The sequence below is a fragment of the Actinomadura kijaniata genome, from assembly GCF_014138665.1.
In the GTDB taxonomy this organism is placed as follows: Bacteria; Actinomycetota; Actinomycetes; order Streptosporangiales; family Streptosporangiaceae; genus Spirillospora; species Spirillospora kijaniata.
Map to the genome: position 1 here is coordinate 448,439 of NZ_JACJIA010000003.1, position 223,895 is coordinate 672,333.

A 223,895-nucleotide genomic window follows, 5' to 3' on the forward strand; every position below is an offset into this window, starting at 1 on the left:
GTGGTCGCGCAGCGTCACCACGTGGCCCATCGCGCGGCCCTCGGAGGTGACCGGCGCGGCGTTGACGACCAGCACCCGGGTGTCGCTGAGATGGATCTCGTCGGCGCGCGGCTCCGCCGCCGCCAGCGCCGCCGCCAGCTCCGGCGCCAGCCCCAGGGCCGCGACGGGACGGCCGCGCGGATCCCCGGCCCGGCCCAGGTCCAGCAGGTCGCGGGCGGCGTCGTTGCACAGCGCCACCCGCCCCTCCCGGTCCACCAGCAGCAGCCCCTCGTGCACCGAGTGCAGGATCGCCGCGTAGTAGTCGAACATGCCGCGCAGCTCGCCCGGGGCCATGCCCCGCGTCTGCCGCCGTAGCTGCCTGCTGAGCAGGTAGCTCCCGGCGATCCCGGCCAGCAGCACCGCGGCCGCGACCGCCGTCAGCGACACCAGCCGCTCGCGCAGCTCGGCCGAGATCGCCCGCACGGTGATCCCGGCCGCGACCAGCCCGACCACGCGCCCGCGGCCGTCGCGCACCGGCGCCACGGCCCGCACCGACGGTCCGAGCGTGCCGGCGTAGGTCTCGCTGAACGTCCGGCCCGCCAGCGCGGGCCCGGTGTTGCCGAGGAAACGGTGCCCGATCTGCCGCGGGTCGGGATGGGTGTAGCGGATCCCCGCCGGGCTCATGATCGTGATGAAGTCGACGCCGGTGTCGGCGCGGACCCGTTCGGCGAACGGCTGCAACGTGCGCCCGGGGTCCCCGGCGGCGACCGCGGGGCCCACGTGCGGCGAGTCGGCGATCGTCGCGGCGACGGCCGTCACCGTCTGCCGCGCCCGGTCCCCCGCCGCCCGTTCCGCGTCCAGCCAGGCCAGCGCCGCGCCGGCCGCCACCAGCAGCGCGACCAGCACGGCCTGGAGGCCCAGCAGCCGCCGGGCCAGACTCCACCTTCGCGTGTCCACGACCGCCCAACGGGGTAGCCGCATGGCGTTGTTTCCTCCTCACCCCGTTTTCGCGTGAACAAAACGTACACAAAGGTGACCCCGGTCACATAACCGCGCATAGTCGCTGTTCAGCCGGACATGGACGGGTCGATCCGGCGATGAGAGGAGCCACGACCGTGTCACCCGACACCCCACCCCCCGGCGAGCGGACCTCCGAGCCCCGGCAGCGGCGCGACCGGGTCCACTACCTCTACATCGCGGTCCTGGCCGCGGTGTTCCTCGGCGTCGTGGTCGGATTCGCCACGCCGGACCTGGCCAAGGAGCTCAAGCCGCTCGGCACCGGGTTCGTCAACCTGATCAAGATGATGATCTCGCCGATCATCTTCTGCACGATCGTGCTGGGCATCGGCTCGGTGGCGCGCGCCGCCAAGGTCGGCCGGGTCGGCCTGATCGCGCTCGGCTACTTCCTGACGATGTCGACGTTCGCGCTGCTCATCGGGCTGGTCGTCGGCAACCTGCTGCACCCGGGCGAGGGCATGCACCTCAACCCCGAGGCCGCCGCCAAGGCGCACGAGCAGGCCAAGGGCGCCGAGGGCACCGCCGACTTCCTGCTGGGCATCATCCCGCACACGCTGGTGTCGGCGCTGACCGAGGGCCAGGTCCTCCAGACCCTGCTGGTGGCGCTGCTGGCCGGGTTCGCGCTCCAGCAGATGGGACCGGCGGGCGAGCCGATCCGGCGCGGGCTGGAGCACGTCCAGCGGTGGATCTTCCGCATCCTCTCCATGATCATGTGGGCGGCGCCGGTCGGGGCGTTCGGCGCGATCGCGGCGGTGGTCGGCGAGACCGGCTGGTCGGCGCTGCGCAGCCTGGCGGTCATCATGCTCGGCTTCTACATCACCTGCGCGGTGTTCGTGTTCGGCGTGCTGGGCACGGTGCTGTGGCTCGGCGCGCGGATCAACATCGTCACGCTGCTGCGCTACCTGGCCCGCGAGTTCCTGCTGATCCTGTCGACCTCGTCGTCGGAGTCGGCGCTGCCCCGGCTGATCGCCAAGATGGAGCACCTGGGCGTGTCCCGGCCGGTCGTCGGCATCACCGTGCCGACCGGGTACTCGTTCAACCTGGACGGCACCGCGATCTACCTGACGATGGCGACGCTGTTCATCGCCGCCGCGCAGGACCAGCCGCTGTCGATCGGCTCGCAGATCGCGCTGCTGTTCTTCATGATCATCGCGTCGAAGGGCGCGGCCGGGGTGAGCGGCGCGGGCCTGGCCACGCTGGCGGGCGGCCTCCAGTCGCACCGGCCGGAGCTGGTGGACGGCGTCGGGTTCATCGTCGGCATCGACCGGTTCATGTCCGAGGCCCGCGCCCTGACCAACTTCGCGGGCAACGCCGTCGCGACCGTCCTGGTCGGCACGTGGACCGGCGAGTTCGACCGGGACCAGGCGCGGCGCGTGTTCGGCGGCGAGGACCCGTTCAACGAGGCCACCCTGCTCGACGAGCACGTGGCGGCGCGGGACACCGCCGCCGGCGACCGGGCGCCGGCGACCGTCCCGGACGGCGTCACCCTGGACGAGGGGAAGGCGGGCGTCTGACCCGCCGTTCCCCGCGCCGGACCGCGGCGTGCCGCCCGCCCCCGCCGGGCGGCACGCCGCGCCTTCGCGCGCTCCGGTCAGCCGCGCGGGCGGGGCGGCGGGTCGGTGAAGCGGAACGTCAGCACCGTCACCAGCCCCGGCAGCGCCAGCTCGGCGCGGCGCCGCTCCAGCGGGCCCTCCACCAGGGCCGCGCGCAGCGCGTGCACGCGCGTGTCGGGCGCGCACAGGACGGTCATCCGCAGCCGGGGGCGGGACCTCGTCCCGGTGAGCCGCACGTGCGCGGCGGCGACGCCCGGCAGTTCCAGCGTCTCGCGCCGCAGGTCCCGGCCGCAGGCGCGGGCCAGCCTCCGGGCCCGGCCGCCCATCAGCGCGCGGCGCCGCCCCAGGGCGTCGCGGCACTGCCCGGCCAGCCAGATCGCCCCCAGCAGTCCGGCGGTCTCGCAGGCCCCGGCCACCACCGGCCAGAACCACTCGTGCGTCACCACGTGGCGGAACGCCTCCGGGCGCAGCACCGCCTCGCGGGCGGTCCCGTCCGCCAGCCCCAGGCCCAGCCCGGCGCCGCCGAGGCCCAGCAGCGCCGCCCCGACCATCCCGATCACCGGTCGCATGTCAGTCCCTCCGCCGGCGCAGCCGGACCCCGACCGCCGCCGCGCGGGCCAGGTCCAGGTGGTCCAGCCGGCACGCGACGGCGATGCGGACCAGTTCGGCGAGGTTGCCGGGGTTGCGGTAGCGGGACGTGGCGCGCACGGTGACCCGGCGGCGGAACGGGCCGCGCAGCCGCACCCCGGCGCGCGCGACGCCCGGCACCTCCAGCGCCGCCCGGACCAGCGCGCGCCGTAGGTCGGCGCGGGCGATCCCGGCGGCCAGCGACGGGTCCGCGCCGTCCATCACGACCACCCGGGAGCGCCCCGGCAGGGCCGCCGCGAGCAGCGCCAGCCCGAGCGCCGCCAGCGCGCCCGCGACCGCCAGCGCGCGCGGGTCGCCCCAGGTCGTCTGCCGCAGCACGGCCGACAGGCGTTCGACCGGGACGAGCCCGGCCGGGTGCCCGATCAGGCGGGACAGGACCTCCACCGCGCCGGCGCCGCCCGTCACCGTCACGGCCAGCGCGGTCGGGACGCCGACCGCCGCGCGCGACGACCGGAACTCCTCGGCCGCCCCGCGCCGGGCCCGCCGCCGTGCCCGCCGCAGCTCCCTCGTCCCGGCCCTGTCCGTCGTGGCGGTCGTCCCGGCCGTGCCGACGGACCGCCGCGTGACCAGTGTGTCGATCATCACCACCCCCGCTTGGACAACGGGCGCGCCGGGCGGCCCGTTACCCATCCGGCGGTCATGACCCCTTCAAGTTCCCGCAGGTCGGGCCGGAAATCAGCTGAAGACGACCGTGCGGTCCCGGTTCAGGATCACGCGGTGCTCGGCGTGCCAGCGCACCGCCCGCGACAGCGCCAGGCACTCCATGTCCCGGCCGACCGCCATCAGGTCCTCGGGGCCGTGCGCGTGGTCGACGCGCGCGACCTCCTGCTCGATGATCGGCCCCTCGTCCAGGTCGGCGGTGACGTAGTGCGCGGTCGCGCCGATCAGCTTCACGCCGCGCGCGTGCGCCTGGTGGTAGGGCTTGGCGCCCTTGAAGCTCGGCAGGAACGAGTGGTGGATGTTGATGATCCGGCCGGGGAGCTTGGCGCAGAGGTCGTCCGACAGGATCTGCATGTACCGGGCCAGCACCACCAGGTCGGCCTTGTAGTGCTCCACCAGCGTCAGGATCTCCGCCTCCTGGGCGGCCCGGCCGCCGGGGCCGATCGGCAGGTGGTGGTAGTCGATGCCGTAGGACTGGGTGAGCGGCCGCATGTCGGGGTGGTTGGAGGCCACCGCGACGATGTCGATGTCGAGCAGGCCCGACTGCCGCCGGTACAGCAGGTCGTTCAGGCAGTGCCCGAACTTCGACACGAGGATCAGCACCCGCTGCTTGTCGGCGGTGTCGTGCAGCCGCCAGTCCAGCGCCAGGTCGCCCCCGACCGCCGCGAACGCGCCGCGCAGCTCGTCGGGGTCGGTGGCGGGCGGCGCCGCGAACTGCACCCGCATGAAGAACGTCCCGCTCTCGCCGTCGCCGAACTGCTGGCTCTCCAGGATGTTGCAGTCCCGCTCGGCCAGCAGCCCGGACACGGCCGCCACGATGCCGGGGCGGTCCGGGCAGGAGAGCGTCAACACGTACTCGCGGTGGTCGGTGTCGGTCACGATGTCACTTTCGCTGCGGTGGGGTCGTACGGGGCCCTGGGGTGGACGGTCGTGTCGCGGCGTTCCCCGGCCGCCTCGTGCTCGGCGTCGGTCAGGGAGGCCCGCCGGACGGCGTCCTCGCTCCGGACGCCCGGTCCGTTCAGGGTGAGGGCTACGAGCTTACGCCGAACGCCCTGCTCACGCTGCCGGGACGGGCGGCTCCCGGCCCCGCCCGCCCGCGCGGGCGCGGCCGTTTGAGCATTGCCCTAATTGGTATAGAAGGTGGCATCTGATTGGGCATCATCCCGTTTCGTGCCGTTCATTCGGCGTTACGCTCGGAGGTCGCCACGGACGCCGCACTGGTCGCCGCCGCGGTGCTGTTCTGCCTGGTCAGCGGAGCCAACGACGGGGGCGCGCTGCTCGCCCTCGGGCTCAAACTGCCGGTGCCCCGGATCAGGGCCGCGCTGGCGATGCTGACGGCGGCGGTCGTCGTCGTCCCGGTCGCGTTCGGGGCCGGGGTCGCCGAGACGTTCGCGGCGGGGCTGGTGGGGTTCGGCTCCGGCGAGGACCCCGAGGACGCGACGGCGGCCGTGCTGGTGGGGGTGCTGACGGCGCTGGCGGTGACGCTGACGCTCACCTGGCGGGGGCGGCCGACGAGCCTGACGCTGGCGACCGTCGGCGGGCTCACCGGGGCGGGGCTGGGCGCCGGGCTGCCGGTGTCGGGCGAGCGCGTGGCCCTCGTGCTGGCGCTCGGGGCGGCGGCCCCGCTGGCGGGCTGGGCCCTGGCGCTGGGGGTGGTGCGGCTGCTGTGGCGGGTGCCGCCGGGCGGGCCGCTGTCCCGCGTCCACCTGGTGGGGTTCGCGGTCCTGTGCGCGGCGTACGCGGCCAACGACGCGCAGAAGATGCTCGCCGTGCTGGCCATCGCGCTGGGCGTCACGGCCGGGGCCCTGCCGTGGTGGGCGCTGGCGCTGGCGGGCGCGCTGTTCGCGGCGGGCGCGGTGTACGGGCTGCCGCGCGCGGGCCGGACGCTCGGCGGCCAGCTGCTGGCGGTAAGGCCCGTCCATTCGGTCAGTTCTGAGATGTCCGCATCCGCCGCCGTGCTCTGCTCGTCGGCCCTCGGGGTACCGGTGAGCATGACCCAGTCCGTCGCCGGAGGCCTGATCGGCGCGGGGGTCGTGTCGGGAGCCGGCCGGGTGCGCTGGGAGGCGGCGATGCGCCTGGCCATGGCCTGGCTGCTCACCCTGCCCGGCAGTGTCGTGATCGCCGCGATGGGAGCGCTGGTGGTGGAATGAAGGGCTTGCTGCGCCGTTACCTGGGACTGGTCAACGGACGGATGGACACCGGCCTGGAGGACGCGCTGCTCGACCAGCTCCGGACGGCCGAGGAGGGCGCGGAGGTCGCCGCCGCGATGGTGGAGGGCGACGTCCCCCGGGGCGAGGCCCGCGACCGGATGCGCCGGATCGAGCACCGCGGGGACACGCACCGGGGCGCGTTCGTGGAACGCCTGTCGGAGGCGCTGGTGACGCCGATCGACCGGGAGGACCTGTTCCGGCTGTCGCGGTCGATCGACGACGTGCTGGACACGCTGCGCGACTTCGTGCGCGAGTCGCACCTGTACGAGCTGCCCGACCAGTCGCGGCTGACGCCGATGCTGGCCGAGGTGCAGGCGGGGGTGGCGGCGCTGGAGGCGGCGGCGACGGCGCTGGTGGAGAAGCCGTCGCAGGCGGCGCAGAGCGCGCTGGAGGCCCGCAAGGCCGGGGGCGCGGTCCGGCGGCTGTACCAGTACGAGGTGGCGCGCGTGCTGGACGGCGAGATGACCACCGAGACGATGAAGGAACGCGAGCTGGTGCGGCGGCTGGAGATGGTCGGCCAGCACATCAGCGACGCCGCCGACGCCATCATGGACGGTGCGATGAAGCGCTGGCACTGAACGGGGAGGGGACCCGGTGACCGAAGCGGAGAGCGATCGTCCGGCGGTGCGGATCGTGTGCCTGGACGGGGCGGCGCGCGTCCTGCTGCTGAACTGGCGCGACCCGGTGCACGGGCGGGTGTTCTGGGAGCCGCCGGGCGGGGGCGTGGACGCCGGGGAGTCGGCGCTGGAGGCGGCGCGGCGGGAGCTGACCGAGGAGACGGGGCTGCCGGGGTCGGCCGTGCGGGACGTCTCGGTGCCGGTCGAACGCGACTTCACGTGGATGGGGCGGCGGTACGTGAAGACCGAGCCGTTCTTCCTGGCGCGGTTCGCCGGGACGCCGGAGGTGGACCCGGCGGGGTTCACGGCGGAGGAGCACGAGACCTACGTGGGGCACGGCTGGTTCTCGCTGGACGAGCTGGCCGCGCTGGAGGAGCTGGACCCGCCCCACATGGCCGAGATCATCGGAACGCTGCTGGCACGCTGAGCCCGGCGCCGGACGGCGATGGTGATGATCTCGCGGGACCGGCCGGTGACCGGGGTGCGGTCCCGGTCGCCATACCGCTCCTCCACCGCGAGGCCCGCCTCGGAGAGGAGGACGTCCAGGGCGGCCTCGCCGAGGAAGCGCAGGGTCGAACGGTCGCGGCGGAGCGGCGCGCCGTCGCGGTCGGCCGTGGTGGTGGCGAAGGTGACCAGGTCGCCGGTGACGTCCTCGACCTCGTGCCGGACGCGGAGGCGGCGCCCCCGGTGATCGGTGAGGTCCCGGGCGTTGGCGGGGTTCCAGGTCTCCCGGGCGCGGGCCCGCGGGTGGCGGGTCTCGAAGGCGAACCGGCCACCGTCCCGCAGGGCCCGGCGGGCCGCCGCCAGGGACGCGCGCAGCTCGTCGTCGGTCAGCAGGCACTGGAAGGCGTGGCCGGTCATGATCGCGAGGTCGAACTCGCCGGTCCACCGCGCGTCGGCGGCCCGGCCCGCCACCCACTCGACGCCGGGGCGGCGGCGGGCGCGGTCCAGGGAGGGGCGGTCGGGGTCGAGGCCGACGAGGCGGCCACCGTGCCCGCTCGCGCGGGCGTGGGCGAGCATCATGCCGGTGCCGCAGCCGACGTCCAGGACCGCGTCCGCGCCCATGCCCAGGTCGTGGTAGAAGCGGTCGCCGGGCACGGACGCGGGGTCCCAGGGGTACAGGGCGGCGTCGGCGTCGGAGTACACGGCGGCAGTGTGCGACACCACCCGAAGGTGATCAACTGGTCCTGGTGAGGGCGACCACCGGGATCGTGCGGGTGGTGCGCGAACGGAACCCCGCGAAGTCGGGATCCCGCGCGATCTGGCGTTCCCACAGGGCGTCGTGTTCGGACTCGTCCACCAGGGTCGCCTTGGCCCGGTGGCGCTCCGCGCCGAACTCGACGGTCGCCTCCGGGTTCTTCATCAGGTTGTGGAACCAGGCGGGGGCGGTGGGCGCGCCGCCGTTGGAGGCGAACACGACCAGGCGGTCGCCGTCGGGCAGCGCGACGAGCGGGGTGGTGCGCTCCTTTCCGGTACGCGCGCCGACGGTGGTGAGCAGCAGCAGGGGGACCCCTTCGAAGGGGCCGCCGACGCGGCCGCCGTTGGCGCGGAATTCCTCGATGACCCCGAGGTTGAACGGGTTGGACATCGGTCCTCCTCGACTCGTTCCGGACAGGTCCCACTCTCGGTGGAGGCCGGGGCCGCGACAACGGGAGATTGTGGAAGGATCGATCACTTGGGCTTATCGGCGGAGGTCAGGGTGGAAAAGCACGAGATCGAGACGTTCCTGGCGCTGGCGGAGGAACTGCATTTCGGGCGGACCGCCGAGCGTCTCCACCTGTCGCAGGCGCGGGTCAGCCAGACCATCAAGCAGCTGGAGCGCAGGATCGGCGCGCCGCTGTTCGACCGGACCAGCCGCCGGGTCGCGCCGACGCCCCTCGGCCGCCGCCTGCACGAGGGGCTCGCACCGGTCTACGCCCAGCTCCAGTCGGTCGTCGCGGAGGTGACGGCGGCGGCGCGGGGCGTGGAGGGCGTGCTGCGGCTCGGTTTCCTGGGGTCGGCGACGGGCAAGCTGACGCCGCGCATCATGACGGCGTTCGGCGCCGCGCATCCGGACGTGGAGATCCGGATGCGCGAGGTGCACCCGGCCGACCCGCTGGGGCCGCTGCGCGACGACGAGGTGGACATGCTGCTGACGCGGCTGCCGGTGGAGGAACCGGACCTGAAGGTGGGGCCGATCGTGCTGTCGGAGCGGCAGGTGCTGGCCGTTCCGGCGGGGCACCGGCTCGCGCGGCGCCCGGCGGTGCGGCTGGAGGAGCTGGCCGAGGAGCGGACGTTCGGCCTGGCGGGGTCCGCGCCGGAGTACTGGTGGGACGCGCAGACGCCCCGCCGGACGCCCGGCGGGCGGGAGATCCGGCGGGGCCAGTCGGTGGGGACGTTCCAGGAGATGATGACGCTGATCGCCGCGGGGCAGGGCGTGTCGCCGGTGGCGGCGTCGGTGTGCTGCTTCTACGCACGGCCGGACGTGGCGTTCGTGCCGCTGGAGGACGCGCCGCCGACGGAGGTCGCGCTGGTGTGGCGGGCGGCGGGCGAGACGGAGAAGCACCGCGCGTTCCTGCGGGCGACGTGCGGGGTGGTGCGCGAGAACGGCGGCCCCGCCGACTCCTGAGGCCGGGGCGCGCGCCCCGGCCCCGGCGGGGTCTCAGGCGTTCAGCCGGGCGAACTGGTCGTCGGTGAGCTCGATGTCGAGCGCGGCGAGGTTCTCGTCCAGGTGGGCGATCGAGGTGGTGCCCGGGATCGGCAGGAGGGTGGGCGAGCGGCGCAGCAGCCAGGCCAGCGCGACCTGGGACGGCGTGGCCCCGACCTCCTCGGCGACCCGCGCGGCCGCGTCGAGCCGCGCCCCCATCGCGATCGGGAAGAAGGGCAGGAACGCCATCCCCTCCGCCGCCGCGTGGTCCACGACCTCCTCGTGCTGGCGGGCCGCGAGGTTGTAGACGTTCTGCACGCTGGCGATGGGCGCGATCCCGGCGGCCTCCTTCAGCTGCTCGACCGTGACCTCCGACAGCCCGATGTGGCGGACCTTCCCCTCCTCCTGCAACCGCCGCAGCGCGCCCACCTGGTCGGCCAGCGGGTAGGCGGGGTCGACGCGGTGCAACTGGAGCAGGTCGATGCGCTCGACCCCGAGCCGCCGCAACCCCAGCTCGGCCTGCTGCCGCAGGTAGTCGGGGTGCCCGAGGGGCACCCACTCGGTCGGCGAGGGCCGCAGCACGCCGACCTTGGTGGCGATGGCGACGCCGTCGCGGTAGGGGTGCAGCGCCTCGGCGATCAGCTCCTCGTTGCCGCCCAGCGCGTAGGCGTCCGCGGTGTCGATCAGCTGGACACCGGCCTCGACCGCGTGCCGCAGCAGCGCGATCGCGCCGTCCCGGTCGGCGGGCGGACTCCAGATGGGCACCGCGGCCGGGTCGGCGGGCCGCCCGGGCCCGTCCGCCAGCCGCATGGCCCCGTACCCGATCCGCCGCACCGTCAGGTCGCCACCGATGGTCAACTCACGCATGGTCGTTCTCCCAGCTCAAAGCCGTTTCTCAGGAACACGACCACTCTGCCGGGCCCCCGCCACCCCGACAACGCCCGATCAGGGAAGAATCGATCAGCCTGACTTATGAATAGCCGAGCCCACCGCCGCACAGACCGGGCACCACGCGGGCCCAGCATGGCGGACCAGGCGTGGCGGACCAGGCGTGGCGGACCAGATGTCACGCAGGCCCACCATCACGCAGACCAGCCGCCACGCGGACCCAGCGCCACACGTCCCCTGCGTCACACGGGCCCAAGCGTCCGGTGTCACGCAGACCTGGTGCCACGAGCGTCCGGTGTCACGCAGACCTGGTGCCACGAGCGTCCGGTGTCACGCGGGCTCAGCGTCACGCGGGCTCAGCGTCACGCGGGCTCAGCGTCACGCGGGCTCAGCGTCACGCGGGCTCAGCGTCACGCGGGCTCAGCGTTGCGGGGGCTCAGTGTTGTGTGGGCCAGGTGGGTGAGGGCGGCGGTGATCCTTGCCGGGGGTAGGCCGCGTTGCCGTTGGTGGGCGTAGACCTCTGAGGCCAGGGGCGCCAGCAGGGTGTCCACCAGGGCGTCGGGGTCGGGGGTGTCCGCCGCCACCAGGAGCGAGCGGACGTGCGCCCGCCAGAAGCCGTACGCGCCCGTGGTCAGGCGGGCGCCGCCCGACTCCGCGCCCAGGGCCAGGTCGATGTGGGCTTCGAGGAGGTCGACCATCGCGGCGTAGAACGCGGCCAGGCGCTCGCCCGGAGGCGCGCCCGGCCCCAGGGGCGGGTCGCCGCCGAGGAGCTTCTCCTGGAGGTTCCGCTCGTGCTCGTCGAGGAGCGCGAGGGCGATCGACCGGACGTCCGGGTAGCGCCGGTAGAGGGTGCCGCGGCCCACGCCCGCGGCCTTCGCGACGTCGTCCATGGTCACGGCGCGCGGGTCGCGTTCGGCGAACAGCCCGGCGGCCGCCTCCAGCACCCTGGCGCGGTTGCGGGCGGCGTCGGCCCGTTCGCGGGGACGGTGGGGGGAGTCTTCGGCGAGCAGGTTCATGCCGACGACTCTAACCCGGCCCCGGAATATCTGGACAGCGTGTCCGCTTTGATCTAACGTAACCGGACACAACGTCCACTTGATCCGGAGGTCCCGACATGGCCGGTCTGCTCCATCTCGACGCCAGCGCCCGCAGCCGCTCGTTCAGCCGCGAGCTCGGCGGCGTCTTCGCCGCCGCCTGGCGCGAGGCGCACCCCGACGGGGACTACGTGCACCGGGACCTGGTGGCCGAGCCCGTCCCGTTCATCGACGAGGCGTGGACCGAGCTGTGCGACAACGTGCTGAGCTCCGGGATCACCGACCTGCACCGGCTGAAGGAGAACGTGCGCACCCCGCGGCAGGCCGCCGCGTGGGCGACGCTGGAGCCGCTGTTCGACGAGCTGGTCGCCGCCGACGTCGTGCTGATCGCGACGCCGATGTACAACTTCGGCGTCCCGGCCTCGCTGAAGGCGTGGATCGACCAGGTCACGTTCCCCAAGATGCGGCTGACCGGCCGGCGTTTCGTGGTGGCCTCGGCCCGCGGCGGCGCCTACGGGCCCGGAACGCCGCGCGAGCCGTTCGACCACCAGGAGCGCTACCTGCGCGACTTCTTCGCCGGGCACTTCGCGGTCGAGGACGTCGCGTTCCTCAGCGTCGAGCTCGTCAACGCGCTGATCGACCCCGGACTGGCCGGACGGCGCGCCGAGCACGGGGAGTCCCACGCGGCGGCGCTGGAGGCCGCCCGCACGCTCGCGAAGGAGTACTGACGATGGGCTGGCTCATCCTGCTGGCGGCCGGGGTGGTGGAGGTCGCCTGGTCGCAGAGCATCAAGCCGACCGAGAACTTCACCCGCCCCCTGCCCACCCTGCTGTGCCTGGTCCTGATGGCCGTCGCGGTGTTCCTGCTGTCGGTGGCGATGAAGACCGTCCCGGTGGGGACCGCCTACGCCGTCTTCACGGGGATCGGCGCGTTCGGCGCGGTCACGCTGGGCCTCCTCATCCACAAGGACCCGATGAGCGCGGGCCGCGTCGCGGCCCTGGCCCTCATCCTCGGCGGCGTCGTCCTCGCCCGCGTCACCGACCCCGCGTGATCCCGCTCCCCGGCGCCGGGCCCGCTCCGGCGCCGGGCCCGCTCCGGCGCCGGGGAGCGCCGGGTCAGGCGGGCGCGGCCGCGCGGAGGAGACCGGCCCGGGCCCGTATCGCGGCCACGGCCTCGGGCTCGCGCCCGCCGGTGAACGTGGTGTTGCCCTCGTAGGTGACGCCGGCGGGCGGCGCCTCGGCGCCGACCGGGTCGGCGTCCCAGAGGTTGCCCCGGTAGACGACCTCCTCCAGCGGCGGTGACACGTGCAGGACGGCCGTGCTGTCGGCGCGGACGACCACGTTCTCCTCGACCGTCACCCAGGCCGCGCCGTAGTCGGTGTAGAGGCCGAAGTTGTACGGCGTGCGCGTGTCCTCGATGACGTTGCCCCGGACGACCGCGCCCGAGTCGTGGGAGTCCCCCTGCGCCCCGGCCAGGTAGACGCCCCCGCCGTCGGCCAGCGTCCGCATGGTGTCGGTGACCAGGTTGCGCAGGATGCGGGTCCCCTGGCCGGGCCCGGCGACGATGCCGCAGTGCGGCACCTCGGAGATGTGGTTGTGCGCGACGGTGCACCCGGTCGTCCCGCTCAGCGCGACGCCGGGCGAGCCGGAGAACTCCAGGCCGACGCGGTGGACCCGGTTGTCCTCCACAAGGACGGAACGGCCGCCCTCGACCACCAGGGCCCCGGCCGAGAGCGTGTCGAAGTCGCACCCGCGCACCGTGACGTCCGCGCCGCCGGACACGCCCAGCCCGGTGGCGCCCAGCCGGGTGAGGCGGCAGCCCTCGATCCGCACGCCGGACACGTCCGCCAGCACCACGCAGGCGGGGATCGTGGCGGACTCGCCGGGGATCGTGACCGAGCCGACGCCCTCGCCGAGCGAGACGGTCTGGACCGGGCCGCCGACGTAGAAGCCGCTCCCGTGGTAGTGCAGGAAGCCGTCGGGGCCGCTCGGCCGGAGCCAGGTGGCGTCGGCGAACGTCAGCCCCCGGAGGGCCAGGCCGCGCACGCCGGTGGCGCGCAGCAGCGTCTCCAGGACCGGCGCGACCACCCGCGTGCGGTCCGGGTGCTCGCCGGGACGGGGCAGGTAGCGCAGCAGATGGCGGCCCGGCCGCGACCGCTCCAGGACGAACGTCCCGGGCTCGGTGAGGAAGGCGGCATCGTTCTCGACCCGGGTCGGCAGGCCGGGCCCCCGGGACGTCTGCCCCTCCCAGGTGGAGTTGTACAGGGCGAGCGCGCGGTCGAACGCGGGCCGGACCATGGTGATCGCGGCGCCGTCGCCGTCGGCCGCGACCGAGGCCACGCCGCAGCGGGCCTCCGTCCACGGGTAGACGCCCCGGTGGACGAACTCCACATCGCCCGGACTGCGCCAGGACAGCGGCCCGGCGCTGTCGGTGACGTACCCGGTCCCGGTGGCGGTGACCTGGCCGGGGAGGCCGTCGATCCCGGCCCGCTCGACCCGGCGGCCGTCCACGTAGAGCTGCCGGGTGTCCAGGTCGCCGACCTCGGCCAGCCACACGCCGTCCTCCACCCGCCATCCGGTGACCGGGCGGCCGCCGCTGACGACGACGTCCTCCTGGTCGGCGGTGCCGTACCCGTAGGGCTGGTAGACGACGTTCCCCGAGTCGGCGTCGGTGAGTTCCAGGGGCTCGTCCAGCACGTGCGTGCCGCCCCTGAGCTGGACGACGACCTCACCGGCGGCGGCGCGCGCGGCGTCCCGCGCGCGACCGAGGGTGGCGAAGGGGTGTTCCCGCGTGCCCGGGGCGGAGTCGTCCCCGTGCGGATCGACGAACAGTTCGGTCATGGGCCTGCCACCTCTGATCGTGTTTATAGCGTACACAAGGTGTATACCGTAGACCAAGGAGGGCGGGATGGCGCAAGACGGGAAAGAGAATCCGGATCATGTGGTGGAGCTGCTGTGGCGCGCGCCGGAGGCGCGGCCGCGGCCGGGGCTGAGCCTCGACCGGATCGTGCGCGCGGGCGTCGAGCTGGCCGACGCCGAGGGCCTGGCCGGGCTGTCGATGCGGAAGGTGGCCGAGCGGCTGGGCTTCACCACCATGTCGCTCTACCGGCACGTGCCCGGACGCGAGCAGCTCGTCGACCTCATGTGCGACGCGGTGGCGGGCGAGACGGCGATCACCGGGGACGCCGGAGGGGACGGCTGGCGGGCACGGCTGGAGGCGTGCGTCAGGAGCGGCTGGGAGCTGCGCCGCCGCCACCCGTGGCTGACGGAGGCACGCGGCGGTCGGCGCGTGCCCGGCCCCCACACCCTCGCGGTCTACGAGCGGATGCTGGGCGCGGTCGCCGACACCGGGCTGCCCCCCGCCGAGGTGATCGCCGTGGTCGGCCTCGTCGGCCGGTTCGTCGACTCCGAGGCGCTGCTGCTCCTGGAGTCCGCCAGGGCCGAGCGGCGCAGCGGCGTCAGCGACGAGGACTGGTGGGGAGGCCGCGACGCGCTGTTCGAGCGGCTGCACGACTACCCCACGCTCACCCGGCTGTGGGAGGAGGGCGGCTTCGACCGGCCGGAGGACCCCTTCGAGTTCGGCCTCGCGCGCCTGCTGGACGGCATCGAACTACTGATCCAGCAGCGTTACGAAACGCGTGACGAAAACGCGGGATGCGTCGTGTGCGGCACGCCGGTGGGGCGCTCCGCCTCCGGGCGCCCCCGGACGTACTGCTCGTCCTCCTGCCGCCAGCGGGCCTACCGCCGGCGCAGGACCTCGTAGCCGGCGGCCGTCGCCCTCAGCGGAGGCAGGCGTCGGCGTCCACGATCTCGGCGTGCATGTTGAGCTCCATCATCCTCAGCGCCGCCTCGCCCAGGTCGGGGTGCAGGGCGGCGACGGCGTCGCGCGGCACCTGGACCTCGAAGTGCCGCACGTAGGCGTCCAGCGCGGTGTAGAGGATGCACTGCTCGGTGACCTGACCGGTCAGGACGACCCGCTCGATGCCGTTCCGCGACAGCACGTACTCCAGGGACGTGCCGTAGAACGCGCTGTGGCGGACCTTGGGCAGGAACGCGCAGTCGGACGCGGGCACGATCGGCTCCACCAGGTCCGGTCTCGCCCCCTCGCACGCCGCCGCCACCAGGTCCTCGCGCGTGGCCGAGAAGTCGCCGTGGTTGTCGTTGACGTAGACCAGCAGCGCCTCCTTCCCCTCGCCGCGGCGCACGCGGTCGATCAGGCGGCTCAGCGGGCCGACCATGCCGGCCACGCTCTCGGCCAGCGGTTCGGCGTCCTCGTGCCGGTAGGGGTTCAACATGTCGATGACCACGACGGCGGTACCACCCATGATCGCCCTGTTCCCCCAGGACGCCGGACCATTCGCGCCGGCTAGACGACCTTGGTGATCCGGCACTCGATGCCCGCCGGGCCGGGCGGCGTCCGGGCCGGGGCGGTGCCGCCGAACGTCCTGGTGTCGCGGACGTCGAACGTCCGCTGCCCGATGCTCTGTCTGGTCGCGGCGTCGAGCACCTCGACGGTCACCTGGTAACGGGACGAGTCGCCTTCGATCGTGCCGTTGATCGAGACGGTCCCGGTCCCGTTGACGGTGTTCACCTGGCAGTCGACCTGGGCGTTGTAGGTCCGGCCGCCGGGCCGGAGCGGGCCCTCCCCGGTGAACACCGGGACGAGCGCGACCAGCGCGATGAGGCTCGGCACGGCCACGGCGACGAGGAGCGCCCTGCGGTTCCTCTTGCGGCCGTCCCGCCCGTGGGGGTCGTGGGAGAGCGTCCACTCGTGCGTGGGCATGCCACCTCGCTAGCTCTGTTTCGGGTGATCATATTTGGGCGTGCAACCACGCCGTCAGGCGGGCCAGGCGCGGGTCGCGTTCGGGCGGCAGGCGGCTCAGCAGGTGGTAGCCGGTGCCGTCGGGGACGAAGCCGAACGGCGCGACGAGGCGGCCCTGCTCCAGGTCGTCGCGGGCCACGGCGTACGGCGCGATCGCGACCCCCACGCCGGCGGCCGCCGCCTGGAGGGTCAGGTAGAAGTGTTCGAGGGTCTGCTCGGTCGCGGACTCCGCCGCCGCTCCCGTGACGCGCCGCCAGTCGTCCCATGCCTCCGGACGTGACCTGGTGTGCAGCAGGGGCACCGCGCCCAGGTCGCCGGCCGTGACGCGGGACGCCAGGTCGGGGTGGCAGACCGGGCCGATCCGCTCGGGGAACAGGGGGACGCGGCTCACCCGGTCGGGGAACGGGAAGTCGTCGCGGCGGATCGCCGCGTCGATGCCGTCGCGTTCGAAGAAGACCGGTCCCCCCGCCGCCGACAGGTGGACGGTGATGTCCGGCGCGGCTGCGGCCAGGTCGGGCAGCCGGGGGATGAGCCAGCGCATCAGCAGCGTGGGCTCGCAGGACAGGGTGAGCGGCCCGGCGGGCGCATGGCCGGAGATCTGCTGGGCGGCCGCGTCGATCTGGTCGAGCGCGTCCCTGACGACGGCGGCGAGCTGGCGGGCCTGCGGGGTGGGGTGCAGGGCCCGGGTCCGCCGTTCGAACAGCGGCACCCCGAGCGCCTTCTCCAGCTTCCGCACCTGGCGGCTGACCGCACCGTGGGTGAGGTGCAGCTCGCGCGCCGCCTCGGTCATGCTCGCGTGCCGGACGGTCGCCTCGAAGGGCGGCAACGTGTTCAGTGGAGGAAGCGCCGACCATCGCATGCGTGAAGATTACTCACAGATCGCGTGACAAGTAGTCGTTTGTCCTGCGCCTTCTTCTCCATGGACGATTGCCGTCGTCACACCCGGATCGTTCACGGGAGGTTGGTATGCCGATCGGCATCGCCGTGCTCGCCGACGACCTCACCAGCGCGGGCGACGGCGCCGCGCCGTTCCGGCGGGCGGGCCACCGGGCGCGGATCCTGCTGTCCGGCTCGGCCGGGACGCCGGGCGGGGTCACCGCGGTCGACCTCGGCAGCCGCCTGCTGGACGAGGCGGACGCGGCCGCGCGCGCCGGGGAGGCCGCGCGCCTGTTCGCCGGTTCCGGACTGCTCGTCAAGACCGTGGACTCCACCCTGCGCGGCCATGTCGCGGCGGAGGTCCACGCCGCGTGGAAGGGCTCGGGGCGGCGGGCGGTCGTCGTCGCCCCGGCGTTCCCGGCGGAGGGCCGGGTGACGGTGAACGGCGTCCAGCACGTGGACGGGGTGCCGGTCCACCTGAGCGCCTACGCCCGCGATCCGGTGCATCCCGTCCGGTGCTCGGACCTGGCGAAGGTGTTCCCGGCGGCCGTGCTCGCGGAGCGGGCCGCCGACGTTCCCGCGCTGGTCGGCGCCGGGGAGATGGTCATCTGCTCGGCTGCCGTCGACACGGACCTGGACCGGCTCGTCGCCGCGGTCCCGCGTCCGGACGAGGTGCTGTGGGTGGGCTCGCCGGGGCTGGCCGCCGCGCTGGCCCGCGCGTACCCGCGTCCGGACGGGGCGCCGCCCGCCGCTCCCCCGCCGGCGCGGCGGCTCCTGGTCGTCGCCGGGTCCGCCAACCCGGTCACCCGGCGGCAGCTCGCCGAACTCCGCGCGCTCGCCGGCGTCCCGGAGGTCGTCGTCGGCGACCCGGCCACGACGGCACGGCGACTGCGCGGGCTGTCCGCCCCCGTCCTCACCCTGCGGGCCCCCGCCGAACGCCGCCCGCCCGGCACCATCACCCGCGCGCTGGCGGCGGTCGTCTCCGACCTGGTCGAGGACGGCTTCGTCGACGCGCTCGTCCTCACCGGGGGCGCGACGGCGGTCGCCGTGCTCCGCGCCCTCGGCGTCACCGGCCTGGACCTGATCGACGAGCCCGAGCCCGGAGCGGCCCGGGGCCTCCCGCTCGAACGGCCCTACCCGTCCGTGCTGATGAAGGCGGGCGGCTTCGGTGACGACGCCATGCTCCACCGCCTGTCCCGAGTGAGGGAGTCCCTGTGAAACCGATCGCCATCACCATGGGCGACCCCTGCGGCATCGGCCCGGAGATCGTCGTCAGGGCGTGCGCCGACCCCCGGCTCACGTTGCCCGTCGTCGTCATCGGCGACATCGGCGTCCTCCGCCGCGCCGACCGGGTCACCGGCGCGGGGCTGGAGTTCCGGCCGGTCGCGTCCGCCGGGCGGGCCGCGCGCACGCCGGGCACGGTGGACGTCCTGCCCGAGAGCGACCTCCCGGCCGACCTGCCGTGGGGCGTGCTCGACGCCCGGGCGGGCGCGGCCTCGTTCCGCTACGTCCGGCGCGGCATCGAACTCGCCCTCGCCGGGGAGGTGCGCGCCCTGGTCACCGCGCCCGTCAACAAGGAGGCCCTGCGCCTGGGCGGTGTGCCCTACCCGGGGCACACCGAGATCCTGGCCGACCTGTCCGGCACCGACGACTACGCCATGATGATGGCGAACGAGCGGCTGCGGGTCGTCCTGGTGACCGTCCACCTGTCGCTGCGCGACGCGATCGACTCCCTCGACGTGGACCGCGAGCTCGGCACCATCCGGCTGGCCGACCGCACGCTGCGGCGCGGCGGCCTGGCCTCCCCGCGGCTGGCCGTCGCCGGTCTCAACCCGCACGCCGGGGAGAACGGCCTGTTCGGCGACGAGGACCTGCGGATCATCGCGCCGGCGGTCCGGGCGGCGCGGGAGGAGGGGATCGACGCCAGCGGCCCGTGGCCCGCCGACACGGTGTTCATGCGGGCCCGCGCCGGGGAGTTCGACGCGGTGGTCGCCCAGTACCACGACCAGGGCCTGATCCCCGTCAAGTACCTCGGGCTGGAGGACGGGGTCAACATCACGATCGGCCTGCCGTTCGTCCGCACCAGCGTCGACCACGGCACCGCCTTCGGCATCGCCGGAACGGGCGCGGCCGACCACGCCGCCCTGCTCACCGCCCTGCGCCACGCCGCCGACCTGACCCGCCCCTGACCACCCGACCGGAGGACCCCCGTGGACTTCATCTTCATGCTCACCCGCGACGACCGCACGGTCACCGACTGCCTGGAGGTGGTCGACGCCGTCGCGGACCTCGGTGTCGCGCACATCGGCTTCAAGGACGTCGGCGTCGACCGCGACACGCTCGTCCGCCTGCACGCGCGGCTCCGGGGGCTGGGCGTCACCACCTACCTGGAGGTCGTCAGCACCGGCCGCGACCAGGCCCTGGCCTCGGTGCGGACGGCCGTGGAGCTGGGCGTGGACCGGCTGATGGGCGGCACCTGGATCGAGGAGACGCTCGGCCTGCTGCGCGGCACCCCCATCGGGTACCTGCCGTTCGCGGGCGAGCCCTCCGGCCATCCCACCCGTCTCGCCGGGAGCCCCGAGCGCGTCGCCGCCGACTGCCGCGCGGCCGAGGCCGCCGGGTGCGCGGGGGTGGACCTGCTGGCCTACCGCGCCACCGACGCCGACCCCCTCGACCTCGTCCGCGCCGCCCGCGCCGCCACGACCGGCCACCTGGTCGTCGCCGGATCCATCACCGGCGACGACCAGATCCGCGCCCTCGCCGCGGCCGGGGCCGACGCGTTCACGATCGGCTCGGCCGCGTTCGACGGCTCCCTGCGGCCCCGCGCGGGAACGCTCCGCTCCCAGCTCGCCCCGGTGCTGGCGACCGCCGCCGAGGTCAGCTGAGCCGGGCGAAGAACGTCCGGACGTCCTCCACCAGGCCCTCCGGGTCGGCCATCGCGACCATGTGGCTCGCGCTGGCCCGGTCCGACCACTGCACGATGCGGTTGCCGCGTTCGGCGAGGCGGCGGATCAGCGGCGGGCCGCCGTGCGAGACGCCCGTGGGGACCTCGGCCTGGTCGACCGGCATGCCCGCCGCGCCCTCGTAGTAGGTCCACGAGGACGAGCCGCCGGTGCCGGTCAGCCAGTACAGCGTCGCGTTGGTGAGGAACTGGTCGAGGTCCAGGTACTCCTCCAGCGGCTTGTCGGTGCCGTGTCCCCGGTCGAACTCGCGGAAGCGCTCCACCAGGTAGGCGAGCTGGAAGGCGGGCGAGTCGGCGAACGCGTGGGCGAGGGTCTGCGGGCCGCCCGCCAGGTACGGGCCGTAGCCGCTGCCGAAGTCCATCACCGCGGCCATCGCGCCCAGCTCGGCCTTCTCGGCGTCGGTGAGGCCCTCGAAGTCCGCCGGGTCGCCGGTGGGGAAGCCGAGGCCCGCGGTGATGTGCGCGCCGATCACCCGCTCGGGGAAGAGGGCGGCCAGGCGCGGGGTGACCAGCGCGCCCGCGTCGTTGCCGTGCGCGCCGTACCGGTCGTAGCCCAGGCGTTCCATCAGCTCCGCCCAGGTACGGGCGACGCGGTCGATGCTCCACGGGCGCTCGTCCGGCGGCTCGGGGAACGGCGAGAACGCGAACCCCGGCAGCGACGGCGCGACCACGTGGAACGCCGGGCCCTCGCTCCCGTGCGCGCGGGGGTCGGTGAGCGGGCCGATGATCCGCGTGAACTCGGCGACCGAGTTCGGCCAGCTGTGCGTGAGGACCAGCGGGACCGCGTCCGGCTCGGGGGAACGGACGTGCAGGAAGTGGACCGTCTGGCCGTCGATCCCGGTCGTGTACTGCGGGAGGCGGTTCAGCTCGGCCTCGTGCCGCCGCCAGTCGTAGCCGGTGCGCCAGTACTCGGCCAGCCGGTGGAGGTGGTCGGTGGGGACGCCCCGGTCCCAGTCGCCGCCGGGCAGCCGCCGGGCCCGTCGCGTCCGGGCCAGCCGGTCGCGCAGGTCGTCGAGGTCGGCCTGCGGGATGTCGATGCGGAACGGGGTGATCTCGGAACTCATGCTCTGACCGTACGGACCATGTAGGTCAGTTCCCGTCCTCGACCACGCGGGGACCGGAACGCGCCCACCATGATCATTGAAGGTGGTCGTGGCGGTGCGGCCGGACCAGTCCGGACTCGTAGGCGGCGATCACCAGCTGGGCGCGGTCGCGGGCGTGCAGCTTGGACAGCAGGTTGCCGATGTGCGTCTTGACCGTCGCGGGGCTCACCCGCAGCCGGTCGGCCAGCTCGGCGTTGGACAGCCCGCGCGCGACCAGCGTGAGGACCTCGCGTTCCCGGTCGGTCAGCCCCGCCAGGTCGGGCGCGGGCACGGCGGCCGGGACCTGGCGGGCGAACTCGGCGATCAGGCGGCGGGTGACCGACGGGGCCAGCAGCGCGTCCCCCGCCGCCACCACGCGGACCGCCTCCAGCAGGTCGGCGGGCCGGGTGTCCTTCAGCAGGAAGCCCGACGCCCCGGCGCGCAGCGCCGAGTACACGTAGGCGTCCAGGTCGAACGTCGTCAGGATCAGCACCCGCGTCGGGAGGGACGCGCAGATCCGCCGGGTCGCCTCGATGCCGTCCATCTCCGGCATCCGCACGTCCATCAGCACGAGGTCGGGGCGGCGCTCGGCCGCCAGCGCGACGGCCTCCGCGCCCGTCCCGGCCTCGCCGACCACGGTCAGGCCGGGGGCGGTGTCCACCAGCAGGCCGAAACTGCCGCGCACCAACGCCTGGTCGTCGGCCACCAGCACACGCAGATCGCTCATGAACGCCTTTCGTAGGGGATGCGGGCCGCCACCGCGAAGCCGCCCTCGGGGCGCGGGCCCGCGGTGAACGTCCCGCCGTACATCGTCACCCGCTCGCGCATGCCGATCAGCCCGTGGCCCGGCGGGCCGGACGGCAGGACGCGGACGCCGGGCCCGTCGTCGGCGACGTCGATGCGCAGGACGCCGTCGCCGGACTCCACCACGACCCGGCAGCGGGCCGGGGCCGCGTGCTTCACCACGTTCGTGATCGCCTCCTGGACGATGCGGTGCGCCGACACCGCGACGCCCTCGGGCAGGTCGGGGGCGTCGACGCGCAGGTCGACGCGGACCCCGGCGAGGGCGGCGCGGTCGGCCACCGCCGCCAGGCCGGACAGGCCGGGGGCCGGGGCCAGCTCGGGCTCGGTGGTGCGCAGCACGCCGAGCAGGTGGCGCATCTCGGTGAGGGCCGTACGGCTCGTCTCCTCGATCACCGCGAGGGCCTCGCGCGCCTCCTCGGGGTGCTCGGCGGCCACGTGGTTGGCCACGCCCGCCTTCACCGCGATGACGCTCATGTTGTGGGCGACGACGTCGTGGAGCTCGCGGGCGATGCGCAGCCGCTCGTCGGCGGCGGCGCGTTCGGCCATCTCGCGGGCGGCGCGGCCGGCGTGGGCGCGGCGTTCGCGGACCGCGCGGCCGAACGTCCACGCCACCCCGAGCACCGCCAGCCCGAACAGCACCTCCCCGGTCCGGTCCCCCGTCCTCTCCTTGCCCATGACGCTCAGCACGCACATCACCAGCGCGCTGGTCCCGCCGATGACCGGCGTCGGCAGCAGGCGGCGGCGCGGCTGCGCCAGCGCCACCGGGTAGAGCGCGAACGCCGCCCCCGCGCGGTAGTCGCCGACGTCGCCGAGCAGCGTCAGCGCCAGCACGCACAGGAACACCGGCAGCGGCCGCACCCGGCGCAGCGGCAGCAGCGCCCCGGCGGCGAGCGCGGCGGCCATCGCGAGCGGGCCGCGGTGCAGGGAGGCCAGCGGCGCGACGGACAGCACGTACACGCCGGCCGCCACCGCGTCCAGCGCGATCAGGTGGTTCCGGTCGAGGCGTCCGGTGAGCAGGTCTCGCACGTCCCGACGGTATCCGCGGCGCGCGGCCGGGCGCCTCCGCCCCCGGTCTGACAGACCGCGCTCCGATGCGCGGGCCGGACGCGGCCGCCAGGGTGGGCCGCATGATCGAAGTACGGGAGCTGACCAAGCGGTACGGCGGCACGGCGGCGCTGGACGGACTGTCGTTCGAGGTGCGGCCGGGAACGGTGACCGGGTTCCTCGGGCCGAACGGGTCGGGCAAGTCCACCTGCATGCGGGTGCTGCTGGGACTGGCCGCCGCCGACTCCGGCGCGGCCCTGGTCAACGGCCGCCGGTACCGGGAGCTGGAGCGGCCCCTGCACGAGGTGGGGGCGCTGCTGGACGCCTCGGCCGGGCACGGCGACCGCACCGCCCGCGACCACCTGCGCTGCCTGGCGCGCACCCACGGGATCGGCGACCGGCGCGTCACCGGGCTGCTGGAGCGCGTCGGGCTCGCCGGGGTCGCGCGGCGGCGGATCGGCGGGTTCTCGCTGGGCATGCGTCAGCGGCTCGGGATCGCGGCGGCGCTGCTCGGCGATCCGGGGGTGCTGCTGCTCGACGAGCCGGTGAACGGCCTCGACCCCGACGGCATCCGGTGGATCCGGGAGCTGATGCGGGCGCTGGCCGCCGAGGGTCGGACCGTGCTGGTGTCCAGCCACCTGATGGGCGAGATGGCGCTGACCGCCGACCGGCTGGTCGTCGTCGGGCGGGGGCGGCTGATCGCCGACACGTCGGTGGCGGAGCTGGAGCGGCGCTTCCGGCGCGGCGTCCTGGTCCGCACGCCGCGCGCCGCCGAGCTGGCCGCCGCGCTCGCCGAGGCCGGGGCCACGGTGAGCACCGAGGACGGCGGGATCGCCGTCCACGGATCGACGGCGGAGGAGATCGGGGAGCTGGCGGCGGCGCGCGGGATCCCCCTCTACGAGGTCGCGACGCGCAGCGCGTCGCTGGAGGAGGCGTACATGGAACTGACGGCCGACAGCGTCGCCCACCGCGCCGAGGAGGTCGCGCGATGATCCCCCTGCTGTCCGCGGAGTGGCTGAAGCTGCGCTCGGTGCGGTCGACGTGGCTGAACGCGGTCGCCGTCGCGGTGCTGCTGGCGCTGTGCGGGCTGTGGTCGTTCGCCGTCGCGGAGATCTGGGACGGCCGGTCGCCCGCCGAGCGCGCGACCATGCGGGCCGCGCCGCCGGAGTACCCGATGGCGCTGGCGCTGCCGCTGTGCGCGGGGGTGCTGGGGGTGCTGGCGGTCACCGCCGAGCACGCCACCGGGATGATCCGCGCCAGCGTGGCGGCGGTGCCCCGGCGGGGCCGGCTGCTGGCCGCCAAGGCGGGCGTGGTCGCGGCGGTGTCGCTGGCCGTGGGGCTGGTGGCGTTCACGGCGGCGGCGCTGCTCGGGCGGCTGGTCGTGGGCGGGCGCGGGGTGGTGGAGTTCCATCGTTCGGTGGGCGAGGAGGCGCCGTGGATCGCGTCGCTGTGCCTGCTGGTGGTGGTGTCGGCGCTGGTCGGGCTCGGGCTGGGCGCGGCGCTGCGGTCCACGGCGGGCGGGGTGACGGCGGTGGCCGCGCTGCTGTTCGTGCTGCCGACGCTGGTCGCCACGGTGGCGCCGGACCCGTGGGACGGGCGGATCGACCGGCTGCTGCCGACGTCGCTGTTCGCGCAGGTGGCGGGCCGGACCGGCACGCTGCTGAAGGATCCGCTGCCCCCGGCGGTCGCGGGCGTGCTGCTGGTCGGCTACGCCGCCGCCGCGCTGGCCGCCGGGGTGCTGGTCCTCACCCGCCGGGACGTGTGATCAGACGGTCTTGACGGCGCCGCCGTCGATGAGGTGGTCGGAGCCGGTGACGCTGGCGGCCACGTCCGACAGCAGGAACGCCACCAGCGCGGCCACCTCCTCCGGCTCGGTGATCCGCCCGGTGGTCATGCCCATCATGGCCGGGACCTGCTCCAGGAAGGCCGCGTGCTCCGCCCCGACGGCCGCGGCGAGCTTGCCGCCGAAGCCGTCGGGGGCCTCCCAGATCGCGGTGCGGACCGGGCCGGGCGAGACGGTGTTGACGCGCACGCCCCGCGGCCCGAACTCCTCGGCGAGCGCCTTGCCGAACGCCGTGAGCCCCGCCTTGGCGACGTTGTAGGCGATGGGCCCGGCGCCGGGCAGGCGGGCCCCGATGGAGGAGACGTTGACGATCGCGCCCCCGCCCTCCAGCAGGGAGGGCAGGGCGGCGCGGGTGACGCGGACCGCGCTGAACAGGTTGACGTCGAAGGTGCCCCGCCAGTGCTCCTCGTCGGAGGAGAGGAAGCCGCCGACCTTGACGTCGCCGCCGCCGACGTTGTTGACGAGCAGGTCCAGGCCGCCCAGCGCGGCGACGGCCCGGCGCACCGCGTCGGCCGCGCCGTCCGGGGTGGCGAGGTCGGCGGTGAGGACGGTCGCGCCGGTGTCCCCGATCTCGGGGGTGACGGTGCGGGAGACGGCGGCGACGCGCACGCCCTCGGCGGTCAGGGCGCGGACGGTGGCCAGGCCGATGCCCCGGCTGGCGCCGGTGACGAGGGCGGTCTTGCCGGAGAGACGCAGGTCCATGGGGGTTCCGTTCTTTACCTAGAGGTACAAAAAACGGGGCGTGCGAAGCCCGCCGCGGCGGGCGGGCGGTATCACCCTGGGGGACCTCCCCAGGCCCCGCGACCGATCCGGATCAGAGGGAGTCGAGGACGGTGTCCACCACGCGGTCCAGGCGCTCGGGCCCCTCCGCCGTCCGGGTCGGCAGCCGCGTGCCGACGAGGGTGGTGAGCAGCAGGCTCCCCGGGGCGCGGGCGTCGCGCGCGGGGTCGATCTCGCCGTCGCGCTGCCCCTCCTCCACCAGCGTCCGGAACGCCTCCTCGGTGCGGTCGAACATGCGCCGCACCAGGTCGGTGGCGGCCCGGTCCACCCCGGCGCGCTCGGCGGCGGCGTTGATCGCCATGCAGCCCCGGCGGTCCGGGTCGGCCATGTCCATGTCCACCAGGAGCAGCAGCACGCCGCGCAGGCGTTCGCGGACCGGGACCGGCCGGTCGAGCAGGTCGACCAGCAGGGCGGCCTGACCGTCGCGGTACCGCTCCAGGGCCCGCTCGTACAGGCCGTGCTTGCTGCCGAACGCGAGGTAGAGCGACCCCTTGCCGATGCCGAGCGCGTCGACGAGGTCCTGCGGCGTGGTGGCGTTGTAGCCCTTGCGCCAGAAGACCTGCATCGCCCGCTCGACGGCGACGTTGGGATCGAACCGCCTCGGCCTGCCCATGCCCGGGACCCTGGCCTTTGTTTGACCTGAAGGTCGAACAAAGGCGGGCGCCGGGCGGAATGACGGCGCGCCGCAGGCGTTGTGATCGATATGGGTCTGCGCACGACACGGTTCTCGGTGCTCGACCGTTCCCGCACCCGGGCGGGTGAGGGGCATCCCGCGGCGCTGCGCGCGACGGTGGCGTTCGCGCGGGAGGTCGAGGCGCTGGGGTACCACCGGTTCTGGGTGGCGGAACACCACGGCGTTCCCGGCGTGGCGGGGTCGGCGCCGACGGTGCTGGCCGCCGCCGTCGCCGCCGCGACCTCGCGGATCCGGGTCGGCACCGGCGGCGTCATGCTGCCCAACCACCGGCCGCTGGTCGTCGCCGAGCAGTTCGGCGTCCTGGAGTCGCTGTACCCGGGACGGATCGACATGGGGCTGGGCCGGTCGGTCGGGTTCACCGGCGGCGTCCGCCGGGCGCTCGGGCACGACAGGGACGACGCCGAGGACTTCGCCGCGCAGGTCCGGGAGCTGCTCGGGTACTTCACCGGCGAGCAGCGGGCCCACCCCGGCGTCCACGCCCGGCCCGCCGAGGGGCTGCGGGTCCCGGCGTTCGTGCTGGCGACGGGCGCGGGCGCGGAACTCGCCGCCGAGCTGGGCCTTCCGCTGGTCATCGCCCCGGCGCGCGGCGTCGAGCGCATGGTCGAGGCGATCGGGCGCTACCGCGCGGCGTTCCGGGGCGACCGCCCCTACGTCGTCGTCTCCACCGGCGTCACGATCGCCGAGACCACCGAACGCGCCCGCCGCCTGCTCCTGCCCGAGGCGTGGGCGAGCGCGCACACCAAGACGCACGGCGAGTTCCCGCCGCTGCTGCCGCCCGAGGAGATCGAGGCGCTGCCCCTCACCGACGTGGAGCGCCGGATGATGGAGCGTTCCCTGCACGGCCAGATCCACGGCACCGAGGACGAGGCCGCCGAGGCGCTGGAGGACCTGGTCGAACGCGCCGGGGCCGACGAGATCCTCGTCCACACCAGCACCCACGACCGCGCGGCCCGGCTGGACTCCCACCGCCGCCTGGCCCGCCTGGTCGGCCTCGTCCCGCCGCTGCGCGCCGCCGGCTGAGCGGCGCGCGGCCGGTCAGCCCCGCGGCGGCCGGCCCTCGGACCAGCCGACGGACTCGTACGCCGTGTAGGAGACCAGCCGGCGGCCGTCCCCGTCCGTGTGGTCCATCCAGGTCAGCAGCTGGCCGGTCGCCGGATCGACGATCAGGCGCCGGGTGACCCCGCCCCGCCCGCCGGGCACGTCCACGGCCAGCCCCGGACGGCCGAGGGGGTCGTGGACGTCCTCCGCGTAGCGCAGTCCGGGCAGCGAGGCCAGCAGGCGGTACGCCGCGCCGCGCGTGCGGGGCGGCGCGGGCGTGCGCAGCAGGGCCGACACCTCCAGCAGGACCGTCTCCGCCTCGGAGGAGCCGTCCCCGCGCGGGCGGCGCCCCGCGTTCCCCTGGAGGATGGTGGTCCGGAGCGCCTGGGGGGCGGTCGGGAGCAGTTGCAGTTCCGCCAGGGTCATGGGCTTGCCCGCGCACATGAACGTGCCCCGCTCCCGCCGCCGGACGACGGGTTTCCGCCGGTCGGGCCGCGCCCGGAGGCGCGTGCCGTCGCCGGCCGGCCACTCGGTCGGGGATCCGGCCCGCTGCCACGCGGCCCGGTCGTCGGACGTGACCGGGCCCGCCCCGAAGTCCCGGCTGGAGAGCACCGTGCCGTCCTCGGGGCTCCGCACCGGCGTCCACGACTCGCCGACGCCGCGCCGCTCGATGACGTACCACTCGCCGTCCGCGCCGCGCACCCGGTACTGCCGCCCCGTCCGGAAGCGCTGGTGCCAGAACGCGCCGGACCGCGCCGGTTCCCGTTCGGCGCGCTCGGCCGCCGCGATCAGGAGCCGCCGGGGCGAGGGCGGCTGCGCGGGCCGGGTCCCCTGCATCTCGTTGAGGACCGGCGCCACCACCACCGCGGCCGCCGCGCCGGCCACGGCCATCGCGCCGAGGGCCAGGGAGGAGCGCCGGCCCCGGCGGGCGCGCGGCCGGACGTCGGCGGCCGAACGCGACCGCCGCGCCTCGGTCGTCTCATCCATGGTCGGGCTCCTTGCCGAATGCGCCGCGCGGCTTCCTGAGTGCCCCGTCCCTTCACGAACGAACGGTGCCGCCCGGTTCCCGGACCGTGGCGTCCTCCCTGCGGCCCGCCCGGTCCGGGCGGTGGGCGGCGCCGCGTCGCGTGGCCGAAGGGCGGGCCGGGTCCCGGTATCGGCGTTTCGGTCCGACGCGTACCGCTGGGACCAGTATGGGCGGGAAGGCCGCCGAGATCCGCCCGATCACCACACTCGGTCGGACCCCGGTGACGCACCGACCCACACCAGAACGGATCACCCCGCTCCACCGGCCCCGGAGCCGTGCCGAGTCCGACGGACCCCGAAGCGACCTTCCGCCCACCGGATCGCACCGTTCACCGCGCCGCACCACACACCGCGCACCGGACCGCACCACACCGTTCACCAGGCCGCGCCGTTCATCGAGTCCGGCGTTGGTTTGCGGCCGGGGCCTTCCGGGACGTGTCTCAGGCCGGGGAATTCACGGCCACGCGGACGGTGTCCTCGGCGAACGCGACGGCGTTCCGGCGGCCGAGCAGGGCGTGGCCGGCGGGCTGGTCAACACCTCGTTCCAGATCGGCCCAGTGCTGGCGCTGGCCCTGACCGGCGTGCTCGTCGGACGCTCCGGCCCGCGCGCGGCCGTCCTGGTCCCGCTGTGGGTGGTCCTGGCGGGCGCGGCGGTGACGGCCCTCGGCCTGCGCCGGACGCCGGCCGCCCCGGCCTCCGCCGCAGCGGGAGCGCCCGCGGCCGGGCGGGCGCGCCGACCTCCCCGCGCCCCGGCGGAGCCCCGCGCGGGGTAAAGGGCGGTCGATGCGCGCGTCCCGGGTGGCCATCGGGCGGCGTGGCGGGGGGCGCGGGCGGGCGGCGCGGCCAGCATGGGTGCGATGTTGGTGCGGACCCTCCTCTCCCTGCTGCTGACGACGCCGACCGCACCCGTCCCGCTCGTCCGGACGCCGGTGCCGGGGGTGACGTTCCGGACCTTCACGATCGCGACGCCGCGCGGACCGGCGTCGGGGGCGATGCTGGAGGTCGCGGCCGCGCGGGTCGGGCCGCTGCGCCCGGCCGCGGTCGCCGAGCGCCGGACCGTCTCGGCCATGGTGACCGCCACGGGCGCGCTCGCGGGCGTCAACGGTGACTTCTTCGACACCGGCGCCGGGCGCCGCGAGCCGCCGCCGACCGGCTCGGCGGTCGGCCCCGAGATCGACGCCGGGCGCCCGCGCAAGGCCGCCGTCCCGGTGGGCCAGCGGTTCGGCCCGCCGCTGCCCCACGGCGGGGACGGCACGACCGCGATCGGCGTCGACACCCGGGGGCGCGGGCGGGTGGCCCCGGTGCGGCTGGCCGGCGCGGTGACCGCCGGGCGGCGCCGCATCCCGGTCGTCGGGCTCAACCAGTACGCCCTGCCGGTCGGCGGCGTCGGCGTCTACACCCCCGCGTGGGGGACGGCGTCCCGCGCCCGCGCCGTCTGCGGCACCGACGTCCGCCGCGACGCGCCCTGCTCCCGCGATGTCGCCGAGGTCAGCGTCCGGGGCGGCGTCGTGGCCGGCCGGGGCGGGTCCGGCGGGGTTCCGCGGGACGGGGTCGTGCTGGTCGGGCGCGAACGCGGGGCCGCCGCCCTGCGCGGCCTGCGCCCGGGGCGGCGGGTGAGCGTCCGGTACCGGGCGGCCGGGCCCGTGCGGTTCCGGTTCGCGGTCGGCGGGCTGCCGATCCTCCGCGCGGGCGGTCCCGTTCCGGGGCTCGGCCGCAAGGCCCACCATCCCCGCACGGCCGCCGGGGTGAGCCGGAACGGGCGGCGGATGTTCCTGGTGGTCGTCAACGGCCGGTCCCGGCACGACGCGGGGCTCTCGCTCGCCGGGCTGGCCGCGCTGCTGCGGTACTTCGGGGCCGCCGACGCCGTGAGCCTGGACGGCGGCGGCTCCTCGGTCCTGGTCACGCGCTTCCCCGACGAGGCCGGGGCGACCGTCCGCACCGTCCCCTCCGACGGGCGGGAACGGGCGGTCGCCAACGGCCTCGGCGTCTTCTAGCGCACCGTGCGGAAGAACTCCCGGAGGTCGCCCACCAGCAGGTCGGGGGCGTCGTGCGCGGACCAGTGGCTCCCGCGGTCGAACTCGCTCCAGTGGACGATGTTCGCGTGGTCGCGCTCGGCGAAGCGCCGCAGCGGCCGGAAGTCGTAGGCGAACGACGCCAGCCCGATCGGGAACGACGTCGGCTCGGTCGCCTGCGGCTCGCGGTGGTTCTCGTAGTAGAAGCGCGCCGACGACGCGGACGTGTTCGTCAGCCAGTAGATCGTGGCGTTGGTGAGGATGATCTCCGGGTCCAGCCCGCCCAGGAGCTGCCCGATCCAGGCGAGCTGGCCGGCGGGCGAGTCGGCCAGCGCGTGCGCGAGGGTCTGCGGCTGCGCCTGCTGGGCGCGGTCGTGGATGGCGTGCTCGACGAACCCCTGGAGGAAGCCCAGGTACTCCATCTCCTCCGGCTTCATCCCCTCGAACTCGGCCGGGTCGCCGCTCGGGAACGAGAAGATCTGGTTGACGTGCACGCCGATCACCTCGGCGGGGTGGCGGCGGCCCTGCTCGGGCGCGACGATCGCGCCGGCGTCGTTGCCGTGCACGCCGTACCGCTCGTAGCCGAGCCGCCGCATCAGCTCCGACCAGGCGTCGGCGGTGCGGGCCGCGCCCCAGCCCCGGGTGCGGGTGGGGCCGGAGAACCCGAAGCCGGGCAGCGACGGGATGACGACGTGGAACGCGTCGGCCGGGTCCTCGGGCTCGGTGAGCGGGCCGACCAGGTCCAGGTACTCGACGAACGTGTTCGGCCAGCCGTGGGTGAGGATCAGCGGCGTGGCGTTCTCGTGCGGGGAGCGGACGTGCACGAAGTGGATCGTCTGGCCGTCGATCTCCGTGGTGAACTGCGGGTGGGCGTTGAGGCGCTCCTCGACGGAGCGCCAGTCGAACTCGCGCCAGCGCGCCACCAGGTCGCGCACGAACGAGCCGGGCACCCCGTACTCCCAGCCGGGCTGGACCGGGCCCTTCCGGACGCCGTCGGTGATCTCGGACTCGGGCAGCTCGTCGGCGAAGCGGGTGCGCTCCAGACGGCTCTTCAGGTCGTCGAGGTCCGCCTGGGGGATCTCGATGCGGAACGGCTGGATCTCAGACATGTGCGGCCCTTCGTCGTTCGTTGTGCCTCCAGTTTAGCAGAACGAAGCATTCCGTTCCAGTGTTGACCATGACGGAAAGAGGGCCGGCGGAGTCCGTGGCGCGGCCACAGGTCGCGGGTCCGGCTTTGTCTACCAGTGAGTAGTTTGTCGCCGCTCCCGGCGGTTACGTTCGGGGGATGCGGCGACTCGGGCTTGTGATGCTGGCGGCGGTCCTGGTGCTGGCCGGGTGCAGTGACACCGGGCGGCAGGGCCGGGAGGGCGGCGGGAAGACCGGCGGGAAGCGGCCCGCGACCGTCGCCGGGATCCCGACCTCGACCGGCACGCACAAGCAGAAACTCGACGTGGACACGCCGGGGCACCGCGAGTACCTGATCCACGTCCCGCCGAAGCTGACCAAGGGCGGATGGCGGGGCGGCAGGCCCGCCGAGCGGCTGCCGGTGGTGATCGCGCTGCACGGCGGGCTGTCGAACATGGACGGGATGCGCAAGCTGACCGGGTTCGACGCGCTCGCCGACGGCAAGGGCTTCCTGGCCGTCTACCCGGACGGGTTCATGACCACCTGGAACGCCGGGGACTGCTGCGGCCCGGCCAAGGCCGGCAAGATCAAGGACGTCGACTTCCTGAGCAGGCTCATCGACAAGCTGACCGACGCGGGGCTGGCCGACCCCCGGCGCGTGTACGTGACCGGGTTCTCCAACGGCGCGGGCATGGCCTACCGGGTGGCGTGCGAGGCCGCCGGCAAGGTCGCCGCGATCGGGGTGGTGGAGGGCGCGCTGGTCACGCCGTGCTCGCCGGAGCGGCCCGTGTCCGCGATGATCTTCCATGGGACCGCCGACCGGAACGTGCCCTTCCACGGCGGCGGCGAGCGCGACTTCAACGACAAGCGGCCGTTCCCGCCGGTGTCGCGGGCCGTGGACTTCTGGCGGAAGGAGGCGGGGCTGCCCGAGCCGCGCCGGAACGTGCGGGCCCTGGGCGCGGACGGCGCGGAGTGCTCGGCCACCGGCAAGGGCGCCGCGGGGGCCGAGGTGGTCTTCTGCAGGATCGAGGGTGGCACGCACCGCTGGCCGGACGGGGCGAGCGAGGCGCTGTGGTCGTTCTTCGCGGCCCATCCCGCCCCCCGCCAGTAACATGAATAGCTTTCATATTGCGGGCGTTCTGTGGCAGTGTGGCCCGCATGAACCTCCGGGAGCGATACGACGCCGCCACCGCCGCCCTTGAGGCCCCGTTCGCGGTCGTCGACCTGGCGGCCTTCCGCGCCAACGCCGCCGACCTCGTCCGCCGCGCCGGCGGCAAGCCCGTCCGGGTCGCCAGCAAGTCCGTGCGGTGCCGCGCCCTCCTGGAGGAGGTCCTCGCGACCGACGGGTTCGCCGGGATCATGGCGTTCACGCTGCCCGAGGCGCTGTGGCTGGCCGAGCGGCGCACCGGCGACGACATCCTGGTCGCCTACCCCACCACCGACCGCGCCGCGATCGCGGAACTGGCCGCCGACGAGCACGCCGCGGCCACGGTCACCCTCATGGTCGACTGCGCCGACCACCTCGACCTGATCGAGCGGGCCGCCGCCGGCGGCCACCCGGTCCGCGTGTGCGTCGACATCGACGCCTCCTACCGGCTGCTCGGCGGCAAGGTCAGCCTCGGCCCGCGCCGCTCCCCCCTGCACACCCCCGAGCAGGTGCGGGCGTTCGCCCAGCAGGTGCTGAAGCGGTCCTCCCTCCGGCTGGTCGGGCTGATGGCCTACGAGGGCCAGATCGCGGGCGTCGGCGACCAGCCGCCCGGCAAGCCGCTCATGGGCAGGGCGATCAGGGCGATGCAGCAGCGCTCCCGCCTGGAGCTGGCCCGCCGCCGCGCCGCCATCGTGGCGGCCGTGCGCGAGCTGACCGACCTGGAGTTCGTCAACGGCGGCGGCACCGGATCGGTCGAGACGACCGTCGCCGAACGCGCCGTCACCGAGGTCGCCGCCGGATCCGGCCTCTACCAGCCGCACCTGTTCGACCACTACTCCACCTTCACCGGCCGCCCCGCCGCCCTGTTCGCCCTGCCGGTCGTGCGCCGCCCCGGCCCCGGCGTCGTCACCTGCCTCGGCGGCGGCTACCTGGCCTCCGGCCCCGCCGACGAGATCCGCCTCCCCCGGCCCTACCTGCCGACCGGCCTGTCCTACAGCGGCACCGAGGGCGCGGGCGAGGTCCAGACCCCGCTGCTGGGCCGCGCCGCCGACACGCTGCGGATCGGCGACCGCGTCTGGTTCCGCCACACCAAGGCGGGCGAGCTGTGCGAGCGCTTCGCCGCCCTCCACCTGATCGACGGCGATCGGGTCGTCCGCACCGTCCCCACCTACCGCGGTGAGGGCCGGACCTTCCTGTAACGCTCCAGCGGCCGCACCGGATACGTTGGCTCGTATGAGCGACGCTCCCGTCATCAGCGTTCGGGGCGAGGCCCTGCTGGAGGTCGAGCCGGAGATCGCCCGGCTGTCGGTGCAGGTGCAGTCCCAGGAACGCGACCGGCGCACCGCGCTGGACCGGCTCGTCGAGCGCAACCAGCAGGCCCTCGACCTGGTCAAGTCCTACGGCGAGGCCGTGGAGAAGCTGGAGACCGGCGGCCTGTCGATCACGCCGCTGGTCAGGTACCGGCGGCGCGAGGGCGACATCCGCGCCTACCAGGGCACCGTGTGGATCAGGATCGTGGTGCGGGACTTCACCGTGCTCGGCGAGCTGGTCACCCGCCTCGGCGACCTGGAACGCACCGCCGTGCACGGCCCCTCGTGGGAACTGCGCCGCGACAGCCCCGTGCACGCCGAGGCCGCCCGGCAGGCCGCGCAGGAGGCCGTCGCGCGGGCCCGCAGCTACGCCGACGCCCTCGGCTGCCGCATCACCGGGCTGGTCCACCTCGCCGACGAGAACCTCGGCCGGGGACCCGAGCCGTTCGACGCCGCGCCCGTCGCCTACGCCGCGTCGGCGGGCGTCATGATGGCCGCCGAGGAGGAGCCGCCGCCGCTGGACCTGGAGCCGGAGACCCAGACCGTGCGGGCCGCCGTCGAGGCCCGGTTCACCGCCACCGCCCCGGACCTCGGCCGGCCATGACGGTGCCCGACCCCTGCGCCGAACGCGGCCCCGTCTCCCACGACCACGGCCACGACCTGGACGTCTTCCTGACCGGCCAGGTCTTCATGGACATGATCTTCACCGGGCTGCCGGGGCTGCCGCCGCCCGGCACCGAGCTGGTCACCGACGGCCTCGGCTCCGCGCCCGGCGGCGTCGCCAACATCGCCGTGGCCATGAGCCGCCTCGGGTTGCGCACCGGGCTGTCGGCGACGTTCGGCGACGACCTGTTCGGGGCCTACCTGTGGCGCACGCTCGCCGAGCAGGAGGCCGTCGACCTCACCTGGTCCCGGCGGGTGCCCGGCTGGTCGTCGCCGGTCACCGTGTCGCTCGCCTACGCCGCCGACCGCAGCATGGTCACCTACACGCGCCCGCCGCGCGGCGACCACCCCGTGCTCGCCCCGCCGCGCGCCGCCACCTGCTTCGTCGACATCGACCGCCCCGTCCCCGCCTGGGCCCTGACGCTGCGGGACGGGGGCGCGCTGGTCTTCGCCGACCTCGGCTGGGACCCCACCGAGACCTGGTCCAGCGAGGTGCTGGACCGCCTGGCGCACGTGGACGTCTTCCTGCCCAACGCCGTCGAGGCCATGGCCTACACGCGCACCGCCTCCCCGGACGAGGCCCTGGACGCGCTGGCCGAACGCGTCCCCGTGGTCGTCGTCAAGCAGGGCGCGCGCGGGGCCATCGCCGTGGACTCCACCACCGGGGAACGCGCCTCCGCCGCCGCCCTGCCCGTCGAGGCGCTCGACCCGACCGGGGCCGGGGACGTGTTCGCCGCCGGGTTCGTGTTCGGCACCCTGGCCCGCTGGCCCCTCCACCAGCGGCTCCGCTTCGCCAACCTCGTCGCCGGGCTGTCGGTGCGGCACTACAGCGGGTCGCTCGGCGCGCCCTGCTGGTCGGAGATCGCCGCGTTCGGCGAGTCCACCGAGGTCCCGCCCGACGTGCTGGCCGAGTACGCGTTCGTCGTGCCGTTCATCCCCGAGACCGAACTGGCGCGCGGCACCGAGTCGGTCGCCCGCGCCGAGCCCACCCTGCGCTGAGGAGCTCCCTTGAAGATCGCGATCATCGGAGCGGGCAGCGGGTACATGCCCGGCGTCATCCGGGGTGTCCTGCACCGCGCCGCCGACCTCGCCGGAACCGAACTGGCCTGCCACGACATCGACGCCGCGCACCTGGAGGTCATGACCCGGCTGGCCACGCGCATGTTCGCCGCGCGCGGAGCCGACGTCCCGGTCAGCGTCCACCACGACCTCAAGTCGGCGGTGAGCGGCGCGGACTTCGTGTTCACCACCTTCCGGCCCGGCGGCCTGGAGGCCCGGCACCTCGACGAGTCGATCCCGCTCGCGCACGGCGTCGTCGGGCAGGAGACCGCGGGCCCCGGCGGGTTCCTGATGGCGCTGCGGTCGGTCCCCGTCCTGCTGGAGGTCGCCGAACACGCCGGGGACGCCTGGATCGTCAACTACACCAACCCCACCAACATCGTCACCGACGCCGTCACCCGCCACACCGGCGCCCGCGTCATCGGACTGTGCGACCAGAACATCGGCGACACCGAGATGTGGGCCGAGCTGCTGGACCTGCCGTTCGACCGCCTGGAGGCCGACTGGACCGGCCTCAACCACGCCACCTGGTGCGAACGCCTCCGCCTCGACGGCCGCGAGCTCGACCTCCCCCGCCTCCTGGACGACCTGGAGATCCCCGGCGGCGGCGCCACCCCCTGGCGCGACCCCGCCCGCATGGCCGAGCTCGCCAAGGCCCTCGGCTTCCTGCCCAACTCCTACGCCAAGTACTACTTCTTCCACGACGAGGTCGTCGCCGAGCTCCGCGCCAAGGGCACCACCCGCGCCCAGGACATCCAGGCCATGCTGCCCGCCTACTACGACCAGGTCACCGCCGAGTCGTTCAGGGACGACCCCGACCCCAGCCGGGAACGCGGCGGCGGCGAGCACGGCGAGTTCGCCGTCGACGTCATCTGCGCCGTCGCCCGCGACGAGGGCCGCCGCATGATCGTCAACACCCGCAACAACGGCGCGATCGCCTCCCTGGACCCCGACGCGATCGTCGAGGTCCCCGCGATCGTCGGCCGCTCCGGCCCCGTCCCGCTCACCATGGGCGAGCTCCCCCGCCCCGTGCGCGGCCTCACCCGCGCCATCCACGAGTACGAGCGCCTCGCCGCCGACGCCGCGGTCACCGGCTCCCGCCGCACCGCCCTCCAGGCGCTGATGGCGCACCCGTTCGTCCGCTCCAAGCACACCGCCGAGAAGATCCTGGACGAGGGCCTGGCCGCCCACCGCGCCCACCTGCCCCAGTTCGGCTGAGCGAGTCGGCTGAACGAGGAGGCAACGCCGGCCGTACCAACCGACGTGACGGCACCCTGCTCCTACCGCCTCGACCTCGGCGTCTACGCCCTCGGCGCGCTCCCCGGGCCCGAGGCCGCGGTGCTGCGCGCCCATCTGGCCGGCTGCCCCGACTGCCGCGCCGAGCTGGACGGGTTCCGGCGCGTCACCGCCCTGGTCCGGACAGCACGAAGCGCCGGTCCCCGTCCGAGGACCGGCGCTCCGACCAGGCTCATCGGCGCCTGCGCCGCAAGAGGACCAGCGCCGTGAGCGCCACCACCGCCACGGCGCCCGCCACCACCACGCGCTGGTCGAGCTGACCGGGGCCGCCGTCCCCGTCCGGCACCGTCACCATCGACCGGACCGTCCGCACGACCTGGTCGGCCTCCTCTTTCAGCCGTTCCTTGCCGCGGTCGACCACGTTGCGGGGGTTGACCCGGTCGGCGAGTTCGTCGATCGTGCGCGCCAGCTCCTGGCGAGTGCGCTCGATCTCCCGCTCCAGCGCCTCCGGATCACGGGACCTGTCAGCCATTCGAACTTCCTTGTCGCTCAGCGCCGCATGATCCGCACCAGTGTGGCAGGTCTCGGCGGCGAACGCCCGCGCCACCCCAGCCGGTACGGTGGACACCGACCACCGGAACGAAAGGCGGAACTGGTGTCCGAGCGACTGGAGCCCGGCGACATCGCCCCGGAATTCGAGCTTCCCGACGCCGACGGCAACCCCGTCTCCCTGGCGTCCCTGCGCGGCAAACGGGTGATCCTCTACTTCTACCCGGCGGCGATGACGCCCGGCTGCACCAAGGAGTCGGTCGACTTCCAGAGCAGCCTGCCCGACCTGGAACCGCACGGCGTCACGGTGGTCGGCATCTCCCCCGACAAGCCCGGGAAGCTGGCCAGGTTCCGCGACAAGGAGGGCCTGACCTTCCCGCTGCTGTCCGACCCCGACGCCAAGGTCCTCCAGGCGTACGGCGCCTACGGCGAGAAGAAGCTGTACGGCAAGGTCGTGGTGGGCGTCATCCGCTCGACGTTCATCATCGACGCCGAGGGCAGGGTCGAGAAGGCGTACTACAACGTGAAGGCCACCGGCCACGTCGAGCGCCTCCGCCGCGACCTGTCCCTGTGACCTGACGGACCGCTGGCCGGAACCGGCCCGCCCCGGCCACGGGGCGGGCCGTTTCGCGTCATGCGGCCGGGACCTTCAGCGGAAGGAGCGGCGGTAGGCGGCCGGGGTGGTGCGCAGGGCGGTGTGGAAGCGGCGCCGGAGGTTGACCGCCGAGGAGAGGCCGACGCGGGTGGCGATGGTCTCCACGGGCAGGTCGGTCTCCTCCAGCAGGGCGCGGGTGGCGGCCAGGCGGCGTTCCAGCAGCCAGCGGGCGGGCGGGACGCCGAGCTGCTCGGTGAACTGGCGGGTCAGGGTGCGGCGCGAGACGCCCGAGCGGGCGGCCATGTCCTCCACGGTGATCGGGTCGGCCAGGCGCGACAGGAGCCATTCGAGCAGGGGCGCCAGGGAGTCCGGCATGGGGCCGGCGGTGGGGAGCGGAGGGTACTGGCGCTGGCAGCCCTCGCGGTGCGGACCGGCGGCGAGCTGGCGGCCGATGCGCATGGCGTGGGCCGCGCCGTGCTCCTGGAGGACCTGGTGGAGGCAGAGGTCGAGGGTGGCGGCCGAGGCCCCGGCGGTGGCGACGTCGCCGTGGTCGACGTAGATGACGGTGTCGTCGGGGATGACGCGGGGGTGGCGGGCGGCGAGCTCGCCGGAGAGCTCCCAGTGGACGGAGGCGCGGCGGCCGTCCAGCAGGCCCAGGGCGGCGGGGATGAAGATCCCGGCGCAGACGGCGACGACGCGGGCGCCCCGGGCGTGGGCCCTGGACACCGCGCGGAGCACGGCGGGCGAGGGGGCGAGGGTCCAGCCCGCGACGAGCACGGTGTCGGCGTCGTCGAGGGCTTCCAGGCCGCTGTCCACCCGGACGGGGGCGCCGAGGGTGGTGGGCAGGGAGCCGGGGCGTTCGGCGCACAGGCTGAAGCTGTAGTGCTGGGGGATGTCGGGGCCGTGGTAGCCGAAGACGGCCGAGGCGGAGGTGACCGGGTAGAACTCCTGGTTCTCGGCGACCAGGGCGACCACGCGATGCGGTCCGGAGGGCGCGGGGGGCACCGGCGGGCAGTCCACGAGCATGGCCCAAATGTACTTAATGATGTCTTTTGGGACACCGGCGCTCTGATCTGGAAAAACCCAGAATCGGAGCCCATGTGGACGAGGAGCTTCACCCTCTACTTCGGGGCCCGCACGATCTCGCTGCTCGGCGACGCGATGATGCCCGTCGCCTCGGCGCTGGCGATCGGCGGAGTCCACGGGATCGCGGGCGTCGGCTACGTGCTGGCGCTCTGGACCGCGTCGGCCGTGCTGGTCATGGTGTTCGGCGGGGTCGTCGCCGACCGGATCGGCGCCCGGCGCCTGATGATCGGCGCGGACGCGGTCCGGGTCGTCACCCAGGGGGTCGTGGCCGTCGCGTTCCTGGACGGCGCTCCGCCGTACGCCCTGCTGCTGGCGATGGCGTGCCTGTCGGGGGTGGCCGCCGGGGTGTTCGAACCGTGCGTCAACGGCATGGTCCCCCTGGTCGCCGGGGATCCGCAGCGGGCCAACGCGACGCTGAAGATCGCCGAGGCGGTCACCCAGCTCACCGGCCCCGCCCTGGCCGGGGTCCTCATCGTCGCCGCCGGACCGGTCGTCGTCTACTCGGTGGACGCCGCGACGTTCCTGGTCAGCGGGGTGTGCCTGCTGCTGCTCCGGGTCGCCGCCCCCAGGCCGGAGCCCTCCGACACGCTGAGCGACCTGCGCCGGGGCTGGCAGGAGTTCAGGGCCCGGAGCTGGATGTGGTCGGTCATCCTGGTCTGGGTGTTCTGGGGCGTCCTCGTGATCGGGCCGTCCGTGCCGCTGTCCTCGCAGGTCATCGGGGCCGACTACGGCTGGGTGATGGCGGCGCTCGGCCTCGGCACCGTGCTGGGCGGGCTGGTGGCGATCAGGGTCCGGCCGCGCAGGCCGCTGGCGGCCGGGGCGATGGCGCTGAGCGGGTACGCGGCGGTGCCGCTGACGGTCGCGCTCGACCTGCCGCTGCCACCGCTGATGGCCGGGCACCTGCTCGGGGGCTGCGCGCTGGCGTTCTGGTCGGTGATGTGGTCGACCAGCGTGCAGACGCAGATCCCGCCGGACGTGGTGAACCGGGTCAACGCCTACCAGGTGGCCGGTTCGGTCGCGGGCATGGCGGTCGGGCAGGCGCTCGCCGGCCCGGCCACCACGCTGGTCGAACCGCGCGCCTTCCTGCTGGGCTCGGCCCTGGTGACGGCCGGCGTGGCGGCGGCCCTGCTGCTGATCGGACCGGTCCGACGCCTGAACCGCGAACCGGCCCCGGACACCCCCGGAACGGAACTCCCCCTGACCGGGCCGGTGGGTGTGGTGCGGACGGGGGGACTCGAACCCCCACGGTGTTTCCACCAATAGGACCTAAACCTATCGCGTATGCCCGATTTCGCCACGTCCGCGCATCTCGTCCAGGTTCTCTGGATATCGGAGACCGAGATCAGCTTAGCGCCCCTGTCCGGGTCGGCGGGATCGACTTTCCCCCGTGGCGAGGGGGTTGTGGGCCGTGTCGCCACTATGTGAAAACCGGCCTCCCCCGGGGGCTCTACAGGGCGGGGGCGGCGGCTTACGCTGGATGGGTCCGCTCGAAGAGGGGGGCGGAGCGCAGGGCACCGGTAACTGACGCAGGTGGGGCCACGGTGAACGACGCGTTCACTCATCGCGTGCTGTCGTACAGGGGAATGGACGAGTTCCTGGGTGCGGCCGTGCCGTTTCTGTCCGGTGGCGTGGCCGAGGGGGACCATGTGGTCGCCGTGGCCAAGCTCGCGAACCGGACGCTGCTCCAGGAGGCGCTCGGGGACGCGGCCGAGAAGGTCGAGTTCGTGGACGCCGTGGAGTGGTACGACCATCCCGCGCGGCGGCTGGCCGACTGCCTGACCGACGCCGAGCGGGCGCAGCGGGAGGGCCGGCGGCTGCGGGTCCTGGGCGATCCCGGCGAGTGGGCCCGGCGGGACCCCGCCGAGGTGGTGGAGTGGCAGCGGATCGAGGCGCTGTCGAACGTGGCGTTGCGGGGCACCGGCGCGTTCGTGCTGTGCCCGTACGCGCGGTCGCTGCCCAGCGGGGTCGTCGCGGCGGGACGCAGGACGCATCCGGAGACCGTGACCGGGGCGGCGAACCCGTCGTATGTCGATCCGTGGGAGTTCAGCCGGCGGTGCGACAGCGGGCCGTTGCCGGAGCCTCCGGAGGACGCCGAGGTCATGCCGGTCGAGACGCCCGACCTGTACTGGCTGCGGATGTACGTCGGCTACCACGCGAAGGCGTGGGGGATGCCCGAGGACGACGTGCAGCGCCTGCTGGTGGCGGTCACCGAGGTCATGACCAACGCCGTGCGGCACGGCAAGCCGCCGTACGAGCTGCGGATGTGGGTGGACGGCGGTGACGTGGTCACCGAGGTCGCCGACGGCGGGAGGTGGGCGGACGGGGCGTCGTTCGGGCTGCTGCCGCCGCGTCCGGCGGGGCGTTTCGGGTTGTGGGCGGTCCGGTTGCTGTGCTCGGCGCTACAGATCCGTACGGGTGACGACGGTTCGATCGTGCGGCTGCGGCTCCGGCTGCCGGCGGTGCCCGCCGTTCCGGTGAACACAGGGTGAGGGACTCCATGCGTTGGGCTTCCAATTCATCGCGCGCGGCGTACTCTGGTCGGACCCGCACCCACGTTGATGGGCACGACATGGAACCCACCTGGTTCGACAAGCGGCCGGTCGGCGAGGTCCGCCCCGGAGACCACGCCTGGCTGGCCTATGGCACTCCCGAGGAGCGCGACCGTGTGATCGGGGCGTTCGTGGCGGACGCGTTGCGCACCGAGGAGAAGGTCGTCTACGTCACCGACGCGCCGCCGGAGCGGCTGCCCGGTCTGACCGGTCCCCGCACCAGGCTGGACCTGTGCACCTACACCGCGTCGGGCCAGTTGCGCGTGATCCCGCGGTCGCGGGCGTGCCTGGACGACGGTGGCCGGTTCGATCCCCAGCGGATGCTGGAGACGCTGAACACCGAGGTCGAACGGGCCTTCGACGAGGGGTTCCGCGCGGTGCGGCTGACCACCGACCACAGCTGGCTGATGCGCGAGCCCGGACGGAGCGACCTGCACCGGGTGCTGGGATGTGAGCACCAGGTGGGCGACGCGGTCTCGCCGAGCACCATGGCGATGGCGATCTGCCAGGTGGACCGCAGGCTGTGCCCGCCCGACCAGCTGGCGGCCCTGCGCGACACGCACGAGGTCCTGGTGGAAGTGAACCCCGAGTTCGACGACGGCATCCTGCGCATCACCCGCACCTTCGAGCCGCACGGCCTGCGGATCGAGGGCGAGCTGGACGCGGCGCGGCACTCGGTGTTCGCCCAGCAGCTGTCGCTGGTGGCCCACGGGCGGCGCCGCGTCCACCTGGACTTCTCCCGGCTGGGGTTCATCGACCTGGGCACGCTGAACCTGCTGGCCGAGCACGCCACCGGACTGGACGAGCGGGACGCGCTGGTGCTGGACAACCTCCCGCCGGATGTGGAGAACGTGATCGAGATGGTGGGCTGGCACCGCCTGCCCGGACTGGCGCGCGGCCGCAGCGGCGCGGCGGACGGCCCCATCCCCGGACCGGAGGGCGTGGCCTGATGGCGTTGAGACGACACGGCCTGGAGCACAGGGCGTTCCTGTACAGCGGTGTCGAGAACTTCCTGAGCACCACGGTGCCGTTCCTGGTCAAGGGGTTGGAGGCCGACGACGCCGTGGTCGCGGTGGTGCGCAGGCCGAACCTCGACGCGTTGCGCGACGTGCTGGGCCCGGACGGCGACGTCGGCTTCTACGACTCCGCCGAGTTCTACGACCATCCGGTGCGGACGTTGAAGCGTTATCTGGAGCTGGTCGACGGCATGCGGCCCCGGCGGGTGGTGGCGCTGGCCGAGCCGGTGTGGCACTGGACCGACCAGCGGCAGACGCTGGAGTGGGCGCGCTACGAGTCGTTGATCAACAAGGTGTTCGCGGATTCGGGGGCGCGGGCGCTGTGCCCCTATGACCGCGACGGGCTGTCGTCGGCGGTGCTCGACTTCGCGCGCCACACCCATCCGGTGCTGTTCGACGGGCGGATCGACCACGAGAACGACCGGTACATGGACCCGCAGGTGTTCGGCGCGGGCTGCGACGTGGGGCGCCGGTTCGAGGGGCGTCCGGACACGGCGGAGTACATGGCGGTCCACGACGAGGATCTGCATCCGCTGCGGGTGTTCGTGGGCAAGCACGCCGAGGCGCACGGGCTGGACCGGCAGCAGGCGCAGAACCTGGTGACCGCCGCGAACGAGGTCGCCGCCAACGCGTTGCAGCACGGTGTCCCCCCGATGGGGGTGTGGGTGTGGCGGGACGGCGACGAGCTGGTCTGCGAGGTGGGCGACAACGGGTTCTGGCAGCCGAGTCCGCTGATCGGGTTCATCCCGCCCGAGTCGGCGCGGGAGCGCGGGTTCGGGTTGTGGACGGTCCGGTTGCTGGTGGACCTGATGGAGCTGCGGGCCGGTTGGGACGGAACGTTCGTGCGCCTGCACGTGTCCCGCTGATCCCGTGATGACGGGGGCCGGGCACGCCGTGGGCCGTCCGGGCGGATGAGGCCGTGATGGACGACCTGCTGGAGTCGCTGTGGTCGGTGGAGCGGCCGGTGAGCGAGCTGCGCCCCGGCGACCACGCGTGGCTGTGCTACGAGACGCCCGAGGAGCAGTCCTTCGTCACGGGTCCGTTCGTGGACGAGGGGCTGGCGCGCGGGCATCGGGTGATCTGCCTGGCCGAACGGGCCGGCGGGCCCGTTCCGGGGCTGGGGTGGCCGCCGGCCGGGGGCGCGGTGCCGAGGGTGGTCGCGCTGGCGGACCTGCCGGGTCCGGTGGGACCGGCGGTGGTGCTGGAGGCCCTCGCCAAGGAGATCACGCTGGCGGAGGAGCAGGGCTGCCCGGTGGTGCGGGTGACGGCCGACATGACGTGGGCGTTGCGCGCGCCGGGCGGGCTGGAGGAGCTGCTGGCGTGTGAGCGGCGGATGGAGGGCGAGGTCGGGCCGAGCACGATGGTGATGGCGGTCTGCCAGTTCGACCGGCGGCGGTGCGGGGCCGAGGAGCTGTCGCGGCTGTTCACCACGCACAGCGTGCGGGTGGTGCCGGATCCGGTGTTCGACGATCCGGTGCTGCGGATCGCGCGGACGTTCCGGCCGCGGGGGCTGGCGCTGGCGGGCGAGCTGGACGCGTCGCGGCACACGCGGCTGGACGAGGCGCTGTGCCGGGTGATGGAGGCCGGCCACGGCGACGTCCACCTGAACATGTCGGGCCTGCGGTTCATCGATCTGGGCGCGCTGAACCTGCTGGCCGAACGCGCGGCCGAGCGCCCGGCGGCGGTGTCGTCGCTGGTGCTGGACCGGATCCCGGCGCAGTTGTTCTCGGTGGTGGAGCGGGTGGGCTGGCACATGCTGCCGGGCCTGCGGCTGGGCCACCCGTCCTGACGTCGGGCCCGGTCAGTCGAGGGCGGCGACGAAGCGTTCGGCCTCGGCGCGGGTCATGCCGGTCTCGGCGCGCACGAGCGCGACGGCGGAGGCGTGGTCCTCGACCGCCTTGAACGCCCGGACCCGTTCCGACAGGGGCATGTCCGGCGCCCGGTGCTCCGGCGACGCCTCCCCGGCCAGGACGTGCGGCGCGGACTCCTTCTGCTGCTGGAGGAGGGCGTCCACGTAGCGCTTGGCGTCCTTGAGGGGCAGGCCCGTGTCCTCGCGGACCGCCTTGACGGCGTGGATCATCTTGCCCTCCAGGGCGAAGACGAGGGCCCGCCGGCGGGTGTGCGGCGGGACGCGGGGCCCCAGGTCGGCGAGCCAGGCGGGCCACTCGCGGCGTGCCCGGTCGGCGTCCCTGCGCGCCAGCAGGGAGTACAGCGCCATCAGCCCGCCGAGCACCGCGACGACGGCGCAGGCCGCGAGGATCGCCTCCATCCCCGGGGGCCTACCGCTCCGGGGAGGAGTGGGCGGCCAGCGCCTGGGGGATCAGCTCGGCCAGGGCGCGGAACGCCCGCCCGCGGTGGCTGATGGCGTCCTTCTCCTCGGCGGTCAGCTCCGCGCTGGTGCGGGTCCCGCCGTCGGGCAGGAAGATCGGGTCGTAGCCGAAGCCGCCGGAGCCGCGCGGGGCCTCGATGATGCGGCCGTACATGCGGCCCTCCACCACGTGCTCGGGGCCGCCGGGCACCACCAGCGCGGCGGCGCAGACGAAGTGGGCGCCGCGGTGCTCGGCGGGGACGTCGGCGAGCTGGTCGAGGACGAGCTCCAGGTTGGCGCGGTCCTTGTCGCCGGAGGCGTCGCCGAAGCGGCCGGACCAGCGGGCCGACAGCACGCCGGGCATGGCGTTGAGGGCGTCCACGCACAGGCCCGAGTCGTCGGCGACGGCGGGCAGGCCGGTGTGGGCGGCGATGGCGCGGGCCTTCAGCAGGGCGTTGCCCTCGAACGTCAGCTCGGTCTCGGGGACGTCGGGGGCGCCCGGGTAGGCGTCCAGCCCGACGACCTCGATGGCGTCGAGGATCCGGCGCAGCTCGATGATCTTGCCGTTGTTGCGGGTCGCCAGGACGATCGTGCTCACCGCGCCAGGGCCTCCTTCTGGAGGCGGGTCAGCTCGGCGCAGCCCGCGGCGGCCAGGTCCAGCAGCGCGTCCAGCTCGGCGCGGTCGAACGGGGCGCCCTCGGCGGTGCCCTGCACCTCCACGAAGCGGCCGTCGCCGGTGCAGACCACGTTCATGTCGGTCTCGGCGACCGAGTCCTCCAGGTAGGCGAGGTCGAGGCGGGGCTCGCCCTCGACGACGCCGACGCTGACGGCGGCGATCGAGGTGGTGAGCGGGTCCCGCTTGACCAGCTTGCGGTCGCGCATCCAGGACACGGCGTCGGCGAGCGCGACGTAGGCGCCGGTGATCGCGGCGGTGCGGGTGCCGCCGTCGGCCTGGAGCACGTCGCAGTCGAGCTGGACGGTGTTCTCCCCGAGCGCCTTGAGGTCCACGCAGGCCCGCAGGGAGCGGCCGATCAGCCGGGAGATCTCGTGGGTGCGCCCGCCGATGCGGCCCTTGACGGCCTCGCGGTCGTTGCGGGTGTTGGTGGCGCGCGGCAGCATCGCGTACTCGGCGGTGATCCAGCCCAGGCCGCTGTCCCGGCGCCAGCGCGGCACCGAGTCGGTCACGGACGCGGCGCACAGCACCCGCGTGCCGCCGAACTCGATCAGCACCGAGCCCTCGGCGTGGTCGAGCCAGCCCCGTTGGATGCGGACGGGCCGGAGCTGGTCGGGTGCGCGATCGTCAGGACGTGCCATGCCCCAAGCCTAGTGCCCCCGGCGGGCGGGCGCCGTCCACCGTCCGGTGGACCGGGAGGTCACAGGTCGTAGACCGCGCCGACATGGGCCCGGTCGATGGGGCCGTCGTAGCCGCTGCCCTTGGCCTCGGTCAGGGAGCGGTCGGCGTCGTTCCACGGCACCAGGTGGGTCAGCACCAGCCGGCCGACGTCGGCGCGGGCGGCGTGCTCGCCGGCCTCGCGGGCGGTCAGGTGCAGGTCGGGCGGGTTGCCCGGTCCCTCCAGGAACGACGCCTCGCACAGGAACAGGTCCGCGCCTCGGGCGACCTTCACCAGCTCGTCGGCGGGCCCGGTGTCGCCGGAGTAGGCCAGCACCCTGCCGTCGTGCTCGACGCGGAACGCGAACGCCTCCACCGGATGCGGCATCAGCGACGTGGTGATCCGGAACGGTCCCAGCTCGAACGTCCGCTCCAGCTCCCGGAAGTCGAACGTGTTCGTCATGCCCGGCTCGGGGTCCAGGTCGTAGGCGCGCGCCATCCGCGCGGCCGTGCCCGTCGGCCCGTACACCGGCAGCCTCGGCAGCGGCCCGGTCGGGCAGTAGGTCCGCGCGACCCAGTACCCGCACAGGTCCAGGCAGTGGTCGGCGTGCAGGTGCGAGACGCACACCGCGTCGATCTCGTACAGCGACGCGTGCTGCTGCAACGTGCCGAGCGCGCCGTTGCCCAGATCGATGACCAGGGAGTAGCCCTCGGCCTGGACCAGGTAGCTGGACGCGGGGCTGTCCGGCCCCGGATAGCTGCCGGAGCAGCCGATCACTGTGACCCGCACGCTCACTCCTCCTCTTCCGTCCCCCGAGGGCTCAGACGGTCAGCGCCGTGCCGCTCGACGGCGCGCCCGTGGTCTCCACCGCACCGATCTCCGGTCCCAGGAACCGGCGGCCGAGCGCGGCGAACACCTCGGGGTCCCCGGTCACGCGGAAGCGGCGCTCGGGCGGCGTGGCGTCCCCGGCCCGGGCCAGTCCCCGGTCGTGCAGCACTCGGTACACATCCTTGGCGGTCTCGTCGGCGCTTGAGACCAGTGTGACCCCGTCTCCGACGACATACGAGATGACGCCGGTCAGCAATGGGTAGTGCGTGCAGCCGAGGATGAGCGTGTCGCATCCGGCGGCCACGACGGGCTCCAGGTAACCGCGGGCGACCTCCATCACCTCGTCCCCACCGGTCACCCCCGCCTCCACGAACGGCACGAACCGCGGGCAGGCCACGCTGACCAGCTCGATGTGGGGGGCGGCGGCGAACGCGTCCTCGTAGGCGCGGCTGGTCACGGTGGCCTGGGTGGCGATGAGGCCGACCCTCCCGTTGGCGGTGGCGCGGGCGGCCCGCCGCGTCGCCGGGTTGATCACCTCGACGACGGGGACGTCATAGCGTTCGCGGGCGTCGCGCAGCATCGCCGAGCTGGCGCTGTTGCAGGCGATCACCAGCATCTTCACACCCTGGTCCACCAGCTCGTCCAGCATCTCCAGCGCGAACGCCCGCACCTCCGCGATCGGCCGCGGCCCGTAGGGCTGGCGCGCCGAGTCCCCCAGGTACACCACGGACTCGTGCGGGAGCTGGTCGATGATCGCGCGGGCCACGGTCAGTCCGCCGAAGCCGCTGTCGAAGATGCCGATGGGCGCGTCCGGAGACGTCGGGGTGGGAAGTGGCATGGTCCCCAAGGCTAGGCGAGATCGACTGTCGACAAGACGTCATGCGCCCAACATCACACGCTCACACGCGTGAAACCCGCCACCGTCACGGGATTCCCGGCGCGTCAGGCGCCGCCCCGGCCGAGCCGGGCGATCTGCCGGGACTGGGCGACCAGGCGGCCGGCGGAGTCCCACACCTCGACCTCCTCGTCGAACCAGCCGTCGGCGACCATGCGGCCCGAGCCGTGCAGGGCCAGCCAGCCGGGGGCCGGGAGGGCGCGCAGGTGCCAGGTGAGCTCGACGGTCGGGGACCAGCCGCGCGCCCCGGCGTTGAGGGCGACCGGCGGCATCGCGTCCACGGCCAGCGCCAGGGCGAACGGGTCGGGCGCGTAGCCGTCGCGCAGCCGGAACCAGCCGCGCAGCTCGGGGCGTCCGCTGGGCGCGCCGTCCAGCCAGCCCATCGTGGCCTTGTCGAAGCGCAGGTCGATGTGCTGGGCGAAGCCGTTCTGGCTCTGGCCGCCGGCGAAGTCCAGGCACTCCTCGACGGGCGGGAGCTCCGGGGCGGGCGGCGCGCCGAGGTAGGCCGGGGCGGCGTCCGGGTCCAGCGTCCCCAGGGTGATCAGCGCGTCCACCACCGGCCGGTCCCCCTGCACCAGGGACACCAGCGCGGTGGCGGCGGTCCGGCCGGCCTTGCGGACGTCCACGTGGATCTCGGCGCGGCCGGGCTGGGCGACGCGCAGGAAGTGCGTGGCGGTGGAGATCGGGTGGGCGTGCGGGCAGGCGTCCACGGCGGCGCGGGCGAGCACGGCCATCAGGTACCCGCCGTTGATCGCCTCGGCGAACCCGAAGTCGGGGTCCAAATCGATCTCGTAGCGGCCCTCGCCCACCCGCGCGACGGCGGTCGCGTCCCCGAACCCGGCCATGCGGCACTCCCCACCCTTACTAGAATCCCGTTCGAGAACGAACTGTACCCGGATGCGCGAACCGCGCGCCGCGCCGGGTTCGGCGCGACGCGCGGTCTGGGCGCGGGAGAACGGGGATCAGGCCCAGAGCTGGCCTTCCAGCCGCTCCTCGGCCTCTTCCAGGGTGCCGTCGTAGGCGCCGGTGGACAGGTACTTCCAGCCCCCGTCGGCGACCACGAACGCGATGTCGGCGCGCTCCCCCGCCTTCACCGCCTTGGCCGCCATGCCCAGCGCGGCGTGCAGCGCCCCGCCGGTGGAGACGCCCGCGAAGATCCCCTCCCGTTCGAGGAGCTCGCGGGTGCGGCGCAGCGCGTCGTGCGAGCCGACCGAGAACCGGGTCGTCAGCACCGAGTCGTCGTACAGCTCCGGAACGAAGCCCTCGTCGATGTTGCGCAGGCCGTAGACCAGCTCGCCGTACCGGGGCTCGGCGGCCACGATCTTGATGTCGGGCCGCTGCTCCCGCAGGTAGCGGCCGACCCCCATCAACGTGCCCGTCGTGCCGAGGCCCGCGACGAAATGGGTGATCGTCGGCAGGTCCGCCAGCAGCTCGGGGCCGGTCGTCTCGTAGTGGGCGCGGGCGTTGGCCTCGTTGCCGTACTGGTAGAGCATCACCCAGTCGGGGTTCTCGGCCGCCAGCCGCTTGGCCACCCGCACCGCCTCGTTGGAGCCGCCCGCCGCCGGCGAGGAGATGATCTCCGCTCCCCACATCCGCAGGAGCTGGCGGCGTTCGGCCGAGGTGTTCTCCGGCATCACGCAGACCATCCGGTAGCCGCGCAGCTTGGCCGCCATGGCCATGGAGATGCCGGTGTTGCCCGAGGTGGGCTCCAGGATGGTGCTGCCGGACGACAGCAGCCCGTCCTTCTCCGCCTGCTCGATCATGTACAGGGCGGGGCGGTCCTTCACGGACCCGGTCGGGTTGCGGTCCTCCAGCTTGGCCCACAGCCGCACCTCGGGGCTCGGCGACAGCCGGGGCAGGCCGACCAGGGGCGTGCGCCCCAGCGAGTCCAGCAGATTGTCGAAACGCATGGCACGGACGTCCGACGCTCAGCCGCCGGCGACGGCCGGGAGGATGGTGACGTTGTCACCATCGGAGACCTGCGTCTCCAGGCCGCCGAGGAAGCGCACGTCCTCGTCGTTGAGGTACACGTTGACGAACTTGCGCAGGCCCTTGTCGTCGACCAGGCGGCCGCGCAGACCCGGGTGGCGCACGTCCAGGTCGGCGAACAGCTCGTCCAGGGTCGAGCCCTTGCCCTCGACCGACTTGGCGCCGTCGGTGAGGTTGCGCAGGATGGTGGGGATGCTGACCTTGATGGCCATGGCGGTTTTCTCCTAGAAGCTGGGGTCGTACGGCTCCCCGCCCACGCGGCACGGCAGGCGGGGCGTGGGGATCTCTCGGGCAGGGGGAAGTCGCGCGTCAGCGACAGTCGTAGACGACCTCGGCGCGCGTGTGCCCGAACAGGAAGCTCTGTACGGGAGAAAGCCGAACGGGGCGAGCACCGCGCACGGCGCGCGTCCAGCCCTCGTTCCTCGACATGACCATCAGTTTACCGACCCGGTCGTCAGTGGGAATCGACCACGGTGACCTCTTCCTCGGTCACCTCGCCGTCCACGATCCGGAACGAGCGGAACTCCGCCTTCTCCGGGTCCCGCGTGGACACCAGCACGTAGTGCGCGTTCGGCTCGGAGGCGTAGGAGATGTCGGTGCGCGAGGGGTAGGCCTCGGTGGCGGTGTGCGAGTGGTAGATCACCACCGGCTCCTCGTCGCGGTCGTCCATCTCCCGCCACACCTTCAGCTGCTCCAGCGAGTCGAAGCGGTAGAAGGTCGGGGAGCGCTCGGCGTTGGTCATCGCCACGTACCGGACGGGACGGTCCGAGCCGATCGGGCCGGCGATGATCCCGCAGGCCTCGTCGGGGTGGTCGGCGCGCGCATGCGCGACGATCTTGTCGACCAGGGCACGTTCGATCGTCAGCATGCCCGCAGGCTACCCGGCGCGCCCGGAACCCCCTCCGGGGGCTCACCCCGACTCAGCGCCAGCTTCTGGGGGGCGACCCCCAGACCCCCGCACCCGACCCGAACACCCTCCTCCGTCGGACGTTCGAATCGGGTCAGCGGAGCTTCAACCGCGTCCGGATGCGTGTCCCGGCGTCCACGCCGCGGAACCCGATGCCGCCGCCCGAGCCCTTTCCGGTGCGGATCTCCACGATGTGGCACAGCCGCCGCACCGCCCACATCGCCGCCTCGACCTGCTGGTGGGCGCGTGGCGGCAGGTGGCCCAGGAACCGGTCGGCCAGGTGCCCGGACGGGTCGGTGACGTCGCAGACCAGGTCGCCCTCCTCCGACCACACCCACACCGCGCCGTGCCCGCCGCCCTCCCGGATGATCAGGGTGGCGACCTCGTTGACGGCCAGCACGAACGGCAGGACGCGTTCGGGCGCCAGGTCCAGCCGCCGGGCCTCGGCCTCCAGGAACGTCCGCAGCCCCGGCAGCTCCCCGCTGGCGAACGCCCGGCGCGCGGCCGTCAGCGGCGGCGGGTCGAGCGGGACGGCGTTGCACTCGGCGTAGAAGTCGGCGGGGTCGGTGAAGCGGGGGCTGGCGCGCAGGCCGCCCTCGTCGAGGAGTTCGGGATGGGTGCGCAGCGCGCCCTCGACGATCCCGGCGGGCAGCGCGGCGTCGTAGAGGCACAGGAACGCCGAGGGGGTGCCCGCCATGATCTCGTTGAGCAGCGCCTCGTGCCGCAGCCACTCGCGGACCTCCAGCTCGCCGCGGCCCTCCCAGACCGGCTCGGCCAGCACCCGCAGCCGCCCGTGCGGCCACCAGTGCTCGCGGGCCCGCTCGTGGTAGGCCGACATGGTCTGCACCGGGCCGGTGAACCACGCGGCGGAGTCGTGGAACTCGATCGGCGCGGCGGACTCCGCGCCGAGCTGGCCGCGCACCAGGTCCGCGACGGCGGGCGAGGCGATCACCACGGTGGCGTCGCCGACCATCAGCCCGGCCCGCAGCCACCCGACGGCGACCTTGGTCAGCTCCTCCCCGGTCCGGTACACCAGCGCCTGGTGCGTCAGGACGTCGCGGCCCCGGCTCGCGCGGGCGGCCGGCGCCGCCCCGCCGCCCGTCTCGGGGTCGGTCATCGCCGCACCCCCTCCCGGTAGATGTCGGGCATCGAGTCCCAGCCGGAGATCCGCAGCATCAGGTTCAGGTAGTCGGGCACGCCGCGCAGGATGACCTGCCGGTGCACGCCGCCGGACCGGCCCGCGCCGATCAGGGTGCGCAGCCCCTCCATGTCGCAGAACTCCAGGCCGGACAGGTCCAGGCAGAAGTGCGAGGCGCGGGCGGCCATGCGTTCCAGCGCGTCGCCGACGGCCTGGACGGTGGACTCGTCGACCGCGCCGTCCAGCGCCAGGCCCGGCGGGGTGAACAGCGGTGTGATCCGCAGCACCCCGTCGTCGTACAGGTCGTCCACCCGCACCCGCCCGCCGTGGCAGAGCTCCAGCTCCTCCAGCTGCGTCCGGCTGAACCAGCGGCTGTCGTACTGGCACAGCGCCATCGCCTTGATGCCGGGCGACTGGAACGCCGCCTGGCAGCGCTGCTCGAAGTCGGCGAACCGGTCGGTGCCGGGCCAGCCGCGCAGGCTGAACGACGTCTCCCCGCTGATCCGCACCCCCGCGTAGCCCTGCACCAGCGCCACCTCGATCTCGGTGGCCAGCAGCGCCACGGTCTCGTCGGGGTCGAACCGGCCGGTCGCCATGAACGCGTCGACGATCGGCCGGATCGCCAGCCGCCCCTCGGCGACGGCGGCGTCCAGGTCCAGCCGTTCGGTGCCGGGCACCCACGCGCCCGCGATCCCGTCGCCGAGCCGCCGCAGCACGGCGCCGGCGTCGTCCTCGTCCGCCAGGTAGATGATCTTGTGGTGGAGGGCCAGGCCGTCCCGGATGTAGGCGCCGAGGATGGCGTAGCGCTCGGGGTCGTTGTCGAACGTCAGGCACAGGTGGTCGCCGAACGTCACCTCGCTGACCGGTTTGGCCCCGCCCCGCGAGGTCGCGGACCCGTGGGGGCGGCCGTCGGCGGCGGGGGTCACCGCGCCCCCTCCTCGATCTCCACCCCCGGCGTCCGGTGCAGGTCGGCCGCGCGCAGCCGCGCCAGGACCGCGCCGGACACGCCGCGCAGCAGCACCTGGCGCCGGATGCCGCCCTGGACCCCCTTGCCGACCACCAGCCGCAGGCCCTCCTCGTCGGCCTCGTCCAGGGCGGACAGGTCCACGCAGACGAGCCCGGCGGTGCGGGGCAGCGAGTCCAGGGCGCGCTCCAGGGCGGTGTGGCCGTCGGGGGTGAGCGTCCCGGCCAGGCCCAGGCCGGGCGGGCCGAACAGCGGCACGACGCGGAACGCCCCGTCGTCGTGCAGCGGGTCGGGGCGGACCCGGTCCACGTGGTGGGCCTCCAGGCGGTCCAGGCGTTCGGCGTCGAACCAGCGGCGGTCGTACTGGCAGATCGCCATCGCGTTGACCCGCGAGGTGCGGAACACCTCGTCGATCTTGCGTTCGAACTCGGCGAAGCGTTCGGTGCCGGGCCAGCCGCGCAGGCTGAACGTCTCCTCGCCGGTGACCCGCACGCCCTTGTAGCCCTGCACCAGCGCCATCTCGATCTCGGTGGCGAACAGCCCGATGATCTCGTCGGGGTCGAACCGACCGGTGGCCAGGTAGGCCTCCTCGGCGGTGCGCACCACGAACCGCCCGTCCTCCAGCGCCCGCACCAGGTCGGGGCCCAGTCCGGGCGCGGGGTCGAACCCCGCGTACCCGCCGGTCCCGGCCTCCCGGGCGCCCAGCCAGCCCAGCACGGTCTCCGGCGGGTCCTGGTCCGACAGGTAGATGATCTTGTGGTCGGCGGCCAGCCCGTCGCGGACGTAGGCGCGCAGCACGGCGAGGCGTTCGTCGTCGTTGTCGTAGGAGAGGCACAGGTGGTCGCCGAACTCCATCCGGCCGACCGGCCTGCCCTCGGCGGAAGCGGACATCGTGCCTCCCAGCGGCGCGCACGGCTACGCTTCCGCCAACGTACCAACGCGCTCCGCGACAGCGAGGGAACATCCCGCAATCGTCTGGCCTAACGCGGCCACCGGCTACCAGATGGCCCGGACCATGCTCTCCTGGAGCATCGTCAGCCAGTCGTAGGCGGCGAACATCGCCATCCGCGGGTCGCGCGGGTCGAGCCGGGCCGCCTCGTCGTACCACTCCTCGCTGATGTCCAGGCGGGTGCCGAGGGCGAGGCGGACGTCGTTGAGCGCCCGCAGCCACGCCTGCGCCTGCGGCACGTCCAGCACGGCCTCCACGCCGTCGGCGGTCGCGCCCTCCAGCGCGCCCAGCACGATGTCGGCGGCCTCCCGCTTGCCCTCGCGCAGGCCCATCTCGGTGTAGCGGCGGAACTCCCCCGACGCCTCCCCGTCGTCGCGGTAGGCGTCGGGGAACAGCCGCGCCAGCACCGGGTCGTCGGGCGTGCGGGCCTCGACGGTGATCCCGAGCGAGGCCAGCTCGTCCCCGCCGTCCGGCGGGGCGCCCAGCAGCTCCTGGAGCTGCTCCATCAGCGCCCGGACGAGCGCGGCCTCCTCGGGTCCCAGCCGGACCCGGACGCCCTTGTCCACCTTCTCGACGGTGCTCATCCGCTCGCTCCGCTCGCGGGCTCGACGACGCCCGGACGCGCCGTCCCCCCTCGTCGCTCCGGTCGCAAGCCCCCGCTTCGCTCGCTCCGCGTGTACGCAGTGCCCATACGGTTCAGTCGTCTCGCTTCACGGTCGCCCACAGCCCGTAGGAGTGGAGGATCTCCACGTCGCGCTCCATCTCCTCACGGGTGCCGTTGGCGACCACCGCGCGGCCCTTGTGGTGCACGTCCAGCATGAGCTTCTCGGCCTTGCCCTTCGAGTATCCGAACACCGTCTGGAAGACGTAGGTCACGTAGGACATCAGATTGACCGGGTCGTTCCAGACGATCGCCAGCCACGGCCGGTCCGCGCTCTGGTCCTCCGCGATGTCCGGCCGCTCGAGTTCGACCGGTGCAGGTGCGGTCGCCATCGCGTGCCCTCCCCCTTTCGCGCCGGGTCGTTCCTCCCAACTGCCTCCGATGCTATTCGCCCGCTGCGTCCCCGAGTGTCACCGCATCGCCCGGGCATGTGGCGGCCTGCGCGTTCGGCATGGGCGGGAAGGTCGTAGGGTGCCCTTTGTGGACCTTGGGAACGACACCACCGCGCTGCTCACCGACCGCTACGAGCTGACCATGCTCCAGGCCGCGCTGCGCAGCGGCACGGCCGGGCGGCGCGCGGTGTTCGAGGTGTTCGCGCGGCGGCTGCCCAACGGGCGCCGCTACGGCGTGGTCGCCGGGACGGGGCGGCTGCTGGACGCGGTCGAGGCGTTCGGCTTCGACGCCGGCACGCTGGAGTTCCTCACCGGCAACGGCATCGTCGACGAGCCCACGGCGGAATGGCTGGAGAAGTATCGCTTCTCCGGGAACGTCTGGGGTTATCCGGAAGGCGAGTGCTACTTCCCGGACTCCCCGATCCTGACGGTCGAGGGGACGTTCGCCGAGGCCGTGCTGCTGGAGACGCTGGTCCTGTCGATCCTCAACCACGACTGCGCGATCGCCTCGGCCGCGTCCCGGATGGCGCGCGCCGCCGGGGACCGGCCGCTGATCGAGATGGGGTCGCGGCGCACCCACGAGCAGGCCGCCGTCGCCGCCGCCCGCGCCGCCTACGTCGCGGGGTTCACCACGACGTCGAACCTGGAGGCGGGCCGCCGCTACGGCGTCCCCACGGCCGGGACGAGCGCGCACGCGTTCACGCTGCTGCACGACAGCGAGCGCCACGCGTTCCGGGCCCAGCTCGACTCCCTCGGCGAGAGCACCACGCTGCTCGTCGACACCTACGACGTGGAACGCGCCGTCCGCACCGCCGTGGAGCTGGCGGGCCCGGAGCTCGGCGCGGTCCGCATCGACAGCGGCGACCTGGCCGTGGTCGCCAGGCGGGTGCGCGACCAGCTGGACGAGCTCGGCGCGACGGGCACCCGGATCGTGGTCACCGGCGACCTGGACGAGTACGGCATCGCGGCGCTGGCCGCCACCCCCGTGGACGGCTACGGCGTGGGGACGTCCCTGGTCACCGGCTCGGGCGCGCCCACCGCGTCGCTGGTGTACAAGCTGGTCGCCCGCGCCGACGGGCCCGAGCCCGACGCCCCGATGCGCCCGGTCGCCAAGCGGTCCACCGGCAAGCCCAGCCGGGGCGGCCGCAAGTCGGCGGTCCGCCGGTTCGACGGCCACGGCACCGCCTGCGCCGAGGTGGTCACCACCGGCGAGCCGCAGCCCGGCGTCCGCGACCGGGTCCTCCAGATCCCGCTGGTCCGCGACGGCGAGGTCGTCGGCCGCGAGCCGCTGGCCGCCGCCCGCGAGCGGCACCGCGCCGTGGTCGACGAGCTGCCCCCGACCGCCCTCCAGCTGTCGCAGGGGGAACCGGCCCTGCCCACCGAGTTCGTCAACGGCGGTCCGCGCCGTTGACGCGAGTAGCGTCCCGGATGTCCGGGGAGATAACGGGGAACCGAGGCTAGGAGCGATCATGGGCAAGGCTCTGATCATCGTTGACGTGCAGAACGACTTCTGCGAGGGCGGCTCGCTCGCCGTCACGGGTGGGGCCGCGGTGGCCGGTGCCATCTCCGAGCACGTGGTCGCGCACCGCTCCGCCTACGACCACATCGTGGCCACCCGCGACTTCCACTTGGACCCCGGCGACCACTTCGCCGCCGAGCCCGACTACGTGGACTCCTGGCCGCCGCACTGCGTGATCGGCACCCCCGGCGCCGACTTCCACCCCGACCTGCGGCTGGCCGAGATCGAGACGGTCTTCAGCAAGGGCCGCGACACCGCCGCCTACAGCGGTTTCGAGGGCGTGAACGACGATGACGTCCCGCTGGGCGACTGGCTGCGGAACCACCACGTGGACGCGGTGGACATCGTCGGCATCGCCACCGACCACTGCGTGCGCGCCACCGCCGTGGACGCGGCCCGCGCGGGGTTGCGCACGACCGTCCTGCTGGACCTGACGGCGGGCGTGGCGCGGGAGACCACCGACGGCGCACTGAAGGAGCTGGCGGAGGAGGGCGTCACGCTGACCGGCAGCCCGGTGGTGCGTTCCTGACATGACCACCGGAGAACCGCCGCTGGTCGTCATCGTCATGGGCGTGTCGGGCAGCGGCAAGACCACCGTGGGACGGCTGCTCGCCGACCATCTCGGCTGGGAGTACGCCGAGGCCGACGGCTTCCACCCCGAGGCCAACATCGCGAAGATGCGCGAGGGCACGCCCCTGACCGACGAGGACCGCCGCCCCTGGCTGGGGTCCATCGCGGCCTGGATCGACGCGCGGCTGGCCTCCGGCGAGCCCGGCGTGGTGACCTGCTCGGCCCTCAAGCGCTCCTACCGCGCCCTGCTCGCCGACGGCCGCCCCCGCGTCCGCCTGGTGTACCTGGCGGGCGACCGCGACCTGATCGCGGACCGCATGGCGGCGCGCGGGGACCACTTCTTCAAGCCCTCGATGCTGGACAGCCAGTTCCGCGACCTGGAGCCGCCCGCCCCCGACGAGAACGCCCTCCACGTCCCCGTCACCCTGGACCCCGAGGAGATCGTCCAGCGGGTGCGGGCGGCCCTCGACCTCTAGACCGTGTTCCCAAGCCCCGGCCCACGGCGGGCGCGGCTTCGCTTCGCGATCCGACGTGCGGGCCCTCGCCTCCGGCGTCGGGCCCGCACGTCAGGCAGCGCGCTCGCGTGCGTGGCCGAGACCCGCTTCGCGACAGGTCCTAGGCCCTCGCGGGGCGGCGGGTGAGGGCGCGGTCGAGCAGCACGACCAGGGCGGTGGCCGCCGCCAGCCCGGCGCCGATCCAGGCGACCGCCGTGACGGCGGCCCCGGCGTCGAAGGCGATCCCGGCGAGCGCGGGCACCAGGCTGATCCCGAGCTGGAACGCCGAGACGGTCGTGGCCCCGGCCAGCGTCGGCGCCTGCGCCGCGATGCCGAACACCCGCGCGTAGATGGCCGGGTTCAGCACGAACCCGGCGACGCCGAGCAGCAGCACCAGCGGCACCACGGCCCAGGCGTGCCGGGCCAGGAGTCCCAGCAGCACCGAGCAGGCCCCGATCCCGACCGCCCCGGCCGCCAGCGCGTGGAAGGGCCACCGGTCGGAGATCCGGCCGCCGACCGACAGCCCGGCGAACGCGCCGACGCCGAACAGCGCCAGCACCGCCGGGACCCACACGCCGGGCACGCCGGTGACGTCCGTCAGGAACGCCGCCAGGTAGTTGAACGAGACCATGTAGGCGGCGGTGCTCAGCAGGGTGACGCCGTACACGACCCACAGCTGCGGCCGCCCCATGACGCGCAGCTCGCGCCGCACGCTCGGCTCCGGGCCGCCCCCGGTCTCGGGCAGCGCGAACCGGGTCGCGGCCGCCCCGGCGACGGTGAGGACCACCACGCCCCAGAAGCCGCCCTTCCAGCCCGTGAAGTAGCTGAGCAGCGCCCCCGCCGGTCCCCCGGCGACCATCGCGAGGCTGAGCCCGCTGACGACCACCCCCGAGGCCCGCCCGGCGCGGTCGGGCGCGACCAGCCCGACCGCGGTGACCGCCGCGACCGCCCAGAACCCCGCGTAGGCCAGCCCGCACAGGAACCGGCTGGCCAGCAGCACCGGGTAGCTGTCGGTGACCAGCCCGGCCGCCACGCACCCGGCGAACAGCAGCTGCGTCGCCACCAGCGTGGTGCGGCGCGGCAGCCGCAGCGTCAGCACGGCCGCCGGGGGCCCGCCGACCACGACCCCGACCGCGAACGCCGAGATCAGCGCCCCGGCCGACGCCAGCGAGATCCGCAGGTCACCGGCGACCGCGGGCAGCACGCCCGCCAGCAGGAACTCCGCGCTGCCCATCGCGAACAGGCTGAACGACAGCAGATAGACCCCGAACGGCAGCCGCCCGCGCGGGCTCGGAACCCGCGCCTCGTCCCCGGCCACCGTGTCGTGTTGCGTCTTCATGACCACCTCCGCGCAGGAGGGTCACATCCGGGGCGCGGCGGGGGGAACTTTCGTTGCCGGAACCGGGAACGCCGTGCTCAGGAGCGACGGCGGGCCGCCCACTCGCGGATCTTGTCGATCCGCCGCCGGACCTCCTCCGCCGACGCCTGCGCCAGCTGCGGGCCGCCGCAGGTGCGGCGCAGCTCGTTGTGGATCACGCCGTGCGGCTGGCCGGTCCGGTGGCTCCACGCGCCGACCAGGCCGTTCAGCTCCTTGCGCAGCGTGTGCAGGTCCTCGGCGGCGGTGCGGTCCTCGCGGGGGTCGCCGGTCTTGCGCCTGCGCTCGTTGGCGATCTGCTGGGCCTGGCGCTTGCGCAGCAGCTGCGACACCTGCTCGGGCTCCAGCAGGCCCGGGATGCCGAGGAACTCCTCCTCCTCGACCGAGCCGGGCGCGGCCTGCATGCCGAACTCGCCGCCGTCGTACAGGACCCGGTCGAACGTCGCCGACGCCTCGACGGTCTCGAACGCGAACTCGTCGCCGCCCACCTCGTCGGGGGTGTCGCGCTCCCGGTTGGCCTCGGCGAGCAGCTCGTCGTCCAGGCCGTCCTCGCGGACCGGGCGGTCCAGGACGTGGTCGCGCTCGGTCTCCATCTCGGCGGCGTGGCCGAGCAGCGTCGGAACGGTCGGCAGGAACACCGACGCGGTCTCGCCGCGCCTGCGGGCACGCACGAAACGCCCGATCGCCTGGGCGAAGAACAGCGGCGTGCTGGTCGAGGTCGCGTACACGCCCACGCACAGCCGGGGGATGTCGACGCCCTCGGACACCATGCGGACCGCGACCATCCAGCGGTCCTCGGTCTGGCTGAACTGCTTGATCTTCTTGGACGCGGTCGGGTCGTCCGACAGCACGATCGTCGCGCCCTGACCGGTGATCGCGCGCAGCATCTTGGCGTAGGCGCGCGCCGTCTCGTGGTCGGTGGCGATCACCAGGCCGCCCGCGTCGGGGATGGCGCGCCGCAGCTCGGTGAGGCGCTTGTCGGCGGCGCCCAGCACCTGCCGCATCCAGTCGCCCTTGGGGTCCAGCGCCGCGCGCCACGCCTGCGACATCTGGTCCTGGGTCAGCGGCTCGCCCAGCGTCGCGGTGATCTCGTCCCCGGCGCGGGTCCGCCACCGCATCTCCCCGGCGTACGCCAGGAAGATGACCGGCCGGACGACGCCGTCGGCCAGCGCCGGGCCGTACCCGTAGGTGTAGTCGGCCGCGCTGCGGCGGATCCCGTCCGGACCCTCCTCGTACCGCACGAACGGGATCGGGTTGATGTCGGTGCGGAACGGGGTGCCCGACAGGCACAGCCGGCGCGTCGCGGGCTCGAACGCCTCCCGCACCGCGTCGCCCCACGACAGGCCGTCGCCCGCGTGGTGGACCTCGTCGAAGACCACCAGCGTCTTGCGGGACTCGGTGCGGTTGCGGTGCAGCGCGGGCCGGGCCGCCACGGTCGCGTAGGTGACGGCGATCCCGTGGAACTCCTTGCCGACCTTGCCCTGGGAGTTCTGGAACTCGGGGTCGATCTTGATGCCGACGCGGGACGCCGACTCGGCCCACTGCCGTTTGAGGTGCTCGGTCGGGCACACCACCGTCACCTGCTGCACGATGTGCCGGTCCAGCAGCTCGCGGGCCAGGCGCAGCGCGAAGGTCGTCTTACCGGCGCCGGGCGTCGCGACGGTGAGGAAGTCCCGGGGCCCCGGTGCGGTCCCGTCCTCGCCGAAGTACGCCTCCAGCGCCTGCTGCTGCCAGGCGCGCAGGGACGACGCGGTCCCCCAGGCGGCCTTCTGCGGGAAGGCGGGGGGCATGTCCGGTGCGGCGAAAGTGCTCACGGTCATCGAAGGCTACCGAGCCCCACCGACAGTTCGCGCCCCACGGGTCCCCGTCGCGTCCTTCCTCACATTCCTCCCGGACGCCCGGTACGCCGCCCACGCACCGCGGATCCGCCGCGCCTGGTCGGGGGTGAACTCGTGCATGCAGTCGTCCCATCCGTAGTCCATGAAGTTGTGCACCGGGTCGGACCCCGGCTGCGAGCAGGTGTCGCGCGGCGGGCAGCCCTCCGCCGGAACGGCCTCGTAGGGGGTGTCGGCGATCCCGTCGCCGGGCTGCTCGCACCCGTTCTCGAACGTGTGGAACAGCCCCAGCCAGTGCCCGATCTCGTGGACCGCCGTGAAGCCGTGGTTGTAGTTGCGGTGGGGGCCGCCCGGCAGGGTGCGGTAGTCGACCACCACCCCGTCGTTCGCCGGCCGTCTCGCGTACCACTGCGGGAACGTGGAGAACCCCAGCATGTCGGTCCCCACGGCGGCGCTGTAGAGGTTGAGCGTACCGGGCCCGCCCGCGTGCAGGGCCCGCTTCATCGCCGACTCGTTCCGCAGCGGCCGGTGGAACCAGGCGGGCCGGTCGGTCACCCCGTAGCCCGTCAGATGGAACCGCACGCCGGTGTCCACCCCGCCCCTCTCCCCGCCGTAGGTGCCGTTCAGCGTGGCGATCTGCCGCTCGACGACCTCCCTCGGCACCCTGCCCTCGCCCCCGTCGGTGATGACGTGGAAGCGCACCGGGATCCGGATCGGCCCGCCGCGCCGCCGCGTGGCCTCCCAGGCCCGCTCGTCGTCGGTGCCGAGCCGCTCCCGCATCCTGGCCCGCAGGTCCGCCAGCATCGCCGTGACCTCCCGCCGGTCCAGGTCGGCGTGGTCCCGCCGGGGCCCGCCGCCCCGCGTCCGGGCGTTCGCGGCGGCGCCGTCCCGCGCGCAGTCGTCCCCGGCCGCGACCGGCCGCGCCGTCCCGCCTCCCGAACGGTCACCGGCCGCCACGAACATGACGCAGAAAGTGACGGCCAGCGCGCAGCCTGCGGTGATCTTGGCTCGTTCCATGATTCCCCCGAGTCAGAAACGTCGCGATCCTGTGCCGCTCGCCCCCGACCGGCACAGGATCACGTCATGTCCGGCGCCCGCGCCCGCGGGTCGCCGCCGTCCGCCCCGCAGGGCGGTCACCCGTCTGGGTCCGCCTACTTGTCCGAGTCACCGCCGCCCGACTGCATGGATTCGTAGATCTCCTTGCACTCCGGGCAGACCGGGTACTTCTTGGGATCCCGGTTCGGCACCCAGATCTTGCCGCAGAGCGCGACCACCGGCGTTCCGGTCACGGCGCTCTCGGTGATCTTGGCCTTCTTGACGTAGTGGGCGAACCGCTCGTGGTCGCCGTCGCCGTGCGACAGGTCAGGCCGTACGTCGCTCTCGGGAAGGATCTTCGTGCTCACGCGTTCCACCTTAGTTCAGCGTCGGGTCGTCGGGGAAAGTCGAGACGAACGCCAGGTCGCCGCCCTGCCGCCGCAGGACCGAGCGCCACAGGCCGTCGGGGTCGCCCGCGAACACGTCGCCCGCCTCGGCCCGCACCAGGTACCAGGCCCCGTCCGCGACCTCCTCGTGGAGCTGGCCGGCCGACCAGCCCGCGTATCCGGCGAACACCCGGAGCTGGATGACCTCGGGGGCCAGCAGGGCGGGCGGCGCGTCCAGGTCCACCAGGCCGACGCGGGCGACCGAGGGGTCGCCGTCCAGCGCCCGCCAGCCCAGCGGCTCGTCCTCGCCGGGCAGCCGCGCCAGCGCCAGCGCGCTGTCCAGCGCCACCGGGCCGCCCTGGAAGACGACCGACGGGCCGGTCACCAGATCGGCCCACGGCGGCAGCACCCGGTCCACCGGGATCTCGGTCGGCCGATTGAGGACAACCCCCAGTGTCCCGCCCTCGGCGTCGTGCTCGACGACCAGAACGACACTGCGCCTGAAGTTGGGATCGTCCAGTTGAGGGGTCGCCACGAGCAGGAGCCCCACCCTGATGCCGTCTTCCATGGTGACCATCATGCGTTGCGCGGACCCCCGGCGGCACACCGGTCCGTCGGCTTAGCCTGTCATGCATCCCCGACATGAGGGGTACCGGCACAAGAGGGACCTAGGTTAAAAACGATCTAGGATCATCGGCCATCCGCTTGGTGCGCGCCCCCGGCGCGCCGGGCGGCGGGGAGGACGCGATGCAGTTGCCCAGGGTCGTCATCGCAGCCGTGTTCTTCGTCATCGGGGCGCTGATCGCCATCCCCGCCCTGATGAGGACGACCGGAGAGTCGCGGGCGTCCGGCGCTCCCGGCGCCACCACGACCAGCCCGACCGGATCCCCCACCGGAACGTCCCCCACCCCCACCTCCACCCGCACCTCCCCCTCGCCGACCCCGACCCGCACCACCACGACACCGCCGCGCACCACGCCTCCCCCGGCCACGACGGCGCCGCCCGCCTCCCCGCCGGCGCAGACGGTCGAGGCGACGATCGGCCGGGTGCGGTGCCCGGCGCGGACGGTCGAGGTGACGATCCGCAACAACGGCTCGCAGACCGAGAACGTCGGCATCGAGCGCAACGACGACTCCCCGGCCATCGCCCGGACGGTCGCCCCCGGCGCGTCCCGCGTCGTCACGCTGCGGCTGCGGGAGAACCGTTCCACCCGCGTCCAGGTGACGTGGAAGAACGAGCCGGTGCTGACCGAGACCCGGCGGGCCGACTGCGTCAAGGGCTCCCCGACGCCGTCGCCGACCCGGACGCGGCTGCCGCGCACCGGCCCCGACGACGCGGTGATGTGGGCGCGCGCGGCCACCGGCGGCGCGGCCATGATCACCGGTCTGATCATCTTCTGGTACGGCGGGATCTGGCCGCGGCGGCGCGACCGGCTGTTCGCCGGAAGGAAGGGCGACTGACGGCGGGTCAAGAAACCCGTGCGGTACCGTTCCCGCCCTTTGGGTGTCCGCTGTCCGGATCGGGTGAGTAATCCGACGAGGTGATCGTTCCGCCCGACATGGGCGTTCTGGAAGCGGGGGACGACGTGCTGCTGTGGGCTGCTCTGGCGACCTCGACCGCGCTCGCGCCGGCCGCGCAGCCGGCCGGGTTGACGGCCACGATCGGCGAGGCGCGCTGCCCGGCGCGCCAGGCCCCGGTCGTGGTCCGCAACCCCACCGACCGGCCGATCGACTACGAGCTGCTCCAGGACGGCCGGGTCGTCCGCCTCGAACGGGTCCCCGCCGGGGGCGTCATCGACGGCCTGGCCCAGCTCACCGAGGACGAGCCGGTCGAGCTGACCGTCCGTTCCGAGGGCCGGACCCTGGCCCGCGCGACCCGCACCGCCGACTGCGCCAGGACCACCCCGACCGGCACCACCCCGACCGGCACCGTCCCGGTCGGCACCGCTCCGGCCAAGGGCGGCCCGACCAGCGCGAAGCCGACCGCGGGCGGACCACCCAAGGGCGAGCCGACCGCGGACGAAGAAGCGGACGGTGACGGAGCCGTCAAAGGCAAGGACGGGATCGCCAAGGGCAAGGGCGGCAAGAAGGTCCCGGCGCGTTCCGGCCCGCGCAAGGAGGCTTCCGAGGAGCGGGAACGCCTCCCCGAGACCGGCGTGGTGGGCAACGCGCGCGTCATGACGGCCGTGGGCGGGCTGGCGGGCGGCCTGGTGGTGCTGTTCTGGGGCTGGCTGTGGCCGACCAGCGGCCGAGGCGACTGGTCCGCCCCCGTCAGACGCACCGGCGGCTGAGCCCACGAGAAGGGCCCGGCCCGAACCGCGACCACCAGCCGTGCGGAGCGCGTGGAAGGCGCCCTGGCGCCTGGAGCGTGCGCAGCACCCCGGCGTTGGCCGCCCGGAACGGAGTGAGGACGGCCAACGCCGGAGCCGGGGGGTGTGGGGGGTCGCCCCCCACACGGCTACGCCTCGGTGCGGGGGCGGCCGCCGGCGGCCTCGCGGACCGCGCCCGCGACGCTCTTGGCGACCTCGGGGTGGAAGACGCTCGGCACGATGTAGTTCGGGCCCAGCTCGTCGTCGGTGACGACCTCGGCGAGGGCGGTGGCGGCGGCCAGCAGCATGTCCTGGGTGACGCCGTTGGCCTGGGCGTCGAGCAGGCCGCGGAACACGCCGGGGAACGCCAGCACGTTGTTGATCTGGTTGGGGTAGTCGCTGCGGCCGGTGGCGACGACGGCGGCGTGCTCGCGGGCCTCGTCCGGGGAGACCTCCGGCTCGGGGTTGGCCAGGGCGAACACGATCGCGTCGTCGTTCATGGCGGCGATGTCGTCGCCGGTCAGGATGCCGGGGGCGGACACGCCGATGAACACGTCGGCGCCCTTGACCGCGCCGCGCAGGTCGCCGGAGTAGCCGTCGGCGTTGGTGTGCTCGGCGATCCAGCGCAGCGAGTCGTCCAGGTCGTCGCGGCCGAGGTGGACCGCGCCCCGGTAGTCGCAGACGACGATGTTGCGGGCCCCGGCGTGCATGAGCAGCTTCAGGATGGCGGTGCCCGCCGCGCCCGCGCCCGCCATGGCGATGCGGACCTCGCCGATGCGCTTGCCGACGACGCGCAGCGCGTTGGTCAGCGCGGCCAGCACGCAGATCGCGGTGCCGTGCTGGTCGTCGTGGAAGACGGGGATGTCCAGCAGCTCGCGCAGCCGGGCCTCGACCTCGAAGCAGCGGGGCGCGGAGATGTCCTCCAGGTTGATGCCGCCGAACGCGGGCGCGATGATCTGCACGGTCCGGACGATCTCGTCGGTGTCCTGGGTGTCCAGGCAGATCGGCCAGGCGTCGATCCCGGCGAACCGCTTGAACAGCGCGGCCTTGCCCTCCATGACCGGCAGGGCGGCCTCGGGGCCGATGTTGCCGAGGCCGAGCACCGCCGAGCCGTCGGTGACGACCGCGACGCTGTTGCGCTTGACGGTCAGGCGGCGGACGTCCTCGCGGTTGCGGGCGATGGCGAGCGACACCCGGGCGACGCCGGGGGTGTAGGCCATCGACAGCTCGTCACGGGTGCGCAGCGGCACCTTCGACTGCATCTCGATCTTGCCGCCGAGGTGCATCAGGAACGTGCGGTCCGAGACCTTGTGGATCTTGACGTCGTCCAGGGTCTCCAGGGCGGCGGCGATCGCCTCGGCGTGCTCGGTGTCCCGGGTGGCGATGGTGACGTCGACCCGCAGCACGTCGTGGGCGGCGGTGTTGACGTCGAGCGCGGTGACGATGCCCCCGGCGTTCTCGACCACGTGCGTGATCTGGCTGACGGCCTTGCCCCCGGCGGGGACCTCCAGCCGGACGGTGATGGAGTACGACACGCTGGGCACGCTGGCCACGACTTGCTCCCTTGAGGTTCCGGGTACGTCCTTGTCCCGCCCGCAATCGTCCCATGCGGGACCCGCCGCCGGGGGCCGCCGCCCGGCAAAGAGATCATCGTCGCCGTGGCGGTCTCGGGGGCCGCGGACGGCGGCGCGTCACACCGGCCGGACCGGGCGGCCCGGACGCGGAACGGCGGATCAACCCGGATGAAGGGTGCTTCGGTCGGGTCGCGCGGGCGCGGTCGTCGTCTCCGAGCATACGCTCACCGGTCCGCTGCGGTATCCGGTTCACCAGACAGAATTGTCGCGTTCCATCTTGTCGTGTCCCACAGGTCCGCCCCGGGCCGCCGCCCTCCGGAACGCGGCGCGCTCCGGAGGACGCGGGCACGGGGACGGCCCTTCGGAACGCGTCAGAACAGCGCCGACTGGAGGGCGCGGCGGGCCTTGCCGACGCGCGGGTCGCCCGGCTGCAGCACGTCGAACAGGCCGAGCAGGTGCTTGCGGGCGGCGTCGCGGTCGTCCCCGGCGGTGCGGCGGACGGTGTCGACCAGCCGCTGGAACGCCTCGTCGATCCGGCCGGAGACCATCTCGACGTCGGCGGCCTGGGTCTGGAGCGTCACGTCGCCGGGGTTCCGCTCGGCGTCGGCCATCACCTGCTGGGCGTTCACGGTCCGCACCCGCAGGCTGAGGTCCACCAGCGCGATGCCGCCGCGGGCGTGCTCGTCCTGCGGGTTGACGTCCAGGATCTTCTGGAACGCGGTGCGCGCGCCGTCCAGGTCGCCGTTCTGCAGGGCGGTCTCGGCCTCCAGGTACATCGGGTCGGCGGCGGGCTGCTCGGCCGCGTCCGCGGCGGGGGCGGGGGCGCCCGCGTCCTCGGGCAGCAGGCCCTCGGCGCGCAGCGCGTCGAACAGCTGGTCGATGGCCTGCCGGACCTGCGGTTCGGGGGCGGCGCCGTTGAGGAAGGGCAGCAGCTGCCCGGCGACGACCGCCGCGACGAACGGGATGCCGCGGATGCCGAGCTGCTGCATGTACGCGCCGAGCTGCGGGTTGGCGTCCACGTCGACCTTGGCGAGGATCCACCGGCCCTGCGCCTCGTTGGCGAGCTTCTCCAGGATCGGCCCGAGCTGCTTGCACGGCCCGCACCACTCGGCCCAGAAGTCGACCAGCACCGGAACGGTCCGCGAGCGTTCCACGACGTCGGCGTTGAAGCTCTGGTCGGTGACGTCGATGACGAACGGGCCGGCCCCGGCGGGCGCGGCCGGTGCGCCGGGCGTCTGCGCCTGGGCGGCCTGCGCCCGGCGCTCCTGCTGCTTCTTCATGGCCACCTGGCGGGCTCCCAGGTCGATGGCCCCGTGCAACGAAAAGTCCCGAGAAGGCATGGGTCCATCCTGCCTCATGGTCCCCGTCGCCGGGGCCCGCGTCCGCTGGGAGCGGAGCCCGTCTTCCGCGACGCGCGGGACGCGGGGCGCACCGGGGGACGGGCCGGGCGGAACGGACCATCCCCGCGAATTATCTCCTTTTCCAGGATGGCAAAGAATCGCGGCCCCGGCGGGCAACGTCAAAAGCGGGCTGACAGTCGAGACCAAGCCTGGTTATAGTCGCGATGTCGATGCCCGGCTCGACGGTAAAACGATTGCGGCGCGGTCCCGGTGGCGGGGGGAAAGCCACGGGACCGGCCGCGTGCCGTTTGCGAGCACGGGCGAACAACGGGGGGTAAGAAGTGATCGCGGGTTATTCCGCGATCGTGGCCCGAGGGATGGGGGTCCGCCGCGGGGGGCGGTGGCTCCTGCGCCCGGCCGCCTTCGGCATCGCCGAAGGCGTGGCCGGCCTGGCCGGTCAACAAGGCGCCGGTAAATCCACTCTGCTTGCCACGTTCGCGACCTTGCGCCGACCACATGTCGGCGCGCTTGAGATTCTCGGTGAGGACACCGGGAATTCCACCGGGCTGCGCGCGGTGCGTGCCCGGATCGGCTATCTTCCCGGCCGCTTCTCATGGGCGGACGGCATGAAAGTGGACGAGTTCGTCCGCTATGCCGCCTATTACAAAAGGGTACGGGAACCGCAGGTGCGGGCCGTCCTGAAACGGTTCGAGCTGTCCGAGGCCGCCGGGGCCGAGATGGGACTGCTGCCGCCGGACGTGCGGCTGCGCGCCGGACTGGCGGCGACCTGCGTCCACGAACCGGACCTGGTGCTGCTGGACGACCCGTTCGCCGGGCTGGAGGCCGCCGCGGCGGCCGAGCTGGTGCCGGTGGTGCGGACGCTGGCCCCGTCGGTGGTGGTCGCGGCCGAGGCCGCCGGGCCGCTGGCGGGGTGGTGCGACCGGCTGTTCACGCTGGCGCGGGGACGGCTGACGGAGCTGCCGGACGCCGCGTGCGCGGACCCCGCCCCGATGGGACCGCTCCACACCGAACCCGCCCCCGCCGGGCGGATCCGCGCGGCGCGTCCCCTCGTCATCCCCGTGCCGGACCGGCGGCGGGTGGCGCGGCGGCTGCGGCTGGCCCTGCTGACGGCGGGGAGCGGCGCAGGTGTCTGACCCGGCGCGGCCACCGGTGACCGGCCCCGCTCCCGGCCCCGCTCCCGGCTCCGGCCGGGTGTCGGAGCTGGGGCGGGTGCTGCGGCTCGACGCGCGCCGCACGGCGCTGCTGGTCGCGGTGCCGTTGCTGGCCGGGCTCGGGGCGGTCACCGCGTGGCTGTCGCTGGTGCCCGGCGTCGGCTACTGGGACAACTCGGTGGTCGCGCTGGGCGACGCGGTACGGCTGCTGGGCCCGGTCGCGGCGGCGCTGGCGGCGTGGGCGGCGCTGCGGGAACGACGGCTGGACCACGTCCGGGACCTGTCGCCCCGCTCCCCCGCGACCGGGGCGCTGCACGACCTGGTGCTGCTGTCGGGCGCGGCGCTGGTCGCCCACGCCGGGGTCACGGCCGTGATCGTGGCCGAGACGCTGTCGCGGCACGAGGCGGGGCGTCCGCACCCGCTGGGCCCGACGGCGGGGGCGGCGGCGCTGGTGCTGCACGTGGTGGCCGGGTACCTGGCCGGACGGGTCGCGCCGCGCGCCGCGACGCCGGTGGCCGTGGGGCTGGCGGCGGTCGCGTGGTCGTCCCTGCGGGCGCCGGGCGGCTCGTGGGTGGGGCTGCTACCGCCGGCGGTGTTCGGCCGGGTCGGGCTGTTCACCCAGTTGCGGACCGGGGTGCTGGCCGACCAGGTGGTGTGGGCGGCGGGCCTGACGGCCGTGCTGGTGCTGGGATACGTGGCGTGGGTGACGCGGCGGGCGCTGCCGCTGCCCCCGCTGGCGGTGGCGGTGGGGCTGGTCGTGGTGGCGACCTTCCGGCTGGAGAGCGCGGACGGGCGCGCGGTGGCGGCCGTTCCGGTGGAGCGCGTGTGCCGGGAGTGGCCGCTGACGGTGTGCGTGCATCCGGCGCTGCGGGCGGCGCTGCCCTCGCTGACGACGGCGGTGACGCCGCTGGCGACCCGGCTGACGGGGACGCCGGGCGAGTTCGCCCGGGTGGAGCAGCGCCCGCCGACCGAGCCCGCGCGGGTGGCGGGCGGCGTCGCCGTGGTGCATCTGGGCGACGAGCTGACACCGGGGTACGAGGCGCGGGCCGTGCGGCAGATCCGGGACGGTCTCGTCGTCGCGCGGACGTGCCCGGCGCCGGCGGCGGGGTACCGGGCGCTGGTGGACGCGTGGCTGGTGGGAGAGGCACCGCCCGCGCTGCCCGACGCGCGCGCGGTGCGGCGCTTCGGCGCGTGGAACGAGGACCGGCGGCGCGCGTGGCTGCGCGCCCACTTCGCCGCCTACCGGACCTGCTCGCTGCGCGCGGCCGACTTCCGGCCGGGACGCTCCCGCGTCCGGGTCCCCCGGACGAAGAAGGCCGCGCCCGTGAGGACGCGGCCCGACGACCGTTGACGGAGGGGTCCCGGTGTCCGGGCTCCGGTGTCAGGTCCGCTCGGATCCGTTCAGATCTGCACGGCCGCGCCGGTTCCCCCCAGACCCGACGCGGCCGTGCAGAAACCCATCACTTGCCGAGGCCCACCGGCTCGGCGGGGGTGGTCCACTTGCGCTCCACGAAGAACGGCGCCACCGGCAGCACCGACGCGACCAGCGCCAGGACCGTGCGCTTGCCGTCCCAGCGCAGCGGCGCGCGGACCACGAGGACCAGGGCGACGTAGGCGATCCACAGGATGCCGTGGATGGGGCCGACGATCGACACGGCCGCCGGGATCTCCGCCAGGTACTTCAGCGGCATGGCGACGAGAAGCAGCACGAGGAAGGAGACCGCCTCGATGATCGAGACGAGTCGGAAAGCGCGCACGATGTCCACGGGTGGCCAACGTACCGTGTCCCGGCGAGTGTTTCGTCCACGTCTATGGTGTCGGTCACACGGGTGAGGTGAGGAGGCGGCCTCGCGGGGAATGCCTCCCCCATGGCACGCCCCGAGAAGAACACCGCCCCCGCCAAGGACGCCCCCCGCGAGGACGCCCCCGCCGACCGCCCCGCGCGCCGCCGCCGCGGCGGATGGGGTCCGGCGCTGGTGCTGGTCGTGGTCGGGGTGGTGGCGGTCCTGCTGTTCCAGCAGGCCCTGCGGATGGCGCCGGACTGGCTGAACCCGTTCGCGACCGAGGACAAGGACCGCAGCAGCCCGGCGGTGCTCCAGTCCATCCGGGACCTGTCGCGGTTCGAGGCCGCCAGCGGCAACTACCAGGTGATCGTCGACCTGGAGAAGGACGCGGCCTGGCTGCCCGCGTCGGTGAAGGGCCAGCGGACCCTGTTCGTCGGCAACGGCTCGGTCGACGCCTACGTGGACTTCTCCAGGCTGGGCTCGGGCGCGATCACGATGAACGCCGACCGCACCGAGGTCACCGTGAAGCTCCCCCGCGCCGAGCTGGAGAGGGCCAACCTGGACCCGAAGAAGAGCTACGTCTTCTCGACCCAGCGCGGCCTGCTGGACCGGGTGGGCGACTTCTTCAGCAGCAACCCCGCCGACCAGCAGCAGCTCAACGTCCTGGCCGCGCAGAAGATCCAGGACGCCGCCACCGCGAGCGGGCTGCGCGAGCGCGCCGACCAGAACACCAGGCTCATGCTGGAGAACATGCTCAAGGCGCTGGGCTTCAAGAAGGTCACGATCCAGCAGGCCGGGGGCCAGTAGCCGGTCAGCCGAAGACGGCCCCCGGGTCGCCGGTGTACCAGATGTTGGCGATGCGGACGTGGCGCATGAGCCAGCGGTCGCCGTCGCGGACCAGCTCCACGTCGTAGAGGTTCTTCAGCAGGGCGTGGGCGGAGTGGTCGGCCGTCAGCAGGTGCTGGGCCTCCACCAGGGCGGTGAGGCGGGCGGTGTCGCCGTCGACCGCCACGCGCGGGTTGGCGACCTGGTGGGTGGTGTCCACGCGGCCGGTGAACGACCCCAGGATCGTGGTGACGATCGCGTCGCGGCCGGTCATGACGGGCGGCTCGGCCCCCCACCGCGCGGCGGCGGGCCGGAAGTCCAGCGTGGCGTCGGCGGTGAAGGCGGACCCGAACAGCTCGGCGTCCTTGAGGTCCTGGCCGAGCGCGAAGCGGTACAGCGCGTCGATGGCCTCGACGCGGTCGCGCGGGTCGGTTCCGGTGGTCAGGGCGGTGGTCTCGGTGACGTACATGACGTCCAGCCTCGCCGGGGGGAGGGCGGCGACCAAGGCGTTCCCGTGCGACGATCGTGAAGCCACGGTTAACGGTCGGGGGGCGGTCATGCTGGAGCGGCACGAGGTGGAGACGTTCCTGACGCTCTTCGAGGAGCTGCACTTCGGGCGCACCGCCGAACGGCTCCACGTCTCCACCGCGCGGGTCAGCCAGACGGTCCGGAAGCTGGAGCGGCGCGTCGGCGCGCCGCTGTTCGACCGCACGAGCCGCCGGGTGGAGCCGACGGCCGCGGGGCGGCGGCTGTACGAGCGGGTGCGGCCCGCCTGGGACGAGATCGGCGCCGCGTTCCAGGAGGCGGTCGCGGCCGGGCGGGGGCTCACCGGGACGCTGCGGGCGGCGTTCGTCGGCGCGGCGGCGGCGCAGTTGCTGGTCGGGGTGACCGGGCTGTTCCGGGAACGGGTGCCCGGCTGCGAGGTGCGCGTCCGGGAGGCGCAGTGGGGCGAGGTGGCGCCGTGGCTGCGCGAGGACCGGGTGGACGTGGCGCTGACGACGTTCCCGGTGGACGCGCCGGACCTGACCATGGGGCCGGTGCTGGTGCGGGAGGCGCGGGTGCTGGCGGTCGCGGCGGGGCACCCGTTCGCGCGCCGCGCGACGGTGTCGGTCGAGGACCTGGCGCGGGTGACGGTGCTGCCGCTGCTCGACACGCCCGCGACGACCCCCTCGGGCCGCCCCGTCGTCCTCGGGCCGCCCGCCGCCACGCTCAACGAGCTGCTGGCGCTCGTCGGCGCGGACCAGGGGGTGCTTCCGGTCGGGGCGCAGACGAGGCGCTACTACGCGCGGCCGGACGTGGTGTACGTGCCGTTCGAGGACGCTCCCCGGCTGGAGTGGGGACTGGTGTGGCGGACGGAGACGGCGCGCGTACGAGCCTTCAGCGAGGCCGCACGCGATCTGCTGCGCGACTCCTGACACAGCCGGAGTGCCTCGGGACCCCGCGTCCGGCGGAGGACGCGGGGCCCGTCGTCACGGGTGTCAGGCGGACGGCACACGCAGGATCAGCGCGTCGCCCTGGCCGCCGCCGCCGCACAGGCCGGCGGCGCCCACGCCGCCGCCGCGCCGCTTCAGCTCGTAGGCCAGGTGCAGCACGATGCGGGCGCCGGACATGCCGACCGGGTGGCCGAGGGCGATCGCGCCGCCGTTGACGTTGACCTTCTCCATGCCGACGCCCAGGTCGCGCATCGACTGGATGCCGACCGACGCGAACGCCTCGTTGATCTCGATGACGTCCAGGTCGTCGACCGCCAGGCCCTCCTTGGACAGGGCGTGCCTGATCGCGTTGGACGGCTGGGACTGGAGCGAGTTGTCGGGACCGGCGACGTTGCCGTGCGCGCCGATCTCGGCGAGCCAGGTCAGGCCCAGCTCCTCGGCCTTGGCCCTCGACATCACGACCACGGCGGCGGCGCCGTCGGAGATCTGCGAGGAGGAGCCCGCGGTGATGGTGCCCTCCTTGCTGAACGCCGGGCGCAGCCGGCCCAGCGTCTCCATGGTGGTGTCGGCGCGCACGCCCTCGTCCTTGGCGAACACGACCGGCTCGCCGCGCCGCTGCGGGATCTCGACGGGCGCGATCTCCTCGTCGAACACGCCGTTCTTGATCGCCTCGGCGGCGCGCTGGTGCGACCGCGCCGCGAACTCGTCCTGCTCCTCGCGCGAGATGCCGAGCTTGGCGTTGTGCCGCTCGGTGGACTCGCCCATCGAGACGCCGTCGAACGCGTCGGTCAGCGCGTCGTAGGCCATGTGGTCCAGGACCTCGACCGAGCCGTACTTGTAGCCGCCGCGCGACTTGGGCAGCAGGTGCGGGGCCTGGGTCATCGACTCCATGCCTCCCGCGACGACGATGTCGAACTCGCCGGCGCGGATGAGCTGGTCGGCCAGCGCGATGGCGTCCAGGCCCGACAGGCAGACCTTGTTGACGTTGACCGAGGGGACGTTCATCGGGATCCCGGCCTTGACCGCGGCCTGCCGGGCGGGGATCTGCCCGGCCCCGGCCTGGAGCACCTGGCCGAGGATGACGTACTGGACCTGGTCGCCGGTGATGCCCGCGCGGCTCAGCGCCGCCCTGATGGCGTGCGCGCCGAGGTCGGCGGCGGAGAAGTCCTTCAGCGACCCCATCAGACGGCCGATGGGGGTGCGCGCTCCGGCGACGATCACGGACGTGGTGGACATTCGGGGGCCTCCATGCGGGTTGTACGGCGACGTTTGCCACGATACTCAGCGGAACCCGCCCCGCACCGAGGAGGACGCCCCGTGCTGACCCGCATCGACCACATCGGGATCGCCTGTCACGACCTGGAGGCGACCGTCGAGTTCTACCGGGAGACCTACGGGTTCACCGACGTGCACTACGAGGTGAACGAGGAGCAGGGCGTCCGGGAGGCCATGCTGAAGATCAACGACACCGGGGACGGGGCGGCCTCCTACATTCAGCTCATCACGCCGATCCGCGAGGACTCGACCGTCGCCAAGTGGCTGGCGAAGAACGGCGAGGGCGTCCACCACATCGCGTTCGGGACCGACGGGGACGTGCAGGAGGAGGCCGACGGGATCGGGGCCAAGGGCGTGCGGGTGCTGTACGAGGAGCCGCGGCGGGGGTCGATGGGGTCACGGATCACCTTCCTCCACCCCAAGGACTGCCACGGCGTGCTGACCGAGTTGGTGCAGAAGGGCTAGCGCCGGGGCAAGAGCGGCGTACCGCCGTCCCATGGTTTGCCATGCCATGGGACGATCGTGACGTGATCGATATCACAGTGGGCCGGGGACGGGGCGGGCGCGCCGTTCTGTAACCGTTCCGCCACTTCTGGTGCATTTGCAGGCCAGAGCCCCTGTCACCACACGCGTTCCCACCGGTAATGACAAACCCGACAATCCACGCAGCGCGCCAAGATGAGCCCCCAACACGGCAGCTCGCGGAGTACGCTGCTTTCGCCGGATGAGGTCTGGGGCCCGAGGCCCGTTCAGCCAGGCGATCAACCGGTCCCCGGTACAAACGCGCTCCCCGCCCCGTGGCGGGGATGGTCCCCACCCGTAGCCCCGTCACATCAGGATTGAGCCACATGCAGTCCGACATCGACGCCCAGCTCAGCAACTTCTTTGAAGACACGCCCCCGCGCGAGTTCGACGTGGTGCTTCGCGGCTACGACCGGCACCAGGTCGACGAGCACATCAAGCAACTCGACACCGAGGTCCGCCAGACCCGCGAGCAGACGCAGGCCCTCCAGCGCGAGCTGTCGGACGCCCACCGCCAGCTCCAGGAGCAGGAGCGCCCGACCTACTCCGGGCTCGGCGCCCGCATCGAGCAGCTGCTGCGGCTCGCCGAGGAGCAGGCCACCGAGCTGGTCCAGGCCGCCCGCAGCGAGGCCAACGAGATCAAGGCCGCGGCCAAGGTCGACGCCGCCGAACTGCGCGCCACCGCGGAGAACGAGGCCGCCGAGCTGCGCGCCACCGCCCAGCGCGAGTGCGACGACATGCGCAACGCCGCCGAGCGCGAGGCCGAGGAGGTGCGCACCGCCGCCCGCCGCGAGGCCGACGAGCTGACCTCCACGACCGAGCGCGAGGTCGCCAAGCTGCGCGCCACCGCCGACCACGAGGTCGCCGAGAAGCGCGCCGCCGCCGAGCGCGAGATCGCCAAGCTGCGCACCACCACCGAGCGCGAGGTCGCCCAGCTGCGCGCCTCCACCAAGCGCGAGCGCGACGAGATCCTCACCACCGCCAAGCGGCAGGCCGACGAGATGCGCGCCCAGGCGCAGCGCATCCTGGAGGAGTCCGAGGCGCAGCGCGCCCAGGCCGAGGCCGAGTTCGAGATCCAGCTGGCCGCCCGCCGCGAGGAGGCCGACCGGCAGGACGCCGAGCGGCACTCCGCCGCGCAGGCCGCCACCCAGAAGCTGGTCGCCGAGGCCGAGCAGCGCGCCGCCTCCGCCGAGCAGCGCGCCGCCAAGGCCACCCAGCAGGCCGAGCAGACCCGGCGCGAGGCCGACCAGCACGCCAAGCAGCTCATGGCCAACGCCCGCAAGAACTCCGACCAGGTCATCGCCGAGGCCAAGGCGCAGGCCGAGCAGCTGCTGGCCGAGACCAAGGCCGAGGCCGAGCGGATCCGCACCCAGGCGCAGCGCCAGGTGGACGAGCTGACCCGCCAGCGCGACAGCATCACCAGCCACCTCAACCAGCTGCGCCAGCTCATCGGCGGCGTCGGCCCGGCGCTGGGCGGCGCCCCCGAGGAGCCCGCTCCGGCCCCGGCCGAGAAGGCGATCCCGGCCGCCGAGGCCAAGCCCGCGGCGGCCCCGCAGGGCGGCCAGCAGGCCCAGGCCAAGCAGCAGGGCGCCAAGCCCACCGCCGCCAAGGGCGGCGCGAAGAAGGACGAGGACGACGAGGACTGGTGGCAGGAGTGACGGCCGCCTGACCCGAGCCGTTCACCGGCCGGCGCCGTATCCGCGAACGACAAAGAGCCTGAAGGCGGGAAACTGCCTTTAGGCTCTTTGGCGTCTCATCCATCAGGTCCCCTCCCCCGGCCACCGGATGACGCGACGAGGTAAGGAGAACGGCGTGCCCGACGACAAGCCCTCACAGGACCGTTCGGCGTCCCCAGGCGAGGGCACGTCCGAAGCGGTCCCCGAGGAAGAGGCCTCCACGGCGGACGCCGCCGAGCCGCGCCGCACCGGAGCGGGCGGATCGGTGCCGCCGGGGCACGTGCCGCCGCCGCCGGACTCCCCCGGCGACACCGCCGTGGACACCAGGGAGAGCACCGGGGAGGACCGCGTCGAGAGCCCTTCGGCGGAGGGGGAACGGCCGCTGCCGATCACCCGGGCGGAGGCGCGGCGCACCGTCGATCCCGACGCCGCGCCCGACCCCGCGCACGACATCGAGCAGCGCAAGATCGAGGCGGGGGTGGAGGACCGGTTCCCGTTCGGGCGGCCGGGGCTCCCGCTGGGCAAGGCGCACCCGTTCGTGTTCGGCTTCACCGCCGCGCTCGGCGTGATCACCGCGTGGATGCTGGTCCGTGCGGTGACCAGCGTCCGGTCGGTGATCGTGATGATCGTCGTGGCGATGTTCCTGGCGGTCGGGCTGAACCCGGCGGTGGAGCGCCTGAAGCGCGTGGGCCTGTCGCGCGGCTGGGCGGTCGGGGTGGTGTTCCTCGGCGTGCTGCTGTTCTTCGCCGGGTTCGTGGCCTCGCTGATCCCGCCGCTCACCGAGCAGATCACCGACCTGGCCAAGAGCGTCCCGCACTACATCGAGCAGTTGCAGACCAACCGGCGGATCGCCGAGTGGGACCGCCGCTACCGCCTGCTGGAGCAGGCCCAGGCGAAGATCAGCGACGCGAAGTTCCAGGAGAGCCTGGCCAAGCACGCCCTCGACGTCGGCAAGCAGGCGCTGTCGGGCACCTTCCAGTTGCTGACGGTGCTGATCCTGACGCTGTACTTCCTCAGCTCGCTGCCGCAGATCAAGACGTTCTTCTACCAGCTCGCGCCGCGCTCCCGGCGGGCCCGGGTGGCGCTGCTGGGCGACGAGATCCTGGAGCGCATCGGCGGGTACGTGGCCGGGCAGTCGACGATCGCGTTCATCGCGGGCGTGACGTCCTACATCTTCCTGCGCATCCTCGACGTGCCCTACGCGCTGGCGCTGGCGCTGATCGTCGCGGTGACGGACCTGATCCCGCTGGTCGGCGCGACGATCGGCGCGGTGGTCGTGTGCACGGTGGCGTTCCTGACCGGCACCACCGAGGGCATCATCGCGGTGATCTTCTATGTCGCCTACCAGCAGATCGAGAACTACCTGCTGTACCCGCGCGTGATGAAGCGGACGGTGGACGTGGCCCCGGCGGTGACGATCGTGGCGGCGTTGATCGGCGGAACGCTGCTCGGCGTCGTCGGCGCGCTGCTGGCGATCCCGACGGCCGCCGCGATCGCGCTGCTGATCCGCGAGGTGGTGCTGCCCCGCCAGGAGACGCTGTAGGGGTCACTCCCCGGTGCGGGCGAGGGCGGTGGTGAACTCGGCGACGGCCTGGTTGAACAGGTCGGGCTGCTCGACGGCGCACAGGTGCCCGGCGCGCGGGATGACCTGCAGCTCGGCGTTGGGGAGGGCGTCCACCATGACGCGCGCCTCCTCCTCGGTGGCCAGGACGTCCTCCGCGCCGACCATGACGAGGGCGGGCACCTTCAGGCCGCGCAGCGTCTCGAACGCGTCGCCGCGCGCGGCCATCGCCCGCTGCGCCCAGGCGGCGGCCCGCGGCGGGGTGGCCTGGACCAGGCCGCGCACCCGCCCGTAGATCAGGGCGCGCTGCCGGAACGTGGTGGGGCCCACCAGGTGGGGCAGGACCTCCTCGACCAGCACCCGCACGCTGTCCTCGCCCTCCAGCGTCTCGGCCTGCCGCAGCCGGGTCGCGCGGACCTCGTCGGTGTCGGCCCCGGCGCGGGTGTCGGCCAGCACCAGCCCCCGGACCAGGTCGGGGTGGCGGCGGCACAGCGCCATCGCGACGTACCCGCCCATCGACAGGCCGCCGACGACGGCCCGCTGCACGCCCAGCCGCCGGAACACGCGCGCGACGTCGTCGGCCATCGCGTCGATCGACGGCTCGTCGTCGCCGAGCAGCGATCCGCCGAATCCGCGCAGGTCGGGGGTGACGACCCGGAACCGGCCGGCCAGCCCCTCCCGCTGGGCGAGCCACATCGCCGACGACAGCGGGAACGCGTGCAGAAGGACGAGTGGCGTGCCGGTACCGACGTCCCTGGCGTACAACTGCACGGTCATGGTGGCGCGGCCTCCCCGTTGACGTCCCCGACATCCGCCCGGTACCCGGCGGTCAGCCAATCGTCACCCCGGATCGGCGCCGAAGGCCCCGAGTGGCCGTGATCGGTCGCCCGCGTTTAGGGGGGCCGTCCCGCCGGGCTTTCGGGGCCGCGGCGGGCGGGGGCCGTCAGCCGTAGCGGGGGGCGTCGCGGGTGCGCTGGACGCGCGGGCCGCGGCGGGTGCGCGCCTGCCAGCAGGGGCGGTGCCAGTGGCGGCGGTCGTCGGCGTCGCCGAAGCCGTCGGCGGGCCAGGCCACCAGGTGCGCGACGCCCGGCGGGATCAGCTGGTCGCAGCCGGGGCAGCGGTAGTGCTTGGTGGCGTTGGCGCCGGGGACCTGGCGGACGTTCCACTCGCCGTCCGGGCCCTCCTCGGTCTGCTGTTCGCGGAACGAGCCGCCCGGCGGGCGTTGGGGAGTGACACGGCGGTTCTTCCGGGGGCTCATGGGATCCAGGATAGGAGGGCCCCGCGCGTGGCCGCGCGGGGCCCCGAACCTGGTTCGGCGCCGGTCCTAGCGCAGGGTCCGGCCGGCCGTGGCGTGCTCCTCCAGCAGCGGGGTCGGGGAGAACGCGGGCTCGCGGGACCCGTCGTACAGGGCGCGCAGCACCGTGACGGCGCGGTCCAGGCCGAGGCGGTCCAGATCGGCGATGGGGCCGGTCGGGTAGCCGCAGCCCAGCCGCATGGCGGCGTCGATCGCGTCGGCGTCGGCGTAGCCCGCGCCGAGCATGGCGGCGGCGTCGTTGAGGTAGGGGAAGCGCAGCGCGTCCACGATGTACCCGGCGCGGTCGCGGCAGCGGACGGCGGTCAGGCCGAGGGCGGTGACCAGCGCGACGGCCTTGTCGGCGACGCCCTCGCCGGTGACGACCGTGGTGGCGACCTCGGCCAGCTCGCCGCCGGCCTCGGGCAGGTGCAGGCCCACGACGTCGGCGGGGCGGCCGGAGGCGACGGCCTGCCCGACGACGCGGCGGGAGGTGTCCAGGGTGGCCAGGACCGCGCCGGGCTTGGCGACGGCGGCGGCCTCGGCCAGCGCCTTCTCGTCCAGCGCGACGACCAGGTCGCAGGTGGCCGGGTCGCCGGTCGCGGCGTCGGCGAGGCGGGCCGGGCGCGGGCCGTCGCCGGTGACGCACAGCACCGGCTGGACGGCTCCGGACGCGCCGGCGGGGGCCTCGGGCTCGGAGCCGTCGTAGGCGTAGAAGCCGCGGCCGGTCTTGCGGCCCAGCAGCCCGGCGGCGACCAGTTCGCGCAGCAGCGGGGAGGGGGCGTGGCGGCGGTCGCGGGTCTCGGCGTGGATCGCCTCCAGCACCTCCAGGCAGGTGTCCAGGCCGATCAGGTCCATCAGGGTGAACGGGCCCATCGGCAGCCCGCCGCCGGTCCGCATCGCGGTGTCGATGTCGTCGCGGGTGGCGTGGCCGGACTCCAGCATGGTCACGGCCTGGCCGAGGTAGCCGAACAGCAGGCGGTTGGCGACGAACCCGGCGCGGTCGCCGATCGTCACCGGGGTCTTGCCGAGGGCGGCGGCCAGGTCGGCGACGCGGGTGACGGCCTCGGGCTCGGTGAGGACCGTGCGGATCACCTCGACCAGCTTCATCACCGGCGCCGGGTTGAAGAAGTGCACTCCGACGATCTTGGTGGGGCGGTTGGTGGAGACCGCGATCTCGGTGACCGACAGGGAGGAGGTGTTGGTGGCCAGCACCGCGTCGGGGCGGCACACCCGGTCGAGCTGGGCGAAGACCCCGCGCTTGAGGTCCAGCCGCTCCGGGACCGCCTCGATGACCAGGTCGCAGTCGGCCAGGTCCGCGAAGTCGGTGGACAGCGCGATCCGGTCGAGGATCGCCCGCTGCCCCTCCTCGGTGAGCCTGCCGCGCTTGACGGCGCGCCCGGTGGACCTCTCCAGGTGCCCCCGCCCCCGCTCCAGCGCCTCGGAGTTGACCTCGATGCCGACGACGGCCAGCTCACCCCGGGCCAGCACCTCGGCGATGCCCGCGCCCATGGTGCCCAGTCCGACCACACCGACCTTGCTGAACGAAACGCCACTCATGCCCGGCAGTCTCCCATCCGCGCGATCCGGGTACGACCGGGGAGTGCGATTTGGGGTTTTCCTGCTCGCGGCGCGTTTCCCCGGCGAGGACGACGCGGCCGCGTTGGAACGGACGGTGCGCGCGGCGCTCCTGGCCGAGCGGGTCGGGTTCGACGACGTGTGGGTGGCCGAGCACCACTTCATGACCTACGGGGTGGTGCCGTCGGCGGCGACGTTCGCGGGCCACCTGCTGGGGCTGACGCGGCGCGTGCACGTGGGGACGGCCGTCAGCGTCCTGTCCAACCAGCATCCGGTGGCGCTGGCCGAGCAGGCGGCGATGCTGTCGCTGGTGTCGGGCGGCCGGTTCCGGCTGGGGGTGGGGCGCGGCGGGCCGTGGCGGGACCTGGAGGTGTTCGGGACGGGGCTGGAGCGGTACGAGCGCGGGTTCGCCGAGTCGCTGGACCTGCTGCTGGCGTGGCTGCGTTCGGAGCGGGTCGGGTGGGACGGGGAGCACTTCGCGTTCCGGGAGGTGCCGGTCGTCCCGCGCGCGGCGGCGCCCCCGCCGGTCCTGGTGGCCTGCACCTCGGAGGCGACCGAGGCGCTGGCGGCCGAGCGCGGCCTGCCGATGCTGCTCGGCATGCACGTCGGCGACGCCGAGAAGGCCGCCGCCGTCGAACGCCACGGCGTTCCCGCCCCGCACGTGTCGGCGCACCTGGCGCAGGTCGCCGACACGCGGGAGGAGGCGGTGGCGACCGTGCTGCGGGAGATGCCGCGCTGGCTGGGGCCGGGGCTGGACGGGTACGTCGCCGTCGACGACCGGCCGCGCGCCCGCCGCGACCCGGTGGAGTACGCGCGGCGCCTGTGCGGCATGCACCCGGTGGGCTCCCCCGACGACTGCGCCGCGCGCCTGGTCGCGACGGTCGAGCGCACCGGCGTCCGCCGGCTGGCCCTGCTGGTGGAGGCGGCCGGGTCGGCGGAGGCCACGTTCGCGAACGTGGCCCGGCTGGGCGAGGAGGTCCTCCCCAAGGTCCGTGCCGAACTTCCCCGACCCTGAGTGTGGAAAGCTACACTTCCCAATGTGACCAGATCGAATTCCTACTGGGGCAAGCTCGGCGAGCGGGAGCGCGAGGCCCTCCGCAAGTACGCGGTCCGCGACATCCTCCCGGCGGGCGACAAGATCATTCGGCAGCGCAGCCGGTCCCACTCGGCGCTGATCCTGCTGCGCGGCTGGGCGGCGGTGATCTCCGAGCCGGAGCTGGAGCCCGACGCGCCCCCCAGCGAGTCGGGCAACCTGCTCGGCTTCCGCGGCGACGGCGACATCATCGGCGAGCTGGCGGCGATCTCCGGCGGCCCCCGGTCGGCGACGGTCCGCGCGCTGGACGAGGTGGAGGTGCTGGAGATCGACGCCGCCGACTTCAAGCGCTACCTGCTGGAGAACCCCGGCGCCCAGTGGGCGCTGCTGGAGGTGCTGGTGGAGCGGCTCCAGGAGGGCTCGGACTTCGTCCGCCTCAAGCAGCACAAGATCTCCGTGCAGGTCCCCGAGATCCTGGTGATGCTGGCCGACCGGGTCGGCCGGGAGGGCAGCGAGGGCGTCTGGTTCCCCTACCCGCGCCGCCAGGAGGAGCTGGCCAACCTGCTGGGGGTCTCCCGCGAGTCGGTCTCGGCGACCTGGACCCGGCTGCGCAACGAGGGGCTGGTCGCCAGCAAGCGGAACCGCCTCCTCCTGCTGGACGTCGAGGGGCTGCGCGCCCTGCTCCCCACCTCCTGAGAGAATGTCCCCACGCTTTTATGTGGAAGCCTTCACACATGGAGTATGGATCATCTATCTTCTAGGTATAGAGAAGTTCAACTCCTGGGGTGCGAGCGATGACACTAGAGGTCGTGGGAGCAATCTTCCTGCTGATCGCCCTGGTCGGCGGCGGTCTGCAGATCGGGGACCGGCTGACCGTTCCGCAGCTGTCCCGGGTCCGGCTGGTCGCCCTGGCCCTGACCGGGATCGCGCTGATCGGTCTCGGCGTCACCCTGAGCCTGGTCGCCGACCGGGAGAACCAGGCCGACCGGCCGCCGCCGGCGGCGCCGCACGACCCGGAGGCCAGGTCATGACGCACATCCCCGCGGGCTGGGAGCGCCTGGAGGCGACCTTCCTGGTGATCGACATCAACGGCTGGAGCCACATCGTCCGGGCCCTCGGCCCGGACCCCGCGGCCGCCGCCGCCCTGGTCGACACCTTCTGGGAGAAGGCCGAGGCGCAGGTGAGGCTCCGCGACGGCGACATCTACTCCTGGCAGGGCGACGCGCTGCTGGCGGCCTACCGGGGCGACCCGGCCGGGCGCGCCGGGAGGGCGCTGGAGACCGCGCAGGCCGTGCACGCCGTCGTCCACGACGAGATCCAGCCCGCGTGCGCCGCCCGCCTGCGCCTCACCATGCACGCGGCCCGCGCCCGGGGCGAGCACGTGTGGGCCAGCTCCGCCCTCCAGTTCTCGGTGTCCAGCGCCATCACCGACGGCACCGCCGTGGCCGTGCCGAGGTCGGACGGGCGGCGGCGCACCGAGGAGCTGACCGGCCACTGCGTCAACCTGGCGTTCGCCCTGGTGGAGGAGGTCACGCCGGAGCGCACCGGCATCGAGGCCCAGGTGCACGCCACGCTGCGCCGGCACGGCTCGCGGCACCTGGAGCGCTTCGGCCCGATGGACGAGAAGGTCCTGCAACTCGCCTACGGCGAGAGCGTCCCCTACTACGAGGGACGGCCCCCCATGGCGGCGCCGCCGGAGGAGCGGACGTCCGTCACCGAACGGCCAGGGCCGTCTTCCGCCCCGGACAGGGAACCCTCGCGCCGCGACCGGGCGCTGTCGCTGAAGGTGGCGCCCACGTCACAGGTCGGCGCGTAGGGCCATCGCCGTACGCGGCGCCGACCGCGCCGCGGCCCCGGTCCCGAACGCGTTCGGGACCGGGGCCGCTTCCTGTTCGATCAGCAGTCCCTCAGCTCCGGGGACTGGTTGAGGATCTGTTCGCGGGCGGTGACGAACGTCCGGTACGCCGCCGAGTCCCCGGTCGGGAAGACCGCCACCCGGTGACAGTTCTGGAACGCCAGCTTCATGCCGAAGTGCCGTTCCAGCGCGCCCCGCATGGCGTCGCTGGCCAGCACCCGCAGCAGCTCGCCGCGCGCCCGCTCGTCCGGCGGCGGGACCTGGTTGTCGGCGAACTCGCCGCCGTCCACCTGCAGCTTCGCCACCAGACCGCTGATCATTTCCCAGGCGTACGGCAGCGACGTGCGTACGCATTCGACGAAGGCCGCGTCGCCGACCTCGCCCTTGCGGGCCTGTTCGAGGAGTTCGGGGGATACGTCAAGGGACATCGCGGGGCTCCTTCCGCCGGCGGTGATGTCGCCCAATGCCCGTGACGCTAATCTTGACGGCGATCGAATTCCAGACTTGACCGACGCGGTCGAACCGGTCATGCGCTCCCCGAGCCGGGCTCCGCGCCGGACTCCGCGCCGGCCTTACGCCGGGCGGTAGCGGCGGACCGGACGGCGGTAGGAGGTCTGCTCCTCCAGCTCGGTCCGGCGCCTCCGGGCCCGGCGCGCGCCCCGCGCCTCCTCGCGCAGTTCCCGCGCGCGCTCCCGCATCACCGCGTACATGATGTCGTTGTGGAACATGGCCCCTCCCTGATCCGTCGGCCCGTTCCGGCCCGACACCCTCAAGGTTGGTCCTAAGGCGCCCCGCCCCACATGGGGACGACGTCCTATCCGGGCGCCCGTTCCACCGCCTAAGCCCGTAAGCCGCCTGGTAAGGCGGTGTACGGCCAGGGCGCGCCCCCGCCCCGGCCGTGCGCCGCCCGGGGACGCCGGAGCGCGAGCGTCAGAGCGGCTTGCCCATCAGCACGTCGTCCGCGTACCGCCCGTCGAGGAAGAACTCTCCGGGAAGCACGCCTTCGACGTTGAACCCCAGCGACTCGTAGAGCCGCCGCGCCGGGTCGTTGCCGCCCAGCACCCGCAGCGTGATGCGCCGCGCCCCCTGCTCGCGGGCCCGGTCGCACGCGGCCTCCATCAGCGCCCGGCCGATCCCCCGCCCGCGCTCGCCGGGGTCGACGGCCAGCCCGTGGATCGACCGCACGTGCGCGCCGGACGGGAACGGGTAGGGCGCGGCGAGCTTGGCGTAGCCGACGACCTTCCCGTCGCGCTCGGCGACGAGGATCGACTCCGGCGGGGTCTTCCCGCCGAAGAAGGGCTCCCCCGGTTCGGGGCGGGGCGCGACCGCGCTCACCGTCGACCAGGTCCGCGCGTCGAGCTCGGCCAACGCCGTGTCGTCGGCCGGCGTCGCCCATCGAATTTGAAGATCGCTCACAAAACTCATTCTGTCGGTCTCAGCCGGGAGGGGCGCAAGCGCTTTCGACCCTCACTATGCTGGCCGACCGTGCGTCTCGTTATCGCCCGCTGCAGCGTCGACTACGCCGGCAAGCTCACCGCCCACCTCCCGCTGGCCCTCCGCCTCATCCTGATCAAGGCGGACGGAAGCGTGAGCATCCATGCCGACGACCGCGCCTACAAGCCGTTGAACTGGATGAACCCGCCCTGCACCCTGCGGGAGGAGCCGCTGGAGGAGAACGGCGCCATCGCGCGCTGGACGGTCACCCACGGCAAGTCGGGCGAGCGGCTCATCCTCACCATCCACGAGATCCAGCACGACTCGCGGCACGAGCTGGGCGTGGACCCCGGACTGATCAAGGACGGGGTGGAGGCGCACCTGCAGGAGCTGCTGGCCGAGCACATCACCACGCTCGGCGAGGGGTGGACGCTGATCCGCCGCGAGTACCCCACCGCGATCGGCCCGGTGGACATCCTGTGCCGGGACCACCGGCAGGGCACCGTCGCCGTGGAGATCAAGCGGCGCGGGGAGATCGACGGGGTCGAGCAGCTCACCCGGTACCTGGAGCTGCTCAACCGGGACCCGCGCCTGGCGCCGGTGCGCGGGGTGTTCGCCGCGCAGGAGATCAAGCCGCAGGCGCGGGTGCTGGCCACCGACCGGGGCATCGACTGCGTGACGCTGGACTACGACGCGCTGCGCGGCATCGAGCACGAGGGCACGCTGTTCTAGGGGTCCTGTTCCAAGCCGTGCGGCGCGGGCATCATGTCGGGCATGAGCGCTCACGCTGGAGGCACCTTCGACATCGAGGCCTGGGAAGCCGACAAGCCCTTCGACGAACGCGAGGGGACGAAGCTGACGCGCGTGCTGGTGCGCAAGACGTTCCACGGCGACCTGGTCGGCACCAGCAGCGCCGAACTGCTCACGGTGGAGACGGCCGCCGGGCCCGCCGCCTACGTGGGGCTGGAGACCGTGGAGGGCATCCTGCACGGGCGGGAGGGGACGTTCGTGCTCCAGCACAGCGCGGGCAGCGAGGACGGCACCGAGGCGACGCAGTGGCTGCGGTGGATCATCGTGCCGAACTCCGGCACCGGCGAGCTGACGGGCATCCGGGGCAACGGGACGATCAGCGTCGCGCCGGACGGCGGCCACTCCTGGGCGCTGGACTACACGCTGGGCTGACCGTTCCGGCACTGAGTACCCTTTCCCGCATGCCCTCCACCACCGCCGACGCCACCCGGGAACGGATCATTGACGCGGCGCAGGAGTGCTTCGGGCGCTTCGGCGTGGCCAAGACGACCATGGAGGACGTGGCGGCGGCGGCCGGGCTGTCGCGGGCCACGGTGTACCGGGCCGTCAGCGGCGGCCGGGAGGAGCTGATCCTCGCGGTCGTGCTGCGCGACCTGCGCCGGTTCCTGGACCTGCTGACCGAGCGGCTGCGCGCGCTGCCGTCGGTGCCCGACGCGATCGTCGAGGGGTGCGTGGACGCGGTGACGTTCGTGCGGTCCGACCCGACGGTCGCGCGGTTCCTGGTGCCCGAGGCCGCCGGGCACATGCAGGCGGCCGTCGCCGGGGCCGCCGAGCACGTCCTCGACCTGTGCTGCGAACACGTGCGGCCCTACTTCGCGCTGGCGCAGGGGCGGGGGCTGCTGCGCGGCGACATCGAGGTGGAGGGGACGGTGGAGTTCCTGTTCCGGATCATCACGTCGCTGATCGTGATGGACCGGGACCGGGACGCCGACGGGCTGCGGACGTTCCTGCGCACCTATGTGGTGCCCGTGATCGTCTCGGGTTGATCACACCCTGGTCACCGCGCCCGGTGATCGCCGTCCCCTGACGCCGGGCATACGCCGGCCACGGTAGCGTTTCGACCAGGGCGGCCGGGGACGGCGCCGCACGATGCAGTCGCGGGGAAGGTAAGGCATGGGCTCGGTACACCACACGCGGGGCCGGTCGCAGGGGATCTCGCCGAGTCCGGTGTTCCTGGCGCTGCTGGCGGGCACCGTGCTGTGCGGGCTGATCGCCTGGCGGTACGGGACGATCACCGACCGGCCCGCGCGGATCGCGGTGTTCGGGTTCGTGGTGCTCGGCTGGATCGTGACCCTGGCGGTGCACGAGTTCGGGCACGCCTACCTGGCCTACCGGTCCGGCGACCGCGACGTGGCCACCCGCGGCTACCTGACGCTGAACCCGCTGAAGTACGCCGACCCGATCCTCAGCTTCGGCATCCCGGTGCTGTTCATCCTGCTCGGCGGGATCGGCTTCCCCGGCGGCGCGGTGTGGGTCGACCGGTCGGCCATCCACGGGCGGCTGCGGCACAGCCTGGTGTCGGCGGCGGGCCCGCTGGCCAACGTGCTGTTCGCGGTGATGCTCGCGGTGATCTTCAAGAACTTCGCCGACCGAGGGCACGGGGTGTTCTGGGCGGCGCTGGCGTTCCTGGCGTTCCTCCAGGTCACCGCGGCGATCCTGAACCTGCTGCCGATCCCGGGGCTGGACGGGTTCGGGATCATCGAGCCGTTCCTGCCGCGCTCGTTCGTGGAGCGGGCCAACCAGTACGGCGGTTACATCTTCCTCGGACTGCTGGCGTGCCTGTGGCTGATCCCGGCGGTGAACCAGGCGTTCTTCGACGTCGCCTACGGGGTGTCCGACCTGATCGGGCTGGGCGAGTTCCCGTTCCGGATGGCGATCGACATGGAGGGGCTGCCGATCCGCACCGGGCACGCCCTGTTCCAGTTCTGGCAGGACTGACCGGGAGCGGGGCGGGCCGGGCTCAGCCCGCCAGGTGGCGGACGATGCGGCGCAGCTGTTCGGTGTAGCGCTCGCGGAACTCCGGTGACCGCGGGTCCATGCCGAACGTGCGCACCACCGCGTTCGGCATCAGGGTCGGCAGGCTGACCATCCCCATCAGCGCCAGCAGGACGGCGGCCGGGTCCAGGTCGGCGGCGATCTGCCCGGCGGCCTGGCGGCGTTCCATGTCCGACAGGTCCTCGCGGGGCATGTCGGCGGGGTCCGGGCAGGGCTCGGTGAGGCCGCACCAGGCGTTCAGGCGGCTGCCGCGCGGGTCGTCCAGCGAGTTGTGCAGGTAGCGCACGACCAGCTCCTCCAGCGGGACGTCGGGGTCGTTGAACTCGGCCTCCTCCTCCTGCCAGCGCCGCACGATCGCCTCGAACAGGCCCTCCTTGCCGCCGAAGTGGTAGCTGATCAGCTGCTTGTTCACCCCGGCGCGGTCGGCGATGTCCTGCACGCGCGCGCCCGCCAGGCCCTTGGCGGAGAACTCCTCCAGGGCGGCCTCCAGCAGCAGGCGGCGGGTGCGCTCGGCGTCGAGCCTGCGCTCGTCGGGGCGGGGCGCGCGGCGGGTCCTGTCGGTCACGGGGGCAGTGTAGCCCAGATTTCATCCATCCGGATGGTTGACAAGTTCATCCGGATGGATGAAAGCTGGGGCGCGTCCTGACCGAAGGAGAAGAAGCATGTTCGTCATCACCGGGGCGACCGGGAACGTCGGCCGCCACGTCGTCGCCGAGTTGCTGGACGCGGGCCACAAGGTGCGGGCGCTGTCCCGCGATCCGGCCACCGCCTCGCTGCCGGACGGCGCCGAGGTCGCCCGCACCGCCGACCTGCCGCTGGAGGGCGCGACCGGCGTCCTGCTCAACCCCGCCGCCTTCTGGAACGGCGTGGACGAGCTGCTCGACCGCGCGCGGCGGGCCGGGGTCCGCCGGATCGTGGTGCTGTCGTCGTCGGCCGTGCTCGCCGGGGAGGGCAACCCGATCGGCGACCACCACCTGGCGCTGGAGCGCCAGGTCGAGGCGACCGGGCTGGAGTGGACGCACCTGCGGCCCGGCGCGTTCGCCGCCAACGCCCTGGGCTGGGCCGACCAGATCCGCGGGAACGGCGTCGTGCGCGGCCCCCACGCCCGCGCCCACACCGTCCCGATCGACGAGCGCGACATCGCCGCCGTCGCCGCCCGCGCCCTGACCGGCGACGACCTGGCGGGCACGCGGCCGGAGCTGTCGGGTCCGGAGTCGCTGACCTTCGCCGACCAGGCCCGGATCATCGGCGAGGCGATCGGCCGCCCGGTGACCTACGAGGAGCTGTCCCCGGAGGCGGCGCGCGCGGCGATGGCGTACGCGCCCGAGCCGGTCGTGGACGCGCTGCTGGCGTTCTGGGCGGAGGCCGTGGACCGGCCGCAGCCGGTGTCGTCCGAGGTCGAGCGGATCACCGGGCGGCCCGCCCGGACGTTCGCCGAGTGGGCCGCCGAACACGTCCGCGACTTCGCCTGAGCCTCACCCTCCGAGAGCCGCGGGTGCCGTCACCCGCGGCTCTCGATCTCGTTGCGGGCCCACTCGTACCAGTCACGGCGCGCCCGCAGCGACTGCTTGCCCCACTCCATCACCAGGCGGCCGTAGAACGACAGGTTGTCGTCGTCCCACGGGACGGCCTCCTCCAGCCCGGCGAGCTCGGCGACCATCTCCTCCACCCGCTCGCGCTGGCGGTCCAGGAAGGACAGGGCCCGCTCCCGGTCGACCTGGCCGAGCAGGAACACCCGCAGCAGCGCGTCGTCGCGGCGCGGGACCTTGGGCTCCACCTCGGCGATCCAGTGCTCCAGCTCCTTGCGGCCGGTCTCGGTGATCCCGTACTCCTTGCGGCCGCGCGCCCCCTTGGCCACCACCTCGATCAGGCCCTCGGCGGTGAGCTTGCCGAGCTCGCCGTACAGCTGGCTCTGGGTGGCGGGCCACACGCTGTTGAGCGAGATCTCGAACAACTTGAGCAGGTCGTAGCCGCTGGCCCCGTCCAGCTCGGCGATCAGGCCGAGGACCGCGTGTCGAAGGCTCATAGTCCTGATCTTACACGTCGGGATTGACATGTCATCTTTGGAATGTCAGATTTGAACATGTCATAACTGACATGTCTGATGAGGGCGATCGCGATGGCGAACCACCACGGCCTGACCTTCCCTGGACCGCGCTCGCGGTACCGCCCGCCACCCCGGGTCCGCCCGTAAGCGCCACCTGACCGCGCACGGCGCCCCCGCGCCGGCGCGCTGATCCTTCCCTCCGGGAACCCGCAAGGAGGAACACCCCATGTCCGAGCAGCCCGTCCCCGCCTGGATGGCCGGCCACCTGGCCCCCGTCCCCGACGAGATCAGCGCCGTCGACCTGCGCGTCACCGGCGCCCTGCCCGCCGAGCTGACCGGCCGCTACCTCCGCAACGGCCCCAACCCGCGCCCCGGCGAGACCAGCCCGCACTGGTTCACCGGCCACGGCATGCTCCACGGGCTGCGGCTGCGCGGCGGCCGTGCCGAGTGGTACCGCAACCGGTGGGTCCGCACCCGCGTGTTCACCGAGGACGCGCCGTTCATCCGCGAGGACCTCACGTTCGACCGCGCGGCCGTCCCCGCCAACACGCACGTCGTCCCGCACGCCGGGAAGATCCTGGCGCTGGTGGAGATCGGCTTCCCGTACGAGGTCACGCCCGAGCTCGACACGGTCGGGCCGTGCGACTTCGGCGGGCGGCTGACCGGCGCGATGACCGCGCACCCCAAGGAGGACCCGGTCACCGGGGAGCTGCTGTTCTTCGGCTACGGCTTCGCCCCGCCGTACCTGACCTACCACCGGCTGTCGTCCACCGGCGAGCTCGTGGAGAGCCGCGAGATCGAGGTGCCGGGGCCGACGATGATGCACGACTTCGCCATCACCGCCCGCCACGTGGTCTGGATGGACCTGCCGGTGGTGTTCGACGGCGACCTCGTCATGAACGGCGCGGGCATCCCCTACCGCTGGGACGACGGGTACGGGGCGCGCCTCGGCGTGATGCCGCGCTCGGGCGGCCCGGTCCGCTGGTTCGAGGTGGACCCCTGCTACGTGTTCCACGTGGGCAACGCCTACGAGGACGAGGAGGGCCGGATCGTGCTGGACGGGGCGCGGTACGACGCCGACTCGTTCCAGGGCATCTGGGGCGACATCGGACGCACCACCGAACACGACACCGCCCACGCCGCGTCCGTCCACTGGAAGTCGGTGATGCACCGCTGGACGCTGGACCCGGCGACGGGCAAGGCGGTCGAGGAGCAGCTCGACGACCGGAACGTGGAGTTCCCGACGCACGACGACACGCGGACCGGGCACGGGCACCGCTACCTGTACACGGTCGCCGACGAGGCGATCGTCAAGTACGACCTGCGGACCGGGGCGAGCCGGGCGCTGGAGCTGGGCGACGGCGACGCGCCGGGCGAGGCGGTGTTCGTCCCGGCGGCGGACCGGGGCGCCGAGGACGAGGGATGGCTGCTGTCGATCGTGTCCGACCGGTCCGGCGGCGGCTCGGAACTGCTGGTGCTGAACGCCGCCGACCTGTCCCACCAGGCGACGGTGCATCTGCCCCGGCGCGTTCCGGCCGGGTTCCACGGGTCGTGGATCCCCGACGGCGAGGTCTCCCCGTAGGGTGCTTTACTAAGCGGTAGCACGTGAAAGCACCCACTTACCTCAGTCGGCCGAACCCCGGAGGTCCTGATGACCGTGGCCACGGAGCGCAGCACCACCTTCGACTCGTTGAACCCCGCCACCGGCGAGGTGGTCGCCGAACACCCGATCTCCGACGCCGAGGACGTCGCCGCGGTGCTCGGCCGGGCCCGCGAGGCCGCCGGATGGTGGCGCGAGCTCGGCTGGAAGGAGCGGCGCGTCCGGCTGCTCAACGCCAAGGGCGCGCTGACCCGCAACCTCAGCCGCATGGCCGAGCTCATCCACCAGGAGACCGGCAAGCCGGTCCAGGACGCCCAGCTCGAAACGATCATGGCGATCACGCACCTGGACTGGGCGGCCCGCAACGCCCAGAAGGTGCTCGGCCCGCGCAACGTCTTCCCCGGCATGATGGCCGTCAACAACAAGTGCGTGCTGGAGTACCAGCCGCTCGGCGTGGTCGGCGTGATCGGCCCCTGGAACTACCCGATCTTCACCCCGATGGGCTCGATCGCCTACGCGCTGGCCGCCGGGAACACCGTGGTCTTCAAGCCCTCGGAGTTCACCCCCGGCGTCGGCGTGCTGCTGGCCGAGATCTTCGCCGGGGTGGTGCCCGAGCAGCCGGTGCTCCAGGTCGTCACCGGCCTCGGCGAGACCGGCGCGGCGCTGGCGTCCTCGCCGCTGGTCGACAAGATCGCGTTCACCGGGTCGGGCCCCACCGCCAAGAAGGTCATGGCGGCCTGCGCCCAGAACCTGACGCCGATCGTCGCCGAGTGCGGCGGCAAGGACGCCTGCATCATCGACGCCGACGCCGACCTGGACCGCGCCGCCGACGCCGCGCTGTGGGGCGCGATGTCCAATGCGGGCCAGACCTGCATCGGCGTCGAGCGCGTCTACGTCGTGGACGAGGTCTACGACGCGTTCCTGTCCCGGCTCACCGAGAAGGCCAGGGACCTGCGCCCCGGCTTCGACCGCGAGGCCGCCTACGGCCCGATCACGATGCCGGGCCAGCTCGACATCATCGAACGGCACATCAAGGACGCCCTGGACAAGGGCGGCAAGGCCGTCGTCGGCGGCCCCGAGTCGGTCCGCAAGCCCTACGTCGAGCCGGTCGTCCTCACCGACGTCCCCGACGACTCGGCCGCCGTGTGCGAGGAGACGTTCGGCCCCACGATCACCGTCCACCGCGTCGCGTCCCTGGACGAGGCGGTGGAGAAGGCCAACGCGAGCAGCTACGGCCTGGCCGGCACGATCTTCTCGGGCAGCCGGACCCGCGCCATGGAGGCGGCGCGCCGCCTCCGGTCCGGCATGACGTCGATCAACGCGTTCGCGACGTTCGCGGTGGTGGCGGCCCTGCCGTTCGGCGGTGTCGGCGAGTCCGGCTTCGGCCGCATCCACGGCCCCGACGGCCTGCGCGAGTTCGCCCGCCCGAAGGCCATCACCCGCCAGCGCTTCGCGCTGCCGATGAACCTGACCTCCTTCCAGCGCACCGAGAAGGACATGGCGACGGTCCTCAACATGATCAACTTCCTGCACGGCAAGCGCTACAAGCGCTGACCACCGCCACCGAACGGCCCGGCCCCGCACGGGGCCGGGCCGGGACCTTCGGCGCTGACCGGATCGTTCCGGGTCGGGTCCTGTTCGTGCCTGTCGCGGGCTCCCTCCCGGGCGCGACGATCGGGTCATGCAACGAGCGCTTCTCGTCATCGACATCCAGGAGTCCTTCCGGCAGATGCCCAGGTGGCAGGCCGTTTCCAACCCCGCTATCGTCGAACGGGCCGGGCGTCTGGTCGGCGCCGCGCGGGAACGGGGGGACCTGGTCGTGTGGATCCTGCACACCGAGCCCGGCACCGGCAACCCGTTCGACCCGGTGACCGGACACGTCCGGCTGATGGACGGGCTGGACCCGGAGGAGGGGGAGCCCGTGCTGACCAAGACCTCCCGCAACTCCTTCACCACCACCGGCCTCCAGCGGATCCTGACCGAACGCGGCATCCGCGAGCTGGTCGTCTGCGGGATCCAGACCGAGCAGTGCTGCGAGACCACCGCGCGGGTCGCCGGCGACCTCGGGTACGACGTCACGTTCGTCACCGACGCCACGGCCACGTTCCCGATCCCGCACCGGGACGCGCCCGCCGGCCGGGACTACGCCGAGGTGCTGGCCGACCCGCGCACGCTGGGCGTCCGGGAGATCGTCGAACGCACCGAGTACGCGCTGGCCGGGCGCTTCGCCACGATCGCGTCGGTGGACGACCTCGCGGGGAGGCCGGTCGGGGCATGACGCGCGTCGCCTTCCTGCTCGTGCCGTACCTGCACCTGCTCGACCTGGCCGGGCCCGCGCAGGTCTTCTCCACCGCCGCCGACGAGGGGTTCCCCTACCGGCTGGGCTACGTGGCCGAGCGGGAGGGCGTCCCGACCGCGCAGGGCGTCCCGCTCCGGGCCGACACCGAGTGGCCGGAGCTGGGGCCCGACGACCTGCTGCTGGTGCCCGGGTGGCGGTGGCACACCGACGTCCCCGGGCACACCGCGGGCCACCCGAAGATCAGCGCGGCCGTCGCCCGGCGCGTGGCCGACCACCACGCGGCGGGCGGGACGGTCGCGTCGGTGTGCGCCGGGGCGTTCGCGCTCGGGCGGGCGGGCCTGCTGGACGGGCGGCGCTGCACCACCCACCACCACCTCCAGGACGACCTGGCGCGGCGGCACCCGCGCGCGACCGTCGTGCGGGACGTGCTGTACGTGGAGGACGACCGGGTCGTCACCTCCGCCGGGATCGCCAGCGGCATCGACCTGGCCCTGCATCTGGTCGCCACCCGGCACGGGCCCGGCGCGGCGGCCCGCGTCGCGCGCACGATGGTCGTCTACGCCCGCCGCAACGGCGACGAGCCCCAGGCCAGCGCCCTGCTGCGGCACCGCGCCCATCTCAGCGACGCCGTCCACCGCGCCCAGGACCTCATCGACGCCCACTACACCCGGCCGCTGCCGCTGGCGGAGCTGGCCGGCGCGGCGGGCGTCGGCGAGCGCACCCTGACGCGCCGCTTCGTCGCGGCGACGGGCCGCACTCCCCTGCGCTACCAGCGGGAACTCCGGCTGGAACGCGCCGAGCACCTCATCTCGCGGGGGGCGACCGTCGAGTCCGCCGCCCGCGCGGTGGGGTTCCAGGACGCCCGGATGCTGAGACGCCTACGGTCCGCGCCTAAGGGCCTTAGAGCGTCCTAAGGCCGCACCGGCCGGTGAGATAAGGCGTCGTCCCCATGTGGGCCCGGGGGTCTTAGGGCGAATCTAGAACATGTCGGAACGGGCAGGCCGGTCCGACGGGACGAGGAGAAGAGCCAGAATGATCCGCCCGGAGTTCGGCAGCCAGATCATCGCCAAGGACCGCGTCAAGGCGCTGCGCGCGGAGGCCAAGGCCGCCGCCAAGGCCGCGAAGGCGCGCAAGCGGTGACACGCAGGGAACGGCGAACACCATACGGGTGTCCGCCACACGGCACTCACCGAGAGAGCCCCCGCCATCCCCGGCGGGGGCTCTCTCGCGTTCTCAGAGGTTCGCGGGGGCGAGCGGCGAGCGGCCCCGGATGAGGTCGGCGGCGCGCTCGGCGACGGCGATCGTGGGGGCGTTCGTGTTGCCGCGCGGGACCGACGGCATCACCGACGCGTCCACCACCCGCAGGCCCTCGACGCCGCGCACGCGCAGCTCGGCGTCGCAGACGGCGTCCTCGCCGCCCATCGCGCACGTGCTGGTCGGGTGGAACAGCGTGGCGACCTCGCGCCGCACGTGGTCGGTCAGCGCCGCGTCGTCGTCGGCCTGCTCGCCCGGCGCGAACTCCCCGGCCGTCAGCGTCCCCAGCGGCCCCGTCGCGGCGATCTCGCGGGCCTGCCGGATCCCGGCCAGCAGGATGTCCAGGTCCGCCTTCGCGGTCAGGTAGGCCGGGTCGATCAGCGGCTTGGCGTAGGGGCTGGCCGACCGCAGCGTGAGCGCGCCCCGGCTCTCGACCGCCACCGCCGTCACCATCACCGACAGCAGCCGCTGCGACGGCTCGACCAGGCCCTGCCGGAGGAACGGCGTCGGCAGCACGTGGTACTGGAGGTCCGGCGCGGGCAGCCCCTCGACGGTCCGCACGAAGCCGCCCGCCTCGGCGACGTTGGAGGCGTACGGGCCGCGCGCCAGGGCCTGGTAGAGCGCGAAGTTGCGGGGCGTCGCCAGCTCCCACAGGTTCCGGTCGCGGGGGGTGGCGAACATGACGTTCACGAACGGGTGGTCCTGGAGCCCCTGCCCGACCGGGGCGTCCACCAGGACGTCGATGCCGTGCTCGCGCAGGTGGTCGGCCGGGCCGACGCCCGACAGCATCAGCAGCTGCGGGCTGTTGACCGCGCCGCCGGACAGGATGACCTCGCCCTCGGCGCGCGCCTCGGTCCGCTCGCCGCGCGCCTCGTAGCGCACGCCGACGGCCCGGCCGTTCTCGATGACCACGCCGGTGGCGAGGGCGTCGGTGACGACGGTGAGGTTGTCGCGCGCCAGGGCCGGGCGCAGGTACCCGGCGGCGGTGGACCAGCGCTTCCCGCGCTTGTGGGTGACCTGGTAGAAACCGACGCCGTCCTGCCGGTCGCCGTTGAAGTCGCCGTTGGCGGCCAGCCCGTACGCCTTGGCCGACCCCACCCACGCGCGCGTCAGCGGGTGCTTGTAGCGAAGGTCCTCCACCCGCAGCGGCCCGCCGACCCCGTGGAACGCCGACTCCCCGCGCTGCTGGTCCTCCGCGCGCCGGAAGTAGGGCAGCAGGTCGGCGTAGCCCCATCCCTCGCAGCCGAACGAGTCGCGCCAGGTGTCGTAGTCGTACCGCGCCCCGCGAATGTAGATCATCGCGTTGGTGGAGGAGGACCCGCCGAGCGTGCGCCCGCGCGGCCAGTACACGCGGCGCCCCTCGGCGTGCTCCTGCGGGACGGTCTCGTAGTCCCAGTCGTAGGGCCCCTTGATCAGCGAGGCCACGGCGGCCGGGATGTGGATCTCCGGGGCGGTGTCGGGCGGACCGGCCTCCAGCAGCAGGACCCGCGTTCCGGGATCCTCGCTGAGCCGGGCGGCGAGCACGCAGCCCGCGCTTCCCGCACCGACGATGATGTGGTCGTACACAGCAGGGTTCCGCACAGCCGCCTCCGGGGGCACATGACGGGCGAAGTACCCGAAACCTTACCGAACAGTTTTCCAATAACCAGTGGTGGCTAGAGTGACCGACATGGCGAAGAACAGGGAGACCCCCGTCGTGCTGTCACGGATCTATACCCGGACCGGGGACGACGGCACCACCGCGCTCGGCGACATGTCACGCGCCGCCAAGACCGACCCCCGGCTGGCCGCCTACGCCGACGTGGACGAGGCCAACGCCGCCATCGGCGTCGCCCTCGCCATGGGTGGCCTGCCCGAGAACGTCGCCGCGACCCTCGTCCGCGTCCAGAACGACCTGTTCGACGTCGGCGCGGACCTGTCCATCCCCCTCGCCCCCGCCCCCGAGTACCCGCCGCTGCGCGTCACGTCCGACTACGTCGAGTGGCTGGAGACGGCCTGCGACGAGTACAACGCCGACCTGGCCCCGCTGCGCTCGTTCATCCTGCCCGGCGGCACCCCCGGCGCGGCGCTGCTGCACGTCGCCCGTACCGTGACCCGCCGCGCCGAACGCGGCGCATGGGCGGCGATCGAGGCGCACGGCGCCTCCCCCACCGAGGGGGAGGACCTGGTGGAAGGCGGCGTCAACCCGCTGACCGCCCGCTACCTCAACCGCCTGTCGGACCTGCTGTTCATCCTGTGCCGGGTGGCCAACGCCGACCAGGGCGACGTCCTGTGGAAGCCGGGCGGAGACCGCTAGCCCGAGCACAGGACTCCCACACCACGAACAGCGAAGGGGTGGGGCTACCCCCACCCCCGAAACACCAGACCACCACCTGGCGTCGTTCCCGCAGGCCCGAGAAGCTGAAGGACGACGGACCGAGTGGCGGGGTGGGAGACGACGTGAGGACCCTGACGGGCACGAGGGTGCTGGCCGCCGCGACGGTGGCGCTCACCACGATGGCACTGACCGGATGCGGCAACGTCGACTTCGGCACCGAGACCGGGCAGCGCACCTATGACGTGACCGAGAAGGTCGACGCCATCAAGGTGGACGGCGGTGGCGCGGTGGCGGTCACCGGTTGGGACTCCCCCACCGTCCAGGTCCATGAGAGGACCCGCTGGTCCAACGACAGCAACAAGCCCGACGCCCGGCACGCGGTGAACGGCGGGACGCTGAGCCTCACCACCAGGTGCGCCCGCACCGTGATCGGTTACAACGCCTGCGGCGTGTCCTACGAGATCCGGGTGCCCCGGTCGGCGGCGGTGAGCGTTCACACCGACGACGGGACGGTGCGCGTGTCCGGGTTGAAGGGCGCGCTCACGCTGCGCACCGACACCGGGAGGATCATCGCCACGGGTCTGGACACGCCGTCGCTGAACGCCGTCGCCGAGGACGGCGACATCCGGATCGACGGGCGGGCGCGCACCGCCGAGCTGCGCACCGACACCGGCGGCATCCTGGCCAAGGGCCTGCGCTCCGACCATGTCAACGCGCGCACCGGCGACGGCGCGGTCCACCTGGCGTTCGCCGCCGTGCCGGCCGTGGTGCGGGCCCGCACCGACACCGGGGCGGTGCATCTGAAGCTGCCCGCCGACGTCGGCTACGCGTTCTCCACCTCGACCGACACCGGTTCCCGGCACATCGACCGGGCGTTCAGGCGCGACAACGGGTCCGCCCACCGCGTCACCGTCACCACCGGCGACGGCTCGATCAGCATCAACCCCGCCTGACCAGCCCAAGGCCGCACCCGGAACGGCACGGGGCCGCGCCCGGAAAACCGGACGCGGCCCCGTTTCCTCCCGGGGTGGTGGGTCAGCGAACGACCTTGCCGCCCTTCCAGATGGGGGCGTGGGTCTGGGCGCGCGGCGCGCGCGCCCTGCGGGCCTCGCCGTTGACCGGCAGCGTGCTCCTGGCGAACCGCTGCGTCGCGTGCGCGGCGCCGTCGCTCAGCTGGTCCAGGGCGGTCCAGCTGACGTTCTTCATGCCGTCGCAGGCGGCGTGGTAGCACGGGTCGTAGGGCTGGCCCGCGGTGCCGCCGTAGATCTTGGCCTGCTCGGGGGTCTTGATGCCCTCGGCTCCGGAGAACAGGCCGCCCGCCGGGATGCCGCTCTCGATGAACGGCCCGTAGTCGGAGCGCCCGTCGAACGCCGTCGGCTCGGTCTTCAGGCCCCGCTTGGCGAAGTAGTCCACGAAGGTCTTCTCGATCGCGCCGGAGCCCGCGGGCGGGACGGTCGGGTTGCCCAGCGAGTTGTCGCCGTCGTAGACGAACCGCACGAAGTTGGTGGAGCCGAGCATGTCGAAGTTCAGGTTGAGCGCGATCTTCGACTTCTCGGCGGCCGGCAGGGTGTTCACGTAGTGGGTCGAGCCGAGCAGCCCGGCCTCCTCGGCGCCCCACCAGGCGAAGCGGACCTTGTTCTTCAGGCCCTTCTTGCCGAGCTTGTGGGCCTGCTTGGCGATCGCGAGGATGGCCGCCGAGCCGGAGCCGTTGTCGTTGATCCCGGCGCCGTCGTGCACGCTGTCGAGGTGCGCGCCGACGACCACGACGTTGTCGGAGCGGCCCCACTTGGTGTCGGCGAGGACGTTGTAGGTGGGCCGGGAGACGTTGCGGGTGTCGGACTTCAGCCGCACCTTCAGCGTTCCGGCCTTGGCGGAGGCCGCCAGCTCGTTGCCGATCTTGTAGGTGGTGCCCAGGACCGGGAACGGCGCGGGCTCGCTGAGACCGAAGACCGCGGGCGGGTCGTTGGGGACGTCGGCCCCGGTGCGCTGGTAGATGATGACGCCGGAGGCGCCCGCGGCGGCGGCGTTCTTGGCCTTGTCGCCGAAGACGCAGGTGCCGCGGCGGATCAGCGCGATGTTGCCCTTGGGGAAGTTCGCGAAGTCCGACATCTCGCAGCCGGAGTTTCCGCCGGGTCCCTGGTCGCCGTCCAGGTCCACGGGGGTGACCTTGGCGGTGACGTCGCCGCTGCCCGAGTACTCGTAGGTGCCGTACTCGGTGCCCGCCTTGTAGCTCACCTTGTTGGGCTCGACCTGCTCGAACGCGCCGGGGCCGAGCTGGTCGAACACCCAGAACGGGAAGCTCTGCACCTTGGGGTCGTAACCGGCCTTCTTGAGCTGGCTGACGACGTACTTCACCGAGATGTCGTAGCCCGGACGCCCCGACTGGCGGTTCCCGCCGTTGTAGTCGGAGATCTTCTGGAGGGCCTGCAGGTGCTTGCGGATGTCCTTGACCGTGACGAGCTTGGCGAGGTCGGGGGCGCCGGCCGCGTTCGCCGTCGGGACCGTGACGGCGGAGACGGCGAGGAGGGCCGCCGCGCCGATCGCGATTCTGCGCAATGTCGCTCCTGTCGCTTGTGGCGGGGGGAGAGGGGTGCCTGGATCGTGGCATTTGCCCCCTTACACAACAAGAGTCGATCTTGTGAAGGTTGTGTCACGAGCGCATCACGGGCCACTCACGGCCCACGACTCGCAGCTCACGACCTCACGGCACAGGGCCCCGTCCGGAAGCGGACGGGGCCCTGCGTCACAGAGCGGGAACCGGCCGGGCCGGTCAGCTCAGGCTGTGGCCGTGCGCGGGCGCCGGGGTCAGGCGCACCGACCGCTTCGCCACGCGGCGGCCGGCCTCGCCGTTGACCTCCAGCGTGCTCCTGGCGAACCGCTGGGCCGCGAACGCGACACCGTCGAGCGTGGTGTCGAACAGCTTGCGGTCCACGTTCTTCAGCGTGTCGCAGGCCTGGTGGTAGCAGGGGTCGTAGACCTTGCCCGCCTCACCGCCGAACAGCTTGACCTCTTCGGGGGTCTTGACGCCGTCGGCACCGCTGTCGATGCCGCCCGCCGGGATGCCGTTCTCGATGAACGGCCCGTAGTCGGAGCGGCCGTTGAACTCGGACGGGACGGTCGGCAGCTTCCGCTTGGCGTAGTAGCCGTTGATGATCTTCTCGATGGCGCCGGAGCCCGCGGGCGGGTTGGTGCCCGCGCCGAGGGAGTCGTCGCCGTCGTAGACCGCGCGGACGCCGTTGACCGAGCCCAGCATGTCGTAGTTCAGGTTGAGGGCGATCTTGGCCTTGTCGGCGGCCGACAGGTTGTTGACGTAGTACGTCGAGCCGACCAGCGAGATCTCCTCGGCGCCCCACCAGGCGAAGCGGACCTTGTTGCGGATCTGCTTCTTGCCCAGCTTGTGGATCTTCTGGGCGACCGCCAGGATCGCGGCCGAGCCGGTGCCGTTGTCGTTGATGCCCGGACCCTCGGGAACGCCGTCCAGGTGCGCCCCGACGACCACCACGTTGTCGGACCGGCCCCACCTGGTCTCGGCGATCACGTTGTGGGTCTTGCGCTTCTCGTTGCGGGTCTCGGACTTGACGCGCAGCCGCAGCGTGCCCGCCTGGGCGGACGGGACGAGCTGGCGGCCGATCTGGTGGGTCACCGACAGGGTGGGCAGCCCGGGAGGCGCTCCCATGGTCGCGCCGGTGATCGGGCCCGGGGCGTCGGGGCGGTTGTACATGACGACCGCCGAGGCCCCGGCCGCCTTGGCGTTCTCGGCCTTGACGATCAGGTTGCAGGTGCCGCGCTGGATCAGCGCGATGTTGCCCTTGGGGAAGCCGGAGAAGTCCTCAGCCTCGCAGCCGGAGGAGCCCCCCTGTCCCTCGGCGGGGACGTCCACGGCCGTCACGGCGGCGGTGACGTCGCCGGCGCCGGAGTAGTCCATGGTGTTGTACTCGGTGTCGACCTTGTAGGCGACCTTGTTCGGGGCGGTCTGCTCCAGCGCCCCGTTGCCGAGCTGCTTGTAGTAGTCGAAGGGGAACTCCTGCAGCTTCGGCTGGTAGCCCGCCTTCTTGAGCTGGCTGACGACGTACTTCACCGAGACGTCGTAGCCGGGCTCCCCGGCGGCGCGGTTGCCGCCGTTGTACTTGGCGATCCGGGAGAACGCCTTCAGGTGCCTGTCGGCGTCCTTGAGGGTCACCAGCTTGGCCAGGTCCGGCGCGGCGGCCGCGTGGGCCGTGGGCGCCGCGACCGTGGACACCGCGACGACGGCCGCGGCGGCGAGAGCGAACCTACGCAATATGCGCTCCTCTGAGGGGGGAGTTCAACTGGGCGAAAAGCCGGATTTAAGCTCAGAGGCGGCAAGAGTAGATATTGCTTCGGTTTTGTCTCGGTTAGGCCACAAATTTTGGCAAAAAGAGAGGCCGCGCCCGGAAGGGCGCGGCCTGCGTCGCGGGCGACCGGCGGATCAGCGGGCCCGGCGGTCCCCCACCCACGCGAACGAGCCGGGTCCGGTCCCGAGCGAACGCGCCCGCCCGCGGACCTCGCCGTTGACCGGCAACGTGCTCCCGGCGAACCGCTGGACCGCGAACGCGACCCCGTCGACGTGGGTGTCCAGCAGCTTCCAGTGGACGTTCCCGATGGTGTCGCAGCCCTGGTGGTAGCACGGGTCATACGGCTCCCCCGCCCGGCCGCCGAACAGCTTCGCCTCCTCGGGGGTCTTCTTCATCTCGGCGCCGGAGAACAGCCCGCCCGCCGGGATGCCGGCCTCGATGAACGGCCCGTAGTCGGACCGGCCGCTGAACTCGGTCTCCACCAGGGGCAGCCTTCGCCTGGCGTAGTAGTCCCGGAAGGTCTTCTCGATCGCGCCCGAGCCCGGCGGCGGCTTGGCGCCGTTGGACCCGGTCGACCCGTCGCCGTCGTAGACGCCGCGGACGCCGTTGACCGAGCCGAGCATGTCGAAGTTCAGGTTCAGCGCGATCTTCGACCGCTGGGCGGCCGGCAGGCTCTTCACGTAGGCCCTGGATCCCCGCAGGCCCTCCTCCTCGGCGCCCCAGAACGCGAAGCGGACCCGGTTGCGGATCTGCTTGCTCCCCAGCTTGTGGATCTTCTGGGCGACCGCCAGGACCGCCGCCACGCCGGTGCCGTTGTCGTTGACGCCCGCGCCACCGGGGACGCTGTCCAGGTGCGCCCCGACCACCACGACCCTGTCGGGCCGCCCCCACCGGGTGTCGGCGATGATGTTGCTGCTGCGGTGCCTGACGTACCTGGAGTCGGTCCTGATCCGCAGTCGCGGCGTCTCCTCGCGCGCCGCGTCGAGCAGGTCCGCGCCGACCTCGCGGGTGACGAACACGGCCGGCAGCGTGCGCGGGGCCTCCAGCGACGGCCGGACCAGGCCGCCCTGGCCGGGGCGGTTGTAGATGACCACGGCGGACGCGCCCGCGGCCCTGGCGTGGTCGGCCTTCACCACGAAGTTGCAGGTGCCGCGCTGCACGAGCGCGATGTTCCCCCTGGGGAAGCCCGCGAAGTCCTCCGCCTGGCAGCCCGCGTCGCCGACCCCGCCGTCGGCGGGCACGTCCACGGGGGTGACCCCGGCGGTCACGTCACCGGATCCGGAGTGCTCGATCACCGCGTAGTCGGTGCCGTGCTGGTAGGCCGCCTCCCCGGGCGAGACCCGGGTGAGCACCGGCGGCATCCTGGGTTCCCAGCGCCTGAACGTGAACGGCCGCACCGCCGGCGTGAACCCCGCCTTCCTGAGCCGGCCGACCACGTACCTCACCGAGGCGTCGTAACCGGACCGTTCCATGGCCCGGTCGCCGCCGTTGTCCTCGGCGATGGCCTGGAGGCTCTCCAGATGCCGGCGGACGTCCTTGGCCGTGACCGACCGGGCCAGGTCGGGGCCCGCCGCGGCGGGCGGGACCGTCACCAGGGTCACCGGCGGCAGGGCCACCGGCAGCGCGACCACGGCCCCGAGGGCGAACTTGCGCAACACGCGCTCCTGTCAGATCGGCGCGACGCACGGCGAAGGGCCGCGTCCGTTCCCGGACGCGGCCCTCGTCATCGCGGAGACGACGGCGGTCAGTAGACCGCGCGGTCTCCCTTGTACTGCATCGCCGGGCCGCGCAGGCTCCGGGCGCGTCGTGTCTCGCCATTGACGGGCAAAGTGCTCTTGGCGAACGCCTGGGTCGCGAACGCGACCCCGTCGGCGTGCGTGTCCAGCAGCTTCCAGTCGATGTTCTTGATGGTGTCGCAGGCCTGGTGGTAGCACGGGTCGTACGGCTGGCCCGCGGTGCCGCCGAACAGCTTCGCCTGCTCCGGCGTCTTGATCACTTCGGCGCCGGAGAACAGGCCGCCCGCCGGGATGCCGACCTCGATGAACGGCCCGTAGTCGGAGCGGCCGCTGAACTCGGTCTCGATCGTGGGCAGCTTGCGCTTGGCGTAGTAGTCGGCGAACGTCTTCTCGATCGCGCCCGAGCCCACCGGCGGCACCGTCGGGTTCTGCCCGCTGGAGTCGTCGCCGTCGTAGATGCCGCGGATGCCGTTGATCGAGCCGAGCATGTCGAAGTTCAGGTTCAGCGCGATCTTGGCCCGCTCCTCGGCGGACAGGCCCGCCACGTAGGCCGTGGAGCCCCGCAGGCCCTCCTCCTCGGCGCCCCACCAGGCGAAGCGGACCTTGTTGCGGATCTGCTTCTTGCCCAGCTTGTGGATCTTCTGCGCGGCGGCGAGGATCGCGGCCGAGCCGGTGCCGTTGTCGTTGATGCCCGGACCCTCGTGGACGCCGTCCAGGTGCGCGCCGACGACCACCACGTTGTCGGAGCGGCCCCACCTGGTCTCGGCGATCACGTTGGTGCTCTTCTTGGTGACCTCGGCCAGGTCCACCTTCAGCCGCAGCTTCAGACCGCCCGCCTGGGCCAGCTTCGCCAGCTCGCCGCCCAGCTCACGGGTCGCGAACGCCACCGGGACGTCGCGCTTGCCGTTCAGCAGCGGGTTGAGCAGGCCCGGCTCGTCGGGGCGGTTGTAGAACAGCACGGCCGAGGCGCCGGCGGCCTTGGCGTTGTTGAACTTCTGCTCGAACGAGCAGGTGCCGCGCTGGATCAGCGCGATGTTGCCCTGCGGGAAACCGGCGAAGTCGGCCGCCTCGCAGCCGGCGTCGCCGACCTGGCCCGGCGCGGGCACGTCCACGGCGGTCACGGAGGTGTTGACGTCGCCGTTGCCCGTCTCACCGGACAGCGTGAAGTCGGTGCCGAGCTTGTAGGTGGCCTGGCCCGGCGCGGTCCGCGCCAGGACGGTGGGGGTCCTCTCCTCCACGGAGGTGTAGGAGAACGGCTGCACCGTGGGCGTGAAACCGGCCTTCTTGAGCTGACTGACCACGTACTTCACCGAGATCTCGTAACCCGGCGTCTCGACGGCCCGGCTGCCGCCGTTGTAGTCGGAGATGGTCTGCAGGCTCTGCAGGTGCTTGCGGACGTCCTTGAGCGTGACCAGCGAGGCCAGATCGGGCGCGGCCTCGGCCGGCGGGACCGTCACCAGGGTGGCGGCCAGCACGGCGGCGGCTCCGATGGCGAGCTTGCGCAACGTGCACTCCTGTCGATCGGGGGGAGAACAGAGTGATGGAGCGGAAGCGGGGTGATGCAGCACGAAGTTGCACAGGATGCGCCGATCAAAGCGTTGATGACCGATTCGCTACAAGGTCCGCGACCTCGCTGAGACCTTTTCGTGACCGGTTCGGTAGGGGGAACCGGAACCCTCAGTCCAGGCCCTCGGTGGGGACGTCCACCGGGAAACCGGGCGGCGCGGCCTCCAGCCACGACAGGAAGCCCGTCAGCGCCGCCGAGCCCATCGCCAGCTCCATGGCGGCGTCGCCGTCGCGGACCTCGATGATGCTGACCCCGGGCAGCAGCCCCTCGGCCTCGGCGGGATCCGGCTCACGCCGCCCCGCCACGACAAGACCCCGGCGGTGGATCACCTGCCGGGGTCTGCCACGGAAACCGAACACGCGGTGCCACTGGAGCACGTCGCCCTTGTAGCGGCCGATGCCCAGCCGCCACGGGCCGGGCGCCTCGCCGGACCCGCCGGGCGACGGGAGCGTCCGCAGGCTGCACTCGACCGCGCCGCCGCCGCGTACCAGCAGCCAGCGGCGCAGCGACATCAGGGCGAACAGGAACGCGACCAGCAGCACGACACCGGCCAGCACCACGCCGGCGTCCAGAGCCAGTTGCCCGGTCACGTCCCCCCGCCGTTCTCGCCTGCGCGCGGCGCCCCGGGTGAGGCGCACCGCGCGCGTTCCACGAAGAGCGCGACGGCGGGCCGTGCGGCCCGCCGGTCACGGTCGAAGCTTCGGTCCGGCCCGAGCGGTCCCGCCGGGTGGGCGGGACGCACCGGACCGGGGAGGCGTCGCCCCTCGCGGGGCGCTGTCCCCTCTGGGGTCACGCCTCCGCGCCGGCCGCGCGCAGGCGCGCCCGCGCCCGCCGCTCGCCGACGGTGTCGTTGTCGGACTGCGCCCGCGACAGCGCCTGGCGGGCGTGCTCGCGGTCCACCTCGGTGCCCAGCTCGGCCTGCTCGGCCAGCACCGACACCTCGTTGTCGGCCACGGAGAAGAAGCCGCTGCCGACCGCCGCGGTGATCCACTCGCCGCCGTCGGCGGGCTCGATCTTCACCTCGCTGCCGTCCAGCAGCACGCCCAGCACCGGGGCGTGGCCCGGCATGATGCCGAGCTGGCCCTCGATGGTCTGCGCGACCACCATCCTGGCCTCGCCGGACCAGACCTCGCGCTCGGGCGAGACCAGGCCGACCTTCAGGGTTGCCACGTTCGTTCCTCCGGATTCTGGAGCGGACCGGAGGGACCGGACCGGCGCCCGTCGGCGGCGGGCCGGTCCCTCCGGAGCGGACTACTTCTCCAGCTCCTTGGCCTTGCGCTCGACATCCTCGATGCCGCCGCACATGAAGAAGGCCTGCTCGGGGATGTGGTCGTACTTGCCCTCGGTGAGCGCCTTGAACGAGGCGACCGTCTCGTCCTTCGGCACCGTGACACCGGGCTGGCCGGTGAACTGCTCGGCCACGTACATCGGGTGCGACAGGAAGCGCTCGATGCGACGGGCCCGGTTGACGGTGACCTTGTCCTCTTCGGACAGCTCGTCGATACCGAGGATCGCGATGATGTCCTGGAGCTCCTTGTACTTCTGGAGGATCCGGCGGACTTCCTGCGCGACCTCGTAGTGCTCCCGGCCCAGCACCTGCGGGTCCATGATCCGGGAGGACGAGTCCAGCGGGTCCACCGCCGGGAAGATGCCCTTCTCGGAGATGGCACGCGAGAGCACGGTCCGCGCGTCGAGGTGCGCGAACGTGGTGTGCGGCGCCGGGTCGGTGATGTCGTCCGCGGGGACGTAGATCGCCTGCATGGAGGTGATCGAGTGACCGCGGGTCGAGGTGATGCGCTCCTGGAGCACACCCATCTCGTCGGCCAGGGTGGGCTGGTAACCCACCGCGGACGGCATGCGGCCCAGCAGGGTCGACACCTCGGAACCGGCCTGGGTGAAGCGGAAGATGTTGTCGATGAACAACATCACGTCCTGCTTCTGGACGTCCCGGAAGTACTCGGCCATGGTCAGGCCCGACAGGGCGACGCGCAGACGCGTGCCCGGCGGCTCGTCCATCTGGCCGAACACCAGGGCGGTGTCCTTCAGAACGTCGGCCTCGTCCATCTCGACCCAGAGGTCGTTGCCCTCACGGGTGCGCTCGCCCACACCGGCGAACACCGAGGTGCCACCGAAGTTGCGGGCGACGCGACGGATCATCTCCTGGATGAGGACCGTCTTGCCCACACCGGCGCCACCGAACAGACCGATCTTCCCGCCCTTGACGTAGGGCGACAGCAGGTCGATGACCTTGATGCCGGTCTCCAGCATCTCGGTCCGCGACTCCAGCTGGTCGAACGCCGGGGGCTTGCGGTGGATGGCCCAGCGCTCGTTGATCTCCAGGGACGCGGTGGGGACGTCCAGGGTCTCCCCCAGCGCGTTCCACACGTGGCCCTTGGTGATGTCGCCGACCGGCACCGAGATCCCGGCGCCGGTGTTGACGACGGCCGCGCCGCGCGTCATGCCGTCGGTCGGCTGCATCGAGATGGCGCGGACCAGGTTGTCACCCAGGTGCTGGGCGACCTCCAGGGTCAGCGTCTTGGTCTCCGCGCCGAGGGTGACGTCCACCTTCAGCGCGTTGTAGATCTCCGGAATGGCGTCGGCGGGGAACTCCACGTCGACGACCGGGCCGATGACCCGGGCGACGCGCCCGGTGGCCGTCGCCGTCTCCTCTACCTGAGTAGTCATTCTCACTCCCCGCCAGAATCGGCGAGCGCGTCAGCGCCACCGACGATCTCGCTGATTTCCTGGGTGATCGCCGCCTGCCGCACCTGGTTCATCTGGCGCGTGTAGACACCGATCAGTTCGTTGGCATTGTCGGTCGCCGACTTCATCGCGCGACGCCGGGCGGCGTGCTCGGAAGCGGCCGACTGGAGCAGCATGTGGAAGATGCGGCTCTCGATGTAGTTGGGCAGCAGCAGGTCCAGCGCCGCGCCCGCCGACGGCTCGAACTCGTAGGCGGGCAGGACGTCGGCCCTGGCCTCCGCCTCGTCGCGCTCGACGACCTCCAGCGGCAGCAGCCGGCGCACCTGGACCTGCTGGGTCAGCATCGAGACGAACTCGGTGTAGACCACGTGGATCTCCCCGACGCCGCCGTTCTCGTCGGTCTTCAGGAAGTCCTCGGCCAGGCGGCGCCCGATCTGCTCCGCCTTGGGGAACGTCGGGCGGTCGCTGAAACCGTTCCACGTCTCGACCATCTCCCGGTCCCGGAACCGGTACCAGGTGATGCCCTTGTTGCCGACCACGTAGGGGACGGGCTCGCGCCCCTGCTCGCGCAGGCGCGCCATCAGAGCCTCGGCCTCACGGATGACGTTGGCGTTGTAGCCGCCCGCGAAGCCGCGGTCACTGGTGATCACCAGGACCGCGCTCCGCCTGTCCTCCGGCTGCTCGTTCAGCAGCGGGTGGTCGATCCCGACGTGGTGGCTCACCAGCGCGGACAGGGCCTGCACGATCTGCTCGGCGTACGGCTTGGACGCCTCCATCGCCTGCTGGGCCTTGACGATGCGCGAAGTCGCGATCATCTCCTGGGCACGCGTGATCTTGGCGGTCGACTGGACCGACCTGATCTGCTGCCGCAGTTGCCGAAGCTGGGCCATCTAGGTCAGTCCTTCTTGACGCGGGTGATCGTCTCCTGCTGGACGTCCTCGTCGGCGATGGGCTCGACCGACTCGTCCTCGCCCAGCAGCTTGCCCTCGCTGGTCTCGAAGCCCTTCTTGAACCCCGTGATGGCGTCCTTGAGGGTGGTCAGACCGTCGTCGCTGAGCTGACCGGTCTCGCGGATGCCCGGCAGCAGCCCCGAGTGCTGGCGCTTCAGGTAGTCCAGGAACTCGCGCTCGAAGCGGGCGATGTCACCGACCGGGACGTCGTCCAGCTCGCCGGAGGTGCCGGCCCACACCGAGACGACCTCCTCCTCGACCGGGAACGGCGAGCCCTGCGGCTGCTTGAGCAGCTCGACCAGGCGGGCGCCGCGCTCCAGCTGGGCGCGGGAGGCCGCGTCCAGGTCGGAGGCGAAGGCCGCGAAGGCCTCCAGGTCACGGAACTGCGACAGGGACAGACGCAGGGTGCCGGCGACCTTGCGCATCGCCTTGATCTGCGCCGAACCGCCGACTCGGGACACCGAGATACCGACGTTGATGGCCGGCCGGACGCCCTGGTTGAACAGGTCCGTCTCCAGGAAGCACTGGCCGTCGGTGATCGAGATGACGTTGGTCGGGATGAACGCCGAGACGTCGTTGCCCTTGGTCTCGATGATCGGCAGACCGGTCATCGAGCCGCCGCCCATGTCGTCCGACAGCTTCGCGCAGCGCTCCAGCAGACGCGAGTGCAGGTAGAAGACGTCACCGGGGTACGCCTCACGGCCCGGCGGGCGGCGCAGCAGCAGCGACACCGCGCGGTAGGCCTCGGCCTGCTTGGACAGGTCGTCGAAGACGATCAGGACGTGCTTGCCCTGGTACATCCAGTGCTGGCCGATCGCCGACCCGGTGTAGGGGGCGATGTACTTGAAGCCCGCGGGCTCGGACGCCGGGGCCGCCACGATCGTGGTGTACTCCAGCGCGCCGGCCTCCTCCAGCTGGCGGCGCACGTTCGCGATCGTGGAGCCCTTCTGGCCGATCGCGACGTAGATGCAGCGCACCTGCTTGGTGGGGTCGCCGGTCTCCCAGGCTTCCTTCTGGTTCAGGATGGTGTCGATGCAGACCGTGGTCTTGCCGGTCTGCCGGTCACCGATGATGAGCTGCCGCTGGCCACGGCCGATCGGCGTCATCGAGTCGATGGCCTTGATGCCGGTCTGCAGCGGCTCCTTGACCGACTGCCGCTGCACGACGGTCGGGGCCTGCAGTTCCAGCGCACGACGCTCGGTCGCCTCGATGGCGCCCTTGCCGTCCAGCGGGTTGCCCAGCGCGTCGACGACGCGGCCGAGGAAGCCGTCCCCGACCGGGACCGAGAGGACCTCACCGGTCCGGCGGACCTTCTGGCCCTCCTCGATCTTGCTGAAGTCACCCAGGACAACGGCGCCGATCTCACGCACGTCCAGGTTCAGAGCCAGGCCACGGGTGCCGTCCTCGAACTCCAGGAGTTCGTTGGCCATCGCGGAGGGCAGGCCCTCGACGTGGGCGATACCGTCGCCGGAATCGACAACGGTGCCGACCTCATCGCGCGCGGCGGCCTCAGGCTCGTACGACTGGACGAAGCGCTCCAGCGCGTTCCGGATCTCGTCCGGACGGATCGTCAGCTCCGCCATGATTCCTCTCTTGCTCCCTTTGGGGTCAGCTCGTCGGCTTGGTCAGCTCGCGAGCCGCCGGCGGACGTCGTCCAGCCGTCCGGCGATCGTGCCGTCGATGATCTCGTCCCCGATCTGGATCGACAGGCCGCCGATCGTGCCGGGGTCGAGCTCGATGTTCAGGTGTACTTCGTGCCCGTAGGCCGCGGCGAGCACCGCGGCCAGCCGGGTGCGCTGCTGCTCGCTCAGTTCCACCGGGGTGCGTACGAGCGCGACCAGGCGCTGGCGGCGCTGCGCCACCAGACGGCCGTACTCGGCGAGCCCACCTTCCAGGCTACGTCCTCGCGGACGGAGCGCCAGCTCGGTGATCAGCGTGAGCGCCGACGGGGTGACCTTGCCCTCCAGCAGCTCGGTCACCAGCCCCAGCTTGCGCTCGTCCGGCAGGCCCGGGCCCGACAGCGCGCCGCGCAGCTGCGGCTCGCCCTCGACGACCCGGGAGAACCGGAACAGCTCGTCCTCCAGGTCGTCCAGCCGACCCTGCCCCTCGGCGCGCGCGGACTCGGCGGTGACCGCGAGGACCTCCACCGCGTCCGCCAGCTCCGACGGCTTGGACCAGCGCAGTCGCACGACGTCGGCGACCAGCTCGAGAGCGGCCGGCGAGACCTTGCCCTCGAGCAGGACCTGGACGAGCCGCGCCTTGTCGGCGCCGTCCCGGGACGGGTCGGAGACCGCCCGTCGCAGGCCGTGCTCGCGGTCGATCAGGTGCAGCACCGCGAACAGGTCGCCGCCCAGCGTGTCCAGGTCGGCCTGCGGAAGGACCGCCTCCAGCCGTTCCCTGGCCTCGGCCAGCGACGCCCTGCTCACCGCTCCCGTGATGGTCATGATGTGATCTGCTCCTGCGTACGAGCGCGCTCCTCGAGTTCCTCGAGGAACCGGTCGACGACGCGGCTCTGCCGGGCGCTGTCCTCCAGGGACTCGCCGACCACGCGGCCGGCCAGCTCGACCGACAGCGCGCCGATCTCGGCGCGCAGCGACTGCAGCGCCTGCTGCCGCTCGGCCTCGATCTGCGTCTGCGCGGCCTCGGTGATGCGCCGGGCCTCGGCCTGGGCCTGCTCCTTCATCTCAGCGATGATCGCAGCGCCCTGCTCGCGGGCCTCCTCGCGCAGGCGGGAGGCCTCGTGCCGGGCCTCCTTGAGCTGCTCGTTGTACTTGGCGAGCAGCGCCTGCGCCTCGGCCTGGGCGTCCTCGGCCTTCTTGAGACCGCCCTCGATGGCCTCGGTGCGCTCCTCCAGCGTCTTGCGGATCGCCGGAACGAGCTTCCAACCGACCAGGGCCAGCACGATCAGGAACGCGATCGTGCCGACGACCAGCTCGGCCGGCTCCGGGGCCAGCGGGCTGTAGTGCTGCTGTCCCTCCTGGGCCGCGACGGACGCGGCCAGCAGGTTCGTCATGAGGGTTCCGCCTTCCTCTTATGTAGTGGGAAGGAGTCGGTTACTGGTGCACGAAGGGCACGACGAAACCGATGAGCGCCAGCGCCTCGGTGAGAGCGAAGCCCAGCAGCATGTTCTGGCGGATGACGTTGGTCAGCTCCGGCTGGCGGGCGATGGCCTGAACGCCCTGACCGAAGATGATGCCCACGCCAATACCGGGGCCGATGGCAGCCAGACCGTACGCGATGGAGCCGAGGTTGCCTTCGACAGCGGCGAGAGTGGCGGACATTCGCACTTTTCCTTTTCACTCGACCGGTGGGGCGTTCTTCCCACCGGAGGGTTGCTAGCGGGTGTGGTTGGTCTATCAGTGGTCAGCGTGCAGCGAGCTGTTGATGTAGCTCGCGGCCAGCAGGGTGAAGATGAAGGCCTGCAGGCTCTGCACGAAGATCTCAAAGGCGGTCATGACGATGGTCATGACGAAGCCGACGACGCCGACACCCGCACCCAGCGGGGTGAGCTTCTCGGCCAGGAACCACCAGGCGACGGTCGCGAAGAACGCGATCAGCAGGTGGCCCGCGAACATGTTCGCGAACAGTCGGACGGCGTGCGTGAACGGTCGCAGAATAATCGTCGACAGGAACTCGATCGGCGCGAGGATGACGTACAGCGCCTTGGGCAGGCCGGGCGGGAACATGACGTTCTTGAAGTAGCCGACCAGGCCCTGGTGCTTGATGCCGAGGAAGAGCATCATTCCGTAGACGGCCAGCGCCAGCACGATCGGGATGGCGATGTGCGAGGTCGCCGGGAGCTGCAGCACCGGGATGACGCCCGCGTAGTTCATGAACAGGACGAAGAAGAACGTCGAGAACAGGAACGGCATCCACCTGTCGCCGTCCTTGCCCAGCATCGGCCGCGCGACCTGGTCGCGGACCAGCAGGTAGGCGACCTCACCGACGTTCTGGATGCCCCGGGGTACCAGCTTGGGGTTGCCGAACGCGCGCCAGGCGAACAGGATGACGGCCAGCGCGGCCAGGATGACGATGAGGGTCGGCTTGGTCAGCCACGCCAGCCCCGCCTGACCTTCGAAGATCGGCTTCCAGTCGAAGATATGGAGACCTGGGGCCTCGAACTCATCTCCGCTCCCAGAGGCGAGGAGTCGCGCGCTCACGCGGCAGTCCCTTCGTCAGTGACTCTGCAGGTCAGTCGGTGGTACATCGAATGCGTGCCCGAGGGCCGCAGGGGCATTCCGAAGTCGGTGCCGGTCCGTGCCGCCCGTCGCGTCAGGAGCGACCGTAGCGGTGGTAGACCAGGTAGAGCGCTAGAGCAAGGCCCACCAGAACTCCGATGGGGAGCAGCGCCGAGGTGCCCAGCCAGCGATCCAGCAGCCAGCCTAGGCCGCCGTAGACCGCCATCCCGCTGAGGATGTAGCTGGGGATGGACCAGGCGGCGTTGGCGAAGCCTCGGTGGTCCGACTCGTCGGACCCCGGATCGTCGGGCCGGTGCCCCTCCTCGCTCATCGCAGGACGGACCATAGCAGGCCACCCCCCTGATGGTCATATTGGAGTAGTCCATTGCGGACCTCCGTGACCGGACCGTCATCACGGACTCCGGTCGGCGGTGGTCTTGACGTCCTCGGCCGGGTCGACGTAGAGCGTCTTGACCTTCAGCGAGGCACGGATCTCGGCGCCGATCCAGACGAGGGTCAGCGCGATCACGGTGTAGGCGAACACCTTGGGGTTCCAGGCCGTGGCGTCCTTGAACGCGGCGATCAGCGCGAACATCACCAGCAGTTTGGTGAGGTAGCTGAACACGGCGGCGGCGAACATCATCTGCGGCGAGATCTTGGAGGCGTAGCTCACCGCGACGACGCTGATGGTGAAGAAGGCGAGCACGGTGATCGTGCCGAGCGCGGCACCCAGCATCCCCTTGGACCCCGCGAGCACCAGTCCGACCACGAGGGCCACGATGCCGGCGAGACCGGAGGGGAGCGCGGCGCCGCGGAGGATCCGGGCGTCAGTCGAATGCATGTGGGCTCCGGCTGGTCACGTTCAGTGTTCGTCCCTTGCTAGTGAAAGGTATCACAAGCGTCCAGAACGCCCGCAATTACCCTTGATGTAACGGGAACGGGGCCCGCGTCCCTATCCACGCCGTCACCGTCACCGCCCGGCATGGTTCGCATCACGGACTGTAGCCCAGGTCAACGAACGGGTTCCGGAGAACGGGCCGTGACGCGCGCGCGTTACGGCCCGGGGACACGGCGAAGAGGTTACCCGCCGGTCGGGGGTCCTCAGACCGGTTCGTGGGAACGCGGCACCGGGGGAACGGGCTGGGGGGCCACGTCCGGCGCGGCGCGGCGGGCCGCCATGCGCGGGAGCGCGACCATCAGCACGATCCCGACGACCCCGACCGTCAGGGTGCCCCCGGCCACCAGCGTCGTGGAGGGCACCGCCGCCATGCCGACCAGCCCGGCGGCCAGCAGCGACACCCAGAAGTACATGATCAGCACGGCGCGGCGGTGCGAGTGGCCGAGTTCCAGCAGCCGGTGGTGCAGGTGCAGCTTGTCCGGCGCGAACGGCGACATCCCCTGGTTGGTGCGCCGCCACACCGCCAGCAGCATGTCCAGGAACGGCACCGCCGCGACGGCCGGGACCAGCAGCAGCGGCACCCAGAAGGGGAACAGCCCGTACTCGCCGAGCAGCGTCGGGTCGAAGTTGCCGGTGAGCAGGATCGTGGAGGAGCTCAGCAGCAGCCCGATCAGCATCGAGCCGGTGTCGCCCATGAAGATGCGGGCGGGGTTGAAGTTGTGCGGCAGGAAGCCCGCGCACATGCCGACCAGGATCGCGGCGGTCAGCGTCGCGCCGTCCAGCGTGGTCAGGCCGTTGGACTTCGACAGCAGGTAGGCGTAGGAGAACAGCGCCAGCGCGGCGATCCCGACGACCCCGGCGGCCAGGCCGTCCAGGCCGTCGATGAAGTTCACCGCGTTGATCGTGGCGACCACCACCAGCACCGTCAGCGGGACGCCGTAGGAGGGCGGCAGCGACAGCGGCTCGCCGTTGGGCATCGGGATCACGTAGAGCTGCACGCCCTGCATGATCAGGATGCCCGCCGCGGCGACCTGCCCGGCGAACTTGGTGAGGGCGTCCACGCCCCAGCGGTCGTCGGCGATGCCGACCAGCACGATCAGGCCGCCCGACAGCAGCAGCGCCTTGCCGACGTTGACGTCGGCGGAGGCCAGCACCTTGCGCATCTCCGGCAGCCCCGTGGCGACCACCAGCGCCGCGACCATGCCGCCGAACATCGCCAGCCCGCCCAGCCGGGGCGTCGGGATGACGTGCACGTCGCGGTCGCGCGGCGCGGCCTGCGCGCCGAACCACACGGCGAACCGCCGCACGGCCGGGGTCAGCAGGTAGGCCACGAGGGCGGCGACCAGAATGGTGAGCAGGTACTCCCGCACTCCCGCTGCCTCCCCCTCGTCGACGACCTCAATCCGATAGACGTCCGGGGACCGCGTCGCGGTTCACTCCGGCCGTGTCGGGCCAACTCTATTCCTACCGCCCGTTGACCGTTGCGTTATCCGATGCGCCACTCCGGTGGACATGGGTCACGGCGGCCCCCAGAACGCCCAACGCGATCCCTGTCACGGACATGTCCCCCACCCCGTACTCCCAGGGCCCGTCGGCCACGACCTCGGTTCCGGCGTCGGCGACCACCAGGGCGATCCCCGATGTGAGCAGCAACGCCCCGGGCCGCCGCCCGAGTTCCCGGATCCGCTCGCGCCGCCGCGCGACCAGGGCGGTCCCGCCCAGCGCGAGCGCCAGCGCGGCCGGCCCGAGCCAGGTGCCCCGCCAGTGCGGGCGGGCGTAGCGCGGCGGCGGGACGGCGACCGCGCCGCGCGGCAGCCGCACCCGCACGACCATCCCCTCGCGGGGCCGCAGCCCGGTCTGGGTGAAGTCCACGGCGAACGGGCCGTCGCGGTGCCGCAGGCAGCGGGTCACCGCGGGCGGCCGCCCGGCGTGGCAGCCGGCCTTGCGCAGCGGGACCGGGGCCTCCACCCGCACGGCGGCCTCGCCGATCGGCACCTCCCAGGTGTCGCCGACCGCGTCCCACACCAGCTCGTCGCGGTCGGGGTGACGGGTGAACGCCCCGGCCACCTCGTACTCGATCACGTAGGCCTGGCGCCCGCGCACCTTGCGGCCCTCGTCGCCGACCCTGATGCGCACGGAGTTCGGCATGCGCAGGGTGGCGACGCGGGCGGGCGCGCCGGTGGAGGAGCCGCTGCGGACGTTCCGCACCTCGTACAGCCGCCGCCCCTTGCGGTAGGGGACGCGCCGGATGATGCCGCGCCCGCCGTCGGCGGTGAAGTCGTAGGTGATGGTCTCGCGGACCCGCAGGACCGCGTCGGACCCGATCGCGAGCCGCACGTCGAACGTAGGCACGCTGTCGCGGAACAGGACCCGCCCGTCCCCCGCGCCCACCGTACCCGTCGTGCCCGCCGTGTCCGGCCCGGCCGCGTCGGCGCGGGCGGGCAGCCCGAAGACGACGGTCGCCAGTAGGACTCCCGCCGCCGCGAGCATCCCTCCGCCGTACCTCTGGGGCATCGCCGATCACCGCCGGTAATCCCGGCGTAACAAGCCGATTGCTCTACGTAATTTCCGGTCGCTCTCCGCATAGGCTACGTGGCGTGTCCACCGCCTCGCAGTCCACTTCCGCACCCCGGTGCCTGTGCGCCCTGGCGTGCGGCGCATGCCTGGCCGTGTCCGCGGTGACCTGCGTCACGTCCTGTGCCCGCGGGCCGGTGCTGTCGGAGTCGGCCGTCCGGCTGCGCACCGACGTCGCGCTGGTGCTCGGCCACAGCGCCCGCCGGTTCGGCGTGCAGCCCCGCGCCCTGGCCGACCACTCCGTCCCGTGCGGCGACGGCCTCGCCCGCCGCACCCTGCGCGCCGAGGTGCGGCTGCCGTCCGGAGCGCCGCCCCGCGCGCTGATCGACCAGGCCACGGCGCTGTCGCTGGACGCCTCGGCGCAGCGCGGCTACCGGCTGACGGGCCCGCCGAGCGGGCCGCGCCGCGACCGCTCGTTCACGCTGACCCGCGCCGTCCCGCAGGTGACGCTGACGGTGCGGCTGCGCGGCGGCCGCCACCCGACGATGACCCTGGACGGCACCACCGCGTGCCTTCCGGACGACACCTGAGGGACGAACCTGACATAGTTCCATGCCCGTGAGGGGCGTCGACGGAACCAGCTGGCCGCGCGTGGCCGATCTCGCCGTTCCCGCCGCGGCGGCGACGATCCTGCTGTGGCTGACGAGGGGCATGGCCGCCGAGCCCGGCGCGGAGCCGACCTCCTTCCAGTGGACGGCGACGGTCGTCACGGTCGCCGTGACGTGCGCCGCGCTGGTGCTCCGCCGGTGGGCGCCCGTCCCGGTGTTCGGCGTGGTGCTGGTCACCGCGGCCGCGGGCGCGCTGCTGATCGACCATCCCGACACCGTCGTCTACGGGCTCGTCGAGGTGGTCGCGTTGTACTCGGTGGCCGCGCACCTCGACCGCCGGACCGCGACGCTGGGCGGATGCGCGGCGTTCGCGGTCGCGTTGATGCTCGGCGTTCCGGTGCGGGACGGTCCGCAGAGCCTGCTGGCCGAGCTGGTGCTGGACGCCGCGCTGTACATGGCGGTCGTCGCGTGCGGGCAGTTGCGGCGGCAGCGCAAGGAGCGCCGCCGGGAACTGGCCGCGCGGCTGGCCGCCGCCGACGCCGAACGCCGCGCCGCCGCCCTGGCCGAACGCCACCGCCTGGCCCGCGACCTGCACGACGTCGCCGGGCACCACCTCAGCGCGGTCGTGGTGCACAGCGGCGCCGTCGCGGGCGTCGGGGACCCGGAGCTGGCGCGGCAGGCGCTGGGCGCGGCGGCCGAGAAGGGCCGCGAGGTGCTCAAGTCGCTCAGCCGCCTGGTCGACGTGGTGGGCGCGCAGTCGGTGGACGGCGACCTGCGGACGGTGCTGCCTCCGCTGTGCCGGGGCCTGTCGGAGTTCGGGGTGCCGGTCGCGCTGGAGGTGGAGGGCCGGGCCCGGCGGGTGCCGCCGGAGGTGGGGTTCGCGGCCTACCGGATCGTCCAGGAGGCCCTCACCAACGCCGTGCGCTACGCGGCCGGGGCGCCGGTCCGGGTGACCGTCCGCTACGTGCCGGGCTCGCTGGAGCTCACCGTTGCCAACGACGCGCCCTCCGGCGGGGGGACCGCCCCGGGGCTCGGCTCCGGCCGGGGCGTGGCCGGGATGGCCGAGCGCGCGACCGAACTCGGCGGCACGCTCCGGGCGGGCCCGGACGCGGCGGGCGGCTGGACGGTCGCCGCCGCGCTGCCGACCGGCGGCGGCCCGCGCCGGGGACCGGGCTGGGACGAGGCCCTGGACGCGGCCGCGATCGCGATGTGCGCGGTGCTGCCGCTGGTGGCGTTCACCCCGCCCGACCCCCTCGTGCGGGACTTCCCCGGCTGGGCCGTGCCGCTGGTCGCGGCGGCGCTGGCCGCCCGGACCGCCCCCCTGTGGTGGCGGCGGCGCGCGCCCCGCCTCGCGGTGGCCGCCCTCGCCGTGACGACGCTGGTGTGCGGGACGGCGGCCGCGCTGTGGCGGCCGGAACTGCTGCCGGTGCTGATGTTCGGCTGCGGCGCGGAGATGGTCGCGGTGTACTCGGCCGCCTGCTACGGCGGCCGGACCGCGCCGACCTGGCCCGCCGCCCTGTTCGCCGCCGCGCCGTGGGGGGTCGTGCTCGGGCTGGTGATGGTGGAGCCCGCCGACGCCCGCGCGGGCCTCGCCCCCGCCCTCCTGTTCGGGCTGCTGGCCGGGGGGACGGCGGTGACGGTGGCGCTGCTGCCGTTCTGGGTGTGGGGCCGGCTGGTCGCCGCCCGCAGCCGCCACTGGGAGACCGAGGCGCTGGCGACCATGGCGGCCCACACCGGCCAGGCCGTGCTCGCCGAACGCGACCGCGTCGCGCGGGGCCTGCGCGGCGGCGTCCTGGACCACACCGGGCGGCTGGTCCGGGTCGCTGAGGCGGGCCTGGCCGGGGACGCCGACGACCGGCGGGCGGCGCTGACGGCGGCCGCCGACGAGGCGCGCGCGGCGCTGACCGGGATGCGCGCCCTGCTGGCCGCCATGGAGGAGCCCGGGTCCGCCGGGCGGCCTTAGGGTCGGTACGGGGAACCGTGACCGAACGGAACGAGGGGATGCCCGAACGGGACGCGCCGCGCGCCGGCTGGCCGAGCACGGCCGACTTCGCCGTGCCCGCGCTGCTGGCCGCCGTCCAGCTCGCCGGGACCCGGGCGGTCCCCGCGCTGGACGAGGGCGGCGGCGGGCCGCTGGCGCAGTGGCAGTGGAGGGTCGCCACCGTCTGCGTGCTGCTGTCGTGCGTCGCGCTGATCTGGCGGCGGGTGGCCCCGGCGCGGGTGCTGGCGGCGACCGTGCTGGTCGGCGGCGCCGGGGTGCTGCTGATCGGCCGCGCCGACACGCTGGTCGGCGGCGTCGCCGACGGGGTCGCGCTGTACTCGCTGGCGGTCCACCGGGGGCGGCGGGCCGCGGTGCTCGGCGCGCTGGCCGCGTGGGCGGCGGCGTTCCTGATGCACCTGCCCAACCGCGAGGGCGCCGGCGACGTCGTCATGAACGAGGTGTTCAACGGGCTGTTCTACATCGCCGTCGCCGCGCTCGGGCAGGTGCGGAGGCAGCACAAGGCGCGCCGCCGGGAACTGGCCGCCCAGCTGGCCGCCGCCGACGCCGAGCGCCGCGCCGCCGCGGCCGCCGAACGCGACCGCCTGGCCCGCGACCTGCACGACGTCGCCGGGCACCACCTCAGCGCGGTCGTGGTGCACAGCGGCGCCGCCGCCCGCGTCGGCGACCCGGACCTGTCCCGGCAGGCGCTGTCGGCCGCCGCCGACACCGGCCGCGACGTGCTGGACGCGCTGACCCGGCTGGTGGACGTGGTCGGCCCGGAGAGCGACGGCGGGGGCCTGGAGGAGCTGCTGCCGCCGCTGTGCCAGGGGCTGACGCGGCTCGGCGTGCCGGTGTCGCTGGCGTTCGAGGGCCGCGCCCGGCGGGTGCGCCCGCAGGTGGTGACCGCCGCCTACCGGATCGTCCAGGAGGCCCTCACCAACGCCCTGCGGTACGCACCGGGCGCGGCCGTGAACGTCGAGGTGAACTGCTCCTCCGGCGCGGTGCGGGTGTCGGTGGTCAACGCCCCGCCCGCCGACGAGCCGCCCGTCACGACCCTCGGCGGAGGCCGGGGCATCGAGGGTATGCGCGAGCGCGCGGAGGCGTTCCACGGCACGCTCAGCGCCGGGCCGACCCCCGCGGGCGGCTGGGCCGTCGAGGCGGTGCTGCCCACCGCCCCGGCGGGCGGGCGGCGCGGGCTCGGCTGGCCGGAGGTGGTCGACGGGATCGTGCTGGCGTTCTGCGCGGCGCTGCCGTCGCTGCTGGCGTTCGCGCCGCCCGACGCGGTGCTGCGCGGCTGGCCGCTCGCCGGGGGCGCGGCCGTGGTGGCGGGGCTGACGCTGCGCGCGGCCCCGCTGTGGTGGCGGCGCGGCCACCCCTACCGGACGCTGCTGACCCTGACGGCGGTGGACTGCGCGGCGGCGGGGCTGCTCGCGCCGTACTCGCTCGACCTGGTCGTGCTGCTGATGATCGGTCTCCCGGCGGCGATGTTCGCGGTGTACGCCGTCGGCCGCTACGCGTCCGGCCGCCCGACCTGGCCCGCGCCGTTCGTCGCGGCCCTGGCCTGGGGGGCGCAGTTCGGGGTGCTGCTGGCGTTCAGCGACGAGACCGCGCCCCGGGAACGCGTTCCGGTGCTGGTGTTCGGGATCCTCATCGGGTACGGGTTCGGGCTGCTGGTGCTGCTGCCGTTCTGGGCGTGGGGCCGCACCGTCGCCCGCCGGGGCCGCCGCTGGGAGGCCACCGCCCTGGCGACGATGGCGGCCCGCACCGGCGAGGCCGTCCTCGCCGAACGGCACCGCGTCGCCCTGGGCCTGCGCGGCACGGTCCTGGACCACACCAGCCGCCTGGTCCGCGCCGCCGAGGCGGGCCTGGCCGGCTCCACCGAGGACGCCGCCGCGGCACTGTCAGCGGTGGCCGACGAGGCGAGAGCCGCCCTGATGGACATGCGCGCCCTGCTGGACGCGATGCAGGAGGACACCGCGCCCCCCTATGACAAACCCCACACCCCCGCCCCACCCCTATCTTGATCATTTGTTCCGGTGCACGCTGGGGGAACAGACGACGCGTTTCGGTCGAACACGGGATTGACCTTCCGGCCGTCCCACCGCGGCCCGGGACCGACGCCCCCTCCCGGCAGGGTGAGGCCAACCCCCTTCGACGCACGCCGATCCTTTCCGGTTCGGGCGGAACGATGCGAATTTTGTCGCACTCCCAGCGGCATAAAAACCGCATAAGCCCCGGCGATCTTCCTGCTACGGTGTTCCGCGTTCTCCCAGAACCGATCCCCCTTTGGAGGGAAATATGCGTCGTCTCGCCACCGTGGCGATCACGACCGGCGCCCTGATCACGGGCCTGGCCGCTACCACTACCCCCGCCATGGCGGAGAGCAAGGCCACCCTGGTCGCGGGCTCCCAGGTCCAGGAAGGCACCGTCGTCGGCGGTGTCTCGGCGAAGGCCGCCAAGAAGTTCAGCCTGTACAAGTCGGGCCACAAGGGCACCCAGGCCTGGGGCTCGTACTGGTGGTCCAAGAGGAACAACCGGACCTACCGCAACGTGGAGATCTACATCAAGGACGTGCGGAAGGGCAAGCGGTCCTGCGTGGACTTCCGCTTCCACCCGACCGCCGGCCAGAAGAAGGGCGGCGCGGGCGTCCGCTGGGCCCTGATGTACCACCCGGGCGGCACCACGAAGGCCGCCAAGGGCCGCGTCTACTCGCCGAACCGCGGCCGCATCTACATGCGCGAGTGCGAGGGCTACCCCCGCAGGGACGGCAGCTTCAAGATCACCTCTGTCGGCGGCTGGCGCTGGTTCAGCTAAGAGCCGCAATTGAAGAGCGCCCCACCACCTCGGTGGGGCGCTCTTTGTGCGCTCCGGGAAGCGCGGGTTCCGCGTCCCCGAACCACCAGACCGCATCGGCGGCCCCGGCGAGGGGAAGAACCGACCGCCGTTCGGATCCACGAATCCGATCCACGCCGATAGGCGGCGCCCGAAAAATCCGCTTTCAGTTCTGAAACGTCCAACGGCCCCGCGCGGCACGAACTCCAGGACGGCCCGCGCCCGGATGCGTCGTGGGCCCCAGCAGGGCTTCCATGAGAGGTCAGGGGCGACGAGGTCCGCGTTCGAGGTCGTCCTCAGGCCGCCCGCCACCGCGTTCCAACGCCCAGGCGCGCGAACCCGGTCGGGGTGCCGCGCGCGGCACCCCGATGCGTCGCCATGTGCGGCGGCACCGCCCGCCTCAGGGGGTTCCGCGGCGCGGACGCCCTATTTCGCGTCGTCCTTCTTGTCGAGGGAGACCGGGGGCTCCTCGGGGAGGTCCGGGAGGGGCTGGTCGGTCCTCTCGTCCTCGTCGTCCTCGTCGGTCAGCAGCACGCCGACCACCGCGCGGATCTTGTCCGCCGGGATCGCGCCCTCGCGCAGCAGCCGCGGCACCGCGCCCGTCAGGTCCACGATCGTGGACGGCTCGGCGCGGCCGGACGGGCCGCCGTCCAGGTACACCGAGACCGAGTCGCCGAGCATCTTCTCGGCCTCCTCGGCGGTGCGGGCGGCGGGCTGCCCGGTCAGGTTCGCCGACGAGACCGCCAGCGGGCCGGTCTCCTTCAGCAGCTCCACGGCCAGGTCGTGCATCGGCATCCGGACGCCCACGGTGCCCCTGGTCTCGCCCAGGTCCCACAGCAGGTTCCGGTTGGCGCGGCAGATGATCGTCAGCGCGCCCGGCCAGAACTCGTCCATCAGGTCCTGGCCGTAGGTGCCGAGGTCCTCCACCAGCGCGGTCGCGGCGCGCACCGAGCCCACCAGCACGGGCGGCGGCATGTCGCGGCCCCGGCCCTTGGCGTCCAGCAGGGACTGCACGGCGGGCGGGGTGAACGCGTCGGCCCCCACCCCGTAGACGGTGTCGGTCGGCAGCACGACCAGCTCGCCGCGCCGCACCGCCGAGACCGCCTCGGCGATTCCGCGGGTGCGCTCCATCGGGTCGGAGCAGTCGTAGCGTCGGCTCACGAGGGACATCCTTCCAGGAATGTCGGCGCGGGTCAGTCGGTTCCGAGGCGTGCCGTGACGAAGCGGTCCCGGTTGGTCAGGTCGCGGCGGTTGCGCACGTCGCGCCAGCCGTTCTCCTCGGCGAAGATCCAGTAGACGGCGTTGCCCTGCAGGTCGGAGTGCTCGACCGCGACGTAGCCGCCGGGCCGCAGCAGCCGCCGGGCCGTCTGCTCCACCACGCGGATGGCGTTCAGGCCGTCGTCGCCGCCGCCCCACAGCGCCGCGTCCGGGTCGTGGTCGCGCACGTCGCGCGGCACGTACTCCCACTCGCTCATCGGGATGTACGGCGGGTTGCTGATCACCATGTCGACGGTGCCGTTGAGCTCCGGCAGCGCCGTGCCGAAGTCGTCCAGGTGCAGCCGGACCCGGCCGCGTTCGTCCAGCTCCTCGACGTTGCGGGTGGCGTGCACGAACGCCGTCGGGTCCTTCTCCACCGCGTGCACGCGGGCCCGGGGCATCTCCTGCGCGATCGACAGCGGGATCGCCGCCGACCCGGTGCCCAGGTCCACCACCAGGGGATCCTGGACGTCCATGTCGCGCAGCTTCTCCAGCGTCCAGCCGACCATCACCTCGGTCTCGGGGCGCGGCACGAACACCCCCGGCCCGACCTTCAGCTCCAGGTAGCGGAAGAACGCGCGGCCGGTGATGTGCTGGAGCGGCTCGCCCGCCTCCCGGCGCGCCACGTACTCCCAGAACCGGGCGTCGAACGCGCTGTCGGGCACGGTGTGCAGCTCGCCGCGGGGGACGCTGTGGACGGCGGCGGCCAGTTCCTCGGCGTCGGTGCGCGGCGAGGCCACGCCGGCGTCGGCCAGCCGTGCGGTCGCCCTGGCGATCTCGTCGAGGAGCAGGTTCATGATCCTTGGGCTTCGGCCAGGCGGCGTTCCATGTCGGCGTCGACCAGGGACTGGGTCACGTTGTGCAGGTCGCCGTCCAGGACCTGGTCGAGGTTGTAGGCCTTGTAGCCGACGCGGTGGTCGGAGATGCGGTTCTCGGGGTAGTTGTAGGTGCGCACCCGCTCGGAGCGGTCGACGGTGCGGACCTGGCTCTTGCGTTCGGCCGCGGCCGCCGCGTCGGCCTCCTCCTGCGCGATGGCCAGCAGCCGGGAGCGGAGGATGCGCAGCGCCTGCTCCTTGTTCTGGAGCTGGCTCTTCTCGTTCTGGCAGGACACCACCACGCCGGTCGGCAGGTGGGTGATCCGGACGGCCGAGTCGGTGGTGTTCACGCTCTGCCCGCCGGGCCCGGACGAGCGGTACACGTCGATCCGCAGGTCGTTGGGGTCGATCTGGACGTCGACGTCCTCGGCCTCGGGCGTGACCAGCACGCCGACGGCGGAGGTGTGGATGCGGCCCTGCGACTCGGTGGCCGGGACGCGCTGCACGCGGTGCACGCCGCCCTCGTACTTGAGGCGGTGCCAGGCCCCCTCCTCGCCGCCCTTGGACTTCACCGCGACGGTGACGTCCTTGTAGCCGCCCAGGTCGGAGGGGTGAGAGTCGATGATCTCGGTCTTCCAGCCCTGGCGCTCGGCGTACCGCAGGTACATCCGCAGCAGGTCGCCGGCGAACAGCGCCGACTCCTCGCCGCCCTCGCCCGCCTTGACCTCGAGGATCACGTCCTTGTCGTCGTTGGGGTCGCGGGGCACCAGCAGGCGCCGCAGCCGCTCCTCCAGCTCCTCCTGGCGCTTCTCCAGGTCGGTGGCCTCGGCGGCGAACGCAGGGTCCTCACCGGACAGCTCGCGCGCCGTCGCCAGGTCGCCTCTCGTGCCGGTCAGCTCCCGGTAGGTCTCGACGATGGGGCGAAGTTCGGAGTAGCGCTTGCCGAGCCTGCGCGCCAGCCCCTGGTCGGCGTGCACGGAGGGGTCGGCGAGCCGCCCCTCGATGTCGGCGTATTCGCTGATGAGCTCGTCGAGATTCACGATGAACGTCCTGGCCTTCTCCGGCCGTGTGCGGCCTCCGGTTCCGACTTCGAACGGCCCGGGGACGCCTGCCGCGTGGGCTGGTGTCCCCGGGCCGTCCCTGCCTGTGCTGTCCGCGGGCTACTTGGCCTTCTTGCCGAAGCGCTGCTCGAAGCGCGCCACCCGGCCGCCGGTGTCCAGGATCTTCTGCTTGCCCGTGTAGAACGGGTGGCAGTTGGAGCACACGTCAGCGTGGATCACGCCGTTCTCGGCGGTGCTGCGGGTCTCGAAGGTGTTCCCGCACGTGCACGTCACGGTGGTGACGACGTAGTTCGGGTGGATGTCGGGCTTCATGAGAGTCTCCTCGCTAGGGGCGGTCGCCGGGCGCTCCCCACGCACGGTCCTGTCCTGTGACAGGCCGTGTGCGTGTCGGGGATCGTGAACCGGTACCACAGCGGTTGCACACCAAGTGTGCCAGATACCCGAACGTGCCGAGGTCACCGGGCATTCCCGAGCACGGCCGGCGTTCAGCCCCCGGCGCGCCCCAGGTACGCCAGAACGGCCATCACGCGCCGGTGGCCGCCCTGGGCGGGCTGGAGGCCGAGCTTGGCGAAGATGTTGGAGATGTGCTTCTCCACGGCCCCCTCGGTGACCACCAGCTCCCCGGCGATGGCCCCGTTGGAGCGGCCCTGCGCCATCAGCGCGAGCACCTCCTGCTCGCGCGGGGTGAGGTCCTGGAGGGGGTCGCCCGAGCGCCGCCGCCCCAGCAGCTGGCCGATCACCTCGGGGTCGATCACCGTTCCCCCCGCCGCGATCCGGCGGACCGCGTCGATGAACTCGGCGATGTCGGAGACGCGCTCCTTGAGCAGGTAGCCGACGCCCTCGGCGCCGCCGCCGATCAGGTCGGTGGCGTAGCGCTCCTCCACGTACTGCGACAGCACCAGGATCGGGGTGCCGGGAACGGCCTCCCGCACCTTCAGCGCGGCCCGCAGCCCCTCGTCGGTGAACGACGGCGGCATGCGGACGTCCACGATCGCCAGGTCCGGCCGGTGCTCCCGCACCAGTCCCAGCAGCCCGGGCCCGTCGCCGACGGTGCCGACCGTCTCGATGCCCGCGTCCTCCAGCAGCCGGACGATTCCCTCGCGCAACAGCACCGAGTCCTCGGCGATCACTACCCGCATGCCCCCCATTATCCGGGGTTCGCGGTCGTCCGGCCGGACTTTGGTGATCACCACGAGCAGGGCAGGTCGGCCCGGATGATCGTGGGACCGCCGGGCGGGCTGTCCACGATCAGCATGCCGTCGATGGTGGCGGCGCGGTCGGCCAGCCCCGCCAGCCCGCCGCCGGGCTCGGCCTTCGCGCCGCCGACCCCGTTGTCGATCACCTCGACGACCACCCAGCCGTCCTCGCGGGCCACCCGGACCGAGGCGCGGGTGGCGCGGGCGTACTTGGCGATGTTGGCCAGGGACTCGGCGACGATGAAGTAGGCGATCGACTCCACGGCGGCCGGGGGGCGTTCGGGCAGGTCGACGTTCACCTCCACCGGCACCGGCGCGCGTCCGGCCAGCCCCGACAGCGCCGGGTCCAGGCCCCGGTCGGTGAGGATGGCCGGGTAGATGCCGCGCGCCAGGTCGCGCAGCTCGGTGATGGCCTCCTTGGTGCCCGCGTGCGCCTGCTCGATCAGCGCGCGGGCGCCCTCGGGGTCGCTCTCCAGCTTGGCGCGGGCGCGGCCGATGTCCATCGCCACGGCCAGCAGCCGCTGCTGGGCGCCGTCGTGCAGGTCGCGCTCGATGCGGCGGCGTTCGGCCTCGACGGCGTCGACGCCCCGGGCGCGGCTGGCCTGGAGGCGTTCGGCGCGGGCCCGCAGCTCCCGGTTCTCGCTCTGGGAGACGTTGGGGCCGAGCAGCATCCGCGCGAACCAGGCGTGCCCGATCGCGACCGTGCGGGTGACGTACATCGCCGCCACCGCGATGACCAGCCCGAACGCGGCGATCGGCAGCGCCTCGACCGGGCTTCCGGCCCAGTAGGACACCGCGCCGAACCCGACCTCGACGCCCCGCTCGTCGAACAGCACGACCACCGGGAGGGAGACCAGAGCCATCGCCGGGAGCCACAGCACCAGCATGACCGTGGCCTCGGCGAACGCGACCGGGAACAGCAGGACCAGGTAGAGCAGGTCCTTCCAGCTGGCCGGGTCGGTGGCCATGGTCCGCAGCTTGGTCAGCGGGTTGAGCCCCCGGGGCAGCGGCCGGTACGGGCTGGGGATCGCCACGCCGAACGCGAGCCGCACCAGCGCCCGGTCCAGGACCGCCGCGAACCGCCACGTCACCATCAGCGCCACCAGCATCGGGATGCCGATCCAGATGACCGACAGCCCCAGCGCGAGCGGGAGCCCGATGGCCAGGACGAGGAACCAGCCGAACGCCAGTGCCACGTGTGTCTGCAGGTAGACCGCCGACGCCCAGGTCAGCGGCGACCGGGCCATCGCCGCGGGCCGCCACGACCCCTCGGTGACCGTCCGCCCGGGTACCCGCCAGGCCGCCCGCACGGCGGCCCCGCTCACTTCGCTCACTTTCGCCCTCCCCCGGCCGGTCTCTCCACGGTACGGCCCGGAACGTCTCCAGCCTGCCCGCCCGGCGGCGGCCGGGCCATCCGGCGTCCCAGCGAGTACGGGGTGGGGCTAGCCCCACCCCGCCATCCCCACGAGGATCAGCGACCTTCCTGGCCCGATGACAGGGCCCCGGCGGCGGGGGCGGGGCGGGGGCTCCGGTCCAGGAGTCGGCGAGGGCGCACAGGTCGTCCAGGGCCCGCTCGACGCGGACCCGCTCGCCGGTCGCCAGCAGGTCGCTCTGCAGGCCCGCGTAGGCCGCGTTCAGGAACGTGGCCTTGCGCAGGGCGTCGTCGGGGTCCAGGCCGCGCGCCGTGAGGGCGGCGGCGACGAACTCCGCGCGGTCGGCCAGGAAGCGCGGGGTGTGCAGGCGGCCCGCGGCGGCCAGGCCCTCGATCTCGCGGATGAGGCGGGTGGCGGGCAGGTGCTCGGGGGCCAGGTGGCGCCGCCAGGAGTCGCGGACGATGCCGCCGACACCGCGCGGTATCGCTGCCGGCCGTGCCGGCGCTGACCGCCTCCCTGTCCCCCGCCGAACGCCGGGGCCACGACCTCGCGACGGTCATGGCGGGCCTGACCGGCGCGGTCGTGGTCGGCGTCCCGCTGGGCACGTGGATCGGCGCGGCGTTCGGCTGGCGCGCGACGTTCCTGCTGGTCGGAGCGCTCGGCCTGGGCTGCCTGGCGCTCACGCGCGCGGCCCTGCCGCAGGTCCCGCCCGCTCCCCCGCGCGCCTGTCCGCCCGCCTGCGACCCCTGCGGCTGCCCGCCGTGCTCGGCGTCCTGCTCGCCGCCGTGCTCGCCGTGCTGGGCAACCTCACGATCCAGACGTATCTGGCGGTGTTCCCGCGCGAGTCGGCCGCGGTGAACGCCGCGACGCTGGGCGCGGGCCGGGCGTTCGCGGCGGCGTCGGCGGCGTTCGCGGTGGCGATGGCCGGGCTGGCGGCGTGCTGGTGGCTGCGCCCGGTGCCGCCGGCGGCGGTCGTCCCGGCACTGCTGCTGTGGTCGGCGGCCGCGTGGGCGGTGCCGCCGCCGGTCCAGACCCGCGTGCTGGCGCTGGCCGGTCCGGACGACGGCCCGCAGGTGATGGCCCTGACCAGCAGCGCCGTCTACGTCGGCGCGTCGCTGGGCGGCGCGGCGGGCGGCCGGCTGCTGGCGTCCGGCGGCCCGGGGACGCTGCCCCCGGCGGCCGGGGCCTGCGCGCTGGCGGCGCTGGCGGCGTTCGCCGCTTTCGGGCACGCGACACCCTCCGCGCGTGCCGGAAAGAGCAGGGCGGATGGCTTCGAACATGATGACGGCCGTCGCGTCCGCCGGGAGAACCTCGCATGAGAACGAGCCGCTCCGCCGCGGCGTGGCGCACGCCCTACGGCGCCGGCGAGCACGCCGTCAGCGACCTCGGCGACACCGGGTGCGCGCCGTTCGAGGGCCGCCGCGACCGGACGGGCCCCGGCGCACGCCCCCTGAAACGGCGGACGCCCCCGCCCGGGAAACCCGGGCGGGGGCGTTCGTCAGGTTCGCGCTCAGCGGTCGTCGGAGACCGTGGTCTTCTGGACCTGGAGCAGGAACTCGGCGTTGGACTTGGTCTCCTTCATCTTCTCGATGAGGAGCTCCAGCGCCTGCTGGGTGTCGAGGGCGTGCAGGACGCGGCGCAGCTGCCAGACGACCCGCAGCTCCTCCGGCGCCATGAGGATCTCCTCCTTGCGGGTGGAGGACTGGTCGACGTCCACCGCGGGGAAGATCCGCTTGTCGGCGAGCTGACGGTTGAGCTTCAGCTCCATGTTGCCGGTGCCCTTGAACTCCTCGAAGATGACCTCGTCCATACGGGATCCGGTCTCCACCAGCGCGGTGGCGAGGATGGTCAGCGAGCCGCCGTTCTCGATGTTGCGGGCCGCGCCGAAGAACCGCTTGGGCGGGTACAGCGCGGTGGAGTCCACACCACCGGACAGGATGCGGCCCGACGCCGGCGCCGCCAGGTTGTAGGCGCGGCCCAGACGCGTGATCGAGTCCAGCAGGACGACCACGTCGTGCCCCAGCTCCACCAGGCGCTTGGCGCGCTCGATGGCCAGCTCGGCGACCGTGGTGTGGTCCTCGGCGGGACGGTCGAAGGTCGAGTGGATGACCTCGCCCTTCACCGTCCGCTGCATGTCGGTGACCTCTTCGGGACGCTCGTCGACCAGAACGACCATGAGGTGGCACTCGGGGTTGTTCTTGGTGATCGCGTTGGCGATGGCCTGCAGCACCATCGTCTTACCGGCCTTGGGCGGCGAGACGATCAGACCGCGCTGGCCCTTGCCGATCGGCGACACCAGGTCGATGATCCGGGTGGTCAGCACGCCCGGGTCGGTCTCCAGGCGCAGCCGCTCCTGCGGGTACAGCGGCGTGAGCTTGGAGAACTCGACGCGCTGCTTGGCCTGCTCGGGCTCCATGCCGTTGACCGTGTCCAGGCGGACCAGCGCGTTGAACTTCTCGCGCCGCTCGCCCTCGCGGGCCTGGCGGACCGCGCCGGTGATGACGTCGCCCTTGCGCAGGCCGTTCTTGCGGACCTGGGCCAGCGAGACGTACACGTCGTTCGGGCCGGGCAGGTAGCCGGTGGTCCGGACGAACGCGTAGTTGTCGAGGATGTCCAGGATGCCCGCGACCGGGATGAGGACGTCGTCCTCGCTGATCACCGGCTCCTCGTAACGCTCGCCGCGCCCGCCGCGGCCGCGGTTGCGCTCGCGGAACCGGCGACCCCGGCGGCCGCGGCCGCTGCCGTCGCCGTCGTCGTCGCCCTGACCGCCGCCCTGACCGCCGCCCTGCTGCTGGCCGCCGCCGCGCTGGCGGTTGCCCTGCTCGTCGCGGTTGCCGCGCTCACCGCGCTCGCTGCGGTCACCCCGCTCGCTGCGGTCACCCCGCTCGCCGCGCTCGCTGCGGTCACCGCGCTCACCGCGGTCGCCACGGTCACCGCGCTCGCCGCGGTCACCACGGTCACCGCGCTCGCCACGGTCACCACGGTCACCGCGCTCGCCACGGTCACGGCGGTTGCGCTGACGGCCGCCCTCGCGGCCGCTCTCACGACCGCCCTGGTTCTCGCCGTCCTCGGTCTTCTTCTCGGTCTTCTCCGCCTTGTCGGCGGCGGGCTTGTCGGCCTTGTCGGCCTTCTCCACCCGGACGTCGCCCTCGGCCCGGTCGGCCTTCTCCGGCTTCTCGGCCTTCTCGGGCTTGGCGGCGGTCTCGACGGGAGCCTCGACGGTGTCACGCTTGGCGGCGGTGCGCGTACGGCGCTGCCGAGCCGGAGCCTGCTCGGTCTTCGCCTGCTCAGCGGCTCCCTGCTCGCCCGCGGCCGAACCCTGCCCCTGGCCGCCCTGCTTCTCCTGGATGGCGGCGATGAGCTGGCTCTTGCGCATCCCCGTCACGCCGGTGATGCCGAGGCTGGACGCGAGCGCCTTGAGCTCGGGCAGCACCATGGCCGACAGGCCGGTACCGGTCCGGCGGCGCCGGGGGGTGGCACGCTCGGCGGTCTCGCCGGCGGAGGCCGTGCTGGAGGCGTCCGTAAGGAGTTCGCTGGATTCGCTCACTAAGGGTCCTTCCCAGGGAGCGGGCTTTGGCCGACGGTCGGCCAGGCAACCCGATGATGCGGCCCGGCGGGGGCGCCGAGTCGGGGTCCGCGGACCGAGAAAGGTCCGGGATCTGTGATTTCTGGGCACAGCCAGATGGTGGTCGGGACGGCTCGCTCGCTGGCCGGTCCGTTACCGCCACGTCCGAAGTCACACTGGATAGCCTGGCGACGGAGAGTCACGGCGACGGGAAGCCTCGTACGCGGGACCGACACGACCGGAGGGCCGGACAGGTGACGCGTGGCTGACGAGCACACGGCCCCGAACGGGGCATCTGGTGCGGCATTCAGCCTAACATCACCAGGGCACACTGCTATTCCCCAGAGGTCGATGTCTTCGCATTTTACCTACGTGGATCATCGCACCGGCCGGAGTGCCGCCCGAACGCCCGGTCCCGCACGGAAGCGGGATCGGAGGCCGGGTCCGTCAGTCGGGAACGCGAGCGCCGCGAGGGGCGACGTCCAGCGGGTGTATGTGCCACCCATTACCCACTTTCGCGGTCGTCGAATCAATCCGGTCCCCGGCCGTGAGGGCCAGGACCGTCGGCCCCGCGCCGGAGATCACCGCCGGGACGCCCTCGGCCCGCAGCGCGGCCACCAGTTCGGCCGACTCCGGCATGGCCGGGGCGCGGTACCCCTGGTGCAGGCGGTCCTCGGTGGCGTCCAGCAGGACGTCGTCCCCGAGGCCGCCGGTCAGCGCGGCGACCAGCAGGGCGGCGCGGCCCGCGTTGGCGGCGGCGTCGGCGTGCGGAACGGTCGCCGGCAGCAGCCCGCGCGCCTGCTCGGTCGCCACCCGCCGGTCCGGGACGAACGCCACGACCCGCCCGACCCGCGACTCCAGCCGGACGAGCCGGGGCCCGTCCGGCGTCGTCCAGGCGACGGTCAGCCCGCCCGCCAGGCACGGCGCGACGTTGTCGGGGTGGCCCTCGATCTCGGTGGCCAGGCGCAGCGCCGCGTCGTCGTCCAGCACCCGGCCGTGCGGGTGCAGGTGCCGCGCGGCGATCACGCCCGCCACGATCGCGGCCGAGGAGGAGCCCAGGCCGCGGCTGTGCGGGATGCGGTTGCGGCAGCGCAGCCGCAGCCCGGCGGGCTGGCCGAGGTCGCTCCCGGCCAGCCCGTCGATCTCCTCGAACGCGCGCCGCAGCACCCGGACGATCAGGTGCCGCTCGCCGCGGTCGGCGACCTCGGCCCCCTCGCCCTCGACCTCGATCTCCAGGCCACCGGCGGTGACCTGGACCTCGACATCGTCGTGCAGCGACAGCGCCAGCCCCAGGGAGTCGAACCCCGGGCCGAGGTTGGCGCTGGTCGCGGGCGCGTGCACCAGGACGGGCTCACCGGCCCAGCTCATGGAACCCCCAGGTAGGGAGACGGGGACCGCCCGGCGCGCGGACGGTCCCGTTCGTGCGGTGGCTAGGCCAGGCCGAGCGCGGAGGCGGCGGCGTGCGCGTCCACCTTGACGGTGGTCGGCGCGGGCGCCCCGGCGATGGCCCAGTCGGGGTCCTTGAGACCGTTTCCGGTCACGGTGCAGACGATCTTCGAGCCGCGCTCGATCTTCCCTTCCTCGGCGGCCTTCAGCAGGCCCGCGACGCTGGCGGCGGAGGCGGGCTCGACGAACACGCCCTCCTCGGCGGCCAGCAGCCGGTAGGCGGCCAGGATCTGCCGGTCGGTGACCGAGTCGATCGCGCCGCCCGACTCGTCGCGCGCGGCGATCGCCAGGTCCCAGGAGGCGGGGTTGCCGATGCGGATCGCCGTGGCGATCGTCTGCGGCTTCAGCACCGGCTCGCCCTTGACGAACGGCGCCGCGCCGCTGGCCTGGAAGCCCAGCATGCGCGGGGTCCGCGAGGCCACCCCGTCGGCGGCGTACTCCCGGTAGCCCATCCAGTACGCCGAGATGTTGCCGGCGTTGCCGACCGGCAGGCAGTGGATGTCGGGGGCGTCGCCGAGCGCGTCGACGATCTCGAACGCGGCCGTCTTCTGCCCCTGCAACCGGTACTTGTTGACCGAGTTGACGAGCGCGACCGGGTAGTCGACCGACAGCTTGCGGGCCAGCTCCAGGCAGTCGTCGAAGTTGCCGTCGACCTGCAGCAGCCGCGCGCCGTGCACCAGGGCCTGCGCCAGCTTGCCCATCGCGATCTTGCCCTGCGGGACCAGCACCGCGCAGGTCATCCCGGCCCGCACCGCGTACGCCGCCGCCGAGGCGGAGGTGTTGCCGGTGGAGGCGCAGATGACGGCCTTGGCGCCGTCCTCGGCCGCCTTGCTGATCGCCATGGTCATGCCCCGGTCCTTGAACGAACCGGTCGGGTTGGCGCCCTCGACCTTGAGACGGACCTCACAGCCGGTCAGCTGTGACAGCCGGTGCGCGGGGACCAGCGGGGTGCCGCCCTCCAGCAGCGTGACCACCGGCGTTCGCTCCGACACGGGCAGGCGGTCGCGGTACTCCTCGATGAGGCCGCGCCAGGCGCGGGCGGTCCCGTTCACGTCGATCTCCTCAGCTGACCTGCGGCTTTGCGCCGGATTCTAGACCCGGTAAGGGGTTATTCGTCGCCTTCGACGCGCATGACGCTCGCCACCTGGCGGACCATGGGGAAGGCGCGCAGCCCCTCCACGGTCGCCGACAGCGCGGCGTCGGGCGCCCGGTGCGTGACCACGACGAGCTGGGCGTCCTCGCCCATGCCCTCCTGCCGGACGGCCTTGATCGACACGCCGTGCCGGGCGAACTCCTCGGCGACCCCGGCCAGCACGCCCGGCTGGTCGGCGACGTCGAGCTGGATGTAGTAGCGGGTGGTGGTCTCGCCCATCGGCAGCACCGGCAGCTCGGCGTAGGTGACCTCGACGGGGCCGGTCGTGCCGGCGACCACGTTGCGGGCCACCGCCACCAGGTCGCCGAGGACGGCCGAGGCGGTCGGGGCGCCGCCGGCGCCCGCGCCGTAGAACATCAGCGAACCGGCGGACTCGGCCTCCACGAAGACGGCGTTGTACGCCTCGCGCACGCTGGCCAGCGGGTGCGACCGGGGGATCATCGCCGGGTAGACGCGCACCGAGACGCCGCGCCCGTTGCGGCCGTTCTCCTCGGGCACCCGCTCGCAGATGGCCAGCAGCTTCACGACGCTGTCCATCTCCTTGGCGCCCGCGACGTCGGCGGAGGTGACCTCGGTGATGCCCTCGCGGTGCACGTCGGCGGCGGTCACCGGCGTGTGGAACGCCAGCTGCGCCAGGATCGCCGCCTTGGCCGCCGCGTCGAAGCCCTCGACGTCCGCCGTGGGGTCGGCCTCGGCGTACCCGAGGGCCTGGGCCTCCTCCAGCGCCTCGTTGAACCCGGCGCCCTGGGTGTCCATCTGGTCGAGGATGTAGTTCGTCGTGCCGTTGACGATCCCCAGCACCCGGTGGACGTGGTCGCCGACGAGCGACTCCCGCAACGGCCGCAGCAGCGGGATCGCGCCCGCCACCGAGGCCTCGTAGTACAGGTCGACGCTGTACTCGCGGGCGGCCGCGAACAGCGTCGCGCCGTCCTCGGCCAGCAGCGCCTTGTTCGCGGTGATCACCGACTTGCCGGTCTTCATCGCCGCCAGGATCAGCGACCGGGCGGGCTCGATCCCGCCGATCACCTCGATGACGATGTCGACGTCGTCGCGGGTGACGAGGGCCTCGGCGTCGGTCGTCAGCAGCGCCCGGTCCACGCCCTCGCGGACCCGGTCGGGCCGCCGCACGGCGATCCCGACCAGCTCCAGGGGCGTGCCGACGCGCGCGGCCAGGTCGGCGGCCTGCTCGTTGAGCAGCCGCACCACCTCGGTGCCGACGACGCCACAGCCCAGTAGCGCCACCCGCAACGGTTTCACGCTTCGACCTCCGCATCGAGACGCAGCAGGTCGTCGTCGCTCTCGCGGCGGACGATGACCCGCGCCTTGCCGTTCCGGACCGCCACCACGGCGGGCCGGGGAATGTGGTTGTAGTTACTGGCCATCGATCGACAGTACGCACCGGTGGCCGCGACCGCCACCAGGTCCCCCGCCGCCAGATCCTCGGGCAGCCACAGGTCGCGTACGACGATGTCGCCGCTCTCGCAGTGCTTGCCGACGAGCCTGCTGAGCATCGGGGGCGCGTCGGAGGTCCGGCTGGCCAGGACGCAGGTGTACTCGGCGCCGTACAGGGCGGTGCGCAGGTTGTCGCTCATGCCCCCGTCGACGGAGACGTAGGTGCGCAGTCCCTCGACGTCCTTGACGGTGCCGACCTCGTACAGGGTAACCCCGCCCGGACCGACGATGGCCCGTCCGGGCTCCACGGTCAGCCGGGGCATGGCCAGCTCGTAGGCCCGGCACTCCCGCCCGACGATGTCCCGCAGCCGGTCGGCCATCTCCTTGGGGTCGATGGGCTCGTCGCCGTCGGTGTAGGCGATCCCGTAGCCCCCGCCGAGGTCCAGCTCGGGCAGCTCGATCCCGTGCTCGTCGCGGATCGCGACCAGCAGCCCGGCCAGCCGGTGGGCCGCGACCTCGAACCCGTCGGCGTCGAAGATCTGCGACCCGATGTGCGAGTGCAGCCCGACCAGCTCCAGCGCGTCGAGCGCCAGCACCCGGCGCACCGCCTCCAGGGCGGCGCCCGAGTTCCGCGAGAACCCGAACTTCTGGTCGTCGTGGGCGGTCGCGATGAACTCGTGCGTGTGGGCCTCGACACCGGTGGTGACCCGGATCATGACCTTGGGCCGGACCCCGCGTTCCCGCGCGAGGTACCCCAGCCGCGCGATCTCCTCGAACGAGTCGAGCACGATGCGCCCGACCCCGGCGTCCAGGGCCCGCTCCAGCTCCCACACGGCCTTGTTGTTGCCGTGCAGGGTGATCCGCTCCGCGGGGAAGCCCGCGGCCAGGGCGATGGAGAGCTCGCCCCCGCTGCACACGTCGAGCCCGAGCCCCTCCTCCTTGATCCACCGCGCGACCGCGGTGCACAGGAACGCCTTGCCCGCGTAGTGGACGTCCCCGTCATGGAACGCCTGCGCGTACTCCCGCGCCCGCGCCCGCACGTCGTCCTCGTCGTAGACGTACAGCGGCGTCCCGAACTCCTGCGCCAGGTCCCGGACGTCGACGCCGCCGATCCGGACGGCGCCGTCCCGCCGCCGGGAGCCGCGCGGCCACACCTGCGGCTCCAGCTCGTTCAGGTCGGCCGGAGGCGGCACCGGGTGGTCTTCGGGAAGGACGTCGGCGTGGCGCGGCCCCGCCGGGTGAACTCTGCTCATATCCGCTCTCTGGGTGTCTCACCGATCATGTTCATGCCGTTGGCCAAGGCGATGCGCGCGGCCTCCGCGAGGGTGACGCGGGCCCCGTGCACCGCCCCGGGTTTCTCATCGCCCCGGGGCAACGCCGGACATCGTTCATGAACGTCGTGATAGGCACCCGCGAGCCGTTCCAGGCACTTCACCAGCGCGCCGGGGTCGCGTTCCCGTTCGGCCTGCCGGGCCCGCCCGGGCAACTCCCCCAAGGCTCCCAGCAACGCCAGCTCCTCGTCCCGGACGAGCCCCACCGGTTCCCCCGGCCCGATCCCGAGCCCATCCGCCCATCTCCGCACCGCCGCGGCCCGCGCATAGGCGTACCGCACCGCGAACCCGGGGTTCTCCCAGGTCCGGGGCCACTCGTCCCATCCCCCGCCCGGCACGCGGGCGACCCCGTAGGAGTCCCCCGCGGCGATGACCTCCGCCGCCAGACTCCCCGGTTCCACGAAGACGACGACCATCCCCCGGGCGACCTCGGCCCGCAGCACCCCCGGCCACCGCGCCACCCGCCGGGCGAGATCCTCCGGATCCAGCCCCAGCCTCAACGCCACCGGACTGGCATAGACCCCCGGGCCCCGCCCCACGACATCGACCCCGTCCGGCGGCACGACACCACCCGCCACGGCGTCACGCACCGCGGCCACGAGGGCGTCACCGACATCGGCTGGGGTCACTCTGGTGAGACTATCTGACCACTATCTGGACACGGCAGCGAGTTTGCGCACAGTCTGGATCAGCACGTTGGGGTCGAACGGCTTGGTGACATAGGCGTCCACCCCGATCTCGTGCCCCCGCCGGATGTCGTGCTCCTGCGCCCGCGCCGTGATCATCACGACCCGGATGTGCGAGGTGGCCGGGTCCTCCCGCAACCGGCCGGCGGTCACCCACCCGTCCAGCCGGGGCATCATCACGTCCAAAGTGATCACATCGGGCCGGACCTCGCCGACCCGTTCAAGACAGTCCTGACCGTCCACCGCGGTCTCGACCTCGAACCCCTCCAACTGCAGGTTCACGGCGATCAGCTGCCGGATCACCTCATCGTCGTCGACGACCAGCACGCGTCCCAGTGGCTCGGTCACCCTCCCGAAGCTAGCCGACTCCCTCCCCCGACGCACGGCGAACGCCCACGTACGCACTACGCGTCGAACCCTGGTAGCCTTCTTCCCGTCGCACCGCAGAGACGAGCGACAGGGCCCCCTTAGCTCAGGGGATAGAGCAACGGCCTCCGGAGCCGTGTGCGCAGGTTCGAATCCTGCAGGGGGCACCTTACGACGACCGGCCCGATCTCCCGCTTGACCTGGGAGAACGGGCCGTTTGCATTCACCGAATGGTGTGGCATCAGGTGCCATCGATATACACCGTCGTGTGCGTGCCATACGCGTGCGGCCCGTGCGCTGTAGACCTTGTTGATCACCTCAACGCCGCTACCCGCTCACTCGGTCACCTGGCGGGGTGGGACACGGACGTTCAGCCAGAAGGTGATCGCGGCGTGACACAGGTCGCACGGAGGCCAGGCCAGGACCGACGCGGCCGTCTCGGGCGGTAGCGACAGTTTGCGCGCCCGGCGCCAGGTGCGCCCGCACCCGGACGGGAGCAGCAGCCCGCCGAAGAACGCCTCTTTCCCCCATTCGCCGTCTTCGATGGGCTATCCAGTCCAGCCCGTCGATGGAGTGGTCTTGGGGTGGCCACGTTGAACGGTGCGCTGGAGGATGTTGCAGAGAACACACCTGCGTCGTGTGCAGCAGCTGGACGATGCCGGTTTCCCGCCGAGCTTCTGCGCGCACGCGGGCAGCGCGGTTGTGATGTTCTTGGATTCGGCGAGGCCACCGACAGGCACTTTGCCCTTCTGCGCCCAGGCGAGAGCAGTGGCGATCCGGCTTGGCCGCTTCGCCTCCCGGTGGCTCTTGCTGGACGCCCAGCGTCGCATGGTGGAAAGACGCGGCTTTGCCGATATCTTGTTCCAGCGGTCGTCCACATATCCACAGGCGAACTTGTCCTAAGGCACGTTCGCAGCGGCGCGAAACAACGCAGGCGTTGGCGACGGCGGTGGACGTGCGGGGGTGCGGTCAGAGGCCTCGGTGCCGCTGAGAGCGTGGAACCGCTACCGGCTCCTGCATGCCAGACTTGCCGCATGACCGACCGTTGGCCCGAGATCGACGATCACATCGTCAACCATCGCATCCTTCCGGCCTTGATGATTTTGCGTGAGACGTTCGGCTACAACATTCCGCAGGCGATCGAGGCGTTCGACGCTCGGTGCCAATATCTTCGCGAGGTCCGGCCGGGTGACTTCACCGTGGGCCCCGAGGAGTACGGCAGGAACTTCTACAGCTGATGACCGAGATCCGGAACATGCGGGGAACAGGGCAGCGCGCTTGTGCACAGGTCGGCGGTTGCGTGGCCGGTGAGCTGGATAGCCCCTCCAGAGTCGTGTGCACGTATTTGAATCCTTCAGAGTGAACGTTCTCCTTGAGGATTTTTGAGCGAGGACGCGCGGATCACGCTTTGACAATTTCCTTGGAGATACTTCAGTTTAATTGTTCTGACTTTTGAGTACCGTGGGCATTGGTAGGACCTTGCGGTGGGTAAGGCAGCTTGCGGACGTGACGGGAGCCAGCTCCTCCGGTGTCGCTTTTGGGTTCTGGGCGACGCTTTCTTATGGGGCGGGCTTCGTCGGGGTTCTTGGTCAGCTTCAGGGGGTCTGAGGGGCATGCGCCTCAGGGCGGCGGTGGTCTCGTTGGTCGCGGGGGCGGCGCTGGCTTCGGGGACCGGGTCGGTGGCTGTGGCTTCGCCGGTTGTCGTGGTGGTGACGCCTGCCCGGGAGACGCCGGTGGAGATTTCTGCTGCCGAGCTTGAGGATTTGAGGGTTGTTGCCCGGAGTGACGGGATCGGGGTTGGGGAGGCGGTTCGGCGGTGGGGGTGGCAGAACTCCTTTCTGGAGGTGACCGGCAGGCTTCAGGGGCGGTATCCGGGCGAGTACTCGGGGGCTGAGATCACTGGGGAGGGCAGTGGGGCGTGGATCGGGTTCAAGGGGACCGTTCCTCCCGAGGCGGTCGTTCTGGCTCGTACGCTGCCGGTGCCGGTTCGGCTCATCGGGAACAAGGGGTTCTCCGAGAAGGAGCTGAACGATGCCACCGTCGACAACTTCTTCCGTATTGCCGGGCATCCTGGCGTCGAGACCGCTGAGGGTGGTTACGAGATCGCCAGCGGGGCGATCGATATTTCCGTGGCGGCGCGGGCCCCTCTGAGTGCTGACGAACGCAGGCGGCTGCTCAGGGGGCGGGCCAAGGCTCCGATCACCGTCAATGTCACGTTTGTCGACAGGGTGGACGCCTCCCCCAAAACGCACATGCGCGGTGGTGGCTTTCTCAACGGGGACGGCATCTGCACCGCGGCGTTCACCGTTCGCAAGGGCAGGGCGCGGGGTGTCGCCACCGCTCATCACTGCTCGCGGGGGAACTCCAGGTTCCGGTTCTACAATCATCATCACCGAGGGAGATTCACGACCATCAAACGTCGCGGCTCGCACGGAGGCCGTTACGGTGACATGGCGTGGTACTCCTCGGGGAGGTACAAGGCCGTTCCCTGGTTCTACTACGCGCCGAACAAGAAGCGCGGGGTCAAGCTGTACAGGCGGCCCAGGGTGGGGCAGAAAATCTGCAACTACGGTCGTTTCACCCACGCGAAATGCACCAAGGTCTACAAGAACGGGCAGTGCGTCAAGTACGCGGGGCTGCCCAGGTACTGCGGCCTGACCGCCGTTCGCGGGGAGGTGACGCGAAGGGGTGACAGCGGCGGACCCTGGTACTGGGGGAACGGCGCCTACGGCATCCTGTCCGGCGCCAAGCGCATCGACCGCCGGACGCGCGACCTCTTCACTCCTGTGGCGGGGATGTACGAGGCGATGGGCGTCTCGGTGTACCTGTCATAGCTCGATCAACCGCCGGGAGCCCGAGATGACGACCCGTTCGGTGACCGTCGCGGTCGCGCTGGCGCTGGGGGCCGCGGCATGCGGCGGCAAGGGGATCGACCGCACCGGGGACGATCCGATCGTTCTGGTCCATCACGGCTATGACGGCGAGCCGCGGATCATGTACGTCGGGCGGCTCGTGTACGACCCCGCCAGTCGCTGCCTGCACTTCGCGTTCGAGTCGGGGAGCCGCCGGGCGCCCGTGTGGCCCAAGGGCACCGAGCCCGTCCGCGGGGGCGGCAAGCGCGGTGTCAACGTCCCCGGGTTCGGTGACCTGCTCGAAGGGGAGAGGTTCAGCACCGGGGGCGGCGGTGACGTCGGCAGGGCGCCGAAGGGGCTTCCCGCCTCCTGCGTGCCCAAGGGCGGGATCATCGTCTTCAACGAGGAGATCGAGCGCCAGAAGTGACCGCCCTTGCCTCGGTAAGGTCGCTTGATGGATTACTCCGTGTTTTGCCAGGGGCTTCTGGAGCCCCGGCGGGAACGGCTCGGGGACGTTCGGGACGCGCTGGCGGGCGGGGACGGGCCGGGGGCCGTGTGGCGGGCGCTCGTCGGGGACGAGCCGTGGCGGCGCTTCCTGCACTTCGTCGCCTGTCCCCGGTGTCGCGGCGGGGGCACCGTCGGCGGATACGACTCGGACATGGAGTGGGAAGAGGACGCCTGGACCTGCGGGGAGTGCCGGGCCACCGGGGTGCGGCCCGGCGCCCTCGTGGACGGGGTCCCCGACGAACGGCATGTCGTGGCCCTGGCCTCCGCGCCCGGGGCCGTGCGGCGGGCCGAGGAGCTGGCCTGGCGGTTCGCGGCGGAGCTGGAGCCCTGGGGGGTGCCCTCCCCGGAACGGCTGGTCTGGCGGGTCGGCGGGCGCGTCTACGAGGCGGGGGTGCCCCACGACCTGGCCTTCGCCTTGCGGGAGTTGTTCACGCGGCACTGGGCGGAGGAGCTGGCCGGGTTCCGCGACGGGATCGGGGTCGCTCTGCCCTGGGGCACCAAGGACTCCTGCTACTCCGAAGCGCACCGGCAGGCCGAGATGCACGCCGGGTGGGAGGCGGCCGCGCGGCTCGGGCTGCGGGTGCCGGACGAGATCACGGTGTTCGGGCGGCCGGTGGGGTTCGCGGCCGGGGGCGCGTCGTTCGGTGACCTCGCCAACCCGTACGCCTCCCTGCTGGAGATCTGGCGGGTCGGGTTCGCGCTGGACGATGTGGCGGAGGGGGTTGTCTCGCTCTACGCCCGCCCGCCACGCTGACGGCGGTAGGAACACAAGAGGTCGTGTGGGGAGAGCGCATGCGGTTGGTGGTGTCGCAGACCGCCCGGAGCGGGTTCCGGAACCTGTTGGACGCGCTCGAAACACCGTTGCCCGCCGGGGTCCCCCGCCGTATCGCCGTCGAGCCCGGGCAGTACCGGGCCCCGTCGTACCGCTACTGGAACACCCTGGAGATCGTCGCGGTGCGGGGGCCGGGGTCGGTCGTGCTGGACTGCGCGGACGACTACCTGCTCCAGGTCGAGGGGCAGGTCACGCTGCGGGGTCTCGTGCTGCGCAACTGGAACGACAACGGCACCGTCGTCAACGTCACCGGGGGCACGCTCGCGGCCGAGGACTGCGAGTTCGTCGCCGCGTCCGGCAAGGCGATCAGCGCGTGGAACGGGGCCGAGCTGTTCGTGCGGCGGGGCACCGTGCGGGACGGCGCGATCGTGCTGTCCGACGCGGCCGGGGTCATCGAGAACACGCTGGTGACCGACGCCAGGCTGTGCGGGGTCGCCCTGCACAGCGGGAGCCGGGTGACGTTGCGCGACGTGCTCGTGCGCAACGCCGGGGAGCACGGCTTCTGGGTGAACACCGGATCGGCCCCGCTGCTGGACCAGTGCGTGGTCGAGGACGCCGCGGCCGGGGGCGTCGTCATCCAGAACCGCTCCGCCGTCACCGTCCGGGGCGGGGCCGTCCGCCGGTCCGGGCAGGGCGGGCTGGTCGTGCGGGAGAACTCCACCGCGACCGCCGAGGGCATGGTGATCGAGGGCGCCGGGGGCTTCGGGGTCCTGGTCACCGACTCGGCGCGGCTGACGGCGCGGGGGCTGGCCGTGCGGGACGCCGGGCTGGCGGGCGTCCTGGTGGACGGCGGGGGGACGGCCGAGTTCGAGGCCTGCGACGTGTCCGGGGCCGCCCAGCAGGGGGTGGCGGTGGGCGAGGCGAGCGGCTGCGTGTTCACCGGGGGCTCGCTGACGGGGTGCGACCTCGGGGCGGGCGTCACCGGGGACGGCGCGTCGCTGACGTTGGCCGGGACGCGCGTCAGCGGCAACACCGCCGCCGGGGCCGCGGCCGACCCGGGCACCCGGATGACGCTGCGGGACTGCACGATCACCGGCAACGAGGGGGCCGGGATCATGGCGAGCCCGGAGGCCCGGCTGGAGGTGGCGGGGGCGACGGTCTCGTCCGACAACGGCGCGCCCGACGACCTGGAGGCGCGGGTCCACGTCGACTCGGAGGGCGGTCCCGTCGGGCAGGCCCCGCCGAAGGCGTCCCCCGCGCCGGGCGGGACCGCCGCGTCCGGCGCCGGGGAGGGGCCCCCGGACGTGGACGCCCTGCTGGCCGAGCTCGACGCGATGATCGGGCTGCGGGAGGTCAAGCAGGAGATCCACAAGCTGGTGAAGTTCCTGCGGATCGCCGAGCAGCGGCGGAGGGCGGGGCTGCCCGAGGGGCCGGTGATCGGGCGGCACGTGGTGTTCTCCGGGTCGCCCGGCACCGGGAAGACGACCGTCGCGCGGCTGTACGGGAGGCTGCTCGCGGCGCTCGGGGCCGTTCCCGGTGACCGGTTCGTCGAGGCGTCGCGGTCCGACCTGGTGGGGAAGGTCCTCGGGGAGACGACGCAGAAGACCGCGGCGGTGTTCGAGAGCGCGCGCGGCGGGGTGCTGTTCGTCGACGAGGCGTACGCGCTGGCGCGGCGGTTCGGGACCGGGAGCGACTTCGGGCAGGAGGCCATCGACACGCTCGTGAAGCTGATGGAGGACCACCGCGACGAGGCGGCGGTGGTGTTCGCCGGGTACTCCGCGGAGATGCGCGAGTTCCTGTCCGCCAACCCGGGGCTGGAGTCGCGGGTCTCCCGGACGATCGAGTTCGAGGACTACAGCCCGGCCGAGCTCACCGAGATCGTGCGGCGGATGGCGGGCGGCTACGGGTTCCGGCTCGCCGACGAGACCGGGCGGGTGCTGCTGGAGCACTTCCGGCGGGCGCGGCGCGACGAGCACTTCGGCAACGGGCGCGAGGCGCGGCGGATCTTCGAGGCGGCGCTCGGGCAGCAGGCGCTGCGGCTGGCCGACGCCGCGGAGCCGCCGTCGGCCGACGATCTGGTGCTGCTGCTGCCCGAGGACCTGGAGGGGGTCGTCGAGCGGGGGCTCGGCGTGCGGGCCGGGGAGGCGCGCGACGGCGGGCAGGCCGAGGCGGTGCGGGCCCGGCTGGACGCGATGATCGGCCTGGAGCCGGTCAAGCAGCGCGTCCGGGACGTGCTGGACCTGATCGAGACGACGCTGCGCCGGGAACGGGCCGGGCTGCCCGCCGAGCCGGTCTCCGGCCACCTGGTCTTCGCGGGCCCGCCCGGCACCGGCAAGACGACGGTCGCGCGCCTGTACGGGGAGCTGCTGGCGGCCCTGGGGTTCCTGGCGCGCGGGCAGGTCGTGGAGGTGTCGCGGGCGGACCTGGTCGGGGAGTACGTCGGGCACACCGCCGCCCGCACGCGGGCGGCGTTCGAGAGGGCGCGGGGCGGGGTGCTGTTCGTCGACGAGGCGTACGCGCTGGCGCGGCCGGCCGGAACGGGGCACGACTTCGGGCAGGAGGCCATCGACACGCTCGTGAAGCTGATGGAGGACCACCGCGACGAGGTCGTGGTGATCGTCGCGGGGTACACCGCGGAGATGGCGGGCTTCCTGGCCGCCAACCCGGGGCTGGCCTCGCGGTTCTCCATGACGGTCGACTTCCCGCCCTACGGGCGCGAGGAGCTGGTGTCCATCCTGGTGAAGCAGGCCGACGACGCCGGGTTCACCGTGACCGACGACGCGCTGGACGCCGTGCGCGGCCACCTCGCCGCGCACGCCGACGCGTTCGACACCGGCAACGGCCGCGAGGTCCGCAAGCTGTTCGAGGCGATGCGGACCGCGCACGCCCGGCGGATCGCACGGACGGAACGCGCCGGGGAGCGGGTCCCCACGGCCGAACTGGGACTGCTCCGCCGCGAGGACGTTCCCTGATCCGGGCCGGGACCGCCCGGACGACGTGCGCGGAGCGGGCGGGGTAGGGGAAAGCCCACCTCGGGGGGTGGTGTGGGTCTCCTTACCGGGAGGCTCGGCGTTGTTTCACTCGGGGGCATGGACAACCGACTGGCGATGGCCAGGACGCGGATCGGTGACGTGGACGCCCTGCGGGGATTCGCGTTGCTGGGGATCTTCCTCGTCAACATCACTTTCATGGCGTCGGGATATCCGGGGAACCTGGTGGACGATCCCGATTTCGCGTCCCCTCTCGACGACGCCGTGCGGATGACGTCGTCGGTGTTCGTGGACATGAAGTTCTATCTGCTGTTCTCGTTCCTGTTCGGGTACAGCTTCACGTTGCAGATGGACGCGGCGGCGCGGGCGGGGGCGCGGTTCGGGCCGCGGATGCTGCGGCGGGTCGGCGGGCTGTTCGCGCTGGGGGCGCTGCACATCGTGTTCCTGTACGGCGGGGACGTGCTGACGACCTACGCGGTCGTCTGCCTGGTGCTGCTCCTGATGCGGAACGTCCGGGACCGCACGGCGCTGTGGACGGCGGCCGGGCTCTACGCCGCCGTGCTGCTCAGCCTCGTGGCGGGCGCGCTGCTGGTGGACCGGTCGGCGTTCCTGCCCGCCAGGGCCGAGGCGCTGGCCAACGCCGAGCAGACCACGCGGGCCCTGCTCGGCGGGTGGGGCGACATCATCGGCGAGCACCTGGCGGGGCTGCCGCTGCTGGTCGTGCAGGCGGTGTCGCTCCAGGGCCCGGCGGCGCTGGCGGCGTTCCTGGTCGGGATGGTCGTGGGGCGGCGCGGGCTGCTGGTGGGCGTGCGCGGCGACGAGCCGGTGCTGCGGCGGATCCAGGCCGTCGGGTTCCCGGTCGGGATCGCCGGGGGCGTGCTGTACGCGGTCGGCGGCGGGAACGCCGACACCTTCGCCGTCGCCGCGAGCTTCGCCACCGCGCCGCTGCTGACCGCCGCGTACGTGGCGACGCTGCTGCGGGTCGTGCACGCCCCGTGGGGCGGGGCCGTGCGGGACGCGCTGGCCCCGGCGGGGCGGATGGCGCTGACGAACTACCTCGGGCAGGCGCTGGCCGGGCTGCTGGTCTTCACCGGGATCGGGCTGGGGCTGGCCGGGGCGCTGTCGCCGCTGGAGACGCTCGGTGTCGCGGTGGTGGTGTTCGCGCTCCAGCTGGCGGCGAGCGCGTGGTGGCTGCGGGGGCACCGGTACGGGCCCGCCGAGTGGCTGCTGCGGTGGGTGACCAACGCGCGGCGGCCCGCCTGGCGGGCCTGACGGCCCCGCCAGGCGGGGTGGGCCCGGCGTGCGCGGGGGCACGCCGGGCCGTCGTCATGGCCGGGGGCCGTGCCGGGTCAGCCCGCCGCGACGATCCGCCGCGCGACGCCGTCGGGGACCTCCGCGTAGGAGTCGAGCAGCATCGTGTACGCCGCGCGGCCTGAGCTCAGGCCGCGCAGGTCCCCGACGTAGCCGAACATCTCCGCGAGCGGCACCAGCGCCTCCACGACGCGTGCGCCCCGGCGCTCGCCCATGGCGCGGACCTGGCCGCGCCGGGCGCCGATGTCGCCGATGACCTCGCCTGTGTACTCGTCGGGGGTGGTGACCTCGACGGCCATCACCGGTTCGAGCAGCACGGGCCCGGCGCGCCGGACCGCCTCCCGGAACGCCCGCGACCCGGCGGTCTTGAACGCCGGCTCCGAGGAGTCCACGTCGTGGAAGTCGCCGTCCAGCAGCGTCACGCGGACGCCGGTCATCTCGAAGCCCGCCAGGACGCCGCTCCGCATGGCCTCCTGGCAGCCCGCGTCGACGGCCGGGACGTACTCGCGCGGGACGCGCCCGCCGGTCACCCGGTTGACGAACTCGTAGGTCGCGTCCCCCTCGGTGATCGGCTCGACGGTGATCTGGACCCTGGCGTACTGGCCGTGGCCGCCGGACTGCTTCTTCCACGTGAAGTCCACCTTCTCGACGGTCCGGCGGATCGTCTCGCGGTAGGCGACGCGCGGCCGGCCGACGTTGGCCTCGACGTCGAACTCCTCCCTCAGCCGGTCGATCTGGATCTCCAGGTGCAGCTCGCCCATGCCGCCGACGATGGTCTGGCCGCTGCGCGGGTCGGCGCGGACCTGGAACGAGGGGTCCTCCTCGGCCAGCCGCCCGAGCGCGTGCGTCAGCCTCTCCCGGTCGGCCCGGGTCCGCGGCTCGACCGCGATCTCCAGCACCGGGGCGGGGAAGTCCATCGCGTCCAGCACCACCGGGTGCGCCGGGTCGCAGAGCGTCTCGCCGGTCGTGGTCTGTTTCAGGCCCATGACCGCGACGATGTCGCCCGCGCCCGCCGCGCCGATCTCCTCGCGGCGGTTGGCGCGCATCCGGTAGATCTTGCCGATGCGCTCCTTCCGTCCGCGCAGGGGGTTCAGCACGGTCGCACCGGTCTCCAGGCGGCCCGAGTACAGGCGCACGAACGTCAGGCGGCCCAGGTGCCGGTCGCTCATGACCTTGAACGCCAGCGCGGCCAGTGGCGCGCCGTCGTCCGCGGGCCGGCCCTCGACGGGCGGCACGTCCAGCGGCGACGGCAGGTACCGCACGATCGCGTCCAGCAGGGGCTGCACGCCCTTGTTGCGGAACGCGGTCCCGCACAGCACCGGCGTCGCCGCCGAGGAGAGCGTGAGACGGCGGATCGCGGCGTGGGTCTCCGCCTCGGTGGGCTCGTCGCCGCCGAGGTAGGTCTCCATGAACTCCTCGTCGTGCTCGGCCACCGCGCCCAGCAGGCGGGAACGCGCGCGCTCGGCCTCGGCCGCCAGCCCGGCGGGGACCGCGACGGTCTCGGGGGCCTCGCCGAGCCCGGCGTCGGCGGGCCAGAGGAGGGCCTCCATCGCGACCAGGTCGATCACGCCCCGGAAGCCGCCCTCGGCCCCGACGGGGAGCTGGACGACCAGCGGGAGCGCGCCGAGGCGTTCGGCGATCATCTCCACGGTGCGGGACAGGTCGGCGCCGGTGCGGTCGAGCTTGTTGACGAAGCACAGGCGCGGGACGCCGTACCGGTCGGCCTGCCGCCACACCGTCTCGGACTGCGGCTCGACCCCGGCGACGCCGTCGAACACCGCGACCGCGCCGTCGAGGACGCGCAGGCAGCGTTCGACCTCGATGGTGAAGTCGACGTGGCCGGGCGTGTCGATGAGGTTGATCGTGTGCTCGACGCCGTCCAGGGCCCAGCGGCAGGAGACGGCGGCGGAGGTGATGGTGATGCCGCGGTCGCGTTCCTGCTTCATCCAGTCGGTGACGGCCGCGCCGTCATGGACCTCGCCGATGCGGTGGGAGACGCCGGTGTAGAACAGGACGCGTTCGGTGGTCGTCGTCTTTCCCGCGTCGATATGGGCCATGATCCCGATGTTCCGGACGGTGGAGAGGTGAGGGATTGTGGTGCGCATCGGGCATAGCCCTCCTTACTTGTATCGCGCGTGAAAACGAACGCGTGCGACGCTATACGCCCGATCACCGATAAAGCGAAGGTTTTTCCGCGCCTTTTCCGGGAGGGGTCAGGCGGTGTTCTCGGGGGCCTCGGCGTAGGAATCGAGAACCATCGTGTAAGTGGCGCGGCCCGCGGTCATCGCGTGCAGGTCGGTCGCGTAGCCGAGCATCTCCGCGAGGGGGACCAGCGCCTCGACGGTGGTCCCGCCGGGGCGGCGGGCGGCCTCGGCCAGGCCGCGGCGGGCGCCGAGGTCGGCGACGACCGCGTCCGCGTGCTCGCCGGGGACGGCGACCCGGACGAGCATGACCGGTTCGAGCAGGACGGGGCCGGCCTGCCGGACCGCTCTGCGGAGGGCGCCGGCCCCGGCGATCCGGTAGGCGCGTGCGGAGGAGTCGATCTCGTGGAAGGCGCCGCCGAGGAGGATCACGCGGATGCCGGTCATCGCCCCGGCGGCGAGGACGCCGCGCCGCATCGCCTCCCGGCAGCCCTCGTCCACGGCCGGGACGTACTCGCGCGGGATGCGGTCGGCCCTGGACTCGTCGACGAACTCGTAGGGCGTCCCGGCCGGCTCGACGGTGATCCGGACCTTGGCGAAATGGCTGGGGCAGCCCGCCTGCCGCGCGTGGACGTACTCGACGCCCTCGGCGGGACGGCGGATCGTCTCGCGGTGGACGACGCGCGGGCGGCCGGCCTCGACCTCGGCCTCCGCGCCGATCCGGTCGGCCAGGGCCGTCAGGGCCCGCTCGTCGGCGCCGCCGATGACCGCCCGGCCGGTCTCCTCGTCGACGCGCGCCGGGAGCGACGGGTCCTCCCCGGTGAGCCGCCGGACGGCCGCGGCCAGGCGTCGCCGCCCGTTCCGGCTCCGGGGCTCGATCGCGATCTGGAGAAGGGGGTCGTCCATGCCCGCCAGTGTCCCCGACGGGGTCAGGCGAGATGGCGGCGGAACCAGTCGACGGCCTCCTCGGTGACCCGCTCCAGCGTGCCCGGCTCCTCGAACAGGTGGCCCGCGCCGGGGACCACGGTGAGGGCGTGGTCGTGGAGGCGGTGCGCGGCCAGCTCGTTGAGCTGGAGGACCTGGGGGTCGTGCGCGCCGACCAGCAGCAGGACGGGGGCGCGGACGCGGTCCAGGGCCGGGCCCGCCAGGTCGGGGCGGCCGCCCCGGGAGACGACGGCGGCGACGCGTGCCTCGCGGTGGGCGGCGGCCACCAGGGCCGCCGCCGCCCCGGTGCTCGCGCCGAACAGGCCGAGCCGCAGGGACGCGGTCGCGGCCCGCTCCCCCAGCCAGTCGATCGCCCGGGTCAGGCGGGAGGCCAGCAGGTCGATGTCGAACCGGAACGCGCCGGTCTCGGCGTCGGAGCGCTCCTCGGCCTCGGTGAGCAGGTCCATCAGCAGCGTGGCGAGCCCGGCCCCGACCAGGCCGTCGGCGACCGCGCGGTTGCGGGGGCTGTGCCGGGAGCTTCCGCTGCCGTGCGCGAACAGCACCACGCCGCGCGCCTCGTCGGGCAGGGTGAGGTCCCCGTTCAGGACGGCGCCCGGGAGGTCGATGGCGACACCGGTGGTGGTCATGGCGTCCCTTCCTCGGGTCCCGTCGCCGATGTGACGGGCGTACCCGGACGGGACGGACGTCATGCCGCCGCCGCGTCCGCCTCCGGCCAGACACCGGGCACGGACGCCCATGATCCTTAAAATGCGACTGTTCCCGCCGTCCGAGGGCCGGAGGTGCCCACCGGTGCACGCGCTGTCCCCCACGGACCCACGGCAGGTCGGGCGGTACCGGCTGGAGGCGAGGCTCGGCGGCGGCGGGATGGGCGAGGTGTTCCTCGGGCGCTCCCCCGGCGGGCGGGCGGTGGCCGTGAAGGTCATCCGGCCGGAGCTGGCGCGGGACCCCGAGTTCCGGCGGCGGTTCGCGGCCGAGGTCGAGGCGGCGCGGCGGGTCGGCGGCTTCCACACCGCGCAGATCGTGGCCGCCGACCCCCACGCGGACCCGCCGTGGCTGGTCACGGCCTACATCTCGGGGCCGTCGCTGGCCGAGGTGCTGGCCGGGCACGGGGCGCTGCCGGAACGTTCGCTGGTCGCGCTCGGCGCGGGCCTGGCCGAGGCTCTGGAGGCCGTGCACGCGGCCGGCATCGTGCACCGCGACCTGAAGCCGTCGAACATCCTGCTGCTCGACGACGGCCCCCGGGTCATCGACTTCGGCATCGCGCGGGCGCTGGACGCCACCGCGCTGACCCGGCCCGGGGCGGCGCCGGGGACGCCGGGGTTCATGGCCCCCGAGCAGATCGCGCGCGGCGAGGTGGAGACGGCGGCCGACGTGTTCGCGCTGGGCATGGTGCTGTGCCACGCGGCGGGGGTGCGGCCGTTCGGGGAGGGCGCCACGCACGCGCTGCTGTACCGGGTCGTGCACGAGGAGCCCCGGCTGGACGGGGTGCCGGAGGCGTTGCGGGACGTGCTGCGGGCGTGCCTGGCCAAGCGGCCCGAGGACCGCCCCACCCCCGGCGACCTGCTGGACCGCTTCGCGGGGGCCGATCCGGGCGACGGCTGGCTGCCCGACGGCCCCATCCGGGAGATGGTCACGCTCCGCGACACTCCCCCGCCCCCGTCCCAATCCCAGCCCCAGGCCACGCCCGCTCCCGAGTGGGCGCGTTTCACCGGCATCAAGGCGAAGCTGGCGGCCGGCATCCTGTTCGACCTCCTCTGCCTGCCCGTCGCCCTGTTCATCCTGGTGGGGGCCGTCGCGTCGATGGGCGACGAGGGAAGCTCCGTCCTCACCCTGGGGATCATCCTGCTGCTGGGGGCGGGCTCGCTGTGGCTGGGACGCGACGCGTACCTGCGGCTGCGCGCGCTGAGCCGCCCCTACGAGCTGTTCATCGGCACGAACGGCATCCGCCTGCGCTACGGCGGCCAGGACACCGGCTACGGATGGTGGGAGATCCGCCGCGTCGCGCTGCGCAGGTCGGGCGGGCACCTGGCGCTGGCGGTCCTGCCGGCCCCGGAGGTCCCCCGCCCCCGCTACCGCAACCCGGTGTTCCGCCCCTACCTGGAACGCGCGGGCGTGGACGACGAGCCGTGGATCGTGCTCTCCCGCCTGGCGGACCTGCACACCGGCCGGGAACCCCTGGAACAGGCCCTCTCCCGCTACGCCGGCCGGCGCTGGAGCCCCGAACGCTGAGGGCCGGACGCGCCGCCCGGGAATGTCGGTGGGGCGTTCTAGGCTGCCGGTGCGTCCGCGGGCGGAACGGCCCGGTGCGCCGGCGACGGATGCCCTCAGGGAGGGATGGGGCGGGTCGCGCCTTCGGGCGGGACGGCCCACCCTCCGCCGGACACCAGCCCGTGGCCCGATCCCTTCTCGGGCCGTTCCGCTCGCGGGCGCGCCGGAGGAGGGAGGCGGAGATCGAGGGGCTGTTCGTGTCCACGGTGACCCGGATCGGGTACCGGGACGCCTTCTTCCTGTGGCCCGAGCACGCGCGGAACGCGTTCGCGGCGTCGGTCCGGGACGCGGCGCGGCGCGACCCGGAGTGGACGGCCGCGTTCCTGGAGTGGCTGCGCACCGCGACGCCGATGCGGTATCCGGCGCTGGTGGGGGCGGCGGCGTTCGTCGCGGAGCGGCGCGACGCCGGGCTGCACGGGATGTCGCGGCGGGTCGTCGGATCGGTGCTGCGGCGGGCCGACGACCCGGGATACCTGCTGGCGCACTGGGTCTCGACCTACGGGCGGGCGGTGCCGAAGCCGGTCAAGCGGGGCGTCGCCGACGCCGTCGTCCGGCTCTACGACGAGGCCGCGGCGCGGTCCTGCGACACGGCGGGCCACCGTCTCGCGCTGCCGTCGTTCGCGCATCACGACCTGATGAACAACGGCGGGGTCCGCGTGCCGCGGCCGTTCCGGTTCGGGCAGGTGATCCGGCTGGTCCACCCGGTCGCCCGCGACGAGCGCCAGAACGCCGTCTTCCGGCGCGCCCTCGACGGCCGCCGCCCGGCGCCGGGGCGCGCCGGGCGGCCCTCCGGGGACGGCTGGGAGCGGATCGCTCCCCTGCTGCCGCTGGAGGAGGTGCTGCACGGCCTGCGGCGCATGGACGCGGCCGGGCTCCCGTTCGAGGCCGCCATGGAGATCGCCGAACGGCTCGGCGACGCGGACGCGGTGCGCGCCGCCGGGCTCGGGCCGGTGCGGATCGCGGCGGCCTGGCGCGCGGTCGCGGACCGGCGCTGGGCCCCGGCGCTGGAGAGGGCGGCCGGGTTCCTGCTGGAGGCGATGCCGCGGATACCGGGACGGACGCTCATCGCCCTCGATCACGATCATCCCGGGTCGGCCGTGTTCGGGCTCGCGCTCGCGCGGCTGTGCGCGTCGGCCGACGTCGTGACGCTGGAGGGCGGGGCGTTCCCGCTGGTGCCCGGCGAGTCCCCGCTGCACGCGCTGCACCGGTGGCGGGCGTCGGACCTGCCGTCGCCGGGCCGGAGCGACTGGGCGGCGGTGCGGAAGGCGTTCGCCGGGCACGACCGGGTGGTGGTCGTCGACGACTGGATCGGGAGCCTGCCGGAGTTCGGCGTCCCGTCGTACGCCTGGCAGACCAGGCACGGCGGGGTGCCGGAGGTCCCGGGCTGGCTGACGTTCCAGGGGGCCGGCGACGAGGCGCTGCCGGTCATCCCGATGATCGAGGCGGCGCGGGGCGGCGTGTGGCCCTGGGCCTGCTCCCAGGGGGCCTCAGCCACGCACGCGAGCGCGTGACCTGACCGGCGGGCCCGGAGCCGAAGGCGAGGGCCCGCCGGTCAGATCGCGAAGCGATGCCGCGCTCGCCGAGACCTGGTGAGAAGCGAGCCCCCAGGGCGAGCGCCGTAGGCCAGGGCTTTTGAAACACAGCCCTGGTCCGGCACGTCACAATGGGGGCATGGCCAAACGTCGTGACGTCCCCTGCCCCTGCGGGCTGCCCGCCTCCTACCGGGAGTGCTGCGGGCGGTTCCACCGCGGGGAGGCCAAGGCGGCGACGGCCGAGCAGCTCATGCGGTCGCGGTTCAGCGCGTTCGCGCGGCACGACGCCGCCTACCTGATCGAGAGCTGGCACCCGGCGACCCGGCCGCCCCGGATCGACTTCGACCCGGCGCTGCGCTGGGAGCGCCTGGAGATCGTCCGCAGCGTGGACGGCACGCCGTTCAACGACGAGGGCACGGTCGAGTTCCGCGCGCACTACGTCCAGGGCCGCGAGACCGGCGAGATGCACGAGGTCAGCCGGTTCGCGCGGCACGAGGGGGCGTGGGTGTACGTGGACGGCCGGGTGCGCTGACCGAGATCGCCCGTTGACAGCGCGGGACGGCGCGCGGCACGGTCCCCGCGATGGAGATCGCCAGCCTGACCCCCGCCGAACGCCGCGTGTGGTGGGCCTTCCCCGGGGTGAGACGGTCGACTTCCGGCAGGGCCCGGACGACGGCCCCGAGCACGGCGGCTCCTGGGGGCCCGAGCGCACCGTCCGCGCCGAGGTCCTGCGCACGCTGCTGCTCGGCGGGGCCGCCGCCGACGGCCACGTCGCGGCGCTGCGCGTGGAGGGCGCGCGGATCACCGGGACGCTGGACCTGCGCTACGGCGAGGTGGCCTGGGCGGTGCGGCTGGCGCACTGCCGGTTCGAGGAGAGTCCGCAGCTGTACGGCGCGCGGACCCGGCACCTCACCCTCAGCGGCTCGGTCCTGCCCGGCCTGCCCGCCGCGACGGCGCAGGTGGACGGGATGCTGCGGCTCACGGACTGCCGGTTCGGCGCCGCCCTGTCGCTGGGCGGGGCGCGGGTCTCCGGCGCGGTCTTCCTGGACGGCGCGCGTGTCACCGGCCCGCCCGGCGAGACGGCGCTGCGCCTGGACCGCATGACGGTCGAGGGCGATGTGTGGGCGCGGGGCCTGGTCGTGGAGGGCGGCATGGGGATGGCCGGGACCACGGTCAACGGGCAGATCACCCTCGACGACGCCGACCTGCGCGGCGACGGCGACGCGCTGGACGCCGAGTCCCTCACCGTCGGGTCCGCCCTGTACGCGAACCGGCTGCGCTGCGCCGGGCGCCTCAACCTGCGCGGCGCGACGGTCCCCGGTCAGCTCGTGCTCGCCGAGGCGCGCCTGTCCCACCCCGGCGGCCTGGCGCTCCGGGCCAGCAGCGCCACCGTCGGCGAGCTGTGGCTGCGGGACGCCGCGCCGATCCGGGGGCGGTCAACCTGCGGCGCTCGCAGCTCGGCCTGCTGCACATCCTTCCGGACGTGTGGCCCGACTCGGTCTCCCTGGAGGGGATGACGTTCGGGACGCTGCTTCCGCGCCTGCCCGCCAAGCCGCGCGTGGCGGTGCTGGAACGCGACGAGGCCGGTTACGTCCCGCACTCCTACGAGCAGCTCGCCGCCGCCTACCTGGCGGTCGGCGACGACAAGGCCGCGCGGAACGTGCAGCTCGCCAAGCAGCGGCGGCGCGGCACGCTGCGGCTGTACGGGAAGGTCTGGGGATATCTCCAGGACTACGCGGTCGGGTACGGGTTCCGGCCGATGCGGGCGGCGGGCTGGCTGGTCGCGTTGACGCTGGCCGGCTCCCTCGCCTACCAGGCCCGTCCCCCGCAGCCGCTCAAGCCGGGCGAGGCTCCCCCGTTCAACCCGCCGTTCCACACCCTGGACCTGCTGCCGCCGATCATCGATTTCGGGCAGGAGAAGGCGTTCCGGCCGACCGGGGCGTACCAGTGGCTCGCCTACACGCTGATCCTGGCGGGCTGGGTGCTGGCGACCACGATCGTCGCGGGCGTCACGCGCGCCGTCAGCCGGTCCCAGCCGCGGGTCACAGCCAGTCGCGGCGTTTGAAGACGGCGTGCAGGACGGCGCAGACCAGCGCCATCAGCGCCACCGCGAACGGGTAGCCGAACGCCCAGTGCAGCTCGGGCATGTGGTCGAAGTTCATCCCGTAGATCGTGCCGATCAGCGTCGGGGCGAACAGGATGGCGGCCCAGGCGGAGATCTTCTTGACCTCCTCGCTCTGCGCGTAGCTGGCCTCGGTGAGGTGCTTCATCTCCTCGTTCTGGGCCTGGTTCACGAGGGTCGCGTTGACGCTGAGGATGTCGGTGAGGTTCTGGCGCAGGTCCCCGACGCGTTCCACGACGGTGGTGGCGTGGTCGTGGACGTCGCGCAGGTAGCTGCGCAGCTCCTCGTCGATGCCGTACTTGTCGAAGCCCGCCGACAACCCCGAGAGGATCGCCGGGAACGGGCGCGTCGCGCGCTGGAACTCCACGGTCTCGCGGGACAGCTCGTAGATGCGGCGCGACACCGCCGGGTCGCCGCCGAACACCTGGGTCTCGATCTCGTCGATGTCGTTCTGCAGGCCCGCCACGACCGGCGCGTAGCCGTCCACGACCGCGTCCATGATCGCGTAGAGGACGGCCTCGGGCCCGCGGCGCAGCAGGTCGGGGGCCTTCTCGACGCGGGCGCGGACCTCGGCCAGGTCGGGCGACTCGCTGTGCCGCAGCGTCACCACGAAGTCCCGGCCGACGAACACGTGGACCTCGCCGAAGTCCACCTCCTCCCGGTCGTCGGCGTACCGGGCGGCGCGCAGCACGACGAACAGCGTCTCGCCGTAGCGTTCCAGCTTGGGGCGCTGGTGGGCGACGATCGCGTCCTCGACCGCCAGCTCGTGCAGGCCGAACTCCCCGGCCAGCGACACCAGCTGCGCCTCCGAGGGGCGGTACAGGCCGATCCACGCCATGCCGTCCGGGGTCTCGCGCAGCAGCCGGTAGGTGTCGGCCAGGTCGGTGGCGGTGTGCACGCGTTCGCCGTCCACGTAGATCCCGGCGTCCACCAGGCTGTCACCCCGCCCGGGGACGACCAGGTCGTCGCCGCGCGGGTCCAGGGAACGCTCCGGGGCCTCCGGCACCGGCCGTTCCCGCTTCCGGCGCGGCGCGCGCACACGACGTCCTCCCATCCGACACCCCCAAGCCAGGATGGGGCTCCCCGGGGCAAGGCCGCGGCAACCTCACGAGAACGTATGGAAAACCCTCGTCCCCCCGGAAGTACTGTGAGGGCATGTCCGAGTCTGCGGAGCGCCGGGCGCTCGCCCTCTTCCACCGGGTGGCCGCGACCGTTCCGGCGTACGGGGCGTTCCTCGCCGAGCACGGCGTCGATCCGGGGACGGTCAAGCGGTTCGACGACTTCACCCGGCTGCCGCTGACCGACAAGGACAACTACGTCCGCCGCTACCCGCTCCCGGAGCGGTGCCGCGGCGGCGTCGTCGGCGACATGATCGCGGTGTCGTCGGGGTCGACCGGCGAGCCGACGTTCTGGCCGCGGTCGGCCGACGACGAACGCGTGGTCGCCGACCGGTTCGAGCAGGTGTTCCGCGACGCGTTCCGGGTCCATGAACGCCGCACGCTCGCCGTCGTCTGCTTCGCGCTGGGCACCTGGGTCGGCGGCCTGTACACGCTGTCCTGCCTGCGCCGCCTGGCCGAGCGCGGCCTGCCGGTCACCGTCGTCGCGCCCGGCGGTGACAAGGGCGAGATCCTGCGGGTGGTCCCCCGGCTCGCGCCGCTGTTCGACCAGGTGGTGCTGCTGGGGTACCCGCCGTTCCTCAAGGACGTGATCGACACCGGGCGGGCCGAGGGCGTCCCCTGGCCCGCCTACCGGATCAGGCTGGTGACGGCGGGCGAGGTGTTCAGCGAGGAGTGGCGCACGCTGGTGGCCGAGCGCGCGGGCATGGACGACCCGGTCCGCGACACCGCCTCCCTGTACGGGACGGCCGACGCGGGCGTGCTCGGCAACGAGACCCCGCTGTCGATCGAGATCCGCCGCTTCCTGGCCGGGCGTCCCGCCGCCGCCCGCGAGCTGTTCGGCGAGTCCCGGCTGCCGACGCTGGTCCAGTACGACCCGGCCGTGCGGTTCTTCGAGGAGCGGGACGGCACGCTGCTGTTCACCGGGGACAACGGCGTCCCGCTGATCAGGTACCACATCGCCGACGAGGGCGGCGTCGTCGGGCACGACGCGATGCTGGCGTTCCTGGAGCGGCACGCGTTCCGCCCGAGCGTGACCGGGCCGGACCTGCCGTTCGTGTACGTGTTCGGGCGCAGCCACTTCACGGTGTCGTTCTACGGCGCGAACGTCCATCCGGAGAACATCACGGTCGGCCTGGAGCAGCCGGGCGTCGCCGGGCACGTCACGGGCAGGTTCGTGATGGAGTCGGTCGAGGACGGCGACCGCGATCGCACGCTCACCGTCACGGTCGAGCTGTCCCCCGGCCTCACCGACGCGCCCGGACTGGAGGAGCGGATCGCCGAGTCGATCAGCGTGCACCTGTGCCGGCTGAACAGCGAGTTCGCCCACTACGTGCCGGAGGAGCGGCGGCGTCCGCGCGTCCGGCTACGCCCCGCGGGCGACCCGGAGTACTTCCCGCCGGGCGTGAAGCACCGTTACACGCGGCCCTGAAGGTCGGCGGTCCGCTCGTAGATGCGCGGGCAGAACGCGTCGCGCCCGTAGAAGGCGATCGTCCCCGACGCCGCGTCCACGAACCGCACCAGCAGCGAACGCTCCTCGCCGTCGGGTGCGCAGCCCCGCGCCGACGACTCGCGCGTGCCCGCCATCCCGCTTCCGGCCACCGCCGCCACCACGAGGACGCCGATGAGCACCCAGCGCATCGCCCAGCCTTCCTTCCGGATCCTGACCCGATGACTCTCCGTCGCACACCTTAGTGCGGAGAGACATCCCCGCAACGTGCGATCGGCGCACCAAGGAACGGCAAAGTCAGCGTCAGGACGGAAGGATCGCCGCACGGGGCCGGCTCCGGGCCGGCCCCGCCGGACGGCGCGCGGTCACTTCGTGGCCGTCTCCATGTCCTCCTCGCGGGCGCCCGAGGACTTCGCGTTGCCGCTCCGGGCGCGGCCCTTGCCGACGTTCTCCTGCTTGGCCCCGGCCTTCTCCTCCTCGGCGAGGGCGTCCTCGTGGGACTTGACGACCTCGCTGTCGCGGATCTCGCCGCGCCAGCCCTCGATCTCGTCGGCCTTCAGCAGCGACTGCGTCATGACGTGGCGGCGGAAGTGCTTGAGCTCCAGCCGGACGCGGCGGCCCTGGGCGCGCCACAGGTTGCCGGTCCGCTCGAACAGGCCCTGCGGGTGGTACTCCAGGTTGACCAGGACGCGCGTCAGGTTCGGGGCGAGCTCGTGGAAGCTGACCGTGCCGTCCACGTGGCCCTTGGACCCCTTGGAGCGCCACACGATGTGCCGGTCGGGGACCTGCTCGACGATCGTGGACTCCCAGGTCCGCGCCGACCAGAAGATCTTCGCCTTCCAGTGCAGCTTCTCGTCGGCCACCTGGTCGACGCTCTGCACCTTCTTCATGAACGACGGGAACTCCTGGAACTGCGTGAACTGGTCGTAGGCCAGCCTGCGCGGCGCGCCGACGTCGACGTACTCGACGATGTTGGTCAGCTTGACCTTCTTGCCGCCGCCGCCCTTGCCGCCGCGCTTGAAGACCTTCCCGAGCGCGTTCTTGACGCCTCCGAACAGGCCCTTCTTCTCCTCGCCCTCATCCGGGGAGCTGTTGTCCTTGCGCTCCTTCTTCGCGTCGGGCTTGTCGCCGGACCCGGCCTTGGCGGAGGTGTCCTTGGACTCGGTCTTCGCGGGGGCGTCGTTCTCCTCGGTCTCCTCGCGGCGGCTCATGCCCTTGACGGCCTGGTTGGCGGCCACGGCCGCGCCGACGCCGAGCAGCAGGCCGCCCGCGGTTCCGGCGGCGCGGGTGCCGCCGGGCAGGCGCTTGGGCGTCGGGACGCTGTCCAGGACGCGGGCCAGCCCCTTCTTGCGGCCGCCGATGGGCAGCCGCTTGGCGAGCTTGCCGACCGGCAGCCGGCCGGTGATGGTTCCTGACTTCATCAGGTGGTCTCCTCCGTGTGGAAGGTTCGGCGTCCCGGCCGGTCATCCGGCCGGGACGCTGGATGTCCTCTCTCGGGCAGGGGCCTCGTCGGGGGCGCGCACGACCTCGCTGTCGCGGATCTCGCCGCGCCAGCCCTCGATCTCGTCGGCCTTCAGCAGCGACCGCGTCATGACGTGGCGGCGGAAGTGCTTGAGTTCGAGGCGGACGCGGCGGCCCTGGGCGCGCCACAGGTTGCCGGTGCGCTCGAACAGCCCCTTGGGGTGGTACTCCAGGTTGAGCAGGACGCGGGTGAGGTCGGGGGTCAGCTCGTGGAAGCTGACGGTGCCGTTCACGTGGCCCTTGGGGCCCTTGGAGCGCCAGGTGATGTGCCGGTCAGGGACCTGCTCGACGATCGTGGACTCCCAGGTCCGCGCCGACCAGAAGATCTTCGCCTTCCAGTGCAGCCTCTCGTCGGCCACCTGGTCGACGCTCTGCACCTTCTTCATGAACGACGGGAACTCCTGGAACCGCGTGAACTGGTCGTAGACCAGCCTGCGCGGCGCGCCGACGTCGACGTACTCGACGATGTTGGTGGGTTTGGCTTTCCCGCCGCCGAAAATGCGTTTCAGCGTCTCCTTGAGCATGGTCCAGCCGAAACTCAGCAGTGCCCGGACCGGTGATTTTCCTTCACCGAGCGATTTCGCCCCGGCCAACGCCGCCTTGACCAGCGGCCCGCCCTGTTCGGCCTTGGTCTCCAGGCTCCGTACCGCGTCGTCGAGTTTCCCCTGGTAGCGGTCGGCGAGGGCGGTCAGCAGCCGCCGGCCCGGGCGGAACCGGCGCAGCGCCGTCCGGCCCGCACGGGCGGCGGCGTAGCCCGCGGCGGTGGCGCCCGCGCCAACGGCGGCCGCGGTCCGGAAGTTCATGCGCGTCACCTCGTCGTTCCGCTTCGCCGCCCGGTCGTGGGCGGGTTGGCGCCGGACTACCCGGTCAAAAACGGACGAAACCCCGGGATACGGGCGGGTGGCGGGCACATTGACGGAGGGTGACCTGATCACCACGATAATCACCTCCGACCATCTCCCCCGACCAGACCAGCCCAGGACAGGAACCGGACCAGGTGGAGAACGCAGAAATGGCGGATAACGGTTAAGACTCTTACGTAAACGGCCTCTTGTACCGGTCCGGACCACCTCTTATCTTCGGGGCCACGCGCGTATCTGCTCAAAGACCATTCGCAACGCGCACATTTCTTCATGCGCGTCCGGGACGAAGGCGGGACAGATGAAACGGCACCTTCTCGGCACGCTCGCCGTGGGCCTCGCGGTGGCCCTGGGCGCGGGCGGATGCGGCAAGGGCTCCTCGTCCGGCGGCGGCGACTCCGACGGCAAGACCATCAAGCTCGTCGCGGCGGTCTACAGCCAGCCGACCACCGAGAACTACTGGAAAGACCTGATCAAGGACTTCGAGGCCAAGAACGCCGGCTACAAGGTCCAGCTGGAGATGGTCGACTGGACCCAGATGGACGCCAAGGTCAAGACCTACGTCCAGACCAGGCAGGTCCCCGACGTCCTCAACTACAACGCCTTCTCCGACTTCGCCCGTGACGGCCTGGTCTACAAGGCGTCCGAGGTGGTCTCGCCGCAGGTGCTCGGCGACTTCAGCCCCGCGTTCGTCGACGGCGCCAAGTACAACGGCGAGCAGTACGGCCTGCCGTTCATCGCCAGCGCGCGCCAGCTGTTCTACAACAAGGACGTGTTCAAGAAGGCCGGGGTCGCCGCGCCGCCCAGGAGCTGGGCCGAGCTGAAGGCCGCCGCCGAGAAGATCAAGAAGGCGGGCGCGATCGGGTACGGGCTGCCGCTCGGGCCCGAGGAGGCGCAGGCGGAGTTCCACTCCTGGTCGATGAACAACGGCGGCGGCTGGACCGACGCCTCCGGCAAGTGGACCGTCAACCAGCAGGCCAACGTCGACACCCTCACGTTCCTGCGCGACCTGACCAAGGCCGGCCTCACCCAGCCCAACCCCGAGAGCACCGACCGCAAGACGGTGTTCAACCAGTTCGCCCAGGGCAAGGTCGGCATGGCGATCAACGGGCCGTTCGCGCGGGCCGCGTTCATCAACAAGGTGCCGGAGAAGGTGGACTTCGGCGTCGCGCCGCTGCCCAGCAGGTCCGGGACCGAGCACAACACGCTCGCGGTGCAGGACTTCCTGGCGGCGTTCAAGAAGGGCGACGGCAAGAACAAGGAGGCCGTCACCCGCTTCCTGAACTTCTTCTACCAGGCCGACAACGCCACCAAGTTCCTCAAGGCCGAGGAGTTCCTGCCGGTCACCAAGTCGGCGGCGACGGCGCTGGGGGCGGACCCGTACTTCAAGCCGTTCGTGGACTCGCTGGCCAACGCCCGGTTCGCGCCCACCGGCAACCCCGCCTGGTCGGCGGTCGCCGGCGCGGTGAAGCAGGAGCTGGGCACCGGCGTGGCCGACCAGGACCCCAAGAAGGTGCTGGACAAGATCCAGCAGACGGCCGAGAAGAGCGGCTGAGTTGCCGGACATGAAGGTGCGGGACGCGGCGCCGGACCGGGCCGCGCCCCGCGCCCGGCACGGCCGCCGCGCCCCGGCCCGGCGGACGGCGCGCGCGCTGACGCCGCTGCTGTGGCTGGGCCCGTCCCTGCTGCTGATCACCACGGTGGTGCTGTGGCCGGTGGTGGAGATGTTCCGCACCTCCCTGCTGAGGATCAGCTCGTCCGGGGTCACGCTCGGCTCGCGCGGGCTCGGCAACTACCGGGACCTGTTCACCGACGAGGACCTGCTGCCGGTCCTGGCGCGCACGCTGGTGTGGGTCGGCGGCGTCGTGCTGGTCACGCTGGTGCTGTCGCTGGCGCTCGGGCAGCTCCTCAACGCCCGCTTCCCCGGCCGCCGGGTGGTGCGCTGGGCGGTGATCGTCCCCTGGGCGGCGTCGGTGCTGATGACCGCGCTGATCTGGAAGTGGCTGCTGGACAACTACTCCGGCCCGGTCAACCGGCTGCTGCTGGACGCCGGGCTGATCGACCAGCCGGTGAACTGGCTGGCCCATCCCACGACCGCGCTGGCGTGGATGATGTGGGTGGCGATCTTCGTGTCGCTGCCGTTCACGTCGTTCGTGGTGCTGGCGGGACTCCAGACGATCCCGGCGGAGGTGTACGAGGCGGCCCGGGTGGACGGCGCGGGCCCGCTGCGCACCTACTTCACGATCACGCTGCCGCTGCTGCGGCCCGCGGTCCTCATCGCCGCGATCATCAATGTGATCAACGTCTTCAACTCGTTCCCCATCATCTGGGCGATGACCGGCGGCGGGCCGGGACACGCCACCGACACCACGACCACGTTCATGTACAAGATCGCGTTCTATGACCAGGACGTCGGGACGTCCGCCGCGATGGCCGTGGTGAACTTCGCGCTGATCCTGGTGATGGTGCTGCTCTACCTGCGCGCCGCGCGCTGGCGGGAGGAGGTCCGGTGACGCGTACGCGTACGCGCACGGTCGTGCTGGCCGGGGTGGGCTGGCTGGTGGCGCTGGTGTTCCTGCTGCCGTACCTGCAGATGCTGTTCACCGCGCTCAAGCCCGAGCACGAGCTGACCCGTTCGCCGGGCACCTACCTGCCCGACCGGTGGGAGTGGTCGAACTTCGTCGACGTGTGGTCGGCGGCCCCGGTGGCGCAGTACCTCCAGGTGTCGCTGGTGGTGTCGGCGGCCGCGACGCTGGTGACGCTGGCGTGCGCGCTGCCCGCGGCGTACTACACCGCGCGCAACCGCTTCCGGGGCCGGGGCGCGTTCCTGCTGCTGGTGCTGGTCACGCAGATGTTCGCGCCGACCGCGCTGGTCGTCGGGATCTTCCGCGAGATGGTCGCGCTGGACCTGACCGACACGCTGCTGGCGCTGATCCTGGTGAACGCGGCGTTCAACCTGCCGTTCTGCGTGTGGATCCTGCACGGCTACTTCTCGTCGATCCCGCGCGAGCTGGAGGAGGCGGCGTTCCTGGACGGCGCGGGCCGGATGGGGGCGCTGACCCGGGTGACGCTCCCGGTCTCCCTGCCGGGGGTGGTGACGGCGGTGGTCTACACGTTCATCGCGGCGTGGAACGAGTACATCGTCGCGCTGACGGTGACCTCCTCCCCCGACCGCCGCCCGCTGACGGTGGCGATCCCGTCGTTCGTGACCCAGTACCAGGCGAACTGGCACTTCCTCTTCGCGACCTCCCTGATCGCGATCGTCCCGGTGGTGATCCTGTTCGTCTTCATCGAGCGGTACCTGATCGGCGGGCTGACGGCGGGGTCGGTGAAGTAGCCGGGGGTCCCGGGTTACCGACCGGCGCGCGGGTTATGACGGGGAGAGATCCAGATGATCTCGCGGACCCGGTCCGCCGCGCGAAGGGATGCCCCATGCTGATCGACCTGACGGGACGAACGGCGCTGGTCACCGGCTCCACCCAGGGGATCGGCGCGGCGATCGCGGCGGGGCTGGCCCGGTCGGGGGCCCGCGTCGGCGTCAACGGCCGCGACACCGGACGGGTCGAGAGGGCCGTCGGCCACCTGACCCGCGAGGTCCCGGGGGCCGACCTGGTGCCGGTGGTCGCCGACGTCGCCGCCGAGGACGGCGCCGAGCGGGCGGCGGAGGCGCTGCCCCAGGTGGACATCCTGGTCAACAACCTCGGCGTCTTCGGGGCCAGGGACCCACTGGAGATCACCGACGCGGAGTGGCGGCGCTACTTCGAGGTGAACGTGCTGGCCGCCGTCCGGCTGACGCGGCGGTACCTGCCCGGCATGACCGAGCGCCGGTGGGGCCGCGTCCAGTACATCGCCAGCGACTCGGCCGTGGCGATCCCGGCGGAGATGATCCACTACGGGATGTCCAAGACCGCGCTGCTGGCGGTCGGCCGCGGCTTCGCCAAGCAGGCCGCCGGGACCGGCGTCACGGTCAACTCCGTCATCGCCGGGCCGACGCGCACCGGCGGCGTGGAGGACTTCGTGTACGAGCTGGTGGACCGCGACCTGCCCTGGGAGGAGGCCCAGCGGGCCTTCATGCGGGAGCACCGGCCGCAGTCGCTGCTGCAACGGCTGATCGAGCCCGAGGAGATCGCCAACATGGTCGTCTACCTCAGCTCCGACCAGGCGTCGGCCACCACCGGGGGCGCGCTGCGCGTCGACGGCGGGTACGTCGACTCCATCCTGCCCTGACCGGCGTCCGGAAGGGCCGGGAGAGCCCTCCGGACGCCGGGGCCGTCAGGCGAGGGCCTCGGCGAGACGGGCCAGGACGCCGGTCCAGCCGTTCGGGCCGCCCATGATGCGGCGGCTCATCGCCTGGTAGGGGTTGTCGGGGTCGAAGCCGTCGTGTTCGAGGAACAGGCGGGTGCCGGTGCCCTCGGGTTCCAGCCGCCAGGTGACGGTGGAGTCCAGGCCGTTGTCCTCGCCGGGGTCGTGCCAGCTGAACCGGAGCATCCTCTCCACCTCGAACCCCAGGACCTCGCAGTGGCTGACGCCCGCGAACCGGACGTTGGGCCGCGGCTCGGTGGCCAGGGTGAAGCGGTGCCCGACCTCCAGCCGGAAGTCGCACGGCAGGAACCACCGGGCGAGCAGCTCCGGATCGGTCAGCGCCCGCCAGACCCGCGCGGGCGGGTACGGCAGGAACGTGTCGACCCGGACGGTGCGGGGGTCGCCGACGTCGGGAAGGCTCACGAGTCGTCCTCCTCGTCCAGTACGGTGCGCAGGTCGGCCAGCTTGCGGCGCCAGAAGCGCTCGTAGGGGTGCAGCCAGTCGGCCAGGCCCATGAGGGGGCCGGGCTCCAGGCGGTAGCGGCGTTCGCGGCCGTGCCGGGTCTCGGCGACCAGCCCCGTCTCGCGCAGCACCCGCAGGTGCTCGGAGACGCTGGGCCGGGCCATGGCGAAGTGGGCGGCCAGGTCGTTGACCGTGCGCTCGCCGTCCAGCAGCAGCCGCAGCAGGTCGCGGCGCACCGGGCTGGCCAGCGCGGCGAACACGTCGTCGACGGTCGCGGTCACGCCCGGCCCGCGGCTTCGAGGACGAACGCGTTGCCGTCGGGGTCGGTGAAGGTGACCTGCCGCCCCCAGGGGGTGTCGACCGGACCCTCGGCCCGGACGCCCCTGTCGCGCAGGCGGCGCAGGTCGCCGTCCAGGTCGCTGCTGCGCAGCATCAGGCCGCCGACCGTGCCGGGCTCCATGTCCAGCCAGGTCACCAGGACCATGCTGGTGTCGGCGCCGGGCGGGGCGACCTCCAGCCAGCGGGCGCCCTCGGCGAACGGCACCGGCGCGTCGCCGACCACCTCGAAGCCGAGGGCGCCGGTGTAGAACTCCTTGGCCCGGTCCTGGTCGGAGACGGGCAGGGACAGACGCTGAACTCGCGTGATCGTCATGCGGCCCATAATAGGTAGGATTTTTCCTACATATCAAGGGCCGTGGCGCTCCCGCCGTCTACGGCCGCTTCCGGGCGGGCACGGCCGTGCCCGCCGGGGCCGGGCCGTCGTGCAGGACCTCCCGTTCCCGCCGGTGCCGGGGCTGGGTGTGCAGGCGCCAGTAGTGCTCGGCGATGAGGTCGGGGTCGAACGCGGTGCCGGGCGCGACGGGGCCGTCCACGGTGACCGAGGCCACGTGCACGCCCGAGGAGCCGTACTCCTGGTCCAGGAGCTCTACCAGCGTCCGCACGCCCGCCTTGCCCAGCGACAGGCTCACGTACCGGCGCCTGGCCTCGGGCATCCCGCCGGTGACCAGGAACGAGCCGGAGCCGCGTTCCGCCATCGCGGGGAGCAGGTGGGCGGCCGCCGTCAGCGCGCCCAGCACGTTGACCGCCCAGGCGTCCAGATGCGCGCGCACCGGCAGCTCGCCGAGCGCGTCCGGCCGGACGAGCGCGGCGTTGTACACCACCGCGTCCGGCGGGCCGAGCCGGTCGACCGCCACGTCGAGCGCGGCCCGCAGCGCCGTCTCGTCCGCGCTGTCGGCCGTCACCGGCACGGCCCGCACGCCCAGCCCGGCCGCCTCCGCGGCGACCGCCTCCACCGTCGCGGGCGTACGGGCCACCACCGCCACCGGCAGCCCCTCCCGCGCGAACCGCAGGGCGACCGACCGGCCGATCCCCGGCCCCGCCCCGATGACCACCACACCCGACATCGCCGCTCCCTCGACACGGAAGTTCGTTGACGCGTCGGACGTTAGGACGTCACATCATGTGAAGGTCAACCGAGCAGGAGGAGCGCGTGAGGATCGGCGAGCTGGCCGACCGGACGGGAGTCAGCCGTCGGCTGCTGCGTTACTACGAGGAGCAGGGCCTGCTGCGGCCGACCCGGCTGCCCAACGGCTACCGCCACTACAGCGAGACGGACGCCGACAAGGTCCGGCACATCCGCGCGCTGCTCGCCGCGGGCCTGCCCACCGCGGTCATCGCCCGGCTGCTGCACTGCGTCCACGACGACGGCGACCGCCTGGCCCCCGCCGCCTGCCCGGGCATGATCGCCCACCTGCGGCGCGAACGCGCCCGCGTCGCCGCGAGCATCGCGCGGCTCCAGACGTCCCAACGCACGCTCGACGCCTGGCTCACCTCCCTCAACGGCTGAGGCGGCACGGCACCGGGGCCTATCTCGCCGCCCCCTCCGCGCGCCCGGCGCGCTCGGACGCGCGGGACGGTGACGGCCGCATCCGGCAGCGGGTCCAACGCGTCGGCCAACGCGTCGGCCAACGCCGTCGACGACGGCATGTCACGCTCGGCGCAGGCCGGAGGCCGAACGCGGCACGCGGTCGTTGGCGGCCGCGTCCACCAGCGGGTTCAGCGCTGTCAGCGAGCGCGTGTCGCGGTCGCTCGGGCCGGAGGCGGCCGGTCGCTCCGTCCGGCGGGAGGGGCGGGCGAACGCCGGGCGTTCGGCCGGCCCTGCGCGTTCAGGCGCGCGGGACGGTGACGGCCGTGTCCAGCAGCGGGCCCAGCTCCTCGACGAGCGCCGTCAGCGGACGTGTGTCGTGTCCGGCGCGGGCGATCAGGAGGGCGCCCTCCACGGCACTGATCATCACGGTGGCCAGGCCGGGGGCGCGGTCGGATGGCACCCCCATGCCCGTCAGCGCCTCGGCCAGCGGGCGGGTCCAGCAGGCGAACGCCTCGGCCGCGGCGGTCCGGGTGGACGCGCTGGCGCGGGCCCGGTCCACCGTCGCCGCCGCCACCGGGCAGCCCGCGTCGAAGCCCGACGCCGTGAACTCGTCGATCCACTGACCGGCCATCGCCGCCAGCAGCCCGCTCGGCGACGGCCGGTCCATCCCCGCCACGAACCGCGCCACGCGGTCGGCGGCGTACCGGCCCGCCCACGCCACCGCCTCGTTGACGAGTTGTTCCTTGCCGCCGGGGAAGTAGTGCTGGAGCGATCCGCGCGGAGCCCCCGCGTGCGCGGCGACCTCGCGCAGGCCCGTGGCCTCGACGCCGTCCCGGCGGATGAGCTGGGCCGCGCTGAACACCATCCGCTCCCGGGGGCCTCGCCGCGGTTCGACCATCGCGCACCCCTCCCATTTCGTTGCCATCACAACCATCATGACAGCGGTCATAACCGGTCCTATCATGGCAGCGGTCACGGTGGTCGGAGCGCTCCGCGCTCGGGGAGGACGGTGCCTGGTGCTCACCGGTTTCATCGGGCTCGGGGTCATGGGCGGGCCCATGGCGCTCAACCTGGCGCGGGCCGGGATCCCCCTGCTGGTCTGGAACCGCACCCCCTCCCGCGCCGCACCGCTGCGCGAGGCCGGGGCCGTCGTCGCCGCCGAACCCGCCGAGGTGTTCGCCGGCGCCCGCACCGTGTTCCTGATGCTGGCCGACGACACCGCCATCGACCAGGTCCTCGGCCGCGGCGCCCCCGGCTTCGCCGAGCGCGTCGCCGACCGCACCATCGTTCACATGGGGACCACCTCCCCGGAGTACTCCGGTCGGCTGCGCGACGACATCCGGGAGGCGGGCGGCCGTTACGTCGAGGCGCCGGTCTCGGGGTCGCGCGTGCCCGCCGAGGCCGGGCGGCTGGTCGGGATGCTGGCCGGTGACCCCGACGACGTCGCCGCGGTGCGGCCGTCACTGGCGCCCATGTGCCACGAGACCTTCGACTGCGGCCCCGTGCCCAACGCGCTGCTGACCAAGCTCGCGGTGAACCTGTTCCTGATCACCATGGTCACCGGCCTCGCCGAGGCGTTCCACTTCGCCGACCGGCACGGTCTGGACCGGCGCCGTTTCCTGGACATCCTGGACGCCGGGCCCATGGCCAGCGACGTCTCGCGCATGAAGGCGGCCAAGCTGCTGGACGGCGACCTCTCCGTCCAGGCCGCCGTCCGGGACGTGCTGAACAACAACCGCCTCATCGCCGAGGCCGCCCGCGCGTCCGGCCTGGCCTCACCCCTGCTGGACGTCTGCCACGCCCTGTTCGGCGAGACGGTCGCGCTCGGGCACGGGCGGTCCGACATGGTCGCGGTCCTGCGCGCCATCGAGGCCCGCACCGATGACCGTGACCGGCGACCCGGTCGACGCTGATCGGAGCACAGCACCCGGTCCCCCGGTCCGGCGGTGTGGGGATCCGCGGCGGTCTCGGCCGGGCCGCCGAGCCCCGGCACCGTGCTCCGCGCCCCATGGGCCCGACCGGCCGCCTGGGACGAGCTTCCCTGACGGGATTCCGCGCTGGCGGCATCCGCGGATGCCCCGAGCGTTGCCACCGCCATGGCCGGAGCGCCTCGACCACCCGGACCCGGCGGGCGGGCAGGTCTCCGGTGGCCGCTCGAAGTCGAGGTCAGTGGCTCTCGGTGAGCCATTCCTCGAACGTGGGGCCGGCGAGGGTGGCGTGCGCGCCGGGCAGCAGCGCGCCGTCGGCGTACATCCCGGCGTCGGGGTCGTCGGGGTCGACGACCTCCCGGATCTCCACCTGAAGGCCGCGCCGGGCGGCGACCAGCCGGGCGGCGCCGGCCATGGTCTCCTCGCGGGGACCGGCGACCTCCGGGAACGGCGCCGTCGCCGGAGCGGTCGGCGCGGGGCCGGTGGCCATGGCGGCCAGTTCGGCGGCGACGGCACGCGCCGCGACCAGCTGGGTGCGCATCCTGGGCAGGTAGGCCACCTCGCCCTGGGTGCCCCACCGCAGGTACGGCTCGACGAACTCGTCGAACTGCGCGGCGCGCAGGATCCGCACCGGCAGCGGCCCCGCGAGCGCCGCCCGCTCGTGCGCCAGCTTGGCCGCGTTGTACCCGGCCTTCGCGCCGTCGATCCCGATGATCGAAACGACCAGCATCCACCGCACGCCGGCCGCCTGCCCGGCCTCGTGCAGGTTGCGGGCGGCCGAGGTGAAGAACTTCGTCGCCTCGTCCTGGTCGGGCGACGGCGTGCTGGCCACGTCGATGATGACGTCCACGCCGCGCAGCGCCTCCGCCAGCCCCTCACCGGTCACCACGTCCACGCCGGTCGAACGCGACACCGACACGACCCGGTGCCCCTCGGCCCGCAGCAGCTCGACCACGTGCCGGCCGACCCGACCGGTCGCACCGACCACCGCGAACTTCTTGGTCCCGCCCATGGTTACCGCCCTCTCAGGGTTCCTTCTCGCCGACCTGTCACCGCACTGACGGAGGCCGTGCCGCGAATGTGACGGGCGGCGAGGACTTCTCTCGAAAGCGCAGGTGGACGCCGGTCCGGGCAGGCTCGGCCCCGCGTCGACCCTCCTTCGCCACCGGCGATTGGCCGGATCCGGCAGGTGGTCAGGGGCCGTTCCGGCGTGGCCGCGCCGGGCGTGGCCGCGCCGGGCGTGGCGGTCGCCGGCCGGGTCCGGCGGGTCCGGCGAGCCCGGCTTCGACCGGGGGCGGCTCGCGCCCGAGGGCCGTCCGGTGGACGGCCTCGGGCGGCTGGGGGCGCTGCCGGGACGGCCCGGCCCGGTCGCGCGGGACGCGACGGGCTCGGGCCGTGGGGTTCAGGCCGTGGGGTTCAGGCCGTGGGGCTCAGGCCGTGGGACTCAAGCCCCAGGACTCAAGCCCCAGGACTCAAGCCGCGGAACTCAGGCGAGGGCCTCCGCCTTCGTCGGGGACTGGTCGGCGAACTGGGTCCGGTACAGGTCCGTGTAGCGGCCGTCCTTCGCCAGGAGCTCCTCGTGGGTGCCGCGTTCGACGATGCGGCCCGCCTCCACCACCAGGATCTGGTCCGCGGCGCGGATCGTGGACAGGCGGTGGGCGATCACCACGGCGGTGCGGCCCTCCAGGGCCTCGGTGAGGGCCTCCTGGACCGCCGCCTCGGAGGTGGAGTCCAGGTGCGCGGTCGCCTCGTCGAGGATCACCACCCGGGGGCGGGCCAGCAGCAGGCGGGCGATGGTGAGGCGCTGGCGCTCGCCGCCGGACAGGCGGTAGCCGCGTTCGCCGACGACGGTGTCCAGGCCGTCGGGCAGGCCGCGGATCAGCTCCTCCAGGCGCGCCCGGCGCAGGACGTCCCACACCTCCTCCTCGGTGGCCTCGGGGCGGGCCAGCAGGAGGTTCTCGCGGATCGTCTCGTGGAACAGGTGGCCGTCCTGGGTGACCATGCCGACGGTCTCGCGGATCGCGGCGAACGACAGGTCGCGCACGTCCCGGCCGCCCAGGCGGACCGCGCCGGAGTCCGGGTCGTACAGGCGCGGCAGGAGCTGGGCGATGGTGGACTTGCCCGCGCCGGAGGAGCCGACCAGGGCGACCATCTGGCCGGGCTCGGCGCGGAACGAGACGTTGTGCAGGACGTCCACGCCGCCCCGGGTGTCGAGGGTCGCGACCTCCTCCAGGGAGGCCAGGGAGACCTTGTCGGCGCTGGGGTAGGCGAACGTCACGTCGTCGAACTCGACCGAGGCGGGCCCCTCGGGGGCGGGCTCGGGGTCGGGCTTCTCGGCGACCAGCGGCTCCAGGTCGAGGACCTCGAAGACGCGCTCGAAGCTGACCAGGGCGCTCATCACCTCGACGCGGGCGCTGGCCAGGGCGGTCAGCGGCGCGTACAGGCGGGTCAGCAGCAGCGCCAGCGCCACCACCGCGCCCGCGTCCAGGGAGCCCTTCAGGGAGAAGAAGCCGCCGAGGCCGTAGACCAGGGCGAGCGCCAGGGCCGACACCATCGTGAGGGCCGTGATGAACACGTGCTGGACCATCGCCGTGCGGACGCCGATGTCGCGGACGCGGCGGGCGCGGGCGGCGAACTCGGCGGACTCGCGGTCGGGGCGGCCGAACAGCTTCACCAGGGTCGCGCCGGGGGCCGAGAACCGCTCGGTCATCTGGGTGCTCATCGCGGCGTCGTGCGCGGCGGCCTCGCGTTCCAGGCGGGCCAGGCGGGTGCCCATGCGGCGGGCGGGGAGCACGAAGACCGGCAGCAGGACCAGGGCGAGCAGGGTGATCTGCCAGGAGATCTTCACCATGACGGCGAAGGTCAGCAGGAGGGTGACCAGGTTGCTGACGACGCCCGACAGGGTGTCGCTGAACGCCCGCTGCGCGCCGATCACGTCGTTGTTCAGGCGGCTGACCAGCGCGCCGGTGCGGGTGCGGGTGAAGAACGCCACCGGCATCCGCTGGACGTGGTCGAACACCGCGGTGCGGAGCTGGAGGATCAGGCCCTCGCCGATGCGCGCCGACAGCCAGCGGTTGAGCAGGCCGAAACCGCCCTCGGCGAGGGCGAGGGCCGCGATCAGGACCGCCAGCCAGACGACCGTCCCGCTGTCCTTGTGCCCGACGATCGCGTCGACGACGCGGCCCGCCAGCACGGGCGTGGCGACCGCCAGGACCGCCATCGTGACGCTGATGCCGAGGAACAGGTAGAGCAGTCGTCGGTGTGGTCGTGCGAACCGCCATATGCGGCCCAGGGTGGCGCGCGAGAACGGTTTACGGTCGTTCTGCGCGTTCATCATGTGGTGCAGCGACATCCACGCGGTCACTTCCATGCTGCTCATCGTCGGCCGCCTCTCCTTGGGGACTCGCTGCCATCCTTCAACCTCAAGGAAGCTTGAGGTCAAGTTCGACCTGTGACCAGGATCTCGCGGGGGTCTGACATTTCGGCGACCGCCGGTGACGCCCCGTTTGAATGGACGTGACCGGGCGCGGTAAGGATCTCCGGTCGGGCGCCTCGGGCCCGCAGACCGCCGGCAACACGACGGAAGGACACCGTTGGGCATCGACATCGACAAGGTCCGGGCGGAGACGCCGGGCTGCGCGAACGTGGTCCACCTCAACAACGCCGGAGCCGCGCTCCCGCCCCGGCCGGTGATCGACGCGGTCGCGGCCCACCTCGAACGGGAGGCCATGACCGGCGGTTACGAGGCCCACGAGGCGTCCGCCGGCGCGGCCGGGCGCTTCTACGACGCCGTCGCCGGGCTGATCGGCGCGCGCCGCGACGAGATCGCCTATGTCGAGAACGCCACCCGCGCCTGGGACATGGCGTTCTACGCGGTCCCGTTCGGGGAGGGCGACCGCATCCTCACCACGACCAGCGAGTACTCCAGCAACGCGATCGCCTACCAGCAGGTCGCGCGGCGGCGGGGCGCGACGGTCGAGGTCGTCCCCGACGACGCGCACGGGCAGATCTCCCTGGACGCGCTGGCCGGCGCGCTGGCCCGGGGCGGCGTCCGGCTGGTCTCGCTCAACCACATCCCCACCCAGAACGGCCTGGTCAACCCGGTGGCCGAGGTGGGGCGGCTGTGCCGGGAGGCGGGCGCGCTGTTCCTGCTGGACGCCTGCCAGTCGGTCGGGCAGCTCGCGGTGGACGTGACGGAGATCGGCTGCGACCTGCTGTCGTCGACCGGCCGCAAGTACCTGCGGGGGCCGCGCGGCACCGGTTTCCTGTACGTGCGCCGGGAGGCGCTGGGCACGCTGGAGCCGCCGTTCCTGGATCTCCAGGCCGCCGAGTGGCACGCGCCGGACCGGTACGAACCGCGCGACGACGCGCGGCGCTTCGAGACCTGGGAACGCTTCGTCGCCGGCCAGATCGGGCTGGGCGTCGCCGCCGACTACGCGGCCGCGCTGGGCGTCGAGGCGATCGAGGACCGCGTCACCGGCCTGGCGGAGCGGCTGCGTTCGCTGCTCGCCGAACACTCCGGGGTGACCGTTCTCGACCGCGGCGCGCACCGGTCCGGCCTCGTCACCTTCACGGTGGAGGGGCATGACGCCATGGACATGAAGCTGTCACTGCGCGAGAAGGGGATCAACGTCAGCGTGACCGTGCCCCGCGCCCACGGCTACCTCCCCGACGCGCCGGACGCGGCGGTGCGGGCCTCGGTGCACTACTACAACACCGAGGAGGAGCTGGGGCGGCTGGTCGAGGCGCTGCCCCGCTAGACCGCAAGGGGCCCGGGGCCCCGCGAAGCGGGAACCCCGGGCCCACCACCCTCCTCGGAGGTCTGCGGGCCGAACGTCAGACGTTCGGCTTGGCGGCGCTGATGTCGGCCACCGCGGACTGCTCGTCCTTCTCGATCGCCAGGTCGCCCAGCGAGACGATCCCCACCGGCCGTCCGTCCTCGACGACCGGAAGCCGCCGCACGGCGTGTTCGCGCATGAGCTTGGCCGCCGACTCCAGGGAGTCGTCGGGGCTCACGCTGGCGGTGGCCTCGCTGCAGACGCCGCCGACGTCGACCTTCGTCAGGTCGCCGCCCTGCACCAGGCCACGGACCACGAGGTCACGGTCGGTGACGAGACCGCGCAGGTCGCCACCGTCGGTCACCAGAACGGCGCCGATGTCCTCGTCGCGCATCTTCTTCGCGACGGTGATGATGTCGTCCTGCGGGGAGACCGTCACCGGAGAACCCGTCATGATGTCGCGTACCTTGCCGGCCATCGCGTTCTCCTTCGCGGCTCGTCGTTTCTTCCGGGACGACCCCCGCCCTACCCGGCGATCCCCGGGTCATTCACGAATTCGACGATTATTCGCGAAACCCTGCCGCCCACTTACCTGAGCTGGGCGAACAGCTTCCGGGCGGCGGGCTGGCGCAGTTCCAGTCGGTTCGGGTCGAGGCGGGAGGGCCGGACGGGGAGGGCCAGGTACGAGATCCCGTCGGGATCGACGGCCGCGGCCAGCGCCTCCAGCGTCGCCCGGTCCAGTCCGGGCCGGATCTCCACGGACTCGGCCACCGTCTTCACGAACCTCGCGAACCCGACGGGGTTCCCGGTCCGCGCCGCCCTGGCCTCCTTCGCCATCGAGGCCAGGAAGACCTGCTGTCGCTTGATGCGTTCGAGGTCGGAGCCGTCGGTGAGCCCGTACCGCATCCGCACGTAGGCCAGCGCGGCCCGGCCGCCCACCCGCTGCCGCCCGGCGGACAGCCGCAGGCCCGAAAGGGGGTCGTCCACGGGCTTCGGCAGGACGACCTCGACGGAGCCGAGCGCGTCCACCATCCGCTCGAACCCGGCGAACCCGACCGTCACCGTGTGGTCGATCCGCACGCCGGACAGGCTCTCGACGGTCTTGGCCGAGCACGCGGCCCCGCCCAGCGTGAACGCCGCGTTGATCTGCGCGCGGACCTCCTTGACCGGTTCGCCCCGGTCGCCGTGGCAGGACACCGGCACCATCAGGTCGCGGGGAAGCGCCACCATCTGGACCCGCCTGCGGTCGGCCGAGACCCGCACCAGCGCCAGGGTGTCCGACCGGGGCGGCTCCGAGCTGAAACGCCTGGTGGAGACGCGTTCGTCCGAGCCGATGACCAGGAGGTTCATCGCCCCTCCGGTCCCGCCCAGCGCCCGGTGGGAGGTCGTGGGGGTGTCGTCGCCGCCGCGCAGCAGCACGGTCGGCACCAGGATCAGCGCGGCCGTGACCGCCGCCGCCACACTGATCACGGCCCAGCCGCCGGGCCGCCACCGGGCGGCGCGCCGCCGGGCGCCGCCGGACGCGGCGTCCAGCAGCCGTTGCCGCTGCCGCGCCAGCGCGGGCGGCGGCTCGTGACCGAGATCGTCGCCGAGGGCGCGCAACGCGTTCAGGTCGTCCACCGGCTAACCCTCCTCTCGGGACAGCGGGTTGGCGTCGCCCAGGGCCGCGCGGACCTTGCGGCGGGCCCGGTTGAGCCGGGACCGGACGGTCCCCACGGGAATGCCGAGGGCCTGCGCGACCTCCTCGTAGGACAGGTCGCCCCAGGCGAACAGCAGCAGCGCGTCCCGGTCCCGGCGGGGCAGCGCCGCCAGCGCCTCGGCCAGCAGCGGCCGGACCGCCGTCGCCGACACCATCGCCGCGACCTCGTCGTCCGGGGACTCCACGGTCTCGCCCACCGGGCTGCGCCGCAGCGCCCGGTACCGCGCCGCCTCGGACCGGTGGTGCCGCGCCACCAGCTTCGTCACGATCCCGAACAGCCACGGCCGCGCGTCCTGCTGCGCCAGGTCGTACCGCCGCCGCCGGTCGAACGCCACCAGGAACGTCTCCCCCACCAGGTCCTCGGCCACCTCGGGACCGAGCCGCCGGGAGACATAGCGGTAGAGCATCGCCGAGTACCGGTCGAACAGCGCCGCGAACGCCTCGGGGTCACCGTACGACCGGCCGATCAACTCGGCGTCGGGGGCGCCCGCGTCGGGCTCGCCCGAACCGCTGCGCCGCGGGGGGACTCCGGGCGTGCGGGCGCCGGCGAGGGGTGGCGTCATGGCGGACACCATGGCATACACACCGACCTTCCCTGGGGGGATCACGACGGTGGTGTATCTCCGCGAACCCCGGTCCGGGTTCACGCCGCGCCGCGCGTGCCGGAAAGATGATCACCAATTCATAACGAAGCGAACCTAACGGCTAAACTGCGCATCCTCCACAGGGGTACGGGGGGTTCTGGGTTCTACGGCGTACAGGCCGCTCCGTCATGTCGAGACCGAGCCGAGGAGATCGCGCCGTGCATGACGACCAGCGCTCCAACGACCAGCCGCGACGCCCTGGCGAGGCGGGCGACCGTCGTTCGGGCACGGCCGGGCCCCCCACGGGGGCGGACAACCCCTGGTTCACGAGGCCGCTGCCTTCGGGCTCCGCCGAGGAGACGGCCGACGACCCCGCGCCGAAAGGTTCGAGCGCCGCCGAATCGAAAGAGGCGGCCGAGCAGGTGAACGCCACCGCCGCGGGGAACGTCGAGCCCGTGGATGGTGAGACGCCCGCCGGGCGGGGGCCCGCGGAACCGGACGAGGGCGAGGAGCGGCACTCGGCCGCCGAACCCGTGTGGCCGACCGAGACCGAGGCCGCCGCCCTGGACGAGGACTCCGCTCCCGCCGACGCGGACGACACGGCCGCCGAGCCCGCATGGCCGGCGGAGACGTCCGAGACCCCCACCGGCGAGCCGGAGGACGCCACCGCCGCGAGCGACGACGCGGAGCCCTCGGGTGAGAACGCCCCCACCGAGGACGGCGCACCGGAACGTCACGCTGAGGCAGAGGGCGCGGCCGACGAACGGAGCGACGCATCCGCAGACGCCGCCGAGGAGGACGAGCCGCACCCGTCCGCCTCCCATGACCAGGACGCCGTCCCCAGCGAGAACGCCGAGCAGCACACGCCCGCCGCGCCTTCCGGCGAGGCTCCCGCGCAAGCCCATCCCGCTGCGGCCGAGTCCGCGCCGCCCGCTGAAGGCGACACCGGCGCGCCCACGGACGTTCCCGCTCCGGATGACCTCTCCTCTGATGACGCGCGCCCCGCCCCGGTCCCCGCACAAGAGAACGCCGAGCAGCACGCACCCGCAGGCCAGGACGACGCGTCCACGGAAGCCGCCGCTGCGAGCAGCGAGACGCACCCCTCCGAGGAGGCGCCCGCACCGGCTGCCGCGCCCCCTGAGCGAGACAGCGCATCCGACACCTCGGCCGCCGCGTTCCTGAGGCGGAGCAGCGCGACCACGGACGCCACCTCGGAGGACCGGCCGAGCCCGTCCGAGGAGACGCCCGCGCCGCGTTCCGCTCCCGCTGCTCCGCATGGGCACGCCGAGCAGCACGTGCCCGCAGACGCCGCAGCTCCGGACGACCAGCCGCGCCCCTCCAGGGAGACGAGCGAACCGAGTTCCGCCCCTGCCGCACCCGCGGAGACTCCTGAGGAAGAACGGCCGCAGCCCTCCGGCGAGGCGTCCACGCCGCGTTCCGCCCCTGCCGCTCCGCGCGGAAACGCCGAGCCGCGCACGCCCGCCGCGCCCGCAGACGCCCCAGCGGACGAACGGCCGCACTCCTCGGGGGAGGCTCACGCACCGCGTTCCGCGCCTCCTGGACACGACAGCGCACCCGCGGACACCCCGGAGGAAGAGCGGCCGCGCCCGTCCGAGGAGACACGCGTACCGCGTTCCACTCCGCGCGAAAGCGCCGAACAACGCACGCCCGCCGCACCTACGGACACCCCGGCGGGAGAAGCACCGCGCCCCACCCCGGCCGCCGAGCAGCCCGCGCCCACGGATACCACCGCCCCAGGCGAACGGGCGCGTCCCACCGCGAAAGGCCAGCCGCGCCCGTCCGAAGAGACGCGCGCGCCCGCAGACGCCCCTGCGGAGAGCCGACCGCGCCCCTCCGGCGAAGCGCCCACGCCGCGCCCCGCCCCGGGCGAGCAGCGCGAAAACGCCGAGCAGCGCACACCCGCCGCACCTGCGGACGCCCCGGCGGAAGAGCGACCTCGTTCCGCCCCGGCCGCCGAGCAACGTGCGCCGGGCGCGCCTACGGACGCCACCTCGGAGGACCAGCCACGTTCCGCTCCGGCCGACCCGCGCGGGAGCGCCGAGCATCGCTCACACGCCGCACCCTCGGACGCCACCGCTCCGGACGATGACCCGCGCGCCTCGGGAGAAACGCGCGCACCGCGCTCCGCCCCGGCTGCCACGCCTCCCAGGAGCGACAGCACGCCCACAGACGCCCCTGCGGGTGAACGACCGCGTCCCTCCGAACAGACGCAAACGCCGCACACCCCACGCGAAAGCACCGAACATCGCACGTCCGCCACACCCACAGACGCCACCGCTTCTGAAGGCCACCCGCGCACCTCCCAGGAGACGCGCGCACCGCGTCCTACTTCGCGCGAAAGCGCCGAACAACGCACGCCCGCCACGCCCACAGACGCCACCGCTCCTGGAGGCCACCCGCGCGCCTCGGGGGAAACGCGCGCACCGCGCTCCGCCCCGGCTGACGTGCCTCCTAGCCGCGACAGCGCGCCCGCGGACGCCCCTGCGGAAGATCAGCCGCGTTCCGCTCCGGAGGGCCAGCCGCGCCCCTCCCAGGAGACGCGCGCACCGCGTCCTACTTCGCGCGAAAGCGCCGAACATCGCCCGCCCGCCGCACCCACAGACGCCCCAGCGGGTGAACGGCCGCGTCCCTCCGGCGAAGCTCAGCCGCCGCGTTCCGCTCCGGCCGACCCGCGCGAGAGCGCCGAGCATCGCTCACACGCCGCGCCCTCGGACGCCACCGCTCCGAGCGATCACCCGCGCGCCTCGGGAGAAACGCGCGCACCGCATTCCGGCCCGGCTGACGCGCCTCCTGGACGCCCCAACGCCCCAGCGGGCGAACGGCCGCGCTCCTCCGGCGAGGCGCACCCACCACGTTCCGCTCCGGAAGGTCAGCCGCGCCCCTCCCAGGAGACGCGCGCACCGCGTTCCGACCCGCGCGGAAGCTCCGAGCACCGCGTACCGGGCGCGCCTCCAGGGGAACGGGGACGCCCCTCGGCCGAGCCGCCGCGTCCCGCCCCGGCCGACCCGCGCGGAAGCGCCGAGCATCGCGTGGCGGACGGGCCCACGGACACCTCCCGTGAGGCTCGTGCTCCTGAGCGCCCCGCCGGCGGGGAGACCCCCTCGGGTTTCGGTGACGCCCGTACACAGGGGCGGACCGCTGAACGCGGGAACGCTCCGCAGCGTCCGGGGGCCGCGCCGCCTGCCAGGGGCCGTGGTCCGGGCGACACGGACTCGGTCCCCTTCGGGCAGGGTGCCGCGCCGGCCGGGGCCGCTCCCACGCGGGAGGACGTGCGTCCGGACGCCCCCCGCTTCCGGCAGCAGCCTCCCGCCCCTCCCCAGCACCCGACGCACAGGCCCGCCCCCGAGGGCGACGCCTCCGCGCGGGACAGGGCCGCGACCTCCTTCCAGGGGCCGACGGACCAGGCGTCCGCACGGTACGCGCGGCCCGCCGAGCCGCGTCACGTTCAGGACTCCGAGTGGGGTTCGGCGATCCGGGACGAGGCCGCGGTCACGCGGCACGACATCCCGCTGCCCTCCTTCCCCCCGCAGGACCGGCAGGACGGGCGGGACGAGCGTCCCGTGCCCGCCCTCGACCCCAACGTGCAGTGGACCGCCCGGTACGTCGACCGCGACGACCGTACGGCGGACCACTCCCCCGCGTACGACGAGCCGGAGAAGAAGCGGCGGCGCGGCCTGATCGCCATGGTCCTCGTCCTCGTCCTGATCGCGGGCCTCGTCGGCGGGCAGTTGCTGCGCCCCGTCCCCGATCCCACCCTCGAACTGGCGCTGCCGACCTCCAGCCACACCTTCCCCGGCGCCGCGCCCGTCCTGCCCTGGTCCGGCCAGGGCCAGTCCGCCGTCGCCGTCGAGGGGCTCGGCACCATGGGGTCCGAAGGCAGCGCCACGCCCATCCCCACCGCCAGCGTCGCCAAGGTCATGACCGCCTACGTCATCCTCCGCGAGCACCCGCTGCGGTCCGGTGAGCAGGGGCCCGAGTTCACCGTCTCGCCCCAGGGGATCGCCGAGCTGCCCATGCGGCGCAGGCGCGGGGACTCGCTGCTGGGGATCAAGCCGAACCAGCGGTTCACCCAGCGCAACGCCCTGGAAGCCCTGATGATCATCTCGGCGAACGACCTGGCGCTCGAACTCGCCCGCTGGGACTCCGGCGGCAACGTGCGGGCGTTCGTCGACAAGATGAACGCCGCCGCCCGCGAGCTCGGCATGGCCGACACCACCTACACCGACCCCAGCGGCTACGACGCCACCACCGTCAGCACCGCCGCCGACCAGGTCAAGCTGCTGACCGCCGCGATGAAGATCCCGGCGTTCGCGGAGATCGTGGGCAAGCGCGTCTACGTTCCCTCCGACGGCGGCCCGACGCGGCAGGGCGGCAACTTCCTGCTCGGCCGGCACGGGGTCATCGGCGGCAAGACCGGCTACACCGACCGGGCGGGCGGCAACTTCGTGTTCGTCGCGCGCAAGGGCGTCGCGGGCGTTCCCACGACGATCGTCGGCGCGGTGATGGGGCAGCGGGCCCCGAACGCGGTCGCCGCCGTCTCCGCCTCCGAACGCCTGGTCGTCGCCGCCGAGAACGCCCTGGTCTCCACCACCCTCGCCCCGGCGGGCAAGCCGGTCGCGCGGGTGAACGACGGTCTCGGCGACACCACCCCGCTCGTCTCGGCCAGGCCGGTGAACGTCGTCGGCTGGCCGGGCCTGACCGTGCAGGTGAAGACGGCGGGCGAGGTCCCGCGCACGGCCGCGGCCGACGAGCAGGTCGGCGCGGTCGACGTCGGCGCGGCGCGCATCCCGTTGCGCACGGCGGGCCCCGTGGAGGAGCCGGACCTCATCCAGCGGCTACTGCGTCTGGGGTGACCGGCGCGGCGCCCGGCGACACCCGCCGGAACGCCAGCACCAGCGGGACGCTGGCCAGCATCAGCAGCGCCGGGAGGAGCGTGCACCCGGCCAGCAGTCCGGTCAGCGCCGTGCCGGACTGCGCGACCGGGTGCTCGAAGTCGGACGACCGGAACCCCGACACCGCCAAGACCAGCGCGTACACGCCCGGTCCCAGCGCCAGCGAGCCGGTGTCGGCCGCCGCCGCGATCCCGGTGAACGCGCCGGACTGCGTGTGCCCGGTGCGTTCCCGGTCGGCGTGCGTGGTCTCCAGCACCAGTGACTGCGGCAGCAGTTGCAGGGCGGCGTAGCAGACCCCGATCCCGGCGGTCAGGGCCAGCACGCCCGCCACCGACGTGATCGCCGGGTACAGCGCGGCGGCCAGCGCCCCGAACCCGACGACCGCCGCCAGGTAGCACCGCACCGCCCCGTACCGGCGCGTCAACGCCTGCCACACCGGGACGGCGACCACGCTCGGCACGACCATCGCCATGAACATCACCGACGTCAGCCCGTAGTCGCCGAGCCGGTAGGCCGCCGCGTACGGGACGCCCGCCAGCATGACGGCGGCGGCGAGGACCTGGAGGATGTTCGCGGCCGTCAGCACGAAGAACGGCCGGTTGCCGCGCGCGGTGCGCAGCGCCGCGACCAGGCCGAGCGGGCGCGGGCCGGGACGGGACGGGATCCACCGCGTTCCCGCGACCCCGGCCAGCAGCACCGCCGCCAGAATCGCGCCGAGGACCGCGCCCATGAGCGCGTACCCGCCGCGCCCGCCGCCCGCCGTCTCCACCAGCAGCGGCGCGAGCCCGCCCGCCACCAGGATGCCGACGGTGCTGAACACCGCCCGCCAGGCCATCGCGCGGCGGCGCTGGTCGGGCCGGTCGGAGACCTCGACGGGCAGCGCCATGTGGGGCACCAGGTAGCAGGTGTTGGCGGTGGCGGCCAGCAGGAACACCACGCCCGTCCACACCGCCGCGACCCCCGGCGACGGGGCCAGGAACAGCGCCGCGAACAGCACCGGCTGGCTGACCGCGCCGGCCAGCAGCAGCCGCGTGCGGCGCGCGGTCCGCACGGCCTCGCGGTCGCTGGCCGCGCCGACGGCCGGGCTGATCAGCGTGTCCCAGACCTTGGGGAGCACCAGCAGCACCCCGGCGAGCGCGGCCGGGACGCCCAGCACGTCGGTCAGGTAGTAGAGCAGGAGCAGGCCCGGAGCGACGCCGAAGATCCCGGTGCCGACCGCGCCGATCCCGTAGCCGAACAGGCGGCGGCGCGGCAGGGGCGCGCCGCCGGTCACGCGGCCGCCCCGGGACGGGGGCGGGGACGGGAGCGGGGGCGGGCCCGAAGGATGATCACCGGCCAACGGTAGGTCGCCCGTTTCGTCCCGGTCAATCAGCCGTCCGACGGCGGCCCGTTCACCGCCGCCCGTCCCGCCCGCCCCGCGGGATGGCGGCGGCCCCCCGACAGCGGGATCACCTCGGCCGGTTCGGCGGGCGCGCTCAGCCACACCGTCAGGACCATCTCCATCTCCAGCCGCGCCTCGGGGTCGTACAGCCGCTCCCCGAACAGCTCCTCCAGCTGGTGCAGCCGGTACCGCACGGTCTGCGGGTGGACGTGCAGCCGCGTCGCGACCTCGGTGGCGTTGAACCCGTTCTGCAGGCACGCCAGCAGGGTCCGCATCAGCCGTTCGCGGTGCCGGGGCCGCACGTTCCGCAACGGGGCCAGCCGCTGCTCGGCGACCGCCCGCACCAGCTCCTCGTCCTTGAAGACCACCAGGATCGGCATGTGGTCGGCGCACCGGATCAGCCGGTCGGACGGCAGGACGCCGCGCCGCGCCAGCGGCAGCGCCTCGCGCGCCCACCGCAGCGACTTGGCGGCGTCCTCGGTCGGCACGGTCGGGCCGATCGCCGCGACCCAGTTGCGCAGCGCGCCCTCCAGCATCCGGCCGCGCCCCGGCCCCTCCGGGTCGGGGACGATCAGGCACGGTTCGCGCCGGTTGACGTCGGAGAGCACGTCGGGCGGCAGCGACGGCTGGGAGAACGGCTCCTGGCCGCGTTCGTACAGCGCGACCACCGCGATCTGGCGCGGCACCCGCCACTTGGCCAGCCGCGCCAGGTCGGCGACGGCCTGCGGCGCGGCGGGCGGCTCGGCCAGCAGCATGTCCATCAGGCGCCGGCGGCGGTGCTGGAGTTCACCGGCCTCCTGCTCGCGGGCCTTGGTGTAGCCCTCGGCGGCGGCCTGCGCGATCTCGTCGAGATAGGCGAAGATCGCCTCGGCGATGTGGGCGAGGGTGCGGCGGGAGACGTTGAGCCGTTCGGACTCGGCCGCCAGCCGCCGCCACGCCACCCGCGCGCCCAGCCGCAGGCTGCCCTGCAGCACGTCCAGGCTGCGGCCCTCGCGCGCCTCGGCCCAGCCGATCTCGCGGTAGACCGACGCGACCGCGTCCCAGGACGCCTCCGGGTCGGAGATCAGGTCGACGAACTGCCGCAGCGCGCCCTCCACGGCCAGGCGCACCATGCGCGCGTACTCCCCGTCGTTGGGGCGCGCGTACTCGGGGATCCCGGCGAGGATCTCAGCGATCATCTCCTCGACCAGGTCGTCCAGATGGGGCCGGAAGAATTCGGCGGTCTCGCGGGGAACCTCGACCCAGGGCTTCGGGGACCTCGTCACCGTTCGCACCTCCCGCCCCCTCGGCAACCGGGGGCTCACCGGAAGTTACAACGGTGTGATCGTGAGTGCTGCTGGCTCCGCGAAACAATCGGGGCGCGTTCTTGTCAGCCGGATGACAAGAACGCGGCCCCCGTCAGGGGTTCCGCCAGATCCCGAGCGCCTTCCACAACTGTTTGCTCACCGGGTTGACGAGCCCGACCTCGACGCACAGTTCGCGCAGTCCCGACACCGCCTCGGCGATCACGTCCCTCGACTCCGCCGACCTCCAGTAGCTGTGCCGGACCACGTGTCCCGGGATGTTGAACGCCCCGGCCATCGACGCGGGCGGGGTGAGGATCACGACGGCCATGACCTTCGCGGTCGGCGGCACGCCCAGGCTCAGCAGGAACCGCGACGGCGCGGCCATCCGGGGCACGTGGTGGCGGATGAACCTCCGTCCGAACGAGATGTGCCGCGCCTCCTCCGCGACGTGGATCGCCATGATCTTGTTGAGCAGGGGGTGGCCGTCCGGGTGCTCGCGCAGGATGCGGCGCTGCATGTGGTCGATCGGCTCCTCCCCCGCGAGCACGCCGAAGAAGTACAGCGCCGGGCTGATCACGCTGAACGCCTGCACGGCCTCGCCCGCCCAGCGGACCGGCCGGGGCAGCCCCTCCACGGCGGTGCCGCTGCGGTTGACGAACTCCTGGAACATCAGCCCGTGATGCCCCTCCTCGATCATCTCGTGGTAGACGTAGCGGAACTCGGCCGAGCCGTTGGGCAGCCGCAGCGCATAGGCGAGCAGGCCGCGGTTCAGCAGGTTCTCGAACTGCATGCCGACCTTGGCGACGTTGGCCTGGCGGTACAGGCCGATGCGCGCCCGCACGCCCTCCGGCTGCGCCAGGTACCAGGGGTGCGAGCCGAGCGGATCGGAGGGCGGGAGGATCCAGCGCGGGTCCTCCGGATCGACGGCGAAGTCGGGGTCGTCCCAGGGGATGTCGCGGAACGGCTCCCAGTGCTTGTCCACCGAGGCTTTCGAAAGCCGGGCCAGCGCCTTCTCGTAGGCGATGTCCTCCAGTTCCGTTTCCCGCGTGACAGTCATCGCGTCCTTCCGAAGGGAGCGGATTCTTCGGGGCGGCCGCCGATCGCGAGACGGAAAGGAAATTTGTTCGCGGCTAAGCCCCTGACTGAAACTTTTCTCCCGAGTCAACCTAGAAAGTCCCGACGAACCGGGTCAACGCCCCGCCCCTCGCCGACCTCCCGCGACAGGCCGATCCGGCGTGCGCCCCCTGACACCGAAGTGCGCAATCAAGGGCTTACGCGCTCCATGACCGAACTCGGACATGGGAAGGGCGGGCCGTAACTCATCCGCAACACACGGGCATCTCCCGTCCGCTTTTCATTTCGGACCTGCCAGCGCCTCGACCAGAACGCGCGCGGCTCGCGCCGCGTTCACCACCGGCACCAGCCCCAGCGAGCAGACGAACCAGCCGCCGAACACGCTCACCTGCGTCGCGTTCTGCGCGCGCCCGTTCACATAGGTCACCACCAGATGCGGCGCGACGGCGGCCGGGGTGAGGAGCTGGACGACAAGGGGCGCGCCGGTGCCCTTGAGGCAACGGGCCAGGGCCGCGAGGTGGCAGGCTTCGGCCGCCTCGTCCCACCACTCGGGGCACTCGCCGCAGGGGAACGTCACGGCGTCCTCCCCGCGAACCTGCGCGCGGCCGTGGCGAACGCGTCCGGATCCGCGCCCGCCAGGTGCTCCAGCAGCCCTTCGACCGTGGAGGCGCTGATCAGCATGAACCCGGCCGCCCGCCACACGCCCCGGTCGCACACCCAGACCTCCCAGCGAGGGAACAGCTCCCGCAGGACCGCCAGCAGAACGTCGCGGGAACTCATGCCGTCGCCTGCCGCATGACCGCGTAGACGGCCTTGCCTCCGGACGCCAGCCGCCAGAACCCCCACGCCGCCGCGAGCTCGGAGACGATCGCCAGCCCCCGCCCGGAGAACCGGTCCAGCGTCAGTGGAAGCGCCCTCGGCTCGGCGTCGCTGCCGTCCCGCACCTCGGCCACCGGCCCGCCCGCCGACAGGTACAGCCGGACGGAGATCGCCTCCCCCGGCGCGCTGCCGTGCTTGTAGGCGTTGGTGACCAGCTCGGTGACCACCAGCAACCCGACCTCGACCGCCGCCCGCTCGACCCCCTCGGCCTCCAGCCACCCCCGCGCGAAATCCCGCGCCGCCTTGATCGCCTGCGGAGCGGAAGTGAGCAGCAGAGTGGACGGATCAGCCGTCGCGGGCGGTGGAGGTGAGTGCACTTGCGCTTTCGCCATGGCAGACGCCTTCGGTCGTGTCGTTTCGTGTCTGACACCACAGTCGTCCGCCCGTGACTCTCTGTGTGGAAAGCACCTCGCATCCAGGCGATGCGACGGGAACCAAGGGCCTGCACTTGTCGCGACTTGCTGGCCAGCCCCACCCGGTTGGGCAATGATTGAGACATGGCCAGAAGGGCGCGGCGCAGTTCAGAGACCAGCCCGAACCTGATCGCGTTCGGCAACCAGGTGCGCTTCTGGCGAGAGCGGCTGGGGCTCAGTCAAGAGCGTTTGGGCGAACGGATCCCGGTCAGCGGCTCCTACATCGGCCAGATCGAGACCGGGCGCACCCGCTGCACCAGGGAGTTCGCGGGGCAGTTGGACGACGCTCTCGATCTCCACGGCGCCCTTGCCCGGCTGTGGGACGACCTCGTACGCAACACGGTCTATCCAGTGTGGTTCGACTGGCCAGCGATCGAACGCGAAGCCGTGGAACTCGCCGCCTTCGAGCTCTCTGTTGTGTACGGGCTGCTGCAAACCCCCGAATACATCCGCGCGCTGCTGACAGAAGACGCCGCCGTTGAAGCTCGTCTGGAACGGCAACTCATCCTCACGCGTGACGATCCGCCTCCACCAGTACTGTCGGTACTGCTCGACGAGGGCGTGTTGTACCGGGAGGTCGGCAACCAGAAGGTCATGCGTGAGCAACTGGAACGACTGATCGACTGTCAGTCGCGCCGCCTCACCATCAACATCGTTCCGATGGGAGTCCACGACGGCCTCAGCGGGTCGTTCGTGCTGGCAACCATGCCCGACAGAAGCCAAGTGGCGTATGTAGACTCGGCGGTACGCGGCCTGACAATGGGCGGAACCGACGACGCCGCCAAAGTATCGGAGTCACTGACATCCCTCCGAGCCGACGCCTACTCCGTGCGCGAATCAATAGAAATAATTCGTAGGGTGGTTGAAGAAAAGTGGACCTGAAGAAAGCCGTGTGGCGCAAAGCTTCACGGAGCACCAACAACGGCGGCAACTGTGTGGAAGTGGCCTCCACGTCTGATGTCGTCGCCATTCGCGACAGCAAGAACCCGGACGGCGGCATGGTGGTTGTCGGCCGCGAGGAGGCCCGCGCGCTTGTTGAGCGCATCAAGAACGCCTGACCGCTGAACGAGCGAAGGGCCTGAAGCCTTCTCCTTCCGCGCCATGGATCGTTCGATGGGAGGGCGCGTGTGACTGGTGCTCAGCAGCGTGGCCGGGGGCGGGCTGGCGGTCTTCGTGGGGTGGCTGGCCGTGCGGGCCGAGAAGGGCCCGTTCGAACGCGGGCTCTGGTTCGGGCGTTGTTTCGGGCTCGGCGAAGGTGAGTGGATGCTGACATGCCGGTCCACTGACGACCCCACTGACTTGGCGTTCTACCGCTGATACGCCATGCGCCAGGTCAGCCTGCCCGACGCCTCATCACCACACCGAATCCACTGGCGACGCCGTCACCAAACCCCGTGCTCGCCGCTGCCGCCTATGATTGCGCGATGTCGCTCGCTATGCGCTGGACTCGGCTGCTGATGGTGGTATCGGCCATCGGCTTTGCAGGCGCGGCCTACGCGATCCGCGCCGTGATGGACGGGCCCATCGAGCAGTACTCGGGCGCCGCCCTGTCCGGGGCCATCGTCTACACGATAGTGATCTTCATATGGCCGCCGGTCTCCCCGCTGATCGCCGGCAGTTCCGCGATCGCGTACTGCTGGTTCATCGAGTTTTCACAGCTCACCCCCGTGCCCGCGGCGCTCTCCCAACGCAGTTGGCTCGCGCGCCAGCTTCTGGGCGCCCAGTTCGACCCCGTTGACGTCGTCTGGTACCCCATCGGCGTCATCTCGCTGGTCGCCGCGCACTGGGTCCTCCGCGCCCGCACACGTTCCCGAGCAAACCCGACACCCGCCAGGTCTGAGCCCTAGTGTCTGCTTTGATGGCGAGCTTGCCTTGAGCGGCGCGCCGGGCGTGTAGTCGGGGTCGGCGTTGGTGCTGGATGCGGCGTCGCCGTCAGCCGTCGTGGTGGCCACGGCGTGAGCGCCATGCGTGGGCGCACCACGCGATCGCGGCGGCGACGAGTCCGGTGCCGACTCCGATCGTCACAGCGATCCCGCTGCTGAAGGAGCGCAGGATGAACTCCTGCCAGCCCGCGGGGAGGCTGTCGGCGAAGTCGGCGACGCTTTGCGGCGGGTGGCCCGATGTCGTTCCGGTCGTCCACAGCACCTGGTGGACGACCAGCAGGGACAGCCCGTACAGGAAGCCCAGCATCAGGAAGTCACGACCCGGCCGGCGGGTTCGGCGCACCAGCGCGACCGCCAGCCAGGCCGCGAACGGCGTGAGCGCCAGGACGTAGTACAGCAGCCCGCTCTGTGGGGCGACGATGTCGAGATCGGCGAGGACGGTGCGGGGCAGGCCGAGCGCGACCAGGCCCAGCATCAGCCCGGTGGGCATGTCCGTCGCGGGGAAGTCGCGGCCCGGGCCGCGCGCCGGAGGCGACAGAGCCGCCCTGTCCGGCATACGGGCCGATCCGTCGGTCAGGGTGTCGGAGATGTGGTTCGTGGCGTTGTGGTTCATGGCTCCGATCCTGCGGCTGTGCCACTGAGGCGCACATCGGCCAGCCGGCGACTCTTGGCGGCCGTGTTGTACGCCGTGGAGCGCAGGGCGGGAGCCGCCCCCGGACGGACGTCCGGAAGCCGTCCCCAAACCGGACCGCACCTACCGACGGCCCTGCTGGATGTTCCTGGCGGGGATGGGCGGAAACCCTGCGCTTTGACGACCCCGGAGGCTCGGCTTCGGTTCAAGGCTGATCTTGTGGAAGTGGCTGCCGCGCTTGCGGAGCGCGCCAAGAGCGTCTGGCCACTGAACGGACGAGAGGTCTGACGTCCTCCTTCCGCGTGCCATGGTTCGTGCGGTAGGAAGGCGCGTGTGACTGGTGATCAACAGCGTGACCGGCGGCGATCGCCTCTCCCGCACCCGGCCCGCTTGGCGCGGGTCGTCGCGAGTGCGCTGATGGCCGGGGCGGGGTTCGGCGCGGTGACCGCACTGGTCAACGCCTTCTCCTTCCGTTCCCAGGACGTGGAGAGCCGGGCCGCCACGGTCAGCGGATGGTCGCCCGTCGAGATCGTCAGCGTGCTGCTGGACGCCGGGTGGGCGTGGGCGGGGCTGGCGGTGTTCATGGGGTGGCTGGTCACGCGGGCCGAGAAGAGTCCGTTCGGAGTGGGGGCTCTGGTCTTGGGCGCCACCGCCGGTGCGCTCGCCCTGTTCGCGGCCACGGCGGCCTACGGGGTCGTGGAGGCGGCCCAGGAGGGCGGGCCCGTGTCCTCCTGGTACCCGTCCGAGAACGCCATCTGGTGGATCACCAGCTTCGTGTTCGGGGGCCCCTTGGGCGCTGTGGGGGCGTGCGCCACCCGATCGGGGCTGATCGGTCTGCTGGGGAAGACGACCGTGCCGGTCGGCGCCGCCGTGCAGATGCTCGTGCTCCCGCCCGGCAGGAACGAGGTGATCACGACCATCGGGCAGGTGATCGTGTGGGCGGCGGCCGCCACGGCCGTCGGCTGGGCCGTCGTCCGTTTCCTTGCGGCGGGGCGGCGTCGGGCGCGGCCCGGGTCCGCCGCGTGACCTCGTCTCAGGTCATCCCTGCTCGGGGTCGGCCGTCACGGCCTTGACGCTGCGCCGTTCCGCGTACGTGATGTAGCAGCAGAACGCGACCGCGAGGCCCGCCAGTGCCTTGAGCGTGGTCTTCAGCCAGCCGGGTCCGTCGAAGAGGGCCACCAGCCCCTTGAACACGACCTTCAGCGCGCCGGGCGCGTCGATGTCGGGCAGCATCGGTGGAAGCCGGACGTCCCACAGGTCCAGCACGGCCAGGAGCAGCACGACCAGGAGCGCGGGCACGCCATAGGACAGGAACGCCCTGCCGACCGTGGCCGACCGGGAATGCCGAAACCGGCCCTTGCCGAGGTCGATCATTTCGCGGTGGTCCTTCCTGCCGCGCGGCGACGGGATGTGGTGAACGGCGGGACCCGTTCTCCGTGGCCATCCTCTTGTTCTCCAGTGAGATGGAGCCCGTGGGGAAACGGTTCGTGATCTGGGGTGGATCGTCCGATCCGCTCGCCGTTCGCCTGCCGATGGAGATGTCCTCGTCTGCGGTTCGCGGGGCGCCCCGGAGCGGCGGGCCCGCGTCCTGACGGCCTGTTCGCCGGAGGCGGGGTCCGGCTTCTCCTCGGTGTGCTTGCTGTGTCGCCTTCCGTACGCGACGCAGGCGACGGCCACGACCGCGAAAGCCCCCAGCCCCTTGAACGCCTTCTTCAGCCAGCCGGGCACGTCGACGTCCAGCCGGTATGGCACCCGCCGGGAAAGGGCTCATGATCTGGGATATGTCGTCCGCTTCGTTTACTTGGCGCGGGTGGAGGGGCCCGCGAGGACGGCGGCGGCGCCGAGGCCCAGGTAGATGAAGCCGGTCGCGTAGCGCTGGCGGCGCCGGAACACCGGGCGGGCGCGCAGCCACGAGCCGATCGAGCCCGCCGCGACCGCGTACAGGGCGTCGCTCGCCATCCCGATCACCGACAGCGCGACGCCCATGACGACGATCTGCAACGGCACCGGCATCGCGTCCGGGCCCTGGTCCACGAACTGCGGCAGGAACGCCAGGAAGAACAGCACGACCTTGGGGTTGAACAGGTTGATCAGCAGCCCGTCGAGGAAGACCCGGCGCAGCGGCTGCGGGGCGACGTCCCGCTCCTCGTGCCCGTCGCGGGCGCGGAACGTGCGGTAGGCGAGGTAGATCAGGTAGGCCGCGCCCGCGTAGCGCAGCGCGTTGAACGCGGTCGTGGACGCCGCGACCAGCGCCGACAGCCCGGCCGCCGCGGCCGCGACGTGCACGAGCGTGCCGACCTCGACGCCCAGTCCGGAGACCAGCCCGGAACGCGGCCCCTCGGCGACGCTGCGGGCGGTGATGTACAGGTGGTTGGGGCCGGGGATGACGATCAGCGTCACGGCGGCCAGCAGGAACAGCAGCGGGTTGCTCACGTGCGGGACGCTATGCCCGGCCTTGGTCGCCGGGGAAGGGCCAATCCGCGTCCCGTCGAGGGGACCATCAGGCGGGGGCCTGCGCCGCCAGCGCGCCCGACAGCACGAGCCGCCCGGAGGTGCGGGCCATCGTGGCGACCTCCTCCACCGGCCGCCGCAGCGCGGTCAGGCTGACCAGCGCGGCGAGCAGCACGTGCCCGAGGACGATCTCCACCTCGTCGCGTTCGGGCACCGGGTCGCCGATGGCGGCCGACAGGCGGTCGCGCACGAACAGGAACAGCACGGTGCGCGCGTCGTCCACGCTCGGGTCGTCGGAGGTGACGGCCTGGATGATCGCCGACGTCAGCGTGAGCTCCTCGAACGCGACGTGCACGATCCGGTCGAGCAGCGACACCAGCCGGTCCACGGGGGTGTCGCCGACGGCGAGCGCGTCGATGTCGGCGGTGACCCGGTGCGCCCAGGTCGCCGCGACCTCGGTGAGCAGGTGGTCCTTGGTGGCGAAGTACCGGTAGACGGTCGCCCGCGCGACCCCGGCGCGGTCGGCGACGTCATGCATGGTGACGGCCGGGTACCCGCCCTCGTGGGCCAGCTCGCGGGCGGCGTCGAGCAACCGTTCCCGCCGGGCCTGCTGATCCTTGCTCAGCGCCCGCGTCACGGTGATCCGCATGTCCCCGCTCAACACGCCTCCCAGAGCTCAACCCACGCCATCTTCCCGCATCCCGCCCGTCCCCGTATATGCGCGGGCCCAGGAGATGATCGCGCGGACGGCCCACCGCCTCAGTCGAGGATTTCGACATCCCAGCGGCCCAGGCGGCCGTACATGAGCCAGGCGGTCACGCCGTGACGGCCTTTCCCAGGTGAAGGAACGGACGCAGAAGGCGAGGGCGAGGCCCAGCCCGGCGAAGGCGAGCCCGCCCACCTGACCGACCCACGGGGACCAGCCCTCGGCGTCGCCGACCGTGAAGCCGACGGTCGAGGCGACGAAGGTGGCGACCCCGTAGGGGGTCAGCAGCACCGCGCCCGCCCAGCCCGGCACGAGCAGCGTCCAGCGCGGCAGCCGCCCGCCCCAGGGCCGGGTCAGCGCCACCAGCAGCAGCACCCCGCCGAGGGCGCCCAGCACGGTGAAGTCGATCCCGTGCCGCTCCATCCACACCAGCGCCTCGGGCGTCCCGTTGGCGCGCATCTCGGCGATGAGGTCACCGGCCGGCCGTCCCTCGGTCCCGCCGAACGCCCAGTAGGTCTTCATCAGGATGTAGGGGGCCAGTGCGGCGCCCCCGCAGGCGGGGGACCGGCCGCCTCCCCCGCGCGGGGGGAGGGCGGGTTCAGCCGCGGGACTCGAAGTCGGGGAGGTCGGGGAGGCGGCCCTCCGTCAGGGAGCGGGCCCGCCGCACCAGGCCCGGACGGTAGGACTCGTGGGTCAGGATGAGGAACGTCTCGTCGCGGATCGCCGCGACCACCGCGTCCGCCACGTCCTCCGGCGGGATCCCGCGCGTGGTCACGTTCGAGATCACCTCGTCGATGAGCTCCTGGTCGGCCGTGTGCTCGGCCGGGAGGTCGGTGGGACGGTTGCGGCCGGCCTCGTGGATGCGGGTGTGCACGCCCCCGGGGCACAGGACCGAGGCGCGCAGCTTCGAGCCCGTCACCGCGAACTCGTGGGCCAGCGCCTCCGTCGCCGCGTACGTCGCGAACTTCGTCATCGTGTAGCCGCCCGTGAACGGGGCCGCGAACAGTCCCGCCACCGACGCCGTGTTGACGACGTGCCCCTCGGTGTCCTGCTCGATCATCCGGGGGACGAACGCGTGGACGCCGTGCAGCACCCCGAAGGTGTTCACCCGGAACATCCACTCGAAGTCCGCGAAGGGCCGTGTCCACATCTGGCCGCCCGTGAAGACGCCCGCGTTGTTGCACAGGACGTGGACCGCGCCGAACGTCTCGTAGACGTGGTCGGCGAACGCCCGTACCGCCGCCCCGTCGCCCACGTCCACCGGCCGGGCGGTCACCTCCGTCCCGCTCTCGGCGAGCGTGGAGCGGGTCTCTTCCAGGGCCTTGTCCTCGATGTCGGTCAGGGCCACCTTCATGCCCTCGGCCGCGAAGCGGAACGCCAGGGCCCGGCCGATGCCGCTGCCCGCGCCCGTCACCACCGCGACGCGTCCGGCGAAGTCGCGCACTTGTCGCCCACCTCCCGCGGGGTCAGGATGACAGAAATGATACCTACCGCTTGCTTGGTTGCGACGTTAGCCTAGACCGGAGTCCCAATCTCTGGGGGATTCCCTTGCCGCACCAGGAGCACTCCCCGGCCACCGGCGTCATCATCACCGGCGGCGCGTCCGGTATCGGCCTGGCGAGTGCGCGGGCGCTCGCCGAGGCCGGGCGGCCGGTCGCGCTGTGGGACCTGACCGACCCGTCCGGCGCCGCCAAGGAGATCGCCGCGACCTTCACCGTCGCCACCTGCGCCGTCACCATCGATGTCACCGACACCGCCGCGCTGCCCGCCGCCGTCGAGCGCACGCGCGCCGCGCTCGGTTCGGTCGGCGGGCTGGTGCACGCGGCCGGGAGGCCCGGTCCGCATCCGGTCGGCGACCTCACCGAGCGGCGGTGGGACGCCGTCCTCGACGTCAACCTCCGCGCCCAGGCCCTGATCGCCCAGGAGATCCTGCCCGACCTGCGGGCCAACCCCGGGTCGGCGATCGTCGGGATCTCCTCGATCGAGGCGTTCGTCGGGCAGGCGTTCATCCCCGCCTACTGCGCCTCCAAGGCGGGGCTGCTCGGGCTGACGCGGTCGCTGGCGCACCTGCTGGCCGCCGACGGGGTCCGGGTGAACGCGGTGTGCCCCGGCTACATCGACACCCCCATGCTGCGCGGCGCCACCCCCGAGGAGATGCTCGCGCGCTTCTCCGCCAAGGCCCCGATGGGCCGTCTCGGCGACCCGGCCGAGGTCGGCCGGGCCGTGCGGTTCCTGATGAGCGACGACGCCTCGTTCGTCACCGGAACGCACCTCACCGTGGACGGCGGCGCCACCGCCGTCGACCAATAGGAGCGACATGGACGTCCACGAAGCGCTCTACACCACCCGCGCGATGCGGCGGGTCAGGCCCGACCCGATCCCCGAGGACGCGCAGCGCAGGATCCTGGACGCCGCGATCCGCGCGCCCAGCGGCGGCAACCAGCAGTACTGGCGGTTCCTGCTGGTCGACGACCCCGCGGTCAAGGAACGGCTCGGCCCGCTGTACCGCGACGCCCTGGACCGGCTGTGGGAGACCGTCTACAAGCCCATGGTCGACCGGGTGAGGGCCGAGCCCGACACCCCCGAGAACGTCCAGGCCGCCAGGGTCATGCGTTCCTCGCGGTGGCTGGGCGAGCACTTCGAGCGGGTGCCGCTGTTCCTGTTCGCCTACGCCCGGCACGACCTGACCGGAGGCTCGATCTTCCCGGCGGTGTGGAGCGCCCAGCTCGCCGCCCGCGCCGAGGGGATCGGCAGCACGCTGACCATGCTGCTCGGCCTCTTCCACCCCGAGGAGACCCACCGGATCCTCGGCGTCCCGGCCGACGAGGGCTGGTCGCTGGCCGCGACCGTCTCGTTCGGCCACCCGCTCGGCCGCTGGGGCGTGGCGGCCCGGCGTCCCGTGCACGAGGTCAGCTACCGCAACCGCTGGGGCGAGCCGGTCGGCTTCGAGATCCCCGAACCCCTCTGGAGGCCGCGATGACCGCACTCGAAGGCACGTCCGCGCTGGTCACCGGCGGCGGCAGCGGGATCGGGCTGGCGTGCGCGCGGCGGCTGGCCGCCGACGGCGCGCGGGTCACCGTCTGCGGGCGCACCGAGGCCCGGCTGAAGGAGACCGGCCTGCGGTACGTCGTCGCCGACGTGACCGACGAGGAGCAGGTGCGGGCGGCCGTCGCGTTCGCCGCCGAGCCCGCCCCGCTGCGCGCCGTCGTGCACAGCGCGGGCGGCACCACGTCGATCGGCCCGCTGCCGGACCTGGACGCCGGTGCCTGGCGGGCGACGCTGGAGCTGAACGCGACCGGCACCATGCTCGTGCTCAAGCACGCCGCCCGCGCCATGGCGCCGAACGGCGGCGGCGCGTTCGTGGCGATCTCGTCGATCGCCTCCTCCAACACCCACCGCTGGTTCGGCGCCTACGGCGTCTCCAAGGCCGCCGTCGACCACCTGGTGCGGCTGGGGGCCGACGAGCTGGGCGGCGTCGGCGTCCGGGTCAACGGCATCCGCCCCGGCCTGGTCCGCACCGAGCTGGTCGCGGGGTTCACCGACCCCGGGCCGATCCTCGACGACTACCTGGCGTGCATGCCGCTCGGGCGCGTCGGCGAGCCCGCGGACATCGCCGAGGCCGCGCGGTTCCTGGTCGGGCCCGAGTCATCATGGCTGACCGGCCAGGTCATCAACGTCGACGGCGGCCACCACCTGCGGCGCGGCCCCGACTACCGGCCGGTGTTCGAGCCGATGTTCGGCGCGGACGCGCTGCGCGGACTTCCCCCCGAGGAGGGGTGACCCATGGACGACCTGGTCTTCAGGGGCGCGCGGGTCGTGGACGGGACCGGCGCGGCCCCGTACACCGCCGACGTCGCCGTCACGGACGGAAAGATCACCGAGGTGGGGACGGCCGGCGCGGCCCGGCGGGTGATCGACGCCGACGGGGCGCTGCTCACGCCCGGCTTCGTGGACATCCACACGCACTACGACGGCCAGGCCACCTGGGACCCGGTGCTGGCCCCGTCGGCCTGGCACGGCGTGACGACCGCCGTCATGGGCAACTGCGGGGTCGGGTTCGCGCCCGCCGCGCCCGACCGGCACGACTGGCTGATCGGGCTGATGGAGGGCGTGGAGGACATCCCCGGCAGCGCGCTGTCGGAGGGCATCTCCTGGGAGTGGGAGACCTTCCCCGAGTTCCTGGACGCGCTGGACCGCCGCTCCTACGCCATGGACCTGGGGACGCAGGTCCCGCACGGCGCGGTCCGCGCCTACGTCATGGGCGGGCGCGGCGCGCGCAACGAGCCCGCCACGCCCGGGGACATCGCCGCGATGAAGGCGATCGTCAAGCAGGGCGTCGCGGCCGGGGCCCTGGGGTTCTCCACCTCGCGGACGCTGACGCACAAGGCGATCGACGGCGAGTACGTGCCGGGCACGTTCGCGGCCGAGGACGAGCTGTTCGGGATCGGGGAGGCGCTGGCCGAGCTGGGGCGCGGCGTGTACGAGCTGGCCCCGGCGGGCGCGGCGGGCGAGGACGTCAACGCGCCGCGCGGCGAGATCGCGTGGATGCGGCGGCTGTCGCGGGCGACCGGGCGGCCGGTGTCGTTCGCGCTGTTGCAGATCGACGCGGTGCCGGACCTGTGGCGGGAGCTGCTGGAGCTGTCGGTCGACGCCGACGCGCGGCTGTTCCCGCAGGTGGCGTCGCGGCCGTTCGGGATGCTGATCTCGCTGGAGTCGCTGCACGCGTTCGGGGACCGGCCGTCCTACCGGGAGATCGCGCTCCTGCCCCGGGAGGAGCGGGTCCGGCGGATGCGCGATCCCGGGGTCAGGGCCCGCATCCTCGCCGAGCCGCCCGCCGAGGAGGACGTCCTGTCGGCGATGGTGCGGGGGTTCCCCGACCGCCTCTACCCCCTCGCCGAACGGAACTGCGACTACGAGCCCGAGCCCGGAACGTCGGTGGCGGCCCGCGCGCGGGCCGCCGGACGCGACCCCATGGAGCTGCTGTACGACCTGCTGCTGGAGGACGACGGCCGCAACATGCTGATGATGCCGCTCCTCAACTACGCCGACGGCAGCCTCGACCCGCAGCGCGAGATGCTCACCCACCCGCGCGCCGTCCTCGGGCTCGGCGACGGCGGGGCGCACTGCGGGTTCATCTGCGACGCGTCGCTGCCCACGACGATGCTGGCGCACTGGGCGCGGGACCGGTGGCGCGGCGAGAAGCTGCCGCTGGAGCACGTCGTGCGGATGATGACGCGCGACACCGCCCGCCTGTACGGCCTCACCGACCGGGGTGTGATCGCGCCCGGCATGAAGGCCGACCTCAACCTCGTCGACTTCGACAACGTCGCCCTGCACCGCCCCGAGATGGCCCACGACCTGCCCGCCGGGGGGCGCCGCCTGTTGCAGCGCGCCGACGGGTACCTCGGGACGTTCGTGTCGGGCGTGCAGACGTTCGCCGACGGAGAGCACACCGGGGAACTGCCCGGATCGCTGGTGCGCGGAGGAGCCGCATGAGAATCGACCTGCTCGACGGCGACATGTACGCCACCGACCCCTGGTCGGTCTACCGGTGGATGCGCGCCGAGTCCCCCGTCCACCACGACGCCGACAACGGCCTGTGGGGCATCGCCAAGCACGCCGACGTCTTCGCGATCGAACGCGACGCGAAGGTCTGGCGCAACTCCGGCGGCTACCGCCCGCAGATCCCGTCCGACCCGTCGATGATCGGCATGGACGGCCCCGAGCACGCGCACCGCCGCCGGATGGTCTACCAGCGGTTCACGCCGCGCGGGGTGGCGCGCTACGAGAGGAGGATCCGGGACACCGCGGTCGAGTGCGTCGAGGCGGCGCTGGAGGCGGGCACGGTCGACGCGGTGCCCGCGCTGGCCGCCCCGCTGCCCGCCCGGGTGATCGGCTGGCTGCTGGGCTTCCCCGACGAGGCGTGGGAACGCCTGGTGCACTGGTCGGCGACGGCGGTCGTGGCGGGCGGCGGGCGGCGCTACATCACCGACGAGGCCACGATCGCGGTCGGCGAGTTCGCGGGCGCGGTGCTGGAGATGGCCAAGGAGCGCCGCGCGTGCCCGGCCGACGACCTGCTGTCGGTCTGGTCGAACGCGGGCCCCGGCGACCCGCCCTACGACGACGAGCACTTCGCCCACGAGGCTCTGCTGCTGCTGGTCGGCGGTGCCGAGACGACCCGGACGGTCATCGCCACCGCCCTCGACGCGCTCATCCGCCACCCCGACCAGTGGCGGCTGCTGCGCGACGACCCCTCGCTGATCCCGGGCGCGGTGGAGGAGTTCGTGCGCTGGACGACGCCGATCCTCAACATGTGCCGCACCCCCGTCCGCGACGTGGAGGTGCGCGGCGTCACGATCCCGGCGGGCGGGCAGGTGCTGCTGATGTACGGGTCGGCCAACCGCGACGAGGAGGTCTTCGCCGACCCCGACGCGTTCGACGTGCGGCGCCCGCCCGGCGACCACATCGCGTTCGGGCTCGGCCCGCACTTCTGCCTGGGCGCCTCCCTGGCCCGGCTGGAGCTACGGATCTTCTTCGAGGAGTTCGTGGCCCGCGTCGCCACCGCCGAGCACGCCGACGACACCGGCCCGCGCATCCTGCCCAACGCGTTCGTGCGCGGCGTGACCTCGTTCCCCGTCGCCCTGACGCGCCGCTGAGCCGCGTTCCCCCGAGGAGACCCCGTATGCGGTCGTTCAACCTGGCGGACCTGTTCGAGACCGTCGCCGACGCGTGCCCGGACCGCACGGCGCTGGTGGCGGCGGGCGGCCCCGCGGCGCGGCTCACCTACGCCGGGCTGGACGCCCGCGCCAACCGCGCCGCCCACCACCTGGCGGCGGCGGGCGTGGGCCCCGGCGACCGCGTGGGCGTGCTGTCCCGCAACCGCGCCGAGTGGCTGGAGACGATGATCGCCTGCTTCAAGCTGCGGGCGGCCCCGGTCAACGTCAACCACCGCTACGTCGCCGACGAGCTGGCGTACCTGCTCGGCGACGCCGGATGCGTGGCGCTGGTGGCGGAGGGGGACCTGCTCCCCGCCGTCCGGCGGGACCGGCTGCCGGACCTGAGGCACGTGGTGGCGATCGACGGCGACTACGAGGAGGCGCTGGCGGCGGCCTCCCCCGAACGCGACTTCGGGCCGCGCTCGTCCGACGACCCGTACCTGCTCTACACCGGCGGCACCACGGGCCTGCCGAAGGGCGTGCTGTGGCGGTGCGAGGACGTCTTCGTCGCGGCGATGGGCGGCGGGAACTTCGGCGGCGACCCCGTGCGGGACCCGGAGGAGCTGGCGGCCTGCGCCGGCCGGGAGCCGCTGCGGATGCAGGTGCACGCGCCGCTGATGCACGGCGGCGGCCAGTGGAGCACATGGATCACGTTCCTGACGGGCGGCACGGTGGTGCTGTGGACGGGCCGCGCCTTCGACGCCGCCGCCGCGCTCCGCCTGGCCGAACGCGAGCGGTCGCAGATCCTCATGCTGGTCGGCGACGGCATGGCACGGCCGGTGGCCGACGAGCTGGCGACCGGCGGCTACCCGAAGCTGGCGGTGTTCGCGTTCGGGTCGGGCGGCGCGCCCCTGTCGCCCGCCGTGCGGGAACGCCTCCTGGCGGCGGTCCCGGGCGCCTACGTCTCCGACAACCTGGGCGGGTCCGAGACCGGCGCGATGGGCGCGGCCGAGCCGTCGGGCCGGTTCCGGCTGGGCCCCGAGTTCGCGGTGCTGGACGACGGCCTGCGGCCCGTTCCCCCCGGCGGGGAGGGGATCGTGGCGCGCGCGGGGCACATCCCGGTGGCGTACTGGAACGACCCGGACAGGACGGCGGCGACGTTCGTGACCGACCCCGACGGCCGCCGCTGGGCGTTGCAGGGCGACCACGCCCGCGTGGCGGAGGACGGCACGGTCACGCTGCTGGGCCGGGGCTCCCTGGTCATCAACACCGGCGGCGAGAAGGTCTTCGCCGAGGAGGTGGAGCAGGTGCTGCGCACCCACCCCGCCGTGGCCGACGCGATCGTCGTCGGCGCCCCCGACGAGCGCCTCGGCCGGCGGGTGACGGCGGTGGTCGCCACCGCCTCCGGTACGCCGCCGCCGGAGGCGGAGCTGTCCGCGCACTGCCGCCGTCACCTGGCGGGGTACAAGACGCCGCGCGCCTACCGCTTCGTGGCGGAGCTCCGCCGGACCCCGGTCGGCAAGCCCGACTACGCGTGGGCCCGCACCCTGGTGTGAGGCGCTGCGAGGCTTGAACGGTCCTCCCGGGTACTGGAGGATCGTTCAAGCCCGTGCGGGCGGGTCCGCGTCCGAGGGCGCGCGGGCCCCGGGACGCGGGTCAACGCCCGCCCGGACGCCTCAGGTCCCTCGGGCGACCGCGCCGCGGCACGACGCGTCGGGGTCAGCCGAGGATCTCCGGCGGGGCCGGTTCGCTCCGCCCCTCCCGGCACAGCCGCGCCAGGCCCCCGCCGCCCTCGACGAGGACGCCGCCCTGCCGGACGACGTCGTAGCCGGACGCCGCCGCGCCGTCCATCGTGGTCCGCCCCTCGTGCGGGGAGAGGAAGAGCACCAGGCGCGCGCCCTGCTCCGGCGTTCCGGCGTCGAGCGTGGGCCAGACCGCGGTGGGGCGCCCGAGCGCGGGGCCCCTGACCGTCCCGGTGCCCTCCACCAGCCAGCCCTCGGTCTCGGTCGTGCCGTCGGCGAGCGCGGCGACCTTGCGGAAGGTCACCTTCGCGACGGTGGCGGCCCCGGCGGAGACCTCGGCGACCTCGGCGGCCCTGGGAACCGGGCAGTCGGAGCTCTCCGCGCCCGAGCACCCGGCGGACGCCAGGACGGCCAGCAGCGCCCCGGCGACGGGGAGGCGGACGCGGTTCTTCAAGGTCGTCCTCAGATTCGCAGCGCCCGGTAGGGGCCGTCGAGGGGCTCGTTGCGCGTGCCGGTGCTGTGGTACCCGGCCCCGGGAGCTGCGGCCGGTGACCATCATCGTATGGTCGGGCCCCTTGGGGCGGCCATAGTCGTTGATGCCGACCGACGTCGGCGCGGCGTCCGGCGTCCGGACGTCCGCGATCACCCAGCCCCGGCCGGTCCGGGCGAAGGTGAACCGGTGGCGCGACCGGTAGGAGTGGTCGGGGGCGGGGAATCGATCATGTGGGGTCATCGCAGCGTCGCCGGGCTCTCCCCGTTCGGGGCGGCGACGTACAGCGTTTGCGGGATCCGTTCCGTGGTCGGGGCGGGCATGGTCGGAGGCATGCATCAGCCCACCCGCGTCCTCATCGTGGACGACCACGCGCTGTTCGCCGAGGCCCTGGCGGCGCGGCTGGCGCGCGAGCCCGACCTGGTCGTCCTGCCGGTGGCCGCCGACGGCCGCCGCGCGCTGGCCCTGGCCGCCACCGAACGCCCGCACGTCGTCGTCCTCGACGTCGCGCTGGGCGCCGAGAACGGGCTGGACGTGCTGGACCGGCTGCGGGAGCGGCACCCCGACGTGCGGGTGGTGATGCTCACCGCGATGAGCGACCTCGGCACGATGGTGCAGGCGGTCCGGCGCGGCGCGGTCGGGTGGCTGTCGAAGACCGAGAGCGCCGACCGGGTCGCGCGGGTCATCCGCGGCTCCGCGCGGCAGGGCGGGTGGATCCCGCCGGAGGTGCTCGGCGAGGTGCTGCGGCGGCTGCTGGCCGACGCCCCGGCGGGCGGCGGGCCCTCGCCGCTGGACCAGCTCACCGCGCGGGAGCGCGAGGTCCTCCAGTGCATGGTGGACGGCCTCAACCGCAACGAGATCGCCGACCGGCTCGGGCTGTCGGCCAACACCGTCCGCACCCACACCCAGAACCTGCTGGCCAAGCTCGACATGCACTCGGCGCTGGAGGCGATCACCCTGGCCATGCGCGCGGGGATGCGGCCCTCGTCCCGGGACCGCCCGCGCTGATCGCCGGACGGCGGGCCGGGGCTCCCGCCAATGACGTAGCGGGGGTTCGTCCGAACGGGTGATTCGATCACCAGGCGGGGTTCCTACGCTCGGCCCTGACGAGGCCGGAGGGGAAGACCGTGGAGAACGTGTTCAGGGCGCCTTGGGCGCGGGGGTGAGCGTGCCCCGGTTCCTCCGCCGCCGCTCCCGCCGGGCCGCCGGTCCCGCCGACGAGGCGAGCCCGCTGGTGCGGCTGCTGGGGCGGGACGAGGTCGTGGCGGGGCAGCGCGGGCGGCGGCTGGTGCGCGGCCGGCGCGTGCTGGTCACCGGGGCGTGCGGGACGGTCGGGTCGGCCCTGTGCCACCAGGTGAAGCGGCTCGAACCGGCCGCGCTGTGGCTGGTCGACGTGGACGGCGAGCGGCTGCGGCGGCTCGGCCACGAGATGACCGGGCGGCTGGAGCGGACGCGGGTGCACGCGGCCGAGGCCGACGTGCGCGACCGCGACCGGATCGCCGAGGTGGTCGGGCGGGCCCGGCCCGACCTGGTGTTCCACACCGCCGGGCCCAACGAGCTGGCCGCGGTGGAGCGCGACCCGTGCCGGGGCGTGGCCGCCAACGTCGCGGGCGCCCGCCACGTCCTCGACAGCGCCGTCCGCGCCGACGTGGAGCGGCTGGTGCTGGTGTCGTCGGACAAGGCGGCCGAGCCGACGTCGGTGTACGGCGCGACGATGCGGCTGTGCGAGATGCTGCTGGCCGGCGCGGCCGGGGGCCGGACGCGGTTCGCGGCGGTGCGGGTCGGCAACGTGCTGGGCCCGGCGGGGCCGCTGCTGACGCTGCTGGCGCGCCGCATCGCCGCCGGGGAGGCCGTCACGATCACCCACCCGGAGGTGGCGCGGCACTTCATGACGGCGGCCGAGGCGGCGGGGCTGCTGCTGGAGGCGGCGGCGATGGCCGAGCGGGCCGAGACGTTCGCGCTGGACGTCGGCGGCCCGGTGCCGGTGGTGGAGCTGGTGCACCGGTACGCCGAGCAGCTCCGGCTGCCGGAGGTGACGATCCGGTTCAGCGGGCTGGGGCCCGGCGAGAAGCTGGCGGAGAAGGCGTTCTCCGACTCCGAGCCGCTGATCCGCACCGCCCATCCCAGGATCTGGGCGACCCGGCCCGCCACGCCCCCGGCGGGGCTGCCGCGCCTGCTGGACGCGCTGGAGGCCGCCGCCGAGGCCGGGGATCCCGACCGGGTGCGGCTGCTGTTGCGGCGGCTGCTGCCCGAGTACCGGCCGGTGCGCCGCCCGCCGCCGGTGGAGACGCGGCGGGTGTGCGACACCTGCCGGGGCCCCGAGCTCCCGGCCCTGTGACCGGGCCGCGCTAGGGCTGCTTGGCGGGGTCGGCGACCGGGCCGTCCGGCATGGGCAGTTCCAGCGACCCCAGTTCGAGTGCGGCGACTTCCATCACGGCCACCACCAGGATGAACGCGAGACCCAACAGAACGAGCTTGCCCCGTTTCACGCAGAACCCCTCTAAATCCCCGATAAGCAGGGAGAACATAGCACGAACCGGCCTACTCGGACGCATCGGGCCACCCCCCGGGGGCGGCGCGGCACGGGGGGCGCACGGCGAGCGGCCCATGATCCGTAATTGCGGGAGGAATTTCTTTCCGGACACATTCCCATTACTTCAAGGAACCGGACTTCCCTCGCGAACGTTGCGGTATCGGGGCCTGGTGGATCAATGCGGCCTTCCGTCCGCCGAGTGGGCGCCCGGCCCGCCGGACGGCGGTGAACGATCTAGAACGGACGGCCCGCGCGCCGAATGATCGCCACAATGATCGGCTCCGGCGACCGCAACCCTCTCCGCACCGCGCTTTCGCCGGTCCCGTGAGCAGGCATAACACGGCGGGATGGTGCAGTTTCGAGCCGACCGGAAAAGGGGATCGAACAGCCGTATCGCCGCAATGGGGAGGGCCGCCACACCGGAAGCGGGAAAGAAATGTCCTCCACAAGAGGGGCAATCTTCACTTGGACGTCTGGATAATGGAAGTGGTTTACTGACAATTCGCCATGTCCACTTCCGGTCACAAGACGGTCGGTTGCGGTCAATTGACTGGACATCACCGGCGACGCGGGGTGACGGTCGAGTCGGTGCTGGTATTACGGACGGGGGTCCTTCCATGAACCACGGGCAGTCTCGGTCGTCACCGGTGGACACGCCCGATCCTCTGGCCGCGCTGTTCGACGGAGAGCGACACGGCGGCGCACCCGTCGCGGACCCGGAGTCGGGGGACCCGGGGCTGTGGCGGCGGCGGCTGCGCCACGACATCCGCCACGAGCTCGGCACGATCATCATGCTGGCCTCGGCCGTCGCGGTCGCCGACGACATCGGCGAGACCAGCCGCGCGCGCGTCGAGCAGCTGCTCGGCGAGACCCGCTGGCTGGACCACCTCATCCGGCGGCTCGACGAGGACGACGACGCGGCCGCCGAGCCGCCGCGCCACCCCGAGCGCATCCGCGTGGACGAGCTGGTCGCGGAGGTCGTCACCGGGGCCCGGCTGGCCACGCCGCACCGGGTGGGCCTGGCGGTGGACGGGCCGGCGGGCCGGGCGTGGGCGCACATGGACGCGGTCGCGCTGTGGCGGGCGCTGCGCAACGTGTTGGACAACGCCTGCCGCGTCGCCGAGGGCCGGGTGGACGTGCGGGTCGCGGTCGAGCACGGCTGGGTCGTGATCCAGGTCGACGACGACGGCCCCGGCTTCGGCCGCCGGGCCCCGGGCGGGCTGGCCTCGCTCGGCCTGGGCATCGTGCACGACCTGGTCTCCGGCTACGGCGGCAGCCTGGAGATCCGCACCGGCGAGATGGGCGGCGCGCGGGTCCGGCTGCTGCTGCCCGCCGCGCCGCCGCCCGACGGTGACCCGGTCGCCGGTGACCCGGGCGCAGGGGATCCGGGCGACGATTGGCGGCCGCATCCATGAGGGTCGCCGCATCCATGCGGGTCGTCGTCTGCGACGACCACGCGGTGTTCGCCGACTCGCTGTCGCTGGTGCTCGCCGACGCCGGGCACGCCGTCGTGGGGGTCGCCTACTCCCCCGAGGGCGCGCTGCCGGCGCTGCGCGAGCACCGGCCCGACGTGTGCCTGATCGACCTGCACTTCCCGTCCGGCACGGCGCTGGACTGGATGCCGCGGCTGCGCGCCGCCGCGCCGGGCACCGCGTTCGTGGTGCTGACCGCGTTCCTGGAGGAGCCGGTGGTGAAGGCGGGGCTGGCGGCGGGCGTGCGGGGCTTCGCGCACAAGGGGCAGCAGGCCGGGGACGTCCTCGACGTGCTGGACCGGGTGGCGGCGGGCGAGGTGGTCGCCGACCGCGCCGCGCCCCCTCCCCCGCCCGTCCGGCCGCGCAGCCAGGCGCAGAAGGTCGCGCAGTTCCTCACCCCCCGCGAACGCGAGGTGCTGACCCGGCTGGCGCGCGGCGAGTCCACCCAGGCGCTGGCCAAGGCGATGGGCGTGACCCGCAGCACGGCGCGCAGCCACGTGCAGAGCGTGCTGAGCAAGCTCGGCGTCCACTCGCAGCGCGAGGCGGTGATCGAGGCCGCCCGGCACGGCCTGGTCAGCGTCGAGACCGGCGAGTGGCTGGCGGGATGACGCGGCGGCGGCACGGCGCCTCGCCGGTCTCCGACGCCGAGGCGCTGTGCTCCCCCGACACCTACGCGCGGGGCGTGCCCCACGGGCGGCTGGAGCGGCTGCGCGAGCGCATCCCGGTGGTGTGGCTGGCCGAGGGGTCGTGGGCGGTGCTGCGGTACGCCGACGTCCGCCGCGCGCTGAGCCACCCCGAGCTGTTCGCGCCCGAGATCGCCGAGCCGCCGCACGGCCCGACCGCCCTGGAGGAGCGCGGACGCGCCGCCCACCCGGCCCCCACCGGCCCCGCGGACCCGGTCGACGCCCCGATCGACATGGACCCCCCGGCGGCGGCGCTGGTGGACCGGCTGGTCCAGGCGGGCGAGGAGGGTGTGGACTTCGTCACACAGGTCGCGCCGGACCTGCCCGAGACGGTCCGCAACACCCTGGCGGGCGGGCTGTGCGCGCTGGTCCGCCACCCCCGGGAGCTGGCGCTGCTGAGGGAGCGGTCCGGCGGGGACCCGGCGGCGTTCGCGGCCCTGCTCGACAGCGCCGTCGAGGAGGTGATGCGGTGGTGGACGCCCGTCCTGCGGGTTCCCCGCACGGTGCGTCGCGCCACGTCGCTGGGTGGGGTGCCGCTGCTGCCTGGCGAGCGGGCGTCGCTGTGGCTCGCCTCCGCCAACCACGACGCGACGGCGTTCCCCGACCCGGAGCGGTTCGCCGCCGACCGGTTCCTGCGCGGCGCCCCGGCGCACCTGGGGTTCGGCCACGGCGCGCGCGCCTGCCTGGGGCGGCGGCTGGCGCGGGTGCACCTGCACGCGTTCCTCACCGAGATCGTCTTTCGTCCGGGACGTCCCGGATTCGCCGGTGAGCCGCTACCCTTGCGGTCGAGTGCCCGCCACGGCTTCGAACGGCTGCCGGTCCGCTGGACCGGGTGACGGCGGCAGGCGTCGCAGACGCATCACTTTCCCGTGACATCACGGCGATCCCGGATGGGTGGAGCACACCCCCGCGCACTGAATTGACGCGCTGGCACCGCACTATCACGCACAGTGCCGACGCGCCATGACGACGCACGCGATGGCACTCCCCCATTACGATCTTTTTTCACTTTCTGAACGCCACCTGGAACTCGGCTGGACGTTCGCTGAGTTAGTCATTGCGCCCGGCCGACTCGGGGGCGGGGCCCGGGACTGAGGAGACGCTGTTGTGGGACTGACGAGCTGGAGCCTGCTCGGGCTGCTCGCCCTGCTCACGTTCGGCTGCATGGCCGCGACGGTGTGGGGGTGGTCGCGGCTCGCCAAGCCCGGCCCCGTGCGCGCTGCGGCGCGCCTCGGCGTGCTGGTCGGCACGCAGGTCGTGGTCCTGCTGACGCTGCTGACGGGGGTCAACAAGCACTACCTGTTCTACGACTCCTGGCAGGGCCTGATGGGCGCGGCGGGCGGCGACGCCCGGCAGAAGCAGCAGACCGGACGGCACCACGCGGTCGCCGCCGGCAACCTCCGCGACGGGCGCGTGGCCGCCTCCCGCGCCGACCTCAAGCCGCGCACCGACCTCAACCCGGCCAAGGGCAAGCCCGAGAAGGTCGGCCGGGTCGACTACATGACGATCCAGGGCGTGCGCACCGGCATCGAGTCCGAGGCGTACGTGTACCTGCCGCCGCAGTACTTCCAGCCCGGGTACGCCCAGAAGCGCCTTCCGGTCGCGCTCTACATCGCCGGGTACCCGGCGGCCAACCGGCTGACCTGGATCCAGAACGGCCACATCCCCGAGGAGGTCCTCAACCTCGGCAAGGCCGGCAAGGTCAAGCCGATGATCCACGTGATGATGCGGCCGACCGTGCACGAGGGCTGGGACACCGAGTGCGCCGACGTCCCGGGCGGGCCGAAGGTGGAGACGTTCTTCGCCCAGGACGTGCCCGAGGCGGTCATGGGCGCCTACCGGACCGCGCGCGACCGCCAGGGCTGGGGCGTGGCGGGCTACTCGGCGGGCGGGTACTGCGCCGTCAAGCTGGCGATGCTGCACTCCGACCGGTTCGTCGCCGGGGCCACCCTGGGCGGGCACTTCCGCGCGATCCTCGACACCACCACCCGCCAGCTCTACGACCGCAGCAAGGAGCTGCGCCAGCGCAACAACCTGATCTGGCGGCTGGAGAACCTGCCGCAGCCCCCGGTCTCGATCATGGTCGGGTCGGCGCTGGTCGGCGAGAAGACCTACAAGGACGCGCAGAAGTTCATGGCCGCCGCGCGGCCCCCGCTGCGGGTCGACAAGGTGCTGCTGCCCACCGGCGGCCACAACTTCAAGACCTTCCGCAAGTACATCCCGCCCACGCTGGAGTGGATGAGCGACCACCTGAAGGGGGAATGACGTGGAACCGACCCAGTGGGGTTTCCTGCTCCCCGTGATCCTGGTCGCGGTCGCGGCGCTGACCGCCACGGTCGTGCTGTGGCCGAGGTTCGGCCGGGGCGGCGTCCGCGCCGTCGCGGCCCGCTCCGGGCTGGTGCTGGCCTCCCAGGGGCTGCTGACCGCCGCGATCGTGCTGGTCGCCAACAAGTACTTCGTGTTCTACCCGACCTGGGACGACCTGCTCGGCGGGGACGGGGGCCGCGTCCAGGTCAACTCCGTGCAGAGCGACCAGGGACGGGAGGCGCGGCCCGACGCCCTGGTCCACCGCACCACCACCGACCTGGCGCCCCGGCGGCGCGGCCACGACCCCTCGCCCGCCAAGGACGGCCAGGTCGACCGGCTCCAGATCAAGGGCGCGCGGTCCGGGCTGGACGCCGAGGCGTACGTCTACCTCCCCCCGGAGTACTTCCGGGCCGAGTACAAGGACAAGCGGCTGCCCGTCGTGCTGCTGCTGTCGGGCGGGGCGTCGGACGGCAAACAGGACTGGATCAAGCAGGCGAAGCTGCCCGAGCAGGCCGCCAGGGCCGTCGCCGACGGCCACGCCCGGCCGACGATCTACGTGATGACCCGCTCCCACCGGGCGCTGACGCAGACCACCGAGCCGCCCGCCGGGGCCGGCGCGGACAAGGGCCTGCGCAAGCACCCCACGACCGTCGCGGCGGCCGGCGGCCACCCCCCGTCCTGCTTCGACGTGCCCGGCCACGGCTTCGGGCAGGCCGAGACGTTCTACACCCAGGACCTGACGGTCGCGGTCGCCGACACCTACCGCACGCCCGTGACGCGCCGGGGCTGGGCGGTCGCCGGGTTCGGGACCAGCGGCCAGTGCGCGGCCCGGTACGCGATGCTGCACTCGGACGCGTTCGTGGCGGGCGTCAGCCTCAACGGCACCTTCGACCTGCCGGGCGGCCCGGTGGCGCCCCGGCCCGGCGGCCCCAGGGCCGACCTGTACGGCGGCAGCCGCACCTACCGGCAGGACAACGACCTGCTGTGGCGGCTGGCGAACCTGCCGCAGCCGCCGGTGTCGCTGCTGCTGGGCGCCGGGGACGACAGCGGCCGGCCGCTGGAGCAGGCCGGCCGGTTCGCCGGGCTGGCCAAGGAGCCGCTGCGCGCCGAGAAGCTCGCCGTCCCGGGACCGGGCGGCTCGCTGAAGGACTGGCGCGGCACGATGCCGAAGCTCGTGACCTGGCTGAACGCCCACCTCGCCGCCGAGTGACCACCGGCGTACGCCCGGCGGCGTAGCCGGGTCACTCCGTACGGGTGACGTGCGCGGGCACGGCCGGGGGTTACCGTCCGTGGTGTGAGCACTTCTCCTTACGGTCCCGGAGCGGCGGCGCGGCTGCCGCTGCCGTCGGCGTGGCCGGTGTGGGCGGTCCCCGCGTTCGTCGCGCTCGTCCAGGTGATGGGGTCGTTCGGGGCCCAGAGCGGGCCCTCGCACGGCGGCGGGCCGCCCTGGGCGGAGCGGCCGGCCGGGCCGGACCCGTTCCCGCACAGCGCCGACCTGGACGCGCTGGGGGTGGGGCTGCTGCTGGCCGGGCCCGCGCTGCTGCTGCTGCGCCGGCGGCGCCCGGTGGCCGTCCTGGTCGGCGTCGGCGCGGTCACCGTGCTGTACCTGCTGCGCGCCTACACCTACGGGCCGGTCTTCCTGTCCCTGGTGGTGGCGATGTCCGCGGCGGTGACGGCCGGGCACCGGCTGGTGGCGTGGGCGGGGACGTTCCTGGGGTCGGGCGCGTACCTGGCGCTGACCTCGGTGATCGGCGTCGCTCCCGAGCGGCGGGGCCGGACCGGCGAGCTGTTCCCGGTGGAGCGGCCCGACCTCGGCATGGCCGCGTACGCGGGCGGCTGGGCGCTGGCGGTGCTGGTGTCGGCCGAGCTGGTCCGGATGCGGCGGCAGCGGGCCGCCGCCGCGGCGCGCGTCCGCGCCGAGGAGCAGCGCCGCCAGGCCAGCGAGGAGCGCCTGCGCATGGCCCGCGAGCTGCACGACGTGCTCGGCCACAACATCTCCATGATCAACGTCCGGGCCGGGGTGGCGCTGCACCTGCTGGACGACGACCCGGCGCAGGCCCGCGAGGCCCTGGCCGCGATCAAGGAGGCGTCCAAGGAGGCGCTGACCGAGATGCGGTCGATGATCGGGGCGCTGCGCGCGCCGGACGAGGACGGCCGCGCCGCGCCCCGGTCGCCGACCGCCGGGCTGGACCGCCTCGACGACCTGCTGGACCGGGCCCGCGCGGCCGGGCTGCGCGTCGAGGCCGAGGTCGCCGGGGAGCGGCGCCCGCTGCCCGCCGGGGCGGACCTGGCCGCGTTCCGGATCGTGCAGGAGTCGCTGACCAACGTCGCCCGGCACGCGGGCCCCGGGCCGGTGACGGCGCGGGTCCGCATCGCCTACGGTGAGCACGAGGTCCACGTCCGGGTCGACGACGACGGGCGCGGGGCCTCCCCGCCGGACGAGCGCCCGGCGGGCGAGCACGGGTCCGGCGGGCACGCGTCCGACGGGCACGGCGGCAGCGGGCTGCGCGGGATGCGGGAGCGGGCGGTCGCGCTGGGCGGGACGTTCGAGGCCGGTCCCCGCGCGGGCGGCGGCTTCCGGGTGCGGGCCGTGCTGCCCACCGACCGACGCGCCGAGGAGGCGAAATGATCAAGGTGCTGCTCGCCGACGACCAGGGCCTGGTCCGCGCCGGGTTCCGGGCGCTGCTGGACGCCCAGCCCGACATCGAGGTGGTCGGCGAGGCCGACGACGGGGAGCAGGCCGTCGAGCAGGCCCGGCGGCTGCGGCCCGACGTGATCCTGATGGACATCCGGATGCCCGGCCTGGACGGGCTGGCCGCCACCCGGCGGATCGCCTCCGACGAGCGGCTGGGCGGCATCCGCATCGTCATCCTCACCACCTTCGAGCTGGACGAGTACGTCTTCGAGGCGCTGCGCGGCGGGGCCAGCGGGTTCCTGGTCAAGGACACCGAGCCGGTCGAGCTGATCCACGCGGTGCGGGCGGTGGCGGCCGGGGACGCGCTGCTGTCGCCGAGCGTGACCCGCCGCCTGATCGCCGAGTTCGCGGCCAAGGCCCGCGAGCCGATCGTGTCGCCGCGGCTGAACTCCCTCACCGACCGCGAGCGCGAGGTGATGACGCTGGTCGGGGCCGGGCTGTCCAACGAGGAGATCGCGCGGCGCCTGGTCGTCTCCCCCGCCACCGCCAAGACCCATGTCAGCCGCACCATGATCAAACTGGGCGCGCGGGACCGGGCGCAGCTGGTGGTGTTCGCCTACGAGTCCGGACTGGTGAAACCGGGCTGGCTTCCCTGAATCCTCGCGCCGTGTGCGGATTCGCTGTCATCGGTCGGACAGGCGTGACAGTCTGGACAGCGCACGCCGTGGTGGCCGCCGAGGCGAAGGAGATGTGGTGCCGAACACCACGCGGGTCCTGGCCGTGGACGACCGCGCCGAGAACCTGGTCGCGCTGGCGGCCGTACTGGACGCGCTGCCCGTCGAGGTGGTCACGGCGACCTCCGGGCACGACGCGCTGCGCGAGCTGCTCAACGACGACTTCGCGCTGATCCTGCTGGACGTGGTGATGCCGGGGATGGACGGCTTCGAGTGCGCCCAGCACATCAAGAGCCGTCCCCGCACCCGCGACATCCCGATCATCTTCCTGACGGCGGCGGGCGAGGCGGGCGCGGAGGCGTTCCGCGGCTACGCGGCCGGGGCGGTGGACTACCTGACCAAGCCGTTCGACCCGTGGCTGCTGCGCGCCAAGGTGTCGGTCTTCGTCGAACTGCACCACCGCAACCTGCGGCTGCGGGAGCAGGCGACGATGCTGCGGCGGTCGCTGGCCGAGCACTCGGGGGTGGGCTGCGAGCCGTTGCGGCGGCTGCGCCAGCACGTCACGGCGGTGGAGGACGACGTCGAGCGGCTCCAGGTCGAGGGCGAGGGCACGAGCGAGGCGTTCGCCCAGCTCGTCAAGCACGTCGACGAGCTGCGGCTGGCCGTGGACGCGCTGGGCGACTGACCGCTCCCGCACCCCGGCCCCCCGGGGCGACCGTCAGGTCACAGCTGCGTGCGCAGCAGGAACGCGCCGATCAGCACGGCCAGCACCACCACGACCACCGCGGCCGTGACGATGACCGTGGTCTTGCGGCGCTCGCGGTCGGCGTCGGCCGGCGGGGACGGCGGCTGCTGCCACTGGTGCTGGTAGGAGGGCTGCTGCTCCCACGGCTCGGGTGTGCGCGGGCCCGGCCCGGCCGACCACTGCGACTCCAGCACGGTCCGCGCCTCGGGATCGACGCCGGGGGCGCCCTGGCCGGCCGGCCAGTTGCCGTTGGAGCGGTGCTCGGTGGAGCGGCGCTCGGCGGGCCGGTTCTCCCCGGAGCGGCGGTTCGGCGTGCTCTCCGGGTCGCGGCGCGTGTACGGCGCGATCTCGGTGGCGTCCAGGATCGTCTCGGCCGCGATGTCGGGACGGCGCCGCCCCGACGGCTCGTCCAGCATCGTCTCGTCGAGGACGGTCTCGTCGGCCGAGGTCAGCGCCTCGGCGCGGGCGTCGGCCACCGTCGGCGGCACGACCGGCGCGGGCATCGTCGCCACCCGCGTCAGCAGCGGCTCGGCCTGCGCGGCGGTCATCCGGTGCACCGGCTCGCGCGCCAGCAGCCCCTCCAGCACGCGGGCGAGCGGGCCGGCGTTGCGCGGCGGCGGCACCGGCTCGACCAGCGCCGCCTGCAACGACGACATCGCGTCGCTGCGCTCGTAGGGGGAGCGCCCCTCCAGCGCCGCGTACAGGGTCGCGCCGAGCGCCCACAGGTCGGAGGCGGGGACGGCGCGCTGGCCCTGGGCGCGTTCCGGCGGGATGTAGGCGGGCGACCCCATGACCAGGCCGGTCTGGGTGAGGGTCGCGTCGCCCTCCATCTGCGCGATGCCGAAGTCGGTGAGCACGACCCGGCCGGAGTCGGTGATCAGGACGTTGGAGGGCTTGACGTCGCGGTGCAGGATGCCCTTCTCGTGGGCGTGCCGCAGCGCCCCGAGCATCTGCAGGCCGATCTCGGCCACCCGCCGGTGCGCCAGCGGGCCCTCCTCCAGCAGGTCCTGGAGGGAGCGGGCGCGGACCAGCTCCATCACGATCCAGGGGCTGCCGTCCTCCTCGACGACGTCGTGGACGGTCACGACGCCGGGGTGGTTCAGCCGCGCCGACGCGCGGGCCTCCCGGAAGGTGCGCTCGATGAGCACGTCACGCTCGGAGTCGGTGAGTCCCGGCGGCAGCACGACCTCCTTGACCGCGACCTCGCGGTCGAGCATGAGGTCGTGGGCGCGCCACACCGTGCCCATCCCGCCCCGGCCCACCACGGCGTCGAGCCGGTAGCGGGCGGCCAACAGCCGACCCTCTCCCATGTCTGAATGGTCCCCCGTCACCCGCGATGCTGCCTAGAGGAGCACCGCGCGCACGCCTCAGCGACATCTGTCGTATCTGGGACGCGCGAACACACGCCCAGGTTCAAGGACGACTCACACGTGAAAGCCGTCGAGGACATTGTTCACGCTCTCCAGACGTTGGTTCCACTGCGATGCCGGAACCGCGACCATGACCGCGTAGGACTGCCCCTTGATCACCACGCCGCGGTCCTTGGCGCGCAGCCCGTCGCTCCAGACGAACTCCAGGTCGGCGGCCTTGTGACCCTGCACCTTGGTGGAGCGCAGCGTGATCCGGCGGTAGCCGCGCGGCTGCCCCTTGGCCTGGACCTCCCTCTCCCAGTCCACCCAGTGCTGGATCGGGTCGCCGGTCCAGGCGGTGCGGTCGACCATGATGTAGGCGTCGGACCTCGGGTCGAGCCAGTAGACGCGGTCGCCCGAGTCGCGGCGCATCGTCCATCCGGCGGGGACGGGGACGCGGTAGCCGTCCCGCATGCCCGCCCAGCGCATCCCCGGCGGCAGCGTGGGCTTCGTCGCGGTCTTCCGCGGGACGACGGCCTTCTTCTTCCCCGTCTCGGCGGACGCCACGGAGCCCCCCGTCTTGTCCCTGGCTCCGCCGCCGGTCCTGTCACCGGTCCTGTCGCCGCCGTCCGAGGTGAACGTCACCACGACGACCGCCACGATCACGGCGACGGTGAGCACCGCCTCCAGGAGGGTCACCCAGCCGGGCTGCCGGAACCCGCGTCTCCGGACCGGGCCGGTCTCCTGCGGCCACGGGACCGGCTCGGGCGGGACGGGAACGGGCGGGACGGGGACGGGCGGGACGGGGACGGGCGGCGTCCCGGCCGGCCCCGTCCGCACGAGGGTCACGCCGCCCGGGGCGGTGGACGCGCCGGACGCTGTGGCGCCCTGTACGGCGGGCGGCGCGGCCGGGCCGGTGTCGGGGGCGGTGCGGGCGGCCTCGTCCGCCACGATGCGGCTCAGCGTCGCCTCGGCGGCGTCGACGCCCATCCGGCGGGCCGGGTCGCGCTCCAGGAGCGCGGCGAGGACGGGGGCGAGCGGGCCGGCGTTGCGGGGCGGCGGCGGGTCCTGCGTCATCACGGCGGCCAGCATCGCCATCGCGTCGTCGCGGTGGTGCGGGGCGCGCCCCTCGCAGGCGGCGTACAGGGTCGCGCCGAGCGCCCACAGGTCGGAGGCGGGCAGGGCGCGCTCGCCGTTGAGCCGTTCGGGCGACATGTAGGCGGGCGACCCCATGATCATCCCGGCCTGGGTGAGGGTGGCGTCCCCGGCGATCTGCGCGATGCCGAAGTCGGTGAGCACGGCGCGCCCGTCGGGGGTGATCAGGACGTTGGCGGGCTTGACGTCGCGGTGCAGGATGCCGATGGCGTGCGCGGCCCGCAGCGCCCCGGCGACCTGCCGTCCGATCGCCGCGACCCGTCCCGGCGGCAGCGGCCCGTCGGCGTCGACGACCTCCTGGAGCGACCGGGCCTGGACGAGTTCCATGACGATCCAGGGCCGCCCGTCCTCGTCCACGACGTCGTGGACGGTGACGACGCCGGGGTGGTTGAGGCGCGCCGACGCCCGCGCCTCGCGCAGGGTGCGCTCGTGCCGCCGCGCGCGCTCCTCCTCGCCGAGCGAGGGGTGCAGCGCGACCTCCTTGACGGCCACCTCACGGTGCAGCGCCTCGTCCCAGGCCCGCCACACGGTGCCCATGCCGCCGCGCCCGACCACGGACGTCAGCCGGTAGCGCCCGGCCAGCAGCCGGGACTGCCCCTGCGTCTCCTCTACCCCCGCCGACATGAGTCGCGACTCTACCGACCCGACCTAACGAATCCGCATACAAACCCCACAAAAGCCGCATTCATCCCGCAATGCGAAGCTTGCCACGGAGATCCTCCCGTGTTCCACTGCCCACTGACGATCTCCTGACCGGAGGAGCAACCCACCGTGCGCCTTTCCGTCAAGTCCACCGTCCTGACGCTGGGTCTGACCAGCGCCGTCCTGGCGGCCACCGTCACCCCCGCCGAAGCCGCCGTCCCCTACCGCAACTGGGTCCAGTACGGCCGCAACGTGGTGGGGGTCACCTGGTACCCCAACGGGGACTACTTCCGCATCTGGAACAACGCGTCCGGCCCCTACAGCTCAGGCTGGACCGAATGGAACTACGTCGGCGTCAAGGACAAGTGGCACCGCGTCGGCAACGTCGGCGCGCGGTCCAACGCCATCTACGGCAAGAACCTCAGCGAGAAGCGCCAGATCTACTTCCGCGCCTGCTTCTGGGACGGCGGCCTGGTCCACTGCTCCAAGGCCGTCCGCTTCCGCGTCTCGGGCCGCAACCCGTGATCCCGCCCGGGGTCAGTCGTCCGCGCCCTTGAACGAGGCGAAGACGGGCCGGAGCCTGGCGATGGTCTCCTCCCACTCGCTCTCGGGGGCGGAGATGAGGATGGCGTAGCCCCGCTTGCCCATCACGAAGCCGCGGTTCAGCACGCGGGTGCGGCTGCCGTTGCCGTGGGTGAACTCCCAGTCCGCCGACTTGCTGCCGTCCCCGGTGTCGGGGACGGGCGGCTGGTCTCCGGTCTTCTCGATGCGGATGCGGTCGTAGTTCCGGAAGTTGGAACGGGAGGTCGCCTGCTCCTGGCGCCGCCAGTCCGCCAGCGCGCTGGAGTTGGCGTCCGGGGTCTGGTCGATCTGGATGTAGCCGCGGCCGCTCGGGGCGTCGAAGTAGACGCTGCTGCCCTTGTGGCGCGGCCCGCGGTAGTCCTTCGGGACCGCGACCGAGAAGCCGGTGCCGTCCTCGTACCGGCGGAAGCCCGCGGGGACGCCGTCTGCTTCGGCGGTCTTGGTGGGGCTCGTCTTCGTCGGGGGCGGGGAGGACGACGGGGGTTTCGACGCGGGGGGCGTCGTCTGCTGGCCGGTCGGGCGTTTGTTGCTCTGGTTGGCGGCCGGCTTGTCGTCGCCCGTGAGGAACAGGGCGACGCCGCCGACGACCAGCAGCATCACCAGGATCGCCGCGCCGAGCAGCAGCAGGTTGCGGCGGCCGTCGGAACTCCCCCCGACGCCGGACGCCGGTTCGGTGCGGTCGCCCACCTGCCACGACCCGCCGCTGGCGGGAGGCGTCGGGGCCTCCTCCTGGGCCGCCGGGGTCACGCGGGTCTCGGCCATCGGGACGGGGGTCGGCTTCGGCTCGGTGCGCCAGCGTGAGGAACGCTTCGGGGCGGGCTCGGGCTCGGGTTCGGCGGGGGCGGGCTCCTCGAAGGTCTCCTCGGTGTACTCCACCGCCATGGTGCGCTGGGTGTCGACGGTCTCCTGGCGGACGATCGCGTCCATCAGGGCCCCGGCCTCGATGGCGTCCATGCGCTCGTCGGGGTTCTTGCGGAGCAGGCCCTCGATGACGGGGGTCAGGCGGCCCGCGCGCTCCGGCGGGGCCGGCTCCTCGGAGATGACGGCGACCAGCGCGGCCATCGGCTCGGAGCGCTCGAACGGCGACTTGCCGTGCAGCATCGTGTAGAGGGTGACGCCGAGCGACCACAGGTCGGAGGCGGGACCGGCGGTGCGGCCCCGGGCCCGCTCGGGGGCGATGTAGGCGGGCGAGCCCATGACCAGGCCGGTCTGGGTCAGCGTGGCGTCGCCCGCGGCGGTGGCGATGCCGAAGTCGGTGAGGACGGCGCGGTCGCCCGTGGTGACCAGCACGTTGGACGGCTTCACGTCGCGGTGCAGGACGCCCGCCTCGTGCGCGGCGTGCAGGGCGGCGAGCATCTGGCGGCCGATGTCGGCGGCCCGCCGGACCTCCAGCGGCCCCTCCTGTTTGATCACCTGGTCGAGGGAGCGCGCCTGGATGAGCTCCATGATGATCCAGGGGCGGCCGTCCTCCTCCACGACGTCGTAGACGGTGACGACGCCGGGATGGCCGAGACGGGCGGCGGTGCGGGCCTCGCGGAACGTGCGCTTGTACTGGACCGCCCGTTCCTCATCGGTGAGACCATGCGGAAGGATGACCTCCTTCACCGCAACGTCACGACCGAGGACCTCATCGTGAGCCTGCCACACCGTGCCCATGCCACCGCGGCCGACCGTGTTCACCAGTCGGTAGCGCTGGGCGAGCAACCGCTCCCCGGTGGTCTCATTTGGCATATCCGCGACCATATCGACTTTTGCTGACAATCTTGGACCCGGCGTGCAAGCCACATCCCCCTACCCGTACGACGTCCGCCGTAACTCCACGGTTCGGCACCGGGGGCGGCGACAGCAGAACGAAGCGTGATGCAAGTGACAACCGGTACAACTAAGGGACCTCATTCCAGTGGCGACAGGGGGGCCATGAAGGAGCAGACGGCCGTGTCCAACGGACGCACCGCGCCGCGCGGCACCGGGCCGCGGGGCAGGTGGCGGAGCCTGATCGAAGCGGTCCCGCCGGTCTTCTTCTGGTACACCCGCCTGTCGGGCATCCTGTCGATCCTGTCCTGGCTGTCGTCCGACATCATCGTGCAGGTCCTCAGCATCTGGGCGCTGCGCTGGATGTTCTATCTCGGATTCTCCCCCAGCGTGCCGTGGGGTCTGCTGCTCATCCTGCTGTCGATGGGCATCAAACGCCGCAAGAAGGCGGCCTGGCGCATCCTGGTCGTGCTGTTCGGCCTGTACTCGGTGTCGGCGGTGCTGCTGCTGGTGAAGCTGCTGCTCGACCCGGACGAGCCGCAGCCGATCGGCGCGTTCGCCTCCAGTGCGATCTATCTCACAGTGACCGCGCTGCTGGTGGCGGCGCGCGGGCAGTTCACCACGCTGCCCGACCGCGCCAACCGGCGGCTGGCGGCCATCGTGTTCTCGGTGCTGCTGGTGGTCAGCGGGTGCGTCGGCACCTTCCTGGTGACGATCACCGACCGCAACCCGCGCGGCGACTTCCTCACCCACCCCTACTACGTGCTGCTCCAGACGACGCTGGGCTCGGGCGTCACCGGCGAGCCGATCGACGTGGACGTGCCCGGCTGGGTCGACGTGCTGATCGGCGTCCTGGGGACGGGCCTGCTCATCGTGACGTTCTGGGCGCTGTTCCGGCCGGGGCGGCGCGACCCGGTGCTGTCGGCCGAGGAGGAGATCGACGCCCGCCGCCTGCTGGCCGAGTACGGCGACCAGGACTCCCTCGGCTACTTCGCGCTGCGCCGCGACAAGGACGTCATCACCGCACCGAACGGCAAGGCGGCCATCGCCTACCGGGTCGATGGTTCTGTCTGCCTGGCCAGCGGCGATCCCCTCGGCGACCCCGAGTCCTGGGACCAGGCGATCGAGACCTGGCTGGCCGAGTGCCGGGCGCACGCCTGGATCCCCGGCGCGGTGTCGGTCGGCGAGCGCGCCGCGCACGTCTACCGGCGGCACGGCTTCGACGCCATCGAGCTCGGCGACGAGGCGGTCATCGACCTCACCGAGTTCAACCTGGACGGCCGGGAGATGCGGCAGGTCCGCCAGGCGGTGCGCCGCGTCGAGCGCGCCGGGTACACCGTCCGCATCCGCCGCCACTCGCAGATCCCCGACTGGGAGATGGCCAAGCTGATCCGCAGCGCCGACGCCTGGCGCGGCGACGAGACCGAGCGCGGCTTCTCCATGGCCCTCGGCCGGCTCGGCGACCCCACCGACGGGCGCTGCGTGATGGTGGAGGCGTTCGACGCCCAGGGCGAGCTGCGCGGGCTGCTCAGCTTCGTGCCGTGGGGCCGCTCCGGGCTGTCGCTGGACCTGATGCGCCGCGACCGGGCCGCCGAGAACGGCCTGAACGAGTTCATGGTCGCCAAGCTCGCCGAGAAGGCCGCGCTGGTCGGCGCGCAGCAGATGTCGCTGAACTTCGCGATGCTGCGGTCGGCGTTCGAGCGCGGCTCGCAGATCGGCGCGGGCCCGGTGGCGCGGCTGTACTACCGGTTCCTGTCGTTCGCGTCGAAGTTCTGGCAGCTGGAGTCGCTGTACCTGGCCAACTCCAAGTACATGCCCGAGTGGCGGCCCCGGTTCATCTGCTACCAGCAGAGCCGCGACCTGATCCGGCTCGGCCTGGCCTACGCCCGCGCCGAGGGCTTCCTGCCGAGCCTGAACCGGCCCAAGCTGGACCGCGCGGCGAACATGGTGCCCTCCACCTCCCTCGTCCAGAAGATCAAGGAGATCGAGGAGGCCGCCGAGGCGTCCCGCGCCCCGCAGCGGCGGCTGTCGGAGCAGGAACGCGTCCGGCACGACAAGCTCGCCAAGATCGAGGCGGCGGGGATGGAGCCCTACCCGCTCGGCTTCGACCGCACCGACTACGTCGGCGACATCCGCGCCCGGCACGCCGGGCTCGCGCCCGACGCGCGCACCGGCGAGCGCGTCGCCGTCGCCGGGCGCGTCGTGCTGGCCCGCGAGCACGGCCGGCTGGTCTTCGTGACGCTGCGCGACGAGACCGGCGACATCCAGGTCATGCTGTCGGCCGCCGACCTCGGGGCCGAGCCGCTGGCGCGCTGGAAGGAGCTCATCGACCTCGGCGACCAGGTGGGCGTGGCCGGCGAGGTCGTCACCTCCCGCAAGGGCGAGCTGTCGGTGCTGGCCGGATCCTGGACGCTGACCGCCAAGTGCCTGCGCCCGCTGCCCAACAAGCGGTCGGGCCTGTCGGACCCGGAGGCGAAGGTCCGGCAGCGCTACGTCGACTTCATCGTCAACGACGACTCGCGCCGGATGCTGCGGATGCGCGGCGACGCGGTGGCGGCCGTCCGCGACGGGCTGCGCGACCGCGGCTACCTGGAGGTCGAGACGCCGATGCTCCAGCCGATCCACGGCGGCGCGACGGCCCGGCCGTTCACCACCCGGATCAACGCCTACAACATGCAGCTGTACCTGCGGATCGCGCCCGAACTGTACCTCAAGCGGCTGCTGGTCGGCGGCGTCGGCAAAGTCTTCGAGCTGAACCGCAACTTCCGCAACGAGGGCGTGTCGCAGAAGCACAACCCCGAGTTCACGATGCTGGAGGCGTACGAGCCCTACGGCAACTACGACACCATGGCCACGCTGACCCGCGAGCTGGTGGTGGCGGCGGCCGAGGCGGCGCTCGGCACCACGGTCGTGGTGCGCGACGGCGTCGAGTACGACCTGGGCGAGCCGTGGCGGGAGATCACGGTGTACGGGTCGGTGTCGGAGGCGCTCGGCGAGGAGGTCACCCCGGACACGCCGCTGGCGGCGGTGCACGGGCTGGCGCGGAAGGTGGACCTGAACTTCGACCCCGAGTGGGGCCAGGGCAAGCTCGTGCAGGAGCTGTTCGAGGCGCTGGTCGAGGAGGAGCTGAAGGCCCCGACGTTCGTGCGCGACTACCCGGCCGAGACCTCCCCGCTGACCCGGCCGCACCGCGACGACCCGCGGCTGGCCGAGAAGTGGGACCTGATCGTGTTCGGGCTGGAGCTGGGCACCGCCTACTCGGAGCTGATCGACCCGATCCTCCAGCGGCAGCGGCTCACCGAGCAGTCGTTGCAGGCCGCCGGGGGCGACCCCGAGGCGATGGAGCTGGACGAGGACTTCCTGCGGGCGCTGGAGTACGCGATGCCGCCCGCCGGGGGCATGGGCATGGGCGTGGACCGGCTGCTGATCACCCTCACCGGGCGGTCGATCCGGGAGACGATCCCGTTCCCGCTGGTGCGCCCGGGGTTCTGAGGCTGGTTCGCAGGGGGGCGCTGGGAGGGGCTCCGCCGGGGGACGGCCCCGGCCCGGCGTCGTCCGGGCCGGGGCCGTCCCGCGCGCGGTCACCACGCCCCGCCCGGCCACGCCCCGCCCGGCCACGCCCCGCTCACAGGAGCGGGCGCGGGACGGGGCGGTAGCCCTGCCCCGCCAGCCAGTGCCGGGCCCGGCCGCGCCGGCGTTCCTCCAGGAAGAAGCGCCACCGCCCCAGGACGGGCTCGACCTCCTCGGCGAACCGGTCGCGCGCGTGGGCCGCCAGCAGGCGGGCGCGCAGGTCCTCGTCCTCCACCGCGCTCGCGAAGTCGGCCGCGTCGCGCGGGTGCGGGCCGCCGGGCCAGAAGCCGAGCCAGCGCCCGGGGTCGTACTCGGGGCGCTCGGGGTCGAACGCGGGCTCGTCCACCAGGTCCAGCGCGGGCAGCACGTCCCCCCGCCGCAGGTCGACGACCCAAGCCTCGCCGGGGTCCCCCTCCAGCGCGGCCCCCAGCGCCGCCAGGTCCACCGGGGCCGCGGTCAGCGCGGCGCGCTCCCGCGGGGAGCCCAGGACGGCGGCCAGCTCGGCGGCCAGCTCGGCGTCACCGGGGCGGCCGCGGCCGTCCAGCTCCTCCAGGCACTTGCGGGCGAGGCGTTCGGCGTCGTCGGCGCGCTGCCGGACGGCGGCGGCCAGGACGTCCCCGGCGTACTGGAGCACCGGACCCAGCGGCCGGGCGCGCAGCACCGCGACCCCGGCGCCCCCGTCCCCCCGGAAGGCCGCGGCCCGCAGCTCGGCGAGCGCGTCCTCGCCCCAGTCGGTCACCCTCCCTTTGTACACATCCGGTACGACAGCGCGCCGCGTCTCATCCCTTCCCCGGGGCCACATCTCCCTCCCCGCGCGGTGCGGTCGCGCCCCAGTCCCACAGGGCCTGGAGGACCGGGCCGAGGCGGCGGCCGTGCTCGGTGAGGACGTAGCGGGTGCGGGGCGGCCAGCCCGGCTGCCGGTGCCGTTCGACGACGCCCGCCTCCAGCAGATGGGCCAGCCGGTCGGCCAGGACCTTGTCCGACAGGGTCGGCAGGGCCGCGCGGAGGTCGGTGAAGCCGCGCTCCTCCTTGAGGAGCTCGCGGATCACCAGGGTCGTCCACCGGCCCCGCAGCGCGTCGAGCGCGATCTCGACGGGGCAGGCGGGGCTCGGCGCGGTGACGGCGGCGCGGGGGTCGTCGGGGAGGCCGGGCCGGGCCTCGTCACCGACCGTTTGGTGAGCCACGGGAGGGCCTCCTAGCGTCACGGATCGTCCAGAGCTTTCTACCTGCTGGGAGTGAATGCCATGATGCGCCCTGGTCTCGCGGACCGTCCCGAGAACGTCCCGTTCGTGTTCGCCGAGCGCTTCAACAGCGGCGACCCGGCGGCGCTGGCCGAGATGTACGAGGGCGAAGCGGTGTTCGTGCCGGAGGACGGCGCGGCGGTGCGCGGCGACGACCTGCACGCGGCCAACGCCCGCTTCCAGGGCCTCGGCCTGCCGATCAGCGTACGGCCCCGGCACGTGCACGCCAACGGCGACCTGGCGCTGCTGATCGTGGACTGGTGCATCGAGGGACCGGGCCCGGACGGGGAGCACCTGTACATCGAGGGCACCGCCACCGACGTGGCGCGACGGGGCCCGGACGGCCTCTGGCGGTACGCGATCGACAGCCCGTTCGGGGCGGCGACGCGGCATGCCGGGGAGTAGCGCGCCGGAGCCCGCGGCCGTCAGAGGCGCTTCTCGAACCAGTGGTGGGCGTAGTGGTCGTCGTTGAACGGCGGCACCTCGCGGTAGCCCGCCGAGCGGTAGAGGGCGATCGCCTCGGTCAGGACGCGGTGGGTGTCCAGGCGGACCGCGGGGACGCCCGCGCCGGCGGCGCGGGCCTCGGCCTCGGCCAGCAGGCGGCGGCCCAGGCCCATGCCGCGCGCGGCGGGGCTGACCCACATGCGCTTGAGGTGGGCGTACTCGGGGTGCAGCTTCACCGCGACGCACCCGACCGGCTCGGCGCGCAGGGTCGCGACCAGGAACATGCCGCGCGGCGGGCGCAGCTCGTCGTCGCCGGCGGAGACGCCCCGGGACGGGTCGAAGCCGCCGTCGAAGCGGCGGTCGATCTCCTCGGCGTAGGCGCGCAGGCAGAGCCGGGCCGCGGGGTGGGCGGGGTCGAGGGCGTCGATGGCCACGGCGGAGGCGACCAGGAGGCGCTCGACCTCGGCCATCGCGGTGACGAGGCGCTCGCGCTGGGGCGCGGTGAGCGGCTCCAGCAGGGAGGCGGCGCGAGCGTCGGAACGGCGGTCGAGCTCGGCGCGTTCGGCCAGGCCGGCGGGGGTGAGGCGGGCGACGCGGACCCGCCCGTCCGGGCCGGTGGGCTCGACGGAGACCAGGCCCGCGCGCTCCAGCGACCGCAGCGTCCGGCTGAGGTAGCCGGAGTCCAGGTCGAGGCGTTCGCGCAGGTCGCGCACCTCGCAGCCGGACGGGCCGATCTCCCACAGCAGGCGGGACTGGCCGAGCGGCCGGTCGAGGGCGAGGAAGCTGTCGTCGAGCGCGCCGACGCGCTGGGTCACCGTGCGCTGGAAGCGCCGCACCTGGGCGACGGCCTGGACGTCCATATCTCTGACCTTAGTCAGAGAACTGCGGCGGGGCGGTGGCCGGATCAGGCCACGGCGCGCCGCTCGGCGACGCGCCGCTCGACCTCCTCCCAGGTGATCGGCAGCTCCGCGGCCGGGACCGTCCAGAACACGAACACCGACTCCTTCATCACCCCGCGCTGACTCCGCATCACGGAGCGGTGCGGGTCGGAGGCCGCGTAGGCGTTGATGGCGTCGCGGTCGCGCCAGGCCGAGACGGTCCAGAACGTGCGCCGGAACGGCTCGGCCTTCAGCGCCAGTCCCCGCACGCCCTCCGAGCGGCGGGCCTGCCACCACAGGACCATCGAGGCGCGCAGGAAGCCGGGCACCTGGCGCAGGGATCTCACCTCGAACCGGGAGGCCATCACGGTGACCTCGGCGTCGGACGCGGGCGCCTGCGGCTGGATCCAGGGAACGGCGGGCATGTCGTCTCCTCATCTTGTCGATGGAAAGATTGAGACACGCTAAACTAGCCAATGTCAAGTTCTGGAGGGGGTGACGGTCATCGGCGAACGCGGATACCACCACGGCAATCTGCGGCGCGTCATCATCGACGCCGCCGTCGAGGCGATCGGCGAGTCCGGGATCGCCGGATGGAGCCTGCGCGAGCTGGCGCGACGGGCCGGGGTGTCGCACGCCGCGCCCGCGCACCACTTCGGCGACAAGGCCGGGCTGCTGACGGCGGTCGCGGCCGAGGGCTACACGCTGTTCGCCGACGCGCTGGAGGCGGCCGGGGACGACTTCCTGGACGTCGGGGCCGCCTACGTGCGCTTCGCGACCCGGCACCGGGCGCACTTCGAGGTCATCTTCCAGCCGGGCCTGTACCGGGCCGACGACCCCGAGGTGGACGCGGCGCGGGCGCGGGCGGCGGGGATCCTGGAACGCGGCGCGCGCACGGTCGCCAAGAGCCGCGGGGACGACGGGACCGCCCGGATCGCGGCCTGGTCGGCCGTCCACGGCTTCGCGACGCTGTGGCAGAGCGGAGCGCTGCCACAGCGCCTCGGCGACTCCCCCGAGGAGGCCGTCCGCCCGGTCCTGACCCTGCTGTTCGGGGACTAGGCCGTGTTTCAAAGCCCTGGCCTACGGCGCTCGCCTGGGGGCTCGCGCCTCACCAGGGCTTGGCGAGCGCGGCATCGCTTCGCGATCTGACCTGCGGGCCCTCGCCTTCGGCTGCGGGCCCGCAGGTCAGGTAACGCGCTCGCGTGCGTGGCTGAGGCCCACTTTGAAACAGGCCCTAGCCGGGCAGGCGGTCGGCACGGCCGGTGGTGACCTTCGTCCCGGTGACGACGTGGACGCGATCGCCGATCATGGCCACGACCCGGTTCCCGGCCACCTCGAAGGTGGTGGGCGCGTCGGGGTCGCTCGACGGCAGCGGCACCTCGCGCGTGATCGTCTTGGACGCCGGCGCGTACCAGACGACACGGTTCCGCCCGCCGTTGCGCACCAGCGCGACGATGTGCGTGCCGTTCTTGTCGAACATGGCGCCGTGCAGCCTCCCGTCGCCACCTCCCAGGGAGATCGGGCTGACGCGGCCCGTCGCGGTGTCGAGCGTGTGCAGACCGGGCTCCAGGTAGTCGCCCATGGTCTCGAAGACCAGTTCGCGGCCGTTCGGCGCCCACCGCAGGGAGCTGGCCAGGGCGCGGGGCGGGAGGCGGGTGACGCGGTGCTCGCCGGTGGCGGGGTCGACGACCG

Annotated in this window: 227 protein-coding genes and 2 tRNA genes (2 of these 229 running past the window's edge); 106 read left to right on the forward strand and 123 right to left on the reverse strand. The window is 73.2% G+C overall.

The window, feature by feature from the left end:
- Positions 1-960 carry the 5' portion of a sensor histidine kinase gene (locus tag HNR61_RS14180; protein WP_182843590.1) on the reverse strand. The gene continues 687 nt to the left of window position 1, outside the view, so 960 of the gene's 1,647 nt are visible here — the first part of the coding sequence; it begins with the start codon at positions 958-960; the stop codon falls past the left edge of the window.
- A gap of 134 nt (positions 961-1,094) precedes the next feature.
- Between HNR61_RS14180 and HNR61_RS14185 the strand changes: the two genes are divergently transcribed.
- The gene (locus HNR61_RS14185) at positions 1,095-2,510 is read left to right on the forward strand and encodes a cation:dicarboxylate symporter family transporter (protein ID WP_312897902.1); all 1,416 of its coding nucleotides are present in this window, start codon (positions 1,095-1,097) and stop codon (positions 2,508-2,510) included.
- Positions 2,511-2,587: 77 nt separating this feature from the next.
- Here HNR61_RS14185 and HNR61_RS14190 read toward each other — a convergent pair whose 3' ends face one another.
- The 3 genes from HNR61_RS14190 to purU all read right to left on the reverse strand — a co-directional run bounded on the left by HNR61_RS14190 (position 2,588) and on the right by purU (position 4,736).
- A complete protein-coding gene (locus tag HNR61_RS14190; protein WP_182843592.1) occupies positions 2,588-3,118 on the reverse strand; it encodes a hypothetical protein in 531 nt (176 codons plus the stop codon).
- 1 nt (position 3,119) lies between these two features.
- Positions 3,120-3,779, reverse strand: coding sequence for a DUF6286 domain-containing protein (locus HNR61_RS14195; protein WP_182843593.1), 660 nt, complete (start codon positions 3,777-3,779; stop codon positions 3,120-3,122).
- Between the two features lie 93 nt (positions 3,780-3,872).
- Positions 3,873-4,736 (reverse strand): formyltetrahydrofolate deformylase, encoded by an 864-nt coding sequence (purU, locus tag HNR61_RS14200; RefSeq protein WP_182843594.1) that lies wholly within the window; start codon positions 4,734-4,736, stop codon positions 3,873-3,875.
- A gap of 272 nt (positions 4,737-5,008) precedes the next feature.
- On the opposite strand from purU, the gene HNR61_RS14205 reads away from it, so the two are divergent.
- From HNR61_RS14205 to HNR61_RS14215, 3 genes are read left to right on the forward strand one after another with little or no spacing between them, the layout of a single operon-like run.
- Entirely contained in the window at positions 5,009-6,007 is a 999-nt protein-coding gene (locus HNR61_RS14205; RefSeq protein ID WP_220509311.1) for an inorganic phosphate transporter, read from the forward strand.
- A complete protein-coding gene (locus tag HNR61_RS14210; RefSeq protein ID WP_182843595.1) occupies positions 6,004-6,645 on the forward strand; it encodes a DUF47 domain-containing protein in 642 nt (213 codons plus the stop codon). The genes HNR61_RS14205 and HNR61_RS14210 overlap by 4 nt, the downstream gene beginning before the upstream one ends.
- Positions 6,646-6,661: 16 nt before the next feature.
- Positions 6,662-7,111, forward strand: a complete 450-nt coding sequence (locus HNR61_RS14215) for an NUDIX hydrolase (protein WP_312897903.1) — start codon at positions 6,662-6,664, stop codon at positions 7,109-7,111.
- Here the strand turns inward: HNR61_RS14215 and HNR61_RS14220 are convergent.
- Positions 7,009-7,848: a class I SAM-dependent methyltransferase gene (locus HNR61_RS14220; protein ID WP_312897904.1), complete on the reverse strand. Its 840-nt coding sequence runs from the start codon at positions 7,846-7,848 to the stop codon at positions 7,009-7,011. The genes HNR61_RS14215 and HNR61_RS14220 overlap by 103 nt on opposite strands.
- A 13-nt stretch (positions 7,849-7,861) precedes the next feature.
- Positions 7,862-8,272, reverse strand: a complete 411-nt coding sequence (locus tag HNR61_RS14225; protein ID WP_182843596.1) for a nitroreductase family deazaflavin-dependent oxidoreductase — start codon at positions 8,270-8,272, stop codon at positions 7,862-7,864.
- A gap of 111 nt (positions 8,273-8,383) precedes the next feature.
- On the opposite strand from HNR61_RS14225, the gene HNR61_RS14230 reads away from it, so the two are divergent.
- Positions 8,384-9,292: a LysR family transcriptional regulator gene (locus HNR61_RS14230; protein ID WP_182843597.1), complete on the forward strand. Its 909-nt coding sequence runs from the start codon at positions 8,384-8,386 to the stop codon at positions 9,290-9,292.
- Positions 9,293-9,325: 33 nt separating this feature from the next.
- Here the strand turns inward: HNR61_RS14230 and HNR61_RS14235 are convergent, their stop codons facing one another.
- Together HNR61_RS14235 and HNR61_RS14240 are read right to left on the reverse strand one after the other, a co-directional pair.
- Positions 9,326-10,177 (reverse strand): aldo/keto reductase, encoded by an 852-nt coding sequence (locus tag HNR61_RS14235; RefSeq protein ID WP_182843598.1) that lies wholly within the window; start codon positions 10,175-10,177, stop codon positions 9,326-9,328.
- A gap of 431 nt (positions 10,178-10,608) precedes the next feature.
- A complete protein-coding gene (locus HNR61_RS14240; protein ID WP_182843599.1) occupies positions 10,609-11,214 on the reverse strand; it encodes a TetR/AcrR family transcriptional regulator in 606 nt (201 codons plus the stop codon).
- 98 nt (positions 11,215-11,312) lie between these two features.
- Between HNR61_RS14240 and HNR61_RS14245 the strand changes: the two genes are divergently transcribed.
- Together HNR61_RS14245 and HNR61_RS14250 are read left to right on the forward strand one after the other, a co-directional pair.
- Positions 11,313-11,960: an FMN-dependent NADH-azoreductase gene (locus HNR61_RS14245; RefSeq protein ID WP_182843600.1), complete on the forward strand. Its 648-nt coding sequence runs from the start codon at positions 11,313-11,315 to the stop codon at positions 11,958-11,960.
- Between the two features lie 2 nt (positions 11,961-11,962).
- Complete coding sequence (locus tag HNR61_RS14250) at positions 11,963-12,283, forward strand: DMT family transporter (RefSeq protein WP_182843601.1); 321 nt, start codon at positions 11,963-11,965, stop codon at positions 12,281-12,283.
- Positions 12,284-12,347: 64 nt separating this feature from the next.
- Here the strand turns inward: HNR61_RS14250 and HNR61_RS14255 are convergent, their stop codons facing one another.
- Positions 12,348-14,072 carry a right-handed parallel beta-helix repeat-containing protein gene (locus HNR61_RS14255; RefSeq protein ID WP_182843602.1) on the reverse strand — a complete coding sequence of 575 codons (1,725 nt, stop codon included), beginning with the start codon at positions 14,070-14,072 and terminating at the stop codon, positions 12,348-12,350.
- A 67-nt stretch (positions 14,073-14,139) separates the two neighbouring features.
- On the opposite strand from HNR61_RS14255, the gene HNR61_RS14260 reads away from it, so the two are divergent.
- On the forward strand, positions 14,140-14,994 hold the full coding sequence (locus tag HNR61_RS14260) for a TetR/AcrR family transcriptional regulator (RefSeq protein WP_182843603.1): 855 nt from the start codon (positions 14,140-14,142) through the stop codon (positions 14,992-14,994).
- Positions 14,995-15,010: 16 nt separating this feature from the next.
- Here the strand turns inward: HNR61_RS14260 and HNR61_RS14265 are convergent, their stop codons facing one another.
- Genes HNR61_RS14265 through HNR61_RS14275 form a run of 3 tightly spaced genes read right to left on the reverse strand, consistent with a single transcriptional unit; the run spans position 15,011 to position 16,879 of the window.
- Positions 15,011-15,556 carry a cysteine hydrolase family protein gene (locus tag HNR61_RS14265; RefSeq protein ID WP_182843604.1) on the reverse strand — a complete coding sequence of 182 codons (546 nt, stop codon included), beginning with the start codon at positions 15,554-15,556 and terminating at the stop codon, positions 15,011-15,013.
- A gap of 41 nt (positions 15,557-15,597) precedes the next feature.
- Positions 15,598-16,014, reverse strand: a complete 417-nt coding sequence (locus tag HNR61_RS14270) for a hypothetical protein (protein ID WP_182843605.1) — start codon at positions 16,012-16,014, stop codon at positions 15,598-15,600.
- A 28-nt stretch (positions 16,015-16,042) separates the two neighbouring features.
- A complete protein-coding gene (locus HNR61_RS14275) occupies positions 16,043-16,879 on the reverse strand; it encodes a LysR family transcriptional regulator (protein WP_220509313.1) in 837 nt (278 codons plus the stop codon).
- A 140-nt stretch (positions 16,880-17,019) separates the two neighbouring features.
- On the opposite strand from HNR61_RS14275, the gene HNR61_RS14280 reads away from it, so the two are divergent.
- The 3 genes from HNR61_RS14280 to HNR61_RS14290 are packed head-to-tail and all read left to right on the forward strand — an operon-like array spanning position 17,020 to position 19,814.
- The gene (locus HNR61_RS14280; protein WP_182843607.1) at positions 17,020-18,147 is read left to right on the forward strand and encodes a four-carbon acid sugar kinase family protein; all 1,128 of its coding nucleotides are present in this window, start codon (positions 17,020-17,022) and stop codon (positions 18,145-18,147) included.
- The gene (gene pdxA / locus HNR61_RS14285; RefSeq protein WP_220509314.1) at positions 18,144-19,118 is read left to right on the forward strand and encodes a 4-hydroxythreonine-4-phosphate dehydrogenase PdxA; all 975 of its coding nucleotides are present in this window, start codon (positions 18,144-18,146) and stop codon (positions 19,116-19,118) included. Before HNR61_RS14280 ends, pdxA begins: the two co-directional genes overlap by 4 nt.
- A 21-nt stretch (positions 19,119-19,139) precedes the next feature.
- The gene (locus tag HNR61_RS14290; RefSeq protein ID WP_182843608.1) at positions 19,140-19,814 is read left to right on the forward strand and encodes a HisA/HisF-related TIM barrel protein; all 675 of its coding nucleotides are present in this window, start codon (positions 19,140-19,142) and stop codon (positions 19,812-19,814) included.
- Here HNR61_RS14290 and HNR61_RS14295 read toward each other — a convergent pair.
- The 3 genes from HNR61_RS14295 to HNR61_RS14305 form a co-directional block, all read right to left on the reverse strand.
- Positions 19,807-20,955: an epoxide hydrolase family protein gene (locus HNR61_RS14295; RefSeq protein ID WP_182843609.1), complete on the reverse strand. Its 1,149-nt coding sequence runs from the start codon at positions 20,953-20,955 to the stop codon at positions 19,807-19,809. The genes HNR61_RS14290 and HNR61_RS14295 overlap by 8 nt on opposite strands.
- Before the next feature lie 73 nt (positions 20,956-21,028).
- Positions 21,029-21,700, reverse strand: coding sequence for a response regulator (locus HNR61_RS14300; RefSeq protein WP_182843610.1), 672 nt, complete (start codon positions 21,698-21,700; stop codon positions 21,029-21,031).
- Positions 21,697-22,803 (reverse strand): sensor histidine kinase, encoded by a 1,107-nt coding sequence (locus HNR61_RS14305; RefSeq protein ID WP_220509315.1) that lies wholly within the window; start codon positions 22,801-22,803, stop codon positions 21,697-21,699. Before HNR61_RS14305 ends, HNR61_RS14300 begins: the two co-directional genes overlap by 4 nt.
- Before the next feature lie 101 nt (positions 22,804-22,904).
- Between HNR61_RS14305 and HNR61_RS14310 the strand changes: the two genes are divergently transcribed.
- Together HNR61_RS14310 and HNR61_RS14315 are read left to right on the forward strand one after the other, a co-directional pair.
- Positions 22,905-23,813, forward strand: a complete 909-nt coding sequence (locus HNR61_RS14310) for an ABC transporter ATP-binding protein (RefSeq protein WP_182843611.1) — start codon at positions 22,905-22,907, stop codon at positions 23,811-23,813.
- Complete coding sequence (locus HNR61_RS14315) at positions 23,810-24,586, forward strand: ABC transporter permease (RefSeq protein ID WP_182843612.1); 777 nt, start codon at positions 23,810-23,812, stop codon at positions 24,584-24,586. Before HNR61_RS14310 ends, HNR61_RS14315 begins: the two co-directional genes overlap by 4 nt.
- Here the strand turns inward: HNR61_RS14315 and HNR61_RS14320 are convergent, their stop codons facing one another.
- Together HNR61_RS14320 and HNR61_RS14325 are read right to left on the reverse strand one after the other, a co-directional pair.
- Complete coding sequence (locus HNR61_RS14320; protein ID WP_182843613.1) at positions 24,587-25,366, reverse strand: oxidoreductase; 780 nt, start codon at positions 25,364-25,366, stop codon at positions 24,587-24,589.
- 112 nt (positions 25,367-25,478) lie between these two features.
- Positions 25,479-26,057, reverse strand: coding sequence for a TetR/AcrR family transcriptional regulator (locus HNR61_RS14325; protein ID WP_182843614.1), 579 nt, complete (start codon positions 26,055-26,057; stop codon positions 25,479-25,481).
- A gap of 90 nt (positions 26,058-26,147) precedes the next feature.
- Between HNR61_RS14325 and HNR61_RS14330 the strand changes: the two genes are divergently transcribed.
- Positions 26,148-27,158, forward strand: coding sequence for an LLM class flavin-dependent oxidoreductase (locus HNR61_RS14330; RefSeq protein ID WP_182843615.1), 1,011 nt, complete (start codon positions 26,148-26,150; stop codon positions 27,156-27,158).
- Positions 27,159-27,173: 15 nt separating this feature from the next.
- Here the strand turns inward: HNR61_RS14330 and HNR61_RS14335 are convergent, their stop codons facing one another.
- Positions 27,174-28,163 carry a CU044_5270 family protein gene (locus tag HNR61_RS14335; RefSeq protein ID WP_182843616.1) on the reverse strand — a complete coding sequence of 330 codons (990 nt, stop codon included), beginning with the start codon at positions 28,161-28,163 and terminating at the stop codon, positions 27,174-27,176.
- Between the two features lie 554 nt (positions 28,164-28,717).
- Between HNR61_RS14335 and HNR61_RS14340 the strand changes: the two genes are divergently transcribed.
- Together HNR61_RS14340 and HNR61_RS14345 are read left to right on the forward strand one after the other, a co-directional pair.
- A complete protein-coding gene (locus tag HNR61_RS14340; RefSeq protein WP_182843617.1) occupies positions 28,718-28,975 on the forward strand; it encodes a hypothetical protein in 258 nt (85 codons plus the stop codon).
- A gap of 84 nt (positions 28,976-29,059) precedes the next feature.
- The gene (locus tag HNR61_RS14345) at positions 29,060-30,196 is read left to right on the forward strand and encodes a phosphodiester glycosidase family protein (RefSeq protein ID WP_220509316.1); all 1,137 of its coding nucleotides are present in this window, start codon (positions 29,060-29,062) and stop codon (positions 30,194-30,196) included.
- On the opposite strand, the gene HNR61_RS14350 is transcribed toward HNR61_RS14345, so the two are convergent.
- On the reverse strand, positions 30,193-31,323 hold the full coding sequence (locus HNR61_RS14350) for an epoxide hydrolase family protein (RefSeq protein WP_182843619.1): 1,131 nt from the start codon (positions 31,321-31,323) through the stop codon (positions 30,193-30,195). The genes HNR61_RS14345 and HNR61_RS14350 overlap by 4 nt on opposite strands.
- A 176-nt stretch (positions 31,324-31,499) precedes the next feature.
- On the opposite strand from HNR61_RS14350, the gene HNR61_RS14355 reads away from it, so the two are divergent.
- Genes HNR61_RS14355 through HNR61_RS14380 form a run of 6 tightly spaced genes read left to right on the forward strand, consistent with a single transcriptional unit; the run spans position 31,500 to position 37,024 of the window.
- Positions 31,500-32,450 (forward strand): CE1 family esterase, encoded by a 951-nt coding sequence (locus HNR61_RS14355; RefSeq protein ID WP_182843620.1) that lies wholly within the window; start codon positions 31,500-31,502, stop codon positions 32,448-32,450.
- A gap of 47 nt (positions 32,451-32,497) precedes the next feature.
- On the forward strand, positions 32,498-33,685 hold the full coding sequence (locus tag HNR61_RS14360; protein WP_182843621.1) for an amino acid deaminase/aldolase: 1,188 nt from the start codon (positions 32,498-32,500) through the stop codon (positions 33,683-33,685).
- Between the two features lie 34 nt (positions 33,686-33,719).
- Positions 33,720-34,400 (forward strand): SIMPL domain-containing protein, encoded by a 681-nt coding sequence (locus tag HNR61_RS14365; protein ID WP_182843622.1) that lies wholly within the window; start codon positions 33,720-33,722, stop codon positions 34,398-34,400.
- Positions 34,397-35,458 (forward strand): carbohydrate kinase family protein, encoded by a 1,062-nt coding sequence (locus HNR61_RS14370; protein ID WP_182843623.1) that lies wholly within the window; start codon positions 34,397-34,399, stop codon positions 35,456-35,458. The genes HNR61_RS14365 and HNR61_RS14370 overlap by 4 nt, the downstream gene beginning before the upstream one ends.
- A gap of 9 nt (positions 35,459-35,467) precedes the next feature.
- On the forward strand, positions 35,468-36,736 hold the full coding sequence (locus HNR61_RS14375; protein WP_182843624.1) for a family 4 glycosyl hydrolase: 1,269 nt from the start codon (positions 35,468-35,470) through the stop codon (positions 36,734-36,736).
- 45 nt (positions 36,737-36,781) lie between these two features.
- Positions 36,782-37,024, forward strand: coding sequence for an anti-sigma factor family protein (locus tag HNR61_RS14380; RefSeq protein WP_182843625.1), 243 nt, complete (start codon positions 36,782-36,784; stop codon positions 37,022-37,024).
- On the opposite strand, the gene HNR61_RS14385 is transcribed toward HNR61_RS14380, so the two are convergent.
- Positions 36,987-37,286, reverse strand: coding sequence for a DUF3618 domain-containing protein (locus HNR61_RS14385; protein ID WP_067817303.1), 300 nt, complete (start codon positions 37,284-37,286; stop codon positions 36,987-36,989). The genes HNR61_RS14380 and HNR61_RS14385 overlap by 38 nt on opposite strands.
- A gap of 123 nt (positions 37,287-37,409) precedes the next feature.
- Here HNR61_RS14385 and bcp point away from each other — a divergent pair, with 123 nt between their 5' ends.
- Positions 37,410-37,877 carry a thioredoxin-dependent thiol peroxidase gene (bcp, locus tag HNR61_RS14390; protein ID WP_312897905.1) on the forward strand — a complete coding sequence of 156 codons (468 nt, stop codon included), beginning with the start codon at positions 37,410-37,412 and terminating at the stop codon, positions 37,875-37,877.
- 75 nt (positions 37,878-37,952) lie between these two features.
- Here the strand turns inward: bcp and HNR61_RS14395 are convergent, their stop codons facing one another.
- Positions 37,953-38,924: a GlxA family transcriptional regulator gene (locus HNR61_RS14395; protein WP_182843627.1), complete on the reverse strand. Its 972-nt coding sequence runs from the start codon at positions 38,922-38,924 to the stop codon at positions 37,953-37,955.
- A 72-nt stretch (positions 38,925-38,996) separates the two neighbouring features.
- On the opposite strand from HNR61_RS14395, the gene HNR61_RS14400 reads away from it, so the two are divergent.
- Positions 38,997-40,247, forward strand: a complete 1,251-nt coding sequence (locus HNR61_RS14400; protein ID WP_182843954.1) for an MFS transporter — start codon at positions 38,997-38,999, stop codon at positions 40,245-40,247.
- Here the strand turns inward: HNR61_RS14400 and HNR61_RS14405 are convergent.
- Positions 40,201-40,288 (reverse strand) — tRNA-Leu (locus HNR61_RS14405). The two genes, HNR61_RS14400 and HNR61_RS14405, sit on opposite strands and share 47 nt — an antisense overlap.
- Before the next feature lie 261 nt (positions 40,289-40,549).
- Here HNR61_RS14405 and HNR61_RS14410 point away from each other — a divergent pair.
- The 4 genes from HNR61_RS14410 (at position 40,550) to HNR61_RS14425 (ending at position 44,338) form a co-directional block, all read left to right on the forward strand.
- Positions 40,550-41,473 carry an anti-sigma factor RsbA family regulatory protein gene (locus HNR61_RS14410; protein WP_312897906.1) on the forward strand — a complete coding sequence of 308 codons (924 nt, stop codon included), beginning with the start codon at positions 40,550-40,552 and terminating at the stop codon, positions 41,471-41,473.
- A gap of 80 nt (positions 41,474-41,553) precedes the next feature.
- Positions 41,554-42,483, forward strand: a complete 930-nt coding sequence (locus tag HNR61_RS14415) for an MEDS and STAS domain-containing protein (RefSeq protein WP_182843629.1) — start codon at positions 41,554-41,556, stop codon at positions 42,481-42,483.
- Positions 42,483-43,415, forward strand: a complete 933-nt coding sequence (locus HNR61_RS14420) for an anti-sigma factor RsbA family regulatory protein (RefSeq protein ID WP_182843630.1) — start codon at positions 42,483-42,485, stop codon at positions 43,413-43,415. The genes HNR61_RS14415 and HNR61_RS14420 overlap by 1 nt, the downstream gene beginning before the upstream one ends.
- A 56-nt stretch (positions 43,416-43,471) precedes the next feature.
- Positions 43,472-44,338, forward strand: coding sequence for an MEDS and STAS domain-containing protein (locus HNR61_RS14425; protein ID WP_246442671.1), 867 nt, complete (start codon positions 43,472-43,474; stop codon positions 44,336-44,338).
- Between the two features lie 12 nt (positions 44,339-44,350).
- On the opposite strand, the gene HNR61_RS14430 is transcribed toward HNR61_RS14425, so the two are convergent.
- From HNR61_RS14430 to clpS, 14 genes are all read right to left on the reverse strand, one after another.
- Positions 44,351-44,818, reverse strand: coding sequence for a hypothetical protein (locus tag HNR61_RS14430; RefSeq protein WP_182843631.1), 468 nt, complete (start codon positions 44,816-44,818; stop codon positions 44,351-44,353).
- 10 nt (positions 44,819-44,828) lie between these two features.
- Positions 44,829-45,455, reverse strand: a complete 627-nt coding sequence (rdgB, locus tag HNR61_RS14435; protein WP_182843632.1) for an RdgB/HAM1 family non-canonical purine NTP pyrophosphatase — start codon at positions 45,453-45,455, stop codon at positions 44,829-44,831.
- Entirely contained in the window at positions 45,452-46,171 is a 720-nt protein-coding gene (gene rph, locus HNR61_RS14440) for a ribonuclease PH (RefSeq protein ID WP_182843633.1), read from the reverse strand. Before rph ends, rdgB begins: the two co-directional genes overlap by 4 nt.
- Positions 46,172-46,230: 59 nt before the next feature.
- Positions 46,231-46,977 carry an MBL fold metallo-hydrolase gene (locus HNR61_RS14445; protein ID WP_182843634.1) on the reverse strand — a complete coding sequence of 249 codons (747 nt, stop codon included), beginning with the start codon at positions 46,975-46,977 and terminating at the stop codon, positions 46,231-46,233.
- Positions 46,978-47,008: 31 nt separating this feature from the next.
- Positions 47,009-47,854, reverse strand: coding sequence for a glutamate racemase (gene murI / locus HNR61_RS14450; protein ID WP_182843635.1), 846 nt, complete (start codon positions 47,852-47,854; stop codon positions 47,009-47,011).
- A gap of 104 nt (positions 47,855-47,958) precedes the next feature.
- Positions 47,959-48,756, reverse strand: coding sequence for a thioesterase family protein (locus HNR61_RS14455; protein WP_182843636.1), 798 nt, complete (start codon positions 48,754-48,756; stop codon positions 47,959-47,961).
- Between the two features lie 117 nt (positions 48,757-48,873).
- On the reverse strand, positions 48,874-49,821 hold the full coding sequence (locus HNR61_RS14460) for a PLP-dependent cysteine synthase family protein (RefSeq protein ID WP_182843637.1): 948 nt from the start codon (positions 49,819-49,821) through the stop codon (positions 48,874-48,876).
- Between the two features lie 18 nt (positions 49,822-49,839).
- Positions 49,840-50,112 carry a MoaD/ThiS family protein gene (locus HNR61_RS14465; RefSeq protein WP_182843638.1) on the reverse strand — a complete coding sequence of 91 codons (273 nt, stop codon included), beginning with the start codon at positions 50,110-50,112 and terminating at the stop codon, positions 49,840-49,842.
- Between the two features lie 242 nt (positions 50,113-50,354).
- Positions 50,355-50,768, reverse strand: a complete 414-nt coding sequence (locus HNR61_RS14470) for a M67 family metallopeptidase (RefSeq protein ID WP_182843639.1) — start codon at positions 50,766-50,768, stop codon at positions 50,355-50,357.
- 133 nt (positions 50,769-50,901) lie between these two features.
- Positions 50,902-51,924, reverse strand: a complete 1,023-nt coding sequence (locus HNR61_RS14475) for an anti-sigma factor RsbA family regulatory protein (RefSeq protein ID WP_182843640.1) — start codon at positions 51,922-51,924, stop codon at positions 50,902-50,904.
- On the reverse strand, positions 51,921-52,871 hold the full coding sequence (locus tag HNR61_RS14480) for an MEDS domain-containing protein (protein WP_182843641.1): 951 nt from the start codon (positions 52,869-52,871) through the stop codon (positions 51,921-51,923). The genes HNR61_RS14475 and HNR61_RS14480 overlap by 4 nt, the downstream gene beginning before the upstream one ends.
- The gene (locus HNR61_RS14485; protein ID WP_182843642.1) at positions 52,868-53,800 is read right to left on the reverse strand and encodes an MEDS domain-containing protein; all 933 of its coding nucleotides are present in this window, start codon (positions 53,798-53,800) and stop codon (positions 52,868-52,870) included. Before HNR61_RS14485 ends, HNR61_RS14480 begins: the two co-directional genes overlap by 4 nt.
- A gap of 105 nt (positions 53,801-53,905) precedes the next feature.
- Positions 53,906-54,442 (reverse strand): DUF2017 domain-containing protein, encoded by a 537-nt coding sequence (locus HNR61_RS14490; RefSeq protein WP_182843643.1) that lies wholly within the window; start codon positions 54,440-54,442, stop codon positions 53,906-53,908.
- A 112-nt stretch (positions 54,443-54,554) separates the two neighbouring features.
- Positions 54,555-54,851, reverse strand: coding sequence for an ATP-dependent Clp protease adapter ClpS (clpS, locus tag HNR61_RS14495; RefSeq protein WP_182843644.1), 297 nt, complete (start codon positions 54,849-54,851; stop codon positions 54,555-54,557).
- Between the two features lie 148 nt (positions 54,852-54,999).
- Between clpS and HNR61_RS14500 the strand changes: the two genes are divergently transcribed.
- Genes HNR61_RS14500 through HNR61_RS14510 form a run of 3 tightly spaced genes read left to right on the forward strand, consistent with a single transcriptional unit; the run spans position 55,000 to position 57,476 of the window.
- Positions 55,000-56,322 carry a nicotinate phosphoribosyltransferase gene (locus tag HNR61_RS14500; protein ID WP_312897907.1) on the forward strand — a complete coding sequence of 441 codons (1,323 nt, stop codon included), beginning with the start codon at positions 55,000-55,002 and terminating at the stop codon, positions 56,320-56,322.
- A 58-nt stretch (positions 56,323-56,380) separates the two neighbouring features.
- Positions 56,381-56,959 (forward strand): isochorismatase family protein, encoded by a 579-nt coding sequence (locus tag HNR61_RS14505; RefSeq protein WP_182843646.1) that lies wholly within the window; start codon positions 56,381-56,383, stop codon positions 56,957-56,959.
- Position 56,960: 1 nt separating this feature from the next.
- A complete protein-coding gene (locus HNR61_RS14510; protein ID WP_182843647.1) occupies positions 56,961-57,476 on the forward strand; it encodes a gluconokinase in 516 nt (171 codons plus the stop codon).
- 139 nt (positions 57,477-57,615) lie between these two features.
- Here HNR61_RS14510 and HNR61_RS14515 read toward each other — a convergent pair whose 3' ends face one another.
- The 5 genes from HNR61_RS14515 to HNR61_RS14535 all read right to left on the reverse strand — a co-directional run bounded on the left by HNR61_RS14515 (position 57,616) and on the right by HNR61_RS14535 (position 62,693).
- Entirely contained in the window at positions 57,616-58,833 is a 1,218-nt protein-coding gene (locus HNR61_RS14515) for an MFS transporter (RefSeq protein WP_182843648.1), read from the reverse strand.
- A 77-nt stretch (positions 58,834-58,910) separates the two neighbouring features.
- On the reverse strand, positions 58,911-60,659 hold the full coding sequence (locus tag HNR61_RS14520) for a DEAD/DEAH box helicase (protein ID WP_182843956.1): 1,749 nt from the start codon (positions 60,657-60,659) through the stop codon (positions 58,911-58,913).
- A gap of 36 nt (positions 60,660-60,695) precedes the next feature.
- Positions 60,696-61,721, reverse strand: a complete 1,026-nt coding sequence (locus HNR61_RS14525) for a zinc metalloprotease (RefSeq protein WP_246442673.1) — start codon at positions 61,719-61,721, stop codon at positions 60,696-60,698.
- A 134-nt stretch (positions 61,722-61,855) separates the two neighbouring features.
- Positions 61,856-62,107 carry a DUF3039 domain-containing protein gene (locus tag HNR61_RS14530; protein ID WP_067813975.1) on the reverse strand — a complete coding sequence of 84 codons (252 nt, stop codon included), beginning with the start codon at positions 62,105-62,107 and terminating at the stop codon, positions 61,856-61,858.
- Positions 62,108-62,117: 10 nt separating this feature from the next.
- Complete coding sequence (locus HNR61_RS14535) at positions 62,118-62,693, reverse strand: YqgE/AlgH family protein (RefSeq protein WP_067813972.1); 576 nt, start codon at positions 62,691-62,693, stop codon at positions 62,118-62,120.
- A 179-nt stretch (positions 62,694-62,872) separates the two neighbouring features.
- Here HNR61_RS14535 and HNR61_RS14540 point away from each other — a divergent pair, with 179 nt between their 5' ends.
- Both HNR61_RS14540 and HNR61_RS14545 read left to right on the forward strand, forming a co-directional pair.
- Positions 62,873-63,586: a hypothetical protein gene (locus HNR61_RS14540; protein WP_182843649.1), complete on the forward strand. Its 714-nt coding sequence runs from the start codon at positions 62,873-62,875 to the stop codon at positions 63,584-63,586.
- 98 nt (positions 63,587-63,684) lie between these two features.
- Complete coding sequence (locus HNR61_RS14545) at positions 63,685-64,416, forward strand: hypothetical protein (protein ID WP_182843650.1); 732 nt, start codon at positions 63,685-63,687, stop codon at positions 64,414-64,416.
- Positions 64,417-64,583: 167 nt separating this feature from the next.
- Here the strand turns inward: HNR61_RS14545 and HNR61_RS14550 are convergent, their stop codons facing one another.
- Together HNR61_RS14550 and HNR61_RS14555 are read right to left on the reverse strand one after the other, a co-directional pair.
- Positions 64,584-65,987, reverse strand: a complete 1,404-nt coding sequence (locus tag HNR61_RS14550) for an NAD-dependent malic enzyme (RefSeq protein ID WP_067813951.1) — start codon at positions 65,985-65,987, stop codon at positions 64,584-64,586.
- A gap of 392 nt (positions 65,988-66,379) precedes the next feature.
- Positions 66,380-67,348, reverse strand: a complete 969-nt coding sequence (locus tag HNR61_RS14555) for a tetratricopeptide repeat protein (RefSeq protein ID WP_182843651.1) — start codon at positions 67,346-67,348, stop codon at positions 66,380-66,382.
- A 377-nt stretch (positions 67,349-67,725) separates the two neighbouring features.
- Between HNR61_RS14555 and HNR61_RS14560 the strand changes: the two genes are divergently transcribed.
- Positions 67,726-68,502, forward strand: coding sequence for an ATP-binding cassette domain-containing protein (locus HNR61_RS14560; RefSeq protein ID WP_220509395.1), 777 nt, complete (start codon positions 67,726-67,728; stop codon positions 68,500-68,502).
- Complete coding sequence (locus HNR61_RS14565) at positions 68,495-69,871, forward strand: hypothetical protein (protein ID WP_182843653.1); 1,377 nt, start codon at positions 68,495-68,497, stop codon at positions 69,869-69,871. Before HNR61_RS14560 ends, HNR61_RS14565 begins: the two co-directional genes overlap by 8 nt.
- Positions 69,872-69,980: 109 nt before the next feature.
- Here the strand turns inward: HNR61_RS14565 and HNR61_RS14570 are convergent, their stop codons facing one another.
- Entirely contained in the window at positions 69,981-70,286 is a 306-nt protein-coding gene (locus tag HNR61_RS14570) for a DUF3817 domain-containing protein (RefSeq protein WP_182843654.1), read from the reverse strand.
- Positions 70,287-70,388: 102 nt separating this feature from the next.
- On the opposite strand from HNR61_RS14570, the gene HNR61_RS14575 reads away from it, so the two are divergent.
- Positions 70,389-71,111, forward strand: a complete 723-nt coding sequence (locus HNR61_RS14575) for a DUF4230 domain-containing protein (protein WP_182843655.1) — start codon at positions 70,389-70,391, stop codon at positions 71,109-71,111.
- Positions 71,112-71,115: 4 nt separating this feature from the next.
- Here the strand turns inward: HNR61_RS14575 and HNR61_RS14580 are convergent, their stop codons facing one another.
- Positions 71,116-71,598, reverse strand: coding sequence for a nuclear transport factor 2 family protein (locus HNR61_RS14580; RefSeq protein ID WP_182843656.1), 483 nt, complete (start codon positions 71,596-71,598; stop codon positions 71,116-71,118).
- Between the two features lie 88 nt (positions 71,599-71,686).
- Between HNR61_RS14580 and HNR61_RS14585 the strand changes: the two genes are divergently transcribed.
- Positions 71,687-72,544: a LysR family transcriptional regulator gene (locus HNR61_RS14585; RefSeq protein WP_182843657.1), complete on the forward strand. Its 858-nt coding sequence runs from the start codon at positions 71,687-71,689 to the stop codon at positions 72,542-72,544.
- Between the two features lie 63 nt (positions 72,545-72,607).
- On the opposite strand, the gene HNR61_RS14590 is transcribed toward HNR61_RS14585, so the two are convergent.
- A complete protein-coding gene (locus HNR61_RS14590; RefSeq protein WP_182843658.1) occupies positions 72,608-73,798 on the reverse strand; it encodes an acetyl-CoA C-acetyltransferase in 1,191 nt (396 codons plus the stop codon).
- Positions 73,799-73,879: 81 nt separating this feature from the next.
- On the opposite strand from HNR61_RS14590, the gene mce reads away from it, so the two are divergent.
- The 3 genes from mce to HNR61_RS14605 all read left to right on the forward strand — a co-directional run bounded on the left by mce (position 73,880) and on the right by HNR61_RS14605 (position 77,578).
- On the forward strand, positions 73,880-74,302 hold the full coding sequence (gene mce / locus HNR61_RS14595) for a methylmalonyl-CoA epimerase (RefSeq protein WP_182843659.1): 423 nt from the start codon (positions 73,880-73,882) through the stop codon (positions 74,300-74,302).
- A 383-nt stretch (positions 74,303-74,685) separates the two neighbouring features.
- On the forward strand, positions 74,686-76,017 hold the full coding sequence (locus HNR61_RS14600) for a DivIVA domain-containing protein (RefSeq protein WP_182843660.1): 1,332 nt from the start codon (positions 74,686-74,688) through the stop codon (positions 76,015-76,017).
- 154 nt (positions 76,018-76,171) lie between these two features.
- On the forward strand, positions 76,172-77,578 hold the full coding sequence (locus HNR61_RS14605; protein WP_182843661.1) for an AI-2E family transporter: 1,407 nt from the start codon (positions 76,172-76,174) through the stop codon (positions 77,576-77,578).
- Between the two features lie 3 nt (positions 77,579-77,581).
- Here HNR61_RS14605 and HNR61_RS14610 read toward each other — a convergent pair whose 3' ends face one another.
- The 3 genes from HNR61_RS14610 to HNR61_RS14620 form a co-directional block, all read right to left on the reverse strand.
- Positions 77,582-78,373, reverse strand: a complete 792-nt coding sequence (locus HNR61_RS14610; protein ID WP_182843662.1) for an alpha/beta fold hydrolase — start codon at positions 78,371-78,373, stop codon at positions 77,582-77,584.
- Positions 78,374-78,539: 166 nt separating this feature from the next.
- Positions 78,540-78,854, reverse strand: a complete 315-nt coding sequence (locus tag HNR61_RS14615) for an Rv1322 family protein (protein ID WP_182843663.1) — start codon at positions 78,852-78,854, stop codon at positions 78,540-78,542.
- 66 nt (positions 78,855-78,920) lie between these two features.
- On the reverse strand, positions 78,921-80,447 hold the full coding sequence (locus HNR61_RS14620; protein ID WP_182843664.1) for a 3-hydroxyacyl-CoA dehydrogenase family protein: 1,527 nt from the start codon (positions 80,445-80,447) through the stop codon (positions 78,921-78,923).
- Between the two features lie 43 nt (positions 80,448-80,490).
- Here HNR61_RS14620 and HNR61_RS14625 point away from each other — a divergent pair, with 43 nt between their 5' ends.
- The 4 genes from HNR61_RS14625 (at position 80,491) to HNR61_RS14640 (ending at position 83,314) form a co-directional block, all read left to right on the forward strand.
- The gene (locus tag HNR61_RS14625) at positions 80,491-81,480 is read left to right on the forward strand and encodes an LLM class flavin-dependent oxidoreductase (protein WP_182843665.1); all 990 of its coding nucleotides are present in this window, start codon (positions 80,491-80,493) and stop codon (positions 81,478-81,480) included.
- 24 nt (positions 81,481-81,504) lie between these two features.
- On the forward strand, positions 81,505-82,194 hold the full coding sequence (locus tag HNR61_RS49900; protein ID WP_067813921.1) for a Crp/Fnr family transcriptional regulator: 690 nt from the start codon (positions 81,505-81,507) through the stop codon (positions 82,192-82,194).
- Between the two features lie 113 nt (positions 82,195-82,307).
- The gene (locus HNR61_RS14635; RefSeq protein ID WP_067813919.1) at positions 82,308-82,529 is read left to right on the forward strand and encodes a hypothetical protein; all 222 of its coding nucleotides are present in this window, start codon (positions 82,308-82,310) and stop codon (positions 82,527-82,529) included.
- Positions 82,526-83,314 (forward strand): hypothetical protein, encoded by a 789-nt coding sequence (locus HNR61_RS14640; protein WP_182843666.1) that lies wholly within the window; start codon positions 82,526-82,528, stop codon positions 83,312-83,314. The genes HNR61_RS14635 and HNR61_RS14640 overlap by 4 nt, the downstream gene beginning before the upstream one ends.
- Positions 83,315-83,394: 80 nt before the next feature.
- Here the strand turns inward: HNR61_RS14640 and HNR61_RS14645 are convergent, their stop codons facing one another.
- The 3 genes from HNR61_RS14645 to HNR61_RS14655 form a co-directional block, all read right to left on the reverse strand.
- Positions 83,395-83,781, reverse strand: coding sequence for an SCO5389 family protein (locus tag HNR61_RS14645; RefSeq protein ID WP_182843667.1), 387 nt, complete (start codon positions 83,779-83,781; stop codon positions 83,395-83,397).
- A 144-nt stretch (positions 83,782-83,925) separates the two neighbouring features.
- On the reverse strand, positions 83,926-84,081 hold the full coding sequence (locus HNR61_RS14650) for a hypothetical protein (RefSeq protein ID WP_182843668.1): 156 nt from the start codon (positions 84,079-84,081) through the stop codon (positions 83,926-83,928).
- A gap of 202 nt (positions 84,082-84,283) precedes the next feature.
- The gene (locus HNR61_RS14655; RefSeq protein WP_182843669.1) at positions 84,284-84,778 is read right to left on the reverse strand and encodes a GNAT family N-acetyltransferase; all 495 of its coding nucleotides are present in this window, start codon (positions 84,776-84,778) and stop codon (positions 84,284-84,286) included.
- Positions 84,779-84,838: 60 nt separating this feature from the next.
- Here HNR61_RS14655 and nucS point away from each other — a divergent pair, with 60 nt between their 5' ends.
- The 4 genes from nucS to HNR61_RS14675 all read left to right on the forward strand — a co-directional run bounded on the left by nucS (position 84,839) and on the right by HNR61_RS14675 (position 87,535).
- Positions 84,839-85,519: an endonuclease NucS gene (gene nucS, locus HNR61_RS14660; protein ID WP_182843670.1), complete on the forward strand. Its 681-nt coding sequence runs from the start codon at positions 84,839-84,841 to the stop codon at positions 85,517-85,519.
- Between the two features lie 42 nt (positions 85,520-85,561).
- The gene (locus HNR61_RS14665; RefSeq protein ID WP_246442675.1) at positions 85,562-85,969 is read left to right on the forward strand and encodes a DUF3224 domain-containing protein; all 408 of its coding nucleotides are present in this window, start codon (positions 85,562-85,564) and stop codon (positions 85,967-85,969) included.
- A gap of 29 nt (positions 85,970-85,998) precedes the next feature.
- The gene (locus tag HNR61_RS14670; protein WP_182843672.1) at positions 85,999-86,583 is read left to right on the forward strand and encodes a TetR/AcrR family transcriptional regulator; all 585 of its coding nucleotides are present in this window, start codon (positions 85,999-86,001) and stop codon (positions 86,581-86,583) included.
- Between the two features lie 127 nt (positions 86,584-86,710).
- Positions 86,711-87,535 carry a site-2 protease family protein gene (locus HNR61_RS14675; RefSeq protein ID WP_182843673.1) on the forward strand — a complete coding sequence of 275 codons (825 nt, stop codon included), beginning with the start codon at positions 86,711-86,713 and terminating at the stop codon, positions 87,533-87,535.
- Between the two features lie 22 nt (positions 87,536-87,557).
- Here the strand turns inward: HNR61_RS14675 and HNR61_RS14680 are convergent, their stop codons facing one another.
- Entirely contained in the window at positions 87,558-88,157 is a 600-nt protein-coding gene (locus tag HNR61_RS14680; protein WP_312897908.1) for a TetR family transcriptional regulator, read from the reverse strand.
- 97 nt (positions 88,158-88,254) lie between these two features.
- Here HNR61_RS14680 and HNR61_RS14685 point away from each other — a divergent pair, with 97 nt between their 5' ends.
- Positions 88,255-89,064, forward strand: coding sequence for an NAD(P)H-binding protein (locus HNR61_RS14685; protein ID WP_182843674.1), 810 nt, complete (start codon positions 88,255-88,257; stop codon positions 89,062-89,064).
- 29 nt (positions 89,065-89,093) lie between these two features.
- Here HNR61_RS14685 and HNR61_RS14690 read toward each other — a convergent pair whose 3' ends face one another.
- On the reverse strand, positions 89,094-89,618 hold the full coding sequence (locus tag HNR61_RS14690) for a PadR family transcriptional regulator (RefSeq protein ID WP_182843675.1): 525 nt from the start codon (positions 89,616-89,618) through the stop codon (positions 89,094-89,096).
- 247 nt (positions 89,619-89,865) lie between these two features.
- On the opposite strand from HNR61_RS14690, the gene HNR61_RS14695 reads away from it, so the two are divergent.
- The 4 genes from HNR61_RS14695 (at position 89,866) to HNR61_RS14710 (ending at position 94,452) form a co-directional block, all read left to right on the forward strand.
- Positions 89,866-91,221, forward strand: coding sequence for a carotenoid oxygenase family protein (locus HNR61_RS14695; RefSeq protein WP_182843676.1), 1,356 nt, complete (start codon positions 89,866-89,868; stop codon positions 91,219-91,221).
- 69 nt (positions 91,222-91,290) lie between these two features.
- Positions 91,291-92,793 carry an aldehyde dehydrogenase family protein gene (locus tag HNR61_RS14700; protein ID WP_182843677.1) on the forward strand — a complete coding sequence of 501 codons (1,503 nt, stop codon included), beginning with the start codon at positions 91,291-91,293 and terminating at the stop codon, positions 92,791-92,793.
- Positions 92,794-92,920: 127 nt separating this feature from the next.
- A complete protein-coding gene (locus HNR61_RS14705; RefSeq protein ID WP_182843678.1) occupies positions 92,921-93,517 on the forward strand; it encodes a cysteine hydrolase family protein in 597 nt (198 codons plus the stop codon).
- The gene (locus HNR61_RS14710; protein WP_182843679.1) at positions 93,514-94,452 is read left to right on the forward strand and encodes a GlxA family transcriptional regulator; all 939 of its coding nucleotides are present in this window, start codon (positions 93,514-93,516) and stop codon (positions 94,450-94,452) included. The genes HNR61_RS14705 and HNR61_RS14710 overlap by 4 nt, the downstream gene beginning before the upstream one ends.
- A 319-nt stretch (positions 94,453-94,771) precedes the next feature.
- Here HNR61_RS14710 and HNR61_RS49905 read toward each other — a convergent pair whose 3' ends face one another.
- Entirely contained in the window at positions 94,772-96,358 is a 1,587-nt protein-coding gene (locus HNR61_RS49905; protein ID WP_182843959.1) for a GMC family oxidoreductase, read from the reverse strand.
- A 103-nt stretch (positions 96,359-96,461) separates the two neighbouring features.
- On the opposite strand from HNR61_RS49905, the gene HNR61_RS14720 reads away from it, so the two are divergent.
- Both HNR61_RS14720 and HNR61_RS14725 read left to right on the forward strand, forming a co-directional pair.
- Positions 96,462-97,088 carry a cob(I)yrinic acid a,c-diamide adenosyltransferase gene (locus HNR61_RS14720; RefSeq protein ID WP_182843680.1) on the forward strand — a complete coding sequence of 209 codons (627 nt, stop codon included), beginning with the start codon at positions 96,462-96,464 and terminating at the stop codon, positions 97,086-97,088.
- 143 nt (positions 97,089-97,231) lie between these two features.
- Positions 97,232-98,062: a DUF4097 family beta strand repeat-containing protein gene (locus HNR61_RS14725; RefSeq protein ID WP_182843681.1), complete on the forward strand. Its 831-nt coding sequence runs from the start codon at positions 97,232-97,234 to the stop codon at positions 98,060-98,062.
- Positions 98,063-98,144: 82 nt separating this feature from the next.
- Here the strand turns inward: HNR61_RS14725 and HNR61_RS14730 are convergent, their stop codons facing one another.
- The 17 genes from HNR61_RS14730 to HNR61_RS14810 form a co-directional block, all read right to left on the reverse strand.
- Positions 98,145-99,665, reverse strand: a complete 1,521-nt coding sequence (locus HNR61_RS14730; protein ID WP_182843682.1) for a M28 family metallopeptidase — start codon at positions 99,663-99,665, stop codon at positions 98,145-98,147.
- A gap of 214 nt (positions 99,666-99,879) precedes the next feature.
- On the reverse strand, positions 99,880-101,388 hold the full coding sequence (locus HNR61_RS14735) for a M28 family peptidase (RefSeq protein WP_182843683.1): 1,509 nt from the start codon (positions 101,386-101,388) through the stop codon (positions 99,880-99,882).
- Positions 101,389-101,556: 168 nt separating this feature from the next.
- Entirely contained in the window at positions 101,557-103,080 is a 1,524-nt protein-coding gene (locus HNR61_RS14740; RefSeq protein ID WP_376770255.1) for a M20/M25/M40 family metallo-hydrolase, read from the reverse strand.
- Between the two features lie 86 nt (positions 103,081-103,166).
- Positions 103,167-104,663, reverse strand: coding sequence for a M28 family metallopeptidase (locus tag HNR61_RS14745; protein WP_182843684.1), 1,497 nt, complete (start codon positions 104,661-104,663; stop codon positions 103,167-103,169).
- Positions 104,664-104,835: 172 nt separating this feature from the next.
- Positions 104,836-105,315: a DUF2550 domain-containing protein gene (locus HNR61_RS14750; RefSeq protein WP_182843685.1), complete on the reverse strand. Its 480-nt coding sequence runs from the start codon at positions 105,313-105,315 to the stop codon at positions 104,836-104,838.
- 199 nt (positions 105,316-105,514) lie between these two features.
- Complete coding sequence (locus HNR61_RS14755; RefSeq protein ID WP_182843686.1) at positions 105,515-105,895, reverse strand: F0F1 ATP synthase subunit epsilon; 381 nt, start codon at positions 105,893-105,895, stop codon at positions 105,515-105,517.
- Between the two features lie 81 nt (positions 105,896-105,976).
- A complete protein-coding gene (gene atpD, locus HNR61_RS14760) occupies positions 105,977-107,410 on the reverse strand; it encodes a F0F1 ATP synthase subunit beta (RefSeq protein ID WP_067813874.1) in 1,434 nt (477 codons plus the stop codon).
- Positions 107,411-107,412: 2 nt separating this feature from the next.
- The gene (locus tag HNR61_RS14765) at positions 107,413-108,318 is read right to left on the reverse strand and encodes a F0F1 ATP synthase subunit gamma (RefSeq protein ID WP_182843687.1); all 906 of its coding nucleotides are present in this window, start codon (positions 108,316-108,318) and stop codon (positions 107,413-107,415) included.
- A gap of 5 nt (positions 108,319-108,323) precedes the next feature.
- Complete coding sequence (gene atpA, locus HNR61_RS14770) at positions 108,324-109,961, reverse strand: F0F1 ATP synthase subunit alpha (RefSeq protein ID WP_182843688.1); 1,638 nt, start codon at positions 109,959-109,961, stop codon at positions 108,324-108,326.
- Between the two features lie 42 nt (positions 109,962-110,003).
- On the reverse strand, positions 110,004-110,822 hold the full coding sequence (locus tag HNR61_RS14775) for a F0F1 ATP synthase subunit delta (RefSeq protein ID WP_182843689.1): 819 nt from the start codon (positions 110,820-110,822) through the stop codon (positions 110,004-110,006).
- Positions 110,819-111,391, reverse strand: a complete 573-nt coding sequence (locus tag HNR61_RS14780) for a F0F1 ATP synthase subunit B (protein ID WP_182843690.1) — start codon at positions 111,389-111,391, stop codon at positions 110,819-110,821. Before HNR61_RS14780 ends, HNR61_RS14775 begins: the two co-directional genes overlap by 4 nt.
- Before the next feature lie 40 nt (positions 111,392-111,431).
- Complete coding sequence (atpE, locus tag HNR61_RS14785; RefSeq protein ID WP_182843691.1) at positions 111,432-111,659, reverse strand: ATP synthase F0 subunit C; 228 nt, start codon at positions 111,657-111,659, stop codon at positions 111,432-111,434.
- 75 nt (positions 111,660-111,734) lie between these two features.
- Positions 111,735-112,538 carry a F0F1 ATP synthase subunit A gene (gene atpB / locus HNR61_RS14790; RefSeq protein ID WP_182843692.1) on the reverse strand — a complete coding sequence of 268 codons (804 nt, stop codon included), beginning with the start codon at positions 112,536-112,538 and terminating at the stop codon, positions 111,735-111,737.
- A 112-nt stretch (positions 112,539-112,650) separates the two neighbouring features.
- Entirely contained in the window at positions 112,651-112,902 is a 252-nt protein-coding gene (locus HNR61_RS14795) for an AtpZ/AtpI family protein (protein WP_083999205.1), read from the reverse strand.
- A 66-nt stretch (positions 112,903-112,968) separates the two neighbouring features.
- Complete coding sequence (locus HNR61_RS14800) at positions 112,969-113,397, reverse strand: Cg1360 family ATP-synthase-associated protein (protein ID WP_182843693.1); 429 nt, start codon at positions 113,395-113,397, stop codon at positions 112,969-112,971.
- A 260-nt stretch (positions 113,398-113,657) separates the two neighbouring features.
- Positions 113,658-114,824, reverse strand: coding sequence for a glycosyltransferase family 4 protein (locus tag HNR61_RS14805; protein WP_182843694.1), 1,167 nt, complete (start codon positions 114,822-114,824; stop codon positions 113,658-113,660).
- A gap of 94 nt (positions 114,825-114,918) precedes the next feature.
- Positions 114,919-115,968 (reverse strand): DUF2207 domain-containing protein, encoded by a 1,050-nt coding sequence (locus HNR61_RS14810; RefSeq protein WP_182843695.1) that lies wholly within the window; start codon positions 115,966-115,968, stop codon positions 114,919-114,921.
- A gap of 83 nt (positions 115,969-116,051) precedes the next feature.
- Here HNR61_RS14810 and HNR61_RS14815 point away from each other — a divergent pair, with 83 nt between their 5' ends.
- The 4 genes from HNR61_RS14815 to HNR61_RS14830 all read left to right on the forward strand — a co-directional run bounded on the left by HNR61_RS14815 (position 116,052) and on the right by HNR61_RS14830 (position 121,371).
- A complete protein-coding gene (locus tag HNR61_RS14815; RefSeq protein WP_182843696.1) occupies positions 116,052-116,558 on the forward strand; it encodes a hypothetical protein in 507 nt (168 codons plus the stop codon).
- A 22-nt stretch (positions 116,559-116,580) separates the two neighbouring features.
- Positions 116,581-118,539 carry a sensor histidine kinase gene (locus HNR61_RS14820; protein ID WP_182843697.1) on the forward strand — a complete coding sequence of 653 codons (1,959 nt, stop codon included), beginning with the start codon at positions 116,581-116,583 and terminating at the stop codon, positions 118,537-118,539.
- Positions 118,540-118,556: 17 nt separating this feature from the next.
- Positions 118,557-120,581 (forward strand): sensor histidine kinase, encoded by a 2,025-nt coding sequence (locus tag HNR61_RS14825; protein ID WP_182843698.1) that lies wholly within the window; start codon positions 118,557-118,559, stop codon positions 120,579-120,581.
- 274 nt (positions 120,582-120,855) lie between these two features.
- Positions 120,856-121,371 carry a hypothetical protein gene (locus tag HNR61_RS14830; protein WP_182843699.1) on the forward strand — a complete coding sequence of 172 codons (516 nt, stop codon included), beginning with the start codon at positions 120,856-120,858 and terminating at the stop codon, positions 121,369-121,371.
- A 444-nt stretch (positions 121,372-121,815) separates the two neighbouring features.
- Here HNR61_RS14830 and HNR61_RS14835 read toward each other — a convergent pair whose 3' ends face one another.
- From HNR61_RS14835 to HNR61_RS14860, 6 genes are all read right to left on the reverse strand, one after another.
- Positions 121,816-122,550, reverse strand: a complete 735-nt coding sequence (locus HNR61_RS14835; protein ID WP_182843700.1) for an L-threonylcarbamoyladenylate synthase — start codon at positions 122,548-122,550, stop codon at positions 121,816-121,818.
- Positions 122,551-122,582: 32 nt separating this feature from the next.
- A complete protein-coding gene (prmC, locus tag HNR61_RS14840; protein ID WP_182843701.1) occupies positions 122,583-123,443 on the reverse strand; it encodes a peptide chain release factor N(5)-glutamine methyltransferase in 861 nt (286 codons plus the stop codon).
- Positions 123,440-124,501 (reverse strand): peptide chain release factor 1, encoded by a 1,062-nt coding sequence (gene prfA / locus HNR61_RS14845; RefSeq protein WP_182843702.1) that lies wholly within the window; start codon positions 124,499-124,501, stop codon positions 123,440-123,442. The genes prmC and prfA overlap by 4 nt, the downstream gene beginning before the upstream one ends.
- 120 nt (positions 124,502-124,621) lie before the next feature.
- Positions 124,622-124,834: a 50S ribosomal protein L31 gene (rpmE, locus tag HNR61_RS14850; RefSeq protein WP_067813822.1), complete on the reverse strand. Its 213-nt coding sequence runs from the start codon at positions 124,832-124,834 to the stop codon at positions 124,622-124,624.
- A 173-nt stretch (positions 124,835-125,007) separates the two neighbouring features.
- The gene (locus HNR61_RS14855; protein ID WP_182843703.1) at positions 125,008-125,661 is read right to left on the reverse strand and encodes a response regulator transcription factor; all 654 of its coding nucleotides are present in this window, start codon (positions 125,659-125,661) and stop codon (positions 125,008-125,010) included.
- Positions 125,662-125,708: 47 nt separating this feature from the next.
- Positions 125,709-127,052 carry a sensor histidine kinase gene (locus HNR61_RS14860; protein ID WP_312897910.1) on the reverse strand — a complete coding sequence of 448 codons (1,344 nt, stop codon included), beginning with the start codon at positions 127,050-127,052 and terminating at the stop codon, positions 125,709-125,711.
- Positions 127,053-127,577: 525 nt separating this feature from the next.
- Between HNR61_RS14860 and HNR61_RS14865 the strand changes: the two genes are divergently transcribed.
- Together HNR61_RS14865 and HNR61_RS14870 are read left to right on the forward strand one after the other, a co-directional pair.
- Positions 127,578-127,949 (forward strand): MFS transporter, encoded by a 372-nt coding sequence (locus HNR61_RS14865; protein WP_281400455.1) that lies wholly within the window; start codon positions 127,578-127,580, stop codon positions 127,947-127,949.
- Positions 127,853-128,410, forward strand: a complete 558-nt coding sequence (locus HNR61_RS14870) for a hypothetical protein (RefSeq protein ID WP_182843705.1) — start codon at positions 127,853-127,855, stop codon at positions 128,408-128,410. The genes HNR61_RS14865 and HNR61_RS14870 overlap by 97 nt, the downstream gene beginning before the upstream one ends.
- A gap of 191 nt (positions 128,411-128,601) precedes the next feature.
- On the opposite strand, the gene rho is transcribed toward HNR61_RS14870, so the two are convergent.
- The 7 genes from rho to HNR61_RS14905 form a co-directional block, all read right to left on the reverse strand.
- Complete coding sequence (gene rho, locus HNR61_RS14875) at positions 128,602-130,638, reverse strand: transcription termination factor Rho (protein WP_182843706.1); 2,037 nt, start codon at positions 130,636-130,638, stop codon at positions 128,602-128,604.
- 465 nt (positions 130,639-131,103) lie between these two features.
- Complete coding sequence (thrB, locus tag HNR61_RS14880; RefSeq protein ID WP_182843707.1) at positions 131,104-132,024, reverse strand: homoserine kinase; 921 nt, start codon at positions 132,022-132,024, stop codon at positions 131,104-131,106.
- A 62-nt stretch (positions 132,025-132,086) separates the two neighbouring features.
- A complete protein-coding gene (gene thrC / locus HNR61_RS14885; protein ID WP_182843708.1) occupies positions 132,087-133,154 on the reverse strand; it encodes a threonine synthase in 1,068 nt (355 codons plus the stop codon).
- Between the two features lie 56 nt (positions 133,155-133,210).
- Positions 133,211-134,512: a homoserine dehydrogenase gene (locus HNR61_RS14890; RefSeq protein ID WP_312897911.1), complete on the reverse strand. Its 1,302-nt coding sequence runs from the start codon at positions 134,510-134,512 to the stop codon at positions 133,211-133,213.
- Positions 134,509-135,900, reverse strand: a complete 1,392-nt coding sequence (lysA, locus tag HNR61_RS14895; protein ID WP_182843709.1) for a diaminopimelate decarboxylase — start codon at positions 135,898-135,900, stop codon at positions 134,509-134,511. The genes HNR61_RS14890 and lysA overlap by 4 nt, the downstream gene beginning before the upstream one ends.
- Positions 135,897-136,607, reverse strand: a complete 711-nt coding sequence (locus HNR61_RS14900; protein ID WP_182843710.1) for a DALR anticodon-binding domain-containing protein — start codon at positions 136,605-136,607, stop codon at positions 135,897-135,899. The genes lysA and HNR61_RS14900 overlap by 4 nt, the downstream gene beginning before the upstream one ends.
- A gap of 21 nt (positions 136,608-136,628) precedes the next feature.
- Complete coding sequence (locus HNR61_RS14905) at positions 136,629-136,991, reverse strand: response regulator transcription factor (RefSeq protein ID WP_067813959.1); 363 nt, start codon at positions 136,989-136,991, stop codon at positions 136,629-136,631.
- A gap of 134 nt (positions 136,992-137,125) precedes the next feature.
- Here HNR61_RS14905 and HNR61_RS14910 point away from each other — a divergent pair.
- From HNR61_RS14910 to HNR61_RS49160, 7 genes are all read left to right on the forward strand, one after another.
- Positions 137,126-137,197 (forward strand) — tRNA-Arg (locus tag HNR61_RS14910).
- An 867-nt stretch (positions 137,198-138,064) separates the two neighbouring features.
- Positions 138,065-138,268 (forward strand): hypothetical protein, encoded by a 204-nt coding sequence (locus HNR61_RS14915; protein ID WP_182843711.1) that lies wholly within the window; start codon positions 138,065-138,067, stop codon positions 138,266-138,268.
- 375 nt (positions 138,269-138,643) lie between these two features.
- A complete protein-coding gene (locus HNR61_RS14920) occupies positions 138,644-139,864 on the forward strand; it encodes a S1 family peptidase (RefSeq protein ID WP_182843712.1) in 1,221 nt (406 codons plus the stop codon).
- 25 nt (positions 139,865-139,889) lie between these two features.
- The gene (locus HNR61_RS14925; protein ID WP_182843713.1) at positions 139,890-140,309 is read left to right on the forward strand and encodes a hypothetical protein; all 420 of its coding nucleotides are present in this window, start codon (positions 139,890-139,892) and stop codon (positions 140,307-140,309) included.
- Between the two features lie 27 nt (positions 140,310-140,336).
- On the forward strand, positions 140,337-141,143 hold the full coding sequence (locus tag HNR61_RS14930; RefSeq protein WP_182843714.1) for a hypothetical protein: 807 nt from the start codon (positions 140,337-140,339) through the stop codon (positions 141,141-141,143).
- 38 nt (positions 141,144-141,181) lie between these two features.
- Positions 141,182-144,133: an AAA family ATPase gene (locus tag HNR61_RS14935; RefSeq protein ID WP_182843715.1), complete on the forward strand. Its 2,952-nt coding sequence runs from the start codon at positions 141,182-141,184 to the stop codon at positions 144,131-144,133.
- 117 nt (positions 144,134-144,250) lie between these two features.
- On the forward strand, positions 144,251-145,423 hold the full coding sequence (locus tag HNR61_RS49160; RefSeq protein WP_182843716.1) for a DUF418 domain-containing protein: 1,173 nt from the start codon (positions 144,251-144,253) through the stop codon (positions 145,421-145,423).
- Between the two features lie 77 nt (positions 145,424-145,500).
- Here the strand turns inward: HNR61_RS49160 and fusA are convergent, their stop codons facing one another.
- The 3 genes from fusA to HNR61_RS14955 form a co-directional block, all read right to left on the reverse strand.
- The gene (gene fusA, locus HNR61_RS14945; protein ID WP_182843717.1) at positions 145,501-147,567 is read right to left on the reverse strand and encodes an elongation factor G; all 2,067 of its coding nucleotides are present in this window, start codon (positions 147,565-147,567) and stop codon (positions 145,501-145,503) included.
- 108 nt (positions 147,568-147,675) lie between these two features.
- Positions 147,676-148,509 (reverse strand): translation factor GTPase family protein, encoded by an 834-nt coding sequence (locus HNR61_RS14950; RefSeq protein WP_182843718.1) that lies wholly within the window; start codon positions 148,507-148,509, stop codon positions 147,676-147,678.
- 23 nt (positions 148,510-148,532) lie between these two features.
- Positions 148,533-149,174 (reverse strand): dienelactone hydrolase family protein, encoded by a 642-nt coding sequence (locus tag HNR61_RS14955; protein WP_182843719.1) that lies wholly within the window; start codon positions 149,172-149,174, stop codon positions 148,533-148,535.
- Between the two features lie 121 nt (positions 149,175-149,295).
- Here HNR61_RS14955 and HNR61_RS14960 point away from each other — a divergent pair, with 121 nt between their 5' ends.
- From HNR61_RS14960 to HNR61_RS46825, 5 genes are all read left to right on the forward strand, one after another.
- Entirely contained in the window at positions 149,296-150,777 is a 1,482-nt protein-coding gene (locus tag HNR61_RS14960; RefSeq protein ID WP_220509321.1) for a serine/threonine-protein kinase, read from the forward strand.
- Between the two features lie 161 nt (positions 150,778-150,938).
- Positions 150,939-152,327 carry a hypothetical protein gene (locus HNR61_RS14965; RefSeq protein WP_182843720.1) on the forward strand — a complete coding sequence of 463 codons (1,389 nt, stop codon included), beginning with the start codon at positions 150,939-150,941 and terminating at the stop codon, positions 152,325-152,327.
- Between the two features lie 160 nt (positions 152,328-152,487).
- Entirely contained in the window at positions 152,488-152,880 is a 393-nt protein-coding gene (locus HNR61_RS14970; RefSeq protein ID WP_182843721.1) for a YchJ family protein, read from the forward strand.
- Positions 152,881-152,971: 91 nt separating this feature from the next.
- Positions 152,972-153,865, forward strand: a complete 894-nt coding sequence (locus HNR61_RS46820; protein WP_220509322.1) for a hypothetical protein — start codon at positions 152,972-152,974, stop codon at positions 153,863-153,865.
- A complete protein-coding gene (locus HNR61_RS46825; protein ID WP_220509323.1) occupies positions 153,832-154,413 on the forward strand; it encodes a hypothetical protein in 582 nt (193 codons plus the stop codon). Before HNR61_RS46820 ends, HNR61_RS46825 begins: the two co-directional genes overlap by 34 nt.
- On the opposite strand, the gene HNR61_RS14980 is transcribed toward HNR61_RS46825, so the two are convergent.
- Positions 154,391-155,524 carry a magnesium and cobalt transport protein CorA gene (locus tag HNR61_RS14980; RefSeq protein WP_182843722.1) on the reverse strand — a complete coding sequence of 378 codons (1,134 nt, stop codon included), beginning with the start codon at positions 155,522-155,524 and terminating at the stop codon, positions 154,391-154,393. The genes HNR61_RS46825 and HNR61_RS14980 overlap by 23 nt on opposite strands.
- A gap of 101 nt (positions 155,525-155,625) precedes the next feature.
- Between HNR61_RS14980 and HNR61_RS14985 the strand changes: the two genes are divergently transcribed.
- Positions 155,626-157,017, forward strand: coding sequence for a phenylacetate--CoA ligase family protein (locus HNR61_RS14985; protein ID WP_182843723.1), 1,392 nt, complete (start codon positions 155,626-155,628; stop codon positions 157,015-157,017).
- On the opposite strand, the gene HNR61_RS14990 is transcribed toward HNR61_RS14985, so the two are convergent.
- The 3 genes from HNR61_RS14990 to HNR61_RS15000 form a co-directional block, all read right to left on the reverse strand.
- On the reverse strand, positions 157,002-157,226 hold the full coding sequence (locus HNR61_RS14990; protein ID WP_182843724.1) for a hypothetical protein: 225 nt from the start codon (positions 157,224-157,226) through the stop codon (positions 157,002-157,004). The two genes, HNR61_RS14985 and HNR61_RS14990, sit on opposite strands and share 16 nt — an antisense overlap.
- Before the next feature lie 174 nt (positions 157,227-157,400).
- The gene (locus HNR61_RS14995; protein WP_246442677.1) at positions 157,401-158,456 is read right to left on the reverse strand and encodes an SRPBCC family protein; all 1,056 of its coding nucleotides are present in this window, start codon (positions 158,454-158,456) and stop codon (positions 157,401-157,403) included.
- A 42-nt stretch (positions 158,457-158,498) separates the two neighbouring features.
- Complete coding sequence (locus HNR61_RS15000; protein ID WP_182843725.1) at positions 158,499-159,359, reverse strand: SRPBCC family protein; 861 nt, start codon at positions 159,357-159,359, stop codon at positions 158,499-158,501.
- A gap of 358 nt (positions 159,360-159,717) precedes the next feature.
- On the opposite strand from HNR61_RS15000, the gene HNR61_RS15005 reads away from it, so the two are divergent.
- From HNR61_RS15005 to HNR61_RS15020, 4 genes are all read left to right on the forward strand, one after another.
- The gene (locus HNR61_RS15005) at positions 159,718-160,971 is read left to right on the forward strand and encodes an extracellular solute-binding protein (RefSeq protein ID WP_182843726.1); all 1,254 of its coding nucleotides are present in this window, start codon (positions 159,718-159,720) and stop codon (positions 160,969-160,971) included.
- A 10-nt stretch (positions 160,972-160,981) separates the two neighbouring features.
- Entirely contained in the window at positions 160,982-161,929 is a 948-nt protein-coding gene (locus HNR61_RS15010; protein WP_182843727.1) for a carbohydrate ABC transporter permease, read from the forward strand.
- Positions 161,926-162,753: a carbohydrate ABC transporter permease gene (locus HNR61_RS15015; RefSeq protein WP_182843728.1), complete on the forward strand. Its 828-nt coding sequence runs from the start codon at positions 161,926-161,928 to the stop codon at positions 162,751-162,753. The genes HNR61_RS15010 and HNR61_RS15015 overlap by 4 nt, the downstream gene beginning before the upstream one ends.
- Before the next feature lie 95 nt (positions 162,754-162,848).
- Positions 162,849-163,643: an SDR family NAD(P)-dependent oxidoreductase gene (locus HNR61_RS15020; protein ID WP_182843729.1), complete on the forward strand. Its 795-nt coding sequence runs from the start codon at positions 162,849-162,851 to the stop codon at positions 163,641-163,643.
- A gap of 45 nt (positions 163,644-163,688) precedes the next feature.
- On the opposite strand, the gene HNR61_RS15025 is transcribed toward HNR61_RS15020, so the two are convergent.
- The 4 genes from HNR61_RS15025 to HNR61_RS15040 are packed head-to-tail and all read right to left on the reverse strand — an operon-like array spanning position 163,689 to position 165,583.
- Positions 163,689-164,141, reverse strand: coding sequence for an SRPBCC family protein (locus tag HNR61_RS15025; protein WP_182843730.1), 453 nt, complete (start codon positions 164,139-164,141; stop codon positions 163,689-163,691).
- Positions 164,138-164,461, reverse strand: a complete 324-nt coding sequence (locus HNR61_RS15030) for an ArsR/SmtB family transcription factor (RefSeq protein WP_182843731.1) — start codon at positions 164,459-164,461, stop codon at positions 164,138-164,140. The genes HNR61_RS15025 and HNR61_RS15030 overlap by 4 nt, the downstream gene beginning before the upstream one ends.
- Positions 164,458-164,832, reverse strand: coding sequence for a VOC family protein (locus HNR61_RS15035; RefSeq protein ID WP_182843732.1), 375 nt, complete (start codon positions 164,830-164,832; stop codon positions 164,458-164,460). The genes HNR61_RS15030 and HNR61_RS15035 overlap by 4 nt, the downstream gene beginning before the upstream one ends.
- Before the next feature lie 58 nt (positions 164,833-164,890).
- The gene (locus HNR61_RS15040) at positions 164,891-165,583 is read right to left on the reverse strand and encodes an SDR family NAD(P)-dependent oxidoreductase (protein WP_182843733.1); all 693 of its coding nucleotides are present in this window, start codon (positions 165,581-165,583) and stop codon (positions 164,891-164,893) included.
- An 86-nt stretch (positions 165,584-165,669) separates the two neighbouring features.
- Here HNR61_RS15040 and HNR61_RS15045 point away from each other — a divergent pair, with 86 nt between their 5' ends.
- Positions 165,670-166,026: a MerR family transcriptional regulator gene (locus HNR61_RS15045; RefSeq protein WP_182843734.1), complete on the forward strand. Its 357-nt coding sequence runs from the start codon at positions 165,670-165,672 to the stop codon at positions 166,024-166,026.
- A 319-nt stretch (positions 166,027-166,345) separates the two neighbouring features.
- On the opposite strand, the gene HNR61_RS15050 is transcribed toward HNR61_RS15045, so the two are convergent.
- On the reverse strand, positions 166,346-166,972 hold the full coding sequence (locus HNR61_RS15050; protein ID WP_220509324.1) for a TetR/AcrR family transcriptional regulator: 627 nt from the start codon (positions 166,970-166,972) through the stop codon (positions 166,346-166,348).
- Between the two features lie 91 nt (positions 166,973-167,063).
- Here HNR61_RS15050 and HNR61_RS15055 point away from each other — a divergent pair, with 91 nt between their 5' ends.
- On the forward strand, positions 167,064-167,960 hold the full coding sequence (locus HNR61_RS15055; protein ID WP_182843735.1) for an NAD(P)-dependent oxidoreductase: 897 nt from the start codon (positions 167,064-167,066) through the stop codon (positions 167,958-167,960).
- Between the two features lie 253 nt (positions 167,961-168,213).
- On the opposite strand, the gene HNR61_RS15060 is transcribed toward HNR61_RS15055, so the two are convergent.
- Positions 168,214-168,987 carry an SDR family oxidoreductase gene (locus HNR61_RS15060; protein WP_182843736.1) on the reverse strand — a complete coding sequence of 258 codons (774 nt, stop codon included), beginning with the start codon at positions 168,985-168,987 and terminating at the stop codon, positions 168,214-168,216.
- A gap of 474 nt (positions 168,988-169,461) precedes the next feature.
- The gene (locus tag HNR61_RS15065; protein WP_182843966.1) at positions 169,462-171,345 is read right to left on the reverse strand and encodes an ABC transporter ATP-binding protein; all 1,884 of its coding nucleotides are present in this window, start codon (positions 171,343-171,345) and stop codon (positions 169,462-169,464) included.
- Between the two features lie 223 nt (positions 171,346-171,568).
- Between HNR61_RS15065 and HNR61_RS15070 the strand changes: the two genes are divergently transcribed.
- Positions 171,569-172,735, forward strand: a complete 1,167-nt coding sequence (locus HNR61_RS15070; RefSeq protein ID WP_182843737.1) for an aminotransferase class V-fold PLP-dependent enzyme — start codon at positions 171,569-171,571, stop codon at positions 172,733-172,735.
- 76 nt (positions 172,736-172,811) lie between these two features.
- On the opposite strand, the gene HNR61_RS15075 is transcribed toward HNR61_RS15070, so the two are convergent.
- The 3 genes from HNR61_RS15075 to HNR61_RS15085 form a co-directional block, all read right to left on the reverse strand.
- Positions 172,812-173,231, reverse strand: coding sequence for a CBS domain-containing protein (locus HNR61_RS15075; protein WP_182843738.1), 420 nt, complete (start codon positions 173,229-173,231; stop codon positions 172,812-172,814).
- Positions 173,232-173,341: 110 nt separating this feature from the next.
- On the reverse strand, positions 173,342-174,373 hold the full coding sequence (locus tag HNR61_RS15080) for an LCP family protein (protein ID WP_182843739.1): 1,032 nt from the start codon (positions 174,371-174,373) through the stop codon (positions 173,342-173,344).
- A gap of 3 nt (positions 174,374-174,376) precedes the next feature.
- A complete protein-coding gene (locus HNR61_RS15085; RefSeq protein ID WP_182843740.1) occupies positions 174,377-175,015 on the reverse strand; it encodes an RNA polymerase sigma factor in 639 nt (212 codons plus the stop codon).
- Between the two features lie 3,311 nt (positions 175,016-178,326).
- Here HNR61_RS15085 and HNR61_RS15090 point away from each other — a divergent pair.
- On the forward strand, positions 178,327-179,910 hold the full coding sequence (locus HNR61_RS15090) for a D-alanyl-D-alanine carboxypeptidase family protein (RefSeq protein WP_312897912.1): 1,584 nt from the start codon (positions 178,327-178,329) through the stop codon (positions 179,908-179,910).
- Here the strand turns inward: HNR61_RS15090 and HNR61_RS15095 are convergent.
- From HNR61_RS15095 to HNR61_RS15120, 6 genes are all read right to left on the reverse strand, one after another.
- Positions 179,882-181,222, reverse strand: a complete 1,341-nt coding sequence (locus HNR61_RS15095) for an MFS transporter (RefSeq protein ID WP_182843741.1) — start codon at positions 181,220-181,222, stop codon at positions 179,882-179,884. The genes HNR61_RS15090 and HNR61_RS15095 overlap by 29 nt on opposite strands.
- A 95-nt stretch (positions 181,223-181,317) precedes the next feature.
- The gene (locus HNR61_RS15100; protein ID WP_312897913.1) at positions 181,318-182,595 is read right to left on the reverse strand and encodes a PucR family transcriptional regulator; all 1,278 of its coding nucleotides are present in this window, start codon (positions 182,593-182,595) and stop codon (positions 181,318-181,320) included.
- A 133-nt stretch (positions 182,596-182,728) separates the two neighbouring features.
- Positions 182,729-183,673, reverse strand: a complete 945-nt coding sequence (locus tag HNR61_RS15105) for an AurF N-oxygenase family protein (protein ID WP_182843743.1) — start codon at positions 183,671-183,673, stop codon at positions 182,729-182,731.
- A 297-nt stretch (positions 183,674-183,970) separates the two neighbouring features.
- Entirely contained in the window at positions 183,971-184,267 is a 297-nt protein-coding gene (locus HNR61_RS15110) for a hypothetical protein (protein ID WP_182843744.1), read from the reverse strand.
- Positions 184,264-184,470, reverse strand: a complete 207-nt coding sequence (locus HNR61_RS15115; RefSeq protein WP_182843745.1) for a hypothetical protein — start codon at positions 184,468-184,470, stop codon at positions 184,264-184,266. The genes HNR61_RS15110 and HNR61_RS15115 overlap by 4 nt, the downstream gene beginning before the upstream one ends.
- Positions 184,467-184,901: an ATP-binding protein gene (locus HNR61_RS15120; protein ID WP_182843746.1), complete on the reverse strand. Its 435-nt coding sequence runs from the start codon at positions 184,899-184,901 to the stop codon at positions 184,467-184,469. Before HNR61_RS15120 ends, HNR61_RS15115 begins: the two co-directional genes overlap by 4 nt.
- 165 nt (positions 184,902-185,066) lie before the next feature.
- Here HNR61_RS15120 and HNR61_RS15125 point away from each other — a divergent pair, with 165 nt between their 5' ends.
- The 3 genes from HNR61_RS15125 (at position 185,067) to HNR61_RS15135 (ending at position 186,829) form a co-directional block, all read left to right on the forward strand.
- Complete coding sequence (locus HNR61_RS15125; protein ID WP_182843747.1) at positions 185,067-185,864, forward strand: helix-turn-helix domain-containing protein; 798 nt, start codon at positions 185,067-185,069, stop codon at positions 185,862-185,864.
- A complete protein-coding gene (locus HNR61_RS15130; protein WP_182843748.1) occupies positions 185,855-186,040 on the forward strand; it encodes a DUF397 domain-containing protein in 186 nt (61 codons plus the stop codon). Before HNR61_RS15125 ends, HNR61_RS15130 begins: the two co-directional genes overlap by 10 nt.
- Before the next feature lie 366 nt (positions 186,041-186,406).
- Entirely contained in the window at positions 186,407-186,829 is a 423-nt protein-coding gene (locus tag HNR61_RS15135) for a ribosomal maturation YjgA family protein (RefSeq protein ID WP_182843749.1), read from the forward strand.
- Between the two features lie 85 nt (positions 186,830-186,914).
- On the opposite strand, the gene HNR61_RS15140 is transcribed toward HNR61_RS15135, so the two are convergent.
- Complete coding sequence (locus HNR61_RS15140) at positions 186,915-187,478, reverse strand: hypothetical protein (protein ID WP_182843750.1); 564 nt, start codon at positions 187,476-187,478, stop codon at positions 186,915-186,917.
- A gap of 408 nt (positions 187,479-187,886) precedes the next feature.
- Between HNR61_RS15140 and HNR61_RS15145 the strand changes: the two genes are divergently transcribed.
- Entirely contained in the window at positions 187,887-188,522 is a 636-nt protein-coding gene (locus HNR61_RS15145; protein ID WP_182843751.1) for a hypothetical protein, read from the forward strand.
- A gap of 12 nt (positions 188,523-188,534) precedes the next feature.
- Here HNR61_RS15145 and HNR61_RS15150 read toward each other — a convergent pair whose 3' ends face one another.
- From HNR61_RS15150 to HNR61_RS15170, 5 genes are all read right to left on the reverse strand, one after another.
- On the reverse strand, positions 188,535-188,870 hold the full coding sequence (locus tag HNR61_RS15150; RefSeq protein WP_182843752.1) for a hypothetical protein: 336 nt from the start codon (positions 188,868-188,870) through the stop codon (positions 188,535-188,537).
- 423 nt (positions 188,871-189,293) lie between these two features.
- Complete coding sequence (locus HNR61_RS15155) at positions 189,294-189,929, reverse strand: LysE family translocator (protein WP_182843753.1); 636 nt, start codon at positions 189,927-189,929, stop codon at positions 189,294-189,296.
- A gap of 67 nt (positions 189,930-189,996) precedes the next feature.
- Positions 189,997-190,596: a TetR/AcrR family transcriptional regulator gene (locus HNR61_RS15160; protein ID WP_182843754.1), complete on the reverse strand. Its 600-nt coding sequence runs from the start codon at positions 190,594-190,596 to the stop codon at positions 189,997-189,999.
- A 27-nt stretch (positions 190,597-190,623) separates the two neighbouring features.
- Positions 190,624-191,175 (reverse strand): DUF3995 domain-containing protein, encoded by a 552-nt coding sequence (locus HNR61_RS15165; RefSeq protein WP_182843755.1) that lies wholly within the window; start codon positions 191,173-191,175, stop codon positions 190,624-190,626.
- A gap of 76 nt (positions 191,176-191,251) precedes the next feature.
- On the reverse strand, positions 191,252-192,097 hold the full coding sequence (locus HNR61_RS15170) for an SDR family NAD(P)-dependent oxidoreductase (protein ID WP_182843756.1): 846 nt from the start codon (positions 192,095-192,097) through the stop codon (positions 191,252-191,254).
- Between the two features lie 104 nt (positions 192,098-192,201).
- Here HNR61_RS15170 and HNR61_RS15175 point away from each other — a divergent pair, with 104 nt between their 5' ends.
- From HNR61_RS15175 to HNR61_RS15200, 6 genes are read left to right on the forward strand one after another with little or no spacing between them, the layout of a single operon-like run.
- Positions 192,202-192,963 (forward strand): SDR family NAD(P)-dependent oxidoreductase, encoded by a 762-nt coding sequence (locus HNR61_RS15175; protein ID WP_182843757.1) that lies wholly within the window; start codon positions 192,202-192,204, stop codon positions 192,961-192,963.
- 7 nt (positions 192,964-192,970) lie between these two features.
- Positions 192,971-193,633, forward strand: coding sequence for a nitroreductase family protein (locus HNR61_RS15180; protein ID WP_182843758.1), 663 nt, complete (start codon positions 192,971-192,973; stop codon positions 193,631-193,633).
- Positions 193,630-194,433, forward strand: a complete 804-nt coding sequence (locus HNR61_RS15185) for an SDR family oxidoreductase (RefSeq protein WP_182843759.1) — start codon at positions 193,630-193,632, stop codon at positions 194,431-194,433. Before HNR61_RS15180 ends, HNR61_RS15185 begins: the two co-directional genes overlap by 4 nt.
- A 3-nt stretch (positions 194,434-194,436) precedes the next feature.
- On the forward strand, positions 194,437-196,149 hold the full coding sequence (locus tag HNR61_RS15190) for an N-acyl-D-amino-acid deacylase family protein (RefSeq protein ID WP_182843760.1): 1,713 nt from the start codon (positions 194,437-194,439) through the stop codon (positions 196,147-196,149).
- Positions 196,146-197,309 carry a cytochrome P450 gene (locus HNR61_RS15195; protein WP_182843761.1) on the forward strand — a complete coding sequence of 388 codons (1,164 nt, stop codon included), beginning with the start codon at positions 196,146-196,148 and terminating at the stop codon, positions 197,307-197,309. Before HNR61_RS15190 ends, HNR61_RS15195 begins: the two co-directional genes overlap by 4 nt.
- Positions 197,310-197,335: 26 nt before the next feature.
- A complete protein-coding gene (locus HNR61_RS15200) occupies positions 197,336-198,865 on the forward strand; it encodes an AMP-binding protein (RefSeq protein WP_182843762.1) in 1,530 nt (509 codons plus the stop codon).
- A 163-nt stretch (positions 198,866-199,028) separates the two neighbouring features.
- Here the strand turns inward: HNR61_RS15200 and HNR61_RS15205 are convergent, their stop codons facing one another.
- A complete protein-coding gene (locus HNR61_RS15205) occupies positions 199,029-199,505 on the reverse strand; it encodes a hypothetical protein (RefSeq protein ID WP_182843763.1) in 477 nt (158 codons plus the stop codon).
- Positions 199,506-199,874: 369 nt separating this feature from the next.
- Between HNR61_RS15205 and HNR61_RS15210 the strand changes: the two genes are divergently transcribed.
- The 10 genes from HNR61_RS15210 to HNR61_RS15255 all read left to right on the forward strand — a co-directional run bounded on the left by HNR61_RS15210 (position 199,875) and on the right by HNR61_RS15255 (position 210,530).
- The gene (locus HNR61_RS15210; RefSeq protein ID WP_182843764.1) at positions 199,875-200,549 is read left to right on the forward strand and encodes a response regulator; all 675 of its coding nucleotides are present in this window, start codon (positions 199,875-199,877) and stop codon (positions 200,547-200,549) included.
- Between the two features lie 160 nt (positions 200,550-200,709).
- Positions 200,710-201,879 carry a polysaccharide biosynthesis protein gene (locus HNR61_RS15215; RefSeq protein ID WP_182843765.1) on the forward strand — a complete coding sequence of 390 codons (1,170 nt, stop codon included), beginning with the start codon at positions 200,710-200,712 and terminating at the stop codon, positions 201,877-201,879.
- A gap of 842 nt (positions 201,880-202,721) precedes the next feature.
- The gene (locus HNR61_RS49910) at positions 202,722-203,489 is read left to right on the forward strand and encodes a sensor histidine kinase (RefSeq protein ID WP_182843766.1); all 768 of its coding nucleotides are present in this window, start codon (positions 202,722-202,724) and stop codon (positions 203,487-203,489) included.
- Positions 203,486-204,154, forward strand: a complete 669-nt coding sequence (locus HNR61_RS15225) for a response regulator transcription factor (protein ID WP_182843767.1) — start codon at positions 203,486-203,488, stop codon at positions 204,152-204,154. The genes HNR61_RS49910 and HNR61_RS15225 overlap by 4 nt, the downstream gene beginning before the upstream one ends.
- The gene (locus HNR61_RS15230) at positions 204,151-205,065 is read left to right on the forward strand and encodes a cytochrome P450 (protein WP_182843768.1); all 915 of its coding nucleotides are present in this window, start codon (positions 204,151-204,153) and stop codon (positions 205,063-205,065) included. Before HNR61_RS15225 ends, HNR61_RS15230 begins: the two co-directional genes overlap by 4 nt.
- Positions 205,066-205,336: 271 nt before the next feature.
- Positions 205,337-206,494 (forward strand): alpha/beta hydrolase, encoded by a 1,158-nt coding sequence (locus tag HNR61_RS15235; RefSeq protein ID WP_182843769.1) that lies wholly within the window; start codon positions 205,337-205,339, stop codon positions 206,492-206,494.
- A 1-nt stretch (position 206,495) separates the two neighbouring features.
- Positions 206,496-207,746 carry an alpha/beta hydrolase gene (locus HNR61_RS15240; protein ID WP_182843770.1) on the forward strand — a complete coding sequence of 417 codons (1,251 nt, stop codon included), beginning with the start codon at positions 206,496-206,498 and terminating at the stop codon, positions 207,744-207,746.
- 84 nt (positions 207,747-207,830) lie between these two features.
- Positions 207,831-209,165, forward strand: coding sequence for a sensor histidine kinase (locus tag HNR61_RS49915; RefSeq protein ID WP_182843771.1), 1,335 nt, complete (start codon positions 207,831-207,833; stop codon positions 209,163-209,165).
- Positions 209,162-209,827 carry a response regulator gene (locus HNR61_RS15250; protein WP_067813638.1) on the forward strand — a complete coding sequence of 222 codons (666 nt, stop codon included), beginning with the start codon at positions 209,162-209,164 and terminating at the stop codon, positions 209,825-209,827. Before HNR61_RS49915 ends, HNR61_RS15250 begins: the two co-directional genes overlap by 4 nt.
- A 97-nt stretch (positions 209,828-209,924) precedes the next feature.
- Entirely contained in the window at positions 209,925-210,530 is a 606-nt protein-coding gene (locus tag HNR61_RS15255; protein ID WP_312897914.1) for a response regulator, read from the forward strand.
- Between the two features lie 38 nt (positions 210,531-210,568).
- On the opposite strand, the gene HNR61_RS15260 is transcribed toward HNR61_RS15255, so the two are convergent.
- The gene (locus HNR61_RS15260; RefSeq protein WP_182843773.1) at positions 210,569-211,900 is read right to left on the reverse strand and encodes a serine/threonine-protein kinase; all 1,332 of its coding nucleotides are present in this window, start codon (positions 211,898-211,900) and stop codon (positions 210,569-210,571) included.
- Positions 211,901-212,014: 114 nt separating this feature from the next.
- A complete protein-coding gene (locus HNR61_RS15265) occupies positions 212,015-213,718 on the reverse strand; it encodes a serine/threonine-protein kinase (RefSeq protein WP_182843774.1) in 1,704 nt (567 codons plus the stop codon).
- 147 nt (positions 213,719-213,865) lie between these two features.
- Here HNR61_RS15265 and HNR61_RS15270 point away from each other — a divergent pair, with 147 nt between their 5' ends.
- Complete coding sequence (locus HNR61_RS15270; RefSeq protein ID WP_182843775.1) at positions 213,866-214,261, forward strand: hypothetical protein; 396 nt, start codon at positions 213,866-213,868, stop codon at positions 214,259-214,261.
- 12 nt (positions 214,262-214,273) lie between these two features.
- Here the strand turns inward: HNR61_RS15270 and HNR61_RS15275 are convergent, their stop codons facing one another.
- Positions 214,274-216,049 (reverse strand): serine/threonine-protein kinase, encoded by a 1,776-nt coding sequence (locus tag HNR61_RS15275; protein ID WP_246442679.1) that lies wholly within the window; start codon positions 216,047-216,049, stop codon positions 214,274-214,276.
- 204 nt (positions 216,050-216,253) lie between these two features.
- Here HNR61_RS15275 and lysX point away from each other — a divergent pair, with 204 nt between their 5' ends.
- A complete protein-coding gene (gene lysX, locus HNR61_RS15280) occupies positions 216,254-219,562 on the forward strand; it encodes a bifunctional lysylphosphatidylglycerol synthetase/lysine--tRNA ligase LysX (RefSeq protein ID WP_312897915.1) in 3,309 nt (1,102 codons plus the stop codon).
- A 133-nt stretch (positions 219,563-219,695) separates the two neighbouring features.
- Here the strand turns inward: lysX and HNR61_RS15285 are convergent, their stop codons facing one another.
- The gene (locus tag HNR61_RS15285) at positions 219,696-220,379 is read right to left on the reverse strand and encodes a hypothetical protein (RefSeq protein ID WP_182843778.1); all 684 of its coding nucleotides are present in this window, start codon (positions 220,377-220,379) and stop codon (positions 219,696-219,698) included.
- 40 nt (positions 220,380-220,419) lie between these two features.
- The gene (locus tag HNR61_RS15290; protein ID WP_182843779.1) at positions 220,420-220,824 is read right to left on the reverse strand and encodes a winged helix-turn-helix transcriptional regulator; all 405 of its coding nucleotides are present in this window, start codon (positions 220,822-220,824) and stop codon (positions 220,420-220,422) included.
- Between the two features lie 60 nt (positions 220,825-220,884).
- On the opposite strand from HNR61_RS15290, the gene HNR61_RS15295 reads away from it, so the two are divergent.
- Positions 220,885-221,286 carry a YybH family protein gene (locus HNR61_RS15295; RefSeq protein WP_246442680.1) on the forward strand — a complete coding sequence of 134 codons (402 nt, stop codon included), beginning with the start codon at positions 220,885-220,887 and terminating at the stop codon, positions 221,284-221,286.
- A gap of 20 nt (positions 221,287-221,306) precedes the next feature.
- On the opposite strand, the gene HNR61_RS15300 is transcribed toward HNR61_RS15295, so the two are convergent.
- Positions 221,307-222,185 carry a bifunctional helix-turn-helix transcriptional regulator/GNAT family N-acetyltransferase gene (locus tag HNR61_RS15300; protein WP_182843780.1) on the reverse strand — a complete coding sequence of 293 codons (879 nt, stop codon included), beginning with the start codon at positions 222,183-222,185 and terminating at the stop codon, positions 221,307-221,309.
- Between the two features lie 44 nt (positions 222,186-222,229).
- The gene (locus HNR61_RS15305) at positions 222,230-222,628 is read right to left on the reverse strand and encodes a DUF3291 domain-containing protein (protein ID WP_182843781.1); all 399 of its coding nucleotides are present in this window, start codon (positions 222,626-222,628) and stop codon (positions 222,230-222,232) included.
- Between the two features lie 70 nt (positions 222,629-222,698).
- On the opposite strand from HNR61_RS15305, the gene HNR61_RS15310 reads away from it, so the two are divergent.
- Positions 222,699-223,262, forward strand: coding sequence for a TetR/AcrR family transcriptional regulator (locus HNR61_RS15310; protein ID WP_312897916.1), 564 nt, complete (start codon positions 222,699-222,701; stop codon positions 223,260-223,262).
- A gap of 175 nt (positions 223,263-223,437) precedes the next feature.
- On the opposite strand, the gene HNR61_RS15315 is transcribed toward HNR61_RS15310, so the two are convergent.
- Positions 223,438-223,895 carry the 3' portion of an NHL repeat-containing protein gene (locus HNR61_RS15315; RefSeq protein WP_182843782.1) on the reverse strand. 595 nt of this gene lie beyond the right edge of the window, so 458 of the gene's 1,053 nt are visible here — the last part of the coding sequence; the start codon falls outside the window, past its right edge; the stop codon is at positions 223,438-223,440.

Coding starts and splice junctions, on each gene's coding strand:
- HNR61_RS14190 (WP_182843592.1), bottom strand. CDS start 3,118: ATGCGACCGGTGATCGGGATGGTCGGGGCGGCGCTGCTGGGCCTCGGC.
- HNR61_RS14195 (WP_182843593.1), bottom strand. CDS start 3,779: ATGATCGACACACTGGTCACGCGGCGGTCCGTCGGCACGGCCGGGACG.
- HNR61_RS14210 (WP_182843595.1), top strand. CDS start 6,004: ATGAAGGGCTTGCTGCGCCGTTACCTGGGACTGGTCAACGGACGGATG.
- HNR61_RS14225 (WP_182843596.1), bottom strand. CDS start 8,272: ATGTCCAACCCGTTCAACCTCGGGGTCATCGAGGAATTCCGCGCCAAC.
- HNR61_RS14235 (WP_182843598.1), bottom strand. CDS start 10,177: ATGCGTGAGTTGACCATCGGTGGCGACCTGACGGTGCGGCGGATCGGG.
- HNR61_RS14240 (WP_182843599.1), bottom strand. CDS start 11,214: ATGAACCTGCTCGCCGAAGACTCCCCCCACCGTCCCCGCGAACGGGCC.
- HNR61_RS14245 (WP_182843600.1), top strand. CDS start 11,313: ATGGCCGGTCTGCTCCATCTCGACGCCAGCGCCCGCAGCCGCTCGTTC.
- HNR61_RS14250 (WP_182843601.1), top strand. CDS start 11,963: ATGGGCTGGCTCATCCTGCTGGCGGCCGGGGTGGTGGAGGTCGCCTGG.
- HNR61_RS14255 (WP_182843602.1), bottom strand. CDS start 14,072: ATGACCGAACTGTTCGTCGATCCGCACGGGGACGACTCCGCCCCGGGC.
- HNR61_RS14260 (WP_182843603.1), top strand. CDS start 14,140: ATGGCGCAAGACGGGAAAGAGAATCCGGATCATGTGGTGGAGCTGCTG.
- HNR61_RS14265 (WP_182843604.1), bottom strand. CDS start 15,556: ATGGGTGGTACCGCCGTCGTGGTCATCGACATGTTGAACCCCTACCGG.
- HNR61_RS14270 (WP_182843605.1), bottom strand. CDS start 16,014: ATGCCCACGCACGAGTGGACGCTCTCCCACGACCCCCACGGGCGGGAC.
- HNR61_RS14280 (WP_182843607.1), top strand. CDS start 17,020: ATGCCGATCGGCATCGCCGTGCTCGCCGACGACCTCACCAGCGCGGGC.
- HNR61_RS14295 (WP_182843609.1), bottom strand. CDS start 20,955: ATGAGTTCCGAGATCACCCCGTTCCGCATCGACATCCCGCAGGCCGAC.
- HNR61_RS14300 (WP_182843610.1), bottom strand. CDS start 21,700: ATGAGCGATCTGCGTGTGCTGGTGGCCGACGACCAGGCGTTGGTGCGC.
- HNR61_RS14310 (WP_182843611.1), top strand. CDS start 22,905: ATGATCGAAGTACGGGAGCTGACCAAGCGGTACGGCGGCACGGCGGCG.
- HNR61_RS14315 (WP_182843612.1), top strand. CDS start 23,810: ATGATCCCCCTGCTGTCCGCGGAGTGGCTGAAGCTGCGCTCGGTGCGG.
- HNR61_RS14320 (WP_182843613.1), bottom strand. CDS start 25,366: ATGGACCTGCGTCTCTCCGGCAAGACCGCCCTCGTCACCGGCGCCAGC.
- HNR61_RS14325 (WP_182843614.1), bottom strand. CDS start 26,057: ATGGGCAGGCCGAGGCGGTTCGATCCCAACGTCGCCGTCGAGCGGGCG.
- HNR61_RS14330 (WP_182843615.1), top strand. CDS start 26,148: ATGGGTCTGCGCACGACACGGTTCTCGGTGCTCGACCGTTCCCGCACC.
- HNR61_RS14335 (WP_182843616.1), bottom strand. CDS start 28,163: ATGGATGAGACGACCGAGGCGCGGCGGTCGCGTTCGGCCGCCGACGTC.
- HNR61_RS14345 (WP_220509316.1), top strand. CDS start 29,060: ATGTTGGTGCGGACCCTCCTCTCCCTGCTGCTGACGACGCCGACCGCA.
- HNR61_RS14350 (WP_182843619.1), bottom strand. CDS start 31,323: ATGTCTGAGATCCAGCCGTTCCGCATCGAGATCCCCCAGGCGGACCTC.
- HNR61_RS14355 (WP_182843620.1), top strand. CDS start 31,500: ATGCGGCGACTCGGGCTTGTGATGCTGGCGGCGGTCCTGGTGCTGGCC.
- HNR61_RS14360 (WP_182843621.1), top strand. CDS start 32,498: ATGAACCTCCGGGAGCGATACGACGCCGCCACCGCCGCCCTTGAGGCC.
- HNR61_RS14365 (WP_182843622.1), top strand. CDS start 33,720: ATGAGCGACGCTCCCGTCATCAGCGTTCGGGGCGAGGCCCTGCTGGAG.
- HNR61_RS14370 (WP_182843623.1), top strand. CDS start 34,397: ATGACGGTGCCCGACCCCTGCGCCGAACGCGGCCCCGTCTCCCACGAC.
- HNR61_RS14385 (WP_067817303.1), bottom strand. CDS start 37,286: ATGGCTGACAGGTCCCGTGATCCGGAGGCGCTGGAGCGGGAGATCGAG.
- HNR61_RS14395 (WP_182843627.1), bottom strand. CDS start 38,924: ATGCTCGTGGACTGCCCGCCGGTGCCCCCCGCGCCCTCCGGACCGCAT.
- HNR61_RS14400 (WP_182843954.1), top strand. CDS start 38,997: ATGTGGACGAGGAGCTTCACCCTCTACTTCGGGGCCCGCACGATCTCG.
- HNR61_RS14415 (WP_182843629.1), top strand. CDS start 41,554: ATGGAACCCACCTGGTTCGACAAGCGGCCGGTCGGCGAGGTCCGCCCC.
- HNR61_RS14420 (WP_182843630.1), top strand. CDS start 42,483: ATGGCGTTGAGACGACACGGCCTGGAGCACAGGGCGTTCCTGTACAGC.
- HNR61_RS14425 (WP_246442671.1), top strand. CDS start 43,472: ATGGACGACCTGCTGGAGTCGCTGTGGTCGGTGGAGCGGCCGGTGAGC.
- HNR61_RS14430 (WP_182843631.1), bottom strand. CDS start 44,818: ATGGAGGCGATCCTCGCGGCCTGCGCCGTCGTCGCGGTGCTCGGCGGG.
- rph (WP_182843633.1), bottom strand. CDS start 46,171: ATGGCACGTCCTGACGATCGCGCACCCGACCAGCTCCGGCCCGTCCGC.
- murI (WP_182843635.1), bottom strand. CDS start 47,854: ATGCCACTTCCCACCCCGACGTCTCCGGACGCGCCCATCGGCATCTTC.
- HNR61_RS14455 (WP_182843636.1), bottom strand. CDS start 48,756: ATGGCCGGGTTCGGGGACGCGACCGCCGTCGCGCGGGTGGGCGAGGGC.
- HNR61_RS14460 (WP_182843637.1), bottom strand. CDS start 49,821: ATGCGTTTCGACAATCTGCTGGACTCGCTGGGGCGCACGCCCCTGGTC.
- HNR61_RS14465 (WP_182843638.1), bottom strand. CDS start 50,112: ATGGCCATCAAGGTCAGCATCCCCACCATCCTGCGCAACCTCACCGAC.
- HNR61_RS14470 (WP_182843639.1), bottom strand. CDS start 50,768: ATGCTGACGATCGAACGTGCCCTGGTCGACAAGATCGTCGCGCATGCG.
- HNR61_RS14475 (WP_182843640.1), bottom strand. CDS start 51,924: ATGACCGACCCCGAGACGGGCGGCGGGGCGGCGCCGGCCGCCCGCGCG.
- HNR61_RS14485 (WP_182843642.1), bottom strand. CDS start 53,800: ATGTCCGCTTCCGCCGAGGGCAGGCCGGTCGGCCGGATGGAGTTCGGC.
- HNR61_RS14490 (WP_182843643.1), bottom strand. CDS start 54,442: ATGAGCACCGTCGAGAAGGTGGACAAGGGCGTCCGGGTCCGGCTGGGA.
- clpS (WP_182843644.1), bottom strand. CDS start 54,851: ATGGCGACCGCACCTGCACCGGTCGAACTCGAGCGGCCGGACATCGCG.
- HNR61_RS14505 (WP_182843646.1), top strand. CDS start 56,381: ATGGGCAAGGCTCTGATCATCGTTGACGTGCAGAACGACTTCTGCGAG.
- HNR61_RS14510 (WP_182843647.1), top strand. CDS start 56,961: ATGACCACCGGAGAACCGCCGCTGGTCGTCATCGTCATGGGCGTGTCG.
- HNR61_RS14515 (WP_182843648.1), bottom strand. CDS start 58,833: ATGAAGACGCAACACGACACGGTGGCCGGGGACGAGGCGCGGGTTCCG.
- HNR61_RS14520 (WP_182843956.1), bottom strand. CDS start 60,659: ATGCCCCCCGCCTTCCCGCAGAAGGCCGCCTGGGGGACCGCGTCGTCC.
- HNR61_RS14525 (WP_246442673.1), bottom strand. CDS start 61,721: ATGGAACGAGCCAAGATCACCGCAGGCTGCGCGCTGGCCGTCACTTTC.
- HNR61_RS14535 (WP_067813972.1), bottom strand. CDS start 62,693: ATGGAAGACGGCATCAGGGTGGGGCTCCTGCTCGTGGCGACCCCTCAA.
- HNR61_RS14540 (WP_182843649.1), top strand. CDS start 62,873: ATGCAGTTGCCCAGGGTCGTCATCGCAGCCGTGTTCTTCGTCATCGGG.
- HNR61_RS14545 (WP_182843650.1), top strand. CDS start 63,685: ATGGGCGTTCTGGAAGCGGGGGACGACGTGCTGCTGTGGGCTGCTCTG.
- HNR61_RS14555 (WP_182843651.1), bottom strand. CDS start 67,348: ATGCCTTCTCGGGACTTTTCGTTGCACGGGGCCATCGACCTGGGAGCC.
- HNR61_RS14560 (WP_220509395.1), top strand. CDS start 67,726: ATGGGGGTCCGCCGCGGGGGGCGGTGGCTCCTGCGCCCGGCCGCCTTC.
- HNR61_RS14575 (WP_182843655.1), top strand. CDS start 70,389: ATGGCACGCCCCGAGAAGAACACCGCCCCCGCCAAGGACGCCCCCCGC.
- HNR61_RS14580 (WP_182843656.1), bottom strand. CDS start 71,598: ATGTACGTCACCGAGACCACCGCCCTGACCACCGGAACCGACCCGCGC.
- HNR61_RS14585 (WP_182843657.1), top strand. CDS start 71,687: ATGCTGGAGCGGCACGAGGTGGAGACGTTCCTGACGCTCTTCGAGGAG.
- HNR61_RS14590 (WP_182843658.1), bottom strand. CDS start 73,798: ATGTCCACCACGTCCGTGATCGTCGCCGGAGCGCGCACCCCCATCGGC.
- HNR61_RS14600 (WP_182843660.1), top strand. CDS start 74,686: ATGCAGTCCGACATCGACGCCCAGCTCAGCAACTTCTTTGAAGACACG.
- HNR61_RS14610 (WP_182843662.1), bottom strand. CDS start 78,373: ATGACCGTGCAGTTGTACGCCAGGGACGTCGGTACCGGCACGCCACTC.
- HNR61_RS14615 (WP_182843663.1), bottom strand. CDS start 78,854: ATGAGCCCCCGGAAGAACCGCCGTGTCACTCCCCAACGCCCGCCGGGC.
- HNR61_RS14620 (WP_182843664.1), bottom strand. CDS start 80,447: ATGAGTGGCGTTTCGTTCAGCAAGGTCGGTGTGGTCGGACTGGGCACC.
- HNR61_RS14640 (WP_182843666.1), top strand. CDS start 82,526: ATGACGCACATCCCCGCGGGCTGGGAGCGCCTGGAGGCGACCTTCCTG.
- HNR61_RS14645 (WP_182843667.1), bottom strand. CDS start 83,781: ATGTCCCTTGACGTATCCCCCGAACTCCTCGAACAGGCCCGCAAGGGC.
- HNR61_RS14650 (WP_182843668.1), bottom strand. CDS start 84,081: ATGTTCCACAACGACATCATGTACGCGGTGATGCGGGAGCGCGCGCGG.
- HNR61_RS14655 (WP_182843669.1), bottom strand. CDS start 84,778: ATGAGTTTTGTGAGCGATCTTCAAATTCGATGGGCGACGCCGGCCGAC.
- HNR61_RS14665 (WP_246442675.1), top strand. CDS start 85,562: ATGAGCGCTCACGCTGGAGGCACCTTCGACATCGAGGCCTGGGAAGCC.
- HNR61_RS14670 (WP_182843672.1), top strand. CDS start 85,999: ATGCCCTCCACCACCGCCGACGCCACCCGGGAACGGATCATTGACGCG.
- HNR61_RS14675 (WP_182843673.1), top strand. CDS start 86,711: ATGGGCTCGGTACACCACACGCGGGGCCGGTCGCAGGGGATCTCGCCG.
- HNR61_RS14685 (WP_182843674.1), top strand. CDS start 88,255: ATGTTCGTCATCACCGGGGCGACCGGGAACGTCGGCCGCCACGTCGTC.
- HNR61_RS14690 (WP_182843675.1), bottom strand. CDS start 89,618: ATGAGCCTTCGACACGCGGTCCTCGGCCTGATCGCCGAGCTGGACGGG.
- HNR61_RS14695 (WP_182843676.1), top strand. CDS start 89,866: ATGTCCGAGCAGCCCGTCCCCGCCTGGATGGCCGGCCACCTGGCCCCC.
- HNR61_RS14700 (WP_182843677.1), top strand. CDS start 91,291: ATGACCGTGGCCACGGAGCGCAGCACCACCTTCGACTCGTTGAACCCC.
- HNR61_RS14705 (WP_182843678.1), top strand. CDS start 92,921: ATGCAACGAGCGCTTCTCGTCATCGACATCCAGGAGTCCTTCCGGCAG.
- HNR61_RS14710 (WP_182843679.1), top strand. CDS start 93,514: ATGACGCGCGTCGCCTTCCTGCTCGTGCCGTACCTGCACCTGCTCGAC.
- HNR61_RS14720 (WP_182843680.1), top strand. CDS start 96,462: ATGGCGAAGAACAGGGAGACCCCCGTCGTGCTGTCACGGATCTATACC.
- atpD (WP_067813874.1), bottom strand. CDS start 107,410: ATGACTACTCAGGTAGAGGAGACGGCGACGGCCACCGGGCGCGTCGCC.
- HNR61_RS14765 (WP_182843687.1), bottom strand. CDS start 108,318: ATGGCCCAGCTTCGGCAACTGCGGCAGCAGATCAGGTCGGTCCAGTCG.
- atpA (WP_182843688.1), bottom strand. CDS start 109,961: ATGGCGGAGCTGACGATCCGTCCGGACGAGATCCGGAACGCGCTGGAG.
- HNR61_RS14775 (WP_182843689.1), bottom strand. CDS start 110,822: ATGACCATCACGGGAGCGGTGAGCAGGGCGTCGCTGGCCGAGGCCAGG.
- HNR61_RS14780 (WP_182843690.1), bottom strand. CDS start 111,391: ATGACGAACCTGCTGGCCGCGTCCGTCGCGGCCCAGGAGGGACAGCAG.
- atpE (WP_182843691.1), bottom strand. CDS start 111,659: ATGTCCGCCACTCTCGCCGCTGTCGAAGGCAACCTCGGCTCCATCGCG.
- HNR61_RS14795 (WP_083999205.1), bottom strand. CDS start 112,902: ATGGTCCGTCCTGCGATGAGCGAGGAGGGGCACCGGCCCGACGATCCG.
- HNR61_RS14800 (WP_182843693.1), bottom strand. CDS start 113,397: ATGCATTCGACTGACGCCCGGATCCTCCGCGGCGCCGCGCTCCCCTCC.
- HNR61_RS14810 (WP_182843695.1), bottom strand. CDS start 115,968: ATGCCCCAGAGGTACGGCGGAGGGATGCTCGCGGCGGCGGGAGTCCTA.
- HNR61_RS14820 (WP_182843697.1), top strand. CDS start 116,581: ATGCCCGTGAGGGGCGTCGACGGAACCAGCTGGCCGCGCGTGGCCGAT.
- HNR61_RS14830 (WP_182843699.1), top strand. CDS start 120,856: ATGCGTCGTCTCGCCACCGTGGCGATCACGACCGGCGCCCTGATCACG.
- prmC (WP_182843701.1), bottom strand. CDS start 123,443: ATGAACCTGCTCCTCGACGAGATCGCCAGGGCGACCGCACGGCTGGCC.
- rpmE (WP_067813822.1), bottom strand. CDS start 124,834: ATGAAGCCCGACATCCACCCGAACTACGTCGTCACCACCGTGACGTGC.
- HNR61_RS14855 (WP_182843703.1), bottom strand. CDS start 125,661: ATGCGGGTAGTGATCGCCGAGGACTCGGTGCTGTTGCGCGAGGGAATC.
- thrB (WP_182843707.1), bottom strand. CDS start 132,024: ATGAGCTGGGCCGGTGAGCCCGTCCTGGTGCACGCGCCCGCGACCAGC.
- lysA (WP_182843709.1), bottom strand. CDS start 135,900: ATGAGCAGAGTTCACCCGGCGGGGCCGCGCCACGCCGACGTCCTTCCC.
- HNR61_RS14915 (WP_182843711.1), top strand. CDS start 138,065: ATGACCGACCGTTGGCCCGAGATCGACGATCACATCGTCAACCATCGC.
- HNR61_RS14920 (WP_182843712.1), top strand. CDS start 138,644: ATGCGCCTCAGGGCGGCGGTGGTCTCGTTGGTCGCGGGGGCGGCGCTG.
- HNR61_RS14925 (WP_182843713.1), top strand. CDS start 139,890: ATGACGACCCGTTCGGTGACCGTCGCGGTCGCGCTGGCGCTGGGGGCC.
- HNR61_RS14930 (WP_182843714.1), top strand. CDS start 140,337: ATGGATTACTCCGTGTTTTGCCAGGGGCTTCTGGAGCCCCGGCGGGAA.
- HNR61_RS14935 (WP_182843715.1), top strand. CDS start 141,182: ATGCGGTTGGTGGTGTCGCAGACCGCCCGGAGCGGGTTCCGGAACCTG.
- HNR61_RS49160 (WP_182843716.1), top strand. CDS start 144,251: ATGGACAACCGACTGGCGATGGCCAGGACGCGGATCGGTGACGTGGAC.
- fusA (WP_182843717.1), bottom strand. CDS start 147,567: ATGCGCACCACAATCCCTCACCTCTCCACCGTCCGGAACATCGGGATC.
- HNR61_RS14950 (WP_182843718.1), bottom strand. CDS start 148,509: ATGGACGACCCCCTTCTCCAGATCGCGATCGAGCCCCGGAGCCGGAAC.
- HNR61_RS14955 (WP_182843719.1), bottom strand. CDS start 149,174: ATGACCACCACCGGTGTCGCCATCGACCTCCCGGGCGCCGTCCTGAAC.
- HNR61_RS14960 (WP_220509321.1), top strand. CDS start 149,296: ATGCGACTGTTCCCGCCGTCCGAGGGCCGGAGGTGCCCACCGGTGCAC.
- HNR61_RS14970 (WP_182843721.1), top strand. CDS start 152,488: ATGGCCAAACGTCGTGACGTCCCCTGCCCCTGCGGGCTGCCCGCCTCC.
- HNR61_RS14980 (WP_182843722.1), bottom strand. CDS start 155,524: ATGGGAGGACGTCGTGTGCGCGCGCCGCGCCGGAAGCGGGAACGGCCG.
- HNR61_RS14985 (WP_182843723.1), top strand. CDS start 155,626: ATGTCCGAGTCTGCGGAGCGCCGGGCGCTCGCCCTCTTCCACCGGGTG.
- HNR61_RS14990 (WP_182843724.1), bottom strand. CDS start 157,226: ATGCGCTGGGTGCTCATCGGCGTCCTCGTGGTGGCGGCGGTGGCCGGA.
- HNR61_RS14995 (WP_246442677.1), bottom strand. CDS start 158,456: ATGAAGTCAGGAACCATCACCGGCCGGCTGCCGGTCGGCAAGCTCGCC.
- HNR61_RS15000 (WP_182843725.1), bottom strand. CDS start 159,359: ATGAACTTCCGGACCGCGGCCGCCGTTGGCGCGGGCGCCACCGCCGCG.
- HNR61_RS15005 (WP_182843726.1), top strand. CDS start 159,718: ATGAAACGGCACCTTCTCGGCACGCTCGCCGTGGGCCTCGCGGTGGCC.
- HNR61_RS15010 (WP_182843727.1), top strand. CDS start 160,982: ATGAAGGTGCGGGACGCGGCGCCGGACCGGGCCGCGCCCCGCGCCCGG.
- HNR61_RS15020 (WP_182843729.1), top strand. CDS start 162,849: ATGCTGATCGACCTGACGGGACGAACGGCGCTGGTCACCGGCTCCACC.
- HNR61_RS15035 (WP_182843732.1), bottom strand. CDS start 164,832: ATGACGATCACGCGAGTTCAGCGTCTGTCCCTGCCCGTCTCCGACCAG.
- HNR61_RS15040 (WP_182843733.1), bottom strand. CDS start 165,583: ATGTCGGGTGTGGTGGTCATCGGGGCGGGGCCGGGGATCGGCCGGTCG.
- HNR61_RS15050 (WP_220509324.1), bottom strand. CDS start 166,972: ATGGCAACGAAATGGGAGGGGTGCGCGATGGTCGAACCGCGGCGAGGC.
- HNR61_RS15060 (WP_182843736.1), bottom strand. CDS start 168,987: ATGGGCGGGACCAAGAAGTTCGCGGTGGTCGGTGCGACCGGTCGGGTC.
- HNR61_RS15065 (WP_182843966.1), bottom strand. CDS start 171,345: ATGGAAGTGACCGCGTGGATGTCGCTGCACCACATGATGAACGCGCAG.
- HNR61_RS15075 (WP_182843738.1), bottom strand. CDS start 173,231: ATGGCCGGCAAGGTACGCGACATCATGACGGGTTCTCCGGTGACGGTC.
- HNR61_RS15085 (WP_182843740.1), bottom strand. CDS start 175,015: ATGACGCCACCCCTCGCCGGCGCCCGCACGCCCGGAGTCCCCCCGCGG.
- HNR61_RS15105 (WP_182843743.1), bottom strand. CDS start 183,673: ATGACTGTCACGCGGGAAACGGAACTGGAGGACATCGCCTACGAGAAG.
- HNR61_RS15115 (WP_182843745.1), bottom strand. CDS start 184,470: ATGAGTTCCCGCGACGTTCTGCTGGCGGTCCTGCGGGAGCTGTTCCCT.
- HNR61_RS15120 (WP_182843746.1), bottom strand. CDS start 184,901: ATGGCGAAAGCGCAAGTGCACTCACCTCCACCGCCCGCGACGGCTGAT.
- HNR61_RS15125 (WP_182843747.1), top strand. CDS start 185,067: ATGGCCAGAAGGGCGCGGCGCAGTTCAGAGACCAGCCCGAACCTGATC.
- HNR61_RS15135 (WP_182843749.1), top strand. CDS start 186,407: ATGTCGCTCGCTATGCGCTGGACTCGGCTGCTGATGGTGGTATCGGCC.
- HNR61_RS15140 (WP_182843750.1), bottom strand. CDS start 187,478: ATGAACCACAACGCCACGAACCACATCTCCGACACCCTGACCGACGGA.
- HNR61_RS15150 (WP_182843752.1), bottom strand. CDS start 188,870: ATGATCGACCTCGGCAAGGGCCGGTTTCGGCATTCCCGGTCGGCCACG.
- HNR61_RS15160 (WP_182843754.1), bottom strand. CDS start 190,596: ATGCGGATCACCGTGACGCGGGCGCTGAGCAAGGATCAGCAGGCCCGG.
- HNR61_RS15165 (WP_182843755.1), bottom strand. CDS start 191,175: ATGAAGACCTACTGGGCGTTCGGCGGGACCGAGGGACGGCCGGCCGGT.
- HNR61_RS15180 (WP_182843758.1), top strand. CDS start 192,971: ATGGACGTCCACGAAGCGCTCTACACCACCCGCGCGATGCGGCGGGTC.
- HNR61_RS15185 (WP_182843759.1), top strand. CDS start 193,630: ATGACCGCACTCGAAGGCACGTCCGCGCTGGTCACCGGCGGCGGCAGC.
- HNR61_RS15190 (WP_182843760.1), top strand. CDS start 194,437: ATGGACGACCTGGTCTTCAGGGGCGCGCGGGTCGTGGACGGGACCGGC.
- HNR61_RS15195 (WP_182843761.1), top strand. CDS start 196,146: ATGAGAATCGACCTGCTCGACGGCGACATGTACGCCACCGACCCCTGG.
- HNR61_RS15200 (WP_182843762.1), top strand. CDS start 197,336: ATGCGGTCGTTCAACCTGGCGGACCTGTTCGAGACCGTCGCCGACGCG.
- HNR61_RS15210 (WP_182843764.1), top strand. CDS start 199,875: ATGCATCAGCCCACCCGCGTCCTCATCGTGGACGACCACGCGCTGTTC.
- HNR61_RS15225 (WP_182843767.1), top strand. CDS start 203,486: ATGAGGGTCGCCGCATCCATGCGGGTCGTCGTCTGCGACGACCACGCG.
- HNR61_RS15230 (WP_182843768.1), top strand. CDS start 204,151: ATGACGCGGCGGCGGCACGGCGCCTCGCCGGTCTCCGACGCCGAGGCG.
- HNR61_RS15250 (WP_067813638.1), top strand. CDS start 209,162: ATGATCAAGGTGCTGCTCGCCGACGACCAGGGCCTGGTCCGCGCCGGG.
- HNR61_RS15260 (WP_182843773.1), bottom strand. CDS start 211,900: ATGGGAGAGGGTCGGCTGTTGGCCGCCCGCTACCGGCTCGACGCCGTG.
- HNR61_RS15265 (WP_182843774.1), bottom strand. CDS start 213,718: ATGTCGGCGGGGGTAGAGGAGACGCAGGGGCAGTCCCGGCTGCTGGCC.
- HNR61_RS15275 (WP_246442679.1), bottom strand. CDS start 216,049: ATGCCAAATGAGACCACCGGGGAGCGGTTGCTCGCCCAGCGCTACCGA.
- HNR61_RS15295 (WP_246442680.1), top strand. CDS start 220,885: ATGATGCGCCCTGGTCTCGCGGACCGTCCCGAGAACGTCCCGTTCGTG.
- HNR61_RS15300 (WP_182843780.1), bottom strand. CDS start 222,185: ATGGACGTCCAGGCCGTCGCCCAGGTGCGGCGCTTCCAGCGCACGGTG.
- HNR61_RS15305 (WP_182843781.1), bottom strand. CDS start 222,628: ATGCCCGCCGTTCCCTGGATCCAGCCGCAGGCGCCCGCGTCCGACGCC.